The following is a 230,686-nucleotide window of genomic DNA, read 5'->3' as shown; positions in this document are numbered from 1 at the left end:
TGTTCACATACGAATATATTATAGAATAAAGCATTGACGTTCGAATCAGAATAAATAGGGCAGAAATCTGTATCTGTATGATCTACTTTTATGGACTTAGAACGAACTTTGTACGTTGGAAACGTTTTTTTGCAACAGAGACAGTCTACTTTTTTCTCATAATACGGAGATACTTCCATACAATTTGCCCCCTTTCAGATAAATTTTATAAGACTATTATAGCAATTATTTTGATGAATTGACTGATTAAAATTTACTGTTTATAAAATATTTATAATAAATGATGGATACTTGCAATAATATTAAGGCAGGTGCACAAAGCTTTCTTTTTGTAAATGTCCTTGGTATCATATTAATTAGAAGGAAGGTGAATGGGATGACAAGTGAAAAACAAGTAATAGTGTTAACGGAAGCAGCAGCATTTCGTGTTAAGGAAATGCAGCAACATAATGAAGAAGAAGGTTCATTTTTACGTGTCGCTGTACATGGCGGAGGTTGCAGTGGATTATCATATGGCATGAATTTTGATCAAAATCAAAATGAAGATGATTTTATAGATGAACAATACGGTTTAAAAATTCTTGTTTCCCGTGAAGATGCACCAATCTTAATGGGAACGAAAATTGATTATAAGCAATCATTAATGGGCGGAGGCTTTACCATCGACAATCCAAACGCCATCGCATCTTGCGGCTGTGGAACGTCTTTCAGAACGGCTAAAGTTGAAGGTACGCCAGAGGTTTGTGAGTAAATATGTTAGCGGACAACTAGACGGTCATGCTTACGTATTTACCTCGTAAACGTGTTAGTCGGTTATTCTCGGACATTTGAATATTAACGCTAAACAGCGCTTTCTTACGTATTGAAATAACGATACGGAAGGGAGCGCTTTTTTCATGTCCGAACGTTCAATAAAACAACGTAGAGCTAAAGTAGCAAATCGAGAAAACGAATCGTCATACACCGTTCATAAAATCGGTCTTACTGACGCTTGGAACTATTTTATAACGGCTAAAGTAGGCGAAGGTATCCGTAAAAGAACTCAAGATGACTATTCTAGTACTTGGCGATATTTTACTGAATGGTTATTCGAAGCAGGATATAAGGTGCGGTATGTAAACGAGGTAACTTCGACTATGTGTCGTGAATATATCCGTTATTTAACGGAAGAAGCACCGAGGTATAAAAATCATAAATATATGGACGGTGATTACGGAAAAGGATTAGCTACTGCAACGATTAATATGCGGATTAGAAACCTAAAAGTCGCCTTTAATTTCTGGAGAGCAGAGAATATGGTTCGTATTAATCCGATGGATAATATCAAATGTCAAAAAGACGATATTGACAAAATCGAATCATTTACGGACGAGCAGATAGAGGCTTTATTAAACGCATGTGATCAACGGACTTACGTTGGATTCCGTGATTATGTATTCCAAATATGCTTACTTGATACTGGAATGCGTATGAACGAATTGCTTTCAATCACTCCCGAATCAATCGATGTTAAAACACGATGTATTCATTTAGGGGCGGAGTTTAATAAGAATCGTCGATATCGAGTTGTACCAATCTCGCAAGAAACTTTAAAACTTCTATTCGAATTAATAGACGAGAATAAACAACATTTTCCGCAGGCTAAACGGATTTTTTTATCTTGTTACGGTGAAGAAGTGCGTGATACTCAGATGAATAAACGTTTGAAGTATTATGGAGATATAACTGGAGTAGGTAAGGAGATACGAAGTACGGCGCATACCTGGCGACATACGTTTGCAAGGAATTTTATATTAAATGGCGGTGATCCATATACGCTTATGCGTATTTTGGGCCATTCCAGCATTCATATGACACGTAGATATGTACAAATGACAGATGGTGATGTAAGAATCAAACATTTAGAGTATTCACCGCTAAGAAAATTGAAAAAGAAGATTCGTTAAAAAATAGAAAAAGCCGCCGGTACTACGAATACCGACGACTAGACAACATATACACTCGCAGATAAAAATACGAGACCAATCGCAAATTAAATACGAGTTCCAATGCGTTTATTATATCGCGAAAAAAGCGATATGGCAAACGTCTAGTTTCCTATTGTCTTTTTTAGGAAAAACTCACGTCGAGCAGCCGTTAAGCGACGTTAAAAAACACGTCAAGTGTGCCGAGCTATCGCAATAAATTCGGATAGGACAGCTTATAAGCGTCGCCGTATGTGCGCTTGTTGTCCGAATGGTGTTAGCGACCATTAATGGCTAGGAGAGGAAGGTCTGAACGCTTACGGGCGTTGTAGGACGCGTCACACATTGCAATAATGCAAGAACTATCGGGGGCAGAAGTAGATTAGTAGACGTGTTGAGTCGAAAGATTCGCGATAACATACGGCATACGATACGGATTCCTCAAATGATGGATTCATGGACGTTTGCAATCGCCTAGCTTACATGACTGATAATACGTTAATATACGTTTTGTCAGCGTGTAGGCAGACGAATTGCGCCGAGCCGTTGTCCTCAATTCCGGCTTCATGTTGTGATAAAACTAAAAAATTGTCAACTAATTGAAGTTAAAACTGAAAAATATTAGAAATCATATTTCTTTATTAACTCGTAAGCAATTGGATAAAATAATATAGCAAAATCCGCTATTTCTTTATTATTTAAAAACCCCTTTGCAATTGAGATTATTTTTAGAAAGTTTTCCCCTAAAAATGATATTGCAAAGTCTAATTCCTCTAACTCCTTTTTGAAAAGATCATAATCACTAGCATATAAACGGCATATAGAAATTCTTCCTAAATGGTTAAATATCATACCTAATGCACTTGATAGTGAAGCAATACTGCCTGGGAAATTTATTTCGCAAATCTCTTCTCTAACTGTATCACGAAGCTTTAATATATATTCTAAAAGTGTAGTATTTCCGAAGATTGTTTCAATAGGTTGTGTTAAGGAAAAAGTTACGTTATCATTTACATCCCTTGCACCTAATAGTTTTAATAATTCAATCTGTGAAGCATGGTATTCTGTATATCCACGATTGGCAAAATAAACATCAGGGTTTTTAGCTGAAAAAGTAATTACATCATACATATGTGTAAACTCATGGAATAATATATATTCCATATTTTTATTTATAATATTAGGACCAACTATTAGTGAATGTTTATCAGTTTGTACATTATAATTATGTGATGCAGTAATTTTGGTTTCGTCTATTACTAATTGAAATGTAGGCATTTTCTCTATTAACATAAATTTTTTATATGAAGTTAGTTTTTGATTAATATAACTTTCGATGATTGGAATTCTATTGTTCATTAGTATCAACCTCTATCCAGTTAAATTTATATAATATAAATATTAACATAAATATCCATTATCAATAAGAGAGTATTTCTTGGTCTTTTTTATATTTGATTAAACGCCAACGACCCGTAAAAATTACCGGTTGTCGAGCGTTTATTACTTTACTCGGATATAAAAAAAAACGCCATGCCCTAATAAAGTAGCAATAGCGCCTCTTTTTTACTCCCATTCGCTAGGTAATCGCTGAATATTTTCATCAGCAAAACGTTCGTTAACGATAATATCGACGACATTATTGAAACTACTTTCGTCATAGCGAACTTCTGCTGGTAATCCCCATTCAGCTAGCACATCGTCCTTACTTACGTTTTCTTTTAATTCAAGTTGTACTTTCACTAATTTACCCTTTTCAAAGACTGCAGACGCATAGTAAAACGTTTCGCCTTCCAAGTAATTCATGTACGCAGCTGTTACGGTAGTACCGTCTTTAAATTCGAATTTCCCTTGCGGATATTGGTCCATGTCTGAATCGAGTTTATAGCGCTCGTTTGCGGTTGCTTCGTCGATAGGCGTTGTTTCGTTGACAGCCGCTTCTTCTGTTTGAGATTCATCTTCTAAGACTATTTGAGGCTTTTCTTCAATTACTGGTTCGTCATCTTCTGTCGGCTGTGCATCGATGGTTACTGTTTGTTCTTCTGATGCAGGTGTGTTAAATTGTTGGGATTGACAACCACTAATGACGAAAATTCCAGCGATTATACATCCGAAGAAGTATAAGTTCAAATGTTTCATATACTATTACCACCTTTACCATAATTTAACACAATAATATATGAAACTATTTCAGCAGTCAAAAGTGTAGAAAAAATAAAAAAGCCCAAATTAAAAGGGCTACGCTTTGTCATCATCTATATCCACTAACTCTATAATCTCGGTAATATCATCAATTCCTAACGTTTCCGCGATCCTTTCAATATGTCCAAAATTAATATTTCTTCTTTTTCCGTTACTTAATTCACTTAGTGCTGCGTGTCTTATATCGCACTTCTCCGCTAGTTTTCTCAATGAACCAACCTTATACTCTTTTATCAGATAATCGATTTTAACTACTACTCGTTTAGCCATTAAAAATTCCTCCCATTTTCCACTTGACGTTACGCATAAGCGTACCATATAATAATATCAGAAGTGGTACTCGTATACGTACCAAATATTAAAAAAGGAGGCCTAAATATGAAACAAATAGCACTAACGATTAAAAAGCGGAATATAGCACGCGAATTAACAAAGGGATATATTCAATTATTAACGCAAGCTGCGGAAAAGGTAGACGGATATTTTTTCGATGATAGTGAAGAATCAGACGAGATACGACCGTACTTCTACGGAGCAATTATTTTCGGCTTAACGGTAACTCTACTAATCTATTTAACGGTTAATTAAACGGTATTCTTACGCGTGGTGAGGTACACGCTACAATGAGGCAGAGGCCAAGAAATAGCGGGGGCAGGCGGACGGATTCCGCTTGTCCAACGACACCAGGAACGGTTGCAAGCGTTCAGATTAACAACAGTCTATTTAGATTACTCGTGTGAGACAGAGCGGACGGAAAAAATAAAGATAGTAGAATGATAGAGGGGCGGTCATCCGGCACATGATCGTGGACGGGAAATAAAAAAGCCAACGTTTTGGCGGACGTTGGTGGACGGTATTCTTGCAAGTGCTGTTCATGCGTAGCGGTTAAGCGCGCGATTGACCGTGAAGCATCTTGTTATAAGCGTTGTGCATTGCCGTGCATGGCGTAAGGTTGAGGCTACGTTGCAGCGTAGTCTTAACCATATTTTACGATAAATATAAATTAATGTAAAGCGAACTTTTGGCGGAGTTTGCTACGGATGCAAGGCGTTTAGTAGCGCTTTGCCTTTTTTTAATACCGCAATTTTATTAAAGTTCACAGTTTTGTCACAATTATTTGACCGAAATAGTCCAGATCGTTCTATTTTTTCGGGATTTATAAGTAGGGGGATAAATTTATCGAGATACCGACCGAAATTGAGATTTTGTGTATATAAGTTTAGTAGGAGAAGTTTTTCAGACCAGCTGTTACAAATCAGAATGTTTTAGTCCACTTATTAAAGTATGAGAGGTAATTCGGTCGAGCAATCGGCGTTGACATAGATAATAATTCAAAACGGGAGGACTTTATATGGAAACAAAGTGCATTTTGAGTTTGAGTGTCGCACGCACATTACTTTCGCAAGGTTGCAAGTTAGTAGACGTAGACACATCGAGCAAAAGGGCGGGAAAGTTGGTTTTCGTATTCGAACGGAACGAATTTTTCGACCAAAGACTAGCAGAGTTATCAAAGGTAGAGGAGCGATGAAATGGCTAAACGACAGAAAAAGAACGACAAAACTATCCAAAAACTTAACGAACTGTATATTACTACCCGCAAAAAGTACATCAAGCAAAAAGGTGATCAATACTCGACGTTTAATAGGTTCGAACATTCTAACGCCCTTACTCTAAGCGACTGGATGCTCCAACTTCATTTAGACGGCGAGGAGACCTACGGAGTTTTTAACGGAAACACTGTCAATAAGTTTATAACCTTTGACGTAGATTATGCGGATGATCAACCGATGGCGAAATGGGCGACACTTAAATTAATAGACGTACTAGAATCGGAGTTTAATATACGCTCACATGATATTCATGTTTCATTCAGCGGAAATAAAGGTTATCACATCGATTTATTCTTCGACGAGCCAATCAAAGCCGACGATGCCATCGCATTTTATCAACGAGTTATCGCAACAGCAGACTTGCCGAGCAATAAAGTTGAATTTCGTCCAACGTACAGACAAGCGGTAAAGCTACCGTTAGGAATACACCAAAAGACGGGTGCGCGTTGTTGGTTTGTGGATCGCTATACACTAGAGCCTATCGAATCCCTGGACTATTTAGACGCTGTGGAGCCGATGGACCACTCGCTAATATTAGACGCCCTTATCGACTTAACGGCTGAACAGGAAGCGGAATTTAAGGAAATCAAAGAGCGTACTAACGTCAATGTGACCGTTGTATCAGAGTCGCAAGCGTTCGAAAAAGTAACAGAAATATTAACGGCCGGACAATTATTGCGAAGTAATACCCGGCATGAAACGACCGTATTACTTGCTGCTTTTTGCAACTCGCAAGGCTACGACCAAGACGATGCTGTAGGAATCATTATGGAAACGTTATGGAATACGCCACGCGAATATTTCAGTAAGAATAGTACACCGGAGTTATGGCAAAGCGAGGCAGAAAGAATCGTTAAATACGCATACGAACGTAATTATCAGCTAGGAAATGCGGACATGCCTATCACGATTTATAGGTCGGAAATACTCGCCGTTCTAAATGTCGGTACCTTCCGCCAAAAGCAATTAGCTTATGCGATGTTAGTCACATCAAAGCGCTACGGCTCAACGTTTTATCTAACGATGAATACCGCAATGCGAATGATCGGCGCATCTAAGCCGACGGTCTCAAGCGCAATTAAAAAGCTAGTGGAAGTCGGATTTATCGAATATGTACGGAAGCGCGAGATAGATAAAGGACGCAGCCGAGAATTAGGACGACCGCTATATAAGCCGAATCGATACCGAATTTTGATTGAAAAACCGAAAGCGAACGAGCAAAGCGTTGAGGTATTGCCGGCTGATAATCTCGTCGACGTTGCACTTCTGCTTTGTGATTCTGCGGAGATAAAAGGAACGGTCGGTAGACGAGAGTTCAATAACCGTTGGTCTCGTTAATAGCCGTTATACCATCCTAAAGTAATATATATAGTTATTAGGTTAAAAAACGTACATTTAAGGAGAGGTTAGATGACTACAAAAACGACAAAACAAACAACAAAAACGGCAAACGCTTCGCAAGTAGAAAAAGATATAAGAGCCTTTTGGTTCGAACATTATCCAAAAAGAAAAAGCTACTCCGACGATAAACGAATCTTGTTGGCGCAAGAGTTCATTGACGAGCAGCTAGAGCTATGGGGAGTTTACGCGTACAGTTTACCAGACATCAGCGTATATCATCCCGCTTATTACAAAACGACAAGTTTTAGAAAAACTAATATATACGATATTTTAGGGGATTTTATCGCAGCAGTCAATGATACAGATTTGGAGAAGTATAAGCCTTATCCGTCGTATACGGAAGAACAGGAATACCACCGTCGTAAGAGTAGACAGAAACGTGAGGTGAATTTCCATGAGTTAGACGATGACGAGGAACAACAACCACCGAACACGATTTCATACGATGACCTTGCAGAACAACAAGTGCTACCGACTATCAAATATCACGTCACGGTCGAGCAAATTACGGAAGTTATTGACAACTTGAAAGCAGATCCATTTAATGAGGCGAAATATTTACAGTCAATATATGGCGGTAATGCCCGTGAGATTGTACGGAAGATAAAAGGCTTGAAGAAAGAGAATATAAAAGTTTGCAAGATGTGTAACGAACCTTTCTACGCACGTGATAAGCGTTTGGAGGTATGTGACTTAACGGTGAAATATATCCCGGTTAAGGCTGGTGATAGTATATGTTATGTCGCAACAAAATACAGCCCTTGTTGGCATCAACGAAATGCTGAAAAAACTAGAAAAAATAAGGGTAAAACCCCTATAAAAGTCAATATTTAGCGATACCTAATTTCCAACTAATTAGAGCCGGTGAAATAGCTAATCATCGGCTTTTTCTTTTACCAATACTCAAACAAATCATCACTAACTATAACAATTTAAAACAAGGAGTTGATCACAATGCAAAACAACCTAGTACGTGATATGCGAATGGCTCACGGTTTAACAGTTCGAGAATTCGCAAAGCGAATCGGAGTTACACCTGCAACCGTTACAAGTGCTGAAAACGCGGAATTTATCACTCAAAAACTAAAAGCGAAGGTGATGTTGGTATTTGACTTGGATGACACGTTTTTTGATTTCGTAGAACAACGTAAGCGATTAGAAAAATACGAGTATGAAATGGAGGCTATTAATGGCACGCAGGATTAACGCAGCGGACAGATTAAAACATGATGATAGCTGGCTTAAATCAGTACAAGACGTAATAACAAAGCAAACGCACGAAGTAAAAATATTCGTAGACGTTAAACGAACTACAGTCGTAACGATACAGTACGACAATTTAAAAGAAGTTATTACGATTTGTGACGAATACGACGATTGTACGAAGGCTAAAGCGTTCTATGAGTCATTTAGAGCGTTTGTTGACGAGTTACCTCACGGTATTAATTTAAAGGTAATTTCGACGAACGTAGGTTATCTAATTAACGAAATTTTAATGGACAAGCGGCCTAATGCGGCTAGAATGCGTAAGTCACTTGAACAAAAAGGTATCAAACTAATTAATGAGAAAAGGGAGAAATGGAAATGACAATGGAAAAATTATCTCAATTATTAAATGAAGGACATCAAATCAAATCAAAATTTTCAGTGCAATTAGCGACTGAATTAAAAGAAGTTTACGCTACAGAAAGTGCTAAGATATATGCTGACCGTGATTTATCTCCGCATGGTGTAAAGTCAAAACTTGAAGTATTACAAAAAGAACTCGCTAAAGATGTTATGAAAGAAGTGCAAAAGCAAAAAGCGGAATATATAAAGAAAGCTGAAGAAGCAACTCAATTAGCGAAGAAATTAAAAACAGATGCCATTAAGCCACCTTCAAACGAAGTTGATGTGAAACTATTTGAAAAAGAATTAACGCAGTTACAAACATCAATCATGCTTAACTCAAATCCCGAGACAGCAATTCAAGCGATTAATGCGTTTCAGCAAAAATATGACGAGCCTTACTATGCTTCGAAATTACAAGAGGTATTTCCATCATTAATCCAATCGGTAACTACAATCGACCCTAACCCGATTCATCGAACGTCATTAAGTCGAGTCTATGATCGAGTTGTTGAAAAAGCAACTACACCGGAAGTCGTAAAAGCGGACGAAGTATTATCGTACTTTGCGGACGGTGAAAATGTTAAGTTATTCCGTGAAGGCTTACCAGCCACTAATACAATTAAGGCGGCTATCGGTAGTATTACAAGTCACATTAATACTCCGGATATTGCGTTAGGCATCTTAAATGGCGAAGTACAAACATTTGCAGGAATGGAAGGTACAAATGTAATGAAACAAGAACAACCATCGGCGGAGTAAAATCCGCCTTTTTTAATTCAAAATAAAAATTGGAGGCGATATTATGGCGAGTTATACGCCGAATTTAGATTTATTAAAGAAAGACCCGGTAGCTGATGCGGGTGATACGTTTAATATTAAGACGATGATGAACGATAACTGGGATAAAATTGATGGTGGTTTTGGGGCGTTACAAACGGAAGTTAACGGACATTTAGCAGAGTTAGTGACTGACGCAGAAGGTGCTCATGGGTTGAAAGTAGAGTCAGGAAATTTCACGCCAGTTTTACTAGGGGAAACGATAACAGGCAATCCAACTTATACTACACAATCAGGTGAATATTACAAAATAGGGAACTTGGTTTATGTCAATATAAATATTACGATTTCTAATAAAGGCGGACTACTCGGTAATGTGTCTGTCTCTGGCCTACCATTCTTTAGTAAAGGCGCAAATAAGTCATTCTCATTAAGTCATATAGCTGGAATTATTTTTGGAGATAAAAAGCAACTTATATTCACTACAAACTATGAATCCGACAGAGGAACTTTTTATTTTTTATCAGATGGTGGTTATTGGACAACCTTGCAAGATACCGAAGTAACTAATAATGCAGAAATTAATTTAACAGGAACATATATTACAAATTAGGAGGAATTAAGAATGATAGAAAAATATACTTTAGATAATTTAACTCAAGAAAGTGTAAGTGTGAAAAAACAATCATATATGGAGTACATGGGTCAAGAATACCCTATTGGACAGCCGTGGAGAAGAGCATATTTGAATAGCGCGAGAGGAAGAGAACAAATCATTGCAGAACTACCTCAAGCACAAGTGAATGCTATTATTGCTGTTTGGGGCGATACCCCGACAGTTATTGAAAAAGAATCTATCTAATCTACAAGAATCACATATTGCGAAGTAAATAAGATTATAGCGTCAATGCCCGTCCGTTGACGCTTTTTTCACGTAAAGGTAACGATTTTAGTTAACGTTGCCTTTTTATATTTATGGGGTAAAACGCCCCGCCAACGATTAGATTTTGGATAATGTCGACATTCCTCCAAACGCTCGCTCGACCTGGAAAATCGGGCGGGTAATTTATTTAAAAGAAAGGGGCAGAGAAATGGAAAGAACATCGAACACACAACAACAAATGATGAGAATTACTGAAATAGCGCGTCGTATTTTTGAAGTTGAAAAAAGAAAAGGTCGAGTAAATGGTTTATACATTCAGAGTTTAGAATCGTTTAGACTTCCGTTACTTCAAATAATCGGAGAAGATAACGAATTGAAACATTATGCACAACACGTATTAAACGCATTAAATGCCGGGATTGAGTACGCAAAAGGTGACGATAAAGAGGCACGTAAGCAGATGGCTAGTGAATTTATGGCAGCTGGAAAGATAGCGGAAATGCTGCAAAAGGAATTTGAAAAGAGAGTGAATACAAATGATTGATTTAGTCGCAAAATTACGTCTTAACGACGACTTTTCTAAGCCGATGAGTAAGGCAACAAGAGCATTTGATAACGCTGAAAGAGCGAGTAAAAAACTAGAGCAATCAATGCGGAAAGTCAATCGTACATTCGTCGACTCTAACGGACGCCTACGTGAAGCTAACGGAAGATTCGCAAGTATGTCGAAAAACTCGAATAAGCTATCGGGCAATCTCGGAGGACTCTCCGGCAACATGCAAAGTTTAGTATCGTTCTTGAATCCGGCAGCAGTCGGAATTGCAGCGATTGGAACTGCGGCTGCCGGCGCATATGCTTCCGTTAAAATCTTTAATGCAACGGTCGGCGAGGCGATGAAGATGGAGCAGTCGCAAGTAGTTATCGGAGCAATGTTCAACGACAAAAAGTTAGCGGAACAATATATGAAAATGCTTGATAGGGTAGCGATCGAATCGCCGGTACTAGATTCGCAAGGAATGTACGCGAATTCAAAAGCGTTTATAACAGCGTCAAAAGACGTTAAACAGCTTGAAAAAATGTGGGATTTAGCGGAACGTTTAGTAGCGATTGACCCAGCACAAGGGCTAGATGGTGCCGTATTAGCTTTACGAGAATTATTTAGCGGAGACTCCGTATCGATGGTTGAGCGTTTTGAGATGTCTCGAGATGCTATGAACGAGATTAAAAACCTCTCACTCGATAAGCAATTGACCGAATTAGACGAGTATTTCAATAAAATCGGTCTTACTACGAAAGTAATCGAAGATATGGGCGGAACATCTCTCGGCATGTGGGCGCAAGTAAAAGAGCGTATGGCAATCGTTTTGCGCGACATGGGGGAGCCTTCACTGGATGCCGTCAGCAATTTCTTAAACAACGCTCTTGACCGTTTAGAAGGCGAGCCGATGCAGAAGTTCGCACAGTGGGGCGGTAAAGCGATTGATAGTATCGTAACAGGACTGTCAAATGGCGCGATTAAAATATACGATTGGCTTACGAATTTAACGAACGATCCGGAGTTTCAAAAGAAAACGACACTTACCGGAAAAGTAGATTTCATCGTTTCAGATATTGCGGATAAATTACGCGAATGGTATGAAAAGTCTGGTCAGAAGAAAATCATGGACTTTGGGAAGGAAGTAACTCAATTACTGATAGGAGTTCTTAACAATTCAAAAGGATTCTTCGAACTTGGAGCGAGCTTAGGGGCTTCGCTGGGAGAAGGCGTACTGGAAGGAATTAAAACATCAGCAAAAGAATCGGAATTAGGTCGTGTAGTCGACTTTTTATTCGGCGCACCAGCCACTTTAGAACGTGCGAATGAACGTATAAAATCGGACTATGCCAGCAGAAAAACTGAACAGGAAAAATCACGAAGCAGTCGTTATCACGGTATTGATTACGTTCCAAAAAACAATTGGAAAGCGGACTTGCACAAAGGCGAAGCGGTATTACCGGCGCAAGAGGCGAAGGCATGGCGTGAAGGCAAATCCGGTATGTCAGCGCCAGTAATTAATATTGCAAAGATGGAAGTACGTAAAGATAGCGATATTGACGCTATAGCAACCTTACTAGCGAATAAACTTGAAAGTAAAGCATATCAGCGTGGCTTTCAATCCTAAATAATTAACAAACGAGCAGCACTCAATACAGGTGTTGCTTTTATATTACGGAAGGGAAGGCGATTAAATGTTAAACGCAATTAAACGGACGGCACTAGCTTGCGCAATGTACGTTAACTACCCGACTATTACTGACGAACAAAAGGACGCTCTAATCTCGGAGTTGGAATTTTACGCAATGCTACTCGAGACTGAAAAAAGGGGCAACCTTGCGGAATTAGCGCAATCAACGAGCAAACTAGCGTATGCAACGATAGCTTATTTAAAGAATCGTACAATATCGAATAAGCAAACGGCATTAGAAGTGGTAAATGAAACAGCGGATTTGCTGATTAAATTTGATGAAAAGTCGGTGATTAATAATTGAATATGAACGATAAAAGACGAAGATTAAGAGACTTAAAAAAGGCAATTCGTGTTCTTGCAGTTAAAGCGAGCAAAGGAAAATTAACACGACAAGAACAGCTACAACTCGTATCAATGGACCGTGAAAAGCAACGCTTAGAATCGCTAATTAAGGGCGAAAACGACGTAGCACACTTCGCATATGAATACTTTTCAGACGAACGCAATCCGAACAATCAAGCGGGCAATATTATCCGTCATTTTAGCGATGATAAACCGCATGAAACGATTAACGAACTGGCACCCATCCATCGCGATATGTACAATGTCTGCGACCAAATCACAAAGCGCAAAGATAAACGTTTTGTTATCGCAGCACCCAGGGGGCATGCAAAAAGTTCGATTATATCGACGATTAAAGCGTTACACTCGCTGGCATACGGTCACGACGATTACATTCTGATTATCTCTGAAACTGATACGCTTGCTAAACGTTTAGTAGCGTCGATAGCGAATCAATTAAAGTATAACGATAAGCTACGCGAGGACTTCGGCGAGCTATTATACGTTCAATCGAATAAGAATGAGCGAGACAACGAAGATACGTTCATTACTACGAATAAACAGCTCGTAGAGGCTAGTTCGGCGGGGAAATCGCTACGTGGTAAAACGTTCAATGGGATTCGACCGACGCTTTTAATCTGCGATGATTTATCGTCATTAAATAACGAAGCGACGGAAGAACAACGCCAAAAGCTAATACATTGGTGGAATAGTACTGTCGAGCCTTTACCATCAGCAGACGGCGTAATAGTATTCGTAGGTACAAAAGTAACAGCTACGGGATTACTCGCGCACTTACTTGATCGACGCGATTATAAGCAAGTATTCCATTCCGCGATTATTAACGAGCCGGACAATCCGTACTTATGGTCCGATTATTTGCATTTATATACTAGCGAAGCAACTGACGCAGAATTAGACGATTTCTACGAGCAACATAAAGCGGAATTAGAATCGGGTGTTGAATTAGCGTGGAGCAACCGTTGGACATATCGTCAATTAATGGACGTTAAAGCGTCAATCGGCAGTCGCGCCTTTGCATCGGAATATATGAATCAATCGTATGCAAGCGACGAGCAGCATTTCAGTCCGGAGGAATACGCATATGGTCGACGCGTTTTCGACGGACAATATCACCTGGATGCTATCGAATATAACGGGAAGTATTATTACTTGCGCGATATGGATAAGGTGTCGTGTTGGGATCCTGCCCTAGCAGGTAATAAGCGTTCAGCACTTAACGCATATGTAACGCTAGGACGACATCGCGAAAGCGCATTGATTTTTGTCATTGACGTATATGCAAGCCGACAGGTACCGTCCGAGTTTATTATGGAAATCTTGCCACGCTTAACGGAGTATCGACCGGATAAAGTTGTCGTAGAGGGTATCGGCGCTTACCGTGCTTATGCCGATCAATTAGCCGATTCTATGCGTCATAACAGTATTCATCATACGCGCCTTGAAACGATTAAAACGCACGGAACGAAGTCGAAAGCAAGCCGTATCGAATCGCTCGAGGTTCCGCTTGCTAATAAAGCGTTAATATTAAACGAAGCACACAAGGAAGTTTATCGCGAATTACAAGATTATCCGAACGGCGTTGTAGACGTACTCGATGCGATTGAGATGGCGTTTAGTAGCGCCAAAAAGAGAACAGCTAGAATTATCGACAAGCCGGCATGGCTATAATTTGGGGAGGAGAAACGAATGGCAAACGAATTAGAACGATTAGAAGAACAATACGAGCCAGCTACGGTATTAGAGGCGGAAACATTTATACAACCGCCTTTACCGGACGTTAGCAATTACGATTTAACACCGCTACAATTAAAGGCCGCACAAGCGGTTATGATTAACGATATGACGCTAAAGAAAAAGGGAGCAAAGCGTAAGCCATATAAACAAATCGCTGCAGAACTCGGCATTGACGAGGATACGCTGATTAAATATCGAGCATTGCCGGAGTTTCAACGCTTCGTTAAGGATGCTGTTTCAATGAGTGCTGCGTCAAGTATTCCGATGGCAATTACGCGATTACATCAACTTGCCGACGGTAGTATTACTGGTACACCGTCAATACGAGCAATTGAAATGATACTAGAAATTGGCGGAGTGTATAGTAAGTCGCAGAATCATAACATCAACGTACAACAAGCGCAACCAATACAAACGGTTAGTGATGCGGACATTCAACGGATCATTGCGCAACAAGGTGATATTATCGAAGGGCAAACCGATGAATCAGACGAAGATAAAACAAAATAGAACGATATTAACGGGCATATGAGCGAGTAATTCCGCTTGTGTGTCCGTCTTTTTTTGCGTTATAAGAGCGTACATATGTCCGTATATAGCGGACAATAGCGGATAATTCATATTAATATAGTGGTAAGTGAATGTATATCTGCCGAATACATCGGCTGCAAGACGGACGGACGGAGCGCGCTAGAAAATAGGGGGTGAGTACGGAAATTTGACCGAATTATATGCACTATTTTATACATCCGGTCTGTTACAGTCTGTATCACTTCTAAAACGAAACTATGCGAAATTACTACGTTTGTGCGTTGTGTATAAAATAGCGTATAATGGTAACGGAAGGGTGAATGAATGAATGGCGGAGTGGTAGGGTTTCGGGGGAGTTTTAGTTTACATAATTATTTATTATCGGAAGTAAATTTCGTATATTTATTAACGTCTTATTCATCGTTGAATCGAGCGCAAAATCCCCAAGCGTACCCGACATGATATCGCTAATCTACGTCCTATACAAAATATAATTCATTTTTAAGGCGGTAGTCAATCGTCCAATTGCGCGCCTACACACTATTAACACTGATTAAACCATTATTAATTACTCCCAAAGTAATATATATAGTTATTAGGTTAAAAAACGTACACGTTTATTAGCTAATATAGATAACCGATAACTTATACGAGGTGATCGCGCATGAAATCCGTTAATATGCAATTAGATGACGATAACTGGTTAGAAATAACGCAAGTGAGCGATGAATTATACGAAGTTAGAGTGAGTCAAGGCGGTAATGTTAGCGTATTTTATTTAACGTATGAAGAACTGAAAGCGACGGAATATTACTTAGAAATGACGGATAACTAAAGATGATTTGCAAAATCTCAAGAGGTAGTTACTTTTTATATAACAAAAAATGGGAAGGCGTCCCTTCCCATTTTTCGGAAACTATGTAGAGCGTCCTCTTAGTTTCTGTTCGGCTTTTGTCACATAAATTTCCATTGAATGAAAATTATTATAATAGCAAGAAGCCAGGTACAAATTGTACCAAAAGTAGTAGCATTCACTTTTGAAATAATTGTGTAAATCCATTTAAAAAATGGAACACCGTGAATACCTAAGAAAAATAAAAAAACAGATGTGATGAAGAAAATCGCAGTTTCTGTAAACCCTAAACTTTCCATTTTACCTAACTCCTTATAAATATTTTAAACTGGGTAGTTACTAATAACTTCGTAACAGCACTACCCAGGATATTTAGGAAGGTAAAATGAAAGGTCTACTTCAACTACATTTATCTTCAATCAGTTGTAAGGTTAAAAATAGCAGGAGTGATAAATAAAATGAAAATTTGGGCCAGTTTACACTGCGAAAGTAAACTGTTTAAATAAAGTTACTTAAGTCGATCTGAAAATAAAATTGGGTCTGTTTGTACAGACTTTAAGCAAATCTTTTTTGCAGCTCACATAAGTGGTGATCATTATACCAACTCCTTTTTTTGCATATTTGTAAGAAACCTTACGATAATTATTTTAACAAATATTAGATAAAAATTTCAAATAATGGCACCTAAAATATGGATTAATTGAAGGGGATTGTTTATTTCGAGGTATTGTATATATGTATAGAAATTGTCATAAATAAGTTTTGTAGAAAGTTATTAATATAATAGTAAATAAAGTAGCAGAACTATTATCGTGTTACAAACACAGTAATGACGCAATTTATCTTGATAAAAATACATTCCTACGTTATTCTTTCGTATGGAAAGTGAGGAAGTTATATGTGGGAAAATGATATGATTAATAAATTAGATTTTGCGAAGTATCTCGGAATAACAGAAGGGCAGATAAATACTATAATTTCGAAGATGCGACAACGTTTAACAGTATTTGCTCCATCAGTAAGTGGCATTACTATGCTTAATATACATGAGGCAGCTTCTATTGAATTTGTTCTTATGCGAATGAAGGAGTTTAACCAGGACAAAGCTTGCGATTTAGCAGTAAAGGCTTTTTATAAACGGAATGTTACGAGAGTAAAGAAAGTCACATGCTAACTTACAAATAATACGTAAACAACTTGCGATATAGTTTTACGGAATATATAATGAACTTATTAATCTATCGTTATATCAATACGTAAGTATTTAGAAATACACAGTATTCAAATTCGAGATAAAGTACGATACAACTAGCGTTCATGCTTCCGGTATAATACCGCATGATTTACCATCGACAATCCAAACGCCATCGCATCTTGCGGCTGTGGAACGTCTTTCAGAACGGCTAAAGTTGAAGGTACGCCAGAGGTTTGTGAGTAATTAAAGTTATCATTTAAATGTTGCTAGACATTATAGGTAGATGGCAACTATTATAAAGTAAAAACATTCTGTTTCCCCATTTATTTGAAGCATAAGCTTTGAATGAATGGGTTTTTATGTTAATTGAAAAATATCATTAGTATAATAAAAGATATCTGTATAAATTACGGTCCTTTGTCAAATGTTGGGGTAACACTTGAGAGAACAAGAGAATTTGAGTATAAGATTAACTTTTCCTGCCCATACATTTCTTCCGAAGCGTAGCGAGGAAGGAATGTATGGGTAGGTCGCGGCTCGCTTCGCTCCCTCACCCAACATACAACCCTATTTTTCTATACATGTGACCTAATAATATTTTTGCTTTAAAGTGCTCATATTTGCGGAAGCCATAAGCATTTCGCTTGAGCACTTTTGATTTATTGTTAATACCTTCTAAAAACCCGTTTGAATAGTTAAAGACAAAGCTATTTAAGATTTCTACCTGCCAGTTTTTTATCGTTTGAATACGTTTTATAAAAGATGGAATGTTTGCCTCTTCTACCTTGCGGTAAAACGCTTCTAAACCTTCCTTCACCTTTTGAATATTCTTCTCTTCCTTAGCTTGTGTAAACCACTTTTTATACGCTTCTTTTAACTCATAGGCTTTTTTTAATTCAGGTGATAATCCAAGATAACGGTTTAAATACCAACGCTCATCTTCTGTTAATTTTGCAGAGTTTTTATGTAAAACAAATCGCATACGTTTACATTTTTTGCGATCATAAGCATGCATTTCTTTTTGAACTTTCCTTCTGACGTCATCTAAAGCCCAATGAATATAACGACAATAATGGAATCGATCCGCTACAATGATTGGCTTTGCTAATGCTTGATGGACAGCTGCTTTAAAGCTTCCATTCATGTCCATCACAACAATTTCTACATCTTGTCCATATTTTTGTAAATATGTTTTTATCGTTTGTAGTCGCCGATTCGGCAAAATATCAATTGGTTCATGTGTTTCCGCATTTGCTATAATTAGCTGATATTCCCCGGCATCTGTATCTGCTTTATATTCATCAATGGCAATCGCCTTTGGTAAACGAAACCCTTCTGGTAACGCTGCTTTTGTCTGTTTATTGAATCTACGTAGTATCGTTGAAATGGATGTACTGAGTATCATTGCAGCATCTTTAAATGTTTTTGATTTAACCGATTGAATAATCATGGCTTGATTTGTTTCCTTAGAAAAACGCTGGTAACGCTCAACAAATGGGGCCTTTTCGGCAAATCGCTTCCCACAAATACAACGATAACGGCGGCATTTATACATCAATTGCGTTGAACGTCCCCACATTGGAAGATGCCCAATCTTACGCATTCGATAGTCATGTACTTTCGACGTCTTTTCACCACATGCTGGACAAATGTGTTCTTTTATGGGTATTGAAATATACACTAAAATTCTATTTTCTTGTTCAACAATTTCCTCAAGGTTTACTCCTTTTAATCCTGGTAAATGCATGTTAAAATTCATATTGCACAACTCACCTTTACTACTTGTTTCTCGTCAATTCAAGTATAGTAAAATAGGTGATGTTGTGCATTTTTATTTTAGAAATTGTTTAAAAACCCCAACATTTATTATAGAACCTAAATTACAAAGGGTGATGGAGAATGAAGCAAGATAGAGGCAAGGTTTGGCTAGGGGTAGCTGGAGTAGTAATTAACTCAAAAGGACAATGGCTTGTCGTAAAAAAGAAATATAGTGGTTTAAAAGGGGTTTGGTCGCTTCCAGCAGGGTTTGTGAAGGCAGGAGAGACAGCAGATGAAGCTGCTGTGCGTGAGATAAAGGAAGAAACAGGGATTGATAGTGAGGTTACTGGTTTAGTTGGCTTTCGTTCAGGTGTAATTCGTAATGAAGTAAGTGATAATATGGCTATTTTCTATTGTAAGCCAATTGATGAGAAACAAAATGTTTTGATTCAAGAAAAGGAATTATCCGATGTTAGCTGGCTATCAGTAGAGGAACTTGTTGATGGCGGGGAAGCATCAGTTATGCTCCAAGAAATGGCAAGTCATGAATTACTAAAATATCAGCTCTGTAAAAAAGAGGATATAAATCCCGGTGACGTTTTTGAATATTCAACCTATAAATTATTTTTTAATAAGTGAATTTTAAAGCACATTTTTTGAAACTGAACAAAGGCTCTTTCTCTTTTCTATTTGAAAGCATTCAAGTATTCATGTAAACTAGTGATTGGAAAACGGAGGTATACATAAAATGAGTGGTTCAGTTTCGTTAGTTCAATTAATCATCTCTGTAGTACTTTTCTTTGTAATGTTTTTCGGTATTGGCTTTTTATTGAACATGCTGCTTCGTATGACATGGTTAATGGCAATTGTTTATCCTATCGTTGTAATATTTATTGTTGATGAAGTAAGTTTTCTAGATTATATTTTTAAACCAGGATCAGCGTTTCCTGCCTTAGTTGACAAAATCCAAGCGTTACAGGTTGTTGATATTACGATTTTATCTGGCGGTTTCGCGGGTGCAATTGTTGCTGGCATAGTTATGATCTATTTGCGTAAAGCTGGATATCGAATGTTCTAACTGTAAGTAAAATTTTGCAAATAAAAGCAGTACAACGACCAAAAACCGTTGTACTGCTTTTTAAATAATGACAGTATAAAATACAACCGAAATTAAAATTCCGGTAATTGCACCAGAAAATACTTCACTTGGCTTATGTCCAAGCAATGTTTTCAATTCCTGAATTTTTTCATTTTCATCCTTCTCAGGCCAATGTTTAATCTCACGGAAGAATAATGCTAATTCATTTCGCATTCGATTGATGATTACTGCGTGCTGTCCAGCTTGATAGCGGACACCGCTTGCATCATACATAACAATACCTGCAAACATTGCTGCAACAGCAAAGGTAGGGGAATTTAAGCCGGTTTCAAAGCCGATTCCTGTTGCAAGACTTGTCACTGCTGCTGAGTGAGAACTTGGCATTCCACCAGTAGAAGTCAATAAAGACCAGTCTAATTTTTTTGTAAAAATGAAATGAATTGGTACTTTAACGAATTGTGCAAATAGAATAGAAAAAAGAGCTAAAAGTAAAGGTGCATTTTGAAAAAGTGCCAAAATAAACAATCCCTACCCTTCATAATCTTTGTTTCAGTATAACATAACTAAATTAGGAGAAATCAATATCAAAGAAATTCGTAATACGAAATATTCGATATAGTTAAAAAGCTTAACTATAATATAGGTAGTAAAATGGAGGGGTGTTTACGTGAAAATAGTAAAAGAAGCAAAGACATTTAATCAAGTGGATACGGAGCTGCTAATTGTAGGAGTACAAAAAAACTGTGACCATATAAAAGGTTGGAATAATTTCGTATCATTTTATGGTGAAAATGTGGAAGAATGGATACGTTCGGGCGACATAGGTACCGAAAGAAAGAAAATGACTAAAATCCCCTACACTGGATCAAATGCAAAAATTAAAAGGGTTTTATTTGTTGGATTAGGCGATACTAAAACATTAACGGAAAATGAATTAAGAGAAACGTTTGGATTAGTAGGAAAGCAGTTGAGAGCCCTAAAAGCGAATGAATTTACAATTTGGCTTGAATCTTTTACTGCTAGTCCGATTGATGAGCAAACAATCGCCTTTTTATTTGCAGAAGGTGCCGGATTAGGCTTTTATCAAGTACCACATTATAAGACGACATCAAATGAAGTAGATGTCTATATGGATGCTGTTCATTTTGTGACAGATGGAGATATTGATGAAATTGCAGCAAGCTACGAAGTGGGCAAAATTTACGCAGATGCAGTGAATGAAGCGCGTAGTTTAGTGAATTTACCTCCGAATTTATTGACAGCTAAAGATCTAGCTAATTACGCAGAACAATTAGCTAAACAATATGATTTCGAAATTGAAATATTAAATAAAGAAGACTTAGAAGAACTTGGTATGGGAGGCATATTAAGTGTAAACAAGGGATCTACCGAAGAGCCTCGACTTATAACAATCAAATATCAAGCAACGGAAAAATGGGAAGATGTTGTTGGTCTAGTCGGCAAAGGCGTAACGTACGATACAGGTGGATATTCAATAAAATCTAAAACAGGCATGGTAGGTATGAAAGGGGATATGGGAGGTGCTGCAGCAGTACTTGGAGCAATGAAAATTATTGGTGAATTGAGACCAAATAAAAATGTAGTTGCAGTCATTGGATCAACAGACAATATGATTTCTGGAGATGCCTTCAAACCAGATGATGTTATCACAACTTATAGTGGGAAAACTGTAGAAGTATTAAATACAGATGCAGAGGGACGTCTTGTTTTAGCCGATGCTGTGACTTATGCAAAGCAACAAGGAGCAAATTATTTAATTGATATTGCAACGTTAACAGGAGGGGTTATTACTGCTCTTGGATATGATAAAACAGGGGCTCTTACAAATAATGAAGCTTTTTTTGACTCATTTATAGAAGCGAGCATCGAGACAGGAGAATTTGTTTGGGGAATGCCGCTTACCGAAAGAGATAAAAAACGTATTCGGAAATCAGATATTGCTGATTTAAATAATTCACCAGGCAGTGACGGTCATATGATTTTTGCTGGCGGTTTTGTAGGGGAATTTGTAGGAGATACACCATGGATTCATTTAGATATTGCTGGCACTTCTGATACTACCTCCGCCTACGATCTAGGACCTAAGGGAGGAACAGGTGTTATGGTAAGGACTCTTGCAACATTTATTGAAAGATTAGGCGAACAACTCAATTAAATTTCTCCTTAATGTTAAGTTAAGCTTTAATAGGCATATAGCATAGGTAGACCTCCTTTTTTTACATATGTTACTTAAGAAAAGGAGGTTTAGTATGACAAGAAATTATTATCGTGGATATGATGGTTTTTCTAATTTTGGCTATCCTTTTTTAGGCGGATTTTTAGGTGGATTTCTAGGTAATGTAATTTATCCAGGCTATAATCGTTACCCTTATTATCCACCATATCCACCATATCCTCCATACTACTATCCATACAGAAGACCATACCGTCGTTATTAAAAAAAGAAGCGCGTTTTTTATATTCGCGCTTCCTTTTTTATTGATTATGGTATTATGAAATTCTTTTTTTGTCGTCTAGACATTCAACGGCACCTTTTGTCTGCATTAAAGCTAAAGGTGCTAAGTACCCTTATTTTACTCCTTGTTCTTTTTTCATTCTTTCTACTTCATCTTTTAGATCATCACGTACTGTACCTGACCAAGGTTTTATACCCGCCAAGTAAGAAGATCTACTCATGATATGGCCGCCCACAGGACCAGTGATAAATAGGAATAGTACACCTAAAAGTATACTAGGATTGAAATGATCCTCTAGCAGCCAAAAGTGAAAGAATACACCAAGCAATATACACATAACTCCTAAAGTAGAGCTTTTTGAAGCTGCATGAGCACGTGTATAAAGGTCGGGTAATCGGAATAAACCGAGTGCAGTTACAACGATAAACAACACTCCAAAAGATATAAAGAAAATGACTAAAATGTTAGCGAGAATTGTCACGAGTAATGATATCTCCTTTCTCTATGAATTTAGAGAAGGCAATCGTTCCAATAAATGACAGAATCGCCAATAGTAAAATAATTTCTAAGAAGAAACTAGTATCAACTAATATTGAAAAAAGCCCCACTAAACAAATCAACGCAACACCTATAGTGTCTAGTGCAACGACACGATCAGAAGGATGAGGTCCTTTCACTAGACGATATAGAATCGCAACCATAGAAAGGGCAATAATTACTATTGCTCCCCAAAGAAAATATGTCATGTACGGCTCACCTCCAATATTGCTTTTTCAAACGAATTTCTAATTGAATCAATTGTTTCATCGATATCATTACTATCAATTACATGGATAAATAATGATTTTGAATCATCAGATACATGAACAACGACAGTACCTGGCGTTAGAGTAATTAAATTAGATAAGAGGGTAATTTCCCATTCTTGCGTAAGTTCAGTATTGTATTTAAAAAATGCTGGCTGTAATTGCAGCTTTGGACTTAATACAAGAATTAACACAGATATATTTGCTAAAATTAATTCTTTTATAAAAAGAAATGCTAATTTAATGATCGCCCATATTCGATCTATATAAAGGCGATTTTTAAAGAAACGTCTTAAAGCCAGTATCGTTAGCAGCCCTAATAGATAACCTATAATAAAACGAGATACGGAATAATTAGAGGATAAAAACATCCATAAAAAAGCTAGAAATAGGTTTAATAAAATTTGAAAGGACATTTATTCTCCTCCTTTCATGACCGCATCATTATAAATTGAAGGATCAGTTAATATTTTTGCTGCATCTTCCATAAACGGCGTAATCCATTCTGTACCTACACCATAGAAAATTGAAACGACTACTAATAGCATCGTCGGGAAGAATAAACGATTATAAGTTGTTTTATTAACCTCTTTGGAAAGTTGTCCTTGCTCACCCCAAAATGCATAAATAAATATACGAATAACAGATAATAAGACAACTATACTAGAAGCTAATATAAAAATGCTGGACCAAATATTCCCTGCTTGGAAGCCACCTTGAACTATGAGTAGCTTGCCAATAAAACCACTTAGAGGAGGTACTCCAGCTAAGCCAAATGCTGCTATTAAATAAAACCAACCAAGAGCAGGGTAGCTTTTCATTAATCCGCCCATTTTCCGTAAGTTTGATGTCCCCGTTACATAAACGACAATTCCAATTAGCATAAACAATGCGGCTTTAATAATCATATCATGGATAAGGTAGAACATAGCTCCCTCAAGACCAGCCTCATTCATTTGAGCAACACCGAATAAAATAACACCGACAGCAATGACGATATTATAAATAATAATCTGTTTTACATCAAAATGAGCAAGAGCTCCAATACATCCTGCAATTATTGTAATGATTGATAAAATTAACAGTAATTCATGCGTATATGATAAATCATGAGTGAAAAATAACGTATATGTACGCATGATGGCATAAACTCCGACTTTCGTAAGAAGTGCACCGAATAAAGCCAATACAGGGATTGGCGGTGCAGAATATGCACTAGGAAGCCAGAAATAGAGAGGGAAAATAGCCGCCTTCATACCAAATACCATTAAAAACAGCACTGCAATAACTGTAACAATACCGGGTTGGTTTATTTCTGCTATTTTCTCTGAAATATCTGCCATATTCAATGTTCCAACTACTGAATATAAAAATGCAACTGTAATAACGAATAGAGCAGAAGAGATGACATTCACTAAAATGTATTTAATAGATTCACGAAGTTGAGCTTTTTCACCACCAAGTACTATTAACAAGTACGATGACATTAACAGAACCTCAAAAAATACAAAAAGGTTGAAAATATCGCCTGTCGTAAAAGCTCCGTTTACCCCAGTAATAATGAACATTACACCAGAGTAATAGAAAAATTGTTCCCGTTGTTTTCCGATTGATCCAAATCCGTACCAAACAATAAAGAAAGCAAGTATTAATGTTGTTAGGACAAGCAATGCTGAAACTGAATCTGAAACCATCGTAATACCAAATGGAACAGGCCAGCTGCCAAACGTGACAGTTTGAGGACCATTTTTGTAGACATTAGCTAAAAGCGCAAATGCACATATTATTGAGATAACTAATCCCAAAAGTGCTGTAATACGCTGATAAGCTATTTTCTTTTGTCCAAACATTAAAATCATACCGAAGAAAAATGGGATGATAATCGGCAATAAAAGAAAGTTATTCATTGTCGTCACTTCCTTTCATTAATGTCATATCATCTGTCTTTAATTCTTGATATGCACGGTATGCTAAAACTAAAAAGAACGCTGTAACACCAAAGCTTATAACAATAGCTGTTAAGATTAACGCCTGTGGGAGCGGATCGACAAAGTCAGTGGTTCCATCTGCTAAAACAGGGGGCGCACTACCATTAAAGCTTCCCATTGTCAAAATAAGAAGATGTGCCCCATGACTAAGTAATCCTGTCCCTATGATAATCCGCAGCAAGCTACGAGATAAAATCAGATAGATTGCGGACATAAAAAGAAATCCGCAAACAAAAGCCATAACTATTTCCATTATTCATCCTCCCCAATCGTTTGAATAATGGTCATCGTAACGCCAACAACAACCAAATAAACGCCAAAATCAAATAATGCTGCGGTATGAAGCGATGTTTTTCCTAGTAAAGGCAAGTAAAAATAGTCAAAGGAGTGAGTGAAAAACGGCTTCCCTACAATCATTGAGAATGTTGCAGTCCCTAAAGCTATAATCAATCCAACAGCCACTAAATAGATATAGTTTATTGGCAATAGCGACTGAACCCTTTTTAAATCAAATGCAATAATAAGTAGTACAATAGCGCTTGCAGTTACTAAGCCCCCAACAAATCCTCCACCAGGTGTATAGTGTCCGGCGAAGAAAATATGAACAGCATAGAAGAAAATAATGAAGAAGACAATTTTCGCAGTAAACTGCAGTATAACATCATTCGTTTTCATAATTTTTCTCCTTTCTGCCCATTCGAAGCTTAATCATTCCATAAATTGCGATCCCAGCAATACTCAATACAGCAATTTCAAACAATGTATCGAAACCACGATAATCTACTAAAATTACGTTTACAATGTTGCCGCCACCAGCAAGTGTATATACAGTTTCTTTATAGTATTGAGCAATCGATGGTATTAACTTTTGTGAATGTGCTGATAGTGCTAACAGTGTTACCATAATGCCGACAGTTGCTGAAATGATAGCTCTGCCATATTTAAAGCGAGTACGCTCCTCTGCCTTTTGGAATTTTGGCAAATGATAAAATGCTAATAAGAATAATGCTACAGAAATTGTTTCGATTACTAATTGCGTTAATGCTAAGTCAGGAGCATTAAAAATGACAAAGAATAATGAAACTGTATAGCCAACTGCTCCTAATGCAACAATTGATGTTATTCTTGATCTTGCAAAAACCGTAGTAATTGTACCAATTATTAAAACAATTACTAAGATTATTTCATATAGGGAAATATTGGATGTATCTTCAAAAGATATAGTAAATGCGTCTTTTATAAATAATGTTCCAATAACAATAACCGAAATTCCGCCAAACATAAATCCTAAATAACTTCGAATTGAACCTGTCATATAGAGACCAGAGAATCGACTCATCCATGTATCAGAAAGCTCATATATAACAAAATCGTATAAATTATTAAGTGTTAATTTTGGCGGGAAAGCATCGTAAATCTTTTGCCATTTTGATAGAAGCATAAAAGCAATTAAACCAATTACTACAATTCCAATAGTCATCAACAATTCTGGAGTAATTTCTCCATGCCAAGCAGCAACATGTATGTCTATTTCTTTAGGACTTGAATAAAGGAATGGCTGAATTGCAGTCACAGCAGGCTTAATAAATGTATCAGCAATGATATTTGGAATAAAGAATATTGCGACAACTAAGCCGGCTAAAATGACAGGAGAAATCAACATACCGATAGGAGCTTCGTGAGGCTTCTTTGGCAGTTGCTCAACATCAAGCTTTCCAGTAAATGTTTTAAAGACAAAGTAGAAACTATAAATAAAAGTAAACACGCTTGCAATCCAAGCAATGATAGGGAATAGTACTCCCCAAGTTGTAAAATTAAAGAAATCAAATTCTGTAATGGATAGCATTGCTGTTAAAAACATTTCTTTACTTAAGAATCCGTTAAATGGTGGCAGTCCCGCCATTGAAAAGCTGCCGATTAATGCCACAGTAAAGCTTACTGGCATTAGGCTCATTAAACCACCAAGTTTCCGAATGTCTCGAGTACCTGTTTCATGATCGACAATACCTGCTATCATAAACAAACTACCTTTAAATGTTGCGTGGTTAATAAGATGGAAAATAGCCGCAAATGCTGCATATTTGAAGATAGTATTCTCTGCACCATCAACATGATAGGCCATTGCTCCAACTCCTAGCAAGGACATTATAAGACCTAGTTGACTTACTGTTGAGAAAGCAAGTATTCCTTTTAAGTCTGTTTGTTTTACAGCAAAGAATGATCCCCAGAATAATGTCAATAAACCAATCCCAGCAACCAACCAAATCCAAACTTCAGAAATCGCGAATATTGGTGTAAAGCGGGCTACTAAATAAATACCTGCTTTAACCATTGTTGCGGAGTGAAGGTAGGCACTAACAGGTGTAGGCGCTTCCATTGCATCTGGCAACCATATATAAAATGGGAATTGAGCTGACTTTGTAAACGCACCCAATAAAATTAACAGCAGGGCAATAATAAATGTATCGTGAGCTGCTAGTTCTGGTGCTTGTTCGATCAACTCGCGAATGGAAAATGTCCCACCCATTAAGGATAGTGATACGAATCCTCCCAGCATCATCATACCGCCAGCAACGGTAATTACCATTGATTTTAATGCACCGAACCTTGATTTATCTCGATTAAACCAATATCCGATTAATAAAAATGATGAAACAGAGGTAAGCTCCCAGAATAAATAAAGTGTAATCATGTTGTCAGACTGTACCACACCAAGCATTGCTGCCATAAACATAAGCAAATAAACATAAAAATTATGCAACTGCTCTTTTTTACGATCTAAATAGTAAATCGAATAAAGTACAACAAGTGCGCCAATTCCTGAAATAAGTAAAGAAAACAGTAAGCTTAGTCCATCAAGATATGACACAAATGAAATTCCGAGTGAAGGAATCCAATCTAACTGCGCAATAACTGTATCACCATTTGCTACCACAGGTATATAAGGTGCATAAAACGTTACTAGAAATAATGGAACAATTAAAACGAACCATCCAGTATGTATTGTACGAACTTTCTTATAGAAAAATGGTATAAAAAGCGCGGCTAGTATTGGAATAAAAATACACAATACTTGAAACAAAATAATCCCCCTTTCAAAAAGTAAAGCCAAAATTTATCATTATTTAAAAGCTCAATCAAAAAATATTATAACATTTCTTATGCAATAATTCACTTCGTGGCTAGGTATTTCAGTACTTGATTCACCTAATTAGTATTCGCTATATTAAATAGGATAAGAAATACGGAAAATGAGGAAAAGTTCATGAAAAATCCATATTTATATGGCTATTTACCATTATTCTCGATACTCCTTTTTAGTTTAACCTTTGGGATTTATGCAGTAGGAGAGTCACTAAATCTGCTGTCATCAATAGGCATTTATGCAGGGATGAGGGAATTTTTAACTGATTTTGAATTGCGTGTTTTGTTATTAATTGTATTTGCCCTTTGTTTTTTTATGTTATTTTCAGCATTAAAATTAATTGGGGAAACAATTCACGAATTAGGGATGTTATTCTTCTCCAGAGATAAGGTTGGAGAAACGATTAGTGTTGCAAGGGGCGGGTATGTTATTTTCTTCTTTGGGGCGCTCGTATCTGCTTTCGGAATGCAGTCGATAATTATAATGTGTATTATTTTTATTCTTACTGTATTATCATATTTTGTTTATAACATATATAAATTAAGCCAATATTTATCTATTACTGGAACGATTGGTTTAATCTTTTTTGAAGTGCTATTTTGGGCAATTTTCCTTACGCTAATCATAGTGGTTGTACTAAAACTTTATAATGGGATTTTGGCAAGCTTGCCTTTTGCAAATTAAAAATGAGGAGTGACATCAAATGCCACTCCTCATTTTTCTTTAATCTTTTCACTAAAACTGAAAGGAAATACTGAGAAACTATTAAACATATCCCTAATTCATAATCGTATTAAAGATTTTAAAATGTACTTTTTCGTTTTCCATTGACTGCATTGATTTTGGAACGTCGTAACCGATCCAAACAGCAGCAGTATATTCATCTGTTAATCCTGCCAGCCAAAAATCTTTATAGTCATTCGTTGTACCGGTTTTTGCACCGATATAAGATGAATCCACCCATAGACCTTTACCTGTACCTCTAGCAACAACATCGCTTAATAATGATCGAATATAGTTGACTGTATGTGGGGACCAAATTGTTTCACGTTCATTTTTCCAACTATAAAGAACATTGCCTTCTAAATCTGTCACTTTTCTTATACTATGTGCACGTTCATAAGAACCATCGATAAAACTTGAATATGCATCCGCCATTTCAAGAGTTGTTACACCATATGTAAGACCACCTAATCCAGCAGCATAGGTTCTATCTTCTTGGACAATTGATTCAAAATGAAAGCGGTCTATATAGCGAAAACCAGTTTCAAGTCCTATTAAATGAAATAAGCGTAGTGCTGAAGTGTTATAGCTATCTCGAAAAGCAGTAGCAATAGATACGTTGCCATAGACTCCTCCGCCATAATTTTGAGGGCAAAAATTCGCTATGCAGTAATGACCACCACTAACAATAGATTTTGGCGTATAATCAGTTGTTTCAAAAAGAGGAGCGTAAACAATTAATGGTTTAAATGACGAGCCTGGTTGCCTTACTGCTTGATAGGCTCTATGGAAATCATATTTTTTATAATGTTTCCCAGCATAGAGACTTACAATTTCACGAGTTGAATTATCAATTACAACGGCACTTGCTTGTAACTCGCCTAAGCCTAAAATGGAATCTATTTGTTGTTCATCCTCCTGTTGTTTACTTGGGTCGAGGGCAGTATGAATAATTATTCCTTTTCGCAGCAGCTGCTGTAATTTAGAATCAATTTGCTCTTCGACTTTGGCTTTATCTTCAGCTGTTTTTGTATGTAGTTGTTCTTCTAAATTTTCATTATTCGCAATAAGAGACTTTAATTCATTTAATACATATGTGCTATATGCAGGATGTTTCTGTATTTTATCTTTGACATGCAGCGTAATTTTTTCAGATTTATATTGTTTTGCTTCTTCTGGGGAAATGATATTGTTTTCAGATAATATATCGATTAATCTTTCCTGTCTTGCTTTCGTTTTTTCGAAATGCCGAAGCGGATCATATAAAGACGGATTGTTTGGAATTGCCGCGATAAATGCCATTTGAGCAATGGATAGTTCATCTAATGGCTTTTGAAAATAATATGTTGCAGCTGCACCAATTCCGTATACTTGATTGCTAAAATAGATCTCGTTTAAGTACATTTCTAAAATAGCTTCTTTATCATAAATTTGCTCAAGATGATAAGCATAGAATAATTCTGTTAATTTCCGTTCGTATGTTTTTTCTTCAGTTAAATAGCGCATTCGAACAAGTTGTTGTGTGATGGTACTGCCGCCTTGTTCACTAGACTGCTGTGATGAATTGACCACAATGGCCCTTGTAATGGCGCTTAAATTAAATCCAATATGAGTGAAAAACTCCTTATCTTCACTTAGCAAATAAATTTGCTTAATAGTATCGGGAATGTCCTCTAATTGAAGAGGTTGTCTCCATTCAACATATTCCTCGTTAAAAACCTTGCCATTTTTATCTAGCATGGTAATAGGTAGTTGGTTAGTTATTTCAGGTAGATGTATTTGCTGTTGAATTTGTTCTTCGTATGAATTTGTTGTATCAATTTCTTTCCAAATTTGTTTACCTAGTGAAATAAGAATAGGAAAGCAACAAATAATTAGTAGATAGCCTACTATTTGCTTCATAATATTCCTCCATGTAATCTTGCATAAGCTTAGAATATCATAGATTTATATTGTGGAGTATTTCATTTGATGATAAAAAACTAGCTTTTATTAAAAAGAGGCCTAATTGGGGAGGACTATTAAAAATTATTATATAGTGAGTGAGCAGGCTAAGTGGCTAACATGGCATTGGTTAAGGAAGCGATGGCGAAATGGACACGATGTTCTTGCTCTCCACACAAGCCGTAGAGAAGTGTTGTACGTGTCTCTACGACTTACTGGAGCTAGTGTATGACTCGATCATAAAAGGGGTTCAACTAAGCTTACAGTGGTAGGATGTTGTGTTTTCTAATTTGAACCTGCTGAATGTAAATAATGATTAATCTACTTTTGCGGAATTTTTCCGTTATTAAGCAAAACCTTTACATAGTTCGGGCATGATTTTTTAAAACATCTTCTAAATATTTCCTTGGTAGTTTTTGAATAATTAAGACGACGATTGCGGCAATCAAGAATAATAGACCTGTTGAATAAAAAACAGATGAAATGGTCGCTAATCCACTAATAAAGCCTCCTAAAACAGGTCCAATAATATTACCCAAGAAGCGGAAACTTTGATTATATCCCATAATTTCACCTTGCACTTCAATCGGTGCTTCACGGCGAATAAGGGCAGTTGTAATTGGGTTTAAGCCGCCAGAAAATATCCCGAATAAAAATCGCAAAACAATTAATTGCCAAAGGGACGTTACAAAGGCTTGTGGGATAATAAAGAGTACACTAATAAATAATAGCGCGGTTAATACTTTCTCGTAGCCGATTGCATCAGCTAACTTGCCAAAGAAGCGTCCAATTAAAAGATTACCGACTCCTGCTGCACTAAAGGTAATTCCTGCAAGCAAGGCAACCTGTTCTGATGCGGTTAAATGTGAAACGTATAATGAAAGTAGTGGTTGAATACTAAAATTACCGATTTGAATTAAAGATGTTACAAACATAATATTTAGTATTAGAGGATGATGAAAAATGGACCAAATAATATTTTTACGCGAATAGATAGTGTTATTTGGTTTCTTTATAATTTCTGGTTCGTGAATTCCAAAGATGATGATAATTGCAGCAATTGTAATTAAAGAAGCAGTTAAAATAAACGTATAGCTAAAACCGACAGCATCAGCTAAAAAACCGCCAAAAACAGGACCAAATAATGATCCTCCAACACTGCCTATTTGAAGTGTACCGAGAGTTTTCCCAGCGATATTTTTCGGAGTGTGTTTACTAATAAACGCCATTGAAGTGGGGATAAAGCCTGTAACAATCCCCATAAATAAACGCAATAGGAAAAACTGCGTTACATTTTGTACATAGCCCATTAAAAATATACTTATTGCAATGCCAAAACAGTTTATAATCATAATGGGTTTATAGCCATATTTATCTGCAATTCTTCCCCATATTGGAGACATGATGAATGCTGTAATAAAAGTCGCCGCAAATATGATGCCTGCCCATTTTTGTACATAGCTTTCTGAGAAATTTCCAAAAGTGTTTATATAAAGTGATAAAAAGGGCATAATCATCGTCATAGATCCAGAAACTATAAAATTTGAAATTAAAATAATGATGAAATTATGTTTTCGATTGGACATAAAAATACACATTCTTTCTAGCCATTCTTTTGACTGTTTTCGATAGTCACTTGACAGTATAACTAATTTCGGGACACGAAGAAAGTTAAAAGGTATTAGCGGAAAAAATAAACATTCTATGTTAAACTGTAACGAGGTATAAGATGGTAACATCTATATAAGAATGTATAATACTGAAGAAGAATGTCTTTTCGTTCATAAAGAGAGTTTATTCATCTGATGCTCCGCTTTCAATGAAGTTATTTGCCGCCTGTTATATAGATGTGACAAGAAGTGGCACGGGGCTGAACAGAGGGCTTCCGCTTTTCTTATATAATGATTACCTAAAATGAACATATTTAAATAAAAGGAGAGACTTTAAATGTTTCCACAATTATCAAAAGAGTTAAATCCAGGTGAAGTATTAGTTGAAATGAATACAACTTTAGGTTCAATCAAACTAAAATTATTCCCACAACATGCACCGAAAACAGTTGAAAACTTTTTAGGCCATGCAAAATCAGGTTATTACAACGGCATTATTTTCCACCGTGTTATTTCTGATTTTATGATTCAAGGTGGCGACCCAACAGGAACAGGTATGGGCGGCGAATCGATTTGGGGTAATTCTTTTGAGGATGAATTTAATGAAGAATTATTTAATCTGCGCGGTGCATTATCTATGGCAAACGCTGGTCCAAATACAAATGGATCACAATTTTTTATTGTACAAATGGAACATACGCCAAACAATATGATTCAACAAATGGAACAAGCAGGATATCCAAAAGAAATTATCGAAGAATATGCTCGCGTAGGCGGTACACCATGGTTAGACTTCAAACATACTGTATTCGGTCATGTTGTTGAAGGAATGGACGTTGTTGACAAAATTGCGAACGTTGACAAAGATATGCGCGATAAACCATTAGAAGATGTTAAAATTGAATCAATTGCAGTTATCGAATAATAAAATGAAAGAAGCGTGACAACATATGGGCACAATTGCTTTCGGATTTTTATATTTTCCAGAGGATAAGACAGCATATATCCCAGCAGCTTTTGAATTTTTAATTTTAATTATTTTATGTGTTTTAGCGTTTATGTGGATTAAACGTTTATCAAAAAAGCAAGAAATGAAAACGAAAAGCTTAGAAGAACGTATATTGCGTGAACGCCAGCAGAATGTGCAAAATAACTCTGAGCAATAGTGAAAAGGAGAGGTCTAAGATGCGACCTCTCCTTTTTTCTTTAATTGTTTTAAAGATAAATGGAAAAAAATTAAATAGACAATCGGTAATATCGTCATAAAATATACTATGCCTCTCCATCCCCAACTTTCCCATAAAGGACCGATTAACGTACTGCCTGATGCAACTCCTATATAATAAGAAACTAAATAAAGGCTTGATGCGCTTCCTTTCAAATGTGTAGCGTTTTTACTTACGTAAGCTGCAGTTAAAGAATGGGCAGTGAAAAAGCCAAAACATAAAACGCATAGACCGATTAATACAAAAATTAAAGAAGAGTGTAAAGTACATAACACACCGAATGTTAGAATGACAATTGAGGAAGATCTAACTCTTTCTAAAGTAAATCGACTAGATAACCAGCTTGCAATTGGTGCACCAATTATGCCAAAACTATAAGTAAAGTAAATAAATGAAATAGTTTCAAGCGATAATGAAAATGGCGGGGAAGTTAGATGGAAAGGTAAATATGTCCAAGTCCCTGTAAAGGCTATTTGTAAAACAATCCCTAGACCAAACATTAAAAGAAGTGATGGATTTTTTAAATGGTAGCTAAATCCAATTAAATCCTCTTTGAAACTTTTCGGGCTTGGGGTAAAATTTCTCGATTTAGGTAAAGCAAATAACACAAATAGAAAAATAATTAGTCCAAATATGACAATTATAAATAACGACAATTGCCAGTGAAATCTTTCCGATATAAAGCCAGCTAATATTCTCCCAATCATTCCACCTAGTGGATTAGATGAAATATAAAGTGCTGTCGCAATATGACTTGATTTTAAATCAATTTCCTCGCCGATATACGCTAACGCGGCAGCAGGCACACCAGCCAAAGTGAACCCCTGTACAAAACGCAACATAATAATTACGAAATATGAATCAATAAAAGGGATAATAAGAAATGGCAATATAGAAAGAAAAATGGACAGTTTTATAAATAAAACTCGTCCATTTCGATCCGAAAGAAACCCTAAAACAATTAAACCTGCAATGAGAGAAACAGTTGTCACTGACATTGACATACTTGAATATGAAACAGAGATGGAATACTCCTCCACAAATATTGGGAGGAGCGGCTGAAATGAGTAAAATGCAGCAAATGTAAACAATGATGCAAAACCAAGACTCAGGACAACAATCCAAAACTGTTTATCTTTTATTGAATACCCCTTTGTGAACATTAAGAACACCTTCTTATCTTATTTTATTCACCGCTGCCAAATGGCAACCAAAGCGACATTTGCGGGAATAAAACAACTAATGCTAAAAATGCAATCATAAGAATAATAAATGGAATTACCCCTTTAACAACAACCCCAAGTTTTTCTTTTGCAATACCACTTACGACGAATAAGTTTAATCCGACAGGTGGTGTAATCATACCAAGCTCTAAGTTGATTACCATAATAATAGCGAAATGATATAAGTTTATATCAAAGTGAGCTAAGATTGGTAAAAGAATAGGAAGTACAATTAAAATAATCGATACAGCCTCTAAGAACATCCCCAAAATGAAGAATAGGATATTGACGATAATCATAAATGTCCACTTATTCATGCCGCTTTCAGAAATCCATTGACCCACTTGTTGTGGAACTTGTTCATTCGTTAAGTACAAACCAAATAATGAAGCAGCGCCGATAATAAGGAAGATCATGGCCGTAACGTTAATAGATTCTACAAAGATAGGACGAAGATCTCTCCATTTTAATTCGCGATAAATAAAGGCTGAAACAATAAGACCATAAACAACCGCTACAACTGCTGATTCCGTTGGAGTAACTGCACCAGAATAAATGGAACCTAAAATTAATATCGGTAAAAATGCACCCCAGATTGCTTTTAATGATTTACGGCCACGTTCACTCCATGAAGCCTTTTCATCACCTTTGAAGCCATTTCGTTTTGCATAAATAATGGCAGCAATAATTAAAACGGCTGTTAAACCAAGTCCAGGAATAACCCCAGCCATGAATAGCTGACCAATCGATTCTTCTGAAGTAATACCATAAATGATTAACGGTACACTTGGAGGAATTAAAATACCTAACGTACCCCCAGCAGCTACAAGCCCTAAAGAATATTTTTTATCATACCCAGCAGCCAGCATCGCTGGAATCATAATTGAACCAATCGCAGCAGCCGTTGCAGGGGAAGAACCTGAAATCGCTGCGAAGATAGCACAGGCTAAAATCGTAACAACTGAAAGTCCACCAGGTAAATGGCCAACCCATGAACGCAATGCTTCAATTAAATATTTTGAAATACCGCCGCGAGCCATAATAACCCCAGCGAGTACAAACCCCGGAATGGCCATCATAGGGAAGGAGTCGAGAGCCGTAAACATACGCTGCGGCATCATGTTCATATTAAAATCGGACATAAATAGAACGAAAATAGTAGATAATGCTAAACTAATGGCAACAGGAACACGTAAAAATACTAATACGAAGAAACTAATTAAGAGGGTTAGCATATTCTTCACCCTTTCTACGCAGAATGTTTACGAATCTCTCGATGAAACGAAGTAAAAATAGTATTCCTGAAATTGGTAAGATTAAGTAAACAACCCACATAGGAATCCCTACATCTAGTGATACCATTCCAGATGTGTAACGATTTTCTACAAGTACGAATCCGTAATATGTATAAATTAAGCAGAAGATAATACTTAAAGTTGTCGCTACAATATTTAGTATAAATTGCATCGGTTTATTTAATTTATCGAATAGGATATCAACTTGAATATGTTGGTTATGCTTTAATGCTAAACCGAAGCCTAAAAACGTGCCCCAAATAATCGAATATCTTGCAACTTCCTCAACCCATGCTTGAGGGTCGTTTAGAACATAACGCATTAGAACGCCATAAAAAATTAAAAATATACCAATTGAAAAGAATACTCCAGCTGCTATTTCTTCAAAGTACGTCCAAACTTTCTGTAACATTTTAGTCTCACTCCTTTTAGATTAAATAAAGAGGGAGTGCCGAATAATCGGCACTCAAAATAAAACTATTTTAAAGCATTAATTCCCTCGATTAATTCAGGTGTGATTGTTTCCTCAAACTCTTCATAAACAGGTTGTAAAGCTTCTTTTAAAGCATCGCGTTCTTCTTGTGTCATTTCGTAAACTTCTACAACACCTGAAGCTTTTACGTTTTCTAAAGATTTCGCATTTTCTTCAGCTGCTAATTCTTGTGCATAAGTAGTTGCTTCAGCAAGAGCTTCTTCAACAGGTGCTAAAAGATCAGCAGGAATTGATTCCCAGAATGATTTGTTTACAAAAATTGCATAGTCAAGGCGACCGTGTTGTGATGTTGATAAGTATTTTTGTACTTCATAAAACTTCATTGTATCGAAGTTGTTGTATGGATTTTCAGCGCCATCTACAGTTCCTTGTTGAAGTGCTGCATAAGTTTCACCGAATGCGATTGTTGCAGAACCTGCACCTAAAGTTTCAAATTGTGCTTCTAACACTTGTCCAGCTTGTGCACGGAATTTTAAACCTTTAAAGTCTTCAACAGTTACTAATGGGTGTTTATTGTTTGAGAAATGTTTGAAACCATTTGGCCAGAATGCCAACCCTTTAATATCGTTTGCAGCTAATGCATCAGAGTTCATTAACTCTTTTGCTACATCAGATTCAAAGAATGCTTGAACATGCTCTTCGTCTTCAAATAGATAAGGCATGTCAACATATTGCCAACGTGGGTCAATTTTCACCATTTTTGTTACAGATGGAGCGATCATATGTACGTTTCCAGATACTAACGCATCAAGTTCATCGTTGTCTCCATATAATTGTGAAGAAGGGTAAACTTCTACCTTAACTTTCCCCTCAGTTTTTTCATCAACTAATTGAGCGAATTTGTCTGCTGCTTGACCTTTTACACTATCTATAGCAGTAACGTGAGAGAATTTGATGATTAACGGATTTTCAGCAGTATATTCTTCACTTGATTTATTGCTGCCTCCTCCTTCTTCTCCTCCGCCACAGGCTGCTAATGCTAATGCGAAAATACTAATAATCGTTAGCAATAACCATTTTTTCATTTTCTTGTCCCCCTTAAATCTTTAGTAATTTATATTGTTAAAAGAGATGGCAATCATCTCTCTTTAACCGAAATAGAAAGAGTTATTCCTGTTGATTCTTTGGAAGCGCTTTAATAAATTCGTCACCGTAATGATTTTTATAGTAGTCATAAACGGGTTCAAATTTTTCTTCCCATTCTTTTTGGTCTTCATCACTTAAATAGTGAATTTGAATACATTGACAATTTTCAATATCCTGTAATTTTTCTTCGTTTAACTGTTTTGTTAATTCCCATTCCCATTCTTGTACTTCCGCCAATGTTTCGGTTAATAGCTGTTGTACATCCTCCGGCAAACTATTCCAAAAGTCCAAATTAAATAGCAGGAAATAGCCGAGGTAACCGTGATTACTAATTGTTAAATAGTTTTGTAGAGAAAAAAGGTTTTTGCTGGTAATATTCGTCAACGTATTTTCTTGACCGTCTACATTTCTTTTTTGTAATTGATTAAAAACAGTGTTGAAATCTATCCGCTTTGTTTGTGCATTAACGGCAGCATATTGTTCTTCCAAAATATTGCTTGGCATAATTCGCATTCTTAAACCGCTTAAATCACTATAATGCTCTATAGGTCGGATACTATTGCTTATTTGTTTAAACCCGCTATCCCATAGTCCGACTACGAGCAAGTTATGATTTTTTAGTTTGTCTGTTAATTTATTACCTGCGTCGCTTTGAACAAACTCATGTACTTCATCAAGGGTGTAAAAAGCATAGGGTAAATCTAATACAGAAATTTCAGGAACTAGCTCAGTTAGTTTTGAAATCGCAGGTGCTATCATCTGAATATCTCCACGAGAAAGCGCATTCATTTCCTCGCCATCTTTATAAAGAGTTCCGTTTGAAAAAACCTGCACTTCTATATAACCATTGCTACGTTCCTTTACTAGTTCCGCAAATTTCCTCGCTGCCATCCCTTTTGGGGTATTTTCACCTACAACGTGAGAAAAACGAATTACAATTCGTTCATCAGTACTTAATTGTTCATAGTCGGTCGGATATTCTTTTGGTTGATAGGAAATGAGCACAATAATAGCGATCATGGCAATAAAACTAAATGTAATTATTCCATAGACAGGTCTCATTTCTATCCGCTCCTGACAGAGTTAAATGCGATTAAATTTATCATAATAGATTTAATAAAATTCACAATATTGTGGTGATAATGGACATTTTGGTATTTGTGGTATATAACAATTATTTTTATTTTGTCTCTGTTATAAAACAAATAAAAAAGCCTATAAACATTGAGTTTATAAGCTTATGAATGGCAATCGTACTATAAGTTTATGTGGCCAATACATAGGGTTTAGGTAAAATGAGTAATGCCTACATTAAACGACTCGCATTAAAAGAGTCCCGTATGCATTTCTTCTTATTTAATTGAATAAAATTTTGTTGGGCGGCCAACTGTCCCATATTTTAAATCGATATGAACTTTCCCTTTGTTCGCCAAGAAATCTAAATATTTCCTAACAGTTACGCGAGCCATTCCAACGTTTTGTGCAAGTTGTTCGGAAGTGATTGGACCATCAATTTCATTCAATGCATCTTGAATTTGCTTCATCGTAATGTCATTTAATCCTTTTGGTAGAGTGTGAGATTCATGCTTATGTCCAAACCATTCATCGATGTCCTCTTGTAATAATGTTGTTGAAGCAGTTAATTTTTTTGTACTTTGATAATAATTTTGCAGTGCAGTTTGAAATCTTTCGAAACGGAATGGCTTTACTAAATAATCAAATGCACCCATTCGAATGAATTCTTGAACAGTTTTTGCATCGCGTGCGGCGGTTATCATGATGATATCGCTTGGAAGACGTTCATTTCGAAGCCTTAGGAATAATTCCATACCAGAAATATCTGGCAAATACATATCGAGTAGAACTAAATTTGGTTTCTTTTTGATGATTTGCTTAATAGCATCTTCTCCGTTTTGTGCTTCCCCTATAAGTTCAAAACCCGTTATTTTTTGTAAAAAGCTTTTATTAACGTCTAAAACCATTGGATCATCTTCTACTATAAATACAGTAATATTTGTCATGAATTTCTCACCCCTGCTTTGATAGTTATGGTTGTTCCGATGTTTATCTCTGTTGCTATATGGATTGTTCCTTTATTTGAATCAATAATTTGTTTAATTAGAGCCATTCCAATTCCATGTCCATCTCGCTTCTTTGTACTATATCCATAGTCAAATACTTTATTTGGATTCCCCTTAATTCCAATCCCACTATCTTGAACTTCGATAAATAAAAAGTGTTTGTCACCTTGGAGTAGAATATTGACGTCGCGTGTTTCTTTTGGTAAACACGCTTCCATTGCATTGTCTAATAAATTTCCAATGATGGTTACCATATCGCCGCCAGAAAAACCTGTCATGAAGTCAAGTAAATAGGAGTCATCATCTAACTTTAAGTCAATCCCTAGTTCCTTGGCGCGTGAGTGTTTTCCTAATAATAAACCTTGTATAGAGTAATCGTGAATTTTATCCCGCAGTTTTTGAATAACCGTTTCTTCATCAGTGATTTCATCAATAATTAAGCTTAATGCATCTTCATTTCGGTCAAGCTGAATTAAACCAGCTATACTATGTAGTCTGTTTAAAGATTCATGATGCTGAGCTCGCAATGTATCGACAAGTGCCTTTATACCGGTTAATTCTTCTGCCAATGTATGCGCTTCCTTTCGATCTGTTATCATTATTAAGAAACCGGCATTTTTTTCATGTATACGAATTGGAAAAGTTCGAACTAGATACATTTGATCAAAGAGCAGTAGTGGACGATAGCTGTCGTGCCGTTCAATCTGTTCTTCAGCAAGCCATGTATCTTTAAATAATTTTTGGAGTGTACCGTCCTTATAGAAAAAGTGTGTATATTGCCTCGCTAAACGATTAATAAAAGTGATTTTTCCACTTTCATCTGTTGCAAGAATCCCAACATCCATTGCCTGCATGATAGCTGACCGTTCTTGCACAATTCGAGCAATTTGGTAAGGCTCTAGATTGAGTGTTTGCCGCTTAATATGATTTGCAATTAAAATAGAGCCAATCATACCAATAACAATACCCCAAAATAAAGAGATTAAAATATCGGATTTATATTGTCCCACTAAGATGTACCATTTAGGTGATAAAATCCCAACATTAATAACCCCTACTTGTTTTGTTGCATCGCTATTCATGATGGGTACGAAAGCTCGAATTGAAAAGCCTTGAATTCCAAGAGCTTTTGAAATATATTCATGCTGCGAAGATGCTACATTTTCATCAATGTCTTCTAGTATTGTGCCAATCTTACTTTCAGAAGGGTGGGAGTACCGAACACCATTCATATCAAATACAACAATATAGTCGACATCTGTTGCTAATCGAATTCGTTCAGCGATAGGTTGAATTACTTCGAACCCATCATCTGTTCCGACACTTTCCTGAACATCTGTCATTTGAGCAACAGTTCTTGCGATAGCAATTGCTCTAGCACCGAATTCTTTTTCGAAAGCTCCCGCAATATTATGAATCATCATTGCGCCACTCGTTATAATGGAAAAAAGTACGATAACAAATGAAAAGATAAACATTTTAAATTGTAGAGATAATTTTTCCATAATGATTTGTTGTATGTGCTACAACAATATATACACCCCATTTTAACAAGTATCTATTTTTATAATTTTAAGATTAGATTGTATATTACTATATTATAAATAAAGTAGATTTGAGTTGAAAGAGGAATAGGAAAAAAGAGGGGAATTAATAGTGGGGATAGTAAAAAAGAATCAGTGAAAAGATCACTGATTCTTTAAAGATTTTAAGATAAAGCTTTTTTAAATCGTTCAACGCCATCTTTAACAGTTGCTAATGGGCATGCAACATTCATTCGCAGGAAGCCTCTACCAGCCTCACTATATTTAGTACCTGGTTCAACTGCTAGTTTTCCTTTTTCTAATAAACGGAGCATCATTTCTTCTTCGGAAAGACCTGTTCCACGATAATCAATCCATATTAAATATGTTGATTGAGGTTTTGTTACCCGAATACCTTCTAATTGATTCAACTGTTCAACAACATAGTCCATATTGTTTGATACATAAGCAATCATTTCGTCAACCCATTGTTCGCCTTCTTCATAGGCTGCTTTTACAGCTGCTGATGCAAGGATATTTAAATCATCACGACCATGAGCAGCTTTGTTTAAGTTGAGCTTATTGCGCAGTTCAACATTAGGAACAACCATCATTGCTGCATGAATCCCAGCGATATTAAATGTTTTTGTTGGTGCAATGCATGTAATAATTTTTGCTTTTTCTGCATCTTTAACAGTTAAAGTTGGAATATGTTTATATCCATCAAACACAATGTCAGCGTGAATTTCATCAGAGATTAATAAGACGTCATATTGAATACATAATTGAACAAGCTTCTCTAGATCTTCTCTTGACCACACTACACCTCCAGGATTGTGTGGGCTGCATAGGATATACATTTTAACACCTAATCTAAATTGTTCTTCGAGCTTCGAAAAATCAATTTCAAAAGAATTGTTGATTAATTCTAAATCACATTCAATCACTTCACGATTTTGTGCTTTAGGAATGCTGAAGAAAGGCGGATAAACTGGTGTTGAAATACAAATTTTATCGCCAGGTTCAGTAAAAGTTTCGATAATCGTTGCTAGTGCAGGAACTACTCCTTGATGAAACATAATTGTGTTTGGATCGATTGTCCAATTATGGCGTCGTTCGAACCAGCTTTGAATTGCCTCTTTACAAGCATCACTTACATAAGAATATCCGAATATAGGATGGTCTAGTCTTTCTTTGATGGCATCTGTAATTACTTGTGGAATTGCAAAATCCATATCAGCTACCCACATAGGTAATATTTCAGAAGCGTCTTCTACATTATATTTAGCTTTTACACGCTCTTTAAATAAATCCCACTTTAAGCTATTTGTATTTTTTCGATTAAACTGTTCATCAAAGTTAAACACAAGCATCACTCATTTCTTTTTTTTGATATGTATTATATAATATCATAGTAATTTGTAAAAATAGGGTGAAAACTTTGGAAAATATTGAGATGAATCAAAAAGCGATCGAGCTTTTAAAACAATGGGACCCGTTTCAACTTGGTGTAGATAGCTATGATACAGAATGTGCGGATGTTGTTGCTGCACTTCAAGGGATTGATGATCCTTCAAAGCTTGCAAAAGTAATTCAAACAACATATGAACATTCTTTTGAACAGTGGATTCCTATTGAAAAGTGTGTCGCGATCTCCTATAAATTGATTGCGATAAAATTTGAAGCTAAATGCATCGTTTGAAATAAAAAAGAGAGGATTTCCTTAAAATTTAAGGAAATCCTTATTTTATGCCTGAATTCCGTCCATTAAATTTGATGCTGGCACTTCTAGTACATTGGAAAGTTTTAATATCGTTTGAACTGAAGGGACTAGCTCACCTTTTTCATAAAGAGCTAATTTTTCAACGCCTACCTGAGTTTTCTTTGATAAATCCTCTAATGACCAATTGCGTTCTTCTCGTAAAATTTTTAATTGTTCATGAAGTTTTTGTTTCAACTTAATCTCCTTCCTTTCTAATTTTTTCTAGTAGTATATATTATAATTATTTTTTTATCGAAATTATGTGAATACTTTGTTAAAAATCAAATGATCAGAGATACTCGCAAGACTTAATTTTGATAAATGTCTTATCAATGTTGAACTTTAGGAAGTTAGTTAAAGTAGATAGCAAAACTGAATCACTTTCAAATTAACTTATCTTGCGTTCAAAAGCTAAATTAAAATTAATAAGTATCAAAAAAGACAAATTTTGGGTAATAGGGTGATTCTTTGTTCAGCGTATATACATATGTTATAATTTAACATGACATTTACGTAGATAAAGAAAGTAGGAAGTTTTATGGCAAAAAAATATGAAGTAGGTGAAGTTGTAACGGGTAAAGTAACTGGAATTCAGCCTTATGGAGCGTTTGTTGCATTAGACGAACAAACACAGGGTCTCGTCCATATTTCAGAGATCACATATGGTTTCGTTAAAGATGTTGCGGATTATTTAAAAATTGGGGATGAAATTCAAGTGAAAATATTAGATGTTGATGAGAATTCAGATAAGATAAGCTTATCAACACGTGCGTTACAAGTTGCACCTCCTCAAAAGAAAAAAGAACAGCCAAGAAAAACGCTGCAGGATCATGTTGATGAAAATGATGCGAACGGGTTTAAATCTTTAAAGGAAAAATTAAAAGATTGGATCGAGCAATCAGGACATTAAAGCAAAGAAGGTAAGTGGTATTAACCGCTTGCCTTCTTTATTTTTTACCATTCATACATAAGCGTGAGTAGAAGGAATAGAATTTGCCATTGTAGCAAATTAATAATATAGGACGGTAATCAAAAAAATTAGATTTCTGTAATTAAGTATTTAACTACTTTTGAAACTAGAGCATGGTTTTAATTACAAGTTTGAATGATGCAACAATCTTTATAATAGAAATTTAAAATTAATACTTATGATTTTTAAATTATCCACGCACTCTATGAGTAATGATATGAAGGAGGATTAATCAAATGATTCCATACAAATCTGAACCGCTAACTGATTTTTCGGTTGAAGCAAATCGTCAAGCTTATTTAGAAGCTTTAAAAAAGGTTGAAAGTCAACTTGGACAAGAGTATCCATTAATTATCGGTGGAGAACGCATTACTACTGAACAAAAGATTACATCATATAATCCAGCCAATAAAACGGAGGTTGTTGGTGTTGTCTCAAAAGCCAGCCAGGAATTAGCCGAAAAAGCAATGCAGGTTGCGTTTTCTACTTTTGACACTTGGAAAAAAGTAGACCCTGTCGTACGTGCTGAAGTTTTATTTAAAGCTGCTGCAATCGTGCGCCGCCGCAAATTCGAGCTTTGTGCTTGGTTAACGAAAGAAGCTGGTAAACCATGGCCCCAAGCAGATGGGGACATTGCCGAAGGAATCGACTTCCTAGAATATTATGGTCGGCAAATGTTAGAGCTTGCAAAAGGAAAACCTGTAGCAGAAAATCCTGGCCAAATAAATAAGTATACTTACATCCCATTAGGTGTAGGCGTGGTTATTTCACCATGGAACTTCCCCTTTGCGATTATGCTAGGTACTACTGTTGCAGCTGCTGTAACTGGTAATACGGTTTTATTAAAACCAGCTTCAACAACCCCAGTAATTGCTTATAAGTTTATGGAGATAATGGAAGAAGCAGGATTACCTGCAGGAGTTGTAAACTATATTCCTGGTTCAGGTGCTGAAGTGGGGGATTATTTAGTAGACCACCCTCGAACTCGTTTCATTAGCTTCACAGGCTCTCGTGATGTAGGTTTGCGTATTAATGAACGTGCTTCTGTATTAAATGAAGGTCAAATTTGGATTAAACGCGTAATCGCTGAAATGGGCGGTAAAGATACAATTGTAGTAGATGATGATGCAGACTTAGAATTGGCTGCTCAATCAATCGTAACAAGTGCATTTGGTTTCAGCGGACAAAAATGTTCAGCATGTTCTCGTGCAGTTATCGTAGGAGATCAAGCATATGAAACAGTTTTAAATCGTGTAGTTGAATTAACTAATGAATTAGTTGTTGGTGATCCAACAAATGAAGAAACCTTTGTTGGCCCTGTAAATGATGGCGGTGCATTTAAGAAAATATCGGAGTACATTGAAATTGGCAAAGGTGAAGGTCGCTTAGTTGCTGGCGGTACAGTCGACGATTCAAAAGGGTTTTTCATTAACCCAACAGTGTTTGCTGATGTAGATCCGCAAGCGCGGATAATGCAAGAAGAAATTTTTGGGCCTGTATTAGCTTTAACAAAAGCAAATAATTTTGATGAAGCAATCGACATTGCAAATAATACAGTTTACGGTTTAACTGGTGCAGTAATTTCTAACAATCGTTTCAACTTAGAAAAAGCTCGCAAAGATTTCCACGTGGGCAACTTATACTTCAACCGTGGATGTACTGCCGCAACTGTTGGCTACCAGCCTTTTGGCGGCTTCAACATGTCTGGTACCGATTCTAAAGCTGGTGGTCCTGATTACTTGACACTCCATATGCAAGCCAAAACTGTGTCCGAATCTCTTTAATTTTTATAAAATAAACAATCATGAGTTTTTTACACCCAACCCTGGCATGAAAATAAGTACCTTCGGTTCATAATGGTAATGACACAAACAGGATGTAAGACGTGGCTTTTTTTGGTGGCTTTGACCCTGTAAAATAAACTGTTTGAGTGAATTTGGTGTTCAACCCTTTGTTAGCTCCACTTGATAGTAGGATGACTACGTACAGAAAAATGCTTATCTTCAAATTCACTCACTGTTTGTGATCTTAATGAATCGGAGTGATTTCATGGAAGTATTTATTGAGAAGTGTGCAGGTTTAGACGTACATTCAGAAACGATTGTAGCTTGTGTTATTAAAGGTAATCATGAAGACGAAATGTATATAGAGACCGAAACATTTCCAACACTCACAAAAGATTTATTTAGGCTTTTAAAATGGTTAGAGGGACATGAAGTTACACATATTGCAATGGAAAGTACGGGTGTGTATTGGAAACCTGTATTTAACATCTTAGAAGATTTCTTTGATATCACGTTAGCTAATGCCCAGCGAATTAAAAATGTACCCGGAAGAAAAACAGATGTTTCAGATGCAGAATGGATAGCGAAGTTATTACGTCATGGTTTGATAGAAAAGAGCTTTGTTCCCCCTGTAAATATTCGTGAACTCCGAGATTTAACGAGACTACGTAAAAAGTGGATTAGTCATTTAGTTTCAGAGAAAAATCGAATCCAAAAGGTATTAGAATGTTCAAATGTCAAACTAAGTACAGTAATCTCGGATGTATTTGGTGTATCAGGTCGAAAACTATTAAATCGATTAATTGAACAAGGCTATGTCGACGAAACGGATGTAGAAAAAGATATTCATGGGAAGTTGATTCCGAAAAAGCAATGGATTACAGATTCCTTATTTGGAACAATAAATGAGCATCAAATCTTCTTGATTCGTCAGTCCTGGCAACATATTCAATACTTAGAAACCTTAATTTCAGAAATCGAAGAACGGGTGGATCAACTACTTCAAAATTATCAAGAAGAACTACAGTTGTTAATTACCATACCAGGAATAAGTAAAGATACTGCAGCTGTAATTATTGCAGAAATAGGAGTAGAAATGGAACAGTTCCCGACATCTCAACATCTTGCATCATGGGCAGGAGTTTCACCAGGGAATCACGAAAGTGCTGGGAAAAGGAAGAGTACACGTACAGTGAAAGGAAATCCTCATATAAAATCCGCTATGTGTGAAGCAGCGTGGGCTGTTTCAAGAAGTCGAAATCGATGGCTGGCAAACAAATATTGGTCATTAGCAGCACGAAGAGGAAAGAAAAAAGCACTCGTTGCGATCTCGCATCGAATGCTTCGGGTTATTTACTCCATGTTATTAAACAAGGAGCCTTATAAAGAACCCCAAATGTCATAACTTAACCAAAACCAAAAAGTAATATACAAAGTTACCCCACAACAGGTAGCTCTGCTTTCTTATTGGCTTTTTTCGGTCAATTTAAGAATAAACATATTTGATTAATAGTATTCAAAGACCGAAGGGATTAATTATTTTCACAGAAAAAAGCAGGCGTTTTGGGCGTCTGCTTTTTTTAAGATGGTTTTTCAAACGCAACGGTATAATGTGATACATTCTTACAAAAAATGATATTAAATTAATAATAAAATTCACATATCTAATTAAAAAGAATGTATTAGAAATTGTACAGATATTAATAGCCAAATAAGAATTAATTTATGTTACAATGTTTGCGAGATATTATCATTACTAAAATTAAAGAGGCGATATCTATGGCTGAAAATTTAAATCTTTTTACTTCGACACAAGATGTAATTAAAGAAGCATTAAATAAACTGGGTTATGACGAAGCGATGTATGATTTATTAAAAGAACCTCTTCGTATGCTACATGTTCGTATTCCGGTGAAAATGGATGACGGGACTACGAAAGTATTCACTGCATACCGTGCTCAACATAACGACGCTGTTGGACCAACAAAAGGTGGGGTTCGTTTCCACCCAATGGTAAGTGAGGACGAAGTTAAAGCGCTTTCAATGTGGATGACTTTAAAATGCGGTATTGTTGATTTACCTTATGGTGGAGGGAAAGGCGGAATTATTTGTGACCCTCGCCAAATGTCAATGGGTGAACTAGAGCGTTTGAGCCGTGGTTATGTACGTGCGATTAGTCAAATTGTTGGACCAACTAAAGATATCCCTGCTCCAGACGTATTTACGAATGCTCAAATTATGGCTTGGATGATGGATGAATATAGCCGCATGGATGAATTTAATTCACCAGGCTTTATTACAGGTAAACCAATTGTACTTGGTGGATCTCAAGGACGCGATCGAGCAACAGCTGAAGGTGTAACAATTGTTATTCAAGAGGCAGCAAAAAAACGCGGAATCGATATTAAAGGTGCACGCATTGTTATTCAAGGCTTTGGGAATGCAGGAAGTTTCTTAGCGAAATTTATGAGCGATCTTGGTGCAAAAGTAATTGGTATTTCAGATGCTTATGGTGCACTGCACGATCCAAATGGCTTAGATATTGACTACTTGCTTGACCGCCGCGATAGTTTCGGAACTGTAACTACATTATTCGAAAATACAATTACGAATCAGGAATTATTAGAATTAGATTGTGATATTTTAGTGCCAGCTGCAATTGAAAATCAAATTACTGTTGATAATGCTCATGATATTAAAGCTAGTATCGTGGTTGAGGCTGCAAATGGCCCAACAACTGCTGAAGCTACAAAAATTTTAACTGAGCGCGGCATTCTATTAGTGCCTGACGTATTAGCATCTGCTGGTGGTGTAACAGTATCTTATTTTGAATGGGTACAAAACAACCAAGGTTACTACTGGTCAGCAGAAGAAGTTCGCGAAAAACTGTATAAAAAAATGGTAGAAGCTTTTGAAAATGTATACACTACTGCTACAACTCGCAACATTAACATGCGCCTAGCTGCATATATGGTTGGTGTTCGCCGTACAGCTGAAGCATCCCGCTTCCGTGGATGGGTGTAACAGTAGATAAAGCTTCCCTACAATGAGTTCTTTTGATTTATAATTGGACGAAAATTCAAAGTGCAGACAAAGTCAGAATTGATTTTGTTTGCATTCTTTTTTATTGTATAAAACATTTAGAAGTGACTTGTCACAATACTTTGAAAACATTTGTTAAATGGCATAATAACACCAAGCTTCTCAGATGTGAATGAAACACACTGGGCACTTATAGAAATTTGAAGAAGCAGCAAATTCTCATTCATACATTTTGGATGAAGATGGAAACGAATATCTTTATAATAAGGAATAAAATAAGTGACTATTTGAACCGAATCCATTTAAAAAAGAGGGGTGACCTAAACAATAAGTTTGGGTCACCTCTTTTTTATTATCCCTGATTTTTCCTGTAATACCGAGATACCTTTCCAAAAAAACGGTGGTAACCATAAATAACAGTTTTCTTTAAAATCTGATTAAGACTTTCCTAACTGAAGTGAAATCATTTGAAAAAGTGCAAACTTGGCCTCAAATTTTTATGTTTCTTAATTTATGAATAATATTAAGTTTTAAGTATATAAGTAATTAGTCGTTTTTTAAAAATTAAAAATAATATGTTAAAAGATTTATTTTTTAGTAATAAAAGATATTTATATGATAAATATACTTAATTAATAGTACAAAAATAGATTTCATTAGAAGTTATTCTGATTTGTTCAGAATTTGTTCAGACGTTTTATGTAAACTATCAGCGATATCAGTGTAAGAATGAAAGGAGCTTGTTTAATGAAAAAAGATACAGAACTGTATGACAAAATCTTTAAAACTGCAATGGCTACTGCAATGGCGACAAGTGCACTAGCAGTAACAGCACCAGATGTATCAAAAGCAAATACAGATGAAGATGTTTTTAAAGATGTAAAGACAACTTCTGATTACTATGAATATGTAAATGAATTATTTGAACGTGGTTTTGTTAGTGGCTATCCAGATGGTTCTTACAAACCGAATGGTCTACTAACACGAGCACATGCTGCAAAAATTTTAGCGTTAAACTTAGGATTAGATGTAACGACAGATTACCAAATTAGCTTTTCTGATGTGTCAAAAGGTGATTGGTACTACCCTTACATAGCAGCATTACGTGAAAATGGCATTATTGATGGTTTTGAAGACGGAACGTTTAGACCAAATACTCCAATTACCCGCAATCAAATGGCGAAAATATTAGTAAATGGTTATGGGTTACAGCCAACTTCGACAATTACACTACCATTTGAGGATATTTCTTCTTCGCATTGGGCAGCACCTTATATCCAAACATTATTTGACTTAGGAGTTACAATTGGTCAAACAGATACAAGCTACGGCGGCGGTGATACTGTAACACGTGCGAATATGGCAGCTTTTACTATTCGTGCTGAAAAGACTACAAACTATCGTGATAATCGCAAGCCTGATGCAAATGTTATTTCTTCAATTGAAGACAATAAAATAACAATTGATGGGCAAGTTTATTATATTGCGAAAGAGTTACAACCTCTTCTTCATGAACGCAATTTAACAGTTCTAAATGATGCGAATCTAGACTTTGTTAAAATCGGAACAAAGGTAGTGGGTATTAATAACGTTGAACTATTAAACAGTGGTACAGCTGAAAAACCACTAACATTAGATTTAAACGGTGGAACTGTCGAAGCAAATATTACTATTGCAGGCGATTATATAAATCTAGCAAATTCAAACATCACTGGAGATATCACAATAAAAACTGGTGATCAAAAACAAATAGAATTTAATAGCCTCAATTTAAATGGTCGATTAATAGTTGAGGGAGAAGAAAATCGAGAGCAAGATTCGGTTATTAAACTTACTAATACAACTACTGGTGAAATTGTTGTAAATCGTGATAAAACAAAAATTATTACTGACAACTCAACACCGTCTATTAATGTTGGTGGCAACGTTTCTGAAATTGAAGTTGCAGGAAAAATCAATGCTATTAACTTTAATGGCGACCAAGATGTCAAAGTAAATGGGACACTTGAAACGAACGAATTAACGATTGAAACACCAATTGATGTAACGCTTGCTAATAAAACACATATACAGCAAGTAGAGGTACAACAGTACGATGGTACGTTGATTGTTCCGCAAGATACTACTATTGATACACTTGTTAAACCTAAAAATATTTCAACAAGTGAAGCTGTTAAATATCCAACAGGTGGATCACCATCTATTGGTAATGTTACAGATATTTCAGATGTTACTAGACCTTCAACAGGTGGAGGCTCTTCAGGTGGAGGAAGAGATAAAGATAACGATTCTTCCGACAGATTTACTTCAAAAACAATCACAGCAAATAATGTTGTAGATGCAGAAAATGCTGACCCATTAGCTGTTGGGATGGTTGGTACTACAGTTACATCGGACAGTGCAAATGTAGCGATAGCTGAGCTGAAGGACGGCAAAATCAATATTGTTTCAAAAGGTCCTGGGACAGCAATCATTACGGTAAAAGAGGATGCACCTTCCGTAAGAGAAGCGCAAATTATTGTAACTGTAGATTCCAATGGGAATATTACCCATAAGATCAAGCGTCCAGTTGAAGTAGTACAGGATAAAATAAATGCAGAACCAACACCGGCTGCAGAAGATTTACTGAAGCTTTACGATGCAATAGGTCTTAAAGGAATTACAGCTGATAATGTCGACAATGTTACAGCAGCAGTGAAAGCGGCAATTAAGGACAAGGGTAAAGCATTAACAGAAGATGAGTTAAAACTAACAGTCGATGTTGCGTTATTACCTGAATCGATTAAAAAGGATAACCCAAGTCTTCAGCAAGTATCAACGCCACTTGATTTAATTACAGCAGGTCCAAATGGAACTGTATTTGATTGGGTTTCTGCAACACCTGTAGGGGATCATAGTGCAAGCATAAACCTTGAAAATGGAGAAGTAATTCTAGACAATGCTGATAATGTTAGTGATCAAATTAAATTAGGCGTTAAAGCATCTAACGGTACAGCTACAAAGGATGCTTCAATTGATACAGTAATTCTAGGAGCAGAACCACAATTACTAACAGTAAATAATGTGATTGATGCAGAAAATGCTGACCCATTAGCTGTTGGAATGATTGGAACAACTGTTACATCAAGTAATGAAAATGTAGCTACTGCAGAAATAATTGATGGCAAAATCAATATTACGGTAAACGTTGCCGGAACAGCAGTTATTACGGTAAAAGAGGATGCACCTTCTGTAAAAGAAGCACAGATTATTGTGACGATGGATGCAAGAGGTAACATTACTCACACGATTAAACGTCCAATTGAAGTAGTGCAAGATAAAGTAAGCGCAGAACCAGCTCCAACAGCAGAAGATTTACTGAAGCTTTACGAAGCTGTGGATCTTAAAGGAATTACAGCTGATAATGTGGATAATGTTACAGCAGCGGTGAAAGCGGCAATTAAGGACAAGGGTGAAGCATTAACAGAAGATGAGCTAAAACTAACAGTGGATGTTGCGTTATTACCTGAAACGATTAAAAAGGACAACCCAAGTCTTCAGCAAGTATCAACACCACTTGATTTAGTTACATCAGGTCCTAACGGTACAAGCTTTAAATGGAATTCGGCTACAAAAGTCGGAGAACATAATGCAAGCATTGACATTGGTAGTGGAGTAGTTACGCAAGATAGTGCTGATAACAATAATGACCAAATTACTTTAAATGTTACAGCAACAAACGGCTCAGCTACTAAGGATGCAACGATTGATACAACAATTGTAGAAGCGAATAAGCCGTACTTAGTGAGTGCTACTTTAAATGATGTAGATCTAGATGGCGACACTTCAGCGGGAGACAGTATTACCTTTGTCTTTAGTGAGCCAGTAGTGTACTCAGGGACTACAGAAGATCATCAAATTGATGAGCATCTATTTGGTCAAGATTTTGTCTTCGGAATGGGGGACGATGCATATCCAATTAAAGCAACTTGGTCAGATGATAGAACAACATTAACAATGACTATTGGTGGAGATACATCAAGTCCGAATGTATTTAAAGTTGGCTCTGCAATATCCCTAGTAGAAGGTTCAGTAAAAGATGCAAATGGTGGAGAAAGTATTACTAATCCAGTAACACTACAGCTAGAGCCATATGAATACACTATTGTTACTCCAAATTTAACTGGTGATTTCCACTATGTAGATGGAACTATTGTTAGTGAGGCTGCAGAAAAAGTAGCGAGTGCTATTACGGTTTCTCGATATGGTGTACCGGTAGAAGGTGTGGAATTTAGCTATGGTGCTGATGATGTAGCTTCTGGTACTATTGCTTCTGGCACATTTACATTAAAATCAGTAAATGTTACGAAAAATGGCAAAACAGAAAAAGTAACGTTTGCAAATGGAGAAACACTCAATGTAAGTACTACTACTATATTACGTGTGAATGATGGTGCAGAAGTAGCTAACGGTGTTAACCATTCACATGTAGTAAATGGTCTTGTAAAAATAATTACAGTGGATGATTCTGTAACAGATACGATTTCTGTTCCTAAAGTGACCCTAGCTAACCCAGTCATTATTGACGGTCAGAATAAATTGGTATTTTCTGGTGGGTTAGGGGTTACAGCAACTCAAAATGAAGTTTTATTGAAAAATCTAATGGTAACAGGTGGTTTTTCAGGCGCACAAAATGGAGATCGTGGACCAGTTTATATAAGTGGATCAGCAAAAGTTACATTTGAACATGCAACAGTTGATGCCCCAGCTTCGGGTGGTTATGGATATTCAGCGGTTCTATTAAAAAATGCTAATGCAAAACTAGTTATAAAAGATTCAAATATTTCGGTTCATTTTGCAAAAGCTGATAATCCTGCTTATTCTGCATATGGTATACGAGCTGATGCAGCGGGTGCTTCAATAGATATTATTAATTCTACAGTCTCATCAAATGGTGCAAATGGAGGTTCTAGGACTATTCAAACTGCCCAAGGTGCTACTGTAAATATTACTGATAGTAAAATAGATGTGGAAGTAAGTACTTACACTGATGTAGTATATGGAATTCGTCTAGGAGATGGCTCTAGTTTAACACTGAATGGCACAAATGAAATTAGTGTCACAGCTCCAAGTGCAGATGGATTTGGTATCGGAAATAATGTCAACTATTCAAATTTAAACGTTTCGGATACTACTGTATTTGATATAGATGCCGCGGCTTCTGGAAAAAGAAAAGCTCCGTATGAGTTTGATCCTGAATCTTTAGCAGCACTTGATAATGCATGGGCAAAAATTGATGAGAATTTAATTAAAGCTAATAATCCATCATTACAGGAAGTAATGGAGGCTTTAAGTTTACCAACTGATGTAGATGGCGTTTCAGTTTCATGGGCTGCTAATACAGTTGATGGTGCAACAATTAATGCTAATGGTACTGTTATTAGAAGCAACAACGATGATGCAGATGATGTGGTGACATTAACAGCAACACTTACACATAATGGTATGACGAAAACGAAAGATTTCCAAGTTACTATTAAGGAAAATAAAGTACCAACAATTGCTTTAGCAACATTAGTAGATAGTAATTCCGATGGAAAAGCTAGTATGGGTGAAAGTGTTGAGCTGACATTTAGTGAACCATTAACTTTCAGTGAATTATTTATTGGTGATCAAGAATTTAATCTGGAGTCAGGTGTTTGGTCAGAAGATAAAAAGAAGTTAACTGTTACTTTACAAAATGATATTACGACAGCTGATACAGTAACTGTAAAGGTAAATAACTTAGTAGATGCTGCCAACAATTCCATTGATGAAAGTCTAGAAGAATTAATAGTGCCAAGTGCAGTAGAAGCATTCAAAGTTTCTGATGTCACTATTACACAAAATGGTGCTGAGCCTATAACAGTAACACAACAAGGAATTTATAAGTTTTCTGTTGATATAAACCTTACTACAAATGGAGAAGGATTTGCTTTAGATGGAGTATATGTTGCTCAGGTAAGTGGTGGGGTTATGAAGAAAATTGAAACAGGGACTGCCATTGAAAAATATGATACAGTTTTAGAACTTGGTGGAAGCCCTTATACGGTTGTAACTGTAACAGAAAAGGTTGCAAGTGGAAAAGACCCGGTAATGACAAGAAGCATACGCTATCCGGGAAATACGTATAAAGCTGAGATAATTCAGCCAAGTTTAATCCCATCAGAAGGATCAGAGCAAATTGCTTCATTTACAATATCTGATGTAATTGAGCTGACAGGAACAAGTACGCGCAATCAAAGTGTTGCTATTACAGTTGGTGGAGAAGAAATAGAGAAAGTAGTCACTTTATCAAGTGGAATGACGGCTACTGACTTAGCATCAACTATTGCAACAGTGTTTTCCAATGAATTTGAAGGTTTCTCAATTTCAGCGGATGGAGCGGATGTCATCCTTACAGCTAATGAAAAAACTTCGGATGTAGCTATATCTGTACAATTAAAGTAATAAAACAATGAAAAAATTAAAATCATTCCAATGAATATTAGCCTGTTTATCAATTAAATTGATAAACGGGCTTTTAACCTATTTTAAGAAGAATAGTTTTAAATAGAATGGTAAGTACGTATTTATTTTAATATTACTATTTAAAAATAATAATTATTAAGGTAATTCTTTTAGGTATTTTTTTGTGTATTAGGATATTATTGTAATTCTTAATAAGGTGATATTGATTATTTGTATTTTGAAAAAATATACTAAACATTTTGCTAAATATTTAATATATTGTGGACGATAATATATGATATATAAATTTCTATTTGATCTATTTTTTAACATGATTTGACGCACAAAGTGAAAATTTATAAATATGACATGATAAGATACAAAAACTTTTATAGAAGATTTAACCAGATTAATATTGCTAACAATCCATAAGGGAAGCTCGAAAAGTTCAACAACTTAAAAAGAAGGTGAATTGAAAATGAATGTAATTTTAATCGATGATGAAAGATTGGCACTTGATTTATTAACTTCAATGCTAAAAGAAATTACAGAAGTTCCTATCACGATTAAAGGGGCATTTACTAACGTCCAAGATGCGTATACTTTGCTTGAAAAGGTTCATATTGATATTGTTTTTTTAGATATGGAAATGGGTGCTAATCACGGAATAAATGTGGCAAGTGAGTTTCTAAAATTAAATCCTAAAATACAAATTATTTTTATAACTGCCCACGCTCAATTCGCAGTTGATGCTTTTACTGTGGGGGTAACAGACTATCTAATGAAGCCAGTTCATAGAAAAAGACTACAAAAGGCACTTTTAAGGGCAAATGAATCGGTAAGCATTAGTGAAGAATTACAACCTGCAAAACAAGAGGCTGCAATGTATGCACGAACATTTGGAAGTTTTCAATTATTAGATGTCAATCAGCAAACTGTCAAATGGCGTACTAAAAAAGTACGAGAGCTGTTCTTATATTTATGGTTCCATCAGAAAAGACCTATATTAAATGTAGTCATTACAGAAACGCTTTGGCCAGACGTAGAATATGAAAAAGCGGCAACAAACTTACATACAACCATTTATCAGCTTAGAAAGCTGCTTAAACAAAATGGTATTGAAAACCCGATTCAACTTGTCAACAATCATTATCAATTTAATATCCGAATAAACAGCGATTATGATGAAATGTTAACTTTATTAGATCAGCCTTCACATAGTCTGGTGGATATTCAACAAATTTTAAATTTATATAGAGGTGATTTTTTAGAGGAAGAGGAATTGAATTGGGCTACCCAAACACAAATATTTATTAAACAAAGTGTTTTGCACATATTAGAATCATATGCCACAAGTGAAGATAGCACTAATTCACTATTAAAATTAAGTTGTTTGCAAAAAATGCTTGAATTAGATGAGTATAATGAACAATATATGTATTTACTTATGAAGTTTTTAGCAGAGCAAAACAAGAAAATAGAATTTATTCAATTATATGAACATATTAAGGAGAAGCTAGAACGAGATTTAGCCATCCCAATTCCTTATAAAATAAAGCAAGTTTATGAAGAATACATAATTTCGTTAGTATAATTATAAATATAAAATACGAAAAGTAGGTGGGGAAAAATAGTATCTAATTTTCTTCACCTGCTTTTTCGTTTTATGATTGAATAATTTTCTATTATTTGAATATGTCGAATTATAGAATATTATGTTCAGAAATTGTCCAGCTAACTTTTCTAAAATTAATAGTAAAAAAAGTTAGTTGGGAGGCGATTGGAAATGATAAATAAATTGTTAGAAGAACGTTTAATAAATCATGACAATGTCGAAAATTGTTTTTGTATTCAAAAGGTAGAGCTGAATAATAATATAGATGTTTTAGGATTAAAGGCAATTTCTATCGACATTGAAGATAGACAGATTGCAGTTGGTTATATAACTGGGGACATTATTTATTTTGTAAGTTTAGCACCAGGAAAAACAGTTGTTTCCCTGACGGACGGACAAAGTGAAGCTAGCATTATGTTATTGTACATCAGTCGGGCAAAATAGTTGCGGAGGTATCCCCTTATTTAGGAAAAGCGGACGTTGTTCCTGTTTACTATCGGGCTATTTTAGGCCAAACTGCAATTGCTATCGATTTAAAGGGGGCACTAAAAGATTATTTAATAAAACATAATCTAATGAATGAAGAAGACGACATAATGGAAGTGTATTATCAATCAATGCACCCGAACGTTCTACAAGATTCTATTGCAGGAAACTTTATATTAGGCAACCATATAGATGGTTTGCCTCTTACAAATAAACAAGAGTATGCATTAGCTAATCGAATAGCTACTTTGAAATTCTCCAAAATTAATTTACTTCAAAATGGTATGATATCTACATTATCACATCCGTTAACTTTAACTTTTTTGATTACTAATCAACTAGTTAAAGGTGGAGGCAAAATAACATAAAATTAGTGATGTGAGCTTGATTATTGTCTGTTTTCCGTATCAATTCTTTGCTTTTTTCAATCTAAACGTGAGAAAATCCAAATAGAAAGGGGAGGTTTCATGAATTCCTTTACATTTTATAATCCAGTTAAAATTCATTTTGGAAAAGACGCCTTAGAAAAACTGCCAGAGGAGCTGGCACAGTATGGCGATAAAGTGCTGATTGTATATGGTGGAGGCAGCATTAAAAACAACGGAGTATACGATGCTGTAGTAAGCACTCTCAAAAAAGCTGGTAAAACGGTATTTGAACTAAGTGGAGTCGAACCGAATCCGAGAGTTGAAACAGCGCGGAAGGGTATTGAAATTTGTAAAAAAGAATCCATCGATCTTGTTTTAGCAGTAGGCGGTGGTTCTGTTATTGATTGTTCTAAATTAATTGCGGCCGGTGCAAAAGTAGACGAAGATGCATGGAATATTGTTATTAAAAAAACTCAAGTAACTGATGCCTTGCCTTTAGGAACTGTTCTTACCCTAGCTGCAACAGGTTCTGAAATGAATTCAGGCTCTGTAATTTCAAATGAAGAAACAAAAGAAAAATATGGATGGGGACATCCGTTAGTATTTCCGAAGTTTTCAATATTAGATCCATCGTATACATTTAGTGTACCGAAAATTCACACTGTTTACGGCATGGTTGATATTATGTCGCATGTTTTTGAACAGTACTTCCATGACGCAACAAATACACCTATTACAGATGAAATGTGTGAAGGAGTATTGCGTACAGTCATAAATACTGCTCCAAAATTAATTGAAGATCTTGAGAATTATGAGCTGCGTGAAACTATTTTATTAGCAGGAACAATTGGACTTAATGGCTTCTTATCTATAGGTTCTCGCGGGGATTGGGCAACGCATAATATAGAACACTCTGTTTCTGCTGTATACGATATTCCACACGGTGGAGGATTGGCAATTATCTTCCCTAACTGGATGCGTCACAATCTATCAGTTAACCCAGAACGTTTTGCCGGTTTAGCAACACGAGTATTTAACGTAGACCCTAAAGGAAAAACAACTGAACAAGTAGCGTTAGAGGGAATAGAACGGTTGAGAGAATTTTGGACATCAATTGGTGCTCCAAGTCGACTCGCTGATTACGAAATTGATGATTCACAATTAGATATTTTAGTTGAAAAATCAATGGTAAATGGACCTTTCGGTAGATTTAAAACATTACAGGCAGAAGATGTTCGAAAAATATTAGAAATGTCTTTATAATAAATTTCATATGGAATTTTATAAAAAATCGATTTGCTCACTAAATAGTGTGGCAAATCGATTTTTTGTTGAACTGCAAAAACTCTTTATTTCTTTTCATCTGACTGGTTTTTTGTATAAGTTTTTAAATGACGTTCCCATTCAGAAACATCATCTTCTTCATCGAAGGAAATGGTTACCTTAGTCACACCCTTTTGACTCATAATTAGTTCTACAAGGTGGTCACGTACATCGTCTAAATATGCTAGGGAAAGATTTGGATCTGTTTCTGCAACAAGATCAACATGTAAAAATTCCCCTTCTTTTATGACTTCTAATCGTTTGATATCACTTACGTGCGGGTCTTCCATTGCTAAATTACCTATATGAATTAACATTTCTTCATCTGTTTCACCAATAGCACCACGAGCATTATCCAAGAATACACGACCTACAACATAAAACATCATGATTCCGATAATCATTGAAACGATGCCCTCAAGAGCATAAAATCCTGTAAAATGAGCAATAATGATGGCTAAAAATGCTAAAACGTTCCCACTTGTAGCAACTAAATCTTCCATCCATACAAGCTTTGTCGCAGGTTTTGCGCGGTTTAAATAAGGAATTGATTTTGGGAAAGCTAATAGCCCCTTGTGTTCTTGACCAGTTTCATGAAGTACCTCTTTTGCTGCTTTATGTAGAACAGTTGCTTCTAGTACTGTACCAATAAGCAAAACACCAAGAGCAATAAACATTCCTTCTGACTCGGTAGCTGGATGTATAAAATGATGCCAGCCCTCTTTAACTGTTTCGTACGAAAGAATTGCTACTATTAAAACGGCACCTAAACAAACGAGATTGACAACGCGTCCAAAACCATTTGGAAAACGTTTAGTCGGTGCTTTTTTAGATAATGCAGAACCGACAAAAACGAAAAACTGGTTTGCTGCATCCCCTAAAGAATGCATCATTTCTGCGAACATGGCGACATTTCCAGTAAAGAAGTAAGCAACGCCCTTAAGAATTCCTAAGAATAAATTGACAAATGCTGCAACTAGCGAAGGTTTATTCCCACCTTTTAATAATTTAAAAATTTCACCCATTTAAAATCCTCCAATTAACCTAAGTTTTCTATTTCTATTTTTTGTACATAGGGAAGTGAATGCAAAGTTTGGTAAATCGTTAAAGTATCTGTTCGAAATAATGTTGAGAGGCGCATATCGACTTCGTAAAGAAATTGTTCTGATGAAACAGGAATGTCTTTTATGCGGATATTATCAATATGCATTTCATTTTCCTTCATAAAAGCAAGCAGCTTACGAATGTTCTCCTCTTCATCTAGTCGTACTTTTAAGACTAATTCCTTCATTCGTATTCTTTTTGGACCTATTTTCAATAAAAAAGGAGCGATTAACTCAATACCGATTACGACAATCACAACTGTCGCAAAAGCTTCTATATAAAAGCCCGCACCTACCGCAATTCCAATCCCGGCAGCACCCCAAATCATTGCAGCCGTTGTTAATCCAGTTATACTGTCGTTTCCTTTTCGTAAAATTACACCAGCACCTAAAAATCCGATGCCACTGACAATTTGTGCTGCTAAACGAAGAGGATCCATTGTAATATTAATATCGTCACGCGCGGGTGTACTATATGCAGTTTCAATCGAAATAATTGTTAATAAACAACTAAAAGTTGCAATAACTAAACTGGTTTTTAAGCCAACCGGTTTCTTTTTTAATTCTCTTTCGATGCCGATGATTAAACTTAAAGTTGCAGCCACTATAAGTTTTACGATAATTTCGTAAGAGAACGGTTCGCTAAAAATTACATCCAATTACAATCCTCCTTTTTTATCTTGATAACGGTGGGTAATAATGACAAAATAAGAATTAATCTCTTGTTTTATTAATATAGCAAAAATATAAAGAATGGGGTTAGAAAAAATGGATAAACCAGGCATACATCCGTACATACCAATTATCATCGGTGTAATTTCAATTTCATTGTCCGCAATCTTAGTAAAATTGGCGAACGCAGATGCAGGGGTTATTGCTTTTTATAGAATGCTTTTTTCTGTAGTAATTATGAGCCCTATATTCTTTTATAAATATGTACATGAAATTAAAATACTCTCAAAAAGAGATTGGATTTTTTCTTCAATTGCAGGTATTTTTTTAGCATTTCATTTTATATTATGGTTTGAATCATTAAATTACACTTCAGTAGCAAGTTCAACTGTGCTTGTTACTCTCCAGCCATTGTTTGCATTTGTAGGTACATACTTTTTCTTTAAAGAAAAACTATCAGCTAAAACGATTATTTCAGGTGCCGTTGCAATTTTAGGGAGTGTTTTAATTAGTTGGGGAGACTTTAAAATAAGTGGAACTGCATTTTATGGGGATATTCTTGCATTGATTGCATGTGGGTTAGTAACAGGTTATTTACTCTTTGGACAAGATGTACGAAAACGAATTACATTAATTACATATACAATGGTAGTTTATTCAATAAGTACAGTAGTTTTATTTTTTTATGTACTATTAAAAGGAGAATCGTTTGGTCCATATCCTGCGGTAGATTGGATGTGGTTCTTGTTACTTGCGATTATTCCAAATTTATTAGGACATACTTTGTTTAACTGGGCTCTGAAATGGGTAAGTACTAATGTTATTTCAGTCGCGGTATTATTCGAGCCAATTGGTGCTGCCATATTAGCATATTTTATTTTTGCGGAGAATCTAATTGCAACGCAAGTAATTGGCGGAATGATTGTAATAGCAGGGATTATGCTATTTGTTGTTGATTTTAAAATTATAAGTAAGTTTTTTAGAAAAATATCTTGATTTATATTTTAGTGTATAGTATATTATTACTTGTCCTTAAGGACGCGAACAATTTTGAAAAAGATATTTTCAAATAGTGTTGTTGTTTCCTTTTGGATAAGTTATAATAATAAGGTTGCTAAAAAATAGTGATTTTATTCGCTTGACATACTAGTTTTAAATATGTTAAACTTTAAAAGTTGTTGTCGAAAATAACAACTTAAAATGAACCTTGAAAACTGAACAACAAAACGTTAATGAAATAAAGTTTTTAGTAGCTGACCCTCGTCAGTGAACGAAACAAAATTTTGGACATCAAATATGATGCCAGTGTAATTTAGAGCTTTTATCAAATTTTCTTTTATGGAGAGTTTGATCCTGGCTCAGGACGAACGCTGGCGGCGTGCCTAATACATGCAAGTCGAGCGAACTGATGAGAAGCTTGCTTCTTAAGATGTTAGCGGCGGACGGGTGAGTAACACGTGGGCAACCTGCCCTATAGTTGGGGATAACTCCGGGAAACCGGGGCTAATACCGAATGATTCATTTCATCTCCTGATGAAATGCTGAAAGATGGTTCTGCTATCGCTATAGGATGGGCCCGCGGCGCATTAGCTAGTTGGTGAGGTAACGGCTCACCAAGGCGACGATGCGTAGCCGACCTGAGAGGGTGATCGGCCACACTGGGACTGAGACACGGCCCAGACTCCTACGGGAGGCAGCAGTAGGGAATCTTCCACAATGGGCGAAAGCCTGATGGAGCAACGCCGCGTGAGTGAAGAAGGTTTTCGGATCGTAAAACTCTGTTGTAAGGGAAGAACAAGTACAGTAGTAACTGGCTGTACCTTGACGGTACCTTATTAGAAAGCCACGGCTAACTACGTGCCAGCAGCCGCGGTAATACGTAGGTGGCAAGCGTTGTCCGGAATTATTGGGCGTAAAGCGCGCGCAGGCGGTCCTTTAAGTCTGATGTGAAAGCCCACGGCTCAACCGTGGAGGGTCATTGGAAACTGGAGGACTTGAGTGCAGAAGAGGAAAGTGGAATTCCAAGTGTAGCGGTGAAATGCGTAGAGATTTGGAGGAACACCAGTGGCGAAGGCGACTTTCTGGTCTGTAACTGACGCTGAGGCGCGAAAGCGTGGGGAGCAAACAGGATTAGATACCCTGGTAGTCCACGCCGTAAACGATGAGTGCTAAGTGTTAGGGGGTTTCCGCCCCTTAGTGCTGCAGCTAACGCATTAAGCACTCCGCCTGGGGAGTACGGTCGCAAGACTGAAACTCAAAGGAATTGACGGGGGCCCGCACAAGCGGTGGAGCATGTGGTTTAATTCGAAGCAACGCGAAGAACCTTACCAGGTCTTGACATCCCGCTGACCGCTATGGAGACATAGCCTTCCCTTCGGGGACAGCGGTGACAGGTGGTGCATGGTTGTCGTCAGCTCGTGTCGTGAGATGTTGGGTTAAGTCCCGCAACGAGCGCAACCCTTGAGATTAGTTGCCATCATTCAGTTGGGCACTCTAATCTGACTGCCGGTGATAAACCGGAGGAAGGTGGGGATGACGTCAAATCATCATGCCCCTTATGACCTGGGCTACACACGTGCTACAATGGACGGTACAAACGGTTGCCAACCCGCGAGGGGGAGCCAATCCGATAAAACCGTTCTCAGTTCGGATTGTAGGCTGCAACTCGCCTACATGAAGCTGGAATCGCTAGTAATCGCGGATCAGCATGCCGCGGTGAATACGTTCCCGGGCCTTGTACACACCGCCCGTCACACCACGAGAGTTTGTAACACCCGAAGTCGGTGAGGTAACCTTTAGGAGCCAGCCGCCGAAGGTGGGACAGATGATTGGGGTGAAGTCGTAACAAGGTAGCCGTATCGGAAGGTGCGGCTGGATCACCTCCTTTCTAAGGATTTGTCGAAAAGCGGAAAACACCGCTTAGCTAAGGTAGCGGATTGGAGCGACTGAGTCGAAAACCTGTTTTCGAACGAAGGCGCGAAATCAGCGTACGAGCTGGTGTTTGAAGCTAGACAATACGGAATGATTAAGCTTGGCTTAATCAACATTAACGTTTTGTGTTCAGTTTTGAAGAGTTCATATAAATGAATTATCTTCAATTTAGTAATTTGTTCTTTGAAAACTGGATAAAACGACATTGAAACAAACAAAGTTCAAGAAATTTATTGTAAGTTCTTAAGTCTTTTCTTTATAGAAAAGCTGTAACTAACTTCAAGGGTTTCGAGACACGAGCAGTACAAGGAAATGAACGAGTGAGGACCGGAGCGTACCTATGTACGTGAGGATTCGAACGAGTGAAATTGACGAAAGTATATGATGTGTATCGGAAGCCGCAATTAGGTTAAGTTATGAAGGGCGCACGGTGAATGCCTTGGCACTAGGAGCCGATGAAGGACGGCACTAACACCGATATGCTTCGGGGAGCTGTAAGTAAGCTTTGATCCGGAGATTTCCGAATGGGGGAACCCACTGTTCGTAATGGAACAGTATCTTGACGTGAATTCATAGCGTCATGAAGGCATACCCAGGGAACTGAAACATCTAAGTACCTGGAGGAAGAGAAAGAAATTATTCGATTCCCTAAGTAGCGGCGAGCGAAACGGGAAGAGCCCAAACCAAGAGGCTTGCCTCTTGGGGTTGTAGGACACTCAATACAAGAGTTACAAAAGAATGAATTAGGCGAAGCGATCTGGAAAGGTCCGCCAGAGCAGGTAAAAGCCCTGTAGTCGAAAGTTCATTCCCTCTTGAGTGTATCCTGAGTACGGCGGAACACGTGAAATTCCGTCGGAATCCGGGAGGACCATCTCCCAAGGCTAAATACTCCCTAGTGACCGATAGTGAACCAGTACCGTGAGGGAAAGGTGAAAAGCACCCCGGGAGGGGAGTGAAATAGAACCTGAAACCGTGTGCCTACAAGTAGTTAGAGCCCGTTAATGGGTGATAGCGTGCCTTTTGTAGAATGAACCGGCGAGTTACGATTACGTGCAAGGTTAAGTTGTAGAAGACGGAGCCGCAGCGAAAGCGAGTCTGAATAGGGCGAATGAGTACGTGGTCGTAGACCCGAAACCAGGTGATCTACCCATGTCCAGGGTGAAGGTGAGGTAACACTCACTGGAGGCCCGAACCCACGCACGTTGAAAAGTGCGGGGATGAGGTGTGGGTAGCGGAGAAATTCCAATCGAACTTGGAGATAGCTGGTTCTCTCCGAAATAGCTTTAGGGCTAGCCTCGTGATTAAGAATACTGGAGGTAGAGCACTGTTTGGACTAGGGGGGCATCTCGCTTTACCGAATTCAGACAAACTCCGAATGCCAGATATTTATACACGGGAGTCAGACTGCGAGTGATAAGATCCGTAGTCAAAAGGGAAACAGCCCAGACCACCAGCTAAGGTCCCAAAGTAATCGTTAAGTGGAAAAGGATGTGGCGTTGCTTAGACAACCAGGATGTTGGCTTAGAAGCAGCCATCATTTAAAGAGTGCGTAATAGCTCACTGGTCGAGTGACGCTGCGCCGAAAATGTATCGGGGCTAAACGATTCACCGAAGCTGTGGATGTGCATCTTGATGCACGTGGTAGGAGAGCGTTCTAAGTGCGTTGAAGTCAGACCGGAAGGACTGGTGGAGCGCTTAGAAGTGAGAATGCCGGTATGAGTAGCGAAAGATGGGTGAGAATCCCATCCACCGTATGACTAAGGTTTCCTGAGGAAGGCTCGTCCGCTCAGGGTTAGTCGGGACCTAAGTCGAGGCCGACAGGCGTAGACGATGGACAACAGGTTGATATTCCTGTACCACCTCCCCGCCGTTTGAGTAATGGGGGGACGCAGTAGGATAGGGTAAGCGCGCTGTTGGTTATGCGCGCCCAAGCAGTAAGGCGTGGAAGTAGGCAAATCCGCTTCCTAATACGCCAAGCTGTGATGGGGAGTTCGTATGAGCGAAGTACCTGATTTCACGCTGCCAAGAAAAGCCTCTAGCGAGGCGGGAGGTGCCCGTACCGCAAACCGACACAGGTAGTCGAGGAGAGAATCCTAAGGTGTGCGAGAGAACTCTCGTTAAGGAACTCGGCAAAATGACCCCGTAACTTCGGGAGAAGGGGTGCTCTCGTGAGAGAGCCGCAGTGAATAGGCCCAGGCGACTGTTTAGCAAAAACACAGGTCTCTGCAAAACCGTAAGGTGACGTATAGGGGCTGACGCCTGCCCGGTGCTGGAAGGTTAAGAGGAGGGGTTAGTGGCATCACGAAGCTCTGAATTGAAGCCCCAGTAAACGGCGGCCGTAACTATAACGGTCCTAAGGTAGCGAAATTCCTTGTCGGGTAAGTTCCGACCCGCACGAAAGGCGTAACGATCTGGGCACTGTCTCAACGAGAGACTCGGTGAAATTATAGTACCTGTGAAGATGCAGGTTACCCGCGACAGGACGGAAAGACCCCGTGGAGCTTTACTGTAGCTTGATATTGAATTTTGGCACAACTTGTACAGGATAGGTAGGAGCCAGAGAACTCGGAGCGCCAGCTTCGAGGGAGGCGTCGGTGGGATACTACCCTGGTTGTGTTGAAATTCTAACCCATACCCCTTAGCGGGGTAGGAGACAGTGTCAGGTGGACAGTTTGACTGGGGCGGTCGCCTCCTAAAAGGTAACGGAGGCGCCCAAAGGTTCCCTCAGAATGGTTGGAAATCATTCGTAGAGTGTAAAGGCACAAGGGAGCTTGACTGCGAGACCTACAAGTCGAGCAGGGTCGAAAGACGGGCTTAGTGATCCGGTGGTTCCGCATGGAAGGGCCATCGCTCAACGGATAAAAGCTACCCCGGGGATAACAGGCTTATCTCCCCCAAGAGTCCACATCGACGGGGAGGTTTGGCACCTCGATGTCGGCTCATCGCATCCTGGGGCTGTAGTCGGTCCCAAGGGTTGGGCTGTTCGCCCATTAAAGCGGTACGCGAGCTGGGTTCAGAACGTCGTGAGACAGTTCGGTCCCTATCCGTCGTGGGCGTAGGAAATTTGAGAGGAGCTGTCCTTAGTACGAGAGGACCGGGATGGACACACCGCTGGTGTACCAGTTGTCTTGCCAAAGGCATCGCTGGGTAGCTATGTGTGGACGGGATAAGTGCTGAAAGCATCTAAGCATGAAGCCCCCCTCAAGATGAGATTTCCCATTACGCAAGTAAGTAAGATCCCTCAAAGACGATGAGGTAGATAGGTTCGAGGTGGAAGTGTGGCGACACATGGAGCTGACGAATACTAATCGATCGAGGACTTAACCAAACAATTGAACGCATTCAATGTCTTTATCCAGTTTTGAGAGAATGAAAAACTCTCACTATACATAGCCCAGGAGGATTAGCTCAGCTGGGAGAGCACCTGCCTTACAAGCAGGGGGTCGGCGGTTCGAGCCCGTCATCCTCCACCATAAAGCCGGTGTAGCTCAATTGGTAGAGCAACTGACTTGTAATCAGTAGGTTGAGGGTTCAAGTCCTTTCGCCGGCACCATTTTTCGAGCCATTAGCTCAGTGGTAGAGCATCTGACTTTTAATCAGAGGGTCGAAGGTTCAAGTCCTTCATGGCTCACCAGTTTTAATAAAATATGCGGGTGTGGCGGAATTGGCAGACGCACTAGACTTAGGATCTAGCGCCGCAAGGCGTGGGGGTTCGACTCCCTTCACCCGCATCTAAAAGATAAGCACATGCGGAAGTAGTTCAGTGGTAGAACACCACCTTGCCAAGGTGGGGGTCGCGGGTTCGAACCCCGTCTTCCGCTCCAAATGTGCCGGGGTGGCGGAACTGGCAGACGCACAGGACTTAAAATCCTGCGGTAGGTGACTACCGTACCGGTTCGATTCCGGTCCTCGGCACCATTATAAAAATCATGTCAAGATGTAGCGCCTGTAGCTCAATTGGATAGAGCGTCTGACTACGGATCAGAAGGTTGTGGGTTCGACTCCTGCCAGGCGCGCCAAAAGATACGGGAAGTAGCTCAGCTTGGTAGAGCACTTGGTTTGGGACCAAGGGGTCGCAGGTTCGAATCCTGTCTTCCCGACCATAGAATAAAGTGAACTTTTAATAATAATTATGGGGCCTTAGCTCAGCTGGGAGAGCGCCTGCCTTGCACGCAGGAGGTCAGCGGTTCGATCCCGCTAGGCTCCACCAACCATAATAAGGATCCCGGCGGCGTAGCTCAGCTGGCTAGAGCGTACGGTTCATACCCGTAAGGTCGGGGGTTCGATCCCCTCTGCCGCCATCTTTAAAGGACCTTTAGCTCAGTTGGTTAGAGCAGACGGCTCATAACCGTCCGGTCGCAGGTTCGAGTCCTGCAAGGTCCACCATTAGAATAATAAAACGGAGGAATACCCAAGTCCGGCTGAAGGGATCGGTCTTGAAAACCGACAGGCGGGTTAAACCGCGCGGGGGTTCGAATCCCTCTTCCTCCGCCATTTATTTAATCTAATAATTACTATCATTTATATTATCGCGGGGTGGAGCAGTTCGGTAGCTCGTCGGGCTCATAACCCGAAGGTCACAGGTTCAAATCCTGTCCCCGCAACCAAAAGGTCCCGTGGTGTAGCGGTTAACATGCCTGCCTGTCACGCAGGAGATCGCCGGTTCGATCCCGGTCGGGACCGCCATTTTTAAAATGGGTCGATAGCTCAGTTGGTAGAGCATTTGACTGAAGCTCAAAGTGTCGGCGGTTCGATTCCGTCTCGACCCACCATTAACGCGGGTGTAGTTTAATGGTAAAACCTCAGCCTTCCAAGCTGATGTCGTGGGTTCGATTCCCATCACCCGCTCCAATAGGGGCCTATAGCTCAGCTGGTTAGAGCGCACGCCTGATAAGCGTGAGGTCGATGGTTCAAGTCCATTTAGGCCCACCATAACAATATTCCGAAGTAGCTCAGTGGTAGAGCAATCGGCTGTTAACCGATCGGTCGTAGGTTCGAGTCCTACCTTCGGAGCCATATGGGGAAGTACTCAAGAGGCTGAAGAGGCGCCCCTGCTAAGGGTGTAGGTCGGGTAACCGGCGCGAGGGTTCAAATCCCTCCTTCTCCGCCATACATAGTTTTTGTGCGTTTGGCCCGTTGGTCAAGTGGTTAAGACACCGCCCTTTCACGGCGGTAACACGGGTTCGAATCCCGTACGGGTCATATTTTTTTGAAAATAAATTTTAAAAAAAGCTTGAATTATAGACCAAATATGGTATTATAAATCTTGTCCTTAAATAAAATAGTCTAGTGATGATGGCAAAGAGGTCACACCCGTTCCCATACCGAACACGGAAGTTAAGCTCTTTAGCGCCGATGGTAGTTGGGGGCTTCCCCCTGTGAGAGTAGGACGTTGCTAGGCATATAGCCCAGGAGGATTAGCTCAGCTGGGAGAGCACCTGCCTTACAAGCAGGGGGTCGGCGGTTCGAGCCCGTCATCCTCCACCATAAAGCCGGTGTAGCTCAATTGGTAGAGCAACTGACTTGTAATCAGTAGGTTGAGGGTTCAAGTCCTTTCGCCGGCACCATTTTTCGAGCCATTAGCTCAGTGGTAGAGCATCTGACTTTTAATCAGAGGGTCGAAGGTTCAAGTCCTTCATGGCTCACCAGTTTTAATAAAATATGCGGGTGTGGCGGAATTGGCAGACGCACTAGACTTAGGATCTAGCGCCGCAAGGCGTGGGGGTTCGACTCCCTTCACCCGCATCTAAAAGATAAGCACATGCGGAAGTAGTTCAGTGGTAGAACACCACCTTGCCAAGGTGGGGGTCGCGGGTTCGAACCCCGTCTTCCGCTCCAAATGTGCCGGGGTGGCGGAACTGGCAGACGCACAGGACTTAAAATCCTGCGGTAGGTGACTACCGTACCGGTTCGATTCCGGTCCTCGGCACCATTATAAAAATCATGTCAAGATGTAGCGCCTGTAGCTCAATTGGATAGAGCGTCTGACTACGGATCAGAAGGTTGTGGGTTCGACTCCTGCCAGGCGCGCCAAAAGATACGGGAAGTAGCTCAGCTTGGTAGAGCACTTGGTTTGGGACCAAGGGGTCGCAGGTTCGAATCCTGTCTTCCCGACCATAGAATAAAGTGAACTTTTAATAATAATTATGGGGCCTTAGCTCAGCTGGGAGAGCGCCTGCCTTGCACGCAGGAGGTCAGCGGTTCGATCCCGCTAGGCTCCACCAACCATAATAAGGATCCCGGCGGCGTAGCTCAGCTGGCTAGAGCGTACGGTTCATACCCGTAAGGTCGGGGGTTCGATCCCCTCTGCCGCCATCTTTAAAGGACCTTTAGCTCAGTTGGTTAGAGCAGACGGCTCATAACCGTCCGGTCGCAGGTTCGAGTCCTGCAAGGTCCACCATTAGAATAATAAAACGGAGGAATACCCAAGTCCGGCTGAAGGGATCGGTCTTGAAAACCGACAGGCGGGTTAAACCGCGCGGGGGTTCGAATCCCTCTTCCTCCGCCATTTATTTAATCTAATAATTACTATCATTTATATTATCGCGGGGTGGAGCAGTTCGGTAGCTCGTCGGGCTCATAACCCGAAGGTCACAGGTTCAAATCCTGTCCCCGCAACCAAAAGGTCCCGTGGTGTAGCGGTTAACATGCCTGCCTGTCACGCAGGAGATCGCCGGTTCGATCCCGGTCGGGACCGCCATTTTTAAAATGGGTCGATAGCTCAGTTGGTAGAGCATTTGACTGAAGCTCAAAGTGTCGGCGGTTCGATTCCGTCTCGACCCACCATTAACGCGGGTGTAGTTTAATGGTAAAACCTCAGCCTTCCAAGCTGATGTCGTGGGTTCGATTCCCATCACCCGCTCCAATAGGGGCCTATAGCTCAGCTGGTTAGAGCGCACGCCTGATAAGCGTGAGGTCGATGGTTCAAGTCCATTTAGGCCCACCATAACAATATTCCGAAGTAGCTCAGTGGTAGAGCAATCGGCTGTTAACCGATCGGTCGTAGGTTCGAGTCCTACCTTCGGAGCCATATGGGGAAGTACTCAAGAGGCTGAAGAGGCGCCCCTGCTAAGGGTGTAGGTCGGGTAACCGGCGCGAGGGTTCAAATCCCTCCTTCTCCGCCATACATAGTTTTTGTGCGTTTGGCCCGTTGGTCAAGTGGTTAAGACACCGCCCTTTCACGGCGGTAACACGGGTTCGAATCCCGTACGGGTCATCAAAAAACACTCTCAAGATATTAAATATCTTGAGAGTGTTTTTTTTTTGAAGAATAAGAGAAAAGCAAGATGTATCCCTATACCTGATTACCAATGGGGTATAGATATAACGGCGTTTTTTAATAAATATAGTTTTTCACACCATGACTTTTAAATGCTTATTTGGATTCGATAATTATGAACACGCTGCGTTTCTTTCCCCCATGTAAGACGACAATGTTTTTTCAAAGATATCAAAATAGATAATATATTGTCCTTCTCTTATTTCTTTGTTTCTTTAAGTCCAGGTAAATTTATGTTAGAATTCATATTTCACTTAACTCCTATCTTAATCTTTTGCCACAGCAACTTTAGTAAAATATATTTAGAGATTTTTTTATTGTAAAATTGTTTAATCTACCGAATTATTTACTATGGACCGTTTTTAATACATGTCTTATCATAAATAGCTTTGTATTTAATTATTCAAATGGATTTGTGTAAGAGTTTAACTAAGGTAATAAAACGAAACGCTTTTGGCTTTTAGAAGTTTCAAGCGTTTCCGTGCAAAATTACTATTAACACATCACTATGAAAATATTGAAAACGTTATTGGATAGGGGTGGGAAATGATGTCAGCCCCGCCTATTGACAAAGAGTCTAAAAAACTTAATTTGTACAAAATATAAATTTAAAAAGATTTTTAATCCTCTTTAATAAACTATTATGATACGTTTCATCACTAAAGAGAATTAAATTAGCTTTTTGATATTACTGTATTTCAGAATTTATGCAGTTTTCAATTTTTCTACGTTTGAAAAAACTAATTTAAGCAAAAATTAATGATACGTAGAAGGAGGAAATGACATGAATCAATCACAAATCGAACAATTGAAAAACCAATTATTAGAAGAATTAAAGGACTTAAAAGAGGGAATAGAAACACATGATGATATAGACCGAACTGAATTATCGAATTATGATAATCACCCAGGAGACAATGCTTCTGATTTAACTATCCAGCTAACAGAATATGCAATGGATGACTATAAACAAGAAAGTATAGATAAAATAGAAGCAGCATTAAAGGCAATTGACGATGGGACATATGGTAAATGCAAGGTTTGTCATAAGGAAATATCTTTTGAAAGACTAGAGGCTGTGCCGTCTACATTAACTTGTAAAGAGCATAGCCAGGAGAAAATTGATATGGAAACAAGACCTGTAGAAGAGGTAATCATGGATGAGCTAACACATAAATCTTTAAAAACAGTAGATTTCGAAGATGGTTCTGGAGAATTTCCTTCTTCAGATAGTCCACAAGATGTACCACAAGAGATTATTCATCAAAATAACCAAGAAACATCAATTCGTGATCGGCTACAATAATTAACCGGAAAACTGATATTTAAATAAATATGGAATCTATCTGCCAAATTTTATACAATGTATAAAAGACTTAAATGGTGGTGGATACATGCAGATTATTGATTTACATTGTGATGTATTGGAAAAATTAACTCGATTGGAAAATGTAGATTTTCGAAATGATAGTAGGCTCGATGCCAATTTAAACAACTTAAAGGCCGGTAATGTAAAAGTTCAAGTATTTGCAATTTTTATTCATCCAAGTGTTCCACAAGAACGAAAATTTTTAGAAGCTGCACGTCAAATTGAAGCCTTTCATACAAAAGTTTTAAGTGAACCTGAAATGATTCATATAACGGAATGGAATCAAATTAATGACCTAGAGGATGGACAAATTGGTGCTGTATTAAGTTTGGAAGGCTGTGATTGTATTGGGGACGATCTTGAAAAACTTCGAGTGATTTTAGATGCAGGTGTTAAATTAGTCGGTTTAACATGGAATTACGAAAATGAAGTCGCTTATGGAACATTAGAAGATAGCTCAAAAGGGTTAAAGCCATTTGCTAAAGATGTTATCGATTTATTGAATGAACGTAATATTATTATCGATGTAGCTCATCTAAATGAAAAGGGATTTTATGACTTGCTGCCATTATCAAAATATATTTTAGCTAGTCATTGTAATGCAAGAACATTATGTGATCATCCACGAAACTTAACGGATGACCAAGTAAAACAATTAGTTAACCATGGGGGAAGAATCCACGTCGTATTTTATCCGCCATTTATTCAAAAAGGAGAAGACCATGCTACAATAGAAACGTTAGTAAAACATGTAGAGCATTTATCAAATCTTGTAGGGATAGAGAATATTGGATTTGGCTCCGATTTTGATGGAATTGAGCCATTGTTTGTAGAGAAATTATCAAATGCATCTGAATTTCCAAACTTTATTCAAGCTTTATTAGAAAAATTTACTGAAGATGAAGTTAATTTATTGGCTTATTCAGGTTTAGTTAATTTTGTATCTACTATTGAAGGGCGCAAAATGTAATAATTTTGCGCTTTTTATTATGGAGAGTTTTGTTATTTTTACATATAAAAAATCTAAGGGAATAAGTGATATCGATATTGTAAGTGAGAAAAAAGTGATATGATAGAAATGATAATAAATAATTCGATGTTAGTTATTCAATAATAGTTGTTATAGGTAGCAGAATTATATTTCTGCTATTTTTATGCGAATTATTGATTTTTTGACGGAGGGAAGTTTCATGCATCAGAAGTGGTTACAGACCACTGAAGTAGAAGTGGGAACAGTTAACTCAAAATTATCCTTCTATATAGAAACGATTGAAGTTAACCGATTATCTGCGTTAGCATTTTTTGCAGCAGGTGAAAAACAATATAAAGGACAACGATTTTTCTGGCAAAATCGTGAAAAGACGTTTACTTTAGTAGGTCTTGGTCATGCCTACGTTATTGAAAATAATGCGAATAACAATCGCTTTGACCTTGTTGAAGAAGAGTGGAAAGAACTTACGAAAAATATCGTAAAGGAAGAGAGTGAACCACAACCTATACTTTTTGGTGGATTTACTTTCGATCCGGAAAATGACAAAAAAGATGTATGGAGAGATTTTCCTCAAAGCTTTTTTGCAGTAGCTACTTTTCAGCTTGTCATCCGGAATGATAATGCATATGTAAGCATTCATTTAGTGACAGATAAGGAAGATAGCTTAGAGGAATTTGAGGCATTACGCCAAGAACGAGATCATTTAATTCATGCAGCTCAAGTAAGAGAAGTAAAAATGTATGAAAAACCAGCAATGGCAAATTATCTTGAGCTTTATAAGGAAGACTATTTAAATTCAATTAATGAAGTTACAAGTTTAATTAAACAAAACAAGGCAGAAAAAGTTGTTATTGCTAGAGCTCTTGAAATGGCATTTAGTGATACTTTAACATCTCCACAAGTGTTATCACATGTAATCAATGAACAACCCGAGAGCTATTTATTTGGTTTAGAACGTGATGACCTTTTATTCTTTGGCGCCTCACCAGAACGATTAGTAAAAGTAGAGGATGGGAATGCTTTTTCATCTTGTGTAGCAGGATCCATAAAGCGTGGTAAAACTGCAGAAGAAGATAAAATGCTTGGACAAAGCTTATTAAACGATGCCAAAAATTTAGGTGAGCATCGATATGTAGTTGAGATGATTGCGGAAACGTTTGCAAAGAATTGCCTTGATTACAAAGTGCCTAAAAACCCAAAATTATTAAAAATACGTGATATCCAACATCTCTATACACCTGTTGAGGGAAAATTAACGCCAGATGCAACAATTTTGCAACTGGTGAAGCACTTACATCCCACGCCTGCTTTAGGCGGAGTCCCTCGCAAGGAAGCATTAGCTGTTATTCGTAGATACGAATCGATGAATCGTGGATTGTATGCAGCTCCGTTAGGATGGATTGATGCAGAGGGAAATGGTGAATTTGCTGTAGCTATTCGATCTGCTGTGCAAATTAATAATAAGGCATTTTTATACGCAGGCGGTGGGATTGTAGCTGATTCGGAGCCAACTTCTGAATATGAGGAAACGTTAGTGAAATTCCGTCCAATGCTGCGCGCTTTAGGAGGACAATTGAATGAATGAACGTGAAATTTTAACGAGATATGTATATCAAGTTGTAGCATCTTTAGTTCAAAATGGTGTTGAAGATATTGTAATTAGTCCTGGTTCTCGCTCGACGCCGCTAGCATATGCGTTTGCTTCAACAAAAAATCTTAATGTTTATAGACAAGTAGATGAACGTTCAGCAGCATTCTTTGCATTAGGTATAGCAAAAGCTAAAGCAAAACCAGTTGTACTCTTATGTACTTCTGGTACCGCTGCAGCAAACTATTTCCCTGCAATCGTAGAAGCAAAATATGCTCGAGTACCCTTAGTTGTTATAACAGCGGATCGTCCTCATGAATTACGTGAGGTTGGTGCACCTCAAGCTATTAATCAAATAAGGCTTTATGGGGAACAGGTTAAATGGACTGCGGAGTTTCCGATTCCGGATGGGGCAAAGCAAACATTGCCATATATTGAACGTCATATTGCACGTGGAGTTAATATTGCCACTACTGCTCCATTTGGTCCTGTTCATTTTAATGTTCCGTTTCGAGAACCATTGCTTATTGATTTTCAAGAAGAGCTTCCAGCACAAACCTTTCATAGCAGCTTTATTGGCATAATAGCTCCGTCAGAACAGGCAAAAGATGTACTTGCAACGGCTATTAATCAAACTAAAAGAGGGTTTATTATTGTCGGTGAACTAGCGCTTGGGTCAGACTTAAAGCAAATTTGGTCATTTATCCGCAAATTAAAATGGCCTGTTCTTGTTGAAAGCTTATCAAATCTTAGAACTAATGTACCTGAGGATTGCGCACCTTATATAATTTCTACATACGATGCATTGTTAAAAAACAGTAACTTTAAAGAAAAAGTCGTAGCTGATACTGTAATTCGCTTTGGAGCCCAACCGGTATCAAAATTTTTAACAATATTTTTAACAGAATCGCTGCCTAGTAATTATATAGTCATTGACGAAGATCCAATGTTCCGAGATTCAAGTGCAGTTTCAACTCATTTTATTCACGCCAATGTAGGCAACTGGTTAAATGAATTGAACATTGATAGCAGTAATTTTGATAAAGATTATTTAAATAAATGGCGTAATAGCGAAGAGGTAGCGGTGAAGCATATTAAGGAATATGCTGAAATTGAATCAGATGAAGGTGCCGTTGTTCGATATTTGCTAGAGAACTTACCGAACGAAAGTGATCTTTTTGTAAGCAGCAGTATGCCAATTCGTGATATTGATACTTTTTTATTGCCAACATCTAAAGATATTCAAATCTTTGCAAATCGAGGTGCAAATGGCATCGATGGTGTTATGTCAACGGCAATTGGCTTTAGTCAAGGAAGGAAAGAACGGGAGCTTTTCCTATTAATTGGCGACTTAGCATTTTTACATGATGTGAATGCACTTATTACAACTCGTTATCAGCCATGTAAAATTACTGTAATTGTATTAAATAATGATGGGGGAGGCATTTTCTCTTATCTATCACAATCAACAGTAAAAGAGTATTATGAGGATTTATTTGGAACACCAACATCATTACAGTTTGAAGCAGTAGCGAATATGTACAATATGGAATATGTTCGAATTCAAGAGTTCAATGAATTGAATCAATTATTCAACAAAGAAAATGAAAATCCATTGCGTTTAATTGAAATATTTACAGACCGTCAAAAAAATGTGATTGCCCATCGTAATCTTTGGCAACGAATTCATACGGAGTTGGAATAATGATATTATCTGTCAATGGAATAAAAGTACATGTTCGAATATGGAATAAAGCTGCAGAACAGACAATTGTCATGCTTCACGGATTTACAGGAACTGTTGGGACATGGGAGCAGGTTGCTTCATACTTGCCCAATATTCGAATCATTGCTATTGATTTAATCGGTCATGGACAAACTGAGGCTCCTGAGGATGTTTCGAGCTACACAATGCAGGCGCAAATAAAGTTATTAGAGCAAACCTTTATTCAATTAGATTTAGAACAATTTGTACTGCTGGGCTACTCAATGGGAGGACGTGTGGCATTATTTTATACTGTTGCGTATCCAAAACGAGTAAAACAATTGATTTTGGAAAGTGCTTCTCCCGGTTTAAAAACAGAGGAAGAACGGGCTGCTAGAAGAATGTCTGATGAAGCACTTGCAAATAAAATTGAACAACAAGGCATCAAAGCTTTTGTAGAAACGTGGGAAAACATTGCTCTATTTGCTACTCAAAAAACTTTACCTGCCCCTATTCAACAAGCTGTAAGGGAAGAAAGATTAGCACAAACAGAAATTGGACTAGCTAATAGTCTACGTGGAATGGGAACAGGGGCACAAGACGAGCTTTGGTCTCAACTTAACAACATCGACTTACCAGTTACTTTAATAACCGGTTCATTGGATGGGAAATTTTGTTTTATCGCACAAAAAATGATTGAAGAATTGCCAAATGGAGAACATGTACTAGTCGAAAATACAGGACATGCAATTCATGTGGAAAATCCTAAGCAATTTGCTACAATAGTAGAGGACGCTTTAAAAAGAAATAAGGGGGTAATTCAATGACGCGTGAATGGACAACTTTACATACTTACGAAGATATTAAGTATGAGTTCTATAATGGAATTGCAAAAATTACGATTAACCGTCCAGAAGTTCGCAATGCATTTCGACCTAAAACAGTTGAGGAAATGATTGATGCATTTTCGCGAGCAAGAGATGATAAAAATGTAGGAGTAATTATCCTAACAGGAGAAGGTGAAATGGCCTTCTGTTCAGGCGGCGACCAAAAAGTACGCGGCCATGGTGGTTATGTTGGCGATGATAACATCCCACGTCTAAACGTATTAGACTTACAGCGTTTAATTCGTGTTATTCCAAAACCAGTTGTTGCAATGGTAGCTGGATATGCAATTGGTGGTGGACATGTATTACATGTAGTATGTGACTTAACAATTGCGGCGGAAAATGCTCGCTTCGGTCAAACAGGACCAAAAGTAGGTTCCTTCGATGCTGGATATGGTTCAGGTTATTTAGCACGTATCGTTGGCCACAAGAAAGCTCGTGAAATTTGGTACTTATGCCGTCAATACGATGCACAGCAAGCTCTTGAAATGGGTCTAGTTAACACTGTAGTACCTTTAGAACAATTAGAAGACGAAACAGTAAAATGGTGTGAAGAAATGCTTGAAATGTCGCCAACTGCTCTTCGCTTCCTAAAAGCAGCAATGAATGCGGATACAGATGGTTTAGCAGGACTTCAACAAATGGCTGGAGACGCTACACTTCTTTACTACACAACTGATGAAGCAAAAGAAGGCCGAGATGCATTTAAAGAAAAACGCAAGCCAGACTTTGGTCAATTCCCAAGATTCCCTTAATGCAAGGGCATTAAGCTTTTCAAAAGTTTAGTTTTTATTTAAAAGGAGGGGGTTAGAAAAATAAATTTCTAATCTCCTCTTTTTTATATATTTTTTTGAAGACTATAGGTGATAGCGTTAAAATAGTACTATTGCAAGTAGTAGTAGGAGGAAGAAAAATGTATCCTAACTGGATTTTACAACGTGCACGTTTAACGCCAACACGTATTGCACTTAAATTTGAACACGAATCATGGACTTTTGAGCAAATTAGAGATATCTCTGTAAAAAGAGCTCAGCAGCTTATTGCTTTAGGGATTAAACGAAAAGAGCGAGTTGCGATATTAGGACCTAATCATCCACAATCTGTTTTTATGATGTATGCTTGTATGCATTTGCAATGTGAGATGGTGATGCTTAATCGTAAATTATCAAAAGGTGAGCTGCAGTACCAAATACAAGATTCGGAAGTATCTGTTGTGTTAGTTGACGATGAAGATCTTGAATTACTTCCAGAACAAACAACATTCCTTTTATTTTCAGATGTAGAGAAAATTAAGGTGCAGGAAATATCCATTAATGAAGAATGGTCTTTAGAACAAACAACATCGATTATGTATACATCGGGAACAACTGGTTTTCCAAAAGGGGTTCGACAAACAGTTGGAAACCATCAAGCAAGCGCCCTATCATCCGTTTTAAATATCGGATTATCAGAAGATGATGTTTGGCTGTGCGCTGTTCCATTATTTCACATTAGTGGTTTCTCAATTTTAGTACGTTCATTGCTATATGGGAATCAAGTAAAGCTATATAAAAAGTTTGATAAAGAAGAGGCTATTCATGATATAGCTTATGGTGAAGTAACGCATATGTCAGTTGTTGCTTTCACATTAGAGAGAATTTTACATGGATTAGAGGAGCAAAACTTAAAAGCTTCTCCAAGGTTTAAAATCATACTTGCTGGAGGAGGCCCTGTGCCAGTAAATTATCTTGAGAGGGCAAAACGTCTCGGGTTAGCTGTATCTCAAACATATGGAATGACTGAAACCTCATCACAAACAGCAACATTATCTTATGAAGATGCATTTAGAAAAATAGGTTCTGCCGGGAAACCTTTATTTTTCAATCAAATAAAAATTGCTAATGCAAGTGGCCCTAAAAATGAAGGCGAAATATTAATACGTGGACCACATGTTACACCTGGGTATATAGGCCGTTTTTCAGAAAAAAGTGCAACTGAGGATGGTTGGCTTCATACAGGCGATATTGGATATTTAGATGAGGAAGGGTATCTTTTTGTTATAGATCGCCGTTCAGATTTAATTATTTCTGGTGGAGAAAATATTTATCCAGCCGAAATTGAAAATGTGTTAATGAGCCATGATGCAATTCGCGAGGCGGGCGTTTGTGGTATGGCGGATGAAACATGGGGAGAAGTACCAGCGGCATTTGTTGTCCTAAAATATGATGTTTCGAAAGAGCAAATAAAAGAGTTTTGTTTAACGAGATTAGCAAAATATAAAGTACCTAAACAGATTTACTTTGTACAAGCACTTCCGCGAAATGGCTCTAATAAATTATTAAGAAGAAAGCTAAAAAAATTATTATAAAAAAGACCTCGAAAATTGACTGTATATTTGTCGCACTGACCTAAAAAAATGAGACAAATAAAAACACCTTTCGTTGAAAAACGGGTATTAAACCTATAAATCCAACGTGGAGGTGTTTTTTCTATGGGAACAAGAGTTAGTTATCCAGTAGAAATTAAAATGAAAGCAATCGAAATGAGGTTAGCAGGAATACCTGTTAATCAAGTTTTAGAAGAATTGAATATTCGAAATTATACACAACTAAAAACGTGGATGAAGTGGTATCGAAATGGAGAACTTCATCGCCTTGAACAGCCAGTTGGAAAGCAATATACCTTTGGTAAAGGACCAGAATATGAAAATGAAACAGCTAAATTAAAGGCTGAGAATCGTTATTTAAAGCAACAAATTGAAGTTTTAAAAAAGTACGCAGAATTGGAAAGGAAGTGGTGCCAAGAATAGTTGTGCAATTGGTAGAAGAACTAAAAGAAGTCATGACAATTGGTGAAATCTGTGACCACTTGGGGGTAGGTAGATCATCTTATTATCGTTGGAAAAAGAATACTAACGTTGAAACAAAGAAAGATATTCGGGATAAGAGAATTGGTGAGTTGTGTAAACTTCATAAATATCGATACGGATACCGAAAAATCACAAGCATTTATGGAGAACCGATAAGTGAAAATACAGTACAAAAAGTAATGCAAAAATATAATTGGCAGTGTCGAGTAAAAGTGAAGAAACGTAAAAGCACTGGACAACCAGCATACGTCGCACCGAATTTATTAAATCGTGAATTTACAGCGGAAGCACCATTTGAAAAGTTAGTAACAGATATTACCTACTTGCCTTTTGGTCAATCAATGATGTATCTTTCAAGTATTCTAGATGTCTTTAATGGCGAGATTGTAGCGCGTACAATCGGATTTACTCAAGATACAGAGTTTGTTTTAGATACATTAAATCAGCTACCAGAATTACCTGAAGGCTGTATCCTGCATAGCGATCAAGGTTCTGTATATACGTCCTATGACTATCAAAAGGCAGTAAAAGAAAAAAGAATTACCATGAGCATGTCTCGTAAAGGCACGCCCGCTGATAATTCTCCAATTGAAACGTTTCACTCCTCGCTAAAGTCTGAAACGTTCTATCTCGACGGAATCAATCGCACAACGAATGCGCATGTGATCCAAATCGTCGAAAACTATATAAATTATTATAACAATATCCGTATTCAAACGAAACTAAACAGCCAATCGCCGGTAAAATACCGTCAACTAACTGTAAAGTAGGGTGTTTTCTTATTGTCTCAAAAATGATGGTCAGTACCTGTCAATTATTCGGGGTCTTTTATTAGATAAAGGTCGTAGTTCCACTCGTTGTATACGCCTTTTTGATTCAAAAGAAGTGAATATTATAGCTAAAGGCTGTTTATATGCTACTTTATGGATTTAAAGCTTTCTGTAACGTGTCAATATTCTTTTCCATCAATGTAAAATAAGTTTCATTATTTTTGATATCTTCTTCTGTTAATACGCTTAGGTTATGCAATGTTAGTGTATCTGCACCTACTTCCTTTTGAATAACTGAAGCAAGTTTAGAAGAAACGTTTTGTTCAAATAAAATATATTTTATATTTAATTCTTTTGCTTGCTCAACAATTTGCGTTAATTCTTTTTGAGAAGGTTCACTTTGCGAGTTTAGCCCAGCAACTGCAACCTGCTCTAATCCATATGTTTGGGCAATATAGCCAAATGAAGCATGAGATATAAAGAATGTTTTTGTTGCAGCTTCAGAAGCCATTTTTTTAAAATCTTGATCTAATGATTCAAGCTCTGAGACTAATTGGTTATAGTTATCATTGAATGTTTTTTCTTGTTCTGGCAAAGTTTCAACAAGTTCATTTTTAATTGATAATGCTAAATCTTGTGAAATAGTAGGAGATAACCAAATATGAGGATCAATATCTCCATGGTTATGCTCATCATGAGATCCTTCTTCATGTGCATGTTCATCTTCTGCATGCTCATGCTCTTCTTCTTCATGTGCATGTTCATGTTCTGTTGTTGCATTTAACTTTTCATCTGAAACACTATCAGCTGCTGCAACAAGTTTAACATTTTCATTTTCTAAAGTTTCTTTTGCATTTTCAACAAAGCCTTCTAATCCAAGACCGATGTAGAAAAATAAGTCAGAGTCAGCCAATTTCATCATATCTTGCTGAGTTGGTTCAAACGTATGCTCATTTGCTCCAGGAGGATAGATGGAAGAAACATTTACGTAGTCTCCACCAATACGTTCTGCAAAGTAGCTTAATGGATAAACTGTAGTATAAATATTTAATTTCTTAGATTCTTCTTGATTCGAAGTAGTTTCACTAACTGAATTCGTATCAATGTTTGTACTATTACAAGCTGTTAAAACAAGTATTAGTGCAAACAATAATAAAAATGATAATTTTTTCATTAAATCACACCTTTTTAAATAGTAATAATTACGATTTGTATTTTCAACATTTTCAATAATACATGAACAATGAAAAAATAACAATAAAAAAAAGCCTCCGATTTTATTTTTTTTTCGAAGGCCATTTTTCTGGTACCGGATCAAATCCTCCAGGATGAAATGGTTGACATTTTAATATGCGAATAATCGTTAATATTAAACCTTTAATTGCTCCATGCTTTTGAAAAGCTTCTAAGCCATATTGAGAGCAAGTTGGGTGAAAACGGCAAGTTGGAGGCGTTATAGGTGAAATAAATTTTCGATAAAATTGAATGAGCCAAATAAAGGGATATTTCATTTTTTTTACTCCTGATTTTTATATTAAAATCTATTTATTTTCTAAATATACCACTTCTCTTAAATAGAAGTAACAAAATGCTTTTATGTTCACCGGATGTTTAATTTTTAGAAGAACGGTTATAGTAAAGATGTATTATCATTTTATTTTTTGAATTATATGCAACAACTAGTTTAATTTATAGCATTTCCTAATTACATTATCCGGTTGAGGTGATTTTTATGGCAAACAAAACATTAATTGAACAATTAAATGATTTAGTTGCAACATGGTCCGTACTTTATACGAAATTACACAACTATCATTGGTACGTAAACGGCCCTTCCTTCTTCACACTTCACGCAAAATTTGAAGAGCTGTACAATGAAGTAACATTAAATTTAGATGAAGTTGCTGAGCGTATCCTTACAAAAGGGGGAAAGCCAGTAGCAACCTTATCAGAGCATCTTCAAATGTCACACATTAAAGAAGCAACTGGAACAGAGTCGACTGAAGAAATGGTACAAACGACAATTTCTGACTTTAAAACAATTATGACTGCTTTAAAAGAAGCAATGGGAAAAGCAGCTGAAGAAGGTGATGACCGCACAGAGGATATGCTAAATGCGGTTGTTCAGAGCTTAGAAAAACATACATGGATGCTGTCAGCGTTTTTAGGGAATAACCAATAAAAATTAAAGCTTTACAATGAATAGGGTAAAGCAATCGGACTGCTAAGAAAAACGACTATCATAAATCAATTACTTTTTATTTATCATAGAAAAATCCGCTTTAACGGCGGATTTTTTATTTTAACTAGAAAACTTTTAACAATTTTTGTGGCTGTACACTTTTGAATAACTACTATTTTTTCGTACCATACTTAATGAAAAGGAGTGATTATCATAGATCAAACAACAATTTACGTTTCAGTCCTAAACCAGTCCTTTAGTTATATTCCTTTAGGGTTGCCATGTGAATTTAAACTTCAATTGGATCAAAATAAAGCACAAATATTCGAAAGACTATTTATGCAAATCGATTCATTAGAATTTGATAATGCTGTACGCGCACATCTTCCTTATATCCCATATCATTTAGATGCATCTAACGATGAAATTGATACTCGATTAAAAAAAATTTATGCTCTTATCCATGAATTTGGAGATGACCATACAAAAGAATTTGTCAAGCAACTGCCATATTTCCATTGATTACAGTGCATCCCTTAGCTAGACTATAATAAGTATAGGAGATGAGCAAAGGGATGTTTACTTTTATAGATAATAATGGATGTAAGGTGAATTTAAGATTTGATGAAGGTCCATTTGATATTGAGCCAAAGCATGTAATTGTTTTTGTGCTTTATCAAGGAAAATGGCTTTGTACAATTAATAAAAAACGCGGTGTAGAATTTCCTGGAGGCAAAGTTGAGCCTGGTGAAACCTTACAACAGGCAGCTATCCGTGAAGTTTATGAGGAAACAGCTGTACATATAACAGATTTAAAATGGTTTGCATACTATGTCGTGCATGATAAAGTACCTTTTTGTAAGGCGGTATTTACAGGGAAAGTTGAAAAAGTAGATCCCTTTATCGGAGAGTATGAAACAATCGGTATGACATGGCTTTCAACTGAAGAATTAATGAATCATTCAAATTTAAGCTTCTTCATGAAGGATGATGGAATGAAAAAGATGTTACAGGAAGTGAAGTATCATGAAAGACAATGGTAGTATTGAATCTATAAGAAGCTATCCGTCACCCAATTCAACTGTACAATTACAAGAAATTGTATATTGGTCACAAGGATATCGTGTAAAGGGATTACTTGCAAAACCAAAAGCACAAGGGAAATATAGAGCTCTTCTTTATTTGCGCGGTGGATTGCAATCTATCGGAATGGTTCGACCGAGTCGAATTGCTCAATTTGCGAGTCATGGGTTTGTCGTTTTTGCCCCCTACTATCGAGGAAATCGGGGAGGGGAAGGAAGGGATGAATTTGCTGGTGACGATCGCTGCGATGCTGTAAATAGTGTAGAACTATTGAAACAAATTGCAAATGTGGATGATGTACATCTGTTTGGTTTTTCGCGTGGCGGATTAATGGCACTATGGACAGCTATTTTACGAAATGATATTAAATCGGTCGTAACATGGGCCGGCGTTTCAAATGTAACTTCAATGTATATGGAACGTGTAGATATGCGTAGAACATTAAAGAGAATAATCGGTGGATCACCGAATAAAGAACAAGAAAAATATGATGAACGAACACCACTTTATAAAGTTGATAAAATTAATGCACCAGTTCTTATTATTCACGGAACAGAAGACGACAACGTCAGCATTGATCAATCATATGAGCTTGAACAAAAATTGATGGAAGAAAAGAAACAGGTGGAAACATGGTATGCATCTGGACTTTCTCACCATTATCCTCCTGAAGTAAACAGAAAAACGGTTAAAGCACTTTGTGAATGGATGAAAACAATTTAATCTTTTAATGCGAGGACTGTCTAGAAATTTGGACAGTCCTTCTATTTTTTTGCATTAAGATCCTTGTCAATAGGGAATCGTCCAAACAAAATAATGGGCGGTTCTCTTTTAAATTTTAAAATATTAAAATTTTTCCGATATTTTGTTATTTATCTATTTATTCAGAAAATTAATTATGATATATTGTAATTATTACAGTAATGCTAAAAAAAGGAGGTGCAAAATTGGAAGAGGTTTATTCAAAGATTAAGGAGCTTCGTGTAAAACAAAATATGACATTAAAAGATCTAGCAGAAAAAACTGGCTTGTCATTGAGTTTTATTTCACAGGTAGAACGCGGAGCTACTTCTCTTTCCATAACATCTTTACAAAAAATTGCAATTGCCCTTGAAGTAAATATGAATTACTTTTTTGAGGAAGAAGTAAGGGCAGAGAATTATGTAGTTCGTAAAAATGAACGACATGAGTTTACAACCAATTTCGGAAGTCAAATCTACACTAGGTTAGCAGGAAGCTTCGGAAATCGAAAATTAGAACCTCTACTAGTTACCCTCCCTCCAAAGATTAAAGAGGAACAGCAATATTCTCACAACGGAGAGGAATTCTATTATGTATTAGAAGGGGAAGTTATTTTTTATTTAAATAACGAAAAACACCATCTTTATGTTGGAGATACAATCCATTTCCCATCATCCGTGGAGCACCAATGGGAAAATCCACTAGAAACAAATTCAACAGTTATTAGTATTGTTATACCGATTATTTTTTAAAGGGGGATTCAAATGAGAATAGCTACAGATATTGGAGGTACTTTTACAGATTTAGTATATGTTGATGATTTAGGGAATTTTGGCATTGCAAAAAGTAGTACAACGCCGCCGCATTTTGAAAATGGTGTAATTGATGTGTTGGATAAAATCGGTGAGACAGGTAAAAACAGCGACATGTTTATTCATGGAACAACGGTTATTATCAATGCATTGACTGAACGTAAAGGAGCAAAAACAGGTTTAATCACTACAAAAGGATTCCGTGATGTATTAGAAATTGCGCGCGGCAATCGTCCTGATTTGTTTAATGTGAAGTATGAGAAGCCGAAACCATTTGTTGAGCGCTATTTGCGAAAAGAAGTTTCTGAACGTTTAAATTTTAAAGGTGAAGTGGTTGCTCCACTAGAACGTTCTGAAATTGAAGAAATCATAGAAGAGTTTAAAAAAGAACAAGTAGAAGCGATAGCTGTAGCGTATTTGCATTCATATGTAAATCCTACCCATGAGATTCAAACAGTACAATGGATTCGTGAACTTTGGCCAGAAGTAAAGGTAACTGCTTCAAGTGAGATTACTAAAGAGTGGCGCGAATATGAACGTACGAACACAGCTGTTCTAAATGCATACGTACAGCCGATAGCAGGTGAGTATATAGAAAGATTGGAAAATAAAATTTTCGAAAATTCAAACTTCAAACAAAGTTATATTATGCAATCCAACGGTGGAACTTCAAAGTTTAATCGAGCGAAAAATTCACCAATTACTATGGTTGAATCAGGACCGGTTGCAGGAGTTTTAGGTGCAGCAGTTTTAGGTGAATTTATAGGTGAGAATAATATTATTGCCTTTGATATTGGAGGAACAACTGCAAAATGTTCATTAATTGAGAACGGAGAAGTAAAGCTTTCAACAGATTACTATATTGAAAAGGACAACCGAAATGCTGGCTATCCAATTAAAACACCGGTTGTTGATATTGTAGAGATTGGTAATGGCGGCGGCTCTATTGCATGGATTGATGATGCAGGTTCATTAAAAGTTGGACCACAATCAGCAGGTGCATATCCAGGACCAGTAGCTTACGGCTTAGGTGGAACAGAGCCTACTACTACAGACGCTAATTTATTAACAGGCCGTCTATCAAGTAAAAACTTCGATTATGAGGTTGATTTAAATGCCGTTCGTGGCGCAATCGAAAGTAAAATTGGCCGAAAATTTGATATTTCAGCTGAAGAAGCTGCTTTAGGAATCATTCGTATCGCTAATTCCAATATGCTAAACGCACTTAAATTAATTTCTGTTCGTAAAGGATATGATCCACAAGACTTTACTTTGATTGCATTTGGCGGCGGTGGTTCAATGCATGCACCGGCATTAGCACTAGAACTTGGTGTGAAAAAAGTTGTTATCCCAGTAGCATCTCCTGTTTTCTCTGCGTGGGGAATGTTGATGACTGATTTGCGAAATGATTATATTCAAACTTATATTAAAAAAATGGACGAGTTATCAGTTGAGGAACTCAACTCACATGTAAAGGAAATGGAAGCAAAGGCTTTGTCGGAATTTTCTGCAGATGGTATTGATGAGAGTTTAGTAGAATTCAAATTATATTTAGACATGAGGTATTTGGGTCAAGAACATACAGTAAAAGTGCCGGTTGAGCTTAGCGATTTATTTAATAAAGAGCGAATCATTAATGAATTCCATAAGCTTCATAAGAAAAACTATACTTTTAATTTACCAGAGTCTCCTACTGAGATTGTGAATTTCCATTTAACAGCCTTTGGTAAGGTGAAAAAGCCGCAACTTAAAGAATCTCGTATTGAACATGAACTTGAGGAAGCAAAAAAAGAAGTGAGAGATGTTTACTTTGAACAATTAGGTTGGGTGTCAACTCCAGTTTATGACCGCGATTTGTTGCCAACAGAACAAGTAATTTCAGGACCGGTCATTATTGAAGAAAAGGCTGCTGTAACAGTAGTTTATAAATCTCAAAAGATAATGAAAGATGTATTTGGAAATCTTATTATCGAAAAGGAGGAAAAATAAATGACAGCAAATGCAGTGAAGCTTGATCCATTTACTTTAGAAATCGTTAAAGATTCTTTACTTGCAGCAGGCGATGAAATGTTCATTGCTTTAGCAAGAACTTCAATGAGTCCAATAATTTATGAAGTGCTAGATTATGCAAGTGGTTTAACTGATGCAGAGGGAAATCTCCTGACACAAGGCAATGGAGTGACAGGATTTATCGGGATGTTGTCGTTTATGGTAAAAGAGACATTAGCAAAATATCCGGGAGATAAATTAAAAGAAGGAGACGTTATTATCATTAATGATCCTTACCAAGGTGGAGGCTCCCATTTATCTGATGTCGGTCTAGTAATGCCAATTTTCCATGATAATAAATTGATTGCTTTTGCAGCGAATAAAGCGCACTGGACAGAAGTGGGAGGAAAAGACCCAGGTTCGTTTACAAATGATGCAGTAGATATTTTCCAGGAGGGACTGCAATTCCCGTGCATCAAGTTGTTTAACGAGGGAGTTGTAAATGAGGCATTAGTGGAAATTATTTCTGCCAATGTACGCTTCCCGGATTTATCATTAGGAGATATGTATGCACAAGTAGCGGCGCTTAAAACAGGTGAAAAACGTGTCAAAGAGTTGTGTGAAAAATATTCGTCTGAAGTTATTCAATCAGCGATTACGTATCACTTAAATCACGGAGAAAAAATTTCTAGAGCAGAGCTTGCTAAATTGCCAAAGGGTGATTTTTATGCAGAAGACTTTATTGATACAGATGGCATCGGTAATGGTCCTTTCCCGATAAAAGTGAAAGTTACTATTACAGATGAAGAATTTATTTGCGATTTTAGAGGCAGCTCACCTCAAGTACCTGGTCCTATGAATTGCTCTTATACTGGACTAGCTTCTGCAGTTCGTGCAATTTTCTTGGCAATTACAAATCCGGATATTGACGTGAATGATGGTGTATTTAGACCATTAAAAATTATTGTAGATGAAAAGTCGATTATGTCTGCTGAAAGACCAGTGCCAGTATCAAATTATTTTGAAACGCTATTAGGAAGCTTAGATTTAATTTGGCAAGCACTTGCTCCACATATCCCAAATCGATTATCAGCTGGCCAATTTTTATCCGTATGTGCGGTTACCTTATCAGGAACTCACCATGAAGATGGGGAATCTTTCTTAATAGTAGAGCCTTCTGTCGGTGGGTGGGGAGCATCAAATAATATGGATGGTGCATCAGGACAGTTTTGTTTCTCAGACGGTGAAACTTACAACGTTCCTATAGAAGTAGCAGAAACTCGATACGGGGTTATGATTGATGAATATAGTTTGCGAATCGATGGAGACGGCTCTGGTGTTGGTCAATATGTTGGCGGTAAAGGTGTTATTCGCTCCTATCGTGCAATGACTGATAATCAACTCGTTACAGTTACTTTTGGACGCAATAAGTTTTTACCTTGGGGTGTAAATGGAGGGCATCAAGGATCTCCAAATCAATTTATTATTAAAAAATCAGATGGTACTGAAGATGGACCATTTGGAGTTTACCCAAGATATAAGCTCATGAAGGGTGATGTTGTACAACTAATGACTGGAGCAGGTGGAGGTTATGGAGACCCAAATTTAAGACCGCCAGAAAAGGTTGCACAGGACGTAAAAAATGGCTATTTTACAATCGAAGAAGCACGAAAATATTTTGGTGTAGAAATTGATTCGGAAACTTATAGCTTTAGAAAAATAGAAATATAGAAAAAGAGGTTATTAATAATGGAAATTCAGAAAAATATTGTAATATCTGGAACTGTAGAAGATTTATTTAACAAAAGCTTTGAAAATACTTGTGTACGATTTGGCATTGCAACGATTCAACCAGGTGAAAGACTGCCAAATGAAGGTTTAACGAGCCATGAGGAAAACGAATTTTCTTATATTATGAAAGGAACTCTTAGTGGTGAATCAGGGGGGGTCCCTTATTCTATCAAAGCTGGGGAAGCGTCAATAATTCCAGCTGGCGAACAACATTGGTGTGTAAACGAAGGCAATGAACCGGTTCAATTAGTCTATGCCCTTGTAAAATAAATGAATGGAGGAATTTTTATTGAATAAAGTTGAAGATTCTACACGTTTAGGACAAGAAGAGGAAATAAAATTTCTAAGTAATGATCCTGCTCTGACTGAAATTCCGCTAAAAGATCGACAACATTGGCTTACACCAGCGATGATTTTTGGAGGATTAGAATTTACAATTCCAGTATTAATGGTCGGTGCTTCATTAGCAGCGAGCTTTGGTTTATCAAAAATCCTTTTAATTTTAATAATAGCGCTTTTTGTTTTTCAATGGGTTGGCAATACTGTTGCGGGTTATATTGGTGCGAAAACGGGTAGATCTTCATCTGTTATAGCGAAAACAAGCTTCGGCACTACTCAAGCACGCGTTATTGTAGGGTTAACGATATTTGTCGTATCTCTCGGCTGGTGGGCACTACAAACAGCAGTTGCAGGGAACGCAATTTCGGCCATGTTTGGCATTGATTATACAACACAATATTGGAGCTGGGTTTTAATAACTGTAATTGCTGGTTTACTGTTTGCTTTACCTTCAATAATTGGCTATAACTCAATGAAATGGACAGACTATTTAGCAGTACCAGCAGGGTTGATATTAATTATTGGTGGGATTTACTTATCATTAAAAAATATTGGTTGGTCAACAATAGCTAATTGGAATCCTGAGCCGACAATGACAATTGCAGCTGCTATTAGCCTTGTAATAGGTGTAAACGTTTCTCAATGGGTAATTGCTTCTGACTATACTCGTTATGCTAAACCAACGTGGAAAGATAATTTGTTAATACCTAGTGGAATTGTGGTTGTTGGCTTCCCATTGTTTATTGTTGGGGCGATTATGTCTGTAGGCGTTGGTGATGCCGATATAGTAAATGTAATGATGAATTTAGGGTTTCCTATCTGGGGCTTTTTAATTTTATGGTTAGCTACATGGACTTCACAAATTGTAAATAATTACAGTATGGGCTTAGCCCTTGCAAATGTGTTAAATATTAGTTCAAGTAAAGGACGTGCAGTTTTAACTTTAATAGGTACAATAATTGCGATCATCATTGCAATTTTAGGAATCCTAGATTACTTTGAGGACTTCCTGTACTTAACTGCTTTATTATACCCTGCAATTGCTGGCGTTTTATTTTCTGACTTCTTCTTTATACGCAAACAAAAGTGGGTTGAAATTCCGGGCTGGAACTGGATGGCAACAATAGCAGTAGTTATTTCGGTAATCGTTGGCTATTATACTCAATATATTAATCCAATGGGACTGCCGGCTATTCAATCTCTACTAGCTTCAATGGCTGCATACTTAGTCGCAATGAAAATCAAAAAGAAAGTAGCACCAGATTTGTTTACTGAATAACATTTTATAAGTTGCACTGTAAAATTGTATCATTTAAGGAGCGGGCTTCACATTTTGAGCCCGTTTTTTTTTATAAAAATAAAAAGCAGATTGCTCATGTAATTATGAGAATTTGCCCAGATGTTGACAAACGCTTTAATACTGCACTGTACTTGCCGCTATGCTTATCAGACAGTATTAATGTTTATAGAAAAAAAGTATAGAAAAGTCAAAATTGACTTTTCTATACTCCGAGAAAACAGCTCAAGTAAATAGGAGCTATTTTCTTTTGTTATCTATGATATAAACTTAAATAGGATATGTCTAACTTTGAATTAAACTAAAGGTCCACCTTTTTTCAGGATATCTTCAGAAACGTTGGCGAATTTTTTAAAGTTTTCTTTAAATAAATCTGCTAGGTATTGAGCTTTTTGATCGTATGCATCTTTATCTGACCAAGCAGCACGAGGATTTAATACTTCACTTGGTACACCCTCGATTGCCGTTGGGATGTGTAAGCCAAAGATTGCATCTTGAGTAGTTTCTACATTGTTAAGCTTACCATCGATAGCAGCACGAACCATTGTACGAGTATAAGAAAGCTTCATACGGCTTCCAACACCATATTCTCCACCAGTCCAACCAGTGTTTACTAAGAATACTTGTGAACCATGTTCATCAATTTTTTGTCCTAGCATTTCAGCATAAAGAGTTGCTGGAAGTGGTAAGAATGGTGAACCAAAACAAGTAGAGAATACTGGTTCAGGAGATGTAACTCCACGTTCTGTACCTGCTAATTTTGAAGTGAATCCACTTAGGAAGTGGTACATAGCTTGTTCTTTTGTTAACTTACTGATTGGAGGTAGCACACCAAAAGCATCAGCAGTTAAAAATACGATTGTTTTTGGATGACCTGCAACAGAAGGCGTTACAATATTATCGATATAGTGTATTGGGTATGCAGCACGTGTATTTTCAGTTAATGACCCATCATCATAATTAGGAATGCGAGTTACTGGATCAACTACAACATTCTCTAATACTGAACCAAAACGAATAGCACTATAAATTTCTGGTTCTTTTTCAGCTGAAAGGTTAATTGTTTTTGCGTAGCAGCCACCTTCAATATTGAATACGCCATTATCTGACCATCCATGCTCGTCATCACCGATTAATTTTCGGTTGCTATCAGCAGATAAAGTTGTTTTACCAGTACCAGAAAGACCGAAGAATAATGCAACATCTCCAGCTTCACCTACGTTTGCAGAGCAATGCATAGGGAAAATTCCGTTTTCTGGCAGTAAATAGTTCATAATACCGAAGATAGATTTTTTCATTTCACCAGCATATTCAGTTCCACCGATTAAAATGATTTTCTTTTCTAATGATACAATAATGAATGTTTCAGAATCTGTTCCATCGATTGCTGGATCAGCTTTAAAGTTTGGTGCTGATACAATTGTGAATTCTGCAACATGAGAAGCTAATTCTTCTTCAGTTGGACGGATGAATAATTGGTGACAGAAAAGATTGTGCCAAGCGTACTCATTTACAACTTGAATAGCAAGCTGTGAGTCTTTATCTGCGCCAGCAAAGCCTTTAAATACGTAAAGTTCGTCTTTTTCTTTTAGATAGTTTATAACTTTTACATAAAGGTTATCAAACACTTCAGCAGAAATCGCGCGGTTTACATTACCCCAGTCGATTTTGTCTTTTGTGCTCTCTTCAGTTACAATATATTTATCTTTAGGAGAACGTCCTGTATATTTACCTGTTTCAGCGACGATAGCACCATCAACAGTTAAAATAGCTTCTCCGCGGGAAGTAGATTTTTCCACTAATTGTGGCACTGAAAGTTGAACTTTTATGTTGCCACCGTTTAATAATTCCTTCAGTTCGTTTGCAATTTCTACTGAATTCATCGATTAAATACCATCCTTTTTTAAGTATTCCCACTCTCATGGAGGTTTGTTTATATGTCAAAAATAGTATAACACATTGATTTAAATAATCTATACTAATGAATAAATTATTTTTTAATTTTTAAACATTTTAAGAATTAGAGAAAAAAGATTTGACAACAGCCCTTACATTACGTAACATGTTGAGATGAACGGATACTCTTATCCCGAGCTGGTGGAGGGTCAAGGCCCTATGAAGCCCGGCAACCTGCATTATTTATAATGCGATGGTGCCAACCTGATGCAAGGGACATACCCTTGAACGATAAGAGTGAAAGGTAATGAAACGACAATTCCTTTTACTCATGCAAATAAACGTGAGTGAGGAATTTTTTTTTTCAATATAGAACACAATGAAAATTGATAGGAATTCTACCTATTTTTATGTGCCTTTCTAAATCCTCGTGTTAAAAAGCAGCAACGGCTTGGAGTCCTATTGATAAGCGGACTTAACATGGGTAATGAGTACCGTATCAAAATCGAGAACTGTCTCGCTAAGATAATTAGGAGGAAACCAAATGACAAACCGTCGACTGTTTACATCAGAAAGTGTAACAGAAGGGCATCCGGATAAAATTTGTGATCAAATTTCCGATGCAATCTTAGATGCAATTTTAACAGAAGATCCAAATGCACGTGTAGCATGCGAAACAACAGTTACAACTGGGTTGGTGCTTGTTGCAGGTGAGATAACAACTTCTACATACGTTGATATTCAAAGCGTTGTTAGAAATACTGTAGCAGACATCGGCTATACTCGTGGGAAGTATGGCTTTGATGCTGAAAATTTAGCTGTTCTTACGGCAATTGGGGAACAATCCCCTGATATAGCTCTTGGAGTTGACCAAGCATTAGAAGCACGTGAAGGATCAATGTCAGATGAGGACATTGAAGCAATAGGTGCAGGAGATCAAGGATTAATGTTTGGGTATGCTTGTAACGAAACTCCTGAATTAATGCCTTTACCAATTAGCCTTGCTCATAAATTATCAAAAAGATTAACTGAAGTTCGTAAATCTAAAGAAATTGCATATTTACGACCAGATGGTAAAACGCAAGTAACAGTTGAATATGATGAAGACAACCATCCAAAACGTATTGATACAATTGTTATTTCCACACAACACGATGAAGATGTATCATTAGAACAAATTCAAGAAGATTTAAAAGAAAAAGTTATTCGTGAAGTTGTTCCAGCTGAGTTAATTGATGAAAAAACAAAATTTTTCATTAATCCAACAGGCCGTTTTGTAATCGGAGGACCTAAAGGAGATGCTGGTCTTACAGGACGAAAAATTATTGTAGATACTTATGGTGGTTATGCACGCCATGGCGGTGGAGCATTCTCAGGAAAAGATCCAACGAAAGTGGACCGTTCTGCAGCGTACGCAGCTAGATATGTTGCTAAAAATATCGTTGCTGCTGGTCTTGCTGAACGTGCAGAAGTTCAGCTAGCTTATGCTATCGGTGTTGCTCGTCCAGTATCCATTTCTATCGATACATTTGGAACAGGTAAAGTTGCAGAAAGTAAATTAGTGGAATGGGTAAGTGAACTATTCGATTTACGCCCAGCAGGCATTATTAAAATGCTTGATTTACGTCGACCAATTTACAGACAAACAGCAGCTTATGGACATTTTGGACGAACAGATTTAGATGTACCATGGGAAAATACAGATATTGCTGAAAAGTTAAGGGAAAAAGCAGGGCTTTAATTTCTTCTAGAACTCTTAGGCATCGTCTTTTGATTAAACCAACAGTTTCTTGTAGGGAAAAATGAAATAAACGAAGATGCAGGTAGAATATGAATTTTACCTGCATTTTTTTTCTTCTATTTAATATAAAGTATAAAATGTGAAAAAGTTTCTAGCTTCAGAGCCCAGCCCATTGAGGTCGCGGACTGCCCTCGGTCGAAAGCTGAAAAAGCTTCGCGATTCGGGCACTTTCACCACACACGGATGTGCAAGTGCCGGCAAGACATGCGATGTGGCGCTTTTATCGGCCAGCGCTTGAGGCTAACACCATATGAGTCATGTCGGCGTTGCTACACGATGTGACGATTTCGCCGACGCGGTGCTAATCAAGGCGCTTTCGCTATTTTTAATATGGTTATTTTTGTAGTGATTTATAATATTGACCTTTTTCTACATATTCACGAATGATTCGATCCATGTCTTCACGATCCTCGCTCGTAATTTCACGAATTACTTTTGCAGGACGTCCCATTGCTAATGAATTGGGAGGGATTTTTTTCCCAGGAGGAACCAAGCTTCCAGCACCAATAAACGCACCTTCACCAATTTCAGCCCCATCTAAAATAATTGAGCCCATACCTATTAAAGCTCTTTTTCTAATTACACAACCATGTAAAGTAACCTGGTGGCCTACAGTTACTTCGTCTTCTATAATTAAAGAATTATTTGGACTTTGGTGTAAACAACTTAGGTCTTGAATGCTGCAACGTTTTCCGATGACTGTAGGTGCTACATCCCCCCGTATTACGGCATTGAACCAAATTGTACTTTCTTCTCCTATTGTAACATCACCAGTGATTACGGCATTATCCGCAATAAAAACAGATGGGTCTATTTTAGGATTTTTATTTTTAAAAGGGTAAATCATCGAAAATCTCCTCATTTCTAAGTATTATATATAAATATCGTATCAAATTAGATAGCGAAAAGAAATTTTAAAAAATAGCATCTATCCCCAATATGCATTTGTCAGGGTAGGAGGATTAATTATGTGGAAGTGGGAAGCAGAAGGACAAGCAAAAGCTGTCGTTGTTATTATACATAGTGCATTTGAACATCATCGTTGGTATGCATGGTTAATCGAAAAATTGCGAGTGGAAGGTTATCACGTAGTTATGGGCGATTTACCTGGTCATGGGGAGGGTTCGAAATACTTAAGAGTACATGATGAAGCGATAAACAAATATTTAATCTATATTAAACATTTAATGCAAAATGCTGTTACATATGAGCTGCCGGTATTTGTTATTGGCCAGGGCCTAGGAGGAACACTGGCAATAGAATTTTTAAAGAAAAACTCTATTGAATGTGCAGGCTTAATTTTAGCATCTCCTTGGCTTCATTTAAAAAAGAATACGAACTTACTAACAAATGCAATTACTAGCTTAGGAACAATAGCCTCAAGTAAAAAAATCTCGCTTGAGTTCGATAAAAAGATGTTAACAGGAAATATGGAGGGGTATCATGAAATTAGTGATAGCATTCCATATCACTCAAATGTAACGGTGAGATGGTATAAAGATGTTCAGCAATTAATGAAAAATATTACAGCAGAACAAGAGAACTATTTAACTCTTCCAATGTTATTAATGACATCGAAAGAGGATAAAATTTCAGATCCGTTAGCTGCAAGAAAATGGCTTATGAATCAAGGGACTTTCGAAATGCAATATAAGGAATGGCCTTATAGTTACCATAATCTATTTCACGATAATGAACGTGAAGAAGTTTTTATCTATGCCCGAGATTTTATAAATAACGTAATGAGGTCTATTGGATACATAGTGAAATAGATAACTCTGAATATTCAGTAAATTAAAGTGCGGCTATCGACGAGAGATTAAGAGGAAAAAATTGTTTATAGGTTTAAATACTAATAAGTGAAGTTTTTATATACAAAAATTAGAAGAACTGCATATCTAAAAATGTCGACAAAGTCGTCTTTTGGCGAATTTCTCGACAAATTGAAATACCCAGTAGATTATACTGGGTATTTTTTTATTGTTCTAAAATATGCATTATTTTTAATTCTAGTAAACTTTTACTATCAAAATATATTGAATTAATTCAATTGATGTAATATATTGAATTTTGTAACAATAAAATATTTAAAAAAAGGGGAGTGGATATATGGAGAATTTAGTTAACGCGTTGAATAATTTTTTCTGGGGTCCTTGGTTTATTTACGGGATTCTTATTGTAGGGATCTTCTTTTCAGTAATAACAAGATTCTTACAGGTTCGACATATTAAAGATATGTTTTCTTTAATGTTTAAAGGGGAAAAATCTGAAAAGGGGATTTCTTCATTCCAGGCATTATCAATTGCTTTGTCTGGTCGAGTTGGTACTGGTAATATTGCAGGTACAGCTACAGCAATCGGTTTCGGTGGACCTGGTGCAGTATTTTGGATGTGGGCAATTGCCTTTATTGGTGCTGCAACAGCCTACGTTGAGTCAACATTAGCTCAGATTTATAAAGAGGAAAAAGAAACTGAATATCGAGGCGGTCCTGCATTCTACATAGAAAAAGGTATGGGCCAAAAATGGTTTGCAATTGTTTTTGCAGTTGCGGCTTTATTAGCTATGCTAGTATTAATGCCCGGTGTTCAATCAAATGCAATTGCTGGTGCTGTTGAAAATGCATTTGGGTTAGAAACTTGGATTACTGGTCTAATCATTGCGGTATTATTAGGTATCATCATTATTGGTGGTGTTAAATGGATTGCAAATGCAGCACAATTGATTGTACCTTTTATGGCAATTGCTTATATTTTAATGGCTCTTATAATTATTGTAATGAATATTTCTGAACTACCAAACGTCATTTCTCTTATCTTTTCTAGTGCATTTGGTGTTCAAGAATTATTTGGTGGTATTATCGGATCAGCCATTGCTTGGGGTGTAAAACGTGGTATTTACTCAAATGAAGCTGGACAAGGTACTGGTGCTCACCCTTCAGCAGCAGCAGAAGTATCTCATCCTACTAAACAAGGTTTAGTTCAAGCAGCTTCTGTATATATTGATACTTTATTAGTTTGTTCGGCAACTGCATTCATGATCTTATTTACTGGTATGTACAATGTACAAGATGAAAAGGCTCCTGAAGGTTCTGATCCTTTCGTTTACGTTGGTCAATTTAGCGAGGGGCAATTATCTGGAGATGAACAAATTTCATTTGCTAAAAGTATTGAAGCGGGTGCAGACTTTACTCAATATGCAGTAGAATCAGCTTTACCTGGCTTTGGTGCTCCATTTGTTGCTATTTCACTATTCTTCTTTGCATTTACAACAATTATGGCATACTACTATATTGCTGAAACGAATATCTCTTATCTTTTCTCTGGAAGAGGAGAGAAAATTGGGATATGGATTGCAAAAATAGTAATTTTGGTTACTGCATTCTATGGAACAGTTCGAACTTCTACATTAGCATGGGCTATGGGTGATGTTGGTTTAGGTTTGATGGTATGGATTAATGTCATCGCAATTTTAATTATTATGAAACCTGCTATTATTGCTTTAAAAGATTATGAAGCTCAGAAAAAAGAAGGAAAAGATCCAGTCTTTGATCCACAAAAGCTAGGAATTAAAGGTGCGGACTTCTGGGAAAAAAGAAATAAATAAACATTTATAAAGGGCTGCCGATATTGGCAGCCCTTCAGGTTGTTGACAAAAGACCTTCAGAATGGGCTTATTCTGAAGGTCTTTTGTAATTTTAATAGATTATTGGGTATTTAACCGACTTATTTGGGGTAAAAACACTCTTCGAGTATTATATTTTAGGCCATTTCTGAAGCTTGCCACGTCCAATTAGCAAGCTTTTTTAAATTCATGGCAGCAAAAGTAAGCATCGCCTGCATAGACAATTTTTTAATTCCACGTAGGGTTGTCCATCGCATACCATGCTTTTCTTTTGCATCTGCAAAGACACGTTCAATCGTTTCTTTACGTCTAGCATATATTTGTTTGATATCACTTTGATGACGAAGATGATCCGCTTCCTCTACATGATGTGCCCAAATATGACGTTCAATGATTTTTCTGTGATCCTTACTACTTGTACATTGAGTAAGTAAAGGACAGTTTACACACTGAGTAGGGTTTGATTTATATTGGCGTTTCCCATCTTTAGTCGTTGTCGTATATTTAAGGACTTGCCCTTCCGGGCAAAGATAGCAATCATAATACTCATCATAGACATATTCATGTTTGCGTAAAAATCCATCCTTTGTTTTTGGTCGTGTATAAGGAAGTGCTGGTTGAATATCATGTTCAAATAAGAATTTAGTAATCGCAGGTGTTTTATAAGCAGCATCGGCAGCAACAGCAAGTGGCTTTTTCACTTTTTCCATTACCTTTTCAACAAGTGGTTGAAGCATATGACTATCATGAACATTACCAGGTGTCACAATTGATCCGAGTATAAATCCATAGCGGTCAGCTGCCGCATGAAATGAGTAAGCAAACTGCTTAGTTCGTTCATCTTTTACATAGTAGCCACTTTCAGGGTCTGTCGTACTTTCTTTAATTTCCTTTATCTCTTCTTTTTCAAATTTATCTGGTGGGAATGGTTTCTTCCCATGATCAATCCGATCTTGATTCAATTCTTCTTGAAGTTTAGCTTCATATGCCCGAGTCTCTTTACGTACCATCTTCTTCTCGAATTTACGTTTATTCGCACTCGCTTTAACATGCGTTGAATCGATGAAAACATGGTCAGCACTTAGTAATCCTTTATCAGCAATTTCTTTAAGTATTCGATAGAAAATCTGTTCAAAGATATCTGTGTCTTGAAAACGACGTTCATAGTTTTTACCGAAGGTTGAAAAGTGTGGTACTTCTGAATGGAAGCCAAATCCTAAAAACCATCGATACGCCATATTCGTTTCGATTTCTTTTATTGTTTGACGCATTGAACGGATTCCAAATACATATTGAACAAATGTCATTTTGATTAATACGACTGGGTCAACACTCGGGCGACCTAATTTAGAATACAGCGGTTCTACTAGTGGATAGATGAAAGAATAATCAATGGCTGATTCAAGCTTTCTAACAAGATGGTCTTTTGGTACAAGTTCTTCAATCGTAATCATCTCAATTTGATCGCGTTCATTTATTTGATTTTTCGACATCATTTCCATTCACCTCAACGTATATTTAGAAGTAGTTGATTGTAGTGTAGGCGGCGACTCCTGCGGGAAAAGCGTGACGGCCGATACCCCGCAGGAGCGTAGCGACGAGGAGGATTGGCCCACGCCCGCGGAAAGCGTCCGCCGAAACGGAAATCAACTAACTTATTCAAAAAGGGTTATTAATTTTATTTTAAAAGAAAAAAGACTGTAGGCAAACTCGAATTTTCGAGTTTGTCTACAGTCTGAAGGGCTGCCGATATTGGCAGCCCTTTTAATGATTAGATTTAATTTTTTCTATCGCAATGACAAACGGTGGATCATTTTTTTGATTTAAAAATTGATATTTTAGTACATGGAAATATTTTTGTGGAAGTCCGCTTACATAATGTAATACTTCATCCTTTTCCACTTTTCCACCTTCGTGGCCGTGATAAATCACAAGTACGATCATTCCACCGATTTTGAGAAGTTGAAGTATGCTATCTAAAGCTTGAATAGTAGTATTTGGTTTTGTGATAACCTCATGATCACTTCCAGGCAAATAGCCTAAGTTGAAAATAGCAGCAGAAATTGGTTCTGATACATACTTTTTAATATTCTCATGCCCATCATTAATGATAGTTGCTCGGTGTTGTAATTGATGCTCAGTTAGTCGCAAAAGTGTTGCATCAACTGCTTGTTTTTGTACATCAAAAGCATAGACATGGCCACTATCACCAACTAGATTTGCTAGAAAAAGCGTATCATGTCCGTTGCCAGCAGTTGCATCGATGACAAAATCACCATGTTCGACTGAGTCGGCTATTAAATGTTGTGCATATTGTAAAACACGTTGTAGCTTCATTTTTTGTCACTTCCACTCCGTCAAAGACTTTATATTCAATCAGCAATTTTTGCTTTTTGAACATAATATTTTCCTTGCCAGCTGCCTCGTCTTTCAAGTTCTGCATCAATTCCATTTAATACTTCCCATTTATTAACACTCCACATAGGACCGATCATTAAATCAATTGGCCCGTCGCCTGTGATGCGGTGGACAATCATCTCTGGTGGGATTACTTCTAATTGATCTGCAACTAGGTTAATATATTGATCTTTTTCAAGAAACTCTAACATTCCTTTTTCGTATTGTTTTACTAATGGAGTTCCTTTTAATAGATGTAGAAGATGAATCTTAATACCTTGTACATCGAGTTTAGCAACCTCTCTAGCAGTCTCCATCATCATGTCATAATCTTCTAAGGGAAGGCCGTTAATAATGTGAGTACATACACGAATATTGTGCTTGCGAAGTTTTTCAACGCCTTCAACATATGTTGCATAGTCATGAGCACGGTTGATTAAATTCGCTGTTTTTTCATGTACAGTTTGAAGACCAAGCTCCACCCATAGATATGTGCGTTCATTTAATTCCGCTAAATATTCAACGACATCGTCTGGTAAACAGTCGGGGCGAGTCGCGATGCTTAACCCCATAACTCCTTCACAAGCGAGTGCCGCTTCAAATTTTTCTTTTAGTACAGGAAGTGGGGCATGTGTATTTGTATATGCTTGGAAATAGGCCATTGTTAAGCCATCCTTCCATTTATGTTCCATTTTTTCTTTTATTTTTTCGAATTGAACAGGTATCGGGTCTACGCGATCTCCTGCAAAGTCCCCGCTGCCGGCAGCACTACAAAATGTACAGCCTCCGAATGCAACTGTGCCATCCCGGTTAGGACAATCGAAACCAGCATCAAGAGCCACTTTATAAACCTTTTTTCCAAATTCGTCTCGCAAATAGCGATTCCATGTATAATAACGTTTCCCATCGGATGGGAAAGGAAATTGTTGTTCTGACATTTGTTTCACTCCTCTAACGATTATTCTAACATGTGATTTTGCATTATGCATTTTTGTTTGATTTATTCATTGTCCACTTTTCTTAAATCTTTCTCTTGTACTTAAATTGAAAGAAGAATACTATTATATTTTGTGATTAATCTTTAATCCACTCTTACAGTGGATAAGACCCCCACTTCAGATTATCGAAGAACAAGACGGTAAAAGTTGGAGATTAACTCACCGTAAAAGTCCGATTTATTTCACTAATCAATGGTGGGTAGTTTAACACCGGTAAAAGTGCTAAGTTGGTATTGTCACTAGCACTCTTGCAAGTCAAAAAACACTTATGGAAGATTCACTTTATGGAGGAGTAGAGTATGCCCAAGAAAGTATGGCTTTTAGTCATTGGGACATTTATCAATATTACAGGCAGCTCACTATTGTGGCCATTAAATACTATTTACATGCATGATCATTTAGGGCAATCTTTATCAATCGCAGGACTAGTTTTAATGATTAACGCTGGTGGAACTGTCTTAGGTAATTTGGTTGGAGGCTATTTATTTGATAAATTTGGTGGATATAAATCCATCATGTTTGGAATTTTAATTACAGTTGCGTCATTAATAGGGATTACTTTTTGGCACGGCTGGCCACATTATGTTTGGTTTTTAACTATAATGGGTTTTGGCAGCGGAATCGTTATCCCCGTAATGTTTGCTCTAGTCGGCTCGGTGTGGCCTGAGGGTGGAAGAAAAGGATTTAACGCAATTTACCTAGCTCAAAATTTGGGAGTTGCAGTTGGTCCTGCTTTAGGAGGCCCGATAGCTGAAAAGAGCTTTGATTATTTATTTGTATCAAACTTAGGTTTGTATGTAATATTTCTTATAATAGCAGCTTTTAGTTATCGCCGCATGGTTCCAAATAAAGAGAATGAAAAGAATCGAGAAAAAATCGTTAATGATAACTCATCAAAGGCTAGTTTATATTCATTGCTTATACTAAGTGGCGGTTTCTTATTAGCATGGATTGCTTATTCGCAATGGTCCACTACACTTTCGACTCATATTCAACAACTAGGTATAAGTCTGAAGGAATATAGTTTACTTTGGACAATTAATGGTTTGTTAATTATCATTCTTCAACCTATCATTAGTCCCATTGTACAAAAGTATGAAAAGCAGATTAAAGCACAATTAGTGTTCGGTATGTCTGTTATGATGGTATCCTTTATCGTAATAATTTTTGCAAATAATTTTAAAATGTTTGCAGTTGCTATGATGATTTTAACAATTGGGGAAATTTTTGTTTGGCCAGCAGTACCAACAATCGCCAGTATGTTAGCTCCAAAAGGCAAAGATGGTTCTTACCAAGGGATTGTCAATAGTATTGGGGCAATCGGTAGAATGATTGGACCGTTATTTGGCGGAATGATTGTGGATTTTTATAGTATGAATGTTTTAATGCTTATTTTGTGCGCGATGTTTATTATTTCTATTGTACCGTGTTTACTTTATGATAGCCCATTAAAAAAAGAAAAAGAGCAATATAATGAAATTAATTAGATATAGCAGTATAAAAAGATATAGGAAATACGAGTTCTATTTACAAGGGACTTGTATATTTTAAATTTTTCCATTAAAATTAATGCATTAATAATATGGACGACTAAGAGAAGGAATAGTAGATTTTGAAGCTTTTAAGAGAGCTAGCGGCTGGTGGAAGCTAGCAAGTAGATGAATCGAACTCGCCTTGGAGTCAGTTTTAGTGAACTAAAGTAACTAAAACCGTATGCCGCGTTAAGGAATTGAGCTGAGTGATGTGTCACTAATTTGGGTGGTACCGCGGGAGTTTACAAATTTCTCTCGTCCCTTCTAATAGGAATGGGACGGGATTTTTTATTTTTTAAATATTTTGTTAATTTTACCGTTATTAGGATAATCTACTTCATAGACAGCTTTTTATTAATTTAACGTTCCTTCATGTCGCTTTCAGCATGTTGTTTACAAAAACAAGGAGGAGAGAATCCAATGAGCTTTAATCATCAAACAATTGAAAAAAAGTGGCAACAATATTGGGCAGATAATAACACATTTAAAACGACAAATGACGAATCAAAGCCTAAATTTTATGCACTAGATATGTTCCCTTATCCATCTGGAGCTGGATTACACGTTGGCCATCCAGAAGGTTATACTGCTACAGATATTTTATCTCGCTATAAACGTATGCAGGGCTATAACGTTCTACATCCAATGGGTTGGGATGCATTTGGTCTACCAGCTGAACAATACGCCCTAGACACTGGCAATGACCCTGCTGAGTTTACAGCAAAGAATATTGCAACGTTTAAACGACAAATTCAAGAATTAGGTTTTTCTTATGATTGGGATCGTGAAATTAATACAACAGATCCAAATTATTATAAATGGACACAATGGATTTTTATTCAATTATATAAAAAAGGTTTAGCATATGTTGATGAAGTACCTGTAAACTGGTGTCCAGCTCTTGGTACAGTTCTTGCTAATGAAGAAGTAATTGATGGAAAATCAGAACGTGGCGGACATCCTGTAGAGCGCCGTCCTATGAAACAATGGATGCTGAAAATTACAGCTTATGCAGATCGTTTAATAGATGACTTAGAAGAAGTGGATTGGCCAGAATCAATTAAAGATATGCAGCGCAACTGGATTGGACGATCAGAAGGGGCGGAGGTTACGTTTACAGTTGACGGGACAAATGAATCATTTAAAGTGTTTACTACTCGTCCTGATACACTTTTTGGTGCAACATACTGTGTACTAGCGCCTGAACATAAATTAGTAGCTCGAATTACAACTGCAGAGCAGCAGGAAGCTGTTGACGCATATCTTGAAAAAGTTAAATTAAAATCTGACTTAGAGCGTACAGATTTAGCAAAAGAAAAAACAGGTGTATTTACAGGAGCATATGCTGTAAATCCAATTAACGGCGCAAAGATACCTGTATGGATTGCAGACTATGTACTTGCTTCATATGGAACTGGTGCTATTATGGCAGTTCCAGCTCATGATGAACGCGACTATGAATTTGCTAAGGAATTCGGTTTACCTATAAAAGCCGTTTTAGAGGGCGGCGATATTGAAAAGGAAGCGTTTACTGGTGACGGTCCACATATCAATTCAGATTTCTTAAATGGCTTAGGAAAAGCTGAAGCAATTGCAAAAGCAATTGAATGGCTTGAAAAAAATGGCGTAGGTGAAAAGAAAATTTCTTATCGCATACGTGACTGGCTATTCTCTCGTCAACGTTACTGGGGTGAACCAATTCCAGTTATTCATTGGGAAGACGGTACGATGACGACGGTACCTGAAGAGGAGCTGCCATTAGTACTACCGAAAACATCTAATATCCGCCCTTCTGGTACAGGTGAATCACCACTTGCAAACATTGAAGAATGGGTTAATGTTGTTGATCCAGTTACAGGCAAAAAGGGTCGCCGTGAAACAAATACAATGCCGCAATGGGCAGGTTCAAGCTGGTACTTCCTACGCTATATTGATCCGAACAATTCACAAGCAATTGCAGATCCAGAATTGTTAAAACGATGGTTGCCAGTAGATATTTATATTGGGGGAGCAGAACATGCGGTGCTTCATTTGCTTTACGCTCGCTTCTGGCACAAAGTCCTTTATGATTTAGGCGTTGTTCATACGAAAGAACCATTCCAAAAATTATTCAATCAAGGAATGATTTTAGGTGAGGGCAATGAAAAGATGTCAAAATCAAAAGGGAATGTTGTAAACCCTGATGACATTGTTAATAGTCATGGTGCTGATACATTAAGACTATATGAAATGTTTATGGGACCACTTGATGCTTCTGTTGCTTGGTCTACAAATGGTCTTGATGGAGCACGTCGATTCCTAGATCGTATTTGGCGATTATTTACAACAGATGAAGGAACTTTAGCTGAAAAAGTGAAGAATACTATAGATACAACGCTTGAAAAATCCTATCATCAAACAGTGAAAAAAGTAACAGAGGATTTCGAGCATCTTCGCTTTAATACTGCAATTTCTCAAATGATGGTATTTATTAACGATTGCTATAAAGCAGAATCGGTTCCGACAGAATATGCAGAAGGATTTGTGAAATTACTTGCTCCAATTGCACCACATGTTGCAGAGGAGCTTTGGGAAATTCTTGGACATTCAGAAACAATTGCATATGAAGCATGGCCAACCTACGATGAATCAAAATTAGTAGATGATGAAATTGAAGTAATTGTCCAAGTAAACGGTAAATTGCGTTCGAAAGTAAAAATCGCTAAGGATGCATCGAAAGAACAGCTTGAGCAAATTGCACAAGCTGATGAAAAAGTAAAAGAATTTACAGATGGAAAACAAATTGTTAAAGTAATTGCTGTTCCAGGAAAACTTGTAAATATTGTTGTGAAATAAGTTATATAGCTGTCTCAAGATGATGATGATGTCATATTTTGAGACAGTTTTTTATTTGAAATTTACTTTTTAGTTTAATTTATAGAAATATTTTGAAAAGGGTATTGACTTATATTACCTAGAATTATATTATTTTTATCAGATTACTAAGAATTAAATGTGCTGACTAGAAAACTAGAGGCCCCAATAAACTCTTATTGAATTTATCTCAAAGCTATTTAAGTTTTGAATGATTCAAAGAGTTTATTGGGGCTTTTTGTCAGTTAAAGGAGTGGGATAGAGGTAATGGAAGTACAAAGGATTCTTAGACATTAATCTAATGTACTGGAAATGACAGAAACTGAAAGGTTAATTAACTTGATTTATGTAATATTTTTAATCAGCTTGGGTTTTGTTAATTTTAATGTTTTAAGAGCAATAGAATTTTTGGCGTGAATTCCATTAATGAGTATATAGCCTATGATTAGCTTCCTTGATGCCGCGGTATATATGGACTATTTATATACAGAATTCTCTTAAACTTTAAAAACATAGTTGACCAATAAGAATTGTATTGTTTATTATAAAATAAACATTTGGAGTTTTTAGAAAATGGAAATTACACCAGGGGGATTCGAGATGGGAAAAGTTTATATTGTTGGGGCAGGTCCAGGAGATGTGGATTTAATTACAGTAAAAGGATTGAAATGTATTCAACAAGCAGATGTTATTTTGTATGACCGACTTATTAATAAAGAGCTGCTAGAATACGCAAAACCGAATGCTGAATTGATTTTTGTAGGGAAGCTGCCGAAATTACATGGCGTTATCCAGGATCGAATTCACCAATTATTAGTAGAAAATGCGAATCAAGGGAAAATTGTAACAAGATTAAAGGGTGGAGATCCATTTGTTTTTGGCAGAGGAGCTGAAGAAGCAGAAGTATTAGTAGAGGCAGGGATTTCCTTTGAAGTTGTACCAGGTATTACTGCTGGAATTGCAGCTCCTGCTTATGCAGGCATACCTGTTACACATCGTCATTTTGGCTCAAGCTTTGCTATTGTCACTGGCCATATGCGTGAAGGCAAGGAAGATGACATTCATTGGAAGGGATTAGCTGAATCTGTTGATACATTAGCAATTTATATGGGTGTTGGAAATTTACCCTATATTACAGAGCAGCTTCTAAAATATAAACGTGATCCACAAACACCCGTGGCATTAATCCATTGGGGTACAACAAAGCAACAGAGAACAATTGTAGGAACTTTAAGTACGATTGTGGACATTGCTCATAAAGAAAAAATTCAAAATTCAAGTATGATTATTATCGGTGAAGTTGTAAAAATGCATGAAAAAATTGCATGGTTTGAGCAATCAAATCAAATTTTACAAGAGATTTCGGTTTGAAGAAGGTAGGTTGCGAAGAATGCAAGCAGTATTATATGTTGCCCATGGAAGCCGTGTAAAAGCTGGTGTCGAAGAAGCGGTTCAATTTATTGAGACAGTAAAACCTCATATTGATGTCGATATTCAAGAAATTTGTTTCCTAGAACTAGCAAAGCCATCAATTTTAGAAGGAGTTGCGGCGTGCATTGATAGAGGAGCAACTAATATTGCTGTTATTCCAATCCTGTTATTGACAGCAAACCACGCTAAACAGGATATACCACAAGAAATTAACAAAGCAAAACAACTATATCCGTTTGTTACATTTTCGTTTGGAAAGCCTTTCGGGATACATGAAAAGCTAATTAACAGCTTACATGATCGAGTTTTAGAAAAAAGTACATCGCTAAGTGAAGAAACAGACATTTTGCTAATTGGGCGTGGAAGCAGTGATCCATGTGTTCATGCTGATTTCCAACAAATTGCAAATTACCTTAAACGAAAATATAACTACGCAAATGTTGATATCTGTTTTTTATATGGAAAAGGTCCGTCATTTGAATCAGCATTAAATCAGCTAAACATCGAGCAAAAAAATCAAACATATATAATTCCATATATTCTATTTACAGGGTTTTTAAAAATTGGAATTCAAAAAAAAATAGCACAACATAGTTTTCTACAAAATAAAGTGGTTCTTTGTGAATGTTTGGGATATGACGAAAATGTACGCCAAGTGTTAATTGAGCGAGTTAATCAAGTTTTAATCGTAAAGGGGGAAGTTTGTAATGGATAAAAAGCAACAAAATTTTGAACAGGCAATTGAAAGTTTAAAAAAACTAATTAGCACAATGAATTATGGTTCCATCACTTTAATCGTTCAAGATAATGTCGTTGTACAAATCGAAAAAAATGAAAAAATTCGATTAAAATAATTGAAGATGAGGTGTAAGTATTGAAGCTAGAAGTAATAAATAGTCCTTTTAGTGAAGAACAAGTAAAGCAATTAAATGAAGTATTAGCTAACCTAACATCACAGCAAAAAATTTGGTTAACAGGTTATTTAAGTGCAACTGCATCTTTACAAGGAATCGAAGCACAAAAGGAAATTAGTTTTAATACAGCTCCTGTTGCGTCTAGTCCGACAGCTGTAAAACAAATAACGATTTTATATGCTTCCCAAACCGGTACGGCACAAGGACTAGCAAAAAAATATGGTGAACAATTACGAAATTTAGGATTCGAAGTAAGTGTTTCTTCGATGAATGATTTTAAAACGAATGCTCTAAAAAAACTAGATCATCTACTCATTGTAGCGAGTACTCATGGAGAGGGAGACCCACCTGATAACGCAATCGCTTTTCATAGCTTTTTATATGGAAAACGTGCACCAAAATTAGAGCATGTAAAATATGCGGTGCTTGCATTGGGAGATAGTTCATATGAATATTTCTGCAAAACAGGAAAGGATTTTGATGAACAGCTTGAAAAACTAGGTGCTAAGCGTATTGTTGAACGTATTGATTGCGATTTAGATTTTGATGAGCCGGCAGCGAAATGGTTTGAATTAGTAAAAGAAAAGCTTAAAGAGGATGGTGCAGTACAAGAATTATATAAAGAAGAGGCTGCGCCAACAGTAGCAGCTCCAACAACTGAATATTCCCGAAAAAATCCATTTCATGCTGAAATTCTAGAAAAGATTAATTTAAATGGCAGAGGTTCAAACAAAGAAACGATTCATTTAGAAATTTCTCTAGAAAATTCGGGACTATCCTATGAACCTGGTGATAGTTTAGCAATTTATCCTACAAATAATGAGAATCTTGTTGCTTCTTTAATTAGTGCTTTAGGTTTCGAGGAACAGGCTAAGATTAACGTTGGAGATATCTCATTATCATTAAAAGAAGCATTAACAGATTTGCTTGAGATTACAGTGTTGTCAAAACCTTTAATGGAAAAAATAGCGCAATTTACAACTAATAAAGAATTCCAAGAACTACTGCTAAACAAAGAAGCGTTAAAGCAATTTATACATGGCCGTGATCTGCTTGATGTTGTAGAAGCTTTTGGTCCTTTCTCATGGGATCCGCAAAGCTTTGTTAATCTATTGCGTAAATTACCGGCGAGACAATATTCTATTTCAAGCAGCCAAAGTGCCTATCCAGATGAGGTGCATGTCACAATTGGTGCTGTTCGATATGAAGTCGATAATCGTCAACGTTTAGGTGTATGTTCAACATATGTTGCCGATCAACTAGAAATAGGCGATAAAATACGTGTTTATGTTCAGCATAATCCTAACTTTAAATTACCTGAAGATGATAAACCAATTATTATGATAGGACCTGGTACAGGAGTAGCACCTTTCCGTTCATTTATTCAGGAGCGTGAGGAACGGGGAGCTCAAGGAAAATCATGGTTATTTTTTGGAGACCAGCACTTTGTAACTGATTTCCTTTATCAAACAGAGTGGCAAGGTTGGTTGAAAAATGGTGTATTAACAAAGCTAGACGTAGCGTTCTCTAGAGATCGTGATGAAAAAGTTTATGTACAGCACAAGATGCAGGAGCATGCGGCTGAAATTTATGAATGGTTGGAGCAAGGTGCGGTTGTTTATGTTTGTGGTGATAAAGATAATATGGCTGACGATGTTCAAAATACATTGCTAGATATTATTTCACAGCAGGGCAACAAATCACAACAAGAGGCACAAGAATATTTAGAGAATTTACAAAAACAGAAGCGATATCAGCGGGACGTCTATTAAGGGGGAAGTAACCATGGTAGGGAAAATTGTATTACCACCTCAAGAAGGTAAACCTAGTGATGTAGAGGAGATAAAAGCGGAAAGTAATTACTTGCGGGGGTCATTAGCAGAAACTATGCAGGAGGAGCTTAGCTCGGGCATTCCGGATTGGGATAATCGTTTGATGAAATTCCACGGAAGTTACTTACAGGATGACCGTGATCAACGATTAGAGCGTGAACGTAAAAGATTAGAGCCTGCCTATCAATTTATGGTGCGCGTACGAATGCCAGGTGGGGTAGCAACACCAAAACAATGGCTTAAACTTGATGAGTTGTCTGATAAGTACGGCAATCAGTCATTTAAAATAACTACACGGCAAACCATTCAATTCCACGGTATTTTAAAATGGAATATGAAGAAACATATGCAGGAACTGAATAGTGTTTTATTTGATACAATTGCAGCTTGTGGTGACGTAAACCGTAATGTAATGTGTAATGCAAATCCATATCAATCAAATTTGCATCAAGAAATTTTTGAATTATCATCTAAAATAAGTGAACATTTATTGCCGCGTACAAATGCTTATTATGAAATTTGGTTAGATAAAGAAAAAGTTGTAGACACACAAGAAGAACAAGAACCAATTTACGGCTCTCTTTATTTACCTCGAAAGTTTAAAATCGGCATGGCAATTCCACCTGCCAACGATACGGATGTGTTTTCACAAGATATTGGTTTAATTGCAGTGGTGGAAAATAATGAATTAATAGGATTTAACGTTGCGATTGGCGGCGGAATGGGAATGACGCACGGTGATACAGCAACTTACCCTCAATTAGCTCGTTTAATTGGTTATATTTCCAAAGACAAAGTTGTCGATGTATGCGAGAAAATTATGACAGTACAACGTGACTATGGCAATCGTTCCGTCCGCAAAAATGCGCGTTTTAAATATACAGTAGATCGCTTAGGGTTGGAAAATGTAAAAAAAGAGATTGAAAATCGTTTAGGTTATGAATTTGAAGAGGCTAGACCATACGAATTTAAGCATACTGGAGATCGATACGGTTGGATTAAAGGCGAGGACGGAAAATATCATTTCACTTTATTTATTCAAAATGGCCGTGTAAAAGACTTTGATAATTATCCATTAAAAACGGCCTTGCGTGAGATTGCACTAATTCATAAAGGTGAATTCCGTTTTACTGGAAACCAAAATGTAGTAATTGCAAACGTCGGATCTCGATCTAAGAAGGCTATTGATGAAATTATTCAAAAATATCATTTAACAGATAGTGATAACTACTCTGCTCTTCGCCGCAACTCAATTGCTTGTGTAGCATTACCAACATGTGGATTAGCGATGGCAGAAGCAGAGCGTTATTTACCATCTTTGCTAGAAAAAATTGAAGCGATTATAGATGACAATGGCTTGCATGATCAAGATATTACAATTCGTATGTCTGGCTGTCCTAACGGCTGCTCCCGTGCGGCTATGGGGGAAATAGGTTTTATCGGAAAAGGTCCAGGCAAGTATAATTTATATCTTGGTGCTAGTCATACAGGCTCACGATTAAATAAAATTTATAAAGAGAACATAGGAGAAGAAGAAATTTTAGCATCCCTTCGTCCGATTATTGAACATTATGCTAAAGAACGATTAGATGGTGAACACTTTGGTGATTTCGTTATTCGTACTGAGTATGTGGAAGCAGTAACGGATGGGCGTTATTTCCATAATCGAGCATAATAAGAAGATTAAAGGTTGCTTTATTGCAGCCTTTTTTCGCTTAAGGAGAGAATATAGATGTATCCAATTATGTTAAAAATTGAACAAAAACGAGTTTTAATCGTCGGTGGGGGAAAAGTGGCAACACAAAAAATTGATAAGTTGCTAGAGCAAAATGCAAATGTATGCGTTGTAAGTCCCACAATAACAGACACTCTACATAATTATGTCTTAAATGGACAAATTCAATGGATTAATCGTACATTTAAACAAGAAGATACTAAAGATGCTTTTTTAGTAATCGCTGCAACGAATAACCGAAGCGTGAATGAGTTGGTGAAAAAAAGCTGCTCGGAAGGACAACTGATAAATGTTGTCGATGCACCAGAAACAAGTGATTTTTATAATATGGCAGTTGTAGAACGCGGAGAATTGAAAATTGCCATCTCAACAGAAGGGGCAAGTCCTACGTTAGCGAGGAAAATTAAGCGGGATTTAATAGAAGTTTTTGATGATGGTTATGAGGACTATTTAAGATTTTTACTTAAAGCACGTAAAAAAATTAAAGAAACTGTACACGATGAAGAAAGAAAAAATTATTTATTGAATGAAATAATGTATGACTTTTATCGTAAAAATGAAGTCGAACGGGAACGTTTTCTTGAAAATATTAACTAGATTCACTTATATATTAATAAAAGAGATAAAAAAGAGAGATCGTCCAAAAAACTTATTTGGAACGGTCTTTTTCATGCCTATTTTAAATTATAAGAGGGGTTGTTTCAGAAATTCACTTCTGAACAACTTCTTTTTTTATTCGTTAAGTAAGGAAGTTTTTTCATCAATTTGGGCTGCTTAAATGCAGGTTATATCAACCAACTATGTTGTTTGTTAATTGTAAATAATATAAGTTTTTTATTGAGATTATGTAAAAGAATAGTACGGAACAATTTCTTTCATTTAAAATTACGTTTATAGTAAGGTATGGTTTTAATGACATTAGCATTTAAAGTCGATGCTAGAGTATGGGGATGAATTATGTCAATGTGGAACAACTATCTTTAGTTTTACAACTTAGAAAGAAGGAAACAACATGGATTTATATTATATGGTGCTCCTTTTCATAATAGGATTCGTCGGTTCATTTCTATCTGGAATGCTTGGAATCGGTGGTGCTATTGTTAAATACCCTATGCTGCTTATGATACCGCCATTATTTGGATTTCAAGCGTTAACAGCACATGAGGTTTCTGGAATAAGTGCCCTCGATGTTTTATTCGTATCGATAGCTGGTGTGCTTACTTTCCGCAAGGGAGGGTATTTAAATAAATCACTAATTACCGTGATGGGTTTATTTGTCTTAATCGGTACATTAATTGGCTCCCTGGAATCAGAGCATTTAACGGAAACTCAAGTAAATACTGTATATGGAATTTTAGCGTTATTAGCAGCAATTATGATGTTTATACCGAAAAAACAAATTGATTTAGACAATGTAACATATAACAAACCGCTTGCAGCTATACTTGCATTCTTTATTGGAATAGGTTCTGGTATAGTAGGTGCAGGAGGAGGATTTTTATTAATTCCAAGCATGTTATTAATTCTTCACATCCCCACAAGAATAACAATCGCTTCAAGTTTGGCAATTACGTTTATTTCTTCCCTTGCTGGCTCATTCGGTAAAATTGTAACAGGGCAAGTAGAATATCTCCCTGCAATTATTGTAATTATCGCTGGAATGATCGCAGCTCCTCTAGGTGCAAAAATCAGCCAAAAAATGAACACGAAGACATTGCAAGGTATTTTAGCTATTTTAATACTAGGAACAGCCGTTAAAATATGGATTGATATTTTATAATAAAAAAACAGACGTGTTTATACAAATGCGTCTTTTTTAGTACAAACAGGTGTAGATTATTAAAGAAAGTGTCTAATATAATAACAAAATTAATATGTTAAAATATGGTGTATATAAAGTGGGGGATAAGATGACAAGGAATAAATATATTTTAGTCAGTTTCGTAATAGCATTTATTTTTGGAATTCCTTTTAAATGGATTCAATATAAAGGCGAAGAAACAATATCGTTTTTCCAACTATTTGATTTAGGTGTAAACCATTTGTTTTTTGATGGTTGGTTATTGGCAGCAAATACTCTAATCATATTTATTGTACTGTCTTGTACTTTAAAATTAAAAAGTAGAATAAAACCTTTATAATCTTTTTGATGTAACCTAAGGCGTTATTCGAACAACGCAAAAACTTTTTATGAAAAACATCTAATCAAATTTACAAAACATTGTGGACAGGAGCAGTTAATATGGGTGAAAAATTTGTACCAATTACAACTAAAAATTTAGAACAATGCAGCGAACTATATATTCATGTTTTTAATAGTGAACCTTGGAATGAAAGTTGGACACACCAAGATGCAAAAGAAAGACTTTCGGATTTAATACAAACACCAAAATTTCTTGGTTTTATACTATATGATAACGACGATTTAATTGGATTCATTGCTGGGAATTGTAAACGATCCTTTTCAGGATTAACTTTTTATTTAGCTGAATTGTGTATTAATAATCAGATTCAAGGCAAAGGTTATGGTTCAAAGCTGCTTCGTTATCTAGAACAAGAGTTAAGGGATAGAGGAGTGCAAAGCCTTTATTTATTAACAGCCACTGGAGGACTTGCAGAAGCGTTTTATTTAAAAAATGACTATGTAGTAAATGAGGATAGGGTTGTTATAAGAAAAAATTTAACTTGAACATACTCTGTAGAAATATCGCTATTCAGTAAAAATATTTTAAGTAAAGGTTAACGTTATGAATTCGTTTATAAAGGTTTAACGAAGCTTTTATTAATACTTCGTCATATTTTGTACTTAAATTTACATAGTTTATCTTTTTAGAATTTGAGAATAATTGATTTTTAATATGGGCTTCACATATAATAAAAGTATCACGTGATGGTTTGGAGGTATGAACAATGGGGTCGAGAAATTAAGAATTGGTGAATTGGCTGAAATTACAGGAATTACAAAGCGAACAATTGACTATTATACAAACCTTGGTCTTTTAAAAGCTGAACGTTCTACTTCTAATTACCGGTATTACAAGTCAGATGCCATTGAGCGACTTTATAAAATTGAAGAGATGAAATCAAGTGGAATGAGTTTAAAAGACATTAAAAATTCATTTGAAAAAGAGCATCAATATGAAGAAATTGATATTCAAGAGCTTCGTTTACACATGCAAACTCTACAAAATGAAGTTACTACATTACTTGAACAAATGAAGCAACAAGAGCAAACAACACAAACTACGATTAAAAATAATGTATCAAAAGAAAGTGTTGCATTAATGCAATCTTTATTATTACTTATAACCTAGGAGGTGAAGTCTTACTTTTTTAAGTAAGACAACTTATTGACCGCGTTAAATTTAACGATTTTTACTATTTTAATAGCGTTAACTGCATTTTTCGTTGCCACTGAATTTGCGATTGTAAAGGTAAGGCAATCGAGAATTGATCAGTTAGTTGCAGAAGGTAAGAAGGGTGCTCTTGCAGCAAAACATGTTACCACCCATTTAGATGAATATTTATCAGCCTGTCAATTAGGGATTACAGTTACAGCACTTGGTATTGGTATGGTTGGAGAATCAACATTTGAATTTATTTTACACCCAATGTTTGAAGCCATAGGTATTTCAAGTAATTATGTTCATTACTTTACAATTGCTGCAGCCTTCATCATCGCCACTTTTTTACATGTAGTGGTAGGGGAATTAGCTCCGAAAACAGCAGCTATTCAAAAATCAGAAACAATTACATTAATATTTGCAAAACCAATAATGATTTTCTATAAAATTTTGTATCCATTTATTTGGTTCTTAAATGGATCTGCCCGTATACTGGTGGGGATTTTTGGTATGAAGCCTGCTTCAGAACATGAACTGTCACATACTGAAGAAGAACTGCGCTTATTATTAACTGAAAGCTATAAAAACGGTGAAATTAACCATAACGAATTAAAATATGTAAATAATGTATTTGAATTCGATGATCGAATAGCAAGAGAAATAATGGTTCCACGAACAGAAATAGTAGGCTTTAATAAGAACGCCTCATTTAGTGAAGTGTTGACAACCATTCAAGAAGAACGCTACACTCGATACCCTGTTTATGAAGAAGACCGTGATAATATTATCGGTTTTATTAATATTAAAGACTTTTTAACACAGGGCTTAAGCAACCGAATTACTGCAGAAACTTTTAATATAGAAAGTTTTATTAATCCTGTTATTAAAACAATTGAAACAGCCCCGATTCAAGAACTATTAACAAGAATGCAAAAAGAACGTACACATATTGCTATTCTTTTAGATGAATACGGTGGCACATCAGGTTTAGTAACAGTAGAGGATATATTAGAAGAATTAGTCGGTGAAATTCGCGATGAATTTGATGATGATGAAATTGCAGATATTCGCAAGGTGAAAGACGGTCATTACATTATTCATGCGAAGGTATTGTTAGAGGATGTATCAAAGTTATTACAAATAGAACTAGAAAACCCTGATGTAGATACTATTGGTGGCTGGTATTTTGCGCAAGATATGGAACTAAATCAAGAAAATATAATTGATTATGGAGGCTATTCATTCTCGATTTACGAAAAGGAAGAACACCATATTCATTTTATTGAAGTGAAACAAACTGTAAACTTAATAGCTTAGTTTTTTAGTAGAAAGACTAAAGTATAACAAGACACTAAGGGCTGCTCAGAATGTAAAAACTCTGAACAGCCTTTTAAGTTACTCTAATATGCTAAAAAAGTATTGTTGTTTGGTAATAGGAAATGAGTTCCTTTTAAAAATTTATTCTACAGCTCCAGCATTCATGCCGGCTATACGTCCAGTTACTAGGGCGCTTGTAATGTTGTAGCCGCCGGTATACCCATGAATATCTAAAATTTCACCACAGAAAAATAGGCCTGATTTCTTTTTGGATGCCATTGTTTTTGGCTCGATTTCTTTTACCGATACACCACCGCCAGTCACAAATGCTTTTTCTAAAGGCAATGTACCATGTACATCCATTGTAAAACCAACAAGCTCGTTTGCTAATTGACGAATTTTTTCCTGCGATAGTTCTGCGGCTGTTTTGGATGCATCAATACCAACCCGGTCCATTAAAAATAACAGCCACCGTTCTGGCGCAACGTTTTTCCAAACATTTTTAACAGCCTTTTTTGGGTCTTCCTTTAATAATTTATTTAAATATTGTACACAAGTTTCAATGTTGAAATCTGTCAATGTTTGAATCCGAACCTGAACAGGAGCGCCGCCATTTTTCTTCCGCTCCTTCACGATAAATTGGCTGCAGCGTAAAATTGCCGGTCCACTTAAGCCAAAGTGTGTAAAGAGCATGTCCATTTGATGTGTGATAATTGCTTTACCTTTTTTATTCAAAACAGATACTGCAACATCTCTTAATGCAAGACCTTGCAATTCACGAGACTGAATAAAGGGCTCGTTTGATTTTACTGGTACTTCTGTTGGATATAATTCTGTTACGGTATGGCCTGCACGTTCGGCCCATGGATAACCATCTCCAGTAGATCCCGTCTGAGGAACTGCTTTACCTCCAACAGCTACCACCACAGCTTTAGCCAATATTTCAGTACCGTCAGATAATCTTACTCCCAATATTTTTTCATCATTCATTAATAATTTACTTACTGTTGTTTGAAGCCGTATTTCGACATGAAGCCGTTCTAATTCATTGATTAACGCGTCGACAACATCCTGCGCGCGATTGGATACAGGGAACATGCGACCGTGATCCTCTTCTTTCAGTTTTACGCCAAGTCCTTCGAAAAAATCGATAATATTTTCATTATTATATACTGTGAATGGACTATATAAAAAACGCCCATTACCAGGAATATGTTTTATAATTTCATCTACCGATAGGCGGTTTGTAACGTTGCAACGCCCTCCGCCAGAAATCGCCAGCTTTTTGCCGAGTTTATTTCCTTTTTCAATTAATAAAACCTTTTTCTTTTGTTCTCCAGCAGCAATTGCGGCCATTAATCCTGAAGGACCTCCACCGATAACAATTACATCAATCATTGATTCTTCTCACTTTCTACACTAACTGCCGTTAATAATTTTATTTTGAATGAGTTAAGCAGCGTGGTTTTATAAAAATTTTAAATAAAGTGCTACCTTGCCATTCATATTATACATAAATTATAGAGAAACTATTTGAGTAAATCGTCTTTCACATGTAAACTAACATGTAGATTCGTTTTCGCAACAACATTCGTTAGAAATCGTCGACTAAATAGGTCGACTCTTATTTTTTAGATTTCTATACATACTTTTACAATTTCATAAAGATTGGAATGTTTATATGTCTTCATTAATGAAAGGGACGGCGATATTAACAATTGGTTTGTTTTTATCAAAAGTGCTTGGATTAATTTATGTATTCCCATTTTACTCAATTGTTGGGGAGGAAAATATTGGGTTATATCAATATTCTTATGTTCCATATAATATTATGCTTTCAATTGCTATTTCAGGGCTGCCAATAGCTGTCTCGAAATTTGTTTCAAAATATAATGCATTAGGCGATTATGAAGCGGGGAGACGTTTATTTAAATCAGGTGTAGTGGTCATGCTAATCACCGGTTTACTATCGTTTCTTGCTTTGAACTTATTAGCGAATCCGATAGCAAACGTTGTTATTGAAGATGATGAGCAAATTTTTACAGTTGAACAAATCTCTTCGGTTATTAGATGGGTTAGCTTTGCTTTGCTGGTAGTTCCGTTCATGAGTTTAATTAGAGGATTTTTCCAAGGCTACAATCAATACATGCCAACTTCTGTTTCCCAATTAGTTGAACAAATTGTTCGTATAATTGTCTTGCTTGGTGGTTCCTTCCTGGTAGTTGTGCTGCTAAATGGTACTCCAGAAACAGCTATTAAATTTGCAGTATTTGCAGCATTTGTTGGTGCTCTTGGTGGTTTAGTTGTTCTTTATTATTATTGGAAGAAATTTAAACCTGAGTTTAATACATTTCTTGAGGGCAGTGTTTCTTCAGGAGAATTGTCTTATAAAGATATTTATAAGGAAATTTTGCAATCCTCTATTCCAATTGTATTTGTTGGGATGTCAAATTCATTATTCCAGTTAGTCGATATGTTAACGTTCAACAATGCGATGACTTCTATCGGACTAGCTAAGGTTACGGATACGTATTTGGCAATGTTAAATTTTTTATCACATAAAATCGTTATTATTCCAGTTATGCTTGCAACTGGATTTTCAATGGCATTAATTCCGATTATTACAAAGCATTTTACACTTGGAGAATTCAATGTACTTCGTGGAGCGATGGATAAAACATATCAAGTGCTGTTATTTATTACAATTCCAGCGAGTATGGGCATCACTATTTTAGCACCTGATATTTATCACGTTCTATATGAGCAAAGTGAAATGGGAGCGGAAGTGTTAGCTCATTATGCACCTACGGCAATATTATTTGCCTTATTTTCAGTGACAGCTGCTATTTTACAAGGTATCGATTATCAAAAGTGGATAATTTTCAGCTTATTAACTGGTTTATTAATAAAGCTCATGTTAAATACGCCTCTTGTAAAATTAATGCAGGTAGATGGTGCTATACTAGCAACTGCAATTGGTTATTTGGTTACTATTTTGATTAATATTGTAGTAATTCATAAAGTGCTGCATTACCGTTCGAAGCTGGTCTTTAGACGTACAATTTTAATTTGTATTTTAACTGCGGTTATGATGATTGCTGTATTTGCTGTAAATAAACTACTATACTTCATTGCTGAGCCAGAAAATAAGGTGATTACAAGTATTTATCTACTAATTTGTGTAGGGGTTGGAGCAGCGGCTTATGGAGCCTTAGCATATAGACTTGGGCTTGCACAAAAGCTTTTAGGTGATCGTATTACCAAAATAGCAAGCAAAATAGGGTTGAAATAGGAGGAATCAACTTTAAGTGCGTTTAGATAAATTGTTAGGGAATATGGGGTATGGAAGTAGAAAAGAAGTAAAACTGCTGTTAAAGCAAAAAGCTGTAACTGTTGACGGAATTGTTGTAAAGGATGCTGCAATGCATGTAAAACCTGAAGTACAACATGTAAGTGTTTTTGGTGAACGGGTGCACTATACAGAATTTATTTATTTAATGATGAATAAACCACCCGGTGTTATTTCTGCAACAGAAGATTTGCATGATAAAACGGTAATTGATTTATTGGATCCATTAGCACAACATTTCAAACCTTTTCCTGTTGGACGTTTAGACAAAGATACTGAAGGGTTGCTTCTCATTACAAATGATGGACAGTTATCTCATAACTTATTATCACCTAAAAAACATGTGCCTAAAACTTACTATGCAAGAATTGATGGGGTAGTAACGGAAGCAGATATTGAAGCATTTAAGAATGGAGTAGTTCTTGATGATGGTTATAAAACCAAGCCTGGCGAACTTGTTATTTTAAAGTCGGATACTGTTTCCGAAATTGAATTAACAATCCGCGAAGGAAAGTTTCATCAAGTCAAACGGATGTTTGAAGCGGTTGATAAGAAAGTAGTCTATTTAAAACGTCTGTCGATGGGAAGCTTGAAACTAGATGAAACATTAGAGCTTGGGGATTACCGTGAACTAACTGAGGAAGAACTGGCTGCATTAAAAAATATTAATCAGTAATCAAAAATACCTTAAAAGAGTGAGTCAATCTCTTTTAAGGTATTTTTTAATTAGACTTATTAAGTGAATTTGAGGCAATACTGATAAAATATAGAACTGCGTAAATATTTTAAAGGGTGAAAAAAACATGGAATTCCACGTAAAAATATTCTGAAGTGCGTAAATCTTTCTGTAAAATTCGTAAAAATAGTCGAATCCACGTAATTATTAGTTAGTGTGTAAAAAGTAGTGAAAGTACGTAAATAATAAAAAAATTACGTGAATAAGAAAGGGAATCGCGTAAAAGGTTAGTAAACTCGCGTAAATTTTGTGAAAAGCACTTTGAAAAATTAACTTTGCGATAATAATATAAAGATCCAGATAAACGCAAAAAAAGAATGACCACGACGACAGGTCATTCTCTGTTGATTTAATACTTTCTATGTCTAGCAATTAACGCTTGCCTATAGCAACTTAAAAATGAAAGCTGCAAGTCGTATTTTTAGGGAAATATATTTCAATAAATTATTGGCAAAAATGCGCTTATTGCCTTTATATCTAAGATGTTAATTTTACTTTTTTCTTCGTCGTTGTCCATTTGCCTCGGCTTGGGCTAACAACCAAGTCATTAAAGGCTAACACATTCAAATCTCTTTGAATGGTGCGAGGAGTGATGTTGAACTCTTCGACTAAATCCTGTGTAGACACCGTCCCTTTATCAAGGATAAACATATACACGTCTTTAATACGATTAAGCATTCTGTCAGTAGTTGGTTTCATAATTATGAACCACTCCTTCGATCTTAATTCTCATGGCAAAGACTAGCGGACGACAATTAGTGCAGAGGTGCACATAGGCGTATTATATTTCTGCCTTAGACATCCCCTTTTTTAAATTTTTTTGTCAAGTAAATAACTATGACAACGCCATTATATCAGCAAACTATTAATTTTTCCATAATTCTCAATTAATTAATATAATTTTTAAATGTTTGTAATGTGATAATACGAAAAATAGTATTAGATTATGTCAAATGTGCTTGTACTTTATTTTATTAAGAGTAAAATAATCGTAATTACAATTTGAGGTGGTATAAAATGGATTGGTTTACAATCGCGCAATCTAGAAAAGATGAGTTAATTTTAGAATTACAACATTTAATTCAAATTGAAAGTGTTCTTGATGAGGATGGAGCTACTGAGTCAGCGCCTTTTGGTCAAGGTCCGTTAAAGGCATTGCAATTTATGCTTCAAAAAGGGGAACAGCAAGGATTTATTACAAAAAATGTAGACAATATTGCTGGCCATATCGAAATGGGAGAAGGACAAGATATACTGGGAATTTTATGTCATGTAGATGTTGTTCCAGCTGGGGATTCATGGACATATCCACCCTTTAAAGGTGAAATTGCAGATGGGAAAATTTATGGTCGTGGTGCAATAGATGATAAAGGACCGACGATGGCAGCCTGGCTGGCGATGAAAATGGTGAAGGATGCGGGGGTCAAATTAACCAAACGTGTTCGAATGATTATAGGAACAGATGAAGAAAGCGGCTTTCGCTGTGTAGAGCGTTATTTTGAAAAAGAAGAGATGCCTGCTATTGGTTTTGCTCCAGATGCAGATTTTCCGATGATTAATGCTGAAAAAGGAATCGCGGTGCTTGATTTTTCACAGCAGGGTCCAATAAGTAAAGATGAGGAATTAGTTGCTTTTCAATCTGGTCATCGTACAAATATGGTGCCGGACTTTGCAAAGGCTATTGTTCAAAACTTACCAAATGAAATTGAATCAGAATTTCAGAAATTTTTAGAAAAAAATATGACGGAAGGTACTTTAACGAAAGAGGAAAATAGATATATAATAACTATTAAAGGAAAGTCAGCACATGCATTGGAACCAGAAAAAGGTAAAAATGCAGCAGTATTGCTTTCAAGATTTTTACAAGGATTTATAACTACGAATGCAAGTAAGCAGTTTGTATCATTTATGGTAAATGCTTTCGACAACGATCATTATGGGACAAATTTAAAGTTAAATTTTGCTGATGAAATGTCAGGTCAAACAACCTTAAACCCAGGTATCGTTCTGTTTCATAATGAACATGGCGGACGTATTCAAGTTAGTATGCGTTATTCAGTTTCATATCCATTTGAGCAAAAAATTACAGAAGCAGGTGATCTCTTATCCTCTTATGGATTTGCACTTGATGTTGTATCAAACTCAGCTCCGCATTATGTTGCTGAAGAAGAAATGCTCGTTCAAACATTACTAAAGGTATATCGAAAGCATACTGGCGACTTATCAAAGCCGCTATCTACTGGTGGTGGGACGTATGCACGTACAATGGAAAAAGGGGTTGCATTTGGTATGTTATTCCCTGGTGAACCTGATGTTGCGCATCAAGCAGATGAATTTGTTGTCATTGAAAATTTAATTAAAGCAGCTGCTATTTATGCTGAAGCAATTGTAGAACTAGCTAGTGAAAAATAATAAGAAGGACGTGGGAAAAGTGGGTTATACATTATGGAATGATAAGATTGTGAATGATGATGAGGTTATTATTGATAAGGAAGACCGTGGATATCAATTCGGCGACGGCGTTTATGAAGTAATCAAAGTATACAATGGCGAAATGTTTACAGCACAAGAACATATTGATCGTTTTTATTTGAGTGCTGATAAAATTAAAATCACTATTCCTTATACAAAAGATAAATTAATTAAACTACTTCATGAATTAATAGAAGCAAATAATTTAAATACAGGAAATCTTTATTTCCAAATTACACGAGGTACTTCTCCACGTAATCATTTGTTCCCAGGTGATGATGTATTGCCAGTACTAACTGGAAATGTAAAAGAAGCGCCTCGTTCAGTAGAAAATATGCAAAATGGTGTGAAAGCAACAATACTTGAAGATATTCGTTGGCTGCGCTGCGATATAAAATCATTAAACTTATTAGGTGCTGTTTTAGCTAAACAAGAAGCACATGATAAAGGCTGCTATGAAGCAATTTTACATCGTGATGGAACAATTACTGAAGGTTCTTCGACAAATGTCTTTGGCATTAAAGATGGGGTGCTATATACTCATCCTGCTAACAATTTAATTTTGAGCGGAATTACACGTGGTGTTATTTTAACTTGTGCGAAGGAAATTGGCCTACCTATTAAAGAAGAAGCATTTACGACAGAACAAGCATTGAATATGGATGAATTATTTGTTTCTTCAACAACTTCTGAAATTACACCAGTAGTAGAAGTGGATGGAGTGAAAATTAACGGTAGCGTTATTGGCGAATGGACTCGTAAATTACAAGAACAATTTACAACAAAAATTCCACAGCCATTACATTCTAATAAATAAGAAAGAAACTTTTTTAGAATAACATAGTTTCATTAAATGATAGAAAAATTAGGAGTGTAGGCAAAGTTTAAACTGACTTTAAGAGTACAGTTCACTTTTGACTACACTCCTTTTTCTATTTATGACCTTTTAAAAGCAGCTGTTCTGACGATCTAGCAAACACTTGTCAGAAGTTTATCTGCAAAGATAGCAGTGTTAGGTACAACATAAGTATAAAAAGCGAATGTCGACAGTCTGAACTTCTGTTGATAGTCATATTGAGATGCAGGTTAGCCCCTATTTTTTTTTCTTTCCCTCATGTAAAATTGAACCATCGGCTATAGATTAGATAGGAGTGTTTTAATTGGCTCAATTAGTAAAGCTTCAAGATTATATTTCAAGATATCAAATGAATTTAACTAGGTATCCAACTCAGTTTGTACGTTTAAAGAAAAGCCAGTGGGAGAGAGTGAAGCATCAATGGTTATCGGGAGAAGAAATTCCTGAGTGGGAACATATTGATAATCAGGAGGAAATTCAAGAACCAAAAAGACGTATTTCCCTGTTAAAAAAATTTAAGTTCAAAAAACAAGAACTGGAAGAGGAAGATATCGAAAAAGTTGATGTTTCGAATGAGTTAATTAATCAAGAAGATGAAATTCAAGAAGAAGAGACTACATTATTCTTTGAGCCAAAAATAGTGTATTATCCTAGTACGTTGGAAGAATTAAAAAGAATGTTTTTTGATCAATTTTTTCATTTTCAAATAAAATGGGCAAGCTCGACATTACGTGAAAAATCCTATGTTGATCCGAGATTTATGCGGGATACTATGCTAAGAAGCTTGCTTCAACGCTATCCAGATAGTTATTTAGTATTTTATTACCCTATTGTGAAAGTAAAAAAAGCACCGGTTGAATTAGATATTATATTATTAACACCGACAGAATGTATTTGTATTACAGTTGTTGAAGAAGAAAATTCAGCTGTTTTTGTTGGAAACAGTGATCGTTTTTGGACAAAAAAAGTAGGGAAAATCGATAAAAAAGTGCTAAATCCAATTATTCAACTTAACAGGATGGAATCAATAATTTCGCAGCTGTTTATCAATAATGAAGTTGAAATGCCTATTCGAAAAGTACTACTATCAAGAAATGGCTATTTTGATTATCCTGGCTCAATCTATAATGTACAGTTTGTGGATAAACGTGAGTACCCAAAATGGATGCTGCAAATGAAACGGTCAACTTCCCCTATGAAACGTATGCAAATGCATGCAGCTCAAACGATTTTGCAATCCGTCCAAACTACCTCATTTAACCGAGATATTTGGAATGCTGAGCAACAAGAGGAAAAGTAAGCGTGAAGCTATATTTTATTATTAATGAATTTGCAGGAAGTGGGAAAGGGAAGAAAGTTTGGCAGCAATTAAGGAAAGAATTAACTACACCTTCCTTCAATTTTACTTTTACGAGATATGAGGGACATGCAAGTAAGCTTGCAGAACATTTTTGTGAAAAGGCATTAGCTTCTAATCAGACAGCTTTAATCATAGCAATTGGCGGAGACGGGACTATTCATGAAGTGGTAAATGGTGTTATAGGGTATAGTAATGTCTTAGTTGGTGCTGTTTGTGCTGGATTGGGAAATGATTTTTCAAGAGGCTATGCTTCTTTCCAAACAGCACGCCAAATTGATGACTTTATGATGCACAGTGGGAGAGCTTTTCAAGAGAAGGACTGCGGTATAGTAAAGCTGAATAAAGAAAATCTAAAAAAGTATTTTGTGAATAATACTGGAATCGGCTTTGATGCATATATAGCTTATAAAACAAATAATTCAAAAATAAAGAAAAGATTAAATAAAATAGGTCTTGGGCAGCTCAGCTATATATATTTTGTTCTATATTGCTTATTTACCTATAAATTATTTAAATTAACTATTCAACAAGACGGACAACAGTATACATACGAAAAAGTATGGTTTGCAACAGTTTCAAATCAGCCTTACTTTGGAGGTGGCATGAAAATATCCCCAAATTCTTGTTCAAAAGATGGACTAATAGAGTTAACAATTGTCTATAATCTCTCAAGATTTAAACTATTACTGCTCTTTATAACTGTTTTTTTCGGTGCGCATACACGATTAAAGGAAGTTGTTCAAATAAGCAGCAGCAAGTTCATTTTAAGTGTAGATAAGGAATTGCCGTGCCACGCAGATGGAGAATTAATAGGAACTACAAAGAAAGAGTCGGAAATTACTTATACTGTAAGTTTGAATAGTTTGAAACTAGCCGATGTAAAATAGCGAAAATATGAAATTATAAGAAATATAAGTTATAATAAAATGGAATTTCTCTTCATTCAGCAATTATATTAGGTGGGTGAAGAGCAAAGGTGTAATTGATGTACAACTAGAAATGAGGATAAATGAAGTGAGATTAAGAAATAAACCATGGGCAGAGGAATTCATAAATAGTCATCCAGAAATTATTATTCCAAGCCCAGAGCAATATAAAGGGAATTGGAAAGAAGTATTTGGAAATGATCATCCTCTTCATATAGAAGTTGGGACGGGGAAAGGTCAATTTGTTACGGGAATGGCGCTTGCAAATCCAACTATTAATTATATTGGAATCGAATTATATGATAGCGTCATTGTAAGTGCTTTAGAAAAAGTTTTAGATGCAAATACACCGCCAAATTTACGATTATTAAAAGTAAATGGGGCAGATTTAGATAAATATTTCCAAAAAAATGATATTAGTCGTGTTTACTTGAATTTCTCAGATCCTTGGCCGAAAACACGTCATGCAAAGCGTCGTTTAACGCACGAAGGATTTTTGAAATTATATGAGTCGATTTTAATCGATAATGGTGAGGTTCATTTTAAAACGGATAATCGTGGCCTCTTCGAATATTCCCTTGTAAGCATGTCTGAATATGGTATGCTGCTAAAATATGTATCACTTGATTTACATGCAAATATGCCGGAAGACAATATTATGACGGAATATGAAGAAAAATTTTCAGCTAAGGGCCAGCCGATATATCGTCTAGAAGCACAGTTCGTTGCCAAATAAGGAATTATGATTAGTTAACGGTTGTGTAATTTAAAGATGAAGAAGTGGGCTTAACATCTATCGATTAGAATCATTTCAATTGAAATAGTTGTAAAGGGGAGAGATGGATGGATACGTTTCAATTTCACAACATGTCATTAACATGGCTTAATGGGGGTGTAACTTCTTTAGATGGTGGAGCAATGTTTGGGGTGGTGCCGAAACCTCTTTGGTCACGCAAATATCCTGTAAATGAAAAAAATCAGATAGAACTTGCATGTGAACCAATCTTGCTTCAATATGAGGGGAAAAATTACTTAATCGATAGTGGTGTCGGTTTTAATAAATTAACAGAAAAACAACTTAGAAACTACGGTGTAACCGAAGAATCGACAATATTACAAAGCTTAGAAGAGCTTGGGCTTACTGCAATGGATATTGATGCCGTATTAATGACGCATCTGCATTTTGACCATGCTGGAGGATTGACTCGCTGGGAAGGAGATGTACTAGTTCCGACATTCCCGAATGCAAAAATCTATACGACTCAAATTGAATGGGATGAAATGAGAAGCCCTAATATCCGTTCCAAAAATACGTATTGGAAGGAAAATTGGGAGCCTATTCAAGAGCAAGTGGAAACTTTTACAAATTCATTAGTTGTTGCACCTGGCTTAGAGATGATTCATACTGGTGGGCATAGTGATGGTCACGCAATTATAAAATTATCGCAAAACGATGAAACTATGCTTCATATGGCTGACATTATGCCAACACATGCTCACCAAAATCCATTATGGGTTCTAGCTTATGATGATTATCCAATGACAAGTGTATTTGCAAAGGAAAAAATCATGAAGGAAGCTCTTGCAAACGGCTATAAATTTATTTTTTACCATGATGCTTATTACCGCATGATTCAATGGTCGCCAGATGGAAAAGAAGTAATTGATTCATTAAAACGAGGCAAAGAGGCAAAAATACAATTTCAAACGAATTTATAAAAGAAAGCTGTTCGATTTGATTATCGAACAGCTTTAATATTAACTTTGTTTTATAAGTTCTACCACTACACCTGACCGTGCATCGGCCGCGAATTCATATGTCTCCATTTCACCATTGACAACTCTTGAAATACCCCCGCGATATACTGGAATTGTCATAATGCCATTCCTAAATTCTTCAGCTTTCATATAAATCCAAGATCCATCAATTGGACTTTCTTTTTTAAATTCAGCTTTTACATTATTTAAAACTTGATTTGCAGAAATAAATGGAGAAATTTTTTCAGAAGTTTCTTTAATGATAATTGCTGCAGCTAATCCAGTAGCTACACCTATTAAAAAATCCCGTAATTTCATTTGCCATCCTCCTTTAAGTATTCCTTATTTTAACATCAATTTTTAAAGAAGTCTTGCAGTACAATATGAATTTATTGTTGCTCCTTTAATATGCCCCCAATGATTGAAATTTCACTTTATGGTAAAATGAAGAACAAATGAAATAGGGAGTGTTTATTGATGAACGAGGAGACTTTGCGGTTATTTAAAACTTTAACGGAATTACCTGGCGCACCAGGCAATGAGCATGCTGTTCGTCAATTTATGCGAGGTGAGCTTGAAAAATATTCTGATGAAATAATACAGGATAATTTAGGCGGAATTTTTGGCGTTAGAAAAGCAAAGGATATTAGCGCTCCGAAAATTTTAGTTGCTGGTCATATGGATGAAGTGTCTTTTATGGTAAGGGACATTACAGAAAACGGTATGATTCGTTTTCAAACATTAGGTGGTTGGTCTAACCAAGTGTTGCAAGCACAGCGAGTAACCGTTTATACAAAGAATAAGGAGATTCCTGGGGTCATTGCATCGATACCACCGCATTTATTAAGAAATACTGAAAATAATAAACAAACAGAAATAAAGGATATGCTGATTGATGTAGGTGCAGATAGTAAAGAGGATGCGCTTGAAATGGGTATTCGACCTGGTCAATCGATTATTCCAATATGCCCGTTCACTCCAATGGCAAATCCGAAAAAAATTATGGCAAAAGCTTGGGATAACCGTTATGGCTGCGGACTAGCGATAGAATTATTAAAAGAATTAAAAGATGAAAAGGTTGTAAATAATCTTTATTCTGGTGCGAATGTAATGGAAGAAGTTGGTCTCCGTGGTGCTCAAGTATCTGCTAATATGATAAAGCCAGATTTATTTTTCGCATTAGATGCTTCGGCTGCAAATGATACTACAGGGGATAAAACCCAATTTGGTCAATTAGGAAAAGGAACACTTCTAAGAATTTACGATCCGACAATGGTAACACATCGAGGCTTGCGTGAATTTATTTTAGATACTGCTGAGTCTAATGATATTCCTTACCAGTACTTTGTTTCGAATGGTGGAACGGATGCAGGGAAAGTGCATATAGCAAACGAGGGAATTCCAAGTACTGTAATAGGTATTTGTTCTCGATATATTCATACCGCTGCTTCTATAATTCATATTGATGATTATGCAGCTGCAAAAGAACTGCTTATTAAGCTGGTAAAATCACTTGATCGAACAACGGTTGAAACTATTCTAAACAATGCGTAAAATAGTAAAGGTAAAGAAGGTGCCCAAATCGGCATCTTTTTTATTGAAGTTTGCGTCTTAATATTAGATCCATGTAGATTTGGATTGTTGTGATGGAGATGAATTTAGTGCAAATAGCAATTGGAACAAAAAATAGAGCAAAAACTGCAGCTATTAAAAATATAGTAAATACATTTTTTGATGATGTACATTTTGAGCAGTATTCAGTACCTTCTAATGTATCAGAGCAGCCATTTTCAAATGAAGAGACGAGGCAGGGTGCAATTAACCGAGCAATAAATACGTTAAAATCATCGAATGCTGATTTGAATTTTGGATTAGAGGGAGGAGTCTGCGAAATAGATGGATTAATGTATTGTTGCAACTGGGGAGCAGTTGCTTTAAAAGATGGTACTATTATCTCATGCAGCGGTGCACAATTTTTGCTCCCAGAAGAAATTGCAAATGAATTACGGGCTGGCAAAGAATTAGGACCTGTTATGGATGAGTTTACTAAACAAAAAGATACGAGATCTAGTTTAGGAGCTGTTGGTGTATTTACTGCTGGTCTTGTAGACCGTACTGAAATGTTTGAGCATATTGTTAAACTATTAATTGGTCAATATTTATATATCAAAAATTAAATATTGCAATGCAACTTAAATGCAACATCATTAATCAATAAATAACTATTAAGAAATTGGTAGAAAGTGAGGCATACATATATGAAACGCAAGTGGTTTTTCGGACCTGCTGTTTTAGTTTTAATATTAGCACTAGCAGGGTGTGGCAAAACTGTTGAAGAGCAGATTAATACAGGAGTAGCAAATGCACAAACTGTATTCGAAGAAAATGCTCAAGAACCTAATAAAACAATTGGAGATATTGAATTATATCTGCCTTCTGGCTTTAACGTGGAGAAAAGTGATGATGTTAATAATTTAATCGTTACAAAAGGAAAGGACAGCTTCATTTTATTTGTTAATAGCAATGAAAAAGAAGATAGCAACTTGCATTATGAATTATTAAAGAATGATAAATCAAAAAAAATCGTTAAAGAAGAAACTGTTGAGTTTGATGGGGCATTTGGTTTTACAGCAGTAGTTGAGTATGATGAAGAACGCTTTGAATTAATCGCAAGCTGTGGTGGCGTGAAAATTTCAACCATTTCTGAAGATAAAAATATAGATGGAAAACTTGTTGATATGATGACAATTGTTCGTTCTGTTAAATTAGTTGAAGAAGCTGACCAGACAAACTAATCGATAGAAATTAAAACTTTTGTTACAATATAATTAAATGCTTTTAAAGTACGGTTCACTTTATGTGAGCCGTTTATTGCTGTTTAGGAAATATTAAAGAAAATACTTAGAAGAATTTTAATTAGTATCGGTTGGGTGAATGTGAGGGGTGAACACGATGTTGGTTATGGAAGGTGTCACAAGGCGAGACTTTCCCGCTCCTACACAAGTTACAGAGCCACGTTAAAAAAGCTTCTCAAATGAAAAGGATGTGATTTAATGAAATCGAAGGAATTGGTAGAGCAATTAAAATTGCGATTAGGAACCGAACAATTTGAATTTATTTTTGATAAAGAAAAAGATAGTTTAAGACTTAATCATAAATCATTAAATCGAGGAATGGATATATTACTCCCAGATATTTTAGCGAAATATCATACAAAAAAAGAGAAGGCGATTGATGAAGTTGTCTACACAATTGAGCAAACATTTAATGCAATGAAAAAAGAACAGTCAGAAGGATTCCATGATTTATCTTTAGTGTATCCAGTCATCCGTTCTGCCTCTTTTCCATTAAAATCAAACGAAGGTCATCCATTTGTTATGACAGATCATACTGCTGAAACACGGATTTATTATGCACTTGACTTAGGGACAACCTATCGATTAATTGATGAGTCCATGTTGGGAAAATTAAATGTTTCAGCAAATCAAATTCGGGAAGCCGCACGTTTTTCAGTTCGGAAATTATCGACAAAAACCAAAAAGGATGAAGTTGCTGGAAATATTTTTTATTTTCTAAATGAAAATGATGGTTATGATGCAAGTCGTATTTTGAACGAATCGTTTTTAAAGGAAATGAAATCAAAAATCGAAGGTGATATGACCGTTTCAGTTCCACATCAAGATGTGTTAATTATTGGTGATATTCGGAACGAAGTAGGTTATGATGTATTAGCACAAATGACAATGCATTTCTTTACAGTTGGTGCCGTTCCAATTACATCATTATCATTTGTATATGAAAATGGTGAATTAGAACCGATATTTATACTAGCGAAGAATAAAGTAAAAAAGGAGCAAGAAGAGTAATGTTAATATCGTACAATAAGAAATATGTTGGAGATGTACTATTAGTACAATTAGCATCTGAAAGAATCGTCAATACGGAAGTTGAGAAAATTGGTGATTTTGCAATTTTAAAAGAGAAGGCAACAGGGGAAATAAAAGCATTTAATTTATTCAATGCAAGTAAATATATAGATTTAGATGTGGAAGGAAATGTGGAAGTAACACCTGAGCTAGTACAAAAAATTGAAAAAGCTATGGATGAAAATGGAGTAAAAGTTTCATTAGATATCGACTTTTCACCGAAATTCGTAGTAGGTTATGTAGAGGAAAAAGAAAAACATCCAAATGCTGATAAATTAAGTATTTGTAAAGTAAATGTAGGCGAAGAAGTATTACAAATTGTATGTGGTGCACCGAATGTTGAAGCTGGGCAAAAGGTAGTAGTGGCAAAAATAGGAGCAGTTATGCCTTCTGGGTTAGTTATCAAGCATTCTGAATTACGAGGTGTTGCTTCAGAAGGAATGCTTTGTTCAGCACGTGAATTGGCAATTCCAAATGCGCCTTCTGCAAAAGGTATTTTAGTATTGGATAATGATACTGAAGTTGGAGTACCATTTGAAATTCCTTCAACATTATAATATCGACAAGCCAAAGAGATTCTAACAATAGTTGGAGTCTCTTTTCTTTATATAGAAACAACGATTAACAAATACATGTAAAATTGTAAATTTAAAGGAAAATCAACAATTCAAATTATTAGAAGTATGATAAACTGTAAAAAGATGCTCAATTGCTAAAATTAATTATTTTCTGAATAAATATCCTGTTGGAAGGGTGATTGAAATGAGACGCAAATGGATTGTAACAGTACTAATAGCTGTTATCGGAGTCGTTTTTTTAACGATGTATTTAAATCAATCAAATACTAAAGCACATCCTAATGTAATAATTGAAACACAAATTTCACCAGTAGATGATAAAACTTATGACAGCATTGGTAGTTTGGAATATGTTAAAAACCCGGAGAAAGATAATTTCAAACTACTAAAATCACTTGTAAAAGTCACTTACCCAAAAAATGTACAAAATGTAGAAATAGAATTTTTAAAAACATATAAAGAATTACTTGGTGATGATATTTATTGGACCGGGGAGATTTGGGAATATCCTCATCCGGACGATAACACAATTGAACATTACCATGAAATTATTATCTATACAGGTGAAACAAATGAACAACAACTAAAAGATATGCTTAGTAAAGGAACAATGAAAGTAACCTGGAAGGAAAATGAAAAAGTAATAAGTGAGAAACACACTCTTGATGAAGCTGTTTTATTTAAGAAATAGTAGGTTTAGCGACAAATTCTGTTAAAAAACCACCAGTGATATTACTGGTGGTTTTAATTTTAACTAAATGTCTCACCATTGTTATAAAATTGCAATCTATTTATGATATGATTTTGATATAAAATATCTTATAAAAATCGTTAAATTTTAAAGTATAAAGCTGTAAAATTAATAGATGAAATGACTAAATCAGGTTAATTTAAGATACCTATATACATATAATTACATTATAATATAAAAGCTATGTCCATAGAAAAGAGTGAGTATATTGAATTGGTTTAAAAAACAATTAAATAAATTATTTGATAATGAAATAGAAGATGATGAAAATTATTACGATGATTTAAATTATGAGGAAGAAAACTCAAATTCTTATATAAATGAAAACCATATAGTTGAACAACAAAATTATACAAAAAGGTCAAGTTTTCGTTTTCCACTTATTGCAGATGATGAATTAGATTCAACAAAAACTGTCCAAGCTTCTAGTGAAATAAACAAGAAGCAATTTCCAAATGATAGAATCGTTGAAAATCCAATCGATAGACCTAAAAATTTTTATCAACCAAATGCGATATCTAAAGTGTATGATGTTGAGGTTTCTGGGATTAAAGAGCTTTTAGAAAAACGTCAGCGAATTAAAGGCTATTCCAATGTATTAAATCAAAATGCAACGAAAATTCGAAAAGTTGAAAAGCCAAGAAGTGAAGAGCGGATAATAAAAGAAGTTATCAAACAACAGCAGCCTATTCGAGTAAAAACTGCAAATAACCCACAGGAAAGTAAACGAAGATTCATTCCAACGGATGTACCTTCTCCTGTTTATGGCTATAAAAAGCCGAGTAACATTGGTGACCTGTTAGAAAAAAAGCAGAATCATGATAAACAACAAATTACGAAGTACTACGAAGAAGAGAATGATATTGAGGCATCAACTGAAAATGTTCAATTAAAAAATAACATCAGTGCACCTAGTTTAACGGAAAGCTTTCAATCATTAGAGAGTACGAACAATTCGATTGAAACGATAAATTCGCGCGGGAAAATAGCAGAATCAGTTGAAACAGTTCAATTAGCTGAAGAAATTACGAGTACAGTTGAAACAATTCAAATAGCAGAAAAAGCGAGTACATTTGAAATAGCCCAAGCTGCAGAAGAAATGGCAAGTTCGGTTGAAGCGATTCAAACAACAGAGGAAATGCTAAGTTCGGTTGAAGCGATTCAAGCAACTGAAGAAAAAGCAAGATCAGTTGAAACAGTTCAAGAAGCAGAGGAAATGCTAAGTTCGGTTGAAGCGATTCAAGCAACTGAAGAAAAAGCAAGATCAGTTGAAACAGTTCAAGAAGCAGAGGAAATGCTGAGTTCGGTTGAAGCGATTCAAGCAACTGAAGAAAAAGCAAGATCAGTTGAAATATCTCAAGAAGCAGTGGGAATGGCAAGTTCGGTTGAAACAATTCAAGCTGCAGAAGAAACTACGAGTACAATTGAAATCGAAGCAGAAGAAAAAACAGAACCAAGTGAGATGGTTCAAGCAACTGAAGAAACATTAGAACGAGTTGAACTAGAAAAAACTGAAGAAATAGTTGGTTCTATTGAAATGGAAAAAACAACAAAAGAAATAGCAAGTATAGATGAAATGATTCAAGTTGGCGAGGAATTTATTCATACAGTTGAAATCGCTGAGGAGCTAGGTGAAATTCAAAATCCCCAAGCTGAAAATATGGAAGTAAATAAGCAAATTTTCGAGCAATATTTAAGTAATAGTTTCATAGATATTGATAGAGAAGATGAACAAAAACCAGTTGTTTTAAACAACGTGATTTACGAAAACGCCGAAGAAATTCCGATATTGGCCGAAGAAGTAGTCGAAGCTCCTGAATCGGTTGGCGATTTAACAGAACAATCAAAAAATATTACTGAAGAAACTGAGTCTGACTTTTCTGATGTAACAACTTTGGAAAAATATGAAGAAGAAAAAAAAATAATTGAACCGCTGGATGAAAATTTAGAGAAAAGCGAGCAACCAAAAGGGAGTAAGCTGCCTTTTAACGTATTAATGCTAAAATCCGATAAAGAAAAATATGCAGCCAAATTAGCACAAAAAGAAATGCAGCAACATAATGATGATATTAAAGAAATTTCTAGGCACTCACCTCATGTAGTTTCAAAAACTGTTATTGAACAAACAACTGAAGTAAACAATCAAGAAATGATAGATCATCATTCAAGTACAGATGCAGCGTTCACAGAACAGAAAATGATTTTAGAGAATATAGAAGAGAAAGAAGACACAATAAGTGAATTAAATGTAACAGAAAATATTGAAAAAGCATCACCTAAAATATACAAAAAACCTTCACTGGATTTTTTATCGCCTCCTGAGGAAAAAACGGAAGATCGTGAGTGGATGGAGTCCCAGGCGGATGTTTTGGTTGAAGCATTGTCTTACTTCCAAGTAACAGCGCAGGTTGAATCAATTATGCAAGGGCCGGCTGTTACCCAATTTGAAATTACGGTAGGTCATGGTACAAAGGTAAGTAAAATTCGCAATTTAGCAGATGATTTGAAACTTGCTTTGGCTGCAAAGGATATTCGAATTCAAGCACCGATCCCTGGGAAAAGTTCTATCGGAATCGAAATCCCAAATCGTATTTCGCGTGCTGTTCGATTGTCTGAGGTAACATCCAGTGAATCATTTAGAGATTCTGAATCACCGTTAGAAGCAGCGCTTGGTCTTGATTTAACAGGGAAACCGGTAACAATTGACTTGAGAAAAATGCCGCATGGTCTTATTGCAGGGGCTACTGGATCGGGTAAATCTGTTTGTATTAATTCAATTTTAGTAAGTTTATTATATAAAGCGGACCCTCATGAGTTGAAACTAATGCTTATTGATCCGAAAATGGTCGAGCTCGCACCATTTAATCATATTCCTCATTTAGTCAGTCCGGTTATAACAGATGTGAAGGCTGCTACAGCTGCGTTAAAATGGGCAGTTGAAGAAATGGAACGTCGCTATCAATTGTTTGCGCATGCTGGTGTACGAGACTTGCCACGTTTTAATAAGTTAGCTGAACAAAACGGAGAGTATGGTCATAAATTACCTTATATTTTAATCGTGATTGATGAGCTTGCAGATTTAATGATGATGTCTCCAGCTGACGTAGAAGAAGCGATTTGTCGAATTGCTCAAAAAGCAAGAGCATGTGGTATTCACTTAATCGTTGCTACCCAACGCCCGTCAGTAGATGTCATTACAGGGCTAATTAAATCGAATATCCCAACTAGAATTGCCTTTGCAGTTTCTTCTCAAGTTGATTCACGCACTATTTTAGACAGTCAGGGTGCAGAGAGACTGCTAGGTAGAGGGGATATGCTTTATTTAGGTAATGGAATGAGTGCACCAATCCGTTTACAAGGAACATTTGTTACAGATGACGAAATCGAGGAAATTATCGAGCACATTCGTGAGCAAGGAGAACCTGACTACTTCTTTGAGCAAGATGAATTATTGAAAAAGACTGAAATGATTGAAGAAACAGATGAATTATTTGAAGAGGTTTGCCGTTTTGTGTACGAACAAGGGACTGCATCTACTTCTTCTATTCAAAGAAAATATCATATTGGTTATAATCGTGCAGCACGCTTAATTGACATGCTTGAAAGTCACGGATTTATTTCGGAGCAAAGAGGAAGTAAACCTAGAGAAGTTTTTATTACCGACACAGATTTAACTTCAATGTTTGATTAATGCTTGGAAAGTTGTGCTTTTGATAAAACTTATCTTTTGCGCAACTCTCTGGCAGTAAATTCTATATTGAATTTGTTGGAGGGGGCACTCCCTCTCATTTTTTTGCAAATAAGAAAATAAAAAACTCTCTTGTCTGCATAAGTGCAACTAGGCTAATCAGCAATAATGCTGAGCAATTAGCCAAGTTTTCTATCGGATAACAAAAAAGCTTGATAAATGAGGAATATATGTGCAAATATTAGTTATCCTTCATATATCGTTTTATAAAATTAGTGCTATAATGGGGTAAGTTTTTAAAATATGGCACAAACTAACTAAAATAACAATTGTTTATTCAATGAGGTCAAGTACCTCGGGAGGTTCAAATATGACATTTTATCACTTTACAGGAATTAAAGGATCAGGTATGAGTTCACTTGCACAAATTTTGTTTGATTCGGGTGAGCAAGTTCAAGGATCCGACGTTGAAACATATTTCTTTACTGAACAACCATTAAGAGATCGAAACATTAAAATTTTACCTTTTGACGAAAATAATATTCAGCCAGGTATGACCATTATAGCTGGAAATGCCTTTCCAGATGACCACCCAGAGCTATTGCGTGCAAAAGAATTAGATCTGGAAATCATCCGATATCACAAATTTTTAGGAGAATATATTAAAAATTATACTTCTATAGCAATTACAGGAGCACATGGCAAAACTTCAACAACAGGTCTTATGAGCCATGTAATTGGTGGATATATGCCTACTTCATACTTAATAGGAGACGGAACAGGTACTGGTAAGGAGGATGCTTCATTTTTCGTTATGGAGGCATGCGAGTACCGACGCCATTTCTTAGCATATCAACCTGATTATACAGTAATGCTTAATATTGATTTTGATCATCCAGATTATTTTGCGGATGTAGAAGATGTATTTTCGGCATTTGAACAATTAGCATTACAAGTTAAAAAAGCTATTATTGCATGTGGCGACGATGAGCACTTACAAAAAATTCAAGCGAATGTTCCAGTTGTTTACTACGGCTTTGGTGAGAACAATGATTTCTCTGCAAGAAATATCGAGAAAACAACTGAAGGTACATCGTTCGAAGTGTATGTACGCAATGAATTTTATAGTAAATTCTTCATCCCGCTGTTTGGAGATCATGCAGTACTAAATTCATTAGCTGTAATTTCTTTATGTCATTACGAGGATATTCCAGCACAAGTAATTCAAGAACGGTTAACTACTTATACAGGTGTGAAAAGACGTTTTACAGAGACGAAAATTGGGAATAATGTACTTGTTGATGACTATGCGCATCATCCAACAGAAATAAAGGCAACAATTCAATCTGCACGTCAAAAATACCCAGATCGACCAATCGTTGCGATTTTCCAACCGCATACTTTTAGTCGTACACAAGCATTTTTACAACAATTCGCTGATAGTTTATCTAAAGCAGATGCTGTTTATTTATGTGATATTTTTGGCTCTGCTCGTGAAAAACAGGGCGCATTGTCGATTGATGATTTAGGAAAGTTAATTGAAGGAAGTAGTATTATTCAAACTGAAAACATTGAGTTGCTAAAACAATACAACAATGCTGTTTTCTTATTTATGGGTGCAGGTGATGTTCATAAGTATCAAGATGCTTTTGAAGATTTACTGAAAAAAAGTGAAGAAACAGCTTAAACATTAAGTTTAGGCTGTTTTTCAAACTCTAGAAGGATTTTTAAAAATTTTGTCGAATAGTAATATTTATCAGACGTAGGAGGTTCATCATAATGGAAGTAATATTATACATCGCAGCACTTATTGCAGCAATTGGATTTTTAGTACTATGTATCAGTGTAGGAATGACATTATTCTCACTTAAAAATACATTAAACAGTATGGCAGGTACAGTAGCAGGAATTGAAGGGCAAATGGAAGGAATCACTCGTGAGACAACCTCACTTTTAGAAAAAACAAATACATTAGCTGAGGATATTACGCAAAAGTCTGCAAAATTAAATTCTGTTGTAGACGCTGTAAAAAATATTGGTGAATCCGTTAATGGTTTAAACAATTCAATCAATCAAATTACAACTTCAATTTCATCTGAAGTTAGTAAAAATGAAGAAAAAATCGCACAAGTTGTACAATGGAGTAATGTAGCGCTTGAAATCGCTGAAAAATGGAAACAAAGAAAAACGATTGATCAAGATGATGTTGATGAAGCTACTGAAAAAATTGTAAAAAAATCTTCGAAATTTAGAAGAAAAAAATAAAGAATTAAGGGGATGGGTATTATGACTGGGGAAAAGCCAAATTTTAACGAAGTAAAAAATGAAATAGCAAATTTACCTCTAAGTTCGGGGAAACATGAAGTAATATACGAGGAGGAGACATTGAACATGAAAGACTTTGTGATTGGTGCTTTAGTTGGAGGAATTGTAGGAGCAGCAGCTGGATTATTGCTGGCGCCGAAAACAGGAAGAGATTTGCGCAGTGATGTAGCTACACAAGCAGTAAATTTAAAAGATAAAAGTGTAACACTTTCATCGACTGCAAAAGAAAAAACTGTACAATTATCAAATCAAATTAAAGAACAATCTACTCAATTAGTAGATAAAGTAAAAACGAAGAATACAAAAGTTCCGCCAGTATTTGACGATGGCACAGTATCTTCTGAAGGCGAAGAGCCATTGGAAGATGAGACGTATGAAGGTGTAGATATGGCAGAAATTTCACGCCCATCTTCAATTTAATAAAACAGAATAATATGTAAATAAAGGACCGTCCCAAAAACAACATTTTGGAACGGCCTTTTTATTATTTATTAGTGAACAAATTTCGATATATTCCGTATATAAAATATCAAGTAAATCAAAAAATTTACCGATAAGATGTATTTGTAAAGGAGGGGAATGAATGTTAAAAGAATTCAATAATTTAATGGACTACATTGAAAAACATTTGACGGAAGAAATCTCTGGAGAAGATATATCAAAAATTGTAGGAATATCTGATTATCATTTTAAAAGAATGTTTTCTTATATGGCTGGCATGTCATTAAAAGAGTATATCAAAAATAGAAGATTATCAGTTGCAAATGAAGAATTAGTTAACGGAGCAAAAGTGACAGACATTGCCTATGAATATGGTTATCAATCTATAGAAGGATTTTCAAGAGCCTTTCGTGAATGGAGCGGTTTTTTGCCTTCAGAAGTAGCTAAGAACAAAATTCAAAAATCATTTCCTAAATTTACGTTCTTTATAGATGTAAAAGGAGGAATATCAATGGAATTCAAAATTGAAAAGAAAGAAAAGTTTAATATAGTAGGCGTATCGAAAAGAGTGCCAATTCAATTCGAAGGTGAAAATAATGCGATCATAGAACTGGCTCAGTCGATTACACGACAACAAAGGGATGAAATGCATAGGTTAGCTGATTTATATCCTCATCAAGTGTTGAATGTATCGTATGATTTTGATGATGGTTTTTTAGAAGAAAAAGGATACTTAACTCATATGATTGGTTTTGCAACGACAAAAAAGAATACATTCGATGATTTAGAGCAAATTTCTATTGAAGAAAGCTTGTGGGCAATTTTCCCTAATCAAGGGCCGTTTCCTGCTACACTTCAAGAAACACACGCTAAAATTTATTCTGAATGGTTGCCTTCTTCAGATTATGAAGTTGCAGATTTACCTGGGATTTCTTTTACAAAGTACAATAATTCTTCGGAAAATGTATATAGCGAAATATGGATGCCAATAAAAGGAAAAAATTAGCGATAAACTTGGATGATTATTCTGTTTACTGAGGGGATTTCAGTTAATACTTTCTATACAATACTAGACCAGTTAGTAATTATCTAACTGGTCTTTTTAAATTTGATAGTAATCAACCTTATCGCTAATAAAGCTTTTTATTTTCGTTATTTTTTGTGGTTGCTTTATCAGCCCGTTTGAATTCTTTTCGGTATAAAACTTCTTGCGTCGATGTCAATCCATTATCTTTTGTTGTTAACTGCTCATGCGGCTTTTTTTGTTCCTTCATTGTAAACACTCCTCTCATTTTTAGTCTTTATCAGTTTTTCCTTTATAACATTAGATATTCCATCTATTAAAATTCGAATAAAATTTTAAAAAGAGATACCCTTAATTTTATTTTTGGGTACCTCTGTTGGTAAGGATGTGATATTTATTTCTCGATTTTTAGCTTGTAACTGGATTTTCCGATAATAATATTTCTAATGAATCTCCACCGAAGATTTCTGCATCAAATGATGAAGGAATACCATTTTTTAAAATCGTAAAACTTCCTTTGAAATTCGATGGCAATTGCCAGTTAGAAAAACGAAACACATCTTGAAAAATCCATTGATTTGTATCTTTATTTATAATTTGAATAGCAGTTCCATTTGAAATAGTAGTTGTCGGTAGAGCAGCGACGCCATTTATTAACACTTCTCTGCAGACCTTTCTTAGTTCCACCTGTTCATTTTGGAATGTTACAACAATTTTATCTTCTAATAATAAATCTAATTTATTCACTACTGTATCTACTGTTGGAAGTGTTGTATCTTGGATTGTAATCGTATCTCCATCATTAATTGGATACTGTAGTTTTCCAGGTTTACCATTAATAAAAATCTTCGCCGAATACTCAGGCAAAAATAAAGGCTGCCCATCGACTAAAATATAAAATGACTGCAATTTTTTTAGAATATCAAATCGATTAATATGCTTTAATACTTCTTCTACGGTTTCAACGGTCTCTACTTTTACTTGATCATAATCTTTTAATTCCTGATCTAGAGAAGCGGCTTTATCATTTACATGTATAGTAGGCTCAATAGTATAGTTTGTTTCATTAACAGTAACGGTTTTTACTGTTGCATTATCAACAATGTCGCGGACTGTTGCTTGTGCATCTTTGCCGTTTCTTCCTTCAACTAAGGAAATCACATCACCATTCTTTATCTCTGTTTTTGTGGAAGCAATCTCTCCATTGACAAGGATGCTTGCAGGTTGACCGTGTTCGCCTGGAATAAGAATATTTTGTTCATTGACTGTTATTGATATTCCATGTCCTGGCCTTCCATATAACTGGTTTGCTCGAATATTTGCGGCTAAAAATGCGTCTGCAACAGTCATTTCCTTCATTTCAAACAACCGGACAATTTGATCATTTACAGTAATGGTCATATATTGTATTGGTGCCTTTTTTGCAGCAATCGCAATTCCTATAGGTGTTACAAGCTCTGGTGTAGCAGGGATTGAATCTTCCTTTGTTAAATTTTGAATTGCATCAATTCCACGAACTGCTACACGATTTGCAGGAAGCTGTAAAATTGTAGCTATTTCATTCGTTAAATTAGGCGTTAAACTTCCTCCACCGACTAGCATAATTGCTTTAGGAGGATTTTGATTATTTAATCTTAGAATTTCATTACTTATTGCTTCTGCTAATGCACGAATAGCTGGCTGAATAGCATCTAATACTTCACTTTTTGGATAAAGCTGATCAAAGCCTAATATATCTTTAATTAATATTGATTCTTCCGTTGCTAATTGTCGTTTAGCATTTTCAGCAATATGGAAATCTAATAAGAAATGATCACTTAAAGCCTCTGTTATTTCATCTCCAGCAGTAGGTACCATTCCATATGCAACAATTGTACCTTTATCCGTTATAGCAATATCTGATGTTCCGGCTCCGATATCAACTAGCGCTACATTTAATCGCCTCATAGAAGATGGAATTAGTACATTAATGGCAGCAATCGGTTCAAGCGTCAATGCTTCCATTTCTAAGTCGGCTCTTTTTAAAGCTGCTAGAAGTGATTCAACAACAACACGTGGTAAAAATGTAGCTATTACTTCAACTGTTGCTTCATTGCCTTGCTGATCAAGCAAACTGCCAATTTCCTCTCCGTCCAATCGATAGTACAGTACAGAGTATCCAACACAGTAATAATGATTTGAACTTGCGTCTTCCCTATGTTGCAGCAGTTGTTGCTGAGCCTGCTGAACTGCCTGCAGCTCTAGTCGACTAATATCCTCTTCAGTAAAGATTGGGCGATTTTTAATATTAACTGTAATGCTTGCTTGCTCTGTTTTTAAAGCTCGTCCAGCTGCTGCTACACTAACCTTAGTTAACGGCCCATGTTTTAATTCTAATTCAGCCTTAATTTCTTTTATTAGATCTGCCACATATAAAACATTATGTATTTGTCCATCGACCATTGCCCGTTCTTTATGTTCTTTCATGATAATATCAATGACATGAAAATGTTCGTTCTGCTCTTCTAAAATGATACCGACTACTGAACGAGTACCGATATCTAAAGCAAATAATTTCGAACTCACTTAAAACACATCCTTTCATAAAATATTATTAAATTCATTTTAGTGAAGAATAGTAGCATTTTCACAAGGTTTGCTTTAGCGAGTTGAAGCGCTAAATTAAAATGCGTGACAATTTGAATATTCTTGATTATAATAGGATTATTATTTTAAAATGTATCATACATTTCAGCAATCTGAAAGAGTTGGGTACAGTGAGAGGAGAAAAGGGAATGAGTGAGCAAAATCTAGAAGCACTTCGCAGTCAGATTGACGAATTAAACCTAGAAATTCTACGTTTAATTAACGAAAGAGCAGAAGTAGTAAATGAGATTGGTAAAATTAAAGAAAAACAAGGTGTTAACCGATACGATCCTCTACGCGAAAGACATATGTTGAATTTATTAAAAGAACATAATAAAGGCCCGTTAAATCAAATGACGGTTGATTATATATTTAAACAAATTTTTAAAACTGCTTTAAAACAATTAGAAGCAGATAAGAAAAAAGAATTGTTAGTATCTCGTAAGAAAAAGTCAGAAGATACTGTCATTGAGATTAATGGAGAAAAAATTGGTTCAGGCACACCTACATTTGTATTTGGTCCATGTTCAGTAGAATCATATGATCAAGTAGCAAAGGTAGCAGCTTCAATCCAATCTAAAGGATTAAAGTTAATACGTGGCGGTGCTTACAAGCCTCGTACATCTCCATACGATTTCCAAGGTTTAGGTCTAGAAGGGCTGAAAATTTTAAAACAAATTTCAAAAGAATACGGTTTAGCTGTTGTAACTGAAATTGTAACTCCTGCTCACATTGAGGAGGCGTTGGATTACATTGATGTCATTCAAATTGGTGCACGCAACATGCAAAACTTTGAATTATTAAAAGCAGTAGGTGCAACGAATAAGCCGGTTTTACTAAAACGTGGATTAGCAGCAACTATTGATGAGTTTATTCATGCAGCTGAATACATTATGTCAAAAGGTAATGAAAACATTATGCTTTGCGAACGTGGTATTCGTACTTATGAGAAAGCTACACGCAATACGTTAGATATTTCAGCAGTTCCAATTTTAAAACAAGAAACACATTTACCAGTTTTCGTAGATGTTACTCATTCTACTGGTCGTCGTGATCTATTATTGCCTTGTGCGAAGGCGGCAATTGCTATTGGAGCTGACGGGGTAATGGCAGAAGTACATCCAGATCCATCTGTTGCATTGTCTGATTCACAACAACAAATGGATATTCCACAATTTGATGCTTTCTACGAAGAAATTCAAAAATTTATGAAACAATACGAATTTAAAGCTTAATAATTATAAGTACCGGCCAATATATTTTGGTCGGTATTTTTTCATGTTTGTTAAATCTAAGCTTTGTGTTGAAAATGAAAAGGGAAGTGTCGTATGATTAAACATAACAATAGAAATAAAAGGAGGCGTATCCTTTGACTGTAACGATTTATGATGTTGCACGTGAAGCGAATGTTTCAATGGCGACTGTATCACGTGTAGTTAACGGAAACCAAAACGTAAAACCAGCTACGAGGAAAAAAGTACTTGAGGTTATTGAGCGCTTAGAATATCGACCAAATGCCGTAGCTCGTGGCTTAGCTAGCAAAAAAACAACAACAGTAGGCGTTATCATTCCTGATATTTCTAATAATATTTATGCCGAAGCAGCTCGCGGCATAGAAGATATTGCGACTATGTATCGGTATAATATTATTTTAGCGAACTCAGACCAAAATGAAGAAAAAGAATTATCCCTTCTCGATACGATGCTTGGTAAACAAGTTGATGGGATTGTGATGATGAGTGATGCCGTTACACCTAAATTGCGTCAGTCGATGGAACATTCTCCTGTACCAATTGTACTTGCAGGTTCTGTTGATGAGTTAGATCAATTTGCTTCAGTTAATATAGATTATTTCCAAGCGTCATATGAGGCAGTACAAATGTTAATCACTAATGGTCATAAACGGATTGCGTTTGTATCAGGTCCTCTACAAAATACAATTAACTCAAAGTTTAAGCTGGAAGGCTATAAAAAAGCACTTGAAGACGCAAATATTTCAACTGATGAGAACTTAATCGTTTCAGATGAAGGAACTTATGATAGTGGGGTTGAAGCATGGGAAACGTTGAGTGCTCTTGATGAACCGCCTACTGCATTTTTTGCTGGAAGTGATGAGTTGGCAATTGGGATAATTCATGGAGCACAGGATAATGGAAAAAATGTCCCGGAAGAAATCGAAGTGATTAGCTTTGAGAACTCGAAGCTTGCTCGTATGGTGCGTCCTCAATTAACAAGTGTTGTATTTCCTTTATATGATATTGGAGCAGTTGCTATGCGTCTACTTACGAAAATTATGAATAAAGAAACGATAGAAAATCAATCTGTTATTATTCCACACCGTATTGAAAAACGAAAATCGGTGAAATAATTGGTAAGATGCCGTTCTATTTCAGAACGGCATCTCAGGTTGTTGACAAAAGACCTTCAGAATGGGCTTATTCTGAAGGTCTTTTGTAATTTTAATAGATTATTGGGTATTTAACCGACTTATTTGGGGTAAAAACACTCTTCGAGTATTATATTTTAGGCCATTTCTGAAGCTTGCCACGTCCAATTAGCAAGCTTTTTTAAATTCATGGCAGCAAAAGTAAGCATCGCCTGCATAGACAATTTTTTAATTCCACGTAGGGTTGTCCATCGCATACCATGCTTTTCTTTTGCATCTGCAAAGACACGTTCAATCGTTTCTTTACGTCTAGCATATATTTGTTTGATATCACTTTGATGACGAAGATGATCCGCTTCCTCTACATGATGTGCCCAAATATGACGTTCAATGATTTTTCTGTGATCCTTACTACTTGTACATTGAGTAAGTAAAGGACAGTTTACACACTGAGTAGGGTTTGATTTATATTGGCGTTTCCCATCTTTAGTCGTTGTCGTATATTTAAGGACTTGCCCTTCCGGGCAAAGATAGCAATCATAATACTCATCATAGACATATTCATGTTTGCGTAAAAATCCATCCTTTGTTTTTGGTCGTGTATAAGGAAGTGCTGGTTGAATATCATGTTCAAATAAGAATTTAGTAATCGCAGGTGTTTTATAAGCAGCATCGGCAGCAACAGCAAGTGGCTTTTTCACTTTTTCCATTACCTTTTCAACAAGTGGTTGAAGCATATGACTATCATGAACATTACCAGGTGTCACAATTGATCCGAGTATAAATCCATAGCGGTCAGCTGCCGCATGAAATGAGTAAGCAAACTGCTTAGTTCGTTCATCTTTTACATAGTAGCCACTTTCAGGGTCTGTCGTACTTTCTTTAATTTCCTTTATCTCTTCTTTTTCAAATTTATCTGGTGGGAATGGTTTCTTCCCATGATCAATCCGATCTTGATTCAATTCTTCTTGAAGTTTAGCTTCATATGCCCGAGTCTCTTTACGTACCATCTTCTTCTCGAATTTACGTTTATTCGCACTCGCTTTAACATGCGTTGAATCGATGAAAACATGGTCAGCACTTAGTAATCCTTTATCAGCAATTTCTTTAAGTATTCGATAGAAAATCTGTTCAAAGATATCTGTGTCTTGAAAACGACGTTCATAGTTTTTACCGAAGGTTGAAAAGTGTGGTACTTCTGAATGGAAGCCAAATCCTAAAAACCATCGATACGCCATATTCGTTTCGATTTCTTTTATTGTTTGACGCATTGAACGGATTCCAAATACATATTGAACAAATGTCATTTTGATTAATACGACTGGGTCAACACTCGGGCGACCTAATTTAGAATACAGCGGTTCTACTAGTGGATAGATGAAAGAATAATCAATGGCTGATTCAAGCTTTCTAACAAGATGGTCTTTTGGTACAAGTTCTTCAATCGTAATCATCTCAATTTGATCGCGTTCATTTATTTGATTTTTCGACATCATTTCCATTCACCTCAACGTATATTTAGAAGTAGTTGATTGTAGTGTAGGCGGCGACTCCTGCGGGAAAAGCGTGACGGCCGATACCCCGCAGGAGCGTAGCGACGAGGAGGATTGGCCCACGCCCGCGGAAAGCGTCCGCCGAAACGGAAATCAACTAACTTATTCAAAAAGGGTTATTAATTTTATTTTAAAAGAAAAAAGACTGTTGACAAACGCTTTCATCCTACGTTACTTGTCTCGCTCGTCCGCTCATGAAGGCAACTTCTATTCGCGTCTTCACTCGCCTTCGTGCCTTGGCTGGCAAGCGTTTTCAAGACAGTCTGGATATTCTTTACTTTTTAAGAATTACCTAAAAATACGTGTAGACAAAGTCGATTTTCGACTTTGTCTACACTCTGAGATGAGGCTGGGACAAAACCCGTCTCTGATGAAAAAGCCGGTGAAATTTTACGATAAGTAAAATTTCACCGGCTTTGATTATTTTAAATAAAAAATAAGGACCACTTCTGATAAAATTAAGTCACCACAACAAAATTATACAGAAAGAAGGATCCTTATGTTTAAAAATTATAACATGAATCAAATCGTTTTGCCTTTAGAATTAGAAGTAAAATTACAAAAAAATGATATTGCTTACCACGTGCATCATTTAGTGGAAAGTATTCCTCCAGAAGCATTTGAACCATTTCTCCGAAATGAGGGATGTCCTGCCTATCATCCACGCATGATGCTTAAAATTATCTTATGTGCCTACACACAATCTGTCTTCTCAGGACGCAAAATTGAAGCGTTATTAAAAGATAGTATTCGGATGATGTGGTTAGCTCAAGGGTATGAACCAAGCTACCGTACAATCAATCGTTTTCGTGTCCATCCAAAAGTAAAAGAATTGATTCGCCAATGTTTCGTCCAATTCCGGTGCCAATTGATTGAAGAAAAACTAATCCATCAAGAAGCCATTTTTATCGATGGTACAAAGATTGAAGCGAACGCAAATAAATTTACGTTTGTATGGAAGAAATCGATTGAGAAATATCATCAAAGTTTAATTGAAAAGTCCAACCAGCTATACAATGAATTACTTGAGAAAGAAATTATCCCTGAAATCGAACGTGAAAGCGATGAACAGTTATCATTAAAAGAACTCGCTCATTTGGTTCAACAAGTTGACGATATCGTAACCGAGTATGATAAGGAAATTGAGGCTTCATCAGATGTCCAAAAACGAAAAATTTTAAGAAGTGCACGCAAATATCCGAAACAAGTGCGTAATCAGTTGATTGATTTTGTCTTACGAAAGCAGAAATACCAACAAGACTTTGAAACTTTTGGCGCACGTAATAGCTATTCTAAAACAGATCGCGATGCGACATTTATGCGAATGAAAGATGATTATATGCAAAACGGGCAATTGAAAGCTGGTTATAATATACAAATCGCGACAGAGGGACAATACGCTTTAGCCTATAGTTTATTTTCAAATCCAACAGATACACGTACGTTAATTCCATTTCTAGATGAAATTGAGCAACATTATTTCGAACTACCGAAATACATTGTCGCAGATGCAGGGTATGGTAGTGAACAAAATTATCATGATATCCTTTCGAACAGAAAACGAGAAGCACTAATTACGTATAACATGTATTTGAAGGAACAAAAGAAAAAGTACAAACAGAACAAATTTAATCCCGACAACTGGGAATATGATGAAGAAACAGATACATATACATGCCCTAATCAGAAACGTCTTGAATTTCAATATGATTCTATCCGTAATGACCGTACAGGCTTCCAACGGAAGTTCAAAATCTACGAATGCGAAGACTGTTCTGGATGCCCATTCCGTTCATTGTGTACAAAAGCAAAAGAAGGCAACAATCGAAAATTAATAGTAAATGAAAAATGGGAACAACAAAAAGAATATGTAAGAATGAAGCTTTCAGAAGAGAAAACGAGTGCCATCTACCGAAAACGCAAAATCGATGTGGAGCCAGTTTTTGGATTCTTGAAGGCTAATTTGCGTTTCACTCGATTTTCTGTGCGAGGAAAATCGAAGGTTGAAAATGAAATGGGTCTTGCGTTAATGGCCGTGAATTTAAGAAAATTCACGGCCATTAACTAAGGGAACAGAAGAACTAATGTGAAAAAAGAGAGAAAGGTGAATTTGAGGGAACTCAAATTCACCTTTCTCTTTATTTGAAGCTAGTTATGTCCCAGCCCCATCTTTTCTATTTCTTTTCATTACGAATAATATGTAAAGCTTTTGTTAACATCTGTGCATTTTTCTCTTCAATCTCTGCTTTGCGTGGAATCGGTTCATATAACGGATTTGGATCCTCCCATGTTGGGATTAATGGAACTGGCGACTCAGTTTGCCATTTATTAAGCCACTTTTTAGGTAGGGGTCCAGTCGGCAATGGGAGATCATTCATTTCAGTCCAAATAAATGACCAAGCCCGAGGAACAACACGCCAAATATCATAGCCCCCACCACCAACTGCAATCCATTTTCCATCACAATACTCATGAGCAAGCTTATGAGCAAGTTTAGGTATTTCTTGATAGATTTTCATCGTTCCATATAAATGTGTCAGCGGATCAAAATAATGTGCGTCAGCTCCGTTTTGTGTAAAAACAACATCCGGTTTGAAATATTCAAACACTTCACGCAATGCTTGTTCATAAATCATTAAAAAACTTTCATCCTCTGTAAAAGCATCGATAGGGAAATTAAATGATGTACCATAACCTTGTCCGTTTCCTCGTTCTGTTACATTTCCTGTACCGGGGAATAAATAACGGCCCGTTTCATGAATAGACAGGGTACAAACATTCGGATCATCGTAGAAAGTCCATTGCACACCATCTCCATGATGAGCATCCGTATCTACATATAAAACACGAGCATTGTATTTTTCCTGCATATACCGGATGGCAACACTGCTATCATTATAAATACAAAACCCAGAAGCGCGACCATGGAAACCGTGGTGAAGCCCCCCTCCTAAATTTAGAGCGTGTCGGCTTTTTCCCTGCATTACATAATCAACTGCTTGCAATGTGCCTCCAACTAATAGTGCACTTGCTTCATGCATATTAGTGAATATTGGTGTATCTTCTGTTCCAATTCCGTAATTCTCGCATTGTTGAGGAGTAAGGAGTCCATGGCCTGCTTTTTTTACAATATCAATATATTTCATATCATGGGCAAGAGCAATTTCTTCATCTGTTGCAATACGTGCTGGGACGATATCATGATCTGATAAAGCATTTATATTTTTTAGTAGATCAATTGTTAATAGTAGTCTTTTATGATTGAATGGGTGTGATTCTGAAAATTTATATCCGAGCTGTTCGGGTGAATAGATAAATACGGCATTTTTTTTCATTGCTGAACACCCGGTAAGTGCGGCCAAAGTACTTCAAAGCCTTCATTACGCAAGTCATTAATAATGGACAGCGGATTTAAAATTTGTGCTCGGATACTTATTATTCTACTATTTTCTTTATCAGAATCTGGATAAACTAATACACTTAAAACATTAACTTTATGCTGTTTAAATGTTGTGAAAATATTCGACATAGCACCAGGCTTGTCTGTAGCACGAATATCAATCTTTGAAGAGGGCTTATGGGCGCCTGTAAGCTCAATATACGTATAAAGCAAATCGGTTGTTGTTACAATGCCAACCAGTTGTCCTCCAGAAACGATTGGCAAACAGCTTATTTTTGATTCATAAAAAGTAAGTGCAACCTCTTCGATAAAATCTAGTGGATGTCCAACAATAGGATCTTTAACCATGATTTCCTCTAAAGGTGTTTGATAATCGGGTAAAGTTGAATTTTCATTTAAATTTGAAGGTAGGACATTTTTGATATCGTGTTCGGTAATGAGTCCAACAACTTTATTTTTTTCATCGACGATTGGCAGATGGCGAATTTTTTTTTCCCGCATTATTTGAACTGCATCTTTTATTGTATTTGAAGGTAAAAGAGAGTAAATGTCCCTATTCATAATTTCTTCTACAATCATATTCTTTACTCCTTTACTGTTGGATTGTTAATACATAAATCGATTTCTAAATCGAAGTCGATCAAATCTCTCCAATGTATCGTTTTGAACTCGTTTTCCTACACGAGCCATTAAACAGTTTGCGGGATGTGAAGTAATTTCTGGATCATCTGTTGCATAGTAGGTGAAACCGACAACTTCCATCAGTCGCTCCATCATTTTCCGGTACTCCCATACATTTAGTCCAGTTCCTTTTAAGTCCCAATGCCAGTAATATTCAGTTGTAATGACTAAATAGTCTTCCATTTCATCTCCCATAAAGGAAACCTGAAGCAATTTTTTCCCAACTCCACAGCCACGGTAAGATGGGATTACCTCAATTGCACCGAGTTCGATCATATTGTCAATTTTATCTTCCGACCATCTTTCTAGTGGGTCAGGATATAAATAGGTAACATAGCCAACGACGATATGTTGATTTCTTATAATGATAATACGTCCTTCTTCAAGTTTCGCAATTTCTATCAATGCTTTATGCTGCTGCACAGGTGGCCTAAATGCTACTAAATCATCATGAAAAATATAATTTTCTAATTGTTCGGGAGGTACTGGACCTTCAATAATTACTTTGCCATGCCTCGTCTCCATTTCTTCACTATAAAAAGTTTTAATATGTTTCATTTTAATACTCTCCAACGAATTTAATAATTCCATTATATGATAAAATATGCGTAAAATCGCTCTTTTCTTCGAAAAATTCAATAATTGTTAAAAGATTAAAAATATTTAACTCAAAATGTTTTTGATATTGTAAAATAAGTGTATCTTTTAACTATTAGCCTATTTTGTGTGTATTGGGGGCTAATAGTTTTGCCTCACATAATCAGGGGATATTCTAGCAAATTTTTGATATTTGCTTAAATTTAGCGTTATGTGCAAAGAGGCGTATTTGATTTAGAAAGGGGTAATTTTTATGGGGATGAAAATTACAGAGAGATTAGCTGTTGTTAATGGGGAACATCATTTAAAGGATTATGATGAAACAGTAGCGTCGTTTGATTGGAAAGAAACAGAGAAGACATTCAGCTGGCATTCAACGGGGAAATTGAATGCTGCCTATGAAGCAATCGATCGACATGCTGAAACTTACCGGAAAAATAAAGTAGCGCTTTATTTTGATGATGGTATTCGAAAAGAAACGTATTCTTTTAATGAAATGAAGCATCTAACAAACAAAGCTGCGAATGTATTTAAACAGTATTCCAGTTTAGTAAAAGGTGATCGATTATTTATTTTTATGCCGCGTTCACCTGAATTATATTTTTCTTTGTTAGGTGCAATTAAAATGGGCGTTATTGTAGGTCCATTATTCGAGGCCTTTATGGAGGGCGCGGTATATGATCGGCTTTTGGATAGTGAAGCGAAAGCGATTGTTACTGTACCAAGTTTATTAAATCGAATTCCGATTGATAAGCTGCCACATTTAGAGACTATCTTCATAGTAGGAGATAATGTTGAAGAGAATGATAAATTTGTTGATTTCAATAGTAAATTAAAAGAAGCCTCGCGTAAATTTGATATTGAGTGGGTTGATAGAGAAGATGGCATGCTGCTGCATTATACATCAGGCTCTACAGGCGCTCCTAAAGGAGTTTTGCATGTTCACAATGCAATGCTCCAACAATATCAAACTGCTAGATGGGTGCTGGATTTAAATGATGAAGATATATATTGGTGTACTGCAGATCCGGGTTGGATAACAGGAACTGCGTATGGGGTGTTTGGACCATGGTTAAATGGAGCAACGAACCTTATAGTGGGCGGTCGTTTTAGTCCACAAGCATGGTATGGAGCAATTGAGAATTACGGTGTAACGGTATGGTATAGTGCACCTACCGCATTCCGTATGCTTATGGGTGCAGGATCTAGTATTTTACAACAATATGATTTGTCATCACTTAGACATGTATTATCGGTTGGGGAACCGTTGAATCCAGAAGTTATCCGTTGGGGAATGGATGAACTTGGACATCGTATTCATGATACGTGGTGGATGACAGAGACTGGCGCTCATATGATTTGCAACTATCCTTCAATGGATATTAAACCAGGCTCAATGGGGAAACCAATCCCGGGTGTTTATGCAACGATTGTTGATGACGAAGGAAATGAAGTGCCTCCGTTTACAATGGGTAATTTAGCGATTCGTAAAGGTTGGCCATCAATGATGCGACAAATTTGGGGGAACCCAGGACGTTACGAATCATACTTCCTAAAAGGGGAGTGGTATGTTTCAGGAGATTCAGCTTACATGGATGATGATGGTTATTTTTGGTTCCAAGGACGTGTCGATGATGTCATTATGACTTCAGGTGAACGAGTTGGTCCATTTGAAGTAGAGAGTAAGCTTCTAGAGCATCCGGACGTAGTAGAAGCAGGTGTGATTGGAAAACCGGATCCGGTTCGCGGGGAAATTATTAAGGCCTTTATCGCTTTGCGTGAAGGTGTAGCACCAAGTGAAGAGCTTGCAGAACAAATTCGTAATTTCGTTAAGACAGGTTTATCTGCACATGCTGCTCCTCGAGAAATCGAGTTTAAAGATAAACTCCCAAAAACAAGAAGCGGCAAAATTATGCGTCGTGTATTAAAAGCGTGGGAACTAAATCTCCCAACTGGTGATTTATCAACAATGGAAGATTAAGGTGATTTGATACCGTTTAATTCTAGATTAATAAAACTCTTTATATAAAATTAATATTTATACAAGGATCTGCTCATTTTAATTAATAAGAAATGAGCAGATTTTTTATTTTTATCTATAACTTGTTGATTGGAGTTGAAAGCGGCGAGTGCATCTATTCGTGTTGACGTGCTTGCCTCGTCAAAAAATGCTTCTATTTCTATGTTTTTGAAGGAAATGCATTAGGAATAGAAATCTACCATTTGAAAGCATAGGTAATAAATTTATTCATTTTTCCATTTCAAAAAGCTTCTTACTTTTATAATTAGAAAATTAAAATATATATAAAAATACAGTTGACTAAATAATTATGCAGAATTATACTAACTGTATCTTGTTTCAGGGGTGAGCGAAGTGAAAGTTGGAATTATAGGAGCAACTGGTTATGGGGGATTAGAATTAATACGTTTTTTACACAATCATTCAGAGGTTGAAAGTATTGAATTATTTACATCATCGGATGCAGGGGCAATCTTCTCATCAAAATTCGGACATTTAGTTGCAATTCAAGATCAACCATTGCAGGAAATTGAAATTGACAAACTATCCAAATTTGATGTTGTTTTCACAAGTACTCCGTCCGGGGTTACAAGTTCATTATTGCCTCCGTTAGTTGGGGTTGGACCTAAATTAATAGATTTATCAGGTGATTATCGACTAAAAGATATTAGGTCATATGAAAAATGGTACAAAAAAACTGCTGCACCAGAACACATTGTAAGTGAAAGTGTCTACGGTTTAACAGAATGGAATGCACAACGTATTAAAGAGTCGAATTTGATTGCTAATCCTGGTTGCTACCCAACAGCGGTTTTACTTTCGATATTACCTTTGATAAAAGACCGGCTAATTGATTCACAAAATTTAATCATTGATGCTAAAAGCGGCGTTTCTGGCGCCGGCAATAAACCATCACAACTAACACATTTTAGTGAGATGAATGAGAACTTTTCAATTTATAAAATTAATGAGCATCAACATATTCCTGAAATTGAACAGGCAATTGAAATGTTTGCTGATGTACAAACAACGATTTCTTTCAACACACATTTAGTCCCAATGACACGTGGTATTTTGGCAACTACTTATGCACCTATATTATCAGGCGTTACCAACAAACAACTGAATGATTGTTTAATAGAATCCTATAAAAATCATCCATTTGTTCGAGTTGTTCAAGATGTGTCTTCACTTGGAACAAATCGTGTCAAAGGCTCTAATTACTGTGATATTTTCGTTAAATTAGATGACAGAACAAATAGGGCAACTATTGTAGGCGTAATAGACAATTTAGTAAAAGGGGCAGCAGGGCAAGCAATCCAAAATATGAACGTACAATTTAACTTACCTGAAACGCTTGGTCTGGATGTAATTCCGTTATTTATTTAAGGGGGAGAAAAATGTCAAATTCAGTATATGAAGTAAGAAAACTATCAAGTAAAAATATTGTGTCACCAAAGGGATATTCTGCAGCAGGAATTCACTGTGGCATTAAGCACAAGAAAAAGGATTTAGCAATATTAATGAGTGAAGTACCAGCAAGCGTAGCAGGAGTATTCACAACGAATGCCGTGCAAGCTGCACCTTTAAAAGTAACAAAAGAAGTCGTATACAATGTAGGGAAAATGCAAGCCTTAATTGTAAATTCCGGTAATGCAAATGCTTGTACAGGAAAACAGGGTGTTCTAGATGCCTATGAGATGCAAAAGTTAGCTGCTGATAAATTCGGAATTGAACCTTCTTTAGTAGGTGTAGCTTCTACAGGAGTTATTGGTGAAATTATGAAAATGGAACCAATCCGCACGGGGGTACAAAAATTAGAATTAGGAAGCACATTAGAGCACGGGATTGATTTTGCTCAAGCAATTTTAACAACAGATACGGTAATGAAAAATACGACATATAGCACGATAATTGATGGCCAAGAAGTCGTGATTTCTGGAACAGCAAAAGGTTCTGGAATGATTGAACCAAACATGGCAACAATGCTTGGATTTATTACAACAGATGCCAACATTGATTCAGCTGAATTACAAAAGGCATTATCTGAGATCACAGATTGTACATTTAATTCAATTACTGTAGATGGTGATACATCTACAAATGATTGTGTCATAGTTATGGCAAATGGTTTAGCTGGAAATAATCCACTTACTCCGAGCCATCCTGACTGGAGCAATTTTTACAGTACTTTACAAACAGTTGCTGAAGATCTTGCAAAAGCAATTGCGAGAGATGGAGAAGGTGCAACAAAATTAATTGAGGTTGAAGTAGATGGAGCAATTTCAGATGAAGAGGCACGAAAAATTGCTAAGACTGTTGTAGGATCTCCATTAGTAAAAACTGCTGTATTTGGCAATGATGCCAACTGGGGGCGAATTATTGCTGCTGTTGGATATAGTGGGGCAAAGATTGACCCTGATAAGATTTCGATTAAGATCGGTCCTGCATTAATGGTTGAGAACGGAGAGCCTGTTCCATTTTCCGAAGATGAATTAATTACTATCTTAAAGGCAAATGAAGTGAAAATATTCGTGTCGTTGGGTCAGGGTGAAGGGCATGGTTTTGCATGGGGGTGTGATTTAACTTATGACTACGTTCAAATCAACGCATCCTACCGCTCGTAAAAAAATTGTCATTAAATTAGGTGGAAGTACTTTAGAAGGCTTAACTAAAGCCTTCTATTCTAATTTTAAAGATTTGCAGCAAAAAGGCTTTGATATCATCATTACACATGGCGGCGGACCAGCCATTAATAAAGAGCTTGAAAAACAGCATATATCATCAACTGTCTTAAATGGCATAAGAGTTACTAGCGAAGAAGCAATTGAAGTAGTTAAGACTACTTTAATTGGCAAAGTTAATCCGGGACTAGTAAGTGAACTAAATCAAGCAGGAATAAAAGCAATTGGACTAAATGGTTTTGACGGACTTTTACTAGAAAGTGAGTTTTTAGATTTAAATACTTATGGCTTTGTAGGGAAAGTAAAAAACGTAAATACTCAATTAATTGAAACATTATGTGATAACGGAATTGTTCCAGTTATTGCGTGTGTTGGTGCAACAACTGATGGGCAAGCGTTAAATATTAATGGAGATACAGTTGCGAGTGAAGTAGCTTTAGCATTAAATGCAGCTAGTTTATTACTTGTAACGGATGTTTCAGGTATTCGTATAGAAGGGGAATACCAAAAAGAAGCTACACCGAGTTTAATTGATCAATGGATACAAGAAGGCTATATTTATGGCGGTATGATTCCAAAGGTGCAAGGTGCACTTCAAGTAATGAACTCAGGGCTCTCTTCCGTTCAAATTGTAGATGAACGTTTAATAGGAACGGCTATTTTATCTGAATAAGATTTGTACGCTGAAACATCTCTGCTGATGAACTTACTTACAGTGGAGTAATGAGTTTAAGACGGTTGATTAGTCGTAAAAGAAGATAATGATATGTAAAGGAGCAAGTCAAATGGGTGCACTTTTTAATAACTACTCAAGAAGATCAATTAGTATTGTAGAAGGAAATGGAACCGTAGTAAAAGATAGTGATGGAAAACGTTATCTAGATTTTACTAGCGGTATTGCTGTTTGCTGCTTAGGTCATGCGCATCCTGCATTAGTGAAAGCTATAAAGGAACAAAGCGAAAAAATTTGGCATACTAGTAATCTATTCGATAGTCCCGGCCAAGTTAGTCTAGCAGAAAGCTTAGTAAAAGATAATCATTTTTCACATGCTTTTTTCTGCAACAGTGGTGCAGAGGCAAATGAAGCAGCCATTAAGTTGGCGCGCAAACATACAGGGAAACATCATATTATCACTTTCGAACAGTCATTCCATGGTCGTACGTTTGGTGCGATGTCAGCTACCGGCCAAGAAAAAATTCAAAAGGGATTTGGACCACTAGTTGAGAAGTTTACAGTTTTACCTTTTAATGATGTGGAAGCTTTAAAAGGTGCAGTAGATGATTCTGTTGCTGCCATCATGCTTGAAATTGTTCAAGGGGAAGGTGGAGTAAACGCTGTTACAGATGACTTTGCAAATGCTATTAAAGAAATCTGTGAAACTAGTAATATTTTATTAATAGTAGATGAGGTTCAAACAGGTATTGGGCGTACAGGTACTCGTTTTGCGTTTGAACAAACTACATTAAAGCCTGATATCGTATCTATGGCAAAGGGATTAGGTGGAGGTTTCCCAATTGCAGGTATTTTAGGAACTGCAGAATTGTATGACACATTCGGTCCAGGCACACATGGTACAACATTCGGTGGAAATCCATTAGGTGTGGCAGTTGCACAAACAGTAATCGATATTGTTTTCCAGCAATCTTTTTTAGATGAAGTTAAGGAAAAATCTGCGTACTTAGTGCAGAAATTACAGGAGGGATTACCACCAGAGCTTTTTACTGTTCGAGGAAAAGGGTTAATGCTAGGTATTGATTGTGGCAAAGAGGTGGGATCGCTCGTAGCAAAAGCAGAAGAAGCAGGATTATTACTGGTGGCAGCAGGTCCAAATGTGCTGCGCCTACTTCCTCCGCTAACTGTTAGCAAAGCAGAAATTGATGAAGCAGTGAAGATATTGAAAACTTTTTTACTTTAATTAAAGGAAAGAGCAGTCTCACATCGTGAGACTGCTCTTTTTAAATATCTTGATTTCCGTCAGTAGATGGGGGGTGCTGTTGGTTATTTTCATTATTGCTGTTGCCATTACCATTACCATTGCCGTTTCCGTTATTTTGACCATTCTCGTTTCCGTTAGAGCCGTTTTGATTTTGATTTTCTTCATTGGTAGAATCATTGTTATTATTATTGTTATTGTTGTCATTTCCACTATTGACTGGTATTTCAGTATCAGGTGGCGGTGAAGCAGTAGTTGATACTGTATTGGAATGCGCAGATTCCTTACCAGTAATATCGACAGCAACAACAACATATGTTCCGCCCTGCTGAATTGTTATTCTACGGCCTTCACCGTCTCTTAATGTGGCAAAGTGTTTTCGGCTGCCATCAGCAACGTTATAAACCCGATATCCAATTACATCATTAGAACTAGATTTTGACCAGACTAAAGTATTTCCTTGTAAAGATGCACTTACTGCGGCTGGTGCATTATTATCTGCATTAAACCTTGCAGATGAGACGACTTTGCCGCTTCTTGAAGGCAATAATTTAGAAGGGTCTCCCCCCAATCTTCCTAGCATTCTTTTTGCAAATTCTGAGTTTAAACCAACTCCACCTGCGCTAATAAACTCACTAGGGGTAGAGTCAAGTGCCCGATATGCTCTTCCATCAATCATTACAGCGGATGATGAAATGAAAATATCTTCAGAACCAGATGGTAAAAATACATTTCGATTAAATAAATCTGATCGAACAAACCCAGCATTTGAACATGATGTGGAAGGAGCGAGGCCTGAGATTCCGCAAAATGATGCATATACGACATTTTCTGGCTTTTCAAATGTTTCGTTTGTTTTTACAACTTCAGGATTTACATCATATAAACTATTCATTAAATTTGCCCAAAGCATATTTACACGTGCACTTGGCTGGTAGTACGTATTATTAAATTGAGATAGTGATCTAGGTTGATCATATCCCATCCAAACTCCTAATGTAACGTTTGGATTATAGCCTACTAACCAAACATCTTTGAAATCCTGTGTTGTCCCGGTTTTAGCTGCAAAGTCTGCTGAGAATTTCAACATACTATTGGCTCTTGTTGCAGTTCCATAGTCTAAAACATCTCTTAACATATCCGTAACCATATACGCAGTTTCTTCAGAAAATACTTGCACAGGTTCAGCTTTATGCTCATAAATTACATTACCATCTAAATCTACTATTTTTTCTATCATATAGGCATCTATAAATTGCCCACCATTTGCAAAAGTGGTAAAAGCATTTGTATTTTCTTCGACAGTTGTTCCATTCGTTAAACCGCCAATACTAGTAGCAAGATTGACATAATCGCCTTCTGTTAATTTTGTAAAGCCCATTTTTTCTAAAAATGTTGCAGGTCGTCTCTCTAAAATAGAATCGTAAAGTCTTAATGCTGGCAAGTTTTGTGAGTATGCTAATGCTTCACGAGCAGGAATAATTCCTCTTTCTTCATTTTCGTTGTAGTTTGAAGGGCTATATCCATCAAAGCTTCGAGTAAACTTAACATCTACAACAGGACTTCCGGCACCGATAATGCCGTACTCAATAGCAGGTGCATATGCTAATAATGGCTTCATAGTTGAACCATTTGGGCGATATGCTTGGGTAGCATGGTTAATCTGCTCAATGTTGAAATCTCTTCCGCCTACAAAGCTTAAAATTTTACCTGTTTTATTTTCGATTACGATGCTGCCGAGCTGAACAGGCATTTGGATTTCTATTTCTTCATTTGTTTCTGGATCGATCTCAGTTTTTGTAAATGTTTGCCCGTAATATTTGAAATTTTTTGCTGCTTCTTGCATTGAGTCGTACATTTCCTTATCGATTGTTGAATAAATTCGATAACCGCCAGATCGAACGTTGCGATCAGCTAAAATCATATATTTTTCTTTTAAATTTTCTTCTTCTGCTAAACGTTCAGGGTCGATTCCATCTTTTTCCGCTAAAATTTCCGCCATTATTTCTTTAGCTCTGTTTTCCAGCTCATAAGTAAGCCATGGATAATTATCTGCTGCTTGTGTTTCTGGCTCACGGAAATCCTTTGTAATATCATAGTTTATTGCTTGCTCATATTGTGTTTCTGTTATGTAACCTACTTCAAGCATACGACTTAGTACTACTTTCATTCGATCGATTCCTGGCTTCAGCCCCTCGGCATCCTTTAATTCACCAGTATTCGTAAAAGGTGTATGTGCATATGGAGCTTGAGGAATTCCAGCTATATAAGCGGCTTGTGGTAAATTTAAATCCAAGGCAGAGACACCAAATATTCCTTGTGCAGCAGTTTCAACACCCGCAATATTTTTTCCAGATGCATTACGGCCGTATGGGATAATGTTTAAATATGCTTCTAGTATCTCTTCCTTTGACATAAAATTCTCTAATCGCAAGGCAAGTAATATTTCTCGAGCCTTTCTTTCATAGGAAATTTCATTAGTCAAAATTTGGTTTTTAATTAATTGCTGTGTTAAGGTCGAGCCACCAGTTTGAGTAGAGGAGTTAGTAATATCTTGAAGAAGTCCTCTTAGAACAGCTTTTGGAACAATTCCATTATGTTCACGGAAATATTCATCTTCCGTGGCTAGTACAGCGTTTACTAGCATGGGGGAAACTTTGCCTATAGACGTTTCACGGCGTTCTAAATCAGTGCGAAGCTTTCCGATGTATATATTATTAGCAAAATATATTTCACTTGTTTCTTCATAACTATAAATCTGTTCTCTCATTTCTTCCTTTGTAAGAAGAGGATCATCCTTGACCAGTGATGCAAAATAACCTGCACCAATTGCCCCAACAAATACAAAACCTGTAAGGATAAAAATTAAAAAAATAAGCGTCAAATTCCATATGACACTACCAGTAATTCGTATTTTACTCATTTTTCTTGAAGAGGCTAAGTTTTCTATTTTATCATTAAGTTGTTTAGTTCGCTCTTTTAGTTTATCAATCCAAACTTTCACTAAGTACACCCCCTAAAATCTCGTTTATTATAGCATATTTCCATATTGTAAGAATATAGTTATTGACAATGAAATTAGAATGGGTAGAATTATCAGTATAGTTTTTCAAGTGAGGATAAGTTTGAAGTAGTGTTTTCATTCACTGTATTAGAGAGCTAGCGTTTGGTGAAAGCTAGACATAATGTAAACATGAATTACGTTCTTGGAGCTTGAACGTCCCCGTCGCGATAGACGTTTAATGAGTGGAAGTATGTCTAGTAGGCTACTTCAAGCTAGGTGGTACCGCGTTAATTTGTTATTAACGTCCTTGCATGCAATATTGCGTGTAGGGACGTTTTTTATTTTTTAGCCGAAATGGGGGAAAAGAGGGACTTTAATTAAGAAAAACTTTGCAGGAAAGTCCCACTAGATCAGCTGTCACGCAATTTCGGACTAGATTTTAATTTAAATGTATGAAACCTAATTTATTAAACCTAATATGAAATGTAGGAGGAATTACTATGACAAACGAATTACTTAAAGATTTACAATGGCGTGGATTATTGTATCAACAAACCGACGCTGAAGGTATGGAAAAGCTTTTAAATGAAGAAAAAGTATCCTTATATGTTGGGGTGGATCCTACGGCTGATTCAATGCATATTGGTCATATTGTTCCATTACTAACATTACGCAGATTCCAACAAGCAGGGCATCGTCCTATTCTTTTAGTTGGTGGGGCAACAGGAATGATTGGGGACCCATCTGGCAGATCGACTGAACGTAATTTATTAACTGCTGAACAAATTGATAAAAACGTAGCAGGCTTAAAAAAGCAAATGGAGCGTATTTTTGACTTTGGTGAGGAACAAAATAGTGCCCAATTAGTAAATAATTACGACTGGATTAGCAAATTAAATGTAATAGAATTTTTGCGCGACTACGGAAAATTAATTAATATTAATTATTTATTAGCAAAAGATACGATTGCTTCTCGACTTGAAACAGGAATCTCATTTACAGAATTTACTTATACAATTATTCAAGGTATCGATTTCAATCATTTATATGATAACTATAACGTAAAAATTCAAGTGGGTGGCTCTGACCAATGGGGAAATATCACAACTGGTTTAGAGGTTATTCGCAAAACTCATGATGAGGATGCAAAAGCTTTTGGAATTACGATTCCACTAGTTACAAAAGCGGATGGAACGAAATTTGGCAAAACTGCTGGTGGCGCTGTATGGCTTGATGCAGAAAAAACATCGCCATATGAGTTTTACCAATTCTGGATTAATTCAGCGGATGCTGATGTAATTAAATACTTAAAGATATTTACTTTCTTAAGCCGTGAAGAAATTGAAGCGCTAGAAGTATCTGTTCAGGAAGAACCGCATTTACGAAAAGCTCAAAAAGCATTAGCGGAGGAAATGACTCGTTTAATTCACGGGGAGGAAGCATTAGAAACTGCTCAACGAATCACTGCGGCTTTATTCTCTGGCGACTTAAAAACACTATCTGCTGCTGAGATGAAAAATGCATTTAAAGATGTTCCTTCAACTGAATTACCTAAAGAAGATAAAAATATTGTAGATTTATTAGTAGAAGCAAATATTTCATCTTCAAAACGCCAAGCTCGTGAAGATGTAACAAATGGTGCGATTTCAATTAATGGAGAAAAAGTAAATGACTTAGAGTACACGGTTGATGGAAAAGACCGCTTAGAAGATGAATTCGCCATCATTCGTAGAGGGAAAAAGAAATACCATATGGTGAAATTTATTTAATAAAAAGTAGTGAATATCAATATACTGCTCTAAATGTCTGAAAGGTCGTCTTATCATTATTAGACGACCTTTCGTTTTAAACAATAGTTAAAGAGGAAACTTACATAAATTTACTCAAGTCTGGGTATCCGCTGACAGCCCATGCGCCATCTACGATTAAACTTGCACCATTTACGTATGAGGCATCATCACTTACTAAAAATAATGCAGGCCCTGCCATTTCATCTGCTTCCCCAGCACGTCTCATTGGAATCCGTTCCATATAAGCTTCATTAATTGCTTCTACATTTGTTAAACTACTTGTTAATGGCGTTGCAACCAATCCAGGAAGAATAGCATTCACTCGAATATTATGCTGTGCTAATTCTAAAGCTGCATTTTTTGTTAACATTTCAACACCAGCTTTTGCAGATGAATATGCCGCACCATAAAACATTGGTACATGTGCATTCAAAGAAGCTACATTTACAATTGAACCGCCACCGTGTTCCTTCATATATTTTGCCTCATGCTTTACCGAAAAAAAGACACCTTTTAAACATAAGTCCACTGTAAAATCCCAGTCTTCTTCGCTTTGCTCTACTATTGCACCCGCTCTGGAAGCACCAGCGACGTTGAATGCATAATCCAGTCTTCCAAAAGTTTGAACAGTTTTATTCACTAACTGTTCAATATCCGATTCTTTTGTTACATTGGTTACACAACCAATCAAATTTCCTTTATTAGCTTTTTCAAGTTCCTTTAGCTTTTCATTGTTTAAATCAGCAACCGCTACTTTTACATCCTCTTTTAACAAACGTTGAACAATTGCAAAGCCTATTCCAGAAGCTCCACCAGTTACGATTGCTACTTTCCCTGATAAATCTGCCATTTTATTTTCTCCCCTTCATTACATGTATTTCTTAATCACTTATAGGTCTTACTAAAATTTTTGCTTGTTTTTTATCGTTAATTAACTGATTAAATCCTTCTTCAACAATATCATCCAGCTCGATTTTCTTTGTAATGACCTGTTTAACATCTAATCTTCCAGTTCCAATCATTTCAATGACTTCTGGAAAAACATGTCGATAAGCCAGTGTAGAAGTTATATCAGCTGCTTTAAACATTAGCTGCCCCATATCAATGGCGATAGGTTTCGCAAATACTGCGATAGCCATCACTTGTCCACCTTGTTTTACTGAGGCAACTGCTGATGTCATCGTAGGCTGTGCACCTGCACACTCATACGCCACACTAACCCCACCATTTGTTAATTGTTGAATCGTTTCAACAATATCATCACGCATTCCATTTATAATAGTCGTTGCTCCTAATTCTTTTGCCTTTTCTAGTCGTTCTTCAGATAAATCAATTACAATGATTTGTGTTGCGCCTGCTGCTTTTACAGATAATAAAGTCAGCAATCCAATCGGTCCTGCACCAAAGATTGCGACAGAGTCCCCCGGTTTTAGCTTGCTTTCTCTTACTGCATAGAAGGAAACCGCAGTTGGTTCTACTAATGCGCCTTCTTCAAACGAGACATGATCTGGCAGTACATGTACCATCTTTTCATCCACAATCACATATTCAGCAAACCCACCATCTCGGTTTAAACCAACAAACCCTACCTTACTACATTGGTTATAGTAGCCTCTTTTACATGCATAACATTCACCGCAGTAGATTAAAGGCTCAATTGCAACTCTTTCACCAACTACATGACCCGTTACATCTTTTGCCACTTCTACAATTGTGCCGGAAAATTCATGTCCAAGAGTAAGTGGTGGTTTTTGTCCGCTGATTGGATGCGCTTCCAAAGATAAACCATGTGAATAAGCATGAAGATCGCTACCACAAATTCCTGCCCACTCGACCTTTAACTTTACTTGGCCTGGTAAAACTTCTGGCTCTTGTACCTGTTCTACACGAACGTCTTTAATGTTATGCCAAACTGCTGCTTTCATTTATATAACCCCCTATTTAAACTATTTTAAGTTTAGTATACTATTTTGAATAATTTCGAGAAAGTTAATATAATTGATGATGTATTAAGTATTACTTAAGGGATGATGAGATGAATATTGAACAATTAATGTATATTGTTGAAGTAGCAAATACTAAATCGTTGGCTAAAGCGGCAAAAACATTGAATATTAGTCAGTCTGCAATAAGTCAAGCAATTTCAAAATTGGAGTCTGAATTAAATTTAAAAATATTTGATCGGAGTAAAACAGGAGTTTTCGCTACAAAGGAAGGTGAAAAAATTATTGAAAAAGCTCAATTTGCCTTGCACGGAATTTACCAAATTAAAGAGGAAGCTTTCAATCAAATAAATAAGACGAACGATTTACTTAGAATTTCTACTATACCAGGATTAATAGGACCAATAATAGACACTTATCTATCATTTAAAAATAGTAAGTCGAACTTAAAGATTGAAGTGAATGAAAAAGCAAGTATGGAAATAGTTGAAGATATAAAAAAAGGGAAGGTTGACATTGGATTTATAGCAATTAATAAAGAGAAAATTGACTATATTAGTGATCTCCATTTTACACCAATAATGAAGGGGAAACTTTTAGTATTTGCATCTACAGAATCTCCATTAGCTGATAACAAAACTGTCATTAATACTGATTTATTAAAACAGCAAATCTTTGTTTTATATAAAGATGAATTTGTACAAGAATTTATCCATCATTTCCAAAGATTATTTGGTCCAATCGATATTTTCTTTACAACCACAAACTTAGAGGTAATTAATAAAGCAGTAACAGAGCTTGGTGCTGTGACGTTAGGACACGATATATCTGCTTTATTTAATAATAGCTTTCCTTCTAACAAGATGATTGCTTTAGACATTGTCGATTTTATTGACACATCATTTCGATTTGGTTGGATTAAAAAGAATGACTATAAATTATCCCATGATGCAAATCTTTATATAAACGAGGTTAATAAATATTTGCTAGAACATCGAAACATGTAACTGCAGCATTTCATTTGTTTTCGAAGAAAAAGCTATTGAGTCATTGTTCGCCTCATAATATAGTTAAATGTTTATAAAATAAAAAAAGAGTGTAACTAAGTGAAAATCAACTTAGTCTACACTCTGAGTAGATAATATCAAGCTATTTTGTACTTTCTTTATACTTTTAACAAGTTCAAACTGAACTCTAAATCCTTTTTTAAATGTTCGACCATTAAATTTTCAGCTAAATCTTCATCGTGTGACGCGATAGCGTTGAGTATCTCTGCATGCTCGTCAATTAAATTCGGCCTTTTATGGTAAACGACAGTTTTTCTCATTAAATAAATAATCGATTGCATTTTATCAATTGTATCAATCATGAGAGGATTGTGAGTTTCTTTAACGATAATTTGATGGAACTGATGATTAGCTTGCATAACCTCTTCTTGCGTACCAGTATGTCCAATTTCTACACACTCTCTAAGGGAGTTTAAGCCTTCTTCTGAAATATATCTTGCACAATAACGTGAAGAGAAACCTTCTAATAATATGCGTACTTGAAATATGTGTCTTATATCTGTTGATGTGGGGCTAAAAATTCGTTTATTTTTTATTAACCCTTCTTGTTCAAGCTTTGCTATGGCAGAGCGAACAGGGGTACGACTGATGCCCATTACTTCAGCCAATTTTTCCTCTGTTAACTTCATATTTGGCTCAAACTTTCCATTTAAAATTTGATCCCGTAAATATTCATACGCGTATGTATACGCATGTGTATCCTTTTTTTTCACAAACAATCTTCCCCTAAACAAACGATTTATTTTTTAAGTATATAGGATAACTCTTACTTTTTTAAAGGTAAAACTAAATTTGAACTTGCTTATTAAAAAACTTATTAGTATTGTGTACAAAAAATAGAAAAAAGTATACAGATTAAAATATATTTGTGTACAATTAATATAAAATAGTATACAAATTTTAAATAATTGTATACAATTTTAAACAACGAATGAAAGCGCTTTTTTTAATGAAAATAATCTTTTAAACAAATTATTAATACAAAGCGCTTATTTAGCACTCAAATAAAGGAGAGAATGAAATTGACTAAAGCAGTTGGATTTGTAGGTTTGGGTATCATGGGGAAACCGATGTCAAAAAATCTAATTAAAGCAGGTTTTAATGTTTCAGTTTTTGATATTAATCAAGATGCTGTGAATTCTCTAGTTGAAGATGGGGCAAAAGCAAAGACGGTAAAAGAGATGGGAGAAACTTGTGATGTAGTAATTACAATGTTACCAGCATCTCCACATGTTAAATCGACCGTCCTAGGAGAGAATGGTCTACTATCAACAGCAAAAAAAGGATTAATCATAATTGATATGAGTTCCATCTCGCCAGTGGATTCAATTGAAATAGCGAAGGAATGTGAAAAGAAAGGTGTTCATATGATTGATGCACCTGTTAGTGGTGGGGAACCAAAAGCTATTGATGGTACGCTATCTATTATGGCTGGAGGTAAAGAAGATGTTTTTGAATCAGTTCTAGATGTTTTGCAAGCAGTTGGGAAAGATATCGTATTAGTTGGTAATCATGGCAGCGGTGTAACTGCAAAATTAGCTAACCAAATAATCGTTAATTTAAATATTGCTGCCATGTCAGAAGCACTAGTATTAGCTGCAAAAGCAGGAATTGATATTGATAAAATGTATCAAGCCATACGTGGTGGACTTGCTGGTAGTGCAGTATTAGACGCAAAAGTTCCATTAATATTAGATCGTAACTTTAAACCTGGTGGAACAATTGCTATTAACATGAAGGACATTACAAATGTTATGCAAACTGCTCATAATTTAGATGTTCCACTCCCATTATCAAGCCACTTGTTAGAAATATTCCATGCATTAAAGGCAGATGGAAAAGTAATGGATGACCATGGTGGAATTGTTCAATACTATGAAAAATTAGCAAATGTTGAAGTAAAGCGAGTGTAATACAAATGACGAATTTAAGTACTAAAGAAGCTTTTTCGCAATTATTACCACTACCTGAAAACAGTGTAGTAAATAATATGTTGGAAGAAGAATTAAAACTTTTAAATAAGAAAATTGTTGTACTTGATGATGATCCAACTGGTGTTCAAACTGTGCATGGCGTATCAGTATATACAGATTGGACTGCAGACAGTATTGAAGCAGGTTTTCATGAAGATAGTGCAATGTTCTTTATTTTAACGAATTCACGTGGCTTTACAGAAAAAGAAACGGAAAAAGCACATAAAGAAATTGCAACGATTGTAACTGAAACAGCAAAAAAAATGGGCAAAGATTTTATTCTCATTAGCCGTGGGGATTCCACATTGCGCGGTCACTATCCCCTTGAAACGGAAGTTTTAAAGGATACGGTTGAAACTTTATCAAATACGAAATTTGATGGAGAAGTTATTATTCCATTCTTCCAAGAGGGCGGTCGTTTCACAATCAATAATGTCCACTACGTTCAATATGATGACAAACTAGTTCCAGCGGGAGAAACGGAGTTTGCAAAGGATCGTACTTTTGGTTATAAATCATCTAACATAGCTGAATGGGCAGAAGAAAAGTCTAATGGTCGATATAAAGCACAAAATGCTACATATTTATCATTGGAAGATATTCGTTCTTTAAATATCGATAAGATTGTTCAACAATTAATGGCAGTTGAAAACTTTAATAAAGTAGTTGTGAATGCTGTTGATTATTTAGATGTAAAAGTATTTGTAATTGCCTTAGCTCGTGCGATGCGTGCAGGCAAAACTTTCTTATTTAGAAGTGCAGCAGCATTAACGAAAATTATTGGTGGGGTAAGTGATCGTCCGCTTTTAACTAGAGAAGAGCTTGTAAAAGATCAATCACAAAATGGCGGTTTAATTATGATTGGCTCCCATGTAAAGAAAACAACGGAGCAATTTGAAGAGTTGAAAAAATGCGACTTCATTCATTTTATTGAATTCAACGTACATTTAGTTTTAAACGAGGAAGCTTTTAAAAATGAAGAAGATCGTATAGTAAACGAAACAAATGAATTAATCGCAAAAGGACAAACAGTAGCGGTATACACTAGACGAGAACGTTTGGATTTGGGTGAAAATAAAAAAGAGGAAGAATTAATGCTTTCTGTTAAAATATCTAATTCTGTAACAAATATTGTAAAGCGGCTTGAGGTTCGACCAAGCTATATCATCGCAAAAGGCGGTATTACATCTAGTGATATTGGAACAAAAGGTCTTGGTGTTAAGCGTGCAACTGTTGCTGGACAAGTGAAACCGGGTATTCCTGTTTGGTATACAGGTGATGATTCTAAATTCCCTGGCTTACCTTATGTCATTTTCCCAGGTAATGTAGGTACTAAAACAACGCTTAAAGAAGTAGCTGAATTACTACAGGGTAAGTAGGGAGGTTAATACGATATGCTTGTAAATACGAAGGATATGCTTTTAAAAGCTAAAGAAGAGCAATATGCAGTAGCTGCATTTAACGTATACAACTTAGAAACGATTCAAGCAGCTATTCGAGTAGCAGAGGAACAACAACATCCCGTGATAATCGCTCTTGGTGAAAGATATTTTGGAACAGTGGATGTAGAAGGATTTGCGAGTCTGGTTCATACTTTAGCAGCAAAAGCTTCTGTACCAGTCGCATTGCATCTTGATCATGCCTATGAAAAGGAATCGATTATTCGCGCAATTCGTGCTGGATTCACTTCTGTCATGTATGATGGTTCAAAATTTAATTTAGAAGAAAACACCCGTTTAACAAAAGAGATTACAGAAATCGCCCATATGGCAGGAGTAAGTGTTGAAGCGGAAATCGGTTCTGTAGCACTTGGAGCTTTTTCAGATGAAGAAGAGGGAGCAGGAACATTAACAGATCCGAATGAAGCGAAATTATTTGTGCAAGAAACAGGTGTAGATTTTTTAGCAGCAGCTATTGGAACCGTTCATGGAATGTATAAAGGAGAGCCTAATATTCGATTAGATTTACTTGATGAAATTCGAAATAAAGTGGATGTCCCCCTCGTATTGCATGGGGCGTCTGGTACTCCTGATGAAATTATAAAAGAAGCGGTAGCAAGAGGGATATGTAAAATTAATGTTAATACAGAGGTTTCCCTTGCAGCTACTCGTCATCTTGGTGAAATGTTTAAAAATGAAGAACGCAAAAACTCACATTTATCAACAATTATGGCAGATATGCAACAGGCAATGGAGCCAGTTATGACTAAGTTTGTCCGTTTACTAATGAATAAATAAAAAAAGCCGTGGCAACACGGCTTATACATTAATTATAAGAAAGAGGATTATTATGCCAATAGTTTCAATTATTATAGGAGTTATTCTTCTATTAATACTTATGATGGTATTAAAGCTAAACGCTTTCATTTCTCTGATTATTGCGTCTTTAATTGTAGGTATTCTAGAAGGTATGTCGCCAGCTGAAGCGATGACATCCGTTCAAAATGGGTTAGGATCGTCGCTAGGTAGTCTGACAATGGTTATTATTTTTGGAGCAGTATTAGGTAAATTAATGACTGACTCTGGTGGTGCACAACGAATTGCAACAACTATGCTGAATGCCTTCGGACATAAACGTGTCCAATTAGCATCTGTTATTACAGCTGGGGTAGTTGGGATTGCGTTATTCTTTGAAACAGGTGTAGTTGTTCTAATTCCTTTAGTATTTACAATTGCAGCTGCAGCAGGAGTACCAATTCTTTACATAGGGATTCCAGTAATTACAGCTTTAATTACAATGCATGGATTTGTTCCGCCACATCCTGGTCCAACAGCTATTGCTGAAGTGTTTGGTGCAAGTATTGGCCAAACATTAATTTGGGGAGTTCTCATTGCAATCCCTGCTATTATAGTTGCGGGTCCATTATTCACGAAAATGTTTAAAAAAGAAGATTTAGAAGTTGAAATTCCGAAAGGATTATTTAATCCAAAAACTTTTGAAGAACATGAAATGCCTAGTTTTACAACTAGTATAATTACGGCAATCTTGCCTGTTATTTTAATTGCTATTAAATCTATTGTGGAGTTGGCAGCCCCTGAATCTGCTATTCGTCCATTTACAGATTTCGTAGGTACTGCAAGTACAGCATTATTAATTTCAGTTATAATTGCTATGTTTACATTTGGTTTAAACCGCGGTAAAAGTATGAAGGAGGTTATGAACTCCTTTGCAGAGGCTACTGCAGGTATCGCGTTAATATTACTAATTATCGCTGGTGGTGGAGCCTTTAAACAAGTATTGATTGATAGCGGTATCGATCAATATATTGCAGGATTAATGGAAGATACAACTCTTTCACCGATTATTTTAGTATGGGTGATTGGTGCGGTGCTTCGTGTAGCACTAGGTTCTGCAACAGTTGCAGGAATGACTGCAGCAGGGATTGCAGCACCAATTGTAGCGGTTACGGGTGCTAGCCCAGAGTTAATGACATTAGCTGCTGGTGCAGGTAGTGTTGGTTTTTCTCACGTAAATGATGCAGGTTTTTGGATTGTAAAAGAGTACTTTAACATGTCAATGGGCAAAACATTTAAAACTTGGACAGTTTTAACGTCGATTATCTCTGTTATCGGATTAATCGGAGTTCTAATTTTAGATATGTTTATTTAAAAAATACGATGATTGCATGTGCAATCATCGTATTTTTCTTTATATTACTTGAGCTAGTTTCTTAGTTAGACAAATATTATATTTTAAATTTATTAATAAGATTTCTAAGTTCCTCTGATAGATTAGCTAGTGATTTAGCTGAAGAACTAATTTCCTCCATCGATGCTAGTTGTTCTTCGGTAGACGCCGCTACTTCTTCTGAACTTGCAGCATTTTCCTGTGCTAATTCTGTAATGTTTTTCGCCTTCGAAACTACTCCCTCAACATTTGTATAGATTTGTTCCATTGTTTCCGTTATTTCTTCTATTTGAGGAGTAATATTACGAGAGTTCTCAATTATTTTAATAAATCGCTCAGATGTCTTTTCAGTTACTGTTACACCCTTATTAGCATTCTCAAGTACTTCACCCATCATTTTCACAGAAACTTCAGTATCTTTTTGAATACTAGTAATAATTTCTCCAATAAGTTGTGTAGATGACTGTGATTGTTCAGCTAATTTTCTAACCTCGTCTGCTACAACTGCAAATCCTTTACCGTGTTCACCAGCCCTTGCTGCTTCTATAGCAGCATTTAGCGCCAGTAAATTAGTTTGGTCAGCTATTCCGCTTATAACATCAAGAATCTCGCCAATTTCTTTAGAGCGGGTTGATAACGATTGGATTACTCCATTAGATTTACCAACAGATTCGTGGATATATTTCATTTGATTAAGATTTGCTTCAACAGCTTGTCTACCAACTTCGGCTTCTTTAGATGACTCTCTAGCTAGTTCAGTTACTTTCTTTGACTTTTCGGATATACCTGATATGCCATCAAGTACTTTTTCAAGAGATTTCTCGTTTTCTTCAAGATGTTCTGTAGATTTTTCTACTCCACTAGCAATTTCCTGGATGGCTGATGAAACTTGTTCAGTTGCATAGGATGTTTGTGAAGAACTTGCCGTTAATTGTTCTGAAGATGAAGCCAAGTGTTCAATAGTTTGCTTTAAAGTTTTAATAATTCCACTTAAAGTATTAACCATACCATTAAAACTATTGCCAAGTTTACCTATTTCATCATCATGTGTAACGATAATCTTTTCAGTAAAATCACCGTCAGCTATTTTATTTGAAGAACTAATTAAAGAATGGATTGGTCTTGAAATAGAACGAATTACAAATATAATCAATATACTGCCGACAATAATACTTGCGATAATAACGATTAAAGTATTAATTAAAATTGGCATGGCTGCTTTATCTATTTCATTGGAATACATAGTTCCAGCCAATTTCCAGCCAGTTAATGCGTTAGTTGTAAAGAACATTTCTTTTTGGTCTTTGCCTTCATGTAAATAGCTGAAAGTTCCAGAGTCTGTTTTGTATAGGTTATTATTTTGTTCATTATCTGGCGCTTCTGTCCCAATTTCTTTTTCAGGGTGATAAACAAATTTACGTTCTGCATCTAATATGTATACATAACCAGCATCACCAATTTTAATTTCTCCTGTTATTTTTTTAATTTCTTCTAAACTTACGTTAACAGCTACTACACCTTGTCCATCTTTTGTAGTTTTAGCTACAGTAACTACTAAATTTCCTGTAGCCTTTGATGTATAAGGAGCTGATACAATAGCTTGACCTTTATTTTCCATAGCCTGTTTATACCAAGCTCTTGTTCTTGGATCATAGTCTGGCGGATTTTTTAATGATGCCGGCGAATTAATATAGACCCCTTTTTCTGTAGCAATATAGGCCAATTCTAGTTCAGTATGTACATCTTTATATGTATTTAATTGGTTAGAAATATCATCACTAACACCAATATTGGAATTTCCTTGTACAGCAATAGTAGTAGAATCTAATGTTTCAGCGAGCAATTCTACATCTTTAATTTTAGGCTCCATAAATTTATTAATGATATTATTTAGAGAGTCAACGGAACTAGTAGCTGACTCCAATATGTCATTTCGAACTACATCCTTTGAAAACTTAAATGCAAATCCTCCTACAATTATGGCGGGAGCAATTAGTACCAATAAAAAAGCTGCCCATAATTTTGTTTTTATTGTTACCTTAAAGTTAGTATTTTTCTTTCTTTTTTTCACGATCTAATTTTGCCTCCAATAATATTTTTACATAATAATAGCATAAATGTACTATATTTGTATTGTGATTTTTTACCCATATAACTTAACTGATTTTTATTTAAGTGTGACAAACTGCATCTAAGTATCTGTTTTATAAAGGTGAAAATTTATTTAGATAGTCAAAATTTTCCGTTTTTATGAATTGGCAAAATTATTTCATTTTATTACATCACATTGAAAAAATAATTTTATTCAATAATTTTTTTGAACTTTCAGTATAATATTGTTTGACACTTCAAGTTCATGCTCATTAATTGTGGAGGACTGTTTTTCATTTATTTATACTTTTGTTTGAAATTCCACGTTTATACTATAACGATTTTAAAGTAAATCATAAATTATATTATCTAGAATAAAGGAGGTGTGGATTTATGGGAGGCTATGATAACAACTATGTAGGTGGAGCTTACGATCGCAAAGACAATAACTTTGCATTAATCGTTGTTCTCTTTATTTTATTAATCATTGTCGGCACTGCATTTATGAAAGATTCCTACTAATATTTAACTGAATAAAGAATTCCACCTACCTCTCATGACATCCAAGTTAGATATTAGTTTACAATGACCAGTATTTAACTCTGGTCATTTTCAGGCTGTTGATAAATCTTTCATACTGCGTTGTATCTGCCGCTGTGTTTTTGATTCAGAGTTAAACTGTTTGATAAGTGTTTTCAAGACAGTTTGGCTAGTTGATTCTAAATAAATTAATGAAAAAAGAGTGTAGACAAATTCAAAATTGACTTTGTCTACACTCTGAAAGCCACTATTAAGTGGCTTTTTATAATTATGTATGTACATCTGCACAAATGATTTTTGTCTTTCAGTGCCGTCAAAAACAATATAAGAGTTAAAAAAGTATTTAAATTAAGAAAAAACCTCGAAAACAAAGGCATTGCCGATGTTTCGAGGTTTAGTAAAATACTTCTTATCTTACCAAAAAGATTAACGAGAGTAGAACTCAACGATTAATGATTCTTGGATTTCAGCTGATAATTCAGAACGCTCAGGAAGACGTACAAATGTACCTTCTTTTTTGTCAGCGTCAAATGTTAAATAATCTGGTACGAAGTTGTTTACTTCGATAGCTTCATTTACTACAGCAAGGTTTTGAGATTTTTCACGAAGAGAAATCGTTTGACCTGGTTTAACGCTGTATGAAGGGATGTCAACGCGTTTGCCATCTACTAAAATGTGACCATGGTTAACTAATTGACGAGCTCCACGACGAGTGCGAGCCAAACCTAAACGGTAAACTAAGTTGTCAAGGCGAGTTTCAAGAAGAATCATGAAGTTTTCACCGTGTAGACCTTGTAATTTACCAGCTTTGTTGAATAGGTTTTTAAATTGACGTTCAGTCATACCATACATATGACGAAGTTTTTGTTTTTCTTGTAATTGTAAACCATATTCAGATAATTTTTTACGTTGGTTTGGACCGTGTTGACCTGGTGCATAAGGGCGTTTTTCTAATTCTTTACCTGTGCCGCTTAAAGAAATACCAAGGCGACGAGACACTTTCCAAGATGGACCTGTATAACGAGACATAGTTGTCTCCTCCTTTAAATTTGGTTTTTTGCACTGATTGAAACATCAAGTTTCGTATCAGTATTTGTAAAACAAAAACCAGTTGTACCCGACACTTGCAGTATTTTATTTTCATGTATCTTCGCCCTTGCAGCCGAAAGGGTTACACAATACACCATCTACATAGAAAAGCGGAGAACGAATAAGATAAGCGAAGAACGTCCGCTAGTCCAACACGTACTGGATCTTTCCTTTGTAGAGGAATAAAATACATGCACAGCTTATACAACTGCTGCGTTTATTTTACACAAAGTCAATTGTATTATTTTTTCTAAATAACGTCAAGAAATAATATCATTAATTATTGAGAATTGCATTTAACTAATTGTTAAGTCGAATAATCTTTTATAATATGAAGATAATAGTAAAATTAAAACTGAAAAATCCATATTTCCACAATTTTATAGTCATATAGACATGAAAAGTGTATACTTTACTATAAGTTTATAGTAATTATTTCTTTAAGATAAAAGAAAAGGTGATTTTATGATAGGGCATCAGCAGACATTAGTTAATATCAAATCTGATTTATTAAACATATGTGTAAGTTCTGTTGATAAGCATAATAACGAAACTTCTACATTGCTTTATAAGTGCTTAAATCATCATTTCGATATTGATGAATGTTATTTTCTTTTATATGAAGGAGAAAATTTAAAACCTTTTAACATAAATCCAACATACGAAATTAATTTTAGCGGAATAGTATGGGGATTGCTGGAATCATATTTTGAACATAAAAGGGTAATAGAAATTCCAGAGTTTTTAAAAAGTATAAATGAATTTCAACACTTATCTCATATGGCAATGTTAAAGGTTGATCACATTAATATTCGGGGTGTCTTGCTATTGAAGCCTACTCCAAAATGGTATGCCTTTTCTGAATCTGAGTTTTTTGAAGAATTTATAAAAAGCGTTATAAAAGTAATACACATGTTAAATGAAAATTTGGAAGTTCGTCAAAACGAAAGCCAGTATAGAAAATTATATAATATGACGGATTTATTCCATTCTACAATGGACATTGATTTGATTTTAGAAAATGTGTTGATAACGATTCAAGAAAACTTTCCAAATTTTGATGTTGAGTTGATTTTATCTAACGATCAAGATCGTCAAACAAAGGTGCAAATAAAACCTTTCGACTATCTATCAGAGCGTCCATCAGTAATTGAAGCATTTGTATCGGGTGGAATAACTACAGAATTAGCAGATGATTTAAACCGATGTCTATTAAATGCACCGATAAAAGGACGACAAGCTATTTATGGTATTTTACAAGTAAGTGCTCCAATTTCTTACACTTTTTCTCCAACACAAAAAGATTTTATTAGAATGCTCGCACATGCGTCAGGGAATGCACTGGAAAATGCAAAACTTTATCATCAATCACACCGGTTAATCAGTGATTTACAGTTAATAAATGAAACCTCGCATCGTTTAAATATGAAGTTAGATATTAATGAGATGTTTATGTTTCTTCAAAAACAATTAATGAAATCATTCCAGCCAATGGAACTTTGCTTTGTTTTCAAAGAAAAAAATGAATTTAAACTTACCGAAGCATCGACAAAATTATTTAAATCAGATGAAGGAAAGCTTTACATAGATCATGTAACGAAGCATTTTGAAAACAGTCAAGATTCTTTGTTTATAGCAGATTTTAGTCGTCTTATTTCGCAAGAAGTTCATTATAAATCATTAATGGCTATTCCGATGGTTGTTGAACAGCATATAAATGGATTTAGCATCGTACTGCATCGCGATTCGTACTTTTTCTCGTTTGATAGTTTTAAACTAATGCAATCATTGATTCACCACTCTTCACTAGCAATTGCCAATTCTATACTTCGAAATCAATTGCAAGAAATGGTAGACCATGATCATTTAACAAGATTATATGCTCGTAGTTATTTAGATAAGTTTGTGGAAAAAGCATTGCAAAATGATGATTCAGGAATGTTCTTGCTCATTGATATAGACAATTTCAAATTGATTAATGATACGTATGGGCATCAAGTTGGAGATGAAATATTAATACAAATTGGCGAGCAGCTAATCAATATTATTGGAACACGTGGAATATGTGCTCGTTGGGGTGGAGAAGAAATGGCAGTGTATGTCCCGAATATCTTAAATGATGAGGCAATTAAGCTTTCAAAGCATATTGTTGAAGCTATACCAGAGACTACAGATCCAAAGGTTACTATTTCTGCTGGGTTAATCACTTGGAAAAAGCAGCAGCCTCTCGAATTCCAATCCATCTTTTTACAAGCAGATATGGCATTATATAACGCGAAAAATAATGGTAAAAATCAAGTTTGTGTCTTTGACGAATCTATGTTATTTCAGTCATAAAAAAACTTACTGCACTCTATTTAGGAGAAGATGTCTTCTTCCAAATAGATGCAGTAAGTTTTTTATTTCAGATTAAGAAAGTCGATTGAACGAACCGAGTTTTATACGCTTGATATAGTTTGTTAAATATATTTAATTAATGTTTCAACAAACAGCTCCAACCCTTTTTGATCCTCTGAAGAAAAGCGTCCTTTTATTGGGCTATCAATATCAAGTACACCAATAACTTCACCATCTTTAGTTAAAGGAATTACGATTTCAGAATTTGATGCAGAATCACAAGCAATATGACCTGGGAATGCATGCACATCCTCAACAACAATCGTTTCATTTTTTGATACCGCTGTACCACAAACGCCTCGTCCCACAGGGATTCGAACACATGCTGGGAGCCCTTGGAATGGTCCTAAGACAAGTTCGCCATTTTGCATTAAATAAAAACCAACCCAATTAATATTATCTAAAAATTGATTTAGTAATGCAGATGCATTGCTTAAATTTGCAATTTTGTTCGTTTCTCCATCAAGTAAAGCAGCTAATTGTTTTGATAATGTATTGTATTGATCTAAAACTGATCCTTCATAATTAATTTTTGTAAACATCTTTTACCTCCAAGGAAAATTTATTTAAAAATAGTTTCATAATGTTGGTGCAAATCTTTCACAGAGTGTGCATCTGAGCCGAAAACAAGCGGCAATGAAATAGATTGAGCATAGTCGATCAAATGCAGTGGTGGATAAGGTTCATTGCAATAAGATTTACTTAGGCCAGCACTATTTACGTCTAATTCATAACCTTTTTCTTTCATATGATTTAACACTTCTATAATTCTATCATCATCCTGAATTTTTTCGCCATGAGCAAGCTGAAATTTATGAATTAGTGTAGGGTGGCCAATTCTTTTAGGTTTAAAGTATCCTAAATTGGCATCAATCGATTTTAACACAGTATCGTAATATAAGTTGTATAAAGCTTCTATACCGCCCACTTTTTGAGCAAAATCCAAATAAACTTCTTTTGAAAAGTCTATGCATGTATATGTATCATTAAATTTTAAGAAGTGTACAGATAATATTGCATCATCTAAAAGAGGACCAACAATATCGAGCAATGCGCGTGTTTCTGTCTCATAGCCGACTATATAATCTACCTCTAAACCAATCTTTATTGTAATATCCTTTGCATAGTCATCTTTTAACTGCTTTAATTTTTCAATATATGCGGTTAAAAGTTTTGGATTCATTCCACTATCCTTATCAGGAGTAGGATCTACAAAATTTGTCGGTAGTGGGGCATGCTCGGTAAAGGTAATTTGGGAAAAATTATTGTCGATTGCTTTTTCGATATATTTTTCAAACGGATCAGTAGTGCCATGTGGACAAAAAGGCGTATGAATATGACCATCTTTTTTCAAAATCCGAACCTCCAATTCATTTATATTACTTCACTTTAGCAAAAAACCTTTATTTTTTTAAACAAAATATAAAAAACATGGTATATTATAGTTACAAAATAGCCAATGCAGTGATAAGGAATAGGGGGCTTACGATGAAGTATATCATCATTATTGTCATCGTACTATTAGCATTATTTTTTGTAGGGTTGTTTACCCGACGTAAACATACTGCTATTATACAGCGACTTGAAAATGAAAAAATGCAAATCCAGCATTATCCTATATTTGAGGAGCTAACAAAAGTAAAAGCTTTAAATATGAACGGTCAAACAGAAGAAATGTTTGAACATTGGCGGAATATGTGGACAGAAGTAATCGATGTTCATGTAATCAAAATTGATTCTATGCTTTTTGATGCTGAAGAATACATAGATCGCTTTAAATTTAAAAAAGCAACGCATGTTGAACGTGAAATCGAACAGTATATTGAAAAATGCGAGCAAAGTAAAAATCAAATTATACATGAATTAGATGAATTAATTGGCAGTGAAGAAAAAAATAGAATTGAAATTGAACAACTAAAAGAACAATATCGTTCTGCACGCAAAACATTATTAGCGCATCAATATTCCTTTGGCCCTGCTTTAAGTTCCTTAGAAAAATTAGTAGAACAAATTACGCCGAAATTCGATGAATTTGTTAACCTTACACAAGAAGGGAACTACTTGCAAGCGAGAGAAATAGTTCTTGCACTAAATAGTGAATCTCAAAATTTGTTCCACCTGTTGAATGAAGTTCCGACATTATTAACTGAAATTCAAACAAAAATTCCAAACGCTATACATGAATTAAGAAATGGCCAAAGGGAAATGGAAGAGCAATCTTTTTACTTGCGCCATTTAGAGCTTACAGAGTATTTAGATAAACTTGAAGCTGAATTAGAAACTTTGAAAAAGCAATTAGCAAATCTTGAAGTATCGATAGTAGCGCCCCGTATCGAGGAAATAAATGATGAAATTGAACATTACTATGATTTGCTTGAAAAAGAAGTACTTGCAAAAAATTATGTTGATAAAAATTGCGACCATACATTTACTTCATTAAATGAAGTATTGAAAGTAACAAAAGAAGTAAGTAATGAAACAGTTTATGTTCAAAATAGCTATCATTTATCTGAAAAGGAAGCTGAAATTCCTAAACTTGGATTGAAGCAACTTGAAGTAATTCAAAAAAGATATGAATTATTAGTATCACGGGTGCGTGAAGAGAAATCCGCATATTCAAGTTTGCAAGAAGAATTAATTGAAATTAGCGAAGAAATTGAACGCATTAAAGACGAGCAAGAGCAATTCTCTAATCGATTGAAAAATTTACGAATCGATGAAAATAAAGCAAGAGCTCAGCTGGATTCTCTGCGAAAGCTTTTACAAGATACAGATCGTCAACTAAATAAAGCAAATATACCTGGAATTCCAGAAGAAATGGATGCTCGTATTGAAGAAGCGGAGGAGCAATTGTTTATAGTAATGCAAAGTCTTCAGGAAGTTCCATTAAATATGCATCTAGTTCATAGTAATTTGCAAAATGCTGAAAAATGCATTCAAGAAGTAAATAGTCATGCAAAAGAAATGATTGAGAATGTTATGCTTATTGAAAGAATGATTCAATATGGAAATCGCTATCGTGCAACGAATCAGCGTGTACACCAGTTGTTGCTTGATGCAGAAGAAGCGTTCCATCAGTATCGTTACATAAAAGCATTAGAGGATGCAGCAGCAGCAGTTGAAGCAGCAGAACCAGGTGCTATAAAACGCATTGAAGAACTTGTTCAAGAAGAAATGTATGCAAAATCACAAAGCTAGTTAGTATACGACTATTGACAAAGACGTTATAATATAAGAAAAGCGCAAGCGATGGTCGACAATAACGCCACGTCCCGGTTCTGCAGTTGTGCTTTCGTCAATTGCTGTTGTGGCATTGTCAATACTAGTACCTCATGCTCATCGTAAGGCTTGAATAGAAAGCATCTTTGCAGCTTTCATCGGAGGGCAGAACGTGACTTCGACGGGCTTGGTGCTTACACTAGACATTTTTCAAAATAAGAATTAAGGGGCTGTCCAGAAAGTAGAATTTCTGAACAGCCTTTACTTTGTTAACAAGATAGTACTTAAATGTATTTTCTTGGAATGGCCGGAAATATCGTCATCTTTGTGCAAAGGGAGACATCCCATAATTTTTTGGACGGCCCCATCCTTATAAAGTAAAAAAGAAAGTAGGATACCAATGATCTATTTAGACAACAGTGCTACAACAAAACCACATAAAGAGGTTTTAGATACATTTGTTCAGGTAAATGAATCTTTTTATGCCAACCCAGCTTCTATTCACGAAGCTGGTGTTGATGCTAATACATTGCTGGATCGAGCTCGCAGTCAAATAGCAAAAATTCTTCATACTGAAGATAAGTACGTTCTCTTTACAGCAGGAGGAACTGAGTCAAATAACTTTGCAATATTTGGCGTTCCAAAAGCAAATACTCATAGAGGGAAACATATAATTACAACTGAAATTGAACATCCGTCCATATTAGAAGCAATTAAAGCATTACAAAAGGATGGTTATGAAGTTGATTATTTGCAAGTTGATGAAACTGGTGTAATCTCCCTGGAAGAACTTCAGCAAAAAATTAGAAAAGATACTGTTCTTGTGAGTATTATGCACGTAAACAATGAAATTGGTGCAATACAACCAATTGAACAGGCTGCAAAAATTATTCATGAAAATAGTCGTGCAGTATTTCATGTTGATGCTGTCCAAAGCTTTGGTAAACTTCCTATTTATTTTAATGCAGACGCAGGTCCTGATATCATTTCTATCTCTGGTCATAAAATTCATGGTTTAAAAGGCTCTGGAGTAATTGCATTTAGAAAAAAAATGAATATTATTCCACTGCTGCTTGGCGGTGGACAAGAAAGTGGATTACGCAGTGGAACAGTTGCAGTTCCCCAAGCTGTTGCATTGGCAAAAGCTTCTCGAATCGCTACAGAACAATTAGAAAAAAACATGGATAAATATCGAAAATGGCATAATGACTTAATTAAATTTTTAACGGAATTCGGTGATAATATTCATTTATTATCGACGAAAAATGGTGCACCACACATATTATCCTTTAGTGTTAAAGATTTAAAAGGAGAAATACTAATTAATGCATTACAAAATAGAGGAATCATTGTATCTACTTCAAGTGCTTGTTCATCTAGACAAAAGAAAACAAGCCATGTAGTAGAAGCATTAAAAATTGATCAGCCCTTTAAAAAAGGAGTTATTCGATTAAGTTTCGGTGCTTTAAATACAGATGAGGATATTGATGAATTTAAAAAAGCTTTCACAAGCATTATGAAAGAGTTAAAAGGAGAAAATTATTAATGATTTGGAAAGAGATTTTAATCCGCTATGGAGAACTTTCTACAAAAGGTAGAAATAAAAAGGATTTTATTAGTAGACTTCGCACAAATATTCGCCATACATTTTCAGATATCGGGCAGCTCAATATCTTAACTGAGCGAGATCGAATGCATATAGAAATAGAGAATGAAGAACAATACGATGTTTTGATGGAAAGATTGCCAAAAGTATTTGGGATTCAATCATTTAGTCCAGTTGCAATTTGTGAAAAAAATTTAGAGGACATGAAAAAGTTAGCGTTAACTGTGATGGAACAATTTAAAGATCGACAAATCACATTTAAAGTGGAAGTTCGTCGTTCAGATAAATCATTTCCTTTAGAATCTCATGAACTTCAACGTGAAATTGGCGGCGCTGTACTAAGTAAAAACCCAAATATTTCAGTGAATGTGAAAAAACCGGATGTAGAGCTGCGTGTAGAGGTGCGAAAAGATGCAATCTATATGATGGCACAAATTATTCAAGGTGCAGGTGGAATGCCTGTTGGTTCAAACGGCAAATCGCTTCTTATGTTATCAGGAGGAATTGATAGTCCTGTTGCTGGTTATCTGCTAATGAAGCGTGGAGTACGTTTAGAGGCAATCCATTTCTTTAGTCCACCTTATACAAGTGATAATTCATTGCAAAAGGTGAAAGATTTAGCAAATGAATTAACGAAATTCGGTGCAAACATTCGGCTTCATGTCATTCCATTCACAGAAATACAAGTCCTTATCAAGGAACGAGTACCAGCTAATACAATTATGACAACCACAAGAAGATTGATGATGCGTATTGCTGATAAAGTAAGAGAAGATATTGGTGCACTGGGAATTGTTACAGGCGAAAGTTTAGGACAAGTTGCGAGCCAAACATTAGAGAGCTTAACAGCTATAAATGATGTAACAAATACACCAATATTAAGACCGCTTATCGCATTCGACAAACTTGAAATTATTGATATAGCAGAGCAAATTGGGACGTATGAAACATCTATTCGACCATATGAGGATTGTTGTACAATCTTTACACCTGCAAATCCGAAAACAAAACCGAAAGTTGAAAAAGTAAACTACTATGAAAGCTTTACTGAATTTGATGAATTGATTGAACGTGCAGTACGAAATCGTGAAGTTTACAAGTTCCCGGAACAGAAGAAAAAAGATAAATTTGAAGATCTATTATAGCCAAGATTTGAAAAGAACTAGAACAATTTACCTCTCACCTTTTGTGTATTAAAAATCTGATATCGCACATTCTATATGCACAAGGAGGTGAGAGACATGGCTTCAAACAACAGCGGAAGAAACAAGCTTACAGTACCTGGTGCTGAGCAAGCATTAGATCAAATGAAATATGAAATCGCGCAAGAGTTTGGTGTTCAACTCGGACCTGAAGCGTCTTCTCGTGCAAACGGGTCAGTCGGAGGAGAAATTACTAAACGTCTTGTACAAATGGCTGAATCACAATTACGTGGTACATCTGGCCAATAAGAATTAAAATAGGGCTAGTAGCATTTATGCTGCTAGCTTTTTAATATGTTTTTTTATACTTAGTATGAGCATTTATTATCTATTTTTTATGGTAAATTTGCACTTAATACGAAATTAACTCTCTTTCGAGGAATATTTTGATATTTTAAATGAATATAATTATAATTAGAATAATGTATCTAAATAGATACTCGAAGGGGGATTATGATGAAAAGAGAAGATTTATTAGCTCCTGAGAATTACAATATAGTAGATGAGATTGAAAAATATGCTAGAACTGATAAGAAAATCGCATTAATAATTCATCAAGAAAACGGAGAAATAAAAAGAATATCGTATTCGGATTTAATTAAAAAAGCAAATAAAATTGCTAATTTATTTAAAAGTAATGGACTAAAAAAAGGTGATGTCATACTAATAATGGTACCACGCTCAGAAGAAGCATATATTACATACATCGGAGCGTTAAAAGCAGGACTAACAATTATCCCGAGTTCTGAAATGTTAAGAGCGAAGGATATTGATTATCGTATATCCCACTCTAATGCAAAGGCAATTGTCGCATTTGAAAACGAAATTGCACAATTCGATGATGTGCAAAATTTAGGTGGATTAAAACTTTTTGTATATGGAGAATCACAAGAACAGTGGATTTCAATTAACAATAATTTAGATAATTTATCGGATGAATTTGAGGGTGTTGGAACGAAAAATTCTGATATCGCATTTTTATCTTATACAAGTGGAACAACGGGGAATCCAAAAGGTGTAGTTCATTCACACGGTTGGGGATATGCTCATTTACGTACAACTGCTGCACATTGGTTAGGTGTAGAAGAAGGTGATATTGTTTGGGCAACTGCAGCTCCTGGCTGGCAAAAGTGGATTTGGAGTCCTTTCTTAGCAACTTTGGGAAGCGGTGCGACAGCATTTGTTCATATTGGACGGTTTGAGCCGCAAGAATATCTTCAAATGCTGCAAGATTATCAAATAAACGTATTGTGTTGTACACCAACTGAATATCGTTTAATGGCAAAGGTTGATCAACTATCACAATATGACTTATCCAGCATTAAAAGTGCAGTATCAGCTGGAGAACCGTTGAACAGTGAAGTAATCAATAAATTTTTAGAAGTATTTTCTCTTCAAGTTCGAGATGGATATGGACAAACGGAAAATACATTGTTAGTCGGTACATTAATTGATATGAAACCAAAACCAGGTTCAATGGGTAAACCAACGCCGGGCAATATAGTAGAGGTAATTAATGACCTAGGTGAACCGACTAAACCAGGTGAAGTAGGCGATATTGCTGTTCACTCTTCAACACCAGCTTTATTTAAAGGCTATTTAAAAGAGGAAGAGCGTACTAAAAGTCAATATCGTGGTGAATGGTTCTTAACAGGAGATCGTGCATATAAGGATGAAGACGGTTATTTTTGGTTTGAAGGACGTGGAGATGATATTATCATTTCTTCAGGTTATACAATTGGTCCGTTCGAAGTAGAGGATGCCCTAGTAAAACATCCAGCAGTAAAAGAATGCGCGGTAGTTGCAAGTCCAGATGAGATTAGAGGCAATATCGTTAAAGCATTCGTCGTTTTAAGAGACCCTCTGTTAAAATCGAGTCCTACTATAATTAAAGAATTACAGGATCATGTAAAAACGATTACTGCTCCTTATAAATATCCAAGAGCAATCGAGTTTATCGATGAATTACCGAAAACATCATCCGGAAAAATTAGAAGAATTGAGCTGCGTCAAAAGGAGCTAAGTAAGGAAATTCATCAATAAAATAAAAATTCTTTCATTATTTCCTAGGGAATAATGTCGAAATAAAGAGGCTAAAAAGTGGTTAATAACTAACTTTTTAGTCTTTTTTGTATTGTATTTAAGGGATAAACCATTGCGTAAGCAAAATGAAGTGGTTTTTGTTAATATTTTATAGAGAATTATAAAAAGAAGTTTTCATTGCAAATACTACGTAGAATCACTTGAAATCTACAATACATAGCTTTTTTATGAACTCTTTTAAGTAAAATTTAAAAAAAGATGAAATTTTTTGAAACAAATGGTTAACAAATACGTATGTATGGATGGAGGAGGAATTATTAAATGAATACAAAAAGATGGCTTGCTTTAGGATTTGCAGTAGTTTTACTTGTTTTTTCAATTGGTATTAACACCGTTTTTACTATGCTAAAAACAAATTTCTTTAGTGATTTTGATAGTCTAATCAGTACAGAAACAGAAATGTTTGAAACGGTATTAGAACCAGGAGACTTTGATCAGCGAATTGCTTTACTATCAGTAGACGGAACAATACAGGATATTGGTTCAAGCACTGCATGGAGTACGGTTGAATATGACCATCAGGCTTTCTTAGCTCAATTAGAAAATATTTTATATGATGACACAATTCAAGCTGTTGTACTAGAAGTTAATTCACCAGGCGGCGGTGTTATTGAATCAGCTGAAATTCACGATAAACTGGTTGAAATTAAAGAACAAAGAAATATTCCGATTTATGTTTCAATGGGTTCATATGCTGCTTCAGGAGGTTATTACATATCAGCACCAGCAGATAAAATATTTGCACATCGTGAAACAATTACCGGCTCAATAGGTGTTATTATGCAAAGTTATAATTTCGCGGAATTAGCCGATAAGGTTGGAATTAAATTTGAAACAATTAAATCCGGCGAACATAAGGATATGTTTGGCGGTACAAGAGAAACAACAGAAGAAGAAAAAGCTATGGTTCAGGAAATGATAAACGAGTCTTATGAGGCGTTTGTTGATGTAGTTGAACAAGGTAGAGGAATGTCTGAAGCGGATGTGAAAAAAGTGGCAGACGGAAGAATTTTAGGTGGTTCTCAAGCTGTAAAAGCAGGACTTGTTGATGAACTTGGCGGCCTTGAGGAAACAATTGCATCAATTCGTGCAGATTATGGTTTAGAAGATGCAGAGTTATTTGAGTACGACACTAGCTATGGAGACTTTACATCATTACTAGGAGTTAAGATCGGTTCGTTCTTCGGACTTTCAGCTGAGGAGCAATTAATCAAAAAGTTAATGGCGTCAAATGAAGTACCTAGAATGATGTACTTATATGGTGAATATTAAGGAGGGGATTAGATGTCACATTTAGAAAATGGAGACTCAAATGTTAATGATATTGAAACAAGTGAAGAATCCTCTCTGGAACTAGAACAACATACTACAAAAACAATTGTGGATCATTATGAAGAAAAAACGGCTGGTTTTTGGATAAGATTTTGGGCTTTTGCTTTTGATTCATTAATTGTAAGTGCAATAGTGGGTATATTAGTAAAACCAATTTTCCACCTTTTTGACTGGAGTTTATCAGAATCAAACTGGTATGCCCCAATGACGATTATTTCAGCGGTATTCTATTACAGCTATTTCGTTATTACAACAAAGATTTGGCAACAAACAGTTGGGAAAATGATTTTTGGCATTAAAGTGAAACGGGTAGATGGTGAGAAGTTGGACTGGTTGACAGTCTTATTCCGTGAAATAATTGGCCGTTTTATTTGTAATACAATCACCATTATTTATATAATGGTTGCATTTATGCCGAAAAATAATGGATTGCAAGATATAATTGCTGACACAATTGTTGTACATGAAAAGGTATATATGAAAAATAAAAAGGAAGTTATTACAGAGAGAGCAGAAGATTACGGATCGGAAAACTCTATCACACCATCAATGTAATTATTAAGTAAGAGAAAATTACAGCACAAATATTGCTTTTGTCTGAAGTTCATGGCCCTGCTTTAAGCGCTATTTTTATTAAGTGGTTTCACGTTAAATATTGTAAGATAAGTTATTTGCAAAAATGGAAATATCTTTAGTAAGATTAGATAATAAAAGGAGGTTTTCATAATGGCTCAAGTAACATTTAAAAATAGTCCTGTAACACTAGTAGGAAATGAAGTAAAAGTAGGGGATAAAGCACCAGACTTTACTGTATTAGCAAACGATTTATCGGAAGTTAGCTTAAAGGATTCTGAGGGAAAAGTCCGTTTAATTGCTTCTGTTCCTTCATTAGATACAGGTGTGTGTGATGCTGAGACACGTAGATTCAATGAAGAAGTATCAAGCTTAGGTGGAGATGTAGCATTTTATACAGTATCTGTTGACTTGCCTTTTGCACAAAAAAGATGGTGTGCAGCAGCAGGCATTGATGGAGTAAATACTGTATCAGATCACCGTGATTTATCATTTGGAGAAGCTTATGGTGTGCATATGAAAGAATACCGTCTACTTGCACGTGCAGTATTTGTTATTGATAAAGAAGGTACGGTTACATATGTAGAGTATGTTCCAGAAGGTACAAGTCATCCGAATTATGAAGCTGCAATTGAAGCTGTTAAAGCTGAATTAGCGAAATAATATTGTTTAACTTTCGTAATTTATTATAGTAATATAAGATAGTGTCGTTATGTCAAACAAATTTGATGTTTATTTTTATTTGGTGAATCACTAATGACCGAATGAAGATAAAGCCTCCAGCGGATGCAACGGATTTAGTAGAGGAAATGACTCAAAATCCGGACACATATAGCTGTACTCAAGCGACAGGTGAAATTTCGCTAAGGCGTAATTGATTTATAAATGTTGACCCACTCAATTTCTGAGTGGGTTGTTCATTTAAAAAGGAGTTTATTATGGAAAAGTTTGAGCAAATATTTTCGTATATTAATGAGAAAGCAGAAAAATATGAACAAAGTGAAAGCATTTCTTTTTTAGAGGGTGTTTTACAATCTTTAGAGAACATACTCGATGAAAAAGATACATGGATAGGAAAAGACGCTTCAAAAGAAGAAATTCGAAAAGCTATCCAAATTGCTATTTTAAAGGGTATGCGAAAAACTTCACAGCCAAATCATCAAATGACCCCTGATACACTAGGTATTTTAGTTGGCTACTTTGTTGAGCAATTTTATGAAGATCAATTAAAAAATAGCCAATTATCTGTATTGGATCCCGCTTTAGGAACAGGAAATTTACTGCTTACTGTAATGAACTTACTTGATGGGAAGGTTTCAGCAACTGGTATTGAGGTGGATGAGTTGCTCATTAGGTTAGCTGCAGATACTGCTGAATTAATTGAACAGCCAGTAGTACTTTATCATCAAGATGCACTGCAAAAAATGCTAGTGGATCCTGTAGATGCAGTTGTTTGTGATCTGCCAGTTGGATATTACCCGAATGAAGAAGTAGCGCTTGATTATGAATTATGCGCACATGAAGGGATGAGCTATGCTCACCATCTATTTATTGAACAATCAATGAATCATACTAAAGATGGCGGCTACTTATTCCTTCTAATACCAGCCAATTTATTTGAAACAGAGCAAGCAAAGGATTTACATAAATTCTTAAAAAAGCATGCCTGGATTCAAGCAGTCATTCAGCTACCAGAAAATTTATTTGCTTCAAAGGCACATGAAAAAAGTTTACTTATTATACAAAAACAAAGTAAAACCTTAAGAGCACCACGTGAAGTGCTATTAGCGAAAGTTCCAAACATGTCCAATAAACAAGCATTATCGATGTTTTTTGAAAAGGTGCAAGTGTGGAAGAAAAACAAATAAATAAAAGAGCAGGGACTTTTCAGAAATTCAAATTTCTGATATAGTCCCTGCTTTTTTACTGAATAAGAAAGTAATAATGTCTAGCTCCAGCGCCCAGCCCCTCGGTCGAAAGCTGCAAAGATGCCTTCGATTCGGATCCTCCGACGTACAGGGATGTACAAGTGCCGACAATGCCACAGGACGTGGCGTTCTTGTCGGGGCTAAACAGGGCGCTTGCGCTTTTCTTATTTCACCTTACAAACTTTATATACGATTTTTACAATGGCTGGTCTAGATAAAATATATACAATCACTAAACCAATAATGAAAACAATCCAATATTGATTTTTATCCTCAATAAAGGTTTTTAATGAGGATGCTTCAAAAATTCGAACTAGGGCCATATGCAATAAATAGATCGACATAGTGTTTTTTCCAATTGATGTAAAAAATACTTCTCTTCTTGGAACAAGTGCTAAAAACATATAAGTTGCAGCTGCCATTCCAATATATGCAACGAAACGATTAGCCCAAGCAAATTGCAGCAAGGAGAATGTCATCTCATCATAGGATCTTTTGCCAAGTAACCATTGACTAAAGTCTATCGGTACAAAGAAATAAATTACAACAAACAGTAAAACAGCAAGTAAAGCTCCAATGATAGTGTTGGTACGTGTTTTTAATTTCTCAAAATGATTTTTTTGAAGATAATATCCCATCAAGAAGAAGGGGAAGAAGAAAAACGTTCTTGAGATACTTAAAAATTCACCAACATATGCATCATAACCAATTAGTAATGAAATGATTATAGCAAGCGGCAACCCGTATTTAATTTTTCCAAAGAAGTAAAGCAATATATTCCAAAGGATTAAGCTTATTAAAAACCATAGAGCCCAACGCGGGATAAAGAAACTAAGACTAATCGTATCATCGAAGATAAAGTAATAGTATAAGCTATATCCAACTTGTAAAAGAGCATATGGCAGTATTAATTTTCTTACGAGTTTAGATATATATCCTGGCTCATATACCTTTTTAGAAAAGTATCCGGAAATTAATATAAAAGCCGGCATGTGAAACATATAAATAAATAAGTAAATACTATCAATGAGATGATCATTGTGTAAAAACTTAGACAACATATGGCCAACTACTACTAGAAAAATTAAGATGGCTTTTGCGTTATCAAAATATGCAATTCTATTCAAAACAACTCTTTCCTTACAAAGTAAATTTTTAACTAATGAATCTATCAAGTAGCTAAAGAGGAATAACCTTAATTGTTTTACCATAATTAAAATTATTATTCTACTAATATAACAAAAAAATGATAAAAAAAAATCAGAGAGCTAAATAGCACTCTCTGATTTTAATAGAATTTAAGTCAAATTACGCTTATAAGTTACAAAATGATTAAATTATTCAGGTGTACGAACTACCAATACGTCGCATTTTGAGGAACGTACAATTGCTTCTGATACTGAACCAATAAGGAATCGTTCTACGGCATTTAAACCTGTTGCACCACAAACAATTAAATCAGCGTCTACTACTTTAGATAACTCTTTTGTAATAATAGTTTTTGGTGAACCATACTCTATAATAGCGTTTACATTTTTAACACCAGCAGTTTCAGCTTGTTTTTTATAGCCATCTAAAAGCTCTTCGGAAAATTTTTGAGCACGCTCTGCAATAGAACGATCGTAAGCCTCGATAGAAGCAAAAGAACGAGTGTCAATAACGTTTACCAAGTTTAGTTTTGCATCGTTATTTCTTTTGGCAATCTCGATTGATTTCTTAAATGCATATTCAGCTTCTTTTGAACCATCTACAGCTACTACGATACTTTTATATTCAGTCATTTTAATTCCTCCTTTTTATTTGCTTTTATTATATCAAACAGTAATTTAAATCAAATGTAATTTTACAAAAATATGTAAATGTTTCACAAAGTATTCTAAATAAATACATAATTTTGTAATTTTTATAAATAGTCTCCATATTACGTCTTTCGTTAACTTAATAAAAATGAATAGATTAAAATTTTAGAGGGAAAAATCTATTTGTTAACAAAATACTCTGCCTATTTCTTACATTTTATTTTTTTTTAATTTCTTTCGAGGTGACTTGATTTTTGCAACTATCAATTTTCAGAATAATTGGTATTATAGAATTAATTGAGTAAAAAACTAAAAAATTTAACAACAGGGAGAGAAATAACAATGAAAATAGGAGTACCTAAAGAAATAAAAAATAATGAAAATCGTGTAGCAATGACACCTGCTGGAGTTGTTTCACTAATAAGCGCGGGCCATGAAGTTTATATCGAAACTGACGCTGGTTTAGGATCTTCATTTACAAATGAGGACTATCTTGCAGCAGGTGCAACTATAGTTAAAACTGCAAAAGAAGCATGGTCACAGGAAATGGTTATGAAAGTAAAAGAACCTATTCCAAGTGAATATCAATACTTTCGTGAAGGTTTAATTCTATTTACTTACCTACACTTAGCACCAGAGTTGGAACTAACACAAGCTTTACTAGACAACAAAGTTATTGGTATTGCTTATGAAACAGTTCAATTACCTAATAGATCACTGCCACTACTAACTCCTATGAGCGAAGTTGCTGGTAAAATGTCAGTACAAATTGGTGCTCAATATTTAGAAAAAATGAACGGTGGCAAAGGAATTTTATTAGGGGGAGTTTCTGGTGTGCCTCGTGGTAAAGTAACCATTGTTGGCGGAGGTATGGCAGGTACTAATGCTGCGAGAATTGCAGTTGGTATGGGAGCAAATGTAACAATATTAGATTTAAATCCAGAGCGACTTCGCCAATTAGAAGATATTTTTGGACATTCCGTACAAACATTGATGTCAAACCCTTATAACATTGCCGAGTCAGTAAAGGATTCGGATTTAGTAATTGGCTCTGTATTAATTCCAGGTGCAAAAGCGCCGAAACTTGTTACAGAGGAGATGGTTAAGTCAATGCGCCCTGGCTCTGTTATTGTTGATATTGCAATTGACCAAGGAGGCAGCTTCGAAACAACTGACCGTGTGACGACACATGATAATCCAACATATATAAAGCACGGTGTAGTGCATTATGCAGTTGCCAATATGCCAGGTGCAGTTCCTCGTACATCAACAATTGCATTGACAAATAATACCGTCCCTTATGCATTGCAAATTGCCAATAAAGGGTATAAAAAAGCTTGTATTGAAAATGAAGCATTGAAAAAGGGAATTAATACTTTAGAGGGCAATATTGTATACAAAGCTGTTGCAGATGATCAAGGACGTGACTATGTACCAGTAGATAATCTTTTGAAATAAGAACACTTAATTTTCTACTACTTGAAAGGGAAATTCTTCTTCAAGTAGTTTTTTTATTCAAAAATAATTTTAATATAATCTAGAGTTATCAGAAAATATTAATTATTTAGACAGATTATATTTACTTTTACATGAAAATGTAATTTAATAGAATTACTCTATTAAAATGTATAAATCTAGGGGGACTAAAATGAAAGTATTAGTTAGAAAGACAATTGGAATTATGACAGTTTTAATGTTATTTATACTTGCAGCTTGCAGCGGTACAAGTACAGAAACTGGGACAGAAAGTGAAAGTGGAGATAATACAGAGCAAGCAAGTGGAACATTATCTGCAAAAATAGGAGTTGTTTCTTATTTAACGGGTGCAGGGGCAGCATACGGAGAAGCAATTACTCAAGGGCTTAAGTTAGCACAAGAAGAGATAAATGAACAAGGTGAAGTAAATATTGAATTAGTAATTGAGGATTCAGCAGGAGAGGCTGACCAAGCACTTTCAGCAGCACAAAAATTAATGAATGATGATGAGATTCTTGCAATTATTGGACCAACTTTAAGTACAGAATTTTTAGCAGTTGCACCAGAAGCAGATTTAAACGGTATTCCAATTATCGGTACATCTACAACAGTTGATGGCATCCCTGAAATTGGAGACTATGTATTCAGAAATGCAATTCCAGAATCTTTAGCAATTCCAGCAGCGATGGAAAAAGCTGTTGAAAGAACAAATGCAAAAAAGGTTGCCTTAATTTATGGAAATGATGACGCAGTAACAAAAGGCGGCTTTGAAGTAATGGAAAGAACTGCAAAAGAAATGGGTCTTGAAATCGTAGCGACTGAGACATTCCAAAAAGGTCAAAGTGATTACAACGCTCAATTAACAAAAATTAAAAATGGAAATCCTGATTTAGTTTTAGCTTCTGCTTTATACAATGAAGGTGCAGTAATTATGGACCAAGCTCGTAAAATGGGTATTGATGTACCTTTCGTAGGTGGAAATGGATTCAATTCACCACAAGCAATCGAAATTGCAGGAGAGGCAGCTAATGGTTTAATTGTTGGTACACCATGGTTTGGAGAATCTGATGATCCAAAAGTAGTTGAATTTAATGAAAAGTATGAGGCAAAGTTTGGAAAATTACCTGACCAATTCGCCGCACAAGCTTATGATGCATTATACATTTATGCAGATGCATTAAAAAGAGCAGGCGAAGCGGATCGTGATGTATTCAGAGATGCTTTAGCAGAAACGAAAGATTTAGAAGGGTTATTAGGAAACTTCTCATTTGATGAAATTGGAGACGTTGTAATGGACGTTACAGTTCTAGAAATAAAAGACGGAAAATTCGTTGAATTTGAATGATTTAGAATCATACAACTATAAAAATACGAGCATACTTGTATGCTCGTATTTAATAAAAGAATTTTAATTTTACAAACTGAATTTACAATAATGCTTTTAAAGGATGAGTGATTTTGCTACTAGAACAATTAGTTAACGGGATTACCCTGGGCAGCATTTATGCAATTGTCGCCCTTGGCTTTACCCTTGTATTTGGGGTATTAGGAATTATTAATATGGCCCATGGTGAAATCTTCATGGTTGGGGCATTTGTAGGAGTTATGACTACGAGTGTGTTAGGTTGGCCACTATGGTTAGCATTTATTGCATCTATAGTTGTTACTGGAATACTGGGTTATTTATTAGAGCGTATAACGCTGCGCCCATTAAGAGGGAAAAAAGGTGTTTCCCATTTAGCTCCTTTAATAAGCACGATTGGTGTATCGATATTACTTGAAAATTTATCCCATCATATTTTTGGGGCAGGAAATCAACCTTTTAGATCGTCATTTGCAGAAATAAGTATAGAAATTGGATCAATAACAATTTATCTTGTACAAATTGTTATTTTTGCTATTTCTATTTTATTAATGATTGGATTGACTATTTGGCTTTCAAAAACGAAAGCTGGTAAAGCGCTGAGAGCAACTGCTGAGAATTTAGAAACTGCTAGTATTCTAGGTGTAGATACGAAAAAAATTATTACTTTGACAGTGATTATTGCTTCTGCTATGGGTGGAATTGCTGGGATTTTAGTAGGAATGGCATTTAACTCTGTCAGTCCACAAATGGGTCTGTCAATGGGGTTAAAAGGACTTGCTATCATTATTTTAGGCGGAATGGGAAATGTTAAAGGTGCAATGGCAGGCGGTTTAATTCTAGGCTTGTCTGAAACCTTCCTTGTTGCTTTTGGTGATTCAGGTTATCGAGATGCTATTGCATTTATTATGATAATTTTCATCCTTTTATTAAGACCACAAGGAATTTTCGGTTCGAAGATAGCAGAAGGCAGGTGATTTCATGTTAGCAGATATAATTAATCCATATTTTTTACAAATCTTATCTTTTATACTAATAAATATACTTCTAGCAATAAGTGTATATGTACCATTATCCTCTGGGCAGCTATCATTAGGAAGTGCCGGTTTTATGGGAGTTGGTGCATATACATCTGCTCTATTGACTATTCATTTTGATATCCCACTTATTATCGGCATTCTAGCAGGTGCTTGTGTTGCTGGCATCCTTGGAATAATAGTAGGTATACCATCACTTCGCCTTTCAGGTGTTTATCTAGCGATTGCCACTTTAGGGCTTGGTGAAGTAATACGTGTAATTTTTGTTAACTGGGAATCATTAACTAAAGGTTCTATCGGATTAACGGGAATTCCGCAAATGGGTAGGGAAATATTAAATTTTGCAAAAGGATTTGGATTTGACCCAGCAATGATTGGACTTAAAAGCAACCAATTTGTTTATTTGGTTATTGTTCTTATCCTGCTGCTTTTAGTTATAGCAACCATTTGGTTTGTAGTACGTCAACAAAATTCGCGTGTGGGCAGGTCATTATCATCGATTCAGATGGATGAAAAAGCTGCTGAGTCAATGGGGATAAATATTACTTATTATAAAGTACTATCTTTCACACAAGGTGCATTTTTGGCAGGCTTGGCGGGTGCATTGTTTGCACATGTAATGGGTTATATTTCGCCTTCCGATTTTTCCTACCACCGTGCAGTAGAGATTTTAATTTTCACAGTTTTTGGAGGCAGTGAAGTTATTTTAGGAGCTGTTTTTGGAGCAACATTTTTAACGCTGGTTCCTGAAGTATTACGCTTTATTAGCGACTATCGATATATCATTTACGGAATAGTACTGATTATTTTAATGGCGGTGCGTCCTCAAGGTATTTTTGATATTCATCTATTAAATAGACTCAAAGGGTTAAAACGTTCAAAAGGAGGGGTACGTTAATGGTTCTTAAAATACAAAACGTCTCAAAAAACTTTGGCGGTATTAACGCTTTGAAAGATGTAACATTTTCAATCAATGAAGGGGAAATATACGGTTTAATTGGTCCAAACGGTGCCGGTAAAACGACGATGTTTAATTTAATTACTAATATCTTCGAACCAACTTCCGGCGAAATTATCTTTAATGGAGAAAATATTACTGCTTTAAAATCATATAAAATTACGGAAAAAGGGATTTGTCGTACGTATCAAAATATTCGCCTCTTTCCACAAATGTCAGCATTGAAAAATGTAATGGTTGGAGGTCATTGCCGCAGTAATGCTGGTGTATTTAGCAGTGTTTTTCGAACTAAATCACAACGCAAGGAAGAACAGGAACTAACAAAAAAAGCAGAAGAGCTTCTAGAATTAGTCGGCTTATTGGAATTTAAGGATACTTTTGCTGAAAATTTAGCTTATGGTCAGCAGCGAAGACTTGAGATTGCACGTGCATTAGCGAGCAATCCTAGTTTATTGCTGTTAGATGAACCAGCAGCAGGAATGAACGAAAAGGAAACGGATAGTTTATATGATTTAATTAAAATGGTGCAATCAATGGGTATTACAGTATTAATCATTGAGCATGATATGCCGCTTGTTATGAAGCTATGTGACCGAATAACAGTTCTTAACTTTGGAGAGAAATTGGCAGAGGGTACACCTGAGGAAATTCAATCGAATGAAGCAGTAATTGAAGCCTACCTCGGTAAGGAGGAGGAAGAAGAAATTGCTTAAATTAACAAATATAGAAACCTATTATGGTCAAATTCAAGCTTTAAAAGGGATAGATTTAGAAGTTAATGAAGGTAAAATTATTACACTTCTTGGTGCGAACGGTGCAGGCAAATCCACTACAATGAAGACAATTGCTGGATTATTAAAGCCTAAAAAAGGAACAGTAGAATTTTTAGGTGAAAATGTAACAGGCTTGCGACCTGATCAATTGCTGAGAAAGGGAATTGCACTAGTTCCTGAAGGCCGTGCTATTTTATCGACCATGACAGTTATTGAAAATTTGGAAATGGGTGCATACCACCGGAAAGATAAAGATGTAAAAGATGAAATAGAACATGTAATGCAACGTTTCCCAATCTTAAATGAGCGTCAGTCTCAGATGGCTGGTACATTATCAGGTGGGCAGCAGCAAATGCTGGCAATTGCCCGCGCTTTATTGTCTAAGCCAAAATTATTACTGTTAGATGAGCCTTCTATGGGTCTTGCTCCATTAATTGTCGCAGAAATTTTCAACATAATTAAGGAAATTAAGGAGGCAGGTACAACTGTTCTTCTTGTTGAGCAAAATGCAAAACAAGCATTGAAAATTGCTGATTATGGCTATGTTATGGAAACAGGGAAAATAATTATCGAAGGCAAAGCTTCGGACTTATTAGAAGACCCAAGAATTGTAGAAGCCTATCTAGGAAGAAAATCAACTTCTGATGACAAAATACCGGGCTAAAATAGCAGTTTAATCTATTTAAAAGGGATCCAAAAACTTGGATCCCCTTATTATTTTAACCTAATACAACCAAATCTTTTGTAAACTTCGTTAATACTTCAACACCTGACTCGGTTACGACAACATCATCTTCAATCCGAACGCCAGTTACTCCTTCTTTATAAACACCTGGTTCAATTGTAAATACCATTCCAGGTAATAGCTCCATTTCGTTCGTTCCAGTTACTGATGGGAATTCATGAACAGAAATTCCAAGACCGTGACCTAATCTATGTGTAAAATATTCTCCATAGCCGGCTTCAGTTATAGTATCGCGTGCAATTTTATCTAAATCCATGGCTTTAACACCCGGTTTAACTGCTGCAATGGCATTTTCATTTGCGCTGCGTACCGTGTTGTAAATAGATTTTTGTTCTTCTGATGGTTTACCAAAAGCAACAGTTCGAGTAATATCTGAACAATAGCCTTCGTATATAACTCCTAAATCGAATAAAATCATATCGCCCTTTTGGATTTTGCGGCTCCCAGGTGTTCCGTGTGGAGATGCAGTTTTTGGTCCTGAAAGGACCATCGTATCAAACGACATACTGCATCCTTTTTCTTTAATGGCATTTTCAATTGCAGTTAAAATTTCCATTTCAGTTTTCCCTTCTGCAATTTCTTTGCACCCTACTTCTATTGCATAGTCTGCAAGTCTAGCAGCTTCTCGCATTTTCTCTAGTTCAGAATCGTCTTTAACTACACGCATATCGTTTATTTTGCCGTCGAGGCGGGCAAAATTTGCTTGTGGATAAACTGCTTGCAATGCTTCTAGACGTTCTACTGTTAAGTGTGATTTTTCAATCGCTAAAGTCGCAATCTCCACATTACGTGATTTTACAGCATCTGCAAGTTTGTCCCATGCGTTATCAGTATCTAAGTGTCCAACTGTCTCATAAGTCCAGCCAGAAGCTTTAGCATCGGGAACTTCCATTTGCGGACAAATTAATAATGGTTCTGCCTCCTTGAATATCATCACACCAAGTAAGCGTTCATGAGGGTTGCTTTTAAAGCCTGAAAAATAAAAAACATTATCAGGTGTAGTAATAAAAGCTGCATCATACTCATGAAGCTGTAAATAACTTTGCAAATTTTGAAGTTTATTCATAAAAAATCCTCCTCAAGAGATGTATGTCTAATAGTATAGCAAAAAGAAGGAAAAAAAGGGTTCGAAATAGAATAATGTTATTGAAGTGAAACGTTAAGGAGGATAAATAATGGAATTATCTTTTCATGGACATTCAATTGTCAAAATAAAAACGAATGGCACGAATATTATTATCGATCCATTTATTCGTGGAAATAATATGACAGACTTAAAAGTAGAAGAAGAATCACCAGATGTTATCCTGCTAACTCATGGGCATAATGATCACGTAGGAGATACAGTAGAATTAGCAAAGGCAAATAATTCATTGGTAGTAGCTCCTAATGAACTTGCAAACTATTTATCATGGCAAGGAGTAAATGCTCATCCTATGCATATTGGTGGTTCTTATCAATTTGACTTTGGGAAGGTGAAATATACACAAGCATTCCATGGATCTTCTTATGTAACAGAAAACAATGAGATCATTTATACTGGTATGCCAGGTGGAATTTTATTTTATGCTGAAGGGTTAACTATTTATCATGCAGGAGATACAGCCCTTTTTGGCGATATGAAGCTTATCGGAGAAAGAAACGAAATTGACGTTGCTTTTATACCTATTGGCGATAACTTTACGATGGGTCCTGAGGATGCAGCTTATGCAGTTTCCTTATTAAAACCAAAAACAGTAGTACCGATTCATTACAATACATTCCCTCTTATTAAACAAGATCCAAAAGTATTTGCTGAATTAGTAAAAGAAAGTGAAGTGCAAATATTAGAAGCAGGTGGAACAGTAGTTTTATAATGGAATAAAGATTTTAAAGTTGACAAAAGACAGCTTCCATCAGTTTATGTAGTCTATTATTGCAGATTGAAAGGGGTTGACCAAAAAGTTGTTTTGGACAACTCCTTTTCACTGTTCATTAAAATGTTTAATTTTAAACAATATTATAGGCTCCTTTTATCAATACATAATTGAAATATGTTACACTAATGGCAAGTAAGATAGATGAGAAATAGGTGATTACCGTGTCAACAAAACATGAGAAAATATTACAGTACATCGAATCATTGCCAGTTGGCGATAAAATTTCAGTACGTCAAATTGCAAAGGAAATGCAAGTAAGTGAAGGTACAGCATATCGTGCAATTAAAGAAGCTGAGAATCGTCGTTTAGTAAGCTCAATTGAACGTGTTGGAACGATTCGAATTGAAAAAAAGAAAAAAGAAAATATTGAACGCTTAACTTTTGCTGAAATAGTAAATATTGTGGACGGGCAAGTTTTAGGTGGTAAATCGGGGTTACATAAAACTTTAACTAAATTCGTTATTGGTGCAATGCAGTTAGATGATATGATGCGCTACACTGATGCAGGGAGCCTCTTAATAGTCGGGAACCGTTTTAAAGCACATGAAAATGCACTAAAGGCTGGCGCTGCTGTGCTAATTACAGGTGGCTTTGATACAACGGAGGAAAACAAAAGACTCGCAGACGAATTAGAGCTGCCCATCATTTCGTCAAGCTACGATACATTTACAGTAGCCACGATGATAAACCGTGCAATCTATGACCAATTAATTAAAAAAGACATTTTATTAATCGAAGATATTTATGTTCCGATAGAGGAAACAGCAACATTGAAAAATACAGATTTGATTGCTGATTTCCATAATTTAAATTTAAAAACTTCCCATGGAGCTTTCCCTGTTGTAACAGGAGCCAATAAATTAGTGGGGATGATTACAGTAAAGGACGTTATCGGTAAAGAGGAATCAGAATCAATTGATAAAGTTATGACAAAAAATCCGATTTCCGGATCGATGAAAACAAGTGTTGCTTCTGCTGGTCACCGAATGATTTGGGAAGGAATTGATTTACTGCCTATCGTAAATGATGAAGGTATTCTTAAAGGTGTCATCAGTCGGCAAGATGTGTTGAAAGCATTGCAGCATGCACAAAGACAGCCTCAGCATGGTGAAACAATTGATGATTTAGTGAAAAGTGAAATCAAAGTGTTAGGCGAAGAGGATGTAGTAGTTGAATTTACAGTTACCCCGCAAATGACTAACCAATACGGTGCTATTTCTTATGGCGCCTTTACTACTCTTCTCTCTGAAGTCGGTTCATTCGCGTTAAAAAGAAGAAAACGAGGGGATGCGGTTGCAGAAAATATGACAATATACTTTCTTAAACCAATCCAAATGGAAAGTGTGCTAACTGTAGTTCCACATATTTTAGATATGAGTCGAAAATTTGTAAAAATGGATTTCGATATCTATAATGAGACAACCCTAGTTGGTAAAGCAATGATGATGTTCCAATTATTAGAACGATAATTAAAAGCGGAAGCGCCCCGGTTAGCCCCGCGTCGGCAAGAGCGCCCCGTCCTGTGGCATCGCCGACATGACTCACATCGTGTGAGCCTCAAGCGCTGGCCGACAAAAACGCCATATCGCATGTCTTGTCGGGCTTGCACATCCGTGTGCGGCGGATGGCCCGAATCGAAAGCGTCTTTCAAGCTTTCGACCGAGGGACAGAAGCGACCTCGAGGGGCTTGCGCGCTGAAGCTAGACAATATTCAAAAAAGCTACACTTTGCAACCTTAAAAGAAAAAAGGGTGATCCCAAATTTTATGTTTTGGTTCACCCATCCTAATTATTATTTATTAAGTTCATACTCTTCTTGGACAAATCGTCCTTCATGACGAGCACGTTTAAAGTTGGAGTAAGCTTCCATAAACCCTACAACGATGAAAACCGTAGCAATTGCAAATCCCACTAGAGTTGGATAAATAATGCATGTATTTAACCCGAAAGCAATTATAAACATACCTAATGCTACACCTGCTTTTGCTTTATACCATTTTTTACGAATGGGTAAAGTAGAACGGAATTGTTTTGTTTTATAATAAAAATAAGCAGCAAATGATAAAACAATTAAAAATACGAAAATATAATTTAACATTTTAAACCTCCCATAAAAGCAACACACTGAATTTATTGTAACGATTTTTTTAGAAAAATGCTAACACATAACAAAAAAAATAGAGATAATAGGGGGAAATCCATTTTGAAACGACAAATCATCGACAAAATTGAACAGTATGATACAATTATCATTCACCGCCACGTGCGACCAGATCCGGATGCATACGGTTCCCAAATCGGACTAAAAAAATTATTAGAGATAAACTATCCAAATAAATCAATTTTTGCAGTAGGTATGCATGATCATACGTTAGACTTTCTAGCAAGTCCTGATGAAATTGAGGATGAAGTATTTCAAAATGCACTAGTTATCGTAACAGATACAGCAAATACAGATAGAATTGATGATTCACGTTATTCAAAAGGAGCTTTCCTAATAAAAATTGATCATCACCCAAATGATGATGCTTACGGTGATTTACTATGGGTTGATACAAATGCAAGCTCATGCAGTGAGATGATCTATGAGTTGTTTATGGAAGGGTCTGAATATAAAAATTGGCAATTGTCCGATGCAGCTGCTCGATTGCTGTTTGCCGGTATCGTAGGGGATACAGGGAGATTCTTATATCCAAGTGCATCAGTAAAAACTTTTGAGATTGCTGGTCAATTGATTCGTAATAACTTTGATCGCAATGAAGTGTTTAATGGATTATATGAAAAGGATCCAAACCTACTTCAGCTTCAAGGTTATATGTATCAAAATTTTGATATGGATGATAATGGAGCTGCCTATATAAAACTATCAAAAGAAATATTGCAGAAGTTTCAAGTAACACCTTCTGACACATCATTATTAGTAGGATCGTTAAGTAATATTAAAGGCGTAAAAGCGTGGGTAATTTTAGTTGAAGAAACAGATCAAATTCGAGTTCGATTACGTTCGAAAGGCCCTATTATTAATGAGTTAGCGAAAAGATACCATGGCGGGGGACACCCGCTTGCTTCAGGTGCAACAGCTTTTTCTTGGGAAGAGGCTGACCGTGTTATTGAAGATTTAAAAGAAATTTGCCGCAATTATAAATAAAACTGGAGGGATGAAGTTTTGACAGTCGCATATCCACAAATACGAACAAGTGCAGATTTATTGAAAAGTACAATTCGTATTGAAGAGCTCATCCCTTTTTTAAAAAATCAAAAGGCAGAAGCATGTGCAATGGTAAATACGAAATTGTACGGGCTTTTGCCTTTTTGGCGTGCGATGAAAGATGCTGGGGTGCATCCTGTTATCGGATTAGCTGTACGGGTTCAATATACAGAGACGCTTTCATTACCACTTATTATTTATGCTAAAACAAACGAAGGCTATAAAAACTTGTTGAAAATTTCGAGCAGTATATCGATTCGACAAGATGAAATGCTCCCTTGGCGATGGCTGGTAGCATACTCAAAAGGGTGTGCAGTTGTACTTCCTGTTCTAGAAGAAGAAGCAATTTGGCTTCAAGATAGCAATTTAACATATGTACAGCAGGTCTATGAAGTATTCCAAAATAATCTACATATAGGGATATCACGAAGTGGAGGGGTAATTTCAGCTTTTGAAGAGAAAGCGGTTAGATTAAGTGAGCATTTTCAAATTAAATGTATGGCCATCCATGAATGTTTATTTATGTCTGAAGAGGATCATTTTGCATTTGAAGTAGCCCGAGCAATTGAAACAGGGATTAAGCTTAACGAATCGGAACATAATGGGCATATGTATCAATATATTCCAACATCAGAGCAATGGCATGCATGGTATAAGGATCGACCGCAATGGCTTGAGGAAAGCAAAAGGCTTTTACTTAGCTGTAAGGTAGAATTATCTTATAACGTACACTACATGCCGAAGTTTCCATTAAATGAAGGGCAAACAGCAGAAAATGTCTTAGCAGAAATGGCATTACATGGCTTGAAAGCTCGTTTACAAACAGAATCTCCACATAAAGTGTATATGAAAAGATTGCAATATGAATTGCAAATCATTAATTCGATGGGATATGCAGATTATTTCCTAATTGTTGCAGATTTTATGAGTTTTGCACGAAAATCGGCAATTCTAACAGGACCTGGACGCGGTTCTTCAGCAAGCTCGCTTGTTGCTTATTGTCTTCATATCACACAAGTAGATCCAATAAAATATGGTTTGCTGTTTGAACGATTTTTAAATCCTGAACGTGTAACGCTTCCAGATATTGATATTGATTTTGTTGATACAAAGCGGCAAGAAGTTATTCAATATGTGTCTGAGAAATATGGAAAGCAATATGTTGCCCAAATTATTACGTTCGGTACATTGTCGGCCAAAGCCGTTGCAAGAGATGTTGCAAGGATGTTTAATTTTGAAAGTGAAACACTTGCAATGATTTCCAAGCTTATTCCAAATAAGCTTGGGATTACATTGCATGAAGCTTATCAAACTTCTGAGCCGCTTAGAAATTGGATTGAAGCAGAACAAATACGGAAGCGATGGTTTGATACTGCGAAAAAACTAGAGGGATTACCTAGAAATGCATCAACACATGCAGCAGGTGTAGTATTAAGTCCTATTCCATTAGTAGAAGTTATTCCAATTGAAAACGGACATGATGGCATTTATTTAACTCAATGGCCTATGCAAGAGGTAGAACAAAGCGGATTATTAAAAATGGACTTTTTAGGTCTTAGAAATTTAACGATTTTAGAAAATATCAGGCAATCGATATATTATACCCAGCGAAAATGGATTGATTTTAATCAAATTCCATTGGACGATGAAAAAACGTTCCAGCTTTTGCAAAAAGGTGACACAACGGGAATATTTCAGCTTGAATCTGATGGGATGAAAAATGCTTTGCAAGAGATTAAACCTACAGAATTTTTAGATATTGTTGCCGTTAATGCGCTCTATCGTCCAGGGCCAATGGAATTTATCCCAGTCTATGCAAGACGAAAAGCAAGGATGGAGCCTGTTGTTATGCCGCATCCTGTACTAGAACCTATTTTGAGTGAAACTTATGGCGTTATTGTGTACCAAGAACAAATTATGCAAATTGCCCACATATTCGCTGGATTTACAATAGGAGAGGCAGATTTACTTCGAAGAGCAGTTAGTAAAAAGAAGCGGGAAGTTCTTGAACAGCAGCAATCATCCTTCGTAAAAGGAGCTGTTGCAAAAGGCTTTCCAGAACAAGTTGCAAAAGAGGTTTATGCATTAATCGTTCGGTTTGCAGATTATGGATTTCCGAAAAGCCATGCTGTTGCGTATAGCTTAATCTCATACCAAATGGCATATTTAAAAGCGAACTACCCTGCGAACTTTTACGCAGCTTTAATGACAAATGCAATCGGGAATCAAGAAAAATTGTTTCAATTAATAGTGGAAGCTAGAAATAAAGGAATTGAAATTTTAAGACCTTCTATTCAAAAAAGTTTAAGAATTTTCACAGTAGAAAATGGCAAAATTCGATTTAGTCTTTCTGCTATTAAAGGAGTACCTCAGCCTTTCCTGCAAAAGCTAATGGAAATTCGAAAATTGAAAGAACAGCAATTTGAGGACATATTTGACCTTGCTGTTAGTCTAAGTGGCCTTTATTTTAATCGAAAAGCAATAGAGCCGTTAATCAAATCAGGTGCTCTTGATGATTTCAGAAGAGATAGAGCCACTCTGCTAGCTACTATTGAAGCTGCTGAAAAACATGCTGCGCTAGTTCGCCCGACTGAAGAAAATGATTTATTCTCTGCCGACGGTTTTTTATTTGGGAAACCAAAGTATATACAGGCTGAATCGATACCAGATAAAATCAAACTTCAATTTGAAAAAGAAGTATTAGGTTTTTATTTGTCGGAGCATCCTGTAGCACTTGAGCGTACGAAATTTCAAGATATTAATTGCACAGTGCAAACAATACGCAATGCACGGCCAAATACGTTTATAAAGTTTGTTGGGATGGTTGAATTAATTCGTCAAATTAGAACGAAAAAAGGTGAATTAATGGCCTTTGTACAATTACAGGATGAATATGGCTCTGTTTCTGCAACTCTTTTTCCACAACAGTATAATGAGGTAATTGGGTGGATGAAAGAAGATCGGATTGTTTATGTCGAAGGTGTTTTAGAAGTTAGAAATAGCAGTCCGCAAATTAAGGTAAAAATAATGAAAAATAGTCAGTGACGAGAAAACTTAAGAATGAAATACAAAAAACTGTGTTTTAAAACACAGTTTTTTCTTTACAAAGAGTTTTTTGTTCTGTATGCTTAATTCAAAAGTGGTCAGACCACTTTCCATTTCCATTGATTGGATATATGAATACTGGTGCAAATAGGAGTATATTATTATTTCTTTTGCGTGCGAGGTGCTTATGGATACAAAAACGGAGAATAAAAAAGTATTTTTGAAGATTGTAAAACATTTGCGCGAGCTAATTAAGTCCGAGGGCATACAGCCTGGTGATAAACTTCCATCTGAGCGAGTACTGTCTGAACGTTTAAATGTTGGGCGCTCTTCTGTTAGAGAAGCATTAAGAAGCTTGGAGCTGCTAGGTCTTATTGAAACAAGACACGGTGGGGGAACTTTTTTAGCAGTAGTGCAGTCGCATCAATTAGTCGAAATACTTGCTTCCTTTATTTTACAAGAAAATAAATCCATAGAAGATGTCCATACCACTAGAAGAATGCATGAAAAAGAGGCAATTCGAGTTATATGCTCTGATCGGTCATTACGAAATTTACCTGTTTGGGAAAGCTTATTCATGAAGCTAGAAGTAGATAATGATGTTATTCGAAATGATATTTTAAAAGAGCTAATTATTGCCTCTGGAAATCGACTTGCATTAAAAATATGGCTTCAACTCGCAGCATATAGTACAAAACCATTAAAACAACCAACGACAGTCGACGAGAAATTGAAGCTTCAAATGCTTTTAAAATCATTGCAATTAGGATATGAAAAAGAAGCACTTGAAGCTTACGAAGATTGGATGAACTATTTAAGAAATTCTATTTTATAAACCACTAAGGGGGAAAAGCAATGGCAATACGAAATTTATTATCATTAAACAAAAAGAAACAAAAAGGCGTCATTGTTGATCGAAATAAAGAGAGCTCCTTTCCTGCAGATTTAATGACAAAATGTCCTGAATGTAAAAAAATCTATTTAACCAAAGAGCTGGAAAATAATTTAAAAGTATGTCCACATTGTGATTATCATAATAAAATGACAGCTTGGGAACGGGTCTCTATTTTTATTGATGAAGGTACGTTTGAATCTTTTGATGGAAATTTAAGAACTTCAAATCCATTAAAATTCCCATCATATTTAGAGAAAGTAGAAATAGATGCTCTAAAAACAGGTTTAAATGAGGCTGTTTTAACGGGTATTGGCAACGTGAAAGGCGAACAAGTTGTTGTAGCAATTATGGATTCACATTTCCGAATGGGATCAATGGGCTCTGTTGTTGGTGAGAAAATTACACGAGCTATTGAAAAAGCTACAGAACTTAAATTGCCATTTATAATCTTTACAGCGAGTGGTGGAGCACGAATGCAGGAAGGGGTTATTTCCCTTATGCAAATGGCAAAAACAAGTGTTGCTCTTAAGCGTCATAGTGATCTTGGGTTGCTATTTATATCTGTTATGACTCATCCAACTACTGGGGGGGTTTCAGCAAGCTTTGCATCATTAGGTGATTTAAATATTTCAGAACCACAAGCTCTAATAGGATTTGCTGGACGACGAGTAATCGAACAAACGGTACGTGAAAAACTGCCTGATGATTTCCAAACAGCAGAATTTTTACTTGCTCATGGCCAATTAGATGCGATTTTCCATAGAAAAGAAATGCGCGATAAAATTGCTACTCTAGTGAAAATGCATAGTAAGGGGGGAGTATCTCATGTCTAAAACGCTTGGTTTTGAGGAACCTGTTATAAAACTACGTGAAAAAATCGATGAATTAAAAGAAATTGCTAAAACTGCCGATGTTGATATGACTGGAGAAATTGAAACTCTTGAAACAAGGCTTAAACAGTTGGAAACACAGATATACTCCAATATGGAGCCTTGGGATCGTGTTCAAGTAGCAAGACATCCAATGCGTCCAACTACATTAGAATATATTGAAGAAATTTGCACGGATTTTATTGAATTACACGGCGATCGTTCATATGGGGATGACGAGGCAATTGTAGGAGGTATAGCGTTCTTTGATGGACAACCTATTACAATTATTGGTCATCAACGAGGAAAAACAACGAAGGAAAATATCCGCCGCAATTTTGGTATGCCGCATCCTGAAGGATACCGAAAAGCGCTTCGTTTAATGAAACAGGCTGAAAAATTTGGTCGTCCAATTATTTGTTTTATCGATACAAAGGGAGCATATCCTGGCAAGGCTGCTGAAGAGCGTGGTCAAAGTGAAGCAATAGCAAAAAACCTTTTCGAAATGGCAGGCTTAAAGGTGCCGGTTATAAGTATTGTAATTGGTGAAGGGGGAAGTGGAGGAGCTTTAGCACTTGGGGTTGCAAATAAAATCTTTATGCTAGAAAACTCTACTTATTCTGTAATCTCACCTGAGGGTGCTGCATCTATATTATGGAAGGATGCAAGCTTAGCAAAACAAGCCGCTGAAGCGATGAAAATCACTGCATATGATTTAAAAGAAATGGATATTATTGATGGTATAGTACCTGAAGTATCAGGTGGTGCCCACCGAGATTTACAAGCCCAAGCAAAATCATTAAAAGATTGCATTTCATCAGCACTAAACGAGCTGAACTCGCTATCAGAAATAGAATTAATTGAAAATCGTTATGATAAGTTTAGAAAGATTGGGCAATTTATTGAGTTAGAAGAAATGTAAATTTAAAATGACAAAATCCAAAAAGGGTTTTGTCGTTTTTTTCTGACATATAGTAAAATAATATCATGTATTGTTTATATTAGTTGAACTTCCAATTTAACCAAAATATCTTCATTCGTTCAGGTTTTATGTAAAATGCGCAGTATAGAGCTTAAAACTCAATCTTAGTAGATGGGGAGATTTCCCCTTAAATGCTAATGATATTAAGAGGTTCTTAGGTTAAAAGGACTTCCTAATTTGGCAACACTTAAGCAATCAATATCATTATTGCATGCAAAAAACTAAACGAAATTATACCTAGTAGTAATTGATTGTTATTTTTGTAAAAAGATTGTGTTAAGTTATATGTATAACTTACAATGGAAGATTTTTATGCTAATGTGTTTAATAAGAGAGGTTTTTTTAGGAGGGGCTGGAGAATTATGAAAAGGATAGCCGTTTTAACAAGTGGGGGAGATTCACCTGGAATGAATGCGGCGATTCGCGCGGTCGTTCGTAAAGCGAATTTCCATGGTGTGGAAGTAATGGGAATTTATCACGGTTATGAGGGATTTATTGAAGGCAGAATGGAGCTTTTAGATTTAGGCTCGGTTGGAGGAATCATTCAACGTGGAGGAACAAAACTATTTTCTTCTCGATGCCCACAATTTAAAGAGGACAAGTATCAGCTTCAAGGTATTAAAAAGATGGAAGAAGCAGGTGTGGAGGGTCTCGTTGTAATTGGCGGCGACGGTTCTTATCGAGGCGCAATGGAGCTAACGAAAAAGGGTTTTCCATGTGTTGGCGTCCCAGGAACGATAGATAATGATATTCCCGGAACAGAGTATACAATTGGATTTGATACTGCACTTAATACAGTGATTGATTCTATCGATAAAATCCGTGATACAGCAACAAGTCATGAAAATTCTTTTATTGTGGAAGTAATGGGAAGAGATGCCGGCGATATCGCCTTATGGGCAGGACTAGCTGCCGGTGCTGAGTCGGTATTAATTCCTGAGGAGCAATATGATATTGATGATATTATCTCCCGTATTCAACGTGGTAGCGCACGTGGAAAAAAACATAGTATTATTATTGTTGCAGAAGGTGTCATGTCGGGTAGTGAACTAGCGAGAATATTGAAAGAAAAAGCAAATATTGTAACAAGAGTATCTGTATTAGGACATATTCAACGAGGAGGATCCCCTTCAGCAAGGGATCGAGTTTTAGCCGGCCGTTTAGGAGCTAAAGCAGTAGAAGTTTTATTAGAGGGTCGAAGTGGTAGAGCAGTAGGTATAAAAAATCATCAAGTTATTGATTATGATTTAGAAGAGGCGTTTACGAAGAAACATAAAGCAGATGTAAGCCTTTATACATTATCAAAAGAACTTTCAATATAATAACTATAGAAAAACGGAGAGAAAAATATGAGAAAAACAAAAATAGTATGTACAATTGGTCCAGCAAGTGAATCGCCAGAAATGCTTGAAGAATTAATAAAAGCGGGTATGAACGTTGCAAGATTAAACTTTTCCCATGGCAATCATGAAGAACATGCTGTACGCATCGCAACAATTCGTGATGTTGCGGAAAGATTAAATAAAACGGTTGGTATATTACTTGATACAAAAGGGCCGGAAATTCGTACACACACAATGGAGAACGGTGAATTACATTTATCACAAGGGCAAGTAATTGATATTTCTATGACAGAAGTTGTTGGAAATGAAAAAAGTTTTTCAGTTACGTATGAGAACCTAATTGATGATGTAGATCAAAATGACAAGATTTTACTTGATGACGGATTAATTGAACTTCGGGTTTTAGCTAAAGATAAAGAAAAAGGTTTAATTCATACTATTGTAGAAAATGCTGGGGTACTAAAAAATAAAAAAGGCGTTAATGTGCCAGGAGTATCTGTAAAACTCCCAGGTATTACAGAAAAAGATGCTCAAGATATACTATTTGGTATAGAACAAGGAGTAGACTTTATTGCAGCTTCCTTCGTACGTACGTCAAAAGATGTACTTGAAATTCGTGAACTATTAGAGCAAAACGGCGGCAGCCATATCCAAATCATCCCGAAAATTGAAAACCAAGAGGGCGTTGACAATATTGATGAAATTATTCAAGTGTCAGATGGTCTTATGGTTGCCCGCGGGGATTTAGGGGTAGAAATTCCTGCTGAAGAAGTTCCACTTGTACAAAAAACATTAATTAAAAAATGTAATCAAGTAGGAAAACCTGTAATTACTGCTACTCAAATGCTAGATTCAATGCAGCGCAATCCTCGCCCTACTCGTGCTGAAGCAAGTGATGTTGCGAATGCCATTATAGATGGTACTGATGCAATCATGCTTTCAGGTGAAACGGCAGCAGGTTTATATCCAGTTGAATCTGTACGCACTATGAATAAAATTGCAGAGTACACTGAGAATTCGTTGGATTATCGTTCAATAGTAGCAACTCGCAGTAAAGAAAAAGGTACAACGATGACAGAAGCCCTTTCTCAAGCTGTAGCATATACTTCAATTAATTTAGGTGTAAAAGCAGTGCTGGCACCAACATCAAGCGGTACAACTGCAAGAATGATTGCAAAATACCGTCCTGGTGTACCTATTATTGGGATTACAAACCATCGTTCAACAGCACAACAATTAACACTTGTTTGGGGTGTAACACCAATCATTACACCAAGAGTAACAACAACAGATGAAATATTAGAATTATCAGTAGACGAATCGTTAAAACATAATTATGTAGATCATGGCGATGTAGTAATTATTACTGCCGGAGTTCCAGTAGGTGAAGCTGGTACAACGAACTTAATGAAAGTACATGTAATTGGGGATTTATTAGCAAAAGGCCAAGGTGTAGGAAAACTATCCGTTGTAGGAAACGCGATTGTTGTGAAAAATGCTGAAGAAGCATCTGCATACGATACAGAAGGTTGCATTTTAGTAACAGTTTCAACTGATCGTGAAATGATGCCAATTATCGAGCAGTGTGCGGGTATTATTACTGAAGAAGGTGGATTAACAAGCCACGCCGCTGTTGTTGGACTAAGCTTGGGAATTCCAGTTATAGTTGGAGTAAAAGAAGCAACAACATTAATTCGACACGGACAAGAGATTACAATGGATGCCGAAACAGGTGTTGTATATAAAGGACACGCTAGCGTTCTTTAATAATATAATGAATTTTGTTAAAGCTATCTAAAAGCTTGGTCATATAATAATTCAACTACTAATAAAATTATCAATCTGCTCATTTTATTAACTTTAAAAATGAGCAGATTTTTATTTTCACTAATACTTTGTTGGAGTACTTATGACGCTGGGCTTCGATGCAAATAACTTCACAAACATAATTCAACTATTAGAAAAGCAACGATGTACAATTCTCATATATAAAACAGTAAGATGTTTTAAACAGCTAAATCTTTATTAAAATAGAATTCATGAAACTTTTAGCCTAACAAATCGTATATAATAATATAGAAAAGCATCTACTCAATTGGAGGGTATTAATTGAAAAAATTAATGGGTGGATTAATCGCTATAGTTTTAATAGAAATTGCCATCTTCATATTGATAGGCAACATAATAGGTGTTTTTAATACGCTGTTATTAATTTTACTAACGAGTGTAATCGGTATAACTGTTGCAAAAAAACAAGGTATACAATCAGTACAGAATATACGAAATAGTATTGCAGAAGGTATGCCCCCAGGTGTTGCAATGATCGATACATTTATGATTTTTGTTGGCGGTGCTTTATTAGCCTTGCCGGGGTTTTTAACTGATATATTAGGATTTGCTTTTATTTTCTCGTTTACAAGAAAACTATTCAAACCAATGATTTATTATTGGCTGCGAAAAAAGCTTAAAAATGGACAAGTTTTCATTATTCATAGATAGATTTTTGCTTTAATTTTACAGCAATAAGTAAAAGAAACGGGCTTAATAAAATTCCGTAAACACCAAAGATGAGGATCGAGGCAGCACTGATGAAAAATGTATGGACCGTTCGTAAATGAAATGTCGAAGCCCAAAGCAACGATTCAGCAATCTGCCTCGTTATTTGTATAAAGATGTAAAGAATGAACAACGCAAAACATAAAAAGCTTTCGCCAATTGCGAAAAAATAAATTGCAATAGGTATTAGAAAAAGACCGATACCAAAAAACGGCAATGCATCCGCTAAAGAAATTAAAAATGATTTATTTATCGGATGCTCAAATTGAAGAAGAGCAAGTCCAATGCTTAATAAGAAAAATGTAATGATAAACAGTTGAAATTCTACATATAGAAAATAGCCAAAAAGACTTGTTGCTTTAATGAAATACTGTTTCCATTCATCACGATATTGCTTTGGAACATAAATGAAAAACCAATATCTATTTTTTCTAGACTCAAATAATGAAAAAAAGAATGACACGACAAAGATAAATAATTCAATTACATACCCCATTATATCTTGTAATACATTTGCTAGTCCCAAAATGGCAGAGTCGATATATGATAATGATTTGTTAAATATAGTTTCTAGCAAGATATTATCTCCTGAATTCAAAATATCTAAGTTTTGTACTTGATCTTTCACTTCAGGATATATTGAGATGATGCTTTGGACTGTAATATAAAAAAAAGTATAAACTGATATAAAAATAAATACTGAAATAAAGATTGCGCTTAATATGTATGGAATCCTCAACCGCTTATGGCAAAAGTTTATAATAGGATAGAGGAAATACGCAAAAAAGATTGCAATTGAAACAGGCAAAATAAGCCATAATATAACGAAGTAAACAATCAAGATTAAAAATTTTACACTGTTTTTGTAAGGAAAAAAATTTATTTTATTCGTTTGCAAATCTGTCACCTCTATTTTATGTAATTGATATCTCGTTCATCTTAAAATATTCTCTTTAATTACCAATTTTCATCCCCTATTCAGTTTTTTCTTAATTTAATCCAATTTCATTCACAAAGACGTCAAAATTTATTATAATAATCAATGTAAGCGATTTACTTATAGGTTCATTGAGCAGAACACTTTTAGTGCTTCATGTTGAAGAAAGAAAGCACTTACACTAAAAAATTATGAGGGAGCGATTTTTTATGACAGCAACACGTGGTTTAGAAGGTATCGTAGCAGCGGAATCTAAAATCAGTTCAATTATTGACGACACACTTACATACGTTGGCTATAATATTGATGATTTAGCAGATAACGCTACATTTGAAGAAGTAGTATATTTACTATGGCATACACGTTTACCAAAAGAAGATGAGCTAGCTGAGTTAACGAAACAACTAGCTGAAAATGCTGAAGTACCTCAAGCTATCTTCGATCAATTTAAATCATATCCATTACAATCAGTTCACCCAATGGCAGCTCTTCGTACAGCTGTATCATTATTAGGTGTTTTTGATGAGGAAGCAGACGACATGTCTCCAGAAGCAAACTATCGTAAAGCAATTCGCCTACAAGCGAAAATTGCAACAGTAGTTACTGGGTTCTCTCGTATCCGTAGAGGTTTAGAACCAGTTGCACCAAAACCTGAATTAGGATATGCTGCAAACTTCTTATATATGTTACATGGCAAAGAGCCACAAGCAATTGAAGTAGAAGCATTCAATAAAGCGTTAGTATTACATGCTGACCACGAATTAAACGCTTCAACATTCACTGCTCGTGTATGTGTAGCAACATTATCTGATGTATATTCTGGTATTACAGCTGCAATCGGTGCATTAAAAGGACCACTTCACGGTGGTGCAAACGAGCAAGTAATGAAAATGTTATCTGAAATCGGTTCAATCGATAAAGTTGAATCTTGGGTTCAAAATAAATTAGATAACAAAGAAAAAATCATGGGCTTCGGTCACCGCGTATATCGTAAAGGAGACCCACGCGCAAAACATTTACGTGTAATGTCTGAAAAGTTAACTAAATTAACTGGTAAACCAGAACTTTATGATATGTCAGTAAAAATTCATGACATGGTTGTTGGTCAAAAAGGTCTTCCAGCAAACGTTGACTTCTTCTCAGCATCTGTATATGATTCACTAGGCATTGAGCATGATTTATTCACACCAATCTTTGCTGTATCTCGTACATCAGGTTGGGTAGCACATATCTTAGAACAATATGCAAATAACCGCTTAATTCGTCCACGTGCAGAATATGTTGGACCAGGAATGCAAAAATACGTTCCAATTAATGAGCGCTAATCAAAAAAATATGCTAAAATTGTCAAGGACTGTGTTTTAGCATAAATTAGTCGGCTAAAACGCCGACTAATTTATGTAAAACGCTCCGGTGAGTGTTACAGATTTTATATCGTCTTCGTGCGATACAAAATTTTGATGCAGTTGCCGAGGCGTAATGGATTAAAAACACAGTCCTAGACTTATGAATTTAGGAGGCAACTTAAATGACTAAAATTGTAGTAGAAAATGGCGTACTTCAAGTGCCAAATAACCCAACAATTCCTTTCATTGAAGGTGACGGAATTGGTCCAGATATCTGGGCTGCAGCATCTCGTGTTATCGACGCAGCTGTTGAAAAAGCTTATAACGGTGAAAAGAAAATTGAATGGTTAGAAGTTCTAGCTGGTGAAAAAGCATTCAACCAAACTGGTGAATGGTTACCACAAGAAACTTTAGATAAAATCAATGAATATTTAATCGCAATTAAAGGACCTCTTACTACTCCAATCGGTGGCGGTATTCGTTCCCTAAACGTAGCATTACGTCAACAACTTGATTTATATGTATGCTTACGTCCAGTACGTCACTTTGATGGTGTTCCTTCTCCAGTTAAACGCCCTGAAGATGTTGATATGGTTATTTTCCGTGAAAACACTGAAGATATCTATGCTGGTATTGAATACGAAGCAGAATCTCCAGAAGCTAAAAAACTTATTAACTTCTTACAAACTGAATTTGGTGTAAACAAAATTCGTTTCCCAGAAACTTCTGGTATTGGTGTAAAACCTGTTTCTAAAGAAGGTACTGAGCGTCTAGTGCGTTCTGCTATCGAGTATGCAATTAAACATAACCGTCCTTCTGTAACATTAGTACACAAAGGTAACATCATGAAATTCACTGAAGGTGGATTCAAAAAATGGGGTTACGAATTAGCTGAACGTGAATATGCTGATAAAGTATTCACTTGGAACCAATACGATGCAATTAAAGCAGAACAAGGCACTGAAGCTGCTAACAAAGCTCAAGCTGATGCTGAAGCTGCTGGTAAAATCATCGTAAAAGATTCTATCGCTGATATCTTCTTACAACAAATTTTAACTCGTCCAACTGAATTTGATGTTGTTGCTACAATGAACTTAAATGGTGACTACATTTCTGATGCATTAGCTGCTCAAGTTGGTGGTATCGGTATCGCTCCAGGTGCTAACATTAACTACGTAACTGGTCATGCGATTTTCGAAGCTACTCACGGTACAGCTCCAAAATATGCTGGATTAGATAAAGTAAACCCATCATCAGTTTTACTTTCTGGCGTATTAATGCTTGAACACCTAGGTTGGCAAGAAGCTGCAGATTTAATTACAAAATCTGTAGAAAATACAATTTCTTCTAAAGTTGTAACTTACGACTTCGCTCGTTTAATGGAAGGCGCTACTGAAGTTAAATGTTCTGAATTCGCTAATGAATTAATTAAAAATCTTTAATTCATAAACTTTAATTTTAAAAGTTAAATAATATATATGGGCAGCTTTTGTAAATAAAGTCATTACTTTATAAACGAAAGGCTGCCCATTTTTATATTGATTTTAATTGGCTATTGTATCAAAATTTATATAAAGGGGAATAATTTAACAGTCAACCTTTAAAATGCTTTTTTAAATTTCTAAAAGGAGCGTTTACAAAATGTCAATGAAACGAAAAAAAATCTCTGTAATCGGCGCAGGTTTTACGGGTGCAACAGCTGCATTCTTAGCAGCACAAAAAGAGCTGGGAGATATTGTACTTGTTGATATCCCTCAAGCTGAAAATCCAACAAAGGGAAAAGCTTTAGATATGTGGGAAGCTGCTCCAGTTCAAGGATTCGATTCATATGTTATAGGTACTTCGAATTATGAAGATACGGCTGATTCTGATTTAGTAATTATTACGGCAGGTGTTGCTCGTAAACCAGGAATGAGCCGCGATGACCTAGTTCAAATCAATCAAAAAGTTATGAAATCAGTATCTGGAGAGATTGCAAAGTATTCTCCAAACTCTACGATTATCGTCTTAACAAACCCTGTTGATGCTATGACTTACACAGTGTACAAAGAAACTGGATTTCCTAAAAACCGCGTAATCGGTCAATCTGGTGTTCTCGACACGGCTCGTTTCTGTGCATTTGTTGCTGAAGAGCTTAACATTTCAGTAAAAGATATTACAGGCTTCGTATTAGGTGGACACGGTGATACGATGGTGCCTCTTACTCGATACTCATTTGCTGGTGGTATTCCATTAGAAACATTAATCCCCCCACAACGATTAGAGCAAATTGTTCAGCGTACACGTACAGGCGGCGGTGAAATAGTTAATTTACTCGGTAATGGATCTGCTTACTATGCTCCTGCAGCTGCATTAGTTGAAATGGCAGAAGCGATCATCAAAGATCAAAAACGTATATTACCGTCAATTGCTTATTTAGAAGGCGAATATGGTTATGAAGGAATTTATCTTGGTGTTCCAACTTTACTTGGCGCCAACGGTATTGAAAAAATATTCGAGCTTGAATTAACGGATAAAGAAAAAGAAGCTTTAGATATATCAGCTCAAGCTGTTCGAGATGTAATGGCTATATTGACTTAATAAATTTAGATTAAGGTGAGTGGGATAATATCCTGCTCTTTTTTTATTAATTGAGCTTAATGAAGCACTTGTCGGGCAAGTGGGGCACTTCCGCTTTTCTAATATGTCTAGTTCCGCGCGTTAGCCGCTCGAGTCGCTTCGACTTCTTCCTACGCATGCAAGCATGCTAGTCAGAAGTCTCCAGAGTAAGTCGCGGCTGAACGAACGCGCTCCACTTTTCTTAAATGTCTAGCTTCAGTGCCCAGCCCCTCGAGGTGCTTCAGTCCCTCGGTCGAAAGCTAGAAAGATGCTTTCGATTCGGGCCTTCCAGCACTTGTCGGGGCTAAGCAGGGCACTTCCGCTTTTCTAATAACATTGTTATTTTTCGAAAAAATTGATACTATGAAAGTAATCTCAAAATAAAGGGGTTGCTGAATTGTTGCTACGAAAGGGTATGAAAATTGGAAAGAAGATTGATGAAATAATTGTTGGTGACAGATTTCAGATTACGGAAAAAATTGAAGATAAAGATTTACTATTGTATTTAGGTTTGACTAATGATAGTAATCCACTATATGTTCAACATGATTATGCCGTAGAAACACCATACAAAAAACCACTTGTTCCTATTATTATGTTAAATGGAATCATCACTTCTGCCATATCCAAACATATGCCGGGTCCTGGTTCTCATATCCGTGAACAAAATTTAGTATATTTAGAGCCTGTATATCATTATGAAACAATTGAAATATTGATGGAAGTTCAACATATCAATAAATCAGAAAATCTAGTCGATATATATGTAACTGCATATAAAGAAAAAAATACACCTGTGATTGAAGGGATTTTAAAGGTGTATCCTCCTTATTAAAAGTTTTATGTACTGATTTGAGATGGGGGTTTCAAATCAATATTGGAGAGGAAATGTTTTATGTCAAAAACAATTTTAGTCGTAGAAGATGAAGTTTCAATTGCAACTCTATTAAAGTACAATCTTGAACGTGTAGGTTACGAAGTGCTGCTTGCTCATGATGGTAAAGTTGGTCTGGATATGGCAATCGAAAATTCTCCTGATTTAATTCTTTTAGATTTAATGCTGCCAACAATGGATGGGATGGAGGTTTGCAAAGAATTGCGCAGTCAAAAGCGTAATATTCCAATCATTATGTTAACTGCTCGTGATGACGAGTTTGATAAAGTATTGGGATTAGAGCTTGGGGCAGATGATTATATGACAAAACCATTTAGTCCCCGCGAAGTGATTGCTCGAGTGAAAGCTGTTTTGCGTCGCTTTGTACCTGTTCAAAATCAAGAACAAGATGAAAATGAAGCGAATTATTACCAATATGGAAAATTACAAGTATATCCTGATCGATTTGAGGCATTTTTAGATAATGAGCCATTAGAATTTACTCCAAAAGAATTTGAGCTTCTAGTCTACTTGCTTGAGAATAAAAACCGAGTATTAACTCGTGATCAGCTTTTAAGCGCAGTATGGAATTATGATTTTGCTGGTGATACTCGAATTGTAGATGTTCATATAAGTCATTTGCGTGACAAAATAGAGGAAAATAGTCGTAAACCAATGTTTATTAAAACAATTAGAGGAATAGGCTATAAATTCGAGGAGCCGAAAAACGTATGAAATCATACAATAACCGATTATTTGTAAATTTCATTATATTAACCGGTTCAATTTTAGCTGTCCTTGGCTTTGTCTTAGGTCAGCTTTTTCCGTTCTACATTGAGAGTTACTTCTCAAAAAATAATATTGATTTAAGTGCAGATCAAATAGATCAGGTTAGGAAGCAATTTTCATTTATCATAACGTTTTTAATTTTTTTGGCATTTGCCCTAATTAGTTTTGTTGCAAATAATCTATTACGCAACTTATTAGACCCAATTGAAAATATTACACAAACTGCTCGCGAATTAACAAAAGGGAATTATCGTTCAAGAGCCTATGCAATCGGCCCTGCTAGTATTGTTGAATTAAGAAATTCGATTAATATATTAGCTCGAAATCTACAAGAAATCGAGAAAATACGTGAAATAGAAGAGGAACGCTTAAAAACTTTAATTGAAAATATGGGCAGCGCGTTAATTATGATTGATCGTGAAGCAACAGTTTCCATTGTAAACCGTCAATTTTTAGATGGTTTTGAATTAACGATTGATGAAGTAAAGGGAAAAAATTTTTTAACACTGGGATTACCAGTTGAATTAGAAAAATTTATTGATCATGTATTTTTAACGGAGTTGCCTTACCGGAAGCAAATTGAAATAGAAGTACAGCAAGAAATCCAATATAAACAAGTATATGGAGCCCCTGTAGTTGGCGAGCACGGGCGATGGTTAGGCGTAGTTATTGTCATGCATGACATTTCCGAGCTGATTCGTCTTGAACAAATCAGAAAGGATTTTGTAGCAAATGTTTCTCATGAATTACGGACGCCAATTACATCGATTAAAGGCTTTTCAGAAACTTTATTAGATGGTGCGTTTAAAGATGAGAAAATGTTAATTTCATTTTTAGAAATAATTTATCAGGAAAGCAATCGTCTCCAAATGCTGATTCAAGATCTATTGGAATTATCAAAAATAGAACAGCACGGTTTTTCTGTGGACATTGCACCAACAAGTCTACAAGAAGTATTAATTCGTGCAGTTGAGTTAACTAGTCCACGTCTAGATGAAAAAAATATGCAATTTAACGTAGATATTGTCCGAGACGTAATGGTAATGGGCGATTTTAACCGACTTATTCAGGTGTTCACAAATCTTATTACGAATTCGATAACGTATTCTCCAGAAGACACAACAATTACACTACGAATAAAAGAAAATAATGAATATGGAATTATTGAAGTAGAGGATCAGGGAATGGGAATTGAGAAGGGTGAAATTCCCCGTATTTTTGAACGCTTTTATCGAGTTGATAAGGCGAGAAGCCGCAATTCTGGTGGAACAGGATTAGGATTGGCGATAGTGAAGCATTTAATTGAAGCTCATAATGGTAAAATTACAGTAGAAAGTACTGTTGGGGTTGGAACATGTATGAAAGTATCGATACCACTTTACAAATGAATTTAACAATACATTTACAATGCTGTTATTTTAACTTCATACTTTTTGAATAATATTGTTTATAGAAACCCCCCTGTTTCAGATTTAGTAATTTTAAAATGTTAATGCTTGAAGGAAATGCCCCTATTTTTAGGGGCATTTTCTTTTTTTGTATAAATGAAAACCCCCTGCTATGCAGGGGGTTCCGGAAAGCTTATAGCTATGGACATAAAAAAAACTCCAGTCGTACAATAAAGTCAGGTCTGGTCAACCGACTTCGTACGAAAGGAGCTCCAAAATGGATAAGAAAAGTTTAGCACATACAACGTGGAATTGTAAGTATCACATTGTGTTTGCACCGAAATATAGAAGACAAGTGATTTATGGTCAAATAAAGGCAGATATAGGAAGAATCCTGCGACAATTGTGTGAAAGAAAAGGCGTGGAAATCATAGAAGCAAGTGCATGTCCCGATCATATTCATATGTTAGTAAGTATTCCACCGAAGTTAAGTGTTTCAGGATTTGTAGGTTATTTAAAAGGGAAGAGTAGTTTAATGATTTTCGATCGACACGCCAATCTGAAATATCGATATGGAAACAGAAAATTTTGGTGCAGAGGATTTTATGTGGATACAGTAGGAAGAAATAAAAAAACAATACAAGAATATATCAAAAATCAATTACAAGAAGATATCCTGGAAGATCAAATGACAATGAAAGAATTCATTGACCCTTTCACAGGAGAAGAAATCAATCGAAGAAAGAAATAAAAAAGCCGCTTTAGCGGCAAAGTGAGGAAGCGAAGTGCGGTTGGCGGACCTTTCAGAATGTCTTTAGACAGGAGCCAGTAACCCAGCGTTTCACGCGAAGAGCAAACCACCAGTTATACTGGTGGTTTTGACTTTCTAAAAGGTTTATAGCTGTATTTTATAATTTTGTTGAAACTTTTCAAGGAAATAAACGTAGATTAGTTAACGGTTAAAAGTTATAAATATAGGGGGATTTAGATGAGTATAAAACGTACTTTATTAATCACTGGACTAGGACTCCTGTCCATTATTTTATTAATCGCTGCTTTTACTTCTTGGTATACAGTAGATGAATCAGAACAAGCAGTAGTTATTACATTCGGTCGTGCTGACGACATGGTAACTGATTCTGGTTTGCATTTTAAATTGCCATGGCCAATCCAAAAAGTTGAAGTTCTTTCAAAAGAAACATATAGTTTGCAATTTGGCTATAAACAAAGCGAAGATGGTGAAATTGAGGCCTATGATGATGAAACGAAAATGATTACAGGCGACGAAAACATCGTACTAACTGATTTAGTCGTGCAATGGAAAATAACAGAACCAGAAAAATACTTATTTAATGCACAAGATCCAAAAGAAATATTACATAGTGCTACTTCGAGTGCGATTCGTTCTATTATCGGCAGCTCAACAATTGATGAGGCATTGACAGATGGAAAGGCAGAAATTGAAGCAAATACTCGAGATTTGCTCGTTTCATTAATCGAAAAATATGATATTGGAATTAGCATCTTAGGAGTAAAGCTTCAGGATGTCGAGTTGCCAAATGAAGAGGTTCGTGCTGCATTTACAGCGGTGACAGATGCTCGTGAAACAAAAAATACGAAAACAAATGAAGCAAAAAAATATGAAAACCAAAAGTTAAGCGAAGCACAGGGGGAAAAGGATGCAATTATTTCTCGTGCAGAAGGGGAAAAAATTGCCCGCATCCAACAAGCTGAAGGTGAAGTTGCTGTATTCAATAAATTATATGAACAATATACCGGCAATCGTGAAATTACACGTCAACGCCTAATTTTGGAAACATTAGAAACGGTATTGCCCAATGCGCAAATTTACATTATGAATGATGATGGGGAGACATTAAAGTATTTACCTCTTCAGCCGACGACAAATTCGTCTCAAAAACCAGTAGATGAATCGACGGAAGGAGCGAAAAATAATGAGCAATAATAAAAATCAGTTCGATGGAGATTTAGAAAAATTCGTTAAATCTCTTTTTGGGAATAACAATAAGAAGAAAAGAGATGTGATTGATATCCAAGATGCAAAAATTGTTAAAGATCAAAATAAAAAATCATTTAATTTCCGTCAATTTTGGAAATCTGCAATAGTTTTAACGATTATTTTTGCTGCTATTGTTATCTGTATTGCAAATGTTTATATCGTTAAAGAAAATGAATATAAAGTTGTTCGCCAATTTGGTGAAGTTGTGAAATATGAGGAAAATCCAGGGTTAAATATGAAAATCCCATTTATTCAAAGTGTCACAACACTACCAAAGAATTTAATGACGTATGACATGACGGAAGAAGAGATTAATACATTAGATAAAAAACGCATCATTATTGATAATTACGCAGTATGGCGCGTAACAGATCCAAAGAAGCTTATTTCAAATGCAGGTACGTTAATCAATGCGGAATCCCGCATGGAGGAATTTATTTACTCTGTTATTCGAACTGAGCTTGGACAATTAAATTATGATCAAATTATAAATGATGAAAATTCATCGCGCGGTAGTTTGAATGACCGTGTAACAGAAAAGGTTAATGAGTTATTAGAAAGCGGGAATTTTGGTATTAGTGTAGTAGATGTTCGAATTCGCCGTACAGATTTACCGGAGGAAAATGAGCAATCAGTATACACTCGAATGATTTCAGAACGTGGATCGATTGCCCAAAAATATTTATCTGAAGGGGATGCAGATAAAAATAGAATTGAAGCCCAAACAGACCGTCAAGTAAAAGAGTTAATTGCAACTGCGGAAAAAGAAGCAGCAATTATCCGAGCAGAGGGTGAATCAGAGGCTGCTAAAATCTACAACCAAGCATTTTCAAAAGATCCAGAATTCTACTCATTATACCGAACATTAGAGTCATATAAACAAACGATTGGTGAAGATACAGTTATTATCCTACCATCAGATTCACCATACGCTCGAGTATTATCAGGCTATATCGAATAATAAATGAAAGCATCTATATAAAGGGAAATCCCCTTTTATAGATGTTTTTTTCTTCCCACGAAAGTAATTCCATTCCTAATCTGGTTATCTAAGTCTATAGATGTATAACAGGTTACACCTAAAAATGTATTAAAGAATTTCCATTAAATTGTTATATTTAATTCAACCTTCGTTTACATAAATCGAAATGAATTGACTTGTTAATAGAAATAGCTGCTTTCAATGCAAAATTCAATACATAATAGTGCAAAAAAAATTAGGAGCTGGATGTAATATGAATACCATGAAGGTTTTACCCAAAATAATTTTAATTTACATTACATTTTTCTTACTTCTACCAATAAATCAAGTTTCTGCACAACAAGATATTAAGAAAAAAATCGAAGATTACATTGTTTCTTATCTAGAAGAATATAAAGTTCCCGGTGCATCAGTTGCCCTAATACATAATGGTGAGGTTTTTTATTCAAACTCATGGGGTGTTACGGGGGAATCAGAAGAATAAATAACTACTAATACACCGTTTACAATAGGTTCTATCAGCAAATCATTCACCGGCTTAGCTATAATGCGATTAATCAATGAAAATAGTATCGAGCTCGATGATCCCATACAAAAGCATATCCCTTGGTTCACACTGGATGATAAACAAGCTGCAGCACAAATAACAATTAAACACCTACTTACCCAAACGAGTGGAATTAGTACGTATACTGGATTAACAATATCAGACAAAGAATCAAACGACTTCAATGCAATTAAAAGTCATGCAGAAAGTTTATCAGACATAAAGCTTACGGCTCCTGTTGGAGAAAAGCATCAATATAGTAATGCCAATTTTTTGATTCTTGGTGCTCTTATTGAGGAAGTGACGAATCAAACATACTCGGAATACATGGAGCAAAATGTATTTCAACCACTAAAGATGAGAACGGCAGCTGCTGACTATGACTCAGCATATAAAAAAGGCTATTTAAGTGGGTACCAGTCTTGGTTTGGAATACCACGAAAAAGTATGGTTGACTATGATAATGGCGGTGCTCCTTACGGGTACTTAACGGCAAGTGTAAATGATATGGTCCAATTCATAAAATTTTTAAGAGATCAGGATTTTAACAATTTTTTAAACGAAGAAAATAAGAATTTATATTTAAATCCATATATTGAAACAGGAAAAGATCGTTATTATGGTTTAGGAATCCGAATTTCAAATCCAAATTCCAACGAAAAAATGATATGGCATTCAGGTTCAACTCCAGATTCACATGCAGAGGTATTTTATATTCCGAAAATAGACTGGGGTGGAATAATACTTACAAACAAAAATAATGTTCTAGAAGAGGAAGGACTATATTATGTGAAATTAGGTATTATTAATATTCTAAAAGGTGAGGATCCAATTGAAATTCCACATAATACACCGACAATTCAATTGATTGTTTTAGTATTTGTTTGCTTGCTTTTAGGATCTTTCATTTATTTATTTTTAGCAGTTAAATCTAAATATACTAGAAAAAAAGGCTTATGGCGTATAGTAGGGGTTATCTGCTTAGCTTTATCTATTTCACTTATTCCTCTTCTTACTTATAGTTTCGGGTCCCCTTGGCATTCCATTAGAGTTTTTTCACCAGATTTAGCTTTACCTATAGTAGCTGTTGTAACATTCTTAGCTGTAAATGGCGTTTTATCAATAGTATTTTCATACAAAAAATAAAAAAGATTTAAATTCTGTTTTAATAAGTATCCCAAACCATTTTGAACATTTTTTGTTTAAAATGGTTTTTTAATTAAACGAAAACAATTTATTACTTATTTGCTTACACATAGATACATAATTTACTACTTTATAATAATATAATTCTTGTTATAATGAAGTAGTGATTTATCTTCTTTTTTGTACTGAAAGTGAAGCGACATGTTCAGGCGGCCAGTACAGAAAGCTCCATAGGATTTTAGTTGTGGTCAAACGGCGTTGAATGAAGAGAAGGCTCCAGATAATCATGTAAATCTCGCAGTAGAATTGGGAAAGAAAGATTATCTAGTACATTGCATACAAGCGGCCTCAAACACGAGTCCGAAATAGGACAAGTTAGTCGTGGGATAATTAATTAATAGAAAGAGAGGAATGGCTGTTGAATATTTTAAATAGATGGATTCTAAATTTCCTTTTAGCATTTATTATGGCTTGTTCGATTACGGCATTATATAGTCCAACACCATACTCTTGGATGAAAATTGAAATTTATCACTTACCAGTATTGTTTATCATCATGTTTGCTTTAACATTTTTCATAGCAAAAGATGTTCGATATAGCTTTAAAAAGGTTTTTAAATTCGACAAAAGGAAAGACAAGCGTCCAATTTGGCAAGTTGGAATAGGGATGATTTTTTATTTTGCACAAGTAGGGCTAGTTGAAGTATTTTGGCGATCATTAATGGGGTATGAGCTAGGTGGAATGCCGCTTTATTTAGTATTCGCCTTTATGAATGCATTTTTATTAACTGTTATTTATGAGGAAATTTTTTATCCAAGACAATCAGACAGTAAAACTACTAAAGTTCATAGCTAATATTTTTCAACAAAAAAACACGTATTGATCGTATTCGAATCAATACGTGTTTTATAATGGAATTAAAACTCATTTCAAGATAAAGTAGAACAGAAATAGGTTACACTGATAAGGGATAAAAATTTTTTAGTGTCAGTAAAAGAATAAAATTTAATTACATAATAGTCCGATAAAGGAGTGCTACTGAATGGGGAAAGAAAAGTTATTATTACTAGATGGGAATAGCTTAGCATACCGTGCATTTTTTGCATTGCCGCTATTAACAAATGATAGTGGAATTCATACGAATGCAGTATATGGGTTTACGACAATGCTTCAAAAAATTTTAGAGGAAGAGAAGCCTACAAAAATGCTCGTTGCTTTTGATGCAGGAAAAACAACATTCCGTCATGAGTCCTTTGAAGAGTATAAGGGCGGAAGACAGAAAACGCCGCCCGAACTATCTGAGCAATTCCCATATTTGAGAAAGCTAATCGATGCTTATCAAATTAAGCGATACGAAAAAGAGCTTTACGAGGCTGATGATATTATAGGAACGCTTGCAAAAGAAGCATCTGCAAAAGACATGGACGTAATTGTTGTTTCTGGTGATAAAGACTTAACGCAATTAGCAACAGAACAGGTTACAGTTTATATTACTCGCAAAGGTATGACGGATATCGAAAAATATACGCCAGCCCATATCGAAGAAAAATATGGACTCACTCCACTTCAAATTATCGATATGAAAGGATTAATGGGGGATACTTCTGATAATATCCCTGGAGTTCCTGGAATTGGTGAAAAAACAGCTATTAAATTATTAAAAGAATATGGTTCAGTTGAGGCTTTATACGAACAAATTGCTGATATGAAGCAATCAAAGATGAAGGAAAAGCTACTCGATAATGAAGAGCAAGCGAAATTATCGAAAAAGCTTGCTACGATATTCACAGAAGCTCCAATTGAAATTTCATTAGATGATTTAAATTATCCTGGTCCAAATGAAGAAGAACTATTAAATGTTTGGCAAGAGCTTTCTTTTAAATCGTTAATTGAAAAAAGCGATTTTCAAATGGAGGAAAAGGAAACAGCTGAGCTTAAATTTGATATTACCGAAAACGTAACAGAGGATATGCTTCAAGACGTAATGGCTGTTCATGTTGAGCTTGAAAATGAGCATTATCATTCATGCCAAATTTTAGGCTTTGGCTTTACAGATGGAGCTAAAACATTTTTCGTTCCATTCGAAGCAATGCATCAAAATGAAGCGATAAAGAAATGGCTAGAAGACGAAACGAAGAAAAAGTACATGTCTGACAGCAAAGCAGCACAAGCCATATTAAAAAGGATTGATATTAATTTGCACGGGGTTGTTTTTGATATGCTGCTTGCATCATATATCGCTAATCCCGCAATTTCTGGTGATGATGTTGCAACATTATCGAAGGAATTTGGTTATACAGATGTACAAGCTAATGAAACAATTTACGGAAAAGGTGCAAAATGGACAGTGCCTGAAATACATGTATTAGCAGAGCACGTTTGCCGCAAAGCGTTTGCTATTTGGTCATTGCAGCCTGTACTGGAAGTTAAATTAAAAGAAAATGAACAATTTAATTTATATCACGATTTAGAACTTCCACTTGCCTCTATTCTAGGCTCTATGGAAAGTGAAGGTATAAAGGTTAATATTTCGACACTTAAACAAATGGGTGAAGAGCTGGAACAAAAAATTTCTGCACTTGAAAAAGAAATTTACGAACTAGCAGGGGAAAATTTCAACATTAATTCACCAAAGCAGTTGGGTGTAATTTTATTTGAAAAATTAGGCCTTCCTGTTGTTAAGAAGACAAAAACGGGTTATTCAACTGCAGCAGACGTGCTAGAAAAACTACAATCTGAACATACGATTGTCAAATATATTTTAGACTATCGACAGCTGGCAAAGCTGCAATCAACTTATATTGAAGGGCTAATTAAAGAAGTTCATAGTGAGGATAGCAAGGTTCATACAAGATTCCAACAAGCACTTACAGCTACAGGACGTCTAAGTTCTACTGACCCGAACTTGCAAAACATCCCGATTCGCTTGGAGGAAGGACGTAAAATAAGACAAGCATTCGTACCTTCAGAAAAAGATTGGGTATTATTTGCAGCAGATTATTCACAAATCGAATTGCGTGTTTTAGCACATATGTCACAGGATGAAAATCTAGTTGATGCATTTAAGCAAGGAATGGATATTCATACTCGTACAGCGATGGATGTATTCCATGTTCCAGCAGAAGAAGTAACATCCAATATGCGTCGAGCTGCTAAAGCTGTAAACTTCGGCATTGTGTACGGCATTAGTGATTATGGTTTATCACAAAGTTTAGATATTACTCGAAAAGAAGCATCAGAATTCATTGATAAATACTTGCAAAGCTTCCCTGGTGTAAAAGATTATATGGACAATATCGTCCAAGAAGCGAAGCTAAAAGGCTATGTTACTACCATTCTAAATCGCCGCCGCTATTTGCCTGATATTACTAGCAGAAACTTCAATTTGCGCAGCTTTGCAGAACGAACAGCAATGAATACACCGATTCAAGGAAGTGCAGCTGACATTATTAAAAAGGCTATGATTGATATGGATGCACGATTGAAAGAAGAAGGTTTAAAATCTAAATTATTATTGCAAGTTCATGATGAATTAATTTTTGAAGCACCAAAAGAGGAAATTGAAATTTTAGAACGAATCGTACCTGAAGTAATGGAGCACGCAATTGAACTAGCGGTTCCATTAAAAGTAGATTTTTCTTATGGCAGCACATGGTACGACGCGAAATAAGGAAGTGGAAATATGCCTGAATTACCGGAAGTAGAAGGTGTTGTTCGGGCTTTAGTGCCTGCGGTAGAAGGAAAAACAATTGAAAAAGTGGAGCTTTCAAAAACGATTTATAGTTCATGGTCGGAAGGAAAGCAATGTATTATAAAAAATATCGAACCGAATCTTTTTG

197 protein-coding genes, 40 tRNA genes, 3 rRNA genes, 3 pseudogenes, 1 riboswitch and 1 other annotated feature (2 of these 245 running past the window's edge) are annotated in these 230,686 nt (G+C 36.0%); of the genes and pseudogenes, 187 read left to right on the top strand and 56 right to left on the bottom strand.

Annotated features, from left to right (window positions below; all coding sequences use genetic code 11):
- Nucleotides 1-179 carry the beginning of a DUF2225 domain-containing protein gene (locus tag MKY04_RS16240; protein WP_346234739.1) on the bottom strand. It extends 523 nt beyond the left edge of the window, so 179 of the gene's 702 nt are visible here — the first part of the coding sequence; its start codon is at nt 177-179; its stop codon lies beyond the left edge, outside the window.
- 197 nt (nt 180-376) lie between these two features.
- Between MKY04_RS16240 and MKY04_RS16235 the strand changes: the two genes are divergently transcribed.
- Together MKY04_RS16235 and MKY04_RS16230 are read left to right on the top strand one after the other, a co-directional pair.
- Entirely contained in the window at nt 377-751 is a 375-nt protein-coding gene (locus tag MKY04_RS16235; protein ID WP_346234738.1) for an iron-sulfur cluster assembly accessory protein, read from the top strand.
- 145 nt (nt 752-896) lie between these two features.
- A complete protein-coding gene (locus tag MKY04_RS16230) occupies nt 897-1,946 on the top strand; it encodes a site-specific integrase (protein ID WP_346234737.1) in 1,050 nt (349 codons plus the stop codon).
- Nucleotides 1,947-2,585: 639 nt separating this feature from the next.
- Here the strand turns inward: MKY04_RS16230 and MKY04_RS16225 are convergent.
- The 3 genes from MKY04_RS16225 to MKY04_RS16215 all read right to left on the bottom strand — a co-directional run bounded on the left by MKY04_RS16225 (nt 2,586) and on the right by MKY04_RS16215 (nt 4,436).
- Entirely contained in the window at nt 2,586-3,323 is a 738-nt protein-coding gene (locus tag MKY04_RS16225; RefSeq protein WP_346234736.1) for a hypothetical protein, read from the bottom strand.
- A gap of 207 nt (nt 3,324-3,530) precedes the next feature.
- On the bottom strand, nt 3,531-4,103 hold the full coding sequence (locus MKY04_RS16220) for a hypothetical protein (protein ID WP_346234735.1): 573 nt from the start codon (nt 4,101-4,103) through the stop codon (nt 3,531-3,533).
- 99 nt (nt 4,104-4,202) lie between these two features.
- Nucleotides 4,203-4,436 carry a helix-turn-helix transcriptional regulator gene (locus MKY04_RS16215; protein WP_346234734.1) on the bottom strand — a complete coding sequence of 78 codons (234 nt, stop codon included), beginning with the start codon at nt 4,434-4,436 and terminating at the stop codon, nt 4,203-4,205.
- A gap of 108 nt (nt 4,437-4,544) precedes the next feature.
- On the opposite strand from MKY04_RS16215, the gene MKY04_RS16210 reads away from it, so the two are divergent.
- The 15 genes from MKY04_RS16210 to MKY04_RS16145 all read left to right on the top strand — a co-directional run bounded on the left by MKY04_RS16210 (nt 4,545) and on the right by MKY04_RS16145 (nt 16,142).
- Nucleotides 4,545-4,754, top strand: coding sequence for a hypothetical protein (locus tag MKY04_RS16210; protein ID WP_346234733.1), 210 nt, complete (start codon nt 4,545-4,547; stop codon nt 4,752-4,754).
- A 763-nt stretch (nt 4,755-5,517) separates the two neighbouring features.
- On the top strand, nt 5,518-5,694 hold the full coding sequence (locus MKY04_RS22290; RefSeq protein ID WP_428833885.1) for a DUF5659 domain-containing protein: 177 nt from the start codon (nt 5,518-5,520) through the stop codon (nt 5,692-5,694).
- A 1-nt stretch (nt 5,695) separates the two neighbouring features.
- On the top strand, nt 5,696-7,114 hold the full coding sequence (locus tag MKY04_RS16205) for a TOTE conflict system archaeo-eukaryotic primase domain-containing protein (RefSeq protein ID WP_346234732.1): 1,419 nt from the start codon (nt 5,696-5,698) through the stop codon (nt 7,112-7,114).
- A 72-nt stretch (nt 7,115-7,186) separates the two neighbouring features.
- Nucleotides 7,187-8,011, top strand: a complete 825-nt coding sequence (locus MKY04_RS16200) for a hypothetical protein (RefSeq protein ID WP_346234731.1) — start codon at nt 7,187-7,189, stop codon at nt 8,009-8,011.
- Between the two features lie 120 nt (nt 8,012-8,131).
- Nucleotides 8,132-8,383 (top strand): helix-turn-helix transcriptional regulator, encoded by a 252-nt coding sequence (locus MKY04_RS16195; protein ID WP_346234730.1) that lies wholly within the window; start codon nt 8,132-8,134, stop codon nt 8,381-8,383.
- Complete coding sequence (locus MKY04_RS16190) at nt 8,367-8,765, top strand: hypothetical protein (protein ID WP_346234729.1); 399 nt, start codon at nt 8,367-8,369, stop codon at nt 8,763-8,765. Before MKY04_RS16195 ends, MKY04_RS16190 begins: the two co-directional genes overlap by 17 nt.
- The gene (locus MKY04_RS16185) at nt 8,762-9,547 is read left to right on the top strand and encodes a hypothetical protein (RefSeq protein WP_346234728.1); all 786 of its coding nucleotides are present in this window, start codon (nt 8,762-8,764) and stop codon (nt 9,545-9,547) included. The genes MKY04_RS16190 and MKY04_RS16185 overlap by 4 nt, the downstream gene beginning before the upstream one ends.
- Before the next feature lie 43 nt (nt 9,548-9,590).
- A complete protein-coding gene (locus tag MKY04_RS16180) occupies nt 9,591-10,178 on the top strand; it encodes a hypothetical protein (protein ID WP_346234727.1) in 588 nt (195 codons plus the stop codon).
- Nucleotides 10,179-10,190: 12 nt separating this feature from the next.
- Nucleotides 10,191-10,427, top strand: coding sequence for a hypothetical protein (locus tag MKY04_RS16175; protein WP_346234726.1), 237 nt, complete (start codon nt 10,191-10,193; stop codon nt 10,425-10,427).
- A gap of 229 nt (nt 10,428-10,656) precedes the next feature.
- Nucleotides 10,657-10,992 (top strand): hypothetical protein, encoded by a 336-nt coding sequence (locus tag MKY04_RS16170; RefSeq protein WP_346234725.1) that lies wholly within the window; start codon nt 10,657-10,659, stop codon nt 10,990-10,992.
- Nucleotides 10,985-12,610, top strand: coding sequence for a hypothetical protein (locus MKY04_RS16165; RefSeq protein WP_346234724.1), 1,626 nt, complete (start codon nt 10,985-10,987; stop codon nt 12,608-12,610). Before MKY04_RS16170 ends, MKY04_RS16165 begins: the two co-directional genes overlap by 8 nt.
- A 67-nt stretch (nt 12,611-12,677) precedes the next feature.
- Nucleotides 12,678-12,977, top strand: coding sequence for a hypothetical protein (locus MKY04_RS16160; RefSeq protein ID WP_346234723.1), 300 nt, complete (start codon nt 12,678-12,680; stop codon nt 12,975-12,977).
- On the top strand, nt 12,974-14,710 hold the full coding sequence (locus MKY04_RS16155; protein WP_346234722.1) for a hypothetical protein: 1,737 nt from the start codon (nt 12,974-12,976) through the stop codon (nt 14,708-14,710). The genes MKY04_RS16160 and MKY04_RS16155 overlap by 4 nt, the downstream gene beginning before the upstream one ends.
- 18 nt (nt 14,711-14,728) lie before the next feature.
- The gene (locus MKY04_RS16150; RefSeq protein ID WP_346234721.1) at nt 14,729-15,286 is read left to right on the top strand and encodes a phBC6A51 family helix-turn-helix protein; all 558 of its coding nucleotides are present in this window, start codon (nt 14,729-14,731) and stop codon (nt 15,284-15,286) included.
- Between the two features lie 685 nt (nt 15,287-15,971).
- Entirely contained in the window at nt 15,972-16,142 is a 171-nt protein-coding gene (locus MKY04_RS16145; protein ID WP_346234720.1) for a hypothetical protein, read from the top strand.
- A gap of 119 nt (nt 16,143-16,261) precedes the next feature.
- On the opposite strand, the gene MKY04_RS16140 is transcribed toward MKY04_RS16145, so the two are convergent.
- Nucleotides 16,262-16,459: a hypothetical protein gene (locus tag MKY04_RS16140; protein WP_346234719.1), complete on the bottom strand. Its 198-nt coding sequence runs from the start codon at nt 16,457-16,459 to the stop codon at nt 16,262-16,264.
- 599 nt (nt 16,460-17,058) lie between these two features.
- Here MKY04_RS16140 and MKY04_RS16135 point away from each other — a divergent pair.
- A complete protein-coding gene (locus MKY04_RS16135; protein ID WP_346234718.1) occupies nt 17,059-17,334 on the top strand; it encodes a hypothetical protein in 276 nt (91 codons plus the stop codon).
- 168 nt (nt 17,335-17,502) lie between these two features.
- Nucleotides 17,503-17,598, top strand: a pseudogene (locus tag MKY04_RS16130) (iron-sulfur cluster assembly accessory protein); the annotation flags it as partial.
- Between the two features lie 307 nt (nt 17,599-17,905).
- Here MKY04_RS16130 and MKY04_RS16125 read toward each other — a convergent pair.
- Complete coding sequence (locus MKY04_RS16125; RefSeq protein ID WP_346234717.1) at nt 17,906-19,114, bottom strand: ISL3 family transposase; 1,209 nt, start codon at nt 19,112-19,114, stop codon at nt 17,906-17,908.
- A gap of 140 nt (nt 19,115-19,254) precedes the next feature.
- Here MKY04_RS16125 and MKY04_RS16120 point away from each other — a divergent pair, with 140 nt between their 5' ends.
- Complete coding sequence (locus tag MKY04_RS16120) at nt 19,255-19,752, top strand: NUDIX hydrolase (RefSeq protein WP_346234716.1); 498 nt, start codon at nt 19,255-19,257, stop codon at nt 19,750-19,752.
- Nucleotides 19,753-19,861: 109 nt separating this feature from the next.
- Nucleotides 19,862-20,191 carry a YuiB family protein gene (locus tag MKY04_RS16115; protein ID WP_346234715.1) on the top strand — a complete coding sequence of 110 codons (330 nt, stop codon included), beginning with the start codon at nt 19,862-19,864 and terminating at the stop codon, nt 20,189-20,191.
- A 60-nt stretch (nt 20,192-20,251) separates the two neighbouring features.
- Here the strand turns inward: MKY04_RS16115 and MKY04_RS16110 are convergent, their stop codons facing one another.
- A complete protein-coding gene (locus MKY04_RS16110) occupies nt 20,252-20,728 on the bottom strand; it encodes a divergent PAP2 family protein (protein WP_346234714.1) in 477 nt (158 codons plus the stop codon).
- Nucleotides 20,729-20,879: 151 nt separating this feature from the next.
- On the opposite strand from MKY04_RS16110, the gene MKY04_RS16105 reads away from it, so the two are divergent.
- Complete coding sequence (locus MKY04_RS16105; protein WP_346234713.1) at nt 20,880-22,388, top strand: leucyl aminopeptidase; 1,509 nt, start codon at nt 20,880-20,882, stop codon at nt 22,386-22,388.
- 94 nt (nt 22,389-22,482) lie between these two features.
- Nucleotides 22,483-22,671, top strand: a complete 189-nt coding sequence (locus MKY04_RS16100; protein ID WP_126295881.1) for a hypothetical protein — start codon at nt 22,483-22,485, stop codon at nt 22,669-22,671.
- Between the two features lie 130 nt (nt 22,672-22,801).
- Here MKY04_RS16100 and mnhG read toward each other — a convergent pair whose 3' ends face one another.
- From mnhG to MKY04_RS16065, 7 genes are read right to left on the bottom strand one after another with little or no spacing between them, the layout of a single operon-like run.
- Nucleotides 22,802-23,170: a monovalent cation/H(+) antiporter subunit G gene (gene mnhG / locus MKY04_RS16095; protein WP_346234712.1), complete on the bottom strand. Its 369-nt coding sequence runs from the start codon at nt 23,168-23,170 to the stop codon at nt 22,802-22,804.
- Nucleotides 23,154-23,435, bottom strand: a complete 282-nt coding sequence (locus tag MKY04_RS16090) for a Na(+)/H(+) antiporter subunit F1 (protein WP_346234711.1) — start codon at nt 23,433-23,435, stop codon at nt 23,154-23,156. Before MKY04_RS16090 ends, mnhG begins: the two co-directional genes overlap by 17 nt.
- Nucleotides 23,432-23,911, bottom strand: coding sequence for a Na+/H+ antiporter subunit E (locus MKY04_RS16085; protein ID WP_346234710.1), 480 nt, complete (start codon nt 23,909-23,911; stop codon nt 23,432-23,434). Before MKY04_RS16085 ends, MKY04_RS16090 begins: the two co-directional genes overlap by 4 nt.
- A complete protein-coding gene (locus MKY04_RS16080) occupies nt 23,912-25,402 on the bottom strand; it encodes a Na+/H+ antiporter subunit D (RefSeq protein WP_346234709.1) in 1,491 nt (496 codons plus the stop codon).
- Nucleotides 25,395-25,736, bottom strand: coding sequence for a Na(+)/H(+) antiporter subunit C (locus MKY04_RS16075; protein WP_346234708.1), 342 nt, complete (start codon nt 25,734-25,736; stop codon nt 25,395-25,397). Before MKY04_RS16075 ends, MKY04_RS16080 begins: the two co-directional genes overlap by 8 nt.
- Nucleotides 25,736-26,158: a Na(+)/H(+) antiporter subunit B gene (locus tag MKY04_RS16070; protein ID WP_346234707.1), complete on the bottom strand. Its 423-nt coding sequence runs from the start codon at nt 26,156-26,158 to the stop codon at nt 25,736-25,738. The genes MKY04_RS16075 and MKY04_RS16070 overlap by 1 nt, the downstream gene beginning before the upstream one ends.
- Nucleotides 26,145-28,565 (bottom strand): Na+/H+ antiporter subunit A, encoded by a 2,421-nt coding sequence (locus MKY04_RS16065; RefSeq protein WP_346234706.1) that lies wholly within the window; start codon nt 28,563-28,565, stop codon nt 26,145-26,147. Before MKY04_RS16065 ends, MKY04_RS16070 begins: the two co-directional genes overlap by 14 nt.
- Nucleotides 28,566-28,748: 183 nt before the next feature.
- Between MKY04_RS16065 and MKY04_RS16060 the strand changes: the two genes are divergently transcribed.
- The gene (locus MKY04_RS16060) at nt 28,749-29,312 is read left to right on the top strand and encodes a DUF5366 family protein (protein ID WP_126295873.1); all 564 of its coding nucleotides are present in this window, start codon (nt 28,749-28,751) and stop codon (nt 29,310-29,312) included.
- A 93-nt stretch (nt 29,313-29,405) separates the two neighbouring features.
- On the opposite strand, the gene MKY04_RS16055 is transcribed toward MKY04_RS16060, so the two are convergent.
- Entirely contained in the window at nt 29,406-31,253 is a 1,848-nt protein-coding gene (locus MKY04_RS16055) for a transglycosylase domain-containing protein (RefSeq protein WP_346234705.1), read from the bottom strand.
- A 401-nt stretch (nt 31,254-31,654) separates the two neighbouring features.
- Entirely contained in the window at nt 31,655-32,881 is a 1,227-nt protein-coding gene (locus MKY04_RS16050; protein WP_126295871.1) for an MFS transporter, read from the bottom strand.
- 361 nt (nt 32,882-33,242) lie between these two features.
- Here MKY04_RS16050 and MKY04_RS16045 point away from each other — a divergent pair, with 361 nt between their 5' ends.
- Nucleotides 33,243-33,830 (top strand): peptidylprolyl isomerase, encoded by a 588-nt coding sequence (locus MKY04_RS16045; RefSeq protein ID WP_126295870.1) that lies wholly within the window; start codon nt 33,243-33,245, stop codon nt 33,828-33,830.
- Between the two features lie 25 nt (nt 33,831-33,855).
- Nucleotides 33,856-34,071, top strand: a complete 216-nt coding sequence (locus MKY04_RS16040) for a hypothetical protein (RefSeq protein ID WP_126295869.1) — start codon at nt 33,856-33,858, stop codon at nt 34,069-34,071.
- A 14-nt stretch (nt 34,072-34,085) separates the two neighbouring features.
- Here the strand turns inward: MKY04_RS16040 and MKY04_RS16035 are convergent, their stop codons facing one another.
- From MKY04_RS16035 to MKY04_RS16000, 8 genes are all read right to left on the bottom strand, one after another.
- A complete protein-coding gene (locus MKY04_RS16035) occupies nt 34,086-35,294 on the bottom strand; it encodes an MFS transporter (RefSeq protein ID WP_346234704.1) in 1,209 nt (402 codons plus the stop codon).
- Between the two features lie 23 nt (nt 35,295-35,317).
- On the bottom strand, nt 35,318-36,589 hold the full coding sequence (locus tag MKY04_RS16030; protein WP_346234703.1) for a TRAP transporter large permease subunit: 1,272 nt from the start codon (nt 36,587-36,589) through the stop codon (nt 35,318-35,320).
- Nucleotides 36,570-37,061, bottom strand: coding sequence for a TRAP transporter small permease (locus MKY04_RS16025; RefSeq protein WP_346234702.1), 492 nt, complete (start codon nt 37,059-37,061; stop codon nt 36,570-36,572). The genes MKY04_RS16030 and MKY04_RS16025 overlap by 20 nt, the downstream gene beginning before the upstream one ends.
- A 65-nt stretch (nt 37,062-37,126) precedes the next feature.
- Nucleotides 37,127-38,167: a DctP family TRAP transporter solute-binding subunit gene (locus tag MKY04_RS16020; RefSeq protein ID WP_346234701.1), complete on the bottom strand. Its 1,041-nt coding sequence runs from the start codon at nt 38,165-38,167 to the stop codon at nt 37,127-37,129.
- A gap of 82 nt (nt 38,168-38,249) precedes the next feature.
- On the bottom strand, nt 38,250-39,290 hold the full coding sequence (locus tag MKY04_RS16015) for a DctP family TRAP transporter solute-binding subunit (protein WP_126295411.1): 1,041 nt from the start codon (nt 39,288-39,290) through the stop codon (nt 38,250-38,252).
- Between the two features lie 290 nt (nt 39,291-39,580).
- Nucleotides 39,581-40,249 carry a response regulator gene (locus MKY04_RS16010; RefSeq protein WP_126295410.1) on the bottom strand — a complete coding sequence of 223 codons (669 nt, stop codon included), beginning with the start codon at nt 40,247-40,249 and terminating at the stop codon, nt 39,581-39,583.
- Nucleotides 40,246-41,733 carry a sensor histidine kinase gene (locus MKY04_RS16005; protein WP_346234700.1) on the bottom strand — a complete coding sequence of 496 codons (1,488 nt, stop codon included), beginning with the start codon at nt 41,731-41,733 and terminating at the stop codon, nt 40,246-40,248. Before MKY04_RS16005 ends, MKY04_RS16010 begins: the two co-directional genes overlap by 4 nt.
- A gap of 284 nt (nt 41,734-42,017) precedes the next feature.
- Nucleotides 42,018-43,205, bottom strand: a complete 1,188-nt coding sequence (locus MKY04_RS16000; protein ID WP_126295409.1) for a MalY/PatB family protein — start codon at nt 43,203-43,205, stop codon at nt 42,018-42,020.
- A 68-nt stretch (nt 43,206-43,273) separates the two neighbouring features.
- On the opposite strand from MKY04_RS16000, the gene MKY04_RS15995 reads away from it, so the two are divergent.
- Entirely contained in the window at nt 43,274-43,534 is a 261-nt protein-coding gene (locus MKY04_RS15995) for a DUF1871 family protein (protein ID WP_185807783.1), read from the top strand.
- A 45-nt stretch (nt 43,535-43,579) separates the two neighbouring features.
- Here MKY04_RS15995 and MKY04_RS15990 read toward each other — a convergent pair whose 3' ends face one another.
- Complete coding sequence (locus MKY04_RS15990) at nt 43,580-43,789, bottom strand: helix-turn-helix domain-containing protein (protein ID WP_126295407.1); 210 nt, start codon at nt 43,787-43,789, stop codon at nt 43,580-43,582.
- Between the two features lie 343 nt (nt 43,790-44,132).
- On the opposite strand from MKY04_RS15990, the gene yugI reads away from it, so the two are divergent.
- From yugI to MKY04_RS15945, 9 genes are all read left to right on the top strand, one after another.
- Nucleotides 44,133-44,504: a S1 domain-containing post-transcriptional regulator GSP13 gene (yugI, locus tag MKY04_RS15985; RefSeq protein WP_346234699.1), complete on the top strand. Its 372-nt coding sequence runs from the start codon at nt 44,133-44,135 to the stop codon at nt 44,502-44,504.
- 296 nt (nt 44,505-44,800) lie between these two features.
- A complete protein-coding gene (gene pruA / locus MKY04_RS15980) occupies nt 44,801-46,348 on the top strand; it encodes an L-glutamate gamma-semialdehyde dehydrogenase (RefSeq protein ID WP_126295405.1) in 1,548 nt (515 codons plus the stop codon).
- A gap of 265 nt (nt 46,349-46,613) precedes the next feature.
- The gene (locus MKY04_RS15975) at nt 46,614-47,753 is read left to right on the top strand and encodes an IS110 family transposase (RefSeq protein WP_346234614.1); all 1,140 of its coding nucleotides are present in this window, start codon (nt 46,614-46,616) and stop codon (nt 47,751-47,753) included.
- A gap of 374 nt (nt 47,754-48,127) precedes the next feature.
- A complete protein-coding gene (locus tag MKY04_RS15970; protein ID WP_126295404.1) occupies nt 48,128-49,372 on the top strand; it encodes a Glu/Leu/Phe/Val family dehydrogenase in 1,245 nt (414 codons plus the stop codon).
- Nucleotides 49,373-50,137: 765 nt separating this feature from the next.
- On the top strand, nt 50,138-55,858 hold the full coding sequence (locus tag MKY04_RS15965) for an S-layer homology domain-containing protein (RefSeq protein WP_346234698.1): 5,721 nt from the start codon (nt 50,138-50,140) through the stop codon (nt 55,856-55,858).
- A 478-nt stretch (nt 55,859-56,336) separates the two neighbouring features.
- Complete coding sequence (locus MKY04_RS15960) at nt 56,337-57,452, top strand: response regulator (protein WP_126295402.1); 1,116 nt, start codon at nt 56,337-56,339, stop codon at nt 57,450-57,452.
- 192 nt (nt 57,453-57,644) lie between these two features.
- A complete protein-coding gene (locus MKY04_RS15955) occupies nt 57,645-57,917 on the top strand; it encodes a hypothetical protein (RefSeq protein WP_246020422.1) in 273 nt (90 codons plus the stop codon).
- A 152-nt stretch (nt 57,918-58,069) separates the two neighbouring features.
- Nucleotides 58,070-58,327: a hypothetical protein gene (locus MKY04_RS15950; protein ID WP_346234697.1), complete on the top strand. Its 258-nt coding sequence runs from the start codon at nt 58,070-58,072 to the stop codon at nt 58,325-58,327.
- Nucleotides 58,328-58,426: 99 nt separating this feature from the next.
- The gene (locus MKY04_RS15945) at nt 58,427-59,590 is read left to right on the top strand and encodes an iron-containing alcohol dehydrogenase (protein WP_126295401.1); all 1,164 of its coding nucleotides are present in this window, start codon (nt 58,427-58,429) and stop codon (nt 59,588-59,590) included.
- 86 nt (nt 59,591-59,676) lie between these two features.
- Here the strand turns inward: MKY04_RS15945 and MKY04_RS15940 are convergent, their stop codons facing one another.
- Together MKY04_RS15940 and MKY04_RS15935 are read right to left on the bottom strand one after the other, a co-directional pair.
- Nucleotides 59,677-60,675, bottom strand: coding sequence for a cation diffusion facilitator family transporter (locus MKY04_RS15940; protein ID WP_126295400.1), 999 nt, complete (start codon nt 60,673-60,675; stop codon nt 59,677-59,679).
- Nucleotides 60,676-60,689: 14 nt separating this feature from the next.
- Entirely contained in the window at nt 60,690-61,412 is a 723-nt protein-coding gene (locus tag MKY04_RS15935; protein ID WP_126295399.1) for an MgtC/SapB family protein, read from the bottom strand.
- A gap of 109 nt (nt 61,413-61,521) precedes the next feature.
- On the opposite strand from MKY04_RS15935, the gene MKY04_RS15930 reads away from it, so the two are divergent.
- The 53 genes and pseudogenes from MKY04_RS15930 (at nt 61,522) to MKY04_RS15670 (ending at nt 81,793) form a co-directional block, all read left to right on the top strand.
- The gene (locus MKY04_RS15930; protein ID WP_126295398.1) at nt 61,522-62,421 is read left to right on the top strand and encodes a DMT family transporter; all 900 of its coding nucleotides are present in this window, start codon (nt 61,522-61,524) and stop codon (nt 62,419-62,421) included.
- Between the two features lie 339 nt (nt 62,422-62,760).
- A 16S ribosomal RNA gene (locus MKY04_RS15925) occupies nt 62,761-64,312 on the top strand.
- Nucleotides 64,313-64,763: 451 nt separating this feature from the next.
- Nucleotides 64,764-67,684 (top strand): 23S ribosomal RNA (locus MKY04_RS15920).
- Nucleotides 67,685-67,753: 69 nt separating this feature from the next.
- A tRNA-Val gene (locus MKY04_RS15915) sits at nt 67,754-67,829 on the top strand.
- Between the two features lie 4 nt (nt 67,830-67,833).
- Nucleotides 67,834-67,909, top strand: a tRNA-Thr gene (locus MKY04_RS15910).
- A gap of 6 nt (nt 67,910-67,915) precedes the next feature.
- Nucleotides 67,916-67,990: transfer RNA gene (locus tag MKY04_RS15905), tRNA-Lys, on the top strand.
- 15 nt (nt 67,991-68,005) lie between these two features.
- Nucleotides 68,006-68,087: transfer RNA gene (locus MKY04_RS15900), tRNA-Leu, on the top strand.
- An 18-nt stretch (nt 68,088-68,105) separates the two neighbouring features.
- A tRNA-Gly gene (locus MKY04_RS15895) sits at nt 68,106-68,180 on the top strand.
- Between the two features lie 5 nt (nt 68,181-68,185).
- Nucleotides 68,186-68,274 (top strand) — tRNA-Leu (locus MKY04_RS15890).
- Between the two features lie 24 nt (nt 68,275-68,298).
- Nucleotides 68,299-68,375 (top strand) — tRNA-Arg (locus tag MKY04_RS15885).
- Nucleotides 68,376-68,382: 7 nt separating this feature from the next.
- Nucleotides 68,383-68,459, top strand: a tRNA-Pro gene (locus MKY04_RS15880).
- Nucleotides 68,460-68,490: 31 nt separating this feature from the next.
- A tRNA-Ala gene (locus MKY04_RS15875) sits at nt 68,491-68,566 on the top strand.
- 17 nt (nt 68,567-68,583) lie between these two features.
- A tRNA-Met gene (locus tag MKY04_RS15870) sits at nt 68,584-68,657 on the top strand.
- A gap of 8 nt (nt 68,658-68,665) precedes the next feature.
- Nucleotides 68,666-68,742, top strand: a tRNA-Ile gene (locus tag MKY04_RS15865).
- A gap of 15 nt (nt 68,743-68,757) precedes the next feature.
- Nucleotides 68,758-68,850, top strand: a tRNA-Ser gene (locus MKY04_RS15860).
- 36 nt (nt 68,851-68,886) lie between these two features.
- Nucleotides 68,887-68,963, top strand: a tRNA-Met gene (locus MKY04_RS15855).
- Nucleotides 68,964-68,966: 3 nt separating this feature from the next.
- Nucleotides 68,967-69,042: transfer RNA gene (locus MKY04_RS15850), tRNA-Asp, on the top strand.
- Nucleotides 69,043-69,052: 10 nt separating this feature from the next.
- Nucleotides 69,053-69,128, top strand: a tRNA-Phe gene (locus MKY04_RS15845).
- Nucleotides 69,129-69,133: 5 nt separating this feature from the next.
- A tRNA-Gly gene (locus MKY04_RS15840) sits at nt 69,134-69,207 on the top strand.
- Between the two features lie 4 nt (nt 69,208-69,211).
- Nucleotides 69,212-69,288: transfer RNA gene (locus tag MKY04_RS15835), tRNA-Ile, on the top strand.
- A gap of 9 nt (nt 69,289-69,297) precedes the next feature.
- Nucleotides 69,298-69,372, top strand: a tRNA-Asn gene (locus MKY04_RS15830).
- Nucleotides 69,373-69,375: 3 nt separating this feature from the next.
- Nucleotides 69,376-69,466 (top strand) — tRNA-Ser (locus MKY04_RS15825).
- 20 nt (nt 69,467-69,486) lie between these two features.
- Nucleotides 69,487-69,558: transfer RNA gene (locus MKY04_RS15820), tRNA-Glu, on the top strand.
- Between the two features lie 83 nt (nt 69,559-69,641).
- Nucleotides 69,642-69,757: ribosomal RNA gene (gene rrf / locus MKY04_RS15815) — 5S ribosomal RNA — on the top strand.
- The 16S, 23S and 5S rRNA genes sit together here with 40 tRNA genes alongside, the layout of an rRNA operon.
- A gap of 10 nt (nt 69,758-69,767) precedes the next feature.
- A tRNA-Val gene (locus MKY04_RS15810) sits at nt 69,768-69,843 on the top strand.
- A 4-nt stretch (nt 69,844-69,847) separates the two neighbouring features.
- Nucleotides 69,848-69,923 (top strand) — tRNA-Thr (locus tag MKY04_RS15805).
- Between the two features lie 6 nt (nt 69,924-69,929).
- Nucleotides 69,930-70,004: transfer RNA gene (locus tag MKY04_RS15800), tRNA-Lys, on the top strand.
- A 15-nt stretch (nt 70,005-70,019) separates the two neighbouring features.
- A tRNA-Leu gene (locus tag MKY04_RS15795) sits at nt 70,020-70,101 on the top strand.
- Between the two features lie 18 nt (nt 70,102-70,119).
- Nucleotides 70,120-70,194 (top strand) — tRNA-Gly (locus MKY04_RS15790).
- Nucleotides 70,195-70,199: 5 nt separating this feature from the next.
- Nucleotides 70,200-70,288 (top strand) — tRNA-Leu (locus MKY04_RS15785).
- A gap of 24 nt (nt 70,289-70,312) precedes the next feature.
- Nucleotides 70,313-70,389, top strand: a tRNA-Arg gene (locus MKY04_RS15780).
- A 7-nt stretch (nt 70,390-70,396) separates the two neighbouring features.
- Nucleotides 70,397-70,473, top strand: a tRNA-Pro gene (locus MKY04_RS15775).
- A gap of 31 nt (nt 70,474-70,504) precedes the next feature.
- Nucleotides 70,505-70,580 (top strand) — tRNA-Ala (locus tag MKY04_RS15770).
- 17 nt (nt 70,581-70,597) lie between these two features.
- Nucleotides 70,598-70,671: transfer RNA gene (locus tag MKY04_RS15765), tRNA-Met, on the top strand.
- Nucleotides 70,672-70,679: 8 nt separating this feature from the next.
- Nucleotides 70,680-70,756 (top strand) — tRNA-Ile (locus MKY04_RS15760).
- Nucleotides 70,757-70,771: 15 nt separating this feature from the next.
- Nucleotides 70,772-70,864 (top strand) — tRNA-Ser (locus MKY04_RS15755).
- Between the two features lie 36 nt (nt 70,865-70,900).
- Nucleotides 70,901-70,977 (top strand) — tRNA-Met (locus MKY04_RS15750).
- A 3-nt stretch (nt 70,978-70,980) separates the two neighbouring features.
- Nucleotides 70,981-71,056: transfer RNA gene (locus MKY04_RS15745), tRNA-Asp, on the top strand.
- 10 nt (nt 71,057-71,066) lie between these two features.
- A tRNA-Phe gene (locus tag MKY04_RS15740) sits at nt 71,067-71,142 on the top strand.
- Nucleotides 71,143-71,147: 5 nt separating this feature from the next.
- Nucleotides 71,148-71,221, top strand: a tRNA-Gly gene (locus MKY04_RS15735).
- A gap of 4 nt (nt 71,222-71,225) precedes the next feature.
- Nucleotides 71,226-71,302, top strand: a tRNA-Ile gene (locus MKY04_RS15730).
- 9 nt (nt 71,303-71,311) lie between these two features.
- Nucleotides 71,312-71,386 (top strand) — tRNA-Asn (locus MKY04_RS15725).
- A 3-nt stretch (nt 71,387-71,389) separates the two neighbouring features.
- Nucleotides 71,390-71,480, top strand: a tRNA-Ser gene (locus MKY04_RS15720).
- 20 nt (nt 71,481-71,500) lie between these two features.
- Nucleotides 71,501-71,572 (top strand) — tRNA-Glu (locus MKY04_RS15715).
- Nucleotides 71,573-72,011: 439 nt separating this feature from the next.
- A pseudogene (locus MKY04_RS15710) lies at nt 72,012-72,172 on the top strand (transposase); the annotation flags it as partial.
- Nucleotides 72,173-72,419: 247 nt separating this feature from the next.
- Entirely contained in the window at nt 72,420-72,941 is a 522-nt protein-coding gene (locus MKY04_RS15705; protein WP_126294139.1) for a TraR/DksA C4-type zinc finger protein, read from the top strand.
- A gap of 88 nt (nt 72,942-73,029) precedes the next feature.
- The gene (locus tag MKY04_RS15700; protein WP_346234696.1) at nt 73,030-73,974 is read left to right on the top strand and encodes a dipeptidase; all 945 of its coding nucleotides are present in this window, start codon (nt 73,030-73,032) and stop codon (nt 73,972-73,974) included.
- Nucleotides 73,975-74,194: 220 nt separating this feature from the next.
- Nucleotides 74,195-75,580 (top strand): isochorismate synthase, encoded by a 1,386-nt coding sequence (locus MKY04_RS15695; RefSeq protein ID WP_346234695.1) that lies wholly within the window; start codon nt 74,195-74,197, stop codon nt 75,578-75,580.
- Nucleotides 75,573-77,288, top strand: coding sequence for a 2-succinyl-5-enolpyruvyl-6-hydroxy-3-cyclohexene-1-carboxylic-acid synthase (menD, locus tag MKY04_RS15690; RefSeq protein ID WP_346234694.1), 1,716 nt, complete (start codon nt 75,573-75,575; stop codon nt 77,286-77,288). Before MKY04_RS15695 ends, menD begins: the two co-directional genes overlap by 8 nt.
- On the top strand, nt 77,288-78,115 hold the full coding sequence (menH, locus tag MKY04_RS15685) for a 2-succinyl-6-hydroxy-2,4-cyclohexadiene-1-carboxylate synthase (protein WP_346234693.1): 828 nt from the start codon (nt 77,288-77,290) through the stop codon (nt 78,113-78,115). Before menD ends, menH begins: the two co-directional genes overlap by 1 nt.
- Nucleotides 78,112-78,930: a 1,4-dihydroxy-2-naphthoyl-CoA synthase gene (gene menB, locus MKY04_RS15680; RefSeq protein ID WP_346234692.1), complete on the top strand. Its 819-nt coding sequence runs from the start codon at nt 78,112-78,114 to the stop codon at nt 78,928-78,930. The genes menH and menB overlap by 4 nt, the downstream gene beginning before the upstream one ends.
- Nucleotides 78,931-79,088: 158 nt before the next feature.
- Nucleotides 79,089-80,522: an o-succinylbenzoate--CoA ligase gene (locus MKY04_RS15675; RefSeq protein ID WP_346234691.1), complete on the top strand. Its 1,434-nt coding sequence runs from the start codon at nt 79,089-79,091 to the stop codon at nt 80,520-80,522.
- Between the two features lie 123 nt (nt 80,523-80,645).
- Nucleotides 80,646-81,793 (top strand): IS3 family transposase gene (locus MKY04_RS15670; RefSeq protein WP_346234690.1). Its coding sequence is split into 2 segments (ribosomal slippage): nt 80,646-80,919 and nt 80,919-81,793, totalling 1,149 coding nucleotides; the frame shifts between segments, so codons are not numbered across the junction.
- Nucleotides 81,794-81,944: 151 nt separating this feature from the next.
- Here the strand turns inward: MKY04_RS15670 and MKY04_RS15665 are convergent.
- Nucleotides 81,945-82,967: a metal ABC transporter solute-binding protein, Zn/Mn family gene (locus MKY04_RS15665; protein ID WP_346234689.1), complete on the bottom strand. Its 1,023-nt coding sequence runs from the start codon at nt 82,965-82,967 to the stop codon at nt 81,945-81,947.
- A gap of 103 nt (nt 82,968-83,070) precedes the next feature.
- The gene (gene yidD / locus MKY04_RS15660) at nt 83,071-83,304 is read right to left on the bottom strand and encodes a membrane protein insertion efficiency factor YidD (RefSeq protein WP_126294131.1); all 234 of its coding nucleotides are present in this window, start codon (nt 83,302-83,304) and stop codon (nt 83,071-83,073) included.
- Nucleotides 83,305-83,525: 221 nt separating this feature from the next.
- On the opposite strand from yidD, the gene MKY04_RS15655 reads away from it, so the two are divergent.
- From MKY04_RS15655 to MKY04_RS15615, 9 genes are all read left to right on the top strand, one after another.
- Complete coding sequence (locus MKY04_RS15655; RefSeq protein WP_126294130.1) at nt 83,526-83,975, top strand: Dps family protein; 450 nt, start codon at nt 83,526-83,528, stop codon at nt 83,973-83,975.
- Nucleotides 83,976-84,179: 204 nt separating this feature from the next.
- Nucleotides 84,180-84,497 carry a transposase gene (locus MKY04_RS15650; protein WP_346234688.1) on the top strand — a complete coding sequence of 106 codons (318 nt, stop codon included), beginning with the start codon at nt 84,180-84,182 and terminating at the stop codon, nt 84,495-84,497.
- A 53-nt stretch (nt 84,498-84,550) separates the two neighbouring features.
- Entirely contained in the window at nt 84,551-85,018 is a 468-nt protein-coding gene (locus MKY04_RS15645) for an NUDIX hydrolase (RefSeq protein WP_126294129.1), read from the top strand.
- Nucleotides 85,002-85,781 carry an alpha/beta hydrolase family protein gene (locus MKY04_RS15640; RefSeq protein WP_126294128.1) on the top strand — a complete coding sequence of 260 codons (780 nt, stop codon included), beginning with the start codon at nt 85,002-85,004 and terminating at the stop codon, nt 85,779-85,781. Before MKY04_RS15645 ends, MKY04_RS15640 begins: the two co-directional genes overlap by 17 nt.
- Nucleotides 85,782-86,005: 224 nt before the next feature.
- Nucleotides 86,006-86,551 carry a helix-turn-helix domain-containing protein gene (locus MKY04_RS15635; RefSeq protein WP_126294127.1) on the top strand — a complete coding sequence of 182 codons (546 nt, stop codon included), beginning with the start codon at nt 86,006-86,008 and terminating at the stop codon, nt 86,549-86,551.
- A 12-nt stretch (nt 86,552-86,563) separates the two neighbouring features.
- A complete protein-coding gene (locus MKY04_RS15630) occupies nt 86,564-88,600 on the top strand; it encodes a hydantoinase/oxoprolinase family protein (RefSeq protein ID WP_346234687.1) in 2,037 nt (678 codons plus the stop codon).
- A complete protein-coding gene (locus MKY04_RS15625) occupies nt 88,601-90,331 on the top strand; it encodes a hydantoinase B/oxoprolinase family protein (protein WP_346234686.1) in 1,731 nt (576 codons plus the stop codon).
- Between the two features lie 18 nt (nt 90,332-90,349).
- The gene (locus MKY04_RS15620; protein WP_346234685.1) at nt 90,350-90,661 is read left to right on the top strand and encodes a cupin domain-containing protein; all 312 of its coding nucleotides are present in this window, start codon (nt 90,350-90,352) and stop codon (nt 90,659-90,661) included.
- Nucleotides 90,662-90,680: 19 nt separating this feature from the next.
- Nucleotides 90,681-92,009 (top strand): cytosine permease, encoded by a 1,329-nt coding sequence (locus MKY04_RS15615; RefSeq protein ID WP_400194848.1) that lies wholly within the window; start codon nt 90,681-90,683, stop codon nt 92,007-92,009.
- A 314-nt stretch (nt 92,010-92,323) separates the two neighbouring features.
- Here the strand turns inward: MKY04_RS15615 and pckA are convergent, their stop codons facing one another.
- Nucleotides 92,324-93,910 carry a phosphoenolpyruvate carboxykinase (ATP) gene (gene pckA / locus MKY04_RS15610; RefSeq protein ID WP_346234684.1) on the bottom strand — a complete coding sequence of 529 codons (1,587 nt, stop codon included), beginning with the start codon at nt 93,908-93,910 and terminating at the stop codon, nt 92,324-92,326.
- A gap of 198 nt (nt 93,911-94,108) precedes the next feature.
- Nucleotides 94,109-94,221, top strand: a riboswitch (SAM riboswitch).
- 246 nt (nt 94,222-94,467) lie between these two features.
- Here pckA and metK point away from each other — a divergent pair.
- A complete protein-coding gene (gene metK / locus MKY04_RS15605) occupies nt 94,468-95,664 on the top strand; it encodes a methionine adenosyltransferase (RefSeq protein WP_346234683.1) in 1,197 nt (398 codons plus the stop codon).
- A 394-nt stretch (nt 95,665-96,058) separates the two neighbouring features.
- Here metK and MKY04_RS15600 read toward each other — a convergent pair whose 3' ends face one another.
- Nucleotides 96,059-96,571 carry a gamma carbonic anhydrase family protein gene (locus MKY04_RS15600; RefSeq protein WP_346234682.1) on the bottom strand — a complete coding sequence of 171 codons (513 nt, stop codon included), beginning with the start codon at nt 96,569-96,571 and terminating at the stop codon, nt 96,059-96,061.
- A gap of 121 nt (nt 96,572-96,692) precedes the next feature.
- Here MKY04_RS15600 and MKY04_RS15595 point away from each other — a divergent pair, with 121 nt between their 5' ends.
- Both MKY04_RS15595 and MKY04_RS15590 read left to right on the top strand, forming a co-directional pair.
- Nucleotides 96,693-97,496 carry an alpha/beta hydrolase gene (locus MKY04_RS15595; RefSeq protein ID WP_346234681.1) on the top strand — a complete coding sequence of 268 codons (804 nt, stop codon included), beginning with the start codon at nt 96,693-96,695 and terminating at the stop codon, nt 97,494-97,496.
- A 337-nt stretch (nt 97,497-97,833) separates the two neighbouring features.
- A complete protein-coding gene (locus tag MKY04_RS15590) occupies nt 97,834-99,327 on the top strand; it encodes an alanine/glycine:cation symporter family protein (RefSeq protein WP_346234680.1) in 1,494 nt (497 codons plus the stop codon).
- A gap of 155 nt (nt 99,328-99,482) precedes the next feature.
- Here MKY04_RS15590 and MKY04_RS15585 read toward each other — a convergent pair whose 3' ends face one another.
- The 3 genes from MKY04_RS15585 to MKY04_RS15575 all read right to left on the bottom strand — a co-directional run bounded on the left by MKY04_RS15585 (nt 99,483) and on the right by MKY04_RS15575 (nt 102,680).
- The gene (locus tag MKY04_RS15585; RefSeq protein ID WP_346235867.1) at nt 99,483-100,841 is read right to left on the bottom strand and encodes an IS1182 family transposase; all 1,359 of its coding nucleotides are present in this window, start codon (nt 100,839-100,841) and stop codon (nt 99,483-99,485) included.
- A gap of 268 nt (nt 100,842-101,109) precedes the next feature.
- The gene (locus tag MKY04_RS15580; RefSeq protein WP_346234679.1) at nt 101,110-101,682 is read right to left on the bottom strand and encodes a class I SAM-dependent methyltransferase; all 573 of its coding nucleotides are present in this window, start codon (nt 101,680-101,682) and stop codon (nt 101,110-101,112) included.
- A gap of 35 nt (nt 101,683-101,717) precedes the next feature.
- Nucleotides 101,718-102,680: a TIGR01212 family radical SAM protein gene (locus MKY04_RS15575; RefSeq protein ID WP_346234678.1), complete on the bottom strand. Its 963-nt coding sequence runs from the start codon at nt 102,678-102,680 to the stop codon at nt 101,718-101,720.
- A gap of 359 nt (nt 102,681-103,039) precedes the next feature.
- Between MKY04_RS15575 and MKY04_RS15570 the strand changes: the two genes are divergently transcribed.
- From MKY04_RS15570 to MKY04_RS15510, 13 genes are all read left to right on the top strand, one after another.
- Nucleotides 103,040-104,227, top strand: coding sequence for an MDR family MFS transporter (locus tag MKY04_RS15570; RefSeq protein ID WP_126294116.1), 1,188 nt, complete (start codon nt 103,040-103,042; stop codon nt 104,225-104,227).
- Nucleotides 104,228-104,323: 96 nt separating this feature from the next.
- Nucleotides 104,324-104,538, top strand: a binding site (T-box leader).
- 154 nt (nt 104,539-104,692) lie between these two features.
- Nucleotides 104,693-107,107, top strand: a complete 2,415-nt coding sequence (leuS, locus tag MKY04_RS15565) for a leucine--tRNA ligase (protein ID WP_346234677.1) — start codon at nt 104,693-104,695, stop codon at nt 107,105-107,107.
- 618 nt (nt 107,108-107,725) lie between these two features.
- Nucleotides 107,726-108,496, top strand: a complete 771-nt coding sequence (gene cobA, locus MKY04_RS15560; protein ID WP_346234676.1) for a uroporphyrinogen-III C-methyltransferase — start codon at nt 107,726-107,728, stop codon at nt 108,494-108,496.
- Between the two features lie 19 nt (nt 108,497-108,515).
- Nucleotides 108,516-109,271: a sirohydrochlorin chelatase gene (locus MKY04_RS15555; protein WP_126294113.1), complete on the top strand. Its 756-nt coding sequence runs from the start codon at nt 108,516-108,518 to the stop codon at nt 109,269-109,271.
- Nucleotides 109,264-109,410: a YezD family protein gene (locus MKY04_RS15550; RefSeq protein WP_126294112.1), complete on the top strand. Its 147-nt coding sequence runs from the start codon at nt 109,264-109,266 to the stop codon at nt 109,408-109,410. The genes MKY04_RS15555 and MKY04_RS15550 overlap by 8 nt, the downstream gene beginning before the upstream one ends.
- Before the next feature lie 20 nt (nt 109,411-109,430).
- A complete protein-coding gene (locus tag MKY04_RS15545; RefSeq protein WP_126294111.1) occupies nt 109,431-111,242 on the top strand; it encodes an assimilatory sulfite reductase (NADPH) flavoprotein subunit in 1,812 nt (603 codons plus the stop codon).
- 13 nt (nt 111,243-111,255) lie between these two features.
- Nucleotides 111,256-112,977, top strand: coding sequence for an assimilatory sulfite reductase (NADPH) hemoprotein subunit (cysI, locus tag MKY04_RS15540; protein WP_126294110.1), 1,722 nt, complete (start codon nt 111,256-111,258; stop codon nt 112,975-112,977).
- 57 nt (nt 112,978-113,034) lie between these two features.
- Nucleotides 113,035-113,634, top strand: a complete 600-nt coding sequence (locus MKY04_RS15535) for an NAD(P)-binding protein (RefSeq protein ID WP_126294109.1) — start codon at nt 113,035-113,037, stop codon at nt 113,632-113,634.
- A gap of 415 nt (nt 113,635-114,049) precedes the next feature.
- Nucleotides 114,050-114,817 carry a sulfite exporter TauE/SafE family protein gene (locus MKY04_RS15530; protein ID WP_126294108.1) on the top strand — a complete coding sequence of 256 codons (768 nt, stop codon included), beginning with the start codon at nt 114,050-114,052 and terminating at the stop codon, nt 114,815-114,817.
- 130 nt (nt 114,818-114,947) lie between these two features.
- Nucleotides 114,948-115,178, top strand: a complete 231-nt coding sequence (locus tag MKY04_RS15525; RefSeq protein WP_126294107.1) for a hypothetical protein — start codon at nt 114,948-114,950, stop codon at nt 115,176-115,178.
- A gap of 101 nt (nt 115,179-115,279) precedes the next feature.
- On the top strand, nt 115,280-115,726 hold the full coding sequence (locus tag MKY04_RS15520; protein WP_126294106.1) for a GNAT family N-acetyltransferase: 447 nt from the start codon (nt 115,280-115,282) through the stop codon (nt 115,724-115,726).
- A gap of 214 nt (nt 115,727-115,940) precedes the next feature.
- Complete coding sequence (locus MKY04_RS15515) at nt 115,941-116,351, top strand: MerR family transcriptional regulator (protein WP_126294105.1); 411 nt, start codon at nt 115,941-115,943, stop codon at nt 116,349-116,351.
- A 36-nt stretch (nt 116,352-116,387) separates the two neighbouring features.
- A complete protein-coding gene (locus MKY04_RS15510; RefSeq protein WP_126294104.1) occupies nt 116,388-117,698 on the top strand; it encodes a hemolysin family protein in 1,311 nt (436 codons plus the stop codon).
- Between the two features lie 141 nt (nt 117,699-117,839).
- Here the strand turns inward: MKY04_RS15510 and MKY04_RS15505 are convergent, their stop codons facing one another.
- Nucleotides 117,840-119,096, bottom strand: coding sequence for an NAD(P)/FAD-dependent oxidoreductase (locus tag MKY04_RS15505; protein ID WP_126294103.1), 1,257 nt, complete (start codon nt 119,094-119,096; stop codon nt 117,840-117,842).
- A gap of 283 nt (nt 119,097-119,379) precedes the next feature.
- Here MKY04_RS15505 and MKY04_RS15500 point away from each other — a divergent pair, with 283 nt between their 5' ends.
- Both MKY04_RS15500 and MKY04_RS15495 read left to right on the top strand, forming a co-directional pair.
- Nucleotides 119,380-120,990: a polysaccharide biosynthesis protein gene (locus tag MKY04_RS15500; RefSeq protein ID WP_346234675.1), complete on the top strand. Its 1,611-nt coding sequence runs from the start codon at nt 119,380-119,382 to the stop codon at nt 120,988-120,990.
- 16 nt (nt 120,991-121,006) lie between these two features.
- Nucleotides 121,007-121,723: a pseudouridine synthase gene (locus MKY04_RS15495; RefSeq protein WP_346234674.1), complete on the top strand. Its 717-nt coding sequence runs from the start codon at nt 121,007-121,009 to the stop codon at nt 121,721-121,723.
- Nucleotides 121,724-122,260: 537 nt separating this feature from the next.
- Here MKY04_RS15495 and MKY04_RS15490 read toward each other — a convergent pair.
- Entirely contained in the window at nt 122,261-122,482 is a 222-nt protein-coding gene (locus MKY04_RS15490) for a DeoR family transcriptional regulator (protein WP_097072935.1), read from the bottom strand.
- A gap of 318 nt (nt 122,483-122,800) precedes the next feature.
- Between MKY04_RS15490 and pepV the strand changes: the two genes are divergently transcribed.
- The 6 genes from pepV (at nt 122,801) to MKY04_RS15460 (ending at nt 129,116) form a co-directional block, all read left to right on the top strand.
- The gene (gene pepV, locus MKY04_RS15485) at nt 122,801-124,195 is read left to right on the top strand and encodes a dipeptidase PepV (protein WP_126294099.1); all 1,395 of its coding nucleotides are present in this window, start codon (nt 122,801-122,803) and stop codon (nt 124,193-124,195) included.
- A 19-nt stretch (nt 124,196-124,214) separates the two neighbouring features.
- A complete protein-coding gene (gene dat, locus MKY04_RS15480) occupies nt 124,215-125,072 on the top strand; it encodes a D-amino-acid transaminase (protein ID WP_126294098.1) in 858 nt (285 codons plus the stop codon).
- Between the two features lie 343 nt (nt 125,073-125,415).
- A complete protein-coding gene (locus tag MKY04_RS15475; RefSeq protein WP_346234673.1) occupies nt 125,416-126,411 on the top strand; it encodes a nuclease-related domain-containing protein in 996 nt (331 codons plus the stop codon).
- Between the two features lie 2 nt (nt 126,412-126,413).
- The gene (locus MKY04_RS15470; protein ID WP_346234672.1) at nt 126,414-127,358 is read left to right on the top strand and encodes a diacylglycerol kinase family protein; all 945 of its coding nucleotides are present in this window, start codon (nt 126,414-126,416) and stop codon (nt 127,356-127,358) included.
- A 127-nt stretch (nt 127,359-127,485) separates the two neighbouring features.
- Nucleotides 127,486-128,133: a tRNA (guanosine(46)-N7)-methyltransferase TrmB gene (gene trmB / locus MKY04_RS15465; RefSeq protein WP_126294140.1), complete on the top strand. Its 648-nt coding sequence runs from the start codon at nt 127,486-127,488 to the stop codon at nt 128,131-128,133.
- A 107-nt stretch (nt 128,134-128,240) separates the two neighbouring features.
- A complete protein-coding gene (locus MKY04_RS15460; RefSeq protein WP_126294094.1) occupies nt 128,241-129,116 on the top strand; it encodes a YtnP family quorum-quenching lactonase in 876 nt (291 codons plus the stop codon).
- A gap of 39 nt (nt 129,117-129,155) precedes the next feature.
- Here MKY04_RS15460 and MKY04_RS15455 read toward each other — a convergent pair whose 3' ends face one another.
- Nucleotides 129,156-129,473, bottom strand: coding sequence for a hypothetical protein (locus tag MKY04_RS15455; RefSeq protein WP_126294093.1), 318 nt, complete (start codon nt 129,471-129,473; stop codon nt 129,156-129,158).
- 159 nt (nt 129,474-129,632) lie between these two features.
- Between MKY04_RS15455 and MKY04_RS15450 the strand changes: the two genes are divergently transcribed.
- The 11 genes from MKY04_RS15450 to MKY04_RS15400 all read left to right on the top strand — a co-directional run bounded on the left by MKY04_RS15450 (nt 129,633) and on the right by MKY04_RS15400 (nt 141,870).
- Complete coding sequence (locus tag MKY04_RS15450) at nt 129,633-130,709, top strand: M42 family metallopeptidase (protein ID WP_126294092.1); 1,077 nt, start codon at nt 129,633-129,635, stop codon at nt 130,707-130,709.
- A 107-nt stretch (nt 130,710-130,816) separates the two neighbouring features.
- On the top strand, nt 130,817-131,332 hold the full coding sequence (locus tag MKY04_RS15445) for a DUF84 family protein (protein WP_185807691.1): 516 nt from the start codon (nt 130,817-130,819) through the stop codon (nt 131,330-131,332).
- 81 nt (nt 131,333-131,413) lie between these two features.
- Nucleotides 131,414-131,950 (top strand): hypothetical protein, encoded by a 537-nt coding sequence (locus tag MKY04_RS15440; RefSeq protein ID WP_346234671.1) that lies wholly within the window; start codon nt 131,414-131,416, stop codon nt 131,948-131,950.
- A gap of 258 nt (nt 131,951-132,208) precedes the next feature.
- On the top strand, nt 132,209-133,021 hold the full coding sequence (locus tag MKY04_RS15435) for a DUF1444 domain-containing protein (protein ID WP_346234670.1): 813 nt from the start codon (nt 132,209-132,211) through the stop codon (nt 133,019-133,021).
- Nucleotides 133,021-133,638 carry a YtpR family tRNA-binding protein gene (ytpR, locus tag MKY04_RS15430; RefSeq protein WP_126294088.1) on the top strand — a complete coding sequence of 206 codons (618 nt, stop codon included), beginning with the start codon at nt 133,021-133,023 and terminating at the stop codon, nt 133,636-133,638. The genes MKY04_RS15435 and ytpR overlap by 1 nt, the downstream gene beginning before the upstream one ends.
- 205 nt (nt 133,639-133,843) lie before the next feature.
- Nucleotides 133,844-134,350 carry a hypothetical protein gene (locus MKY04_RS15425; RefSeq protein ID WP_346234669.1) on the top strand — a complete coding sequence of 169 codons (507 nt, stop codon included), beginning with the start codon at nt 133,844-133,846 and terminating at the stop codon, nt 134,348-134,350.
- A gap of 268 nt (nt 134,351-134,618) precedes the next feature.
- A complete protein-coding gene (locus tag MKY04_RS15420) occupies nt 134,619-138,101 on the top strand; it encodes a DNA translocase FtsK (RefSeq protein WP_342774107.1) in 3,483 nt (1,160 codons plus the stop codon).
- A gap of 367 nt (nt 138,102-138,468) precedes the next feature.
- The gene (murC, locus tag MKY04_RS15415) at nt 138,469-139,785 is read left to right on the top strand and encodes a UDP-N-acetylmuramate--L-alanine ligase (RefSeq protein WP_346234668.1); all 1,317 of its coding nucleotides are present in this window, start codon (nt 138,469-138,471) and stop codon (nt 139,783-139,785) included.
- Nucleotides 139,786-139,877: 92 nt separating this feature from the next.
- Nucleotides 139,878-140,363 carry a DUF948 domain-containing protein gene (locus MKY04_RS15410; RefSeq protein ID WP_126294085.1) on the top strand — a complete coding sequence of 162 codons (486 nt, stop codon included), beginning with the start codon at nt 139,878-139,880 and terminating at the stop codon, nt 140,361-140,363.
- A 21-nt stretch (nt 140,364-140,384) separates the two neighbouring features.
- Complete coding sequence (locus MKY04_RS15405; RefSeq protein ID WP_126294084.1) at nt 140,385-140,843, top strand: YtxH domain-containing protein; 459 nt, start codon at nt 140,385-140,387, stop codon at nt 140,841-140,843.
- A gap of 163 nt (nt 140,844-141,006) precedes the next feature.
- Nucleotides 141,007-141,870, top strand: coding sequence for an AraC family transcriptional regulator (locus MKY04_RS15400; RefSeq protein WP_346234667.1), 864 nt, complete (start codon nt 141,007-141,009; stop codon nt 141,868-141,870).
- 124 nt (nt 141,871-141,994) lie between these two features.
- Here MKY04_RS15400 and MKY04_RS15395 read toward each other — a convergent pair whose 3' ends face one another.
- Both MKY04_RS15395 and MKY04_RS15390 read right to left on the bottom strand, forming a co-directional pair.
- On the bottom strand, nt 141,995-142,138 hold the full coding sequence (locus tag MKY04_RS15395) for a YfhE family protein (protein WP_126294082.1): 144 nt from the start codon (nt 142,136-142,138) through the stop codon (nt 141,995-141,997).
- A 158-nt stretch (nt 142,139-142,296) separates the two neighbouring features.
- A complete protein-coding gene (locus MKY04_RS15390) occupies nt 142,297-144,453 on the bottom strand; it encodes a cell division protein FtsA (RefSeq protein WP_126294081.1) in 2,157 nt (718 codons plus the stop codon).
- A 209-nt stretch (nt 144,454-144,662) separates the two neighbouring features.
- Here MKY04_RS15390 and MKY04_RS15385 point away from each other — a divergent pair, with 209 nt between their 5' ends.
- Together MKY04_RS15385 and ccpA are read left to right on the top strand one after the other, a co-directional pair.
- Nucleotides 144,663-145,748 (top strand): bifunctional 3-deoxy-7-phosphoheptulonate synthase/chorismate mutase, encoded by a 1,086-nt coding sequence (locus MKY04_RS15385; protein WP_126294080.1) that lies wholly within the window; start codon nt 144,663-144,665, stop codon nt 145,746-145,748.
- Nucleotides 145,749-145,882: 134 nt separating this feature from the next.
- Nucleotides 145,883-146,881 (top strand): catabolite control protein A, encoded by a 999-nt coding sequence (ccpA, locus tag MKY04_RS15380; protein WP_126294079.1) that lies wholly within the window; start codon nt 145,883-145,885, stop codon nt 146,879-146,881.
- A 155-nt stretch (nt 146,882-147,036) separates the two neighbouring features.
- Here ccpA and MKY04_RS15375 read toward each other — a convergent pair whose 3' ends face one another.
- Nucleotides 147,037-148,395: an IS1182 family transposase gene (locus MKY04_RS15375; protein WP_346235867.1), complete on the bottom strand. Its 1,359-nt coding sequence runs from the start codon at nt 148,393-148,395 to the stop codon at nt 147,037-147,039.
- A gap of 556 nt (nt 148,396-148,951) precedes the next feature.
- Here MKY04_RS15375 and MKY04_RS15370 point away from each other — a divergent pair.
- On the top strand, nt 148,952-150,520 hold the full coding sequence (locus tag MKY04_RS15370) for an IS1182 family transposase (protein WP_346234597.1): 1,569 nt from the start codon (nt 148,952-148,954) through the stop codon (nt 150,518-150,520).
- 106 nt (nt 150,521-150,626) lie between these two features.
- Here MKY04_RS15370 and MKY04_RS15365 read toward each other — a convergent pair whose 3' ends face one another.
- Genes MKY04_RS15365 through MKY04_RS15355 form a run of 3 tightly spaced genes read right to left on the bottom strand, consistent with a single transcriptional unit; the run spans nt 150,627 to nt 153,091 of the window.
- On the bottom strand, nt 150,627-151,787 hold the full coding sequence (locus MKY04_RS15365) for an acetoin utilization protein AcuC (RefSeq protein ID WP_126295431.1): 1,161 nt from the start codon (nt 151,785-151,787) through the stop codon (nt 150,627-150,629).
- Nucleotides 151,784-152,431 (bottom strand): CBS and ACT domain-containing protein, encoded by a 648-nt coding sequence (locus tag MKY04_RS15360; protein ID WP_126295430.1) that lies wholly within the window; start codon nt 152,429-152,431, stop codon nt 151,784-151,786. Before MKY04_RS15360 ends, MKY04_RS15365 begins: the two co-directional genes overlap by 4 nt.
- Before the next feature lie 27 nt (nt 152,432-152,458).
- Complete coding sequence (locus MKY04_RS15355) at nt 152,459-153,091, bottom strand: GNAT family N-acetyltransferase (RefSeq protein ID WP_126295429.1); 633 nt, start codon at nt 153,089-153,091, stop codon at nt 152,459-152,461.
- Nucleotides 153,092-153,383: 292 nt separating this feature from the next.
- On the opposite strand from MKY04_RS15355, the gene acsA reads away from it, so the two are divergent.
- The 5 genes from acsA to MKY04_RS15330 all read left to right on the top strand — a co-directional run bounded on the left by acsA (nt 153,384) and on the right by MKY04_RS15330 (nt 159,750).
- Nucleotides 153,384-155,111, top strand: coding sequence for an acetate--CoA ligase (gene acsA, locus MKY04_RS15350; RefSeq protein WP_410798942.1), 1,728 nt, complete (start codon nt 153,384-153,386; stop codon nt 155,109-155,111).
- Between the two features lie 393 nt (nt 155,112-155,504).
- Nucleotides 155,505-156,539: an N-acetyl-gamma-glutamyl-phosphate reductase gene (gene argC / locus MKY04_RS15345; protein ID WP_185807784.1), complete on the top strand. Its 1,035-nt coding sequence runs from the start codon at nt 155,505-155,507 to the stop codon at nt 156,537-156,539.
- Between the two features lie 11 nt (nt 156,540-156,550).
- On the top strand, nt 156,551-157,777 hold the full coding sequence (gene argJ / locus MKY04_RS15340; RefSeq protein WP_126295427.1) for a bifunctional glutamate N-acetyltransferase/amino-acid acetyltransferase ArgJ: 1,227 nt from the start codon (nt 156,551-156,553) through the stop codon (nt 157,775-157,777).
- Nucleotides 157,740-158,507: an acetylglutamate kinase gene (gene argB, locus MKY04_RS15335; RefSeq protein WP_126295426.1), complete on the top strand. Its 768-nt coding sequence runs from the start codon at nt 157,740-157,742 to the stop codon at nt 158,505-158,507. The genes argJ and argB overlap by 38 nt, the downstream gene beginning before the upstream one ends.
- A 112-nt stretch (nt 158,508-158,619) precedes the next feature.
- Complete coding sequence (locus tag MKY04_RS15330; protein ID WP_126295433.1) at nt 158,620-159,750, top strand: acetylornithine transaminase; 1,131 nt, start codon at nt 158,620-158,622, stop codon at nt 159,748-159,750.
- A gap of 40 nt (nt 159,751-159,790) precedes the next feature.
- Here MKY04_RS15330 and MKY04_RS15325 read toward each other — a convergent pair whose 3' ends face one another.
- Entirely contained in the window at nt 159,791-162,691 is a 2,901-nt protein-coding gene (locus MKY04_RS15325; RefSeq protein ID WP_126295432.1) for a transglycosylase domain-containing protein, read from the bottom strand.
- 581 nt (nt 162,692-163,272) lie between these two features.
- On the opposite strand from MKY04_RS15325, the gene tyrS reads away from it, so the two are divergent.
- On the top strand, nt 163,273-164,541 hold the full coding sequence (gene tyrS, locus MKY04_RS15320) for a tyrosine--tRNA ligase (RefSeq protein ID WP_126295425.1): 1,269 nt from the start codon (nt 163,273-163,275) through the stop codon (nt 164,539-164,541).
- Between the two features lie 100 nt (nt 164,542-164,641).
- Here the strand turns inward: tyrS and MKY04_RS15315 are convergent, their stop codons facing one another.
- Both MKY04_RS15315 and MKY04_RS15310 read right to left on the bottom strand, forming a co-directional pair.
- Nucleotides 164,642-165,412, bottom strand: a complete 771-nt coding sequence (locus tag MKY04_RS15315) for an SDR family NAD(P)-dependent oxidoreductase (RefSeq protein WP_126295424.1) — start codon at nt 165,410-165,412, stop codon at nt 164,642-164,644.
- 31 nt (nt 165,413-165,443) lie between these two features.
- Nucleotides 165,444-166,487, bottom strand: a complete 1,044-nt coding sequence (locus MKY04_RS15310; RefSeq protein WP_126295423.1) for a 2,3-butanediol dehydrogenase — start codon at nt 166,485-166,487, stop codon at nt 165,444-165,446.
- 110 nt (nt 166,488-166,597) lie between these two features.
- On the opposite strand from MKY04_RS15310, the gene MKY04_RS15305 reads away from it, so the two are divergent.
- Complete coding sequence (locus MKY04_RS15305; RefSeq protein ID WP_126295422.1) at nt 166,598-167,512, top strand: LysR family transcriptional regulator; 915 nt, start codon at nt 166,598-166,600, stop codon at nt 167,510-167,512.
- A gap of 158 nt (nt 167,513-167,670) precedes the next feature.
- On the opposite strand, the gene MKY04_RS15300 is transcribed toward MKY04_RS15305, so the two are convergent.
- Complete coding sequence (locus MKY04_RS15300; RefSeq protein WP_126295421.1) at nt 167,671-168,285, bottom strand: GntR family transcriptional regulator; 615 nt, start codon at nt 168,283-168,285, stop codon at nt 167,671-167,673.
- A gap of 309 nt (nt 168,286-168,594) precedes the next feature.
- Here MKY04_RS15300 and garR point away from each other — a divergent pair, with 309 nt between their 5' ends.
- From garR to MKY04_RS15280, 4 genes are read left to right on the top strand one after another with little or no spacing between them, the layout of a single operon-like run.
- The gene (gene garR, locus MKY04_RS15295; protein ID WP_126295420.1) at nt 168,595-169,485 is read left to right on the top strand and encodes a 2-hydroxy-3-oxopropionate reductase; all 891 of its coding nucleotides are present in this window, start codon (nt 168,595-168,597) and stop codon (nt 169,483-169,485) included.
- Nucleotides 169,486-169,490: 5 nt separating this feature from the next.
- The gene (locus tag MKY04_RS15290; protein ID WP_126295419.1) at nt 169,491-170,924 is read left to right on the top strand and encodes a four-carbon acid sugar kinase family protein; all 1,434 of its coding nucleotides are present in this window, start codon (nt 169,491-169,493) and stop codon (nt 170,922-170,924) included.
- Between the two features lie 15 nt (nt 170,925-170,939).
- Nucleotides 170,940-171,782 (top strand): class II fructose-bisphosphate aldolase, encoded by an 843-nt coding sequence (locus MKY04_RS15285; protein ID WP_126295418.1) that lies wholly within the window; start codon nt 170,940-170,942, stop codon nt 171,780-171,782.
- Between the two features lie 52 nt (nt 171,783-171,834).
- Nucleotides 171,835-173,154: a gluconate:H+ symporter gene (locus tag MKY04_RS15280; RefSeq protein ID WP_126295417.1), complete on the top strand. Its 1,320-nt coding sequence runs from the start codon at nt 171,835-171,837 to the stop codon at nt 173,152-173,154.
- A gap of 76 nt (nt 173,155-173,230) precedes the next feature.
- Here MKY04_RS15280 and MKY04_RS15275 read toward each other — a convergent pair whose 3' ends face one another.
- The gene (locus tag MKY04_RS15275; RefSeq protein ID WP_126295416.1) at nt 173,231-175,243 is read right to left on the bottom strand and encodes a methyl-accepting chemotaxis protein; all 2,013 of its coding nucleotides are present in this window, start codon (nt 175,241-175,243) and stop codon (nt 173,231-173,233) included.
- A gap of 413 nt (nt 175,244-175,656) precedes the next feature.
- Here MKY04_RS15275 and MKY04_RS15270 point away from each other — a divergent pair, with 413 nt between their 5' ends.
- Complete coding sequence (locus MKY04_RS15270) at nt 175,657-175,785, top strand: YjcZ family sporulation protein (protein WP_126294615.1); 129 nt, start codon at nt 175,657-175,659, stop codon at nt 175,783-175,785.
- Nucleotides 175,786-176,229: 444 nt separating this feature from the next.
- Here the strand turns inward: MKY04_RS15270 and rpsD are convergent, their stop codons facing one another.
- Nucleotides 176,230-176,832, bottom strand: coding sequence for a 30S ribosomal protein S4 (gene rpsD, locus MKY04_RS15265; protein WP_126294616.1), 603 nt, complete (start codon nt 176,830-176,832; stop codon nt 176,230-176,232).
- 525 nt (nt 176,833-177,357) lie between these two features.
- Between rpsD and MKY04_RS15260 the strand changes: the two genes are divergently transcribed.
- Nucleotides 177,358-179,229, top strand: coding sequence for a sensor domain-containing diguanylate cyclase (locus MKY04_RS15260; protein ID WP_126294617.1), 1,872 nt, complete (start codon nt 177,358-177,360; stop codon nt 179,227-179,229).
- A 122-nt stretch (nt 179,230-179,351) separates the two neighbouring features.
- Here MKY04_RS15260 and MKY04_RS15255 read toward each other — a convergent pair whose 3' ends face one another.
- Nucleotides 179,352-179,831, bottom strand: a complete 480-nt coding sequence (locus tag MKY04_RS15255; protein ID WP_346234666.1) for a GAF domain-containing protein — start codon at nt 179,829-179,831, stop codon at nt 179,352-179,354.
- Between the two features lie 20 nt (nt 179,832-179,851).
- Nucleotides 179,852-180,643: a histidinol-phosphatase HisJ gene (gene hisJ / locus MKY04_RS15250; RefSeq protein WP_346234665.1), complete on the bottom strand. Its 792-nt coding sequence runs from the start codon at nt 180,641-180,643 to the stop codon at nt 179,852-179,854.
- Between the two features lie 134 nt (nt 180,644-180,777).
- On the opposite strand from hisJ, the gene ezrA reads away from it, so the two are divergent.
- The 9 genes from ezrA (at nt 180,778) to MKY04_RS15205 (ending at nt 191,192) form a co-directional block, all read left to right on the top strand.
- On the top strand, nt 180,778-182,487 hold the full coding sequence (gene ezrA, locus MKY04_RS15245) for a septation ring formation regulator EzrA (protein WP_346234664.1): 1,710 nt from the start codon (nt 180,778-180,780) through the stop codon (nt 182,485-182,487).
- Nucleotides 182,488-182,908: 421 nt separating this feature from the next.
- The gene (locus MKY04_RS15240) at nt 182,909-184,054 is read left to right on the top strand and encodes a cysteine desulfurase family protein (protein WP_346234663.1); all 1,146 of its coding nucleotides are present in this window, start codon (nt 182,909-182,911) and stop codon (nt 184,052-184,054) included.
- Nucleotides 184,054-185,259: a tRNA uracil 4-sulfurtransferase ThiI gene (gene thiI / locus MKY04_RS15235; protein ID WP_346234662.1), complete on the top strand. Its 1,206-nt coding sequence runs from the start codon at nt 184,054-184,056 to the stop codon at nt 185,257-185,259. Before MKY04_RS15240 ends, thiI begins: the two co-directional genes overlap by 1 nt.
- Before the next feature lie 96 nt (nt 185,260-185,355).
- Entirely contained in the window at nt 185,356-185,565 is a 210-nt protein-coding gene (locus MKY04_RS15230) for an alpha/beta-type small acid-soluble spore protein (RefSeq protein WP_126294623.1), read from the top strand.
- A 207-nt stretch (nt 185,566-185,772) separates the two neighbouring features.
- Nucleotides 185,773-187,359 carry an acyl-CoA synthetase MbcS gene (mbcS, locus tag MKY04_RS15225; protein ID WP_126294624.1) on the top strand — a complete coding sequence of 529 codons (1,587 nt, stop codon included), beginning with the start codon at nt 185,773-185,775 and terminating at the stop codon, nt 187,357-187,359.
- Between the two features lie 321 nt (nt 187,360-187,680).
- Entirely contained in the window at nt 187,681-188,691 is a 1,011-nt protein-coding gene (gene sppA, locus MKY04_RS15220; RefSeq protein ID WP_126294625.1) for a signal peptide peptidase SppA, read from the top strand.
- Nucleotides 188,692-188,703: 12 nt separating this feature from the next.
- Nucleotides 188,704-189,306: an RDD family protein gene (locus MKY04_RS15215; protein WP_126294626.1), complete on the top strand. Its 603-nt coding sequence runs from the start codon at nt 188,704-188,706 to the stop codon at nt 189,304-189,306.
- A 171-nt stretch (nt 189,307-189,477) separates the two neighbouring features.
- A complete protein-coding gene (gene tpx / locus MKY04_RS15210; protein WP_126294627.1) occupies nt 189,478-189,987 on the top strand; it encodes a thiol peroxidase in 510 nt (169 codons plus the stop codon).
- 275 nt (nt 189,988-190,262) lie between these two features.
- Nucleotides 190,263-191,192, top strand: coding sequence for a class I SAM-dependent methyltransferase (locus tag MKY04_RS15205; protein WP_126294628.1), 930 nt, complete (start codon nt 190,263-190,265; stop codon nt 191,190-191,192).
- 224 nt (nt 191,193-191,416) lie between these two features.
- Here MKY04_RS15205 and MKY04_RS15200 read toward each other — a convergent pair whose 3' ends face one another.
- Entirely contained in the window at nt 191,417-192,379 is a 963-nt protein-coding gene (locus MKY04_RS15200; RefSeq protein ID WP_185807736.1) for an acyltransferase family protein, read from the bottom strand.
- Nucleotides 192,380-192,589: 210 nt separating this feature from the next.
- The gene (locus MKY04_RS15195; protein ID WP_126294630.1) at nt 192,590-193,033 is read right to left on the bottom strand and encodes a universal stress protein; all 444 of its coding nucleotides are present in this window, start codon (nt 193,031-193,033) and stop codon (nt 192,590-192,592) included.
- Between the two features lie 360 nt (nt 193,034-193,393).
- Between MKY04_RS15195 and ald the strand changes: the two genes are divergently transcribed.
- The 6 genes from ald (at nt 193,394) to MKY04_RS15165 (ending at nt 199,322) form a co-directional block, all read left to right on the top strand.
- Entirely contained in the window at nt 193,394-194,509 is a 1,116-nt protein-coding gene (ald, locus tag MKY04_RS15190) for an alanine dehydrogenase (RefSeq protein WP_126294631.1), read from the top strand.
- Between the two features lie 190 nt (nt 194,510-194,699).
- Entirely contained in the window at nt 194,700-195,872 is a 1,173-nt protein-coding gene (locus tag MKY04_RS15185) for an ABC transporter substrate-binding protein (protein WP_126294632.1), read from the top strand.
- Nucleotides 195,873-195,985: 113 nt separating this feature from the next.
- Nucleotides 195,986-196,867 carry a branched-chain amino acid ABC transporter permease gene (locus MKY04_RS15180; RefSeq protein WP_126294633.1) on the top strand — a complete coding sequence of 294 codons (882 nt, stop codon included), beginning with the start codon at nt 195,986-195,988 and terminating at the stop codon, nt 196,865-196,867.
- A gap of 4 nt (nt 196,868-196,871) precedes the next feature.
- Complete coding sequence (locus MKY04_RS15175) at nt 196,872-197,825, top strand: branched-chain amino acid ABC transporter permease (RefSeq protein ID WP_126294634.1); 954 nt, start codon at nt 196,872-196,874, stop codon at nt 197,823-197,825.
- Nucleotides 197,825-198,598, top strand: coding sequence for an ABC transporter ATP-binding protein (locus MKY04_RS15170; RefSeq protein WP_126294635.1), 774 nt, complete (start codon nt 197,825-197,827; stop codon nt 198,596-198,598). Before MKY04_RS15175 ends, MKY04_RS15170 begins: the two co-directional genes overlap by 1 nt.
- Complete coding sequence (locus tag MKY04_RS15165; RefSeq protein ID WP_346234661.1) at nt 198,591-199,322, top strand: ABC transporter ATP-binding protein; 732 nt, start codon at nt 198,591-198,593, stop codon at nt 199,320-199,322. Before MKY04_RS15170 ends, MKY04_RS15165 begins: the two co-directional genes overlap by 8 nt.
- A 55-nt stretch (nt 199,323-199,377) precedes the next feature.
- Here the strand turns inward: MKY04_RS15165 and MKY04_RS15160 are convergent, their stop codons facing one another.
- Entirely contained in the window at nt 199,378-200,469 is a 1,092-nt protein-coding gene (locus MKY04_RS15160; protein WP_346234660.1) for a Xaa-Pro peptidase family protein, read from the bottom strand.
- A gap of 109 nt (nt 200,470-200,578) precedes the next feature.
- Here MKY04_RS15160 and MKY04_RS15155 point away from each other — a divergent pair, with 109 nt between their 5' ends.
- Together MKY04_RS15155 and MKY04_RS15150 are read left to right on the top strand one after the other, a co-directional pair.
- Nucleotides 200,579-201,259, top strand: a complete 681-nt coding sequence (locus tag MKY04_RS15155) for a metal-dependent hydrolase (RefSeq protein WP_126294638.1) — start codon at nt 200,579-200,581, stop codon at nt 201,257-201,259.
- A gap of 224 nt (nt 201,260-201,483) precedes the next feature.
- Nucleotides 201,484-202,791: a DRTGG domain-containing protein gene (locus MKY04_RS15150; RefSeq protein ID WP_126294639.1), complete on the top strand. Its 1,308-nt coding sequence runs from the start codon at nt 201,484-201,486 to the stop codon at nt 202,789-202,791.
- Between the two features lie 322 nt (nt 202,792-203,113).
- On the opposite strand, the gene MKY04_RS15145 is transcribed toward MKY04_RS15150, so the two are convergent.
- Nucleotides 203,114-203,419 (bottom strand): YtpI family protein, encoded by a 306-nt coding sequence (locus MKY04_RS15145; RefSeq protein ID WP_126294640.1) that lies wholly within the window; start codon nt 203,417-203,419, stop codon nt 203,114-203,116.
- A 105-nt stretch (nt 203,420-203,524) separates the two neighbouring features.
- Here MKY04_RS15145 and MKY04_RS15140 point away from each other — a divergent pair, with 105 nt between their 5' ends.
- The 8 genes from MKY04_RS15140 (at nt 203,525) to MKY04_RS15105 (ending at nt 214,162) form a co-directional block, all read left to right on the top strand.
- Nucleotides 203,525-204,469 carry a DHH family phosphoesterase gene (locus tag MKY04_RS15140; RefSeq protein WP_126294641.1) on the top strand — a complete coding sequence of 315 codons (945 nt, stop codon included), beginning with the start codon at nt 203,525-203,527 and terminating at the stop codon, nt 204,467-204,469.
- A gap of 18 nt (nt 204,470-204,487) precedes the next feature.
- Nucleotides 204,488-207,574 carry a DNA polymerase III subunit alpha gene (gene dnaE, locus MKY04_RS15135; RefSeq protein ID WP_346234659.1) on the top strand — a complete coding sequence of 1,029 codons (3,087 nt, stop codon included), beginning with the start codon at nt 204,488-204,490 and terminating at the stop codon, nt 207,572-207,574.
- A gap of 187 nt (nt 207,575-207,761) precedes the next feature.
- A complete protein-coding gene (locus tag MKY04_RS15130; RefSeq protein WP_126294643.1) occupies nt 207,762-208,409 on the top strand; it encodes a FadR/GntR family transcriptional regulator in 648 nt (215 codons plus the stop codon).
- Nucleotides 208,410-208,429: 20 nt separating this feature from the next.
- A complete protein-coding gene (gene accD / locus MKY04_RS15125) occupies nt 208,430-209,302 on the top strand; it encodes an acetyl-CoA carboxylase, carboxyltransferase subunit beta (protein WP_126294644.1) in 873 nt (290 codons plus the stop codon).
- Complete coding sequence (gene accA, locus MKY04_RS15120; RefSeq protein ID WP_126294645.1) at nt 209,295-210,260, top strand: acetyl-CoA carboxylase carboxyl transferase subunit alpha; 966 nt, start codon at nt 209,295-209,297, stop codon at nt 210,258-210,260. The genes accD and accA overlap by 8 nt, the downstream gene beginning before the upstream one ends.
- Before the next feature lie 422 nt (nt 210,261-210,682).
- Nucleotides 210,683-211,642: a 6-phosphofructokinase gene (pfkA, locus tag MKY04_RS15115; protein WP_126294646.1), complete on the top strand. Its 960-nt coding sequence runs from the start codon at nt 210,683-210,685 to the stop codon at nt 211,640-211,642.
- 27 nt (nt 211,643-211,669) lie between these two features.
- On the top strand, nt 211,670-213,430 hold the full coding sequence (gene pyk / locus MKY04_RS15110; protein WP_126294647.1) for a pyruvate kinase: 1,761 nt from the start codon (nt 211,670-211,672) through the stop codon (nt 213,428-213,430).
- 342 nt (nt 213,431-213,772) lie between these two features.
- Nucleotides 213,773-214,162, top strand: coding sequence for an FxsA family protein (locus MKY04_RS15105; protein WP_126294648.1), 390 nt, complete (start codon nt 213,773-213,775; stop codon nt 214,160-214,162).
- Here the strand turns inward: MKY04_RS15105 and MKY04_RS15100 are convergent.
- A complete protein-coding gene (locus MKY04_RS15100) occupies nt 214,149-215,126 on the bottom strand; it encodes an AI-2E family transporter (RefSeq protein WP_246020329.1) in 978 nt (325 codons plus the stop codon). The two genes, MKY04_RS15105 and MKY04_RS15100, sit on opposite strands and share 14 nt — an antisense overlap.
- Nucleotides 215,127-215,365: 239 nt before the next feature.
- Between MKY04_RS15100 and citZ the strand changes: the two genes are divergently transcribed.
- From citZ to mutM, 13 genes and pseudogenes are all read left to right on the top strand, one after another.
- Nucleotides 215,366-216,481 (top strand): citrate synthase, encoded by a 1,116-nt coding sequence (citZ, locus tag MKY04_RS15095; RefSeq protein ID WP_126294649.1) that lies wholly within the window; start codon nt 215,366-215,368, stop codon nt 216,479-216,481.
- Between the two features lie 203 nt (nt 216,482-216,684).
- A complete protein-coding gene (gene icd, locus MKY04_RS15090; protein WP_126294650.1) occupies nt 216,685-217,944 on the top strand; it encodes an NADP-dependent isocitrate dehydrogenase in 1,260 nt (419 codons plus the stop codon).
- A gap of 199 nt (nt 217,945-218,143) precedes the next feature.
- The gene (gene mdh / locus MKY04_RS15085) at nt 218,144-219,082 is read left to right on the top strand and encodes a malate dehydrogenase (RefSeq protein WP_346234658.1); all 939 of its coding nucleotides are present in this window, start codon (nt 218,144-218,146) and stop codon (nt 219,080-219,082) included.
- A 418-nt stretch (nt 219,083-219,500) separates the two neighbouring features.
- Nucleotides 219,501-219,935, top strand: a complete 435-nt coding sequence (locus MKY04_RS15080) for a MaoC/PaaZ C-terminal domain-containing protein (RefSeq protein WP_126294655.1) — start codon at nt 219,501-219,503, stop codon at nt 219,933-219,935.
- Between the two features lie 60 nt (nt 219,936-219,995).
- Nucleotides 219,996-220,709: a response regulator transcription factor gene (locus MKY04_RS15075; RefSeq protein ID WP_126294652.1), complete on the top strand. Its 714-nt coding sequence runs from the start codon at nt 219,996-219,998 to the stop codon at nt 220,707-220,709.
- Nucleotides 220,706-222,151: a two-component system histidine kinase PnpS gene (gene pnpS, locus MKY04_RS15070; RefSeq protein WP_126294653.1), complete on the top strand. Its 1,446-nt coding sequence runs from the start codon at nt 220,706-220,708 to the stop codon at nt 222,149-222,151. Before MKY04_RS15075 ends, pnpS begins: the two co-directional genes overlap by 4 nt.
- 277 nt (nt 222,152-222,428) lie before the next feature.
- Nucleotides 222,429-222,902 carry an IS200/IS605 family transposase gene (tnpA, locus tag MKY04_RS15065; RefSeq protein WP_346234657.1) on the top strand — a complete coding sequence of 158 codons (474 nt, stop codon included), beginning with the start codon at nt 222,429-222,431 and terminating at the stop codon, nt 222,900-222,902.
- A 237-nt stretch (nt 222,903-223,139) separates the two neighbouring features.
- Complete coding sequence (hflK, locus tag MKY04_RS15060; protein WP_126295372.1) at nt 223,140-224,117, top strand: FtsH protease activity modulator HflK; 978 nt, start codon at nt 223,140-223,142, stop codon at nt 224,115-224,117.
- Complete coding sequence (locus tag MKY04_RS15055) at nt 224,107-225,132, top strand: protease modulator HflC (protein ID WP_346234656.1); 1,026 nt, start codon at nt 224,107-224,109, stop codon at nt 225,130-225,132. Before hflK ends, MKY04_RS15055 begins: the two co-directional genes overlap by 11 nt.
- Nucleotides 225,133-225,406: 274 nt before the next feature.
- Nucleotides 225,407-226,846, top strand: a pseudogene (locus MKY04_RS15045) (serine hydrolase domain-containing protein).
- Between the two features lie 418 nt (nt 226,847-227,264).
- Entirely contained in the window at nt 227,265-227,702 is a 438-nt protein-coding gene (locus MKY04_RS15040) for a DNA polymerase I (RefSeq protein WP_185807781.1), read from the top strand.
- Nucleotides 227,703-227,889: 187 nt separating this feature from the next.
- Entirely contained in the window at nt 227,890-230,517 is a 2,628-nt protein-coding gene (polA, locus tag MKY04_RS15035; protein ID WP_346234654.1) for a DNA polymerase I, read from the top strand.
- A gap of 12 nt (nt 230,518-230,529) precedes the next feature.
- Nucleotides 230,530-230,686, top strand: partial view of a bifunctional DNA-formamidopyrimidine glycosylase/DNA-(apurinic or apyrimidinic site) lyase gene (mutM, locus tag MKY04_RS15030; RefSeq protein ID WP_126295376.1) — the 5' portion only. The gene runs 716 nt beyond the window's last position; 157 of the gene's 873 nt are visible here — the first part of the coding sequence; it begins with the start codon at nt 230,530-230,532; the stop codon falls past the right edge of the window.

The organism is Lysinibacillus telephonicus, from assembly GCF_039654155.1.
Classification (GTDB): domain Bacteria; phylum Bacillota; class Bacilli; order Bacillales_A; family Planococcaceae; genus Ureibacillus; species Ureibacillus telephonicus.
This window is presented reverse-complemented; position numbering and strand designations above follow the sequence as displayed.

Bases quoted from the DNA above. Each gene is read 5' to 3' on its own strand.
- MKY04_RS16000 (WP_126295409.1), bottom strand. From the start codon at position 43,205: ATGCTTGTGTTTAACTTTGATGAACAGTTTAATCGAAAAAATACAAAT.
- MKY04_RS15945 (WP_126295401.1), top strand. From the start codon at position 58,427: ATGAATTCCTTTACATTTTATAATCCAGTTAAAATTCATTTTGGAAAA.
- MKY04_RS15280 (WP_126295417.1), top strand. From the start codon at position 171,835: ATGCCAATAGTTTCAATTATTATAGGAGTTATTCTTCTATTAATACTT.
- MKY04_RS15930 (WP_126295398.1), top strand. From the start codon at position 61,522: ATGGATAAACCAGGCATACATCCGTACATACCAATTATCATCGGTGTA.
- hflK (WP_126295372.1), top strand. From the start codon at position 223,140: ATGAGTATAAAACGTACTTTATTAATCACTGGACTAGGACTCCTGTCC.
- thiI (WP_346234662.1), top strand. From the start codon at position 184,054: ATGATTTGGAAAGAGATTTTAATCCGCTATGGAGAACTTTCTACAAAA.
- MKY04_RS15630 (WP_346234687.1), top strand. From the start codon at position 86,564: ATGAGAATAGCTACAGATATTGGAGGTACTTTTACAGATTTAGTATAT.
- MKY04_RS15515 (WP_126294105.1), top strand. From the start codon at position 115,941: ATGAACAATGGGGTCGAGAAATTAAGAATTGGTGAATTGGCTGAAATT.
- sppA (WP_126294625.1), top strand. From the start codon at position 187,681: ATGAATACAAAAAGATGGCTTGCTTTAGGATTTGCAGTAGTTTTACTT.
- MKY04_RS15315 (WP_126295424.1), bottom strand. From the start codon at position 165,412: ATGGCAGATTTATCAGGGAAAGTAGCAATCGTAACTGGTGGAGCTTCT.
- MKY04_RS16230 (WP_346234737.1), top strand. From the start codon at position 897: ATGTCCGAACGTTCAATAAAACAACGTAGAGCTAAAGTAGCAAATCGA.
- MKY04_RS15600 (WP_346234682.1), bottom strand. From the start codon at position 96,571: ATGATTTACCCTTTTAAAAATAAAAATCCTAAAATAGACCCATCTGTT.
- MKY04_RS22290 (WP_428833885.1), top strand. From the start codon at position 5,518: ATGGAAACAAAGTGCATTTTGAGTTTGAGTGTCGCACGCACATTACTT.
- ytpR (WP_126294088.1), top strand. From the start codon at position 133,021: ATGTTAATATCGTACAATAAGAAATATGTTGGAGATGTACTATTAGTA.
- MKY04_RS15370 (WP_346234597.1), top strand. From the start codon at position 148,952: ATGTTTAAAAATTATAACATGAATCAAATCGTTTTGCCTTTAGAATTA.
- icd (WP_126294650.1), top strand. From the start codon at position 216,685: ATGACTAAAATTGTAGTAGAAAATGGCGTACTTCAAGTGCCAAATAAC.
- MKY04_RS16045 (WP_126295870.1), top strand. From the start codon at position 33,243: ATGTTTCCACAATTATCAAAAGAGTTAAATCCAGGTGAAGTATTAGTT.
- MKY04_RS15530 (WP_126294108.1), top strand. From the start codon at position 114,050: ATGGATTTATATTATATGGTGCTCCTTTTCATAATAGGATTCGTCGGT.
- MKY04_RS15455 (WP_126294093.1), bottom strand. From the start codon at position 129,473: ATGAAATTACGGGATTTTTTAATAGGTGTAGCTACTGGATTAGCTGCA.
- leuS (WP_346234677.1), top strand. From the start codon at position 104,693: ATGAGCTTTAATCATCAAACAATTGAAAAAAAGTGGCAACAATATTGG.
- MKY04_RS15160 (WP_346234660.1), bottom strand. From the start codon at position 200,469: ATGAATAAACTTCAAAATTTGCAAAGTTATTTACAGCTTCATGAGTAT.
- MKY04_RS16150 (WP_346234721.1), top strand. From the start codon at position 14,729: ATGGCAAACGAATTAGAACGATTAGAAGAACAATACGAGCCAGCTACG.
- mbcS (WP_126294624.1), top strand. From the start codon at position 185,773: ATGAAAAGAGAAGATTTATTAGCTCCTGAGAATTACAATATAGTAGAT.
- MKY04_RS15500 (WP_346234675.1), top strand. From the start codon at position 119,380: ATGTCTTCATTAATGAAAGGGACGGCGATATTAACAATTGGTTTGTTT.
- MKY04_RS15270 (WP_126294615.1), top strand. From the start codon at position 175,657: ATGGGAGGCTATGATAACAACTATGTAGGTGGAGCTTACGATCGCAAA.
- MKY04_RS15575 (WP_346234678.1), bottom strand. From the start codon at position 102,680: ATGTCAGAACAACAATTTCCTTTCCCATCCGATGGGAAACGTTATTAT.
- MKY04_RS16035 (WP_346234704.1), bottom strand. From the start codon at position 35,294: ATGTTCACAAAGGGGTATTCAATAAAAGATAAACAGTTTTGGATTGTT.
- MKY04_RS15645 (WP_126294129.1), top strand. From the start codon at position 84,551: ATGTTTACTTTTATAGATAATAATGGATGTAAGGTGAATTTAAGATTT.
- tnpA (WP_346234657.1), top strand. From the start codon at position 222,429: ATGGATAAGAAAAGTTTAGCACATACAACGTGGAATTGTAAGTATCAC.
- MKY04_RS16075 (WP_346234708.1), bottom strand. From the start codon at position 25,736: ATGGAAATAGTTATGGCTTTTGTTTGCGGATTTCTTTTTATGTCCGCA.
- MKY04_RS15960 (WP_126295402.1), top strand. From the start codon at position 56,337: ATGAATGTAATTTTAATCGATGATGAAAGATTGGCACTTGATTTATTA.
- MKY04_RS15580 (WP_346234679.1), bottom strand. From the start codon at position 101,682: ATGAAGCTACAACGTGTTTTACAATATGCACAACATTTAATAGCCGAC.
- MKY04_RS15155 (WP_126294638.1), top strand. From the start codon at position 200,579: ATGGAATTATCTTTTCATGGACATTCAATTGTCAAAATAAAAACGAAT.
- MKY04_RS16200 (WP_346234731.1), top strand. From the start codon at position 7,187: ATGACTACAAAAACGACAAAACAAACAACAAAAACGGCAAACGCTTCG.
- MKY04_RS15310 (WP_126295423.1), bottom strand. From the start codon at position 166,487: ATGAAAGCAGCAGTTTGGCATAACATTAAAGACGTTCGTGTAGAACAG.
- MKY04_RS16210 (WP_346234733.1), top strand. From the start codon at position 4,545: ATGAAACAAATAGCACTAACGATTAAAAAGCGGAATATAGCACGCGAA.
- pepV (WP_126294099.1), top strand. From the start codon at position 122,801: ATGGATTGGTTTACAATCGCGCAATCTAGAAAAGATGAGTTAATTTTA.
- MKY04_RS15705 (WP_126294139.1), top strand. From the start codon at position 72,420: ATGAATCAATCACAAATCGAACAATTGAAAAACCAATTATTAGAAGAA.
- MKY04_RS15195 (WP_126294630.1), bottom strand. From the start codon at position 193,033: ATGACTGAATATAAAAGTATCGTAGTAGCTGTAGATGGTTCAAAAGAA.
- menB (WP_346234692.1), top strand. From the start codon at position 78,112: ATGACGCGTGAATGGACAACTTTACATACTTACGAAGATATTAAGTAT.
- argB (WP_126295426.1), top strand. From the start codon at position 157,740: ATGACTACGTTCAAATCAACGCATCCTACCGCTCGTAAAAAAATTGTC.
- cobA (WP_346234676.1), top strand. From the start codon at position 107,726: ATGGGAAAAGTTTATATTGTTGGGGCAGGTCCAGGAGATGTGGATTTA.
- MKY04_RS15550 (WP_126294112.1), top strand. From the start codon at position 109,264: ATGGATAAAAAGCAACAAAATTTTGAACAGGCAATTGAAAGTTTAAAA.
- MKY04_RS16140 (WP_346234719.1), bottom strand. From the start codon at position 16,459: ATGGAAAGTTTAGGGTTTACAGAAACTGCGATTTTCTTCATCACATCT.
- MKY04_RS16180 (WP_346234727.1), top strand. From the start codon at position 9,591: ATGGCGAGTTATACGCCGAATTTAGATTTATTAAAGAAAGACCCGGTA.
- pnpS (WP_126294653.1), top strand. From the start codon at position 220,706: ATGAAATCATACAATAACCGATTATTTGTAAATTTCATTATATTAACC.
- MKY04_RS15400 (WP_346234667.1), top strand. From the start codon at position 141,007: ATGTTAAAAGAATTCAATAATTTAATGGACTACATTGAAAAACATTTG.
- argJ (WP_126295427.1), top strand. From the start codon at position 156,551: ATGTCAAATTCAGTATATGAAGTAAGAAAACTATCAAGTAAAAATATT.
- menD (WP_346234694.1), top strand. From the start codon at position 75,573: ATGAATGAACGTGAAATTTTAACGAGATATGTATATCAAGTTGTAGCA.
- MKY04_RS16005 (WP_346234700.1), bottom strand. From the start codon at position 41,733: ATGATGATTCATAATATTGCGGGAGCTTTCGAAAAAGAATTCGGTGCT.
- MKY04_RS16025 (WP_346234702.1), bottom strand. From the start codon at position 37,061: ATGTTACAGAAAGTTTGGACGTACTTTGAAGAAATAGCAGCTGGAGTA.
- MKY04_RS15405 (WP_126294084.1), top strand. From the start codon at position 140,385: ATGACTGGGGAAAAGCCAAATTTTAACGAAGTAAAAAATGAAATAGCA.
- MKY04_RS16195 (WP_346234730.1), top strand. From the start codon at position 8,132: ATGCAAAACAACCTAGTACGTGATATGCGAATGGCTCACGGTTTAACA.
- MKY04_RS16145 (WP_346234720.1), top strand. From the start codon at position 15,972: ATGAAATCCGTTAATATGCAATTAGATGACGATAACTGGTTAGAAATA.
- MKY04_RS16030 (WP_346234703.1), bottom strand. From the start codon at position 36,589: ATGCTAACCCTCTTAATTAGTTTCTTCGTATTAGTATTTTTACGTGTT.
- pckA (WP_346234684.1), bottom strand. From the start codon at position 93,910: ATGAATTCAGTAGAAATTGCAAACGAACTGAAGGAATTATTAAACGGT.
- MKY04_RS15240 (WP_346234663.1), top strand. From the start codon at position 182,909: ATGATCTATTTAGACAACAGTGCTACAACAAAACCACATAAAGAGGTT.
- MKY04_RS16120 (WP_346234716.1), top strand. From the start codon at position 19,255: ATGAAGCAAGATAGAGGCAAGGTTTGGCTAGGGGTAGCTGGAGTAGTA.
- MKY04_RS16215 (WP_346234734.1), bottom strand. From the start codon at position 4,436: ATGGCTAAACGAGTAGTAGTTAAAATCGATTATCTGATAAAAGAGTAT.
- MKY04_RS15955 (WP_246020422.1), top strand. From the start codon at position 57,645: ATGATAAATAAATTGTTAGAAGAACGTTTAATAAATCATGACAATGTC.
- MKY04_RS16055 (WP_346234705.1), bottom strand. From the start codon at position 31,253: ATGAAGCAAATAGTAGGCTATCTACTAATTATTTGTTGCTTTCCTATT.
- MKY04_RS15285 (WP_126295418.1), top strand. From the start codon at position 170,940: ATGCTTGTAAATACGAAGGATATGCTTTTAAAAGCTAAAGAAGAGCAA.
- MKY04_RS15255 (WP_346234666.1), bottom strand. From the start codon at position 179,831: ATGTTTACAAAAATTAATTATGAAGGATCAGTTTTAGATCAATACAAT.
- MKY04_RS15130 (WP_126294643.1), top strand. From the start codon at position 207,762: ATGGATACAAAAACGGAGAATAAAAAAGTATTTTTGAAGATTGTAAAA.
- MKY04_RS16115 (WP_346234715.1), top strand. From the start codon at position 19,862: ATGAGTGGTTCAGTTTCGTTAGTTCAATTAATCATCTCTGTAGTACTT.
- MKY04_RS16160 (WP_346234723.1), top strand. From the start codon at position 12,678: ATGTTAAACGCAATTAAACGGACGGCACTAGCTTGCGCAATGTACGTT.
- MKY04_RS15365 (WP_126295431.1), bottom strand. From the start codon at position 151,787: ATGAAAAAAAATGCCGTATTTATCTATTCACCCGAACAGCTCGGATAT.
- MKY04_RS16080 (WP_346234709.1), bottom strand. From the start codon at position 25,402: ATGAATAACTTTCTTTTATTGCCGATTATCATCCCATTTTTCTTCGGT.
- MKY04_RS15385 (WP_126294080.1), top strand. From the start codon at position 144,663: ATGAGTGAGCAAAATCTAGAAGCACTTCGCAGTCAGATTGACGAATTA.
- MKY04_RS15675 (WP_346234691.1), top strand. From the start codon at position 79,089: ATGTATCCTAACTGGATTTTACAACGTGCACGTTTAACGCCAACACGT.
- MKY04_RS15640 (WP_126294128.1), top strand. From the start codon at position 85,002: ATGAAAGACAATGGTAGTATTGAATCTATAAGAAGCTATCCGTCACCC.
- MKY04_RS16040 (WP_126295869.1), top strand. From the start codon at position 33,856: ATGGGCACAATTGCTTTCGGATTTTTATATTTTCCAGAGGATAAGACA.
- MKY04_RS15425 (WP_346234669.1), top strand. From the start codon at position 133,844: ATGAGACGCAAATGGATTGTAACAGTACTAATAGCTGTTATCGGAGTC.
- MKY04_RS15450 (WP_126294092.1), top strand. From the start codon at position 129,633: ATGAACGAGGAGACTTTGCGGTTATTTAAAACTTTAACGGAATTACCT.
- MKY04_RS15625 (WP_346234686.1), top strand. From the start codon at position 88,601: ATGACAGCAAATGCAGTGAAGCTTGATCCATTTACTTTAGAAATCGTT.
- MKY04_RS15215 (WP_126294626.1), top strand. From the start codon at position 188,704: ATGTCACATTTAGAAAATGGAGACTCAAATGTTAATGATATTGAAACA.
- MKY04_RS15975 (WP_346234614.1), top strand. From the start codon at position 46,614: ATGGAAGTATTTATTGAGAAGTGTGCAGGTTTAGACGTACATTCAGAA.
- MKY04_RS16085 (WP_346234710.1), bottom strand. From the start codon at position 23,911: ATGTCCTTTCAAATTTTATTAAACCTATTTCTAGCTTTTTTATGGATG.
- MKY04_RS15525 (WP_126294107.1), top strand. From the start codon at position 114,948: ATGACAAGGAATAAATATATTTTAGTCAGTTTCGTAATAGCATTTATT.
- MKY04_RS15570 (WP_126294116.1), top strand. From the start codon at position 103,040: ATGCCCAAGAAAGTATGGCTTTTAGTCATTGGGACATTTATCAATATT.
- cysI (WP_126294110.1), top strand. From the start codon at position 111,256: ATGGTAGGGAAAATTGTATTACCACCTCAAGAAGGTAAACCTAGTGAT.
- polA (WP_346234654.1), top strand. From the start codon at position 227,890: ATGGGGAAAGAAAAGTTATTATTACTAGATGGGAATAGCTTAGCATAC.
- MKY04_RS15585 (WP_346235867.1), bottom strand. From the start codon at position 100,841: ATGATGTCGAAAAATCAAATAAATGAACGCGATCAAATTGAGATGATT.
- ald (WP_126294631.1), top strand. From the start codon at position 193,394: ATGAAAATAGGAGTACCTAAAGAAATAAAAAATAATGAAAATCGTGTA.
- MKY04_RS16125 (WP_346234717.1), bottom strand. From the start codon at position 19,114: ATGAATTTTAACATGCATTTACCAGGATTAAAAGGAGTAAACCTTGAG.
- MKY04_RS16070 (WP_346234707.1), bottom strand. From the start codon at position 26,158: ATGAAAACGAATGATGTTATACTGCAGTTTACTGCGAAAATTGTCTTC.
- MKY04_RS16135 (WP_346234718.1), top strand. From the start codon at position 17,059: ATGTGGGAAAATGATATGATTAATAAATTAGATTTTGCGAAGTATCTC.
- MKY04_RS16235 (WP_346234738.1), top strand. From the start codon at position 377: ATGACAAGTGAAAAACAAGTAATAGTGTTAACGGAAGCAGCAGCATTT.
- MKY04_RS16170 (WP_346234725.1), top strand. From the start codon at position 10,657: ATGGAAAGAACATCGAACACACAACAACAAATGATGAGAATTACTGAA.
- MKY04_RS16060 (WP_126295873.1), top strand. From the start codon at position 28,749: ATGAAAAATCCATATTTATATGGCTATTTACCATTATTCTCGATACTC.
- accA (WP_126294645.1), top strand. From the start codon at position 209,295: ATGTCTAAAACGCTTGGTTTTGAGGAACCTGTTATAAAACTACGTGAA.
- MKY04_RS16100 (WP_126295881.1), top strand. From the start codon at position 22,483: ATGACAAGAAATTATTATCGTGGATATGATGGTTTTTCTAATTTTGGC.
- MKY04_RS15410 (WP_126294085.1), top strand. From the start codon at position 139,878: ATGGAAGTAATATTATACATCGCAGCACTTATTGCAGCAATTGGATTT.
- MKY04_RS16175 (WP_346234726.1), top strand. From the start codon at position 10,191: ATGATAGAAAAATATACTTTAGATAATTTAACTCAAGAAAGTGTAAGT.
- acsA (WP_410798942.1), top strand. From the start codon at position 153,384: ATGGGGATGAAAATTACAGAGAGATTAGCTGTTGTTAATGGGGAACAT.
- MKY04_RS15290 (WP_126295419.1), top strand. From the start codon at position 169,491: ATGACGAATTTAAGTACTAAAGAAGCTTTTTCGCAATTATTACCACTA.
- MKY04_RS15595 (WP_346234681.1), top strand. From the start codon at position 96,693: ATGTGGAAGTGGGAAGCAGAAGGACAAGCAAAAGCTGTCGTTGTTATT.
- pyk (WP_126294647.1), top strand. From the start codon at position 211,670: ATGAGAAAAACAAAAATAGTATGTACAATTGGTCCAGCAAGTGAATCG.
- MKY04_RS15055 (WP_346234656.1), top strand. From the start codon at position 224,107: ATGAGCAATAATAAAAATCAGTTCGATGGAGATTTAGAAAAATTCGTT.
- MKY04_RS15355 (WP_126295429.1), bottom strand. From the start codon at position 153,091: ATGAAACATATTAAAACTTTTTATAGTGAAGAAATGGAGACGAGGCAT.
- MKY04_RS15260 (WP_126294617.1), top strand. From the start codon at position 177,358: ATGATAGGGCATCAGCAGACATTAGTTAATATCAAATCTGATTTATTA.
- MKY04_RS15325 (WP_126295432.1), bottom strand. From the start codon at position 162,691: ATGAGTAAAATACGAATTACTGGTAGTGTCATATGGAATTTGACGCTT.
- MKY04_RS16050 (WP_126295871.1), bottom strand. From the start codon at position 32,881: ATGTCCAATCGAAAACATAATTTCATCATTATTTTAATTTCAAATTTT.
- citZ (WP_126294649.1), top strand. From the start codon at position 215,366: ATGACAGCAACACGTGGTTTAGAAGGTATCGTAGCAGCGGAATCTAAA.
- MKY04_RS15700 (WP_346234696.1), top strand. From the start codon at position 73,030: ATGCAGATTATTGATTTACATTGTGATGTATTGGAAAAATTAACTCGA.
- MKY04_RS15330 (WP_126295433.1), top strand. From the start codon at position 158,620: ATGGGTGCACTTTTTAATAACTACTCAAGAAGATCAATTAGTATTGTA.
- MKY04_RS15185 (WP_126294632.1), top strand. From the start codon at position 194,700: ATGAAAGTATTAGTTAGAAAGACAATTGGAATTATGACAGTTTTAATG.
- MKY04_RS16015 (WP_126295411.1), bottom strand. From the start codon at position 39,290: ATGAGACCTGTCTATGGAATAATTACATTTAGTTTTATTGCCATGATC.
- MKY04_RS16225 (WP_346234736.1), bottom strand. From the start codon at position 3,323: ATGAACAATAGAATTCCAATCATCGAAAGTTATATTAATCAAAAACTA.
- MKY04_RS15950 (WP_346234697.1), top strand. From the start codon at position 58,070: ATGGAAGTGTATTATCAATCAATGCACCCGAACGTTCTACAAGATTCT.
- MKY04_RS15505 (WP_126294103.1), bottom strand. From the start codon at position 119,096: ATGATTGATGTAATTGTTATCGGTGGAGGTCCTTCAGGATTAATGGCC.
- MKY04_RS15665 (WP_346234689.1), bottom strand. From the start codon at position 82,967: ATGAAAAAATTATCATTTTTATTATTGTTTGCACTAATACTTGTTTTA.
- MKY04_RS15305 (WP_126295422.1), top strand. From the start codon at position 166,598: ATGAATATTGAACAATTAATGTATATTGTTGAAGTAGCAAATACTAAA.
- menH (WP_346234693.1), top strand. From the start codon at position 77,288: ATGATATTATCTGTCAATGGAATAAAAGTACATGTTCGAATATGGAAT.
- MKY04_RS15145 (WP_126294640.1), bottom strand. From the start codon at position 203,419: ATGTTAAATTATATTTTCGTATTTTTAATTGTTTTATCATTTGCTGCT.
- MKY04_RS15940 (WP_126295400.1), bottom strand. From the start codon at position 60,675: ATGGGTGAAATTTTTAAATTATTAAAAGGTGGGAATAAACCTTCGCTA.
- MKY04_RS15230 (WP_126294623.1), top strand. From the start codon at position 185,356: ATGGCTTCAAACAACAGCGGAAGAAACAAGCTTACAGTACCTGGTGCT.
- MKY04_RS15075 (WP_126294652.1), top strand. From the start codon at position 219,996: ATGTCAAAAACAATTTTAGTCGTAGAAGATGAAGTTTCAATTGCAACT.
- MKY04_RS15590 (WP_346234680.1), top strand. From the start codon at position 97,834: ATGGAGAATTTAGTTAACGCGTTGAATAATTTTTTCTGGGGTCCTTGG.
- MKY04_RS15520 (WP_126294106.1), top strand. From the start codon at position 115,280: ATGGGTGAAAAATTTGTACCAATTACAACTAAAAATTTAGAACAATGC.
- MKY04_RS16190 (WP_346234729.1), top strand. From the start codon at position 8,367: ATGGCACGCAGGATTAACGCAGCGGACAGATTAAAACATGATGATAGC.
- accD (WP_126294644.1), top strand. From the start codon at position 208,430: ATGGCAATACGAAATTTATTATCATTAAACAAAAAGAAACAAAAAGGC.
- pfkA (WP_126294646.1), top strand. From the start codon at position 210,683: ATGAAAAGGATAGCCGTTTTAACAAGTGGGGGAGATTCACCTGGAATG.
- metK (WP_346234683.1), top strand. From the start codon at position 94,468: ATGACAAACCGTCGACTGTTTACATCAGAAAGTGTAACAGAAGGGCAT.
- MKY04_RS16020 (WP_346234701.1), bottom strand. From the start codon at position 38,167: ATGAAAAAATGGTTATTGCTAACGATTATTAGTATTTTCGCATTAGCA.
- MKY04_RS15205 (WP_126294628.1), top strand. From the start codon at position 190,263: ATGGAAAAGTTTGAGCAAATATTTTCGTATATTAATGAGAAAGCAGAA.
- MKY04_RS15970 (WP_126295404.1), top strand. From the start codon at position 48,128: ATGGCTGAAAATTTAAATCTTTTTACTTCGACACAAGATGTAATTAAA.
- MKY04_RS15375 (WP_346235867.1), bottom strand. From the start codon at position 148,395: ATGATGTCGAAAAATCAAATAAATGAACGCGATCAAATTGAGATGATT.
- MKY04_RS16185 (WP_346234728.1), top strand. From the start codon at position 8,762: ATGACAATGGAAAAATTATCTCAATTATTAAATGAAGGACATCAAATC.
- murC (WP_346234668.1), top strand. From the start codon at position 138,469: ATGACATTTTATCACTTTACAGGAATTAAAGGATCAGGTATGAGTTCA.
- MKY04_RS16010 (WP_126295410.1), bottom strand. From the start codon at position 40,249: ATGACAAATATTACTGTATTTATAGTAGAAGATGATCCAATGGTTTTA.
- tyrS (WP_126295425.1), top strand. From the start codon at position 163,273: ATGACAAACGAATTACTTAAAGATTTACAATGGCGTGGATTATTGTAT.
- yugI (WP_346234699.1), top strand. From the start codon at position 44,133: ATGGCAAAAAAATATGAAGTAGGTGAAGTTGTAACGGGTAAAGTAACT.
- ezrA (WP_346234664.1), top strand. From the start codon at position 180,778: ATGAAGTATATCATCATTATTGTCATCGTACTATTAGCATTATTTTTT.
- tpx (WP_126294627.1), top strand. From the start codon at position 189,478: ATGGCTCAAGTAACATTTAAAAATAGTCCTGTAACACTAGTAGGAAAT.
- MKY04_RS16090 (WP_346234711.1), bottom strand. From the start codon at position 23,435: ATGACATATTTTCTTTGGGGAGCAATAGTAATTATTGCCCTTTCTATG.
- MKY04_RS15490 (WP_097072935.1), bottom strand. From the start codon at position 122,482: ATGAAACCAACTACTGACAGAATGCTTAATCGTATTAAAGACGTGTAT.
- MKY04_RS15175 (WP_126294634.1), top strand. From the start codon at position 196,872: ATGTTAGCAGATATAATTAATCCATATTTTTTACAAATCTTATCTTTT.
- MKY04_RS16165 (WP_346234724.1), top strand. From the start codon at position 10,985: ATGATTGATTTAGTCGCAAAATTACGTCTTAACGACGACTTTTCTAAG.
- yidD (WP_126294131.1), bottom strand. From the start codon at position 83,304: ATGAAATATCCCTTTATTTGGCTCATTCAATTTTATCGAAAATTTATT.
- MKY04_RS15440 (WP_346234671.1), top strand. From the start codon at position 131,414: ATGAAACGCAAGTGGTTTTTCGGACCTGCTGTTTTAGTTTTAATATTA.
- MKY04_RS15555 (WP_126294113.1), top strand. From the start codon at position 108,516: ATGCAAGCAGTATTATATGTTGCCCATGGAAGCCGTGTAAAAGCTGGT.
- rpsD (WP_126294616.1), bottom strand. From the start codon at position 176,832: ATGTCTCGTTATACAGGTCCATCTTGGAAAGTGTCTCGTCGCCTTGGT.
- MKY04_RS16220 (WP_346234735.1), bottom strand. From the start codon at position 4,103: ATGAAACATTTGAACTTATACTTCTTCGGATGTATAATCGCTGGAATT.
- MKY04_RS15360 (WP_126295430.1), bottom strand. From the start codon at position 152,431: ATGATTGTAGAAGAAATTATGAATAGGGACATTTACTCTCTTTTACCT.
- MKY04_RS15170 (WP_126294635.1), top strand. From the start codon at position 197,825: ATGGTTCTTAAAATACAAAACGTCTCAAAAAACTTTGGCGGTATTAAC.
- MKY04_RS15395 (WP_126294082.1), bottom strand. From the start codon at position 142,138: ATGAAGGAACAAAAAAAGCCGCATGAGCAGTTAACAACAAAAGATAAT.
- MKY04_RS15460 (WP_126294094.1), top strand. From the start codon at position 128,241: ATGGATACGTTTCAATTTCACAACATGTCATTAACATGGCTTAATGGG.
- MKY04_RS15620 (WP_346234685.1), top strand. From the start codon at position 90,350: ATGGAAATTCAGAAAAATATTGTAATATCTGGAACTGTAGAAGATTTA.
- MKY04_RS16205 (WP_346234732.1), top strand. From the start codon at position 5,696: ATGGCTAAACGACAGAAAAAGAACGACAAAACTATCCAAAAACTTAAC.
- mdh (WP_346234658.1), top strand. From the start codon at position 218,144: ATGTCAATGAAACGAAAAAAAATCTCTGTAATCGGCGCAGGTTTTACG.
- MKY04_RS15695 (WP_346234695.1), top strand. From the start codon at position 74,195: ATGCATCAGAAGTGGTTACAGACCACTGAAGTAGAAGTGGGAACAGTT.
- MKY04_RS15965 (WP_346234698.1), top strand. From the start codon at position 50,138: ATGAAAAAAGATACAGAACTGTATGACAAAATCTTTAAAACTGCAATG.
- pruA (WP_126295405.1), top strand. From the start codon at position 44,801: ATGATTCCATACAAATCTGAACCGCTAACTGATTTTTCGGTTGAAGCA.
- MKY04_RS15535 (WP_126294109.1), top strand. From the start codon at position 113,035: ATGTATCCAATTATGTTAAAAATTGAACAAAAACGAGTTTTAATCGTC.
- MKY04_RS15655 (WP_126294130.1), top strand. From the start codon at position 83,526: ATGGCAAACAAAACATTAATTGAACAATTAAATGATTTAGTTGCAACA.
- MKY04_RS15435 (WP_346234670.1), top strand. From the start codon at position 132,209: ATGAAATCGAAGGAATTGGTAGAGCAATTAAAATTGCGATTAGGAACC.